The sequence below is a fragment of the Pseudomonas sp. S3_B08 genome, from assembly GCF_054667725.1.
The window spans coordinates 5,119,239-5,349,240 of sequence record NZ_CP162750.1; the positions used below are offsets into that span (position 1 = coordinate 5,119,239).

At 60.7% G+C, this 230,002-nt stretch carries 191 protein-coding genes, 2 tRNA genes and 9 pseudogenes (1 of these 202 running past the window's edge); 98 read left to right on the forward strand and 104 right to left on the reverse strand.

Going from position 1 to position 230,002, the window contains the following annotated elements:
- The 3 genes in view from AB4N73_RS23155 to AB4N73_RS23165 are tightly spaced (each overlapping or abutting the next) and all read left to right on the forward strand, a layout consistent with a single transcriptional unit that may run on beyond the window.
- Positions 1 to 45, forward strand: partial view of a GNAT family N-acetyltransferase gene (locus tag AB4N73_RS23155; RefSeq protein ID WP_008080517.1) — the final stretch only. It extends 333 nt beyond the left edge of the window; the window shows 45 of its 378 coding nt (coding positions 334-378); its start codon lies beyond the left edge, outside the window; its stop codon occupies positions 43 to 45.
- Positions 42 to 758, forward strand: coding sequence for an AzlC family ABC transporter permease (locus tag AB4N73_RS23160; protein ID WP_016772152.1), 717 nt, complete (start codon positions 42 to 44; stop codon positions 756 to 758). The genes AB4N73_RS23155 and AB4N73_RS23160 overlap by 4 nt, the downstream gene beginning before the upstream one ends.
- Entirely contained in the window at positions 737 to 1,054 is a 318-nt protein-coding gene (locus AB4N73_RS23165; RefSeq protein WP_024011198.1) for an AzlD domain-containing protein, read from the forward strand. Before AB4N73_RS23160 ends, AB4N73_RS23165 begins: the two co-directional genes overlap by 22 nt.
- Here the strand turns inward: AB4N73_RS23165 and AB4N73_RS23170 are convergent.
- Complete coding sequence (locus tag AB4N73_RS23170; RefSeq protein WP_122611119.1) at positions 971 to 1,897, reverse strand: LysR family transcriptional regulator; 927 nt, start codon at positions 1,895 to 1,897, stop codon at positions 971 to 973. The two genes, AB4N73_RS23165 and AB4N73_RS23170, sit on opposite strands and share 84 nt — an antisense overlap.
- 340 nt (positions 1,898 to 2,237) lie before the next feature.
- Here AB4N73_RS23170 and AB4N73_RS23175 point away from each other — a divergent pair.
- The 3 genes and pseudogenes from AB4N73_RS23175 (at position 2,238) to AB4N73_RS23185 (ending at position 3,834) form a co-directional block, all read left to right on the forward strand.
- A pseudogene (locus tag AB4N73_RS23175) lies at positions 2,238 to 2,530 on the forward strand (type II toxin-antitoxin system RelB/DinJ family antitoxin).
- Between the two features lie 219 nt (positions 2,531 to 2,749).
- A complete protein-coding gene (locus AB4N73_RS23180) occupies positions 2,750 to 3,157 on the forward strand; it encodes an MbcA/ParS/Xre antitoxin family protein (protein WP_252887134.1) in 408 nt (135 codons plus the stop codon).
- Positions 3,154 to 3,834, forward strand: a complete 681-nt coding sequence (locus AB4N73_RS23185; RefSeq protein WP_460142592.1) for an RES family NAD+ phosphorylase — start codon at positions 3,154 to 3,156, stop codon at positions 3,832 to 3,834. The genes AB4N73_RS23180 and AB4N73_RS23185 overlap by 4 nt, the downstream gene beginning before the upstream one ends.
- Here the strand turns inward: AB4N73_RS23185 and AB4N73_RS23190 are convergent.
- Positions 3,825 to 4,622: a lipopolysaccharide biosynthesis protein gene (locus AB4N73_RS23190; RefSeq protein ID WP_095181080.1), complete on the reverse strand. Its 798-nt coding sequence runs from the start codon at positions 4,620 to 4,622 to the stop codon at positions 3,825 to 3,827. The genes AB4N73_RS23185 and AB4N73_RS23190 overlap by 10 nt on opposite strands.
- A gap of 307 nt (positions 4,623 to 4,929) precedes the next feature.
- Positions 4,930 to 5,052, reverse strand: coding sequence for a DUF3077 domain-containing protein (locus AB4N73_RS23195; protein ID WP_370695126.1), 123 nt, complete (start codon positions 5,050 to 5,052; stop codon positions 4,930 to 4,932).
- Between AB4N73_RS23195 and AB4N73_RS23200 the strand changes: the two are divergent.
- Positions 5,021 to 5,122, forward strand: a pseudogene (locus AB4N73_RS23200) (helix-turn-helix domain-containing protein); the annotation flags it as partial. The gene AB4N73_RS23195 and the pseudogene AB4N73_RS23200 sit on opposite strands and share 32 nt — an antisense overlap.
- 85 nt (positions 5,123 to 5,207) lie before the next feature.
- On the opposite strand, the gene AB4N73_RS23205 reads toward AB4N73_RS23200, so the two are convergent.
- From AB4N73_RS23205 to AB4N73_RS23230, 6 genes are all read right to left on the reverse strand, one after another.
- Positions 5,208 to 5,283 (reverse strand) — tRNA-Thr (locus AB4N73_RS23205).
- Between the two features lie 429 nt (positions 5,284 to 5,712).
- Positions 5,713 to 6,948: a methyltransferase gene (locus tag AB4N73_RS23210; protein ID WP_460059780.1), complete on the reverse strand. Its 1,236-nt coding sequence runs from the start codon at positions 6,946 to 6,948 to the stop codon at positions 5,713 to 5,715.
- On the reverse strand, positions 6,929 to 7,618 hold the full coding sequence (locus AB4N73_RS23215; protein WP_056787188.1) for an ABC transporter permease: 690 nt from the start codon (positions 7,616 to 7,618) through the stop codon (positions 6,929 to 6,931). Before AB4N73_RS23215 ends, AB4N73_RS23210 begins: the two co-directional genes overlap by 20 nt.
- A complete protein-coding gene (locus AB4N73_RS23220) occupies positions 7,615 to 8,310 on the reverse strand; it encodes an ABC transporter permease (RefSeq protein WP_041477511.1) in 696 nt (231 codons plus the stop codon). Before AB4N73_RS23220 ends, AB4N73_RS23215 begins: the two co-directional genes overlap by 4 nt.
- Before the next feature lie 77 nt (positions 8,311 to 8,387).
- Positions 8,388 to 9,140, reverse strand: a complete 753-nt coding sequence (locus tag AB4N73_RS23225) for an ABC transporter substrate-binding protein (RefSeq protein WP_095181077.1) — start codon at positions 9,138 to 9,140, stop codon at positions 8,388 to 8,390.
- A gap of 13 nt (positions 9,141 to 9,153) precedes the next feature.
- Positions 9,154 to 9,927, reverse strand: a complete 774-nt coding sequence (locus AB4N73_RS23230) for an ABC transporter ATP-binding protein (RefSeq protein WP_236168220.1) — start codon at positions 9,925 to 9,927, stop codon at positions 9,154 to 9,156.
- Between the two features lie 543 nt (positions 9,928 to 10,470).
- Between AB4N73_RS23230 and gabP the strand changes: the two genes are divergently transcribed.
- Positions 10,471 to 11,862 carry a GABA permease gene (gabP, locus tag AB4N73_RS23235; RefSeq protein ID WP_016772141.1) on the forward strand — a complete coding sequence of 464 codons (1,392 nt, stop codon included), beginning with the start codon at positions 10,471 to 10,473 and terminating at the stop codon, positions 11,860 to 11,862.
- Positions 11,863 to 11,940: 78 nt separating this feature from the next.
- Here the strand turns inward: gabP and vapC are convergent, their stop codons facing one another.
- The 18 genes and pseudogenes from vapC to AB4N73_RS23325 form a co-directional block, all read right to left on the reverse strand.
- Positions 11,941 to 12,339, reverse strand: coding sequence for a type II toxin-antitoxin system tRNA(fMet)-specific endonuclease VapC (vapC, locus tag AB4N73_RS23240; protein ID WP_016772140.1), 399 nt, complete (start codon positions 12,337 to 12,339; stop codon positions 11,941 to 11,943).
- Complete coding sequence (vapB, locus tag AB4N73_RS23245) at positions 12,339 to 12,569, reverse strand: type II toxin-antitoxin system VapB family antitoxin (RefSeq protein WP_024011210.1); 231 nt, start codon at positions 12,567 to 12,569, stop codon at positions 12,339 to 12,341. Before vapB ends, vapC begins: the two co-directional genes overlap by 1 nt.
- A 165-nt stretch (positions 12,570 to 12,734) precedes the next feature.
- Complete coding sequence (locus tag AB4N73_RS23250) at positions 12,735 to 13,187, reverse strand: hypothetical protein (RefSeq protein ID WP_460142593.1); 453 nt, start codon at positions 13,185 to 13,187, stop codon at positions 12,735 to 12,737.
- A 6-nt stretch (positions 13,188 to 13,193) separates the two neighbouring features.
- On the reverse strand, positions 13,194 to 13,607 hold the full coding sequence (locus AB4N73_RS23255) for a hypothetical protein (RefSeq protein ID WP_016772137.1): 414 nt from the start codon (positions 13,605 to 13,607) through the stop codon (positions 13,194 to 13,196).
- Positions 13,608 to 13,636: 29 nt separating this feature from the next.
- Positions 13,637 to 14,572, reverse strand: coding sequence for an alpha/beta hydrolase family protein (locus tag AB4N73_RS23260; RefSeq protein WP_241664661.1), 936 nt, complete (start codon positions 14,570 to 14,572; stop codon positions 13,637 to 13,639).
- 106 nt (positions 14,573 to 14,678) lie between these two features.
- Positions 14,679 to 15,737: a PDDEXK nuclease domain-containing protein gene (locus AB4N73_RS23265; RefSeq protein WP_122705202.1), complete on the reverse strand. Its 1,059-nt coding sequence runs from the start codon at positions 15,735 to 15,737 to the stop codon at positions 14,679 to 14,681.
- A 280-nt stretch (positions 15,738 to 16,017) separates the two neighbouring features.
- Positions 16,018 to 16,362 (reverse strand): hypothetical protein, encoded by a 345-nt coding sequence (locus tag AB4N73_RS23270; protein ID WP_122705200.1) that lies wholly within the window; start codon positions 16,360 to 16,362, stop codon positions 16,018 to 16,020.
- Positions 16,363 to 16,384: 22 nt separating this feature from the next.
- Positions 16,385 to 17,863: an aminotransferase-like domain-containing protein gene (locus tag AB4N73_RS23275; RefSeq protein WP_460142594.1), complete on the reverse strand. Its 1,479-nt coding sequence runs from the start codon at positions 17,861 to 17,863 to the stop codon at positions 16,385 to 16,387.
- 27 nt (positions 17,864 to 17,890) lie between these two features.
- Entirely contained in the window at positions 17,891 to 19,315 is a 1,425-nt protein-coding gene (locus AB4N73_RS23280) for an L-lactate permease (protein ID WP_150741757.1), read from the reverse strand.
- 15 nt (positions 19,316 to 19,330) lie between these two features.
- Positions 19,331 to 19,945, reverse strand: a complete 615-nt coding sequence (locus tag AB4N73_RS23285; protein ID WP_056787214.1) for a glutathione S-transferase family protein — start codon at positions 19,943 to 19,945, stop codon at positions 19,331 to 19,333.
- Positions 19,942 to 21,723: an FAD/NAD(P)-binding protein gene (locus AB4N73_RS23290; RefSeq protein ID WP_460142595.1), complete on the reverse strand. Its 1,782-nt coding sequence runs from the start codon at positions 21,721 to 21,723 to the stop codon at positions 19,942 to 19,944. The genes AB4N73_RS23285 and AB4N73_RS23290 overlap by 4 nt, the downstream gene beginning before the upstream one ends.
- Positions 21,717 to 22,748: a 2,3-diaminopropionate biosynthesis protein SbnB gene (gene sbnB / locus AB4N73_RS23295; RefSeq protein ID WP_150637960.1), complete on the reverse strand. Its 1,032-nt coding sequence runs from the start codon at positions 22,746 to 22,748 to the stop codon at positions 21,717 to 21,719. The genes AB4N73_RS23290 and sbnB overlap by 7 nt, the downstream gene beginning before the upstream one ends.
- Before the next feature lie 5 nt (positions 22,749 to 22,753).
- Complete coding sequence (gene sbnA, locus AB4N73_RS23300) at positions 22,754 to 23,728, reverse strand: 2,3-diaminopropionate biosynthesis protein SbnA (RefSeq protein WP_315434816.1); 975 nt, start codon at positions 23,726 to 23,728, stop codon at positions 22,754 to 22,756.
- A gap of 402 nt (positions 23,729 to 24,130) precedes the next feature.
- A tRNA-Phe gene (locus AB4N73_RS23305) sits at positions 24,131 to 24,206 on the reverse strand.
- Between the two features lie 91 nt (positions 24,207 to 24,297).
- A complete protein-coding gene (locus AB4N73_RS23310; protein ID WP_041477523.1) occupies positions 24,298 to 24,570 on the reverse strand; it encodes an oxidative damage protection protein in 273 nt (90 codons plus the stop codon).
- A complete protein-coding gene (gene mutY / locus AB4N73_RS23315; RefSeq protein WP_041477524.1) occupies positions 24,567 to 25,634 on the reverse strand; it encodes an A/G-specific adenine glycosylase in 1,068 nt (355 codons plus the stop codon). Before mutY ends, AB4N73_RS23310 begins: the two co-directional genes overlap by 4 nt.
- Positions 25,631 to 27,880, reverse strand: coding sequence for an AsmA family protein (locus AB4N73_RS23320; RefSeq protein ID WP_460142596.1), 2,250 nt, complete (start codon positions 27,878 to 27,880; stop codon positions 25,631 to 25,633). Before AB4N73_RS23320 ends, mutY begins: the two co-directional genes overlap by 4 nt.
- Positions 27,881 to 27,925: 45 nt before the next feature.
- Positions 27,926 to 28,140, reverse strand: a pseudogene (locus tag AB4N73_RS23325) (acetyl-CoA sensor PanZ family protein); the annotation flags it as partial.
- 231 nt (positions 28,141 to 28,371) lie between these two features.
- On the opposite strand from AB4N73_RS23325, the gene AB4N73_RS23330 reads away from it, so the two are divergent.
- The 7 genes from AB4N73_RS23330 to AB4N73_RS23360 all read left to right on the forward strand — a co-directional run bounded on the left by AB4N73_RS23330 (position 28,372) and on the right by AB4N73_RS23360 (position 34,191).
- Positions 28,372 to 30,036, forward strand: a complete 1,665-nt coding sequence (locus AB4N73_RS23330; protein WP_016772126.1) for an OFA family MFS transporter — start codon at positions 28,372 to 28,374, stop codon at positions 30,034 to 30,036.
- A 273-nt stretch (positions 30,037 to 30,309) separates the two neighbouring features.
- Entirely contained in the window at positions 30,310 to 30,903 is a 594-nt protein-coding gene (gene hisB / locus AB4N73_RS23335; protein WP_016772125.1) for an imidazoleglycerol-phosphate dehydratase HisB, read from the forward strand.
- Entirely contained in the window at positions 30,903 to 31,541 is a 639-nt protein-coding gene (gene hisH, locus AB4N73_RS23340; protein WP_056787225.1) for an imidazole glycerol phosphate synthase subunit HisH, read from the forward strand. The genes hisB and hisH overlap by 1 nt, the downstream gene beginning before the upstream one ends.
- Entirely contained in the window at positions 31,542 to 31,802 is a 261-nt protein-coding gene (locus AB4N73_RS23345) for a DUF2164 domain-containing protein (protein ID WP_056787227.1), read from the forward strand.
- A gap of 42 nt (positions 31,803 to 31,844) precedes the next feature.
- The gene (hisA, locus tag AB4N73_RS23350) at positions 31,845 to 32,582 is read left to right on the forward strand and encodes a 1-(5-phosphoribosyl)-5-[(5-phosphoribosylamino)methylideneamino]imidazole-4-carboxamide isomerase (protein ID WP_056787231.1); all 738 of its coding nucleotides are present in this window, start codon (positions 31,845 to 31,847) and stop codon (positions 32,580 to 32,582) included.
- Between the two features lie 9 nt (positions 32,583 to 32,591).
- Entirely contained in the window at positions 32,592 to 33,362 is a 771-nt protein-coding gene (hisF, locus tag AB4N73_RS23355; RefSeq protein ID WP_016772122.1) for an imidazole glycerol phosphate synthase subunit HisF, read from the forward strand.
- 73 nt (positions 33,363 to 33,435) lie between these two features.
- The gene (locus AB4N73_RS23360; RefSeq protein ID WP_252879264.1) at positions 33,436 to 34,191 is read left to right on the forward strand and encodes a substrate-binding periplasmic protein; all 756 of its coding nucleotides are present in this window, start codon (positions 33,436 to 33,438) and stop codon (positions 34,189 to 34,191) included.
- Here AB4N73_RS23360 and AB4N73_RS23365 read toward each other — a convergent pair.
- From AB4N73_RS23365 to gpmI, 5 genes and pseudogenes are all read right to left on the reverse strand, one after another.
- Positions 34,172 to 35,545, reverse strand: a complete 1,374-nt coding sequence (locus AB4N73_RS23365; protein WP_460142597.1) for a Vps62-related protein — start codon at positions 35,543 to 35,545, stop codon at positions 34,172 to 34,174. The two genes, AB4N73_RS23360 and AB4N73_RS23365, sit on opposite strands and share 20 nt — an antisense overlap.
- Before the next feature lie 115 nt (positions 35,546 to 35,660).
- Complete coding sequence (locus tag AB4N73_RS23370; RefSeq protein WP_252877265.1) at positions 35,661 to 36,437, reverse strand: divergent polysaccharide deacetylase family protein; 777 nt, start codon at positions 36,435 to 36,437, stop codon at positions 35,661 to 35,663.
- Positions 36,438 to 36,439: 2 nt separating this feature from the next.
- Complete coding sequence (locus tag AB4N73_RS23375) at positions 36,440 to 37,759, reverse strand: S41 family peptidase (protein ID WP_039756590.1); 1,320 nt, start codon at positions 37,757 to 37,759, stop codon at positions 36,440 to 36,442.
- A 31-nt stretch (positions 37,760 to 37,790) separates the two neighbouring features.
- Positions 37,791 to 39,075, reverse strand: a pseudogene (locus tag AB4N73_RS23380) (murein hydrolase activator EnvC family protein).
- Positions 39,076 to 39,292: 217 nt separating this feature from the next.
- A complete protein-coding gene (gpmI, locus tag AB4N73_RS23385) occupies positions 39,293 to 40,822 on the reverse strand; it encodes a 2,3-bisphosphoglycerate-independent phosphoglycerate mutase (RefSeq protein ID WP_460142598.1) in 1,530 nt (509 codons plus the stop codon).
- A 153-nt stretch (positions 40,823 to 40,975) separates the two neighbouring features.
- On the opposite strand from gpmI, the gene AB4N73_RS23390 reads away from it, so the two are divergent.
- From AB4N73_RS23390 to secB, 3 genes are read left to right on the forward strand one after another with little or no spacing between them, the layout of a single operon-like run.
- Positions 40,976 to 41,389: a rhodanese-like domain-containing protein gene (locus tag AB4N73_RS23390; RefSeq protein WP_016772116.1), complete on the forward strand. Its 414-nt coding sequence runs from the start codon at positions 40,976 to 40,978 to the stop codon at positions 41,387 to 41,389.
- 1 nt (position 41,390) lies between these two features.
- Positions 41,391 to 41,645: a glutaredoxin 3 gene (grxC, locus tag AB4N73_RS23395; protein ID WP_016772115.1), complete on the forward strand. Its 255-nt coding sequence runs from the start codon at positions 41,391 to 41,393 to the stop codon at positions 41,643 to 41,645.
- A 57-nt stretch (positions 41,646 to 41,702) separates the two neighbouring features.
- Entirely contained in the window at positions 41,703 to 42,188 is a 486-nt protein-coding gene (gene secB / locus AB4N73_RS23400) for a protein-export chaperone SecB (protein ID WP_016772114.1), read from the forward strand.
- 121 nt (positions 42,189 to 42,309) lie between these two features.
- Here secB and AB4N73_RS23405 read toward each other — a convergent pair whose 3' ends face one another.
- Positions 42,310 to 42,765: a tRNA (cytidine(34)-2'-O)-methyltransferase gene (locus AB4N73_RS23405; protein ID WP_016772113.1), complete on the reverse strand. Its 456-nt coding sequence runs from the start codon at positions 42,763 to 42,765 to the stop codon at positions 42,310 to 42,312.
- Here AB4N73_RS23405 and AB4N73_RS23410 point away from each other — a divergent pair.
- The 4 genes from AB4N73_RS23410 (at position 42,764) to AB4N73_RS23425 (ending at position 50,686) form a co-directional block, all read left to right on the forward strand.
- Positions 42,764 to 43,204, forward strand: coding sequence for a hypothetical protein (locus AB4N73_RS23410; protein WP_071174114.1), 441 nt, complete (start codon positions 42,764 to 42,766; stop codon positions 43,202 to 43,204). The two genes, AB4N73_RS23405 and AB4N73_RS23410, sit on opposite strands and share 2 nt — an antisense overlap.
- A gap of 186 nt (positions 43,205 to 43,390) precedes the next feature.
- Positions 43,391 to 45,382, forward strand: a complete 1,992-nt coding sequence (locus tag AB4N73_RS23415; protein WP_460142599.1) for a leucine-rich repeat domain-containing protein — start codon at positions 43,391 to 43,393, stop codon at positions 45,380 to 45,382.
- 119 nt (positions 45,383 to 45,501) lie between these two features.
- On the forward strand, positions 45,502 to 47,967 hold the full coding sequence (locus AB4N73_RS23420) for a leucine-rich repeat domain-containing protein (RefSeq protein ID WP_460142600.1): 2,466 nt from the start codon (positions 45,502 to 45,504) through the stop codon (positions 47,965 to 47,967).
- A 247-nt stretch (positions 47,968 to 48,214) separates the two neighbouring features.
- Complete coding sequence (locus AB4N73_RS23425; protein WP_460142601.1) at positions 48,215 to 50,686, forward strand: leucine-rich repeat domain-containing protein; 2,472 nt, start codon at positions 48,215 to 48,217, stop codon at positions 50,684 to 50,686.
- A gap of 610 nt (positions 50,687 to 51,296) precedes the next feature.
- Here AB4N73_RS23425 and ntrC read toward each other — a convergent pair.
- The 5 genes from ntrC to glnA form a co-directional block, all read right to left on the reverse strand.
- Positions 51,297 to 52,733 (reverse strand): nitrogen regulation protein NR(I), encoded by a 1,437-nt coding sequence (gene ntrC / locus AB4N73_RS23430; RefSeq protein WP_016772108.1) that lies wholly within the window; start codon positions 52,731 to 52,733, stop codon positions 51,297 to 51,299.
- Entirely contained in the window at positions 52,730 to 53,815 is a 1,086-nt protein-coding gene (gene glnL / locus AB4N73_RS23435) for a nitrogen regulation protein NR(II) (RefSeq protein ID WP_024011230.1), read from the reverse strand. Before glnL ends, ntrC begins: the two co-directional genes overlap by 4 nt.
- Positions 53,816 to 54,045: 230 nt before the next feature.
- On the reverse strand, positions 54,046 to 54,669 hold the full coding sequence (locus tag AB4N73_RS23440; protein ID WP_252887176.1) for a DUF4124 domain-containing protein: 624 nt from the start codon (positions 54,667 to 54,669) through the stop codon (positions 54,046 to 54,048).
- Positions 54,666 to 55,178, reverse strand: a complete 513-nt coding sequence (locus tag AB4N73_RS23445) for a DUF4124 domain-containing protein (RefSeq protein WP_252879273.1) — start codon at positions 55,176 to 55,178, stop codon at positions 54,666 to 54,668. The genes AB4N73_RS23440 and AB4N73_RS23445 overlap by 4 nt, the downstream gene beginning before the upstream one ends.
- A 329-nt stretch (positions 55,179 to 55,507) precedes the next feature.
- Positions 55,508 to 56,914 (reverse strand): type I glutamate--ammonia ligase, encoded by a 1,407-nt coding sequence (glnA, locus tag AB4N73_RS23450; protein WP_016772104.1) that lies wholly within the window; start codon positions 56,912 to 56,914, stop codon positions 55,508 to 55,510.
- Positions 56,915 to 57,241: 327 nt separating this feature from the next.
- Here glnA and thiI point away from each other — a divergent pair, with 327 nt between their 5' ends.
- Both thiI and typA read left to right on the forward strand, forming a co-directional pair.
- Positions 57,242 to 58,696: a tRNA uracil 4-sulfurtransferase ThiI gene (thiI, locus tag AB4N73_RS23455; protein ID WP_024011233.1), complete on the forward strand. Its 1,455-nt coding sequence runs from the start codon at positions 57,242 to 57,244 to the stop codon at positions 58,694 to 58,696.
- Positions 58,697 to 58,835: 139 nt separating this feature from the next.
- A complete protein-coding gene (gene typA, locus AB4N73_RS23460) occupies positions 58,836 to 60,656 on the forward strand; it encodes a translational GTPase TypA (RefSeq protein WP_016772102.1) in 1,821 nt (606 codons plus the stop codon).
- Positions 60,657 to 60,869: 213 nt separating this feature from the next.
- On the opposite strand, the gene AB4N73_RS23465 is transcribed toward typA, so the two are convergent.
- A complete protein-coding gene (locus AB4N73_RS23465; protein ID WP_016772101.1) occupies positions 60,870 to 61,307 on the reverse strand; it encodes a YkgJ family cysteine cluster protein in 438 nt (145 codons plus the stop codon).
- A 259-nt stretch (positions 61,308 to 61,566) separates the two neighbouring features.
- On the opposite strand from AB4N73_RS23465, the gene AB4N73_RS23470 reads away from it, so the two are divergent.
- From AB4N73_RS23470 to AB4N73_RS23490, 5 genes are all read left to right on the forward strand, one after another.
- Entirely contained in the window at positions 61,567 to 64,017 is a 2,451-nt protein-coding gene (locus tag AB4N73_RS23470) for a glycogen/starch/alpha-glucan phosphorylase (protein ID WP_041477535.1), read from the forward strand.
- A 251-nt stretch (positions 64,018 to 64,268) separates the two neighbouring features.
- Positions 64,269 to 67,850: a DUF2339 domain-containing protein gene (locus AB4N73_RS23475; RefSeq protein WP_460142602.1), complete on the forward strand. Its 3,582-nt coding sequence runs from the start codon at positions 64,269 to 64,271 to the stop codon at positions 67,848 to 67,850.
- Positions 67,847 to 69,208 carry a DUF3999 domain-containing protein gene (locus AB4N73_RS23480; protein WP_460142603.1) on the forward strand — a complete coding sequence of 454 codons (1,362 nt, stop codon included), beginning with the start codon at positions 67,847 to 67,849 and terminating at the stop codon, positions 69,206 to 69,208. Before AB4N73_RS23475 ends, AB4N73_RS23480 begins: the two co-directional genes overlap by 4 nt.
- A 339-nt stretch (positions 69,209 to 69,547) precedes the next feature.
- Complete coding sequence (locus AB4N73_RS23485; protein ID WP_016772098.1) at positions 69,548 to 70,558, forward strand: class 1 fructose-bisphosphatase; 1,011 nt, start codon at positions 69,548 to 69,550, stop codon at positions 70,556 to 70,558.
- Positions 70,559 to 70,561: 3 nt separating this feature from the next.
- Positions 70,562 to 71,164, forward strand: a complete 603-nt coding sequence (locus tag AB4N73_RS23490; protein WP_305382021.1) for a DUF924 family protein — start codon at positions 70,562 to 70,564, stop codon at positions 71,162 to 71,164.
- Between the two features lie 107 nt (positions 71,165 to 71,271).
- Here AB4N73_RS23490 and AB4N73_RS23495 read toward each other — a convergent pair whose 3' ends face one another.
- Complete coding sequence (locus tag AB4N73_RS23495) at positions 71,272 to 73,164, reverse strand: methyl-accepting chemotaxis protein (RefSeq protein ID WP_252883025.1); 1,893 nt, start codon at positions 73,162 to 73,164, stop codon at positions 71,272 to 71,274.
- 281 nt (positions 73,165 to 73,445) lie between these two features.
- Between AB4N73_RS23495 and AB4N73_RS23500 the strand changes: the two genes are divergently transcribed.
- Positions 73,446 to 73,700, forward strand: a complete 255-nt coding sequence (locus AB4N73_RS23500) for a hypothetical protein (protein ID WP_016772095.1) — start codon at positions 73,446 to 73,448, stop codon at positions 73,698 to 73,700.
- A 29-nt stretch (positions 73,701 to 73,729) separates the two neighbouring features.
- Complete coding sequence (locus AB4N73_RS23505) at positions 73,730 to 74,299, forward strand: lipocalin family protein (RefSeq protein ID WP_016772094.1); 570 nt, start codon at positions 73,730 to 73,732, stop codon at positions 74,297 to 74,299.
- A 121-nt stretch (positions 74,300 to 74,420) separates the two neighbouring features.
- Here the strand turns inward: AB4N73_RS23505 and AB4N73_RS23510 are convergent, their stop codons facing one another.
- Entirely contained in the window at positions 74,421 to 75,785 is a 1,365-nt protein-coding gene (locus tag AB4N73_RS23510; RefSeq protein WP_460142604.1) for a formimidoylglutamate deiminase, read from the reverse strand.
- Positions 75,786 to 75,931: 146 nt separating this feature from the next.
- On the opposite strand from AB4N73_RS23510, the gene hutC reads away from it, so the two are divergent.
- The 15 genes and pseudogenes from hutC to mdoH all read left to right on the forward strand — a co-directional run bounded on the left by hutC (position 75,932) and on the right by mdoH (position 95,706).
- Complete coding sequence (hutC, locus tag AB4N73_RS23515; RefSeq protein ID WP_252883865.1) at positions 75,932 to 76,642, forward strand: histidine utilization repressor; 711 nt, start codon at positions 75,932 to 75,934, stop codon at positions 76,640 to 76,642.
- Positions 76,639 to 77,211, forward strand: a complete 573-nt coding sequence (locus AB4N73_RS23520; protein ID WP_460142605.1) for a HutD/Ves family protein — start codon at positions 76,639 to 76,641, stop codon at positions 77,209 to 77,211. Before hutC ends, AB4N73_RS23520 begins: the two co-directional genes overlap by 4 nt.
- A gap of 477 nt (positions 77,212 to 77,688) precedes the next feature.
- Positions 77,689 to 79,378: pseudogene (hutU, locus tag AB4N73_RS23525) on the forward strand (urocanate hydratase).
- 148 nt (positions 79,379 to 79,526) lie between these two features.
- Entirely contained in the window at positions 79,527 to 80,999 is a 1,473-nt protein-coding gene (locus tag AB4N73_RS23530; protein ID WP_353188073.1) for a purine-cytosine permease family protein, read from the forward strand.
- A gap of 71 nt (positions 81,000 to 81,070) precedes the next feature.
- On the forward strand, positions 81,071 to 82,039 hold the full coding sequence (locus AB4N73_RS23535) for an ABC transporter substrate-binding protein (protein ID WP_130887639.1): 969 nt from the start codon (positions 81,071 to 81,073) through the stop codon (positions 82,037 to 82,039).
- A gap of 70 nt (positions 82,040 to 82,109) precedes the next feature.
- Positions 82,110 to 82,961: an ABC transporter permease gene (locus tag AB4N73_RS23540; RefSeq protein ID WP_016772087.1), complete on the forward strand. Its 852-nt coding sequence runs from the start codon at positions 82,110 to 82,112 to the stop codon at positions 82,959 to 82,961.
- Positions 82,958 to 83,788: a quaternary amine ABC transporter ATP-binding protein gene (locus AB4N73_RS23545; RefSeq protein WP_016772086.1), complete on the forward strand. Its 831-nt coding sequence runs from the start codon at positions 82,958 to 82,960 to the stop codon at positions 83,786 to 83,788. Before AB4N73_RS23540 ends, AB4N73_RS23545 begins: the two co-directional genes overlap by 4 nt.
- A 184-nt stretch (positions 83,789 to 83,972) precedes the next feature.
- A complete protein-coding gene (gene hutH, locus AB4N73_RS23550) occupies positions 83,973 to 85,496 on the forward strand; it encodes a histidine ammonia-lyase (protein WP_460142606.1) in 1,524 nt (507 codons plus the stop codon).
- 116 nt (positions 85,497 to 85,612) lie between these two features.
- Complete coding sequence (gene hutH, locus AB4N73_RS23555; RefSeq protein WP_460142607.1) at positions 85,613 to 87,145, forward strand: histidine ammonia-lyase; 1,533 nt, start codon at positions 85,613 to 85,615, stop codon at positions 87,143 to 87,145.
- A 244-nt stretch (positions 87,146 to 87,389) separates the two neighbouring features.
- On the forward strand, positions 87,390 to 88,595 hold the full coding sequence (gene hutI, locus AB4N73_RS23560; protein WP_460142608.1) for an imidazolonepropionase: 1,206 nt from the start codon (positions 87,390 to 87,392) through the stop codon (positions 88,593 to 88,595).
- A gap of 10 nt (positions 88,596 to 88,605) precedes the next feature.
- Positions 88,606 to 89,409 carry an N-formylglutamate deformylase gene (hutG, locus tag AB4N73_RS23565; RefSeq protein ID WP_460142609.1) on the forward strand — a complete coding sequence of 268 codons (804 nt, stop codon included), beginning with the start codon at positions 88,606 to 88,608 and terminating at the stop codon, positions 89,407 to 89,409.
- A 241-nt stretch (positions 89,410 to 89,650) separates the two neighbouring features.
- Positions 89,651 to 90,622, forward strand: a complete 972-nt coding sequence (gene pip / locus AB4N73_RS23570) for a prolyl aminopeptidase (RefSeq protein ID WP_056787286.1) — start codon at positions 89,651 to 89,653, stop codon at positions 90,620 to 90,622.
- A complete protein-coding gene (gene dtd, locus AB4N73_RS23575; protein ID WP_252879282.1) occupies positions 90,619 to 91,056 on the forward strand; it encodes a D-aminoacyl-tRNA deacylase in 438 nt (145 codons plus the stop codon). Before pip ends, dtd begins: the two co-directional genes overlap by 4 nt.
- Before the next feature lie 305 nt (positions 91,057 to 91,361).
- Positions 91,362 to 93,143: a glucan biosynthesis protein G gene (locus AB4N73_RS23580; protein ID WP_252885174.1), complete on the forward strand. Its 1,782-nt coding sequence runs from the start codon at positions 91,362 to 91,364 to the stop codon at positions 93,141 to 93,143.
- Positions 93,136 to 95,706 (forward strand): glucans biosynthesis glucosyltransferase MdoH, encoded by a 2,571-nt coding sequence (mdoH, locus tag AB4N73_RS23585; RefSeq protein WP_056787293.1) that lies wholly within the window; start codon positions 93,136 to 93,138, stop codon positions 95,704 to 95,706. The genes AB4N73_RS23580 and mdoH overlap by 8 nt, the downstream gene beginning before the upstream one ends.
- 253 nt (positions 95,707 to 95,959) lie before the next feature.
- Here mdoH and AB4N73_RS23590 read toward each other — a convergent pair whose 3' ends face one another.
- The 11 genes and pseudogenes from AB4N73_RS23590 to ubiE all read right to left on the reverse strand — a co-directional run bounded on the left by AB4N73_RS23590 (position 95,960) and on the right by ubiE (position 104,165).
- Entirely contained in the window at positions 95,960 to 96,832 is an 873-nt protein-coding gene (locus AB4N73_RS23590; RefSeq protein WP_370695128.1) for a methyl-accepting chemotaxis protein, read from the reverse strand.
- Positions 96,815 to 97,876 (reverse strand): annotated as a pseudogene (locus AB4N73_RS23595) (methyl-accepting chemotaxis protein); the annotation flags it as partial. The gene AB4N73_RS23590 and the pseudogene AB4N73_RS23595, both read right to left, overlap by 18 nt.
- Before the next feature lie 206 nt (positions 97,877 to 98,082).
- Positions 98,083 to 98,790 (reverse strand): 16S rRNA (uracil(1498)-N(3))-methyltransferase, encoded by a 708-nt coding sequence (locus tag AB4N73_RS23600; protein ID WP_041477553.1) that lies wholly within the window; start codon positions 98,788 to 98,790, stop codon positions 98,083 to 98,085.
- On the reverse strand, positions 98,787 to 99,578 hold the full coding sequence (gene tatC, locus AB4N73_RS23605) for a twin-arginine translocase subunit TatC (protein ID WP_016772075.1): 792 nt from the start codon (positions 99,576 to 99,578) through the stop codon (positions 98,787 to 98,789). Before tatC ends, AB4N73_RS23600 begins: the two co-directional genes overlap by 4 nt.
- The gene (gene tatB / locus AB4N73_RS23610; RefSeq protein WP_460142610.1) at positions 99,575 to 100,006 is read right to left on the reverse strand and encodes a Sec-independent protein translocase protein TatB; all 432 of its coding nucleotides are present in this window, start codon (positions 100,004 to 100,006) and stop codon (positions 99,575 to 99,577) included. Before tatB ends, tatC begins: the two co-directional genes overlap by 4 nt.
- 10 nt (positions 100,007 to 100,016) lie before the next feature.
- Positions 100,017 to 100,298 (reverse strand): twin-arginine translocase TatA/TatE family subunit, encoded by a 282-nt coding sequence (locus AB4N73_RS23615; RefSeq protein ID WP_016772073.1) that lies wholly within the window; start codon positions 100,296 to 100,298, stop codon positions 100,017 to 100,019.
- 25 nt (positions 100,299 to 100,323) lie between these two features.
- Positions 100,324 to 100,656 (reverse strand): phosphoribosyl-ATP diphosphatase, encoded by a 333-nt coding sequence (locus AB4N73_RS23620; protein ID WP_003220849.1) that lies wholly within the window; start codon positions 100,654 to 100,656, stop codon positions 100,324 to 100,326.
- Positions 100,649 to 101,050, reverse strand: a complete 402-nt coding sequence (hisI, locus tag AB4N73_RS23625) for a phosphoribosyl-AMP cyclohydrolase (RefSeq protein WP_007899278.1) — start codon at positions 101,048 to 101,050, stop codon at positions 100,649 to 100,651. The genes AB4N73_RS23620 and hisI overlap by 8 nt, the downstream gene beginning before the upstream one ends.
- 120 nt (positions 101,051 to 101,170) lie before the next feature.
- Positions 101,171 to 102,775 (reverse strand): ubiquinone biosynthesis regulatory protein kinase UbiB, encoded by a 1,605-nt coding sequence (ubiB, locus tag AB4N73_RS23630; RefSeq protein ID WP_460142611.1) that lies wholly within the window; start codon positions 102,773 to 102,775, stop codon positions 101,171 to 101,173.
- On the reverse strand, positions 102,772 to 103,395 hold the full coding sequence (locus tag AB4N73_RS23635) for a ubiquinone biosynthesis accessory factor UbiJ (protein WP_151551878.1): 624 nt from the start codon (positions 103,393 to 103,395) through the stop codon (positions 102,772 to 102,774). The genes ubiB and AB4N73_RS23635 overlap by 4 nt, the downstream gene beginning before the upstream one ends.
- Complete coding sequence (ubiE, locus tag AB4N73_RS23640) at positions 103,395 to 104,165, reverse strand: bifunctional demethylmenaquinone methyltransferase/2-methoxy-6-polyprenyl-1,4-benzoquinol methylase UbiE (protein WP_016772069.1); 771 nt, start codon at positions 104,163 to 104,165, stop codon at positions 103,395 to 103,397. Before ubiE ends, AB4N73_RS23635 begins: the two co-directional genes overlap by 1 nt.
- Positions 104,166 to 104,319: 154 nt before the next feature.
- Here ubiE and AB4N73_RS23645 point away from each other — a divergent pair, with 154 nt between their 5' ends.
- From AB4N73_RS23645 to AB4N73_RS23655, 3 genes are all read left to right on the forward strand, one after another.
- Complete coding sequence (locus tag AB4N73_RS23645; RefSeq protein ID WP_056787308.1) at positions 104,320 to 104,595, forward strand: polyhydroxyalkanoic acid system family protein; 276 nt, start codon at positions 104,320 to 104,322, stop codon at positions 104,593 to 104,595.
- 231 nt (positions 104,596 to 104,826) lie between these two features.
- Positions 104,827 to 105,249, forward strand: coding sequence for a phasin family protein (locus AB4N73_RS23650; RefSeq protein WP_076565216.1), 423 nt, complete (start codon positions 104,827 to 104,829; stop codon positions 105,247 to 105,249).
- 10 nt (positions 105,250 to 105,259) lie between these two features.
- Positions 105,260 to 106,165, forward strand: a complete 906-nt coding sequence (locus AB4N73_RS23655) for a phasin family protein (RefSeq protein WP_460142612.1) — start codon at positions 105,260 to 105,262, stop codon at positions 106,163 to 106,165.
- Between the two features lie 255 nt (positions 106,166 to 106,420).
- On the opposite strand, the gene AB4N73_RS23660 is transcribed toward AB4N73_RS23655, so the two are convergent.
- The 9 genes and pseudogenes from AB4N73_RS23660 to argS form a co-directional block, all read right to left on the reverse strand.
- On the reverse strand, positions 106,421 to 107,041 hold the full coding sequence (locus AB4N73_RS23660; RefSeq protein WP_024011259.1) for a TetR/AcrR family transcriptional regulator: 621 nt from the start codon (positions 107,039 to 107,041) through the stop codon (positions 106,421 to 106,423).
- 30 nt (positions 107,042 to 107,071) lie between these two features.
- Positions 107,072 to 108,754: a class II poly(R)-hydroxyalkanoic acid synthase gene (gene phaC, locus AB4N73_RS23665; RefSeq protein WP_460142613.1), complete on the reverse strand. Its 1,683-nt coding sequence runs from the start codon at positions 108,752 to 108,754 to the stop codon at positions 107,072 to 107,074.
- A gap of 140 nt (positions 108,755 to 108,894) precedes the next feature.
- A complete protein-coding gene (gene phaZ, locus AB4N73_RS23670; RefSeq protein WP_016772063.1) occupies positions 108,895 to 109,749 on the reverse strand; it encodes a poly(3-hydroxyalkanoate) depolymerase in 855 nt (284 codons plus the stop codon).
- Between the two features lie 215 nt (positions 109,750 to 109,964).
- Positions 109,965 to 111,644, reverse strand: coding sequence for a class II poly(R)-hydroxyalkanoic acid synthase (phaC, locus tag AB4N73_RS23675; RefSeq protein ID WP_041477559.1), 1,680 nt, complete (start codon positions 111,642 to 111,644; stop codon positions 109,965 to 109,967).
- A gap of 257 nt (positions 111,645 to 111,901) precedes the next feature.
- A complete protein-coding gene (locus AB4N73_RS23680; protein ID WP_217864588.1) occupies positions 111,902 to 112,279 on the reverse strand; it encodes a gamma-butyrobetaine hydroxylase family protein in 378 nt (125 codons plus the stop codon).
- A gap of 153 nt (positions 112,280 to 112,432) precedes the next feature.
- Positions 112,433 to 113,770 carry an ATP-dependent protease ATPase subunit HslU gene (gene hslU / locus AB4N73_RS23685; RefSeq protein ID WP_460142614.1) on the reverse strand — a complete coding sequence of 446 codons (1,338 nt, stop codon included), beginning with the start codon at positions 113,768 to 113,770 and terminating at the stop codon, positions 112,433 to 112,435.
- Between the two features lie 55 nt (positions 113,771 to 113,825).
- Positions 113,826 to 114,356 carry an ATP-dependent protease subunit HslV gene (gene hslV, locus AB4N73_RS23690; RefSeq protein ID WP_007968352.1) on the reverse strand — a complete coding sequence of 177 codons (531 nt, stop codon included), beginning with the start codon at positions 114,354 to 114,356 and terminating at the stop codon, positions 113,826 to 113,828.
- A gap of 290 nt (positions 114,357 to 114,646) precedes the next feature.
- A pseudogene (locus AB4N73_RS23695) lies at positions 114,647 to 115,345 on the reverse strand (SPOR domain-containing protein); the annotation flags it as partial.
- Positions 115,346 to 115,357: 12 nt separating this feature from the next.
- Positions 115,358 to 117,094 (reverse strand): arginine--tRNA ligase, encoded by a 1,737-nt coding sequence (gene argS / locus AB4N73_RS23700; RefSeq protein ID WP_041477563.1) that lies wholly within the window; start codon positions 117,092 to 117,094, stop codon positions 115,358 to 115,360.
- On the opposite strand from argS, the gene AB4N73_RS23705 reads away from it, so the two are divergent.
- Positions 117,093 to 117,215 carry a hypothetical protein gene (locus tag AB4N73_RS23705; protein ID WP_016772057.1) on the forward strand — a complete coding sequence of 41 codons (123 nt, stop codon included), beginning with the start codon at positions 117,093 to 117,095 and terminating at the stop codon, positions 117,213 to 117,215. The two genes, argS and AB4N73_RS23705, sit on opposite strands and share 2 nt — an antisense overlap.
- A gap of 119 nt (positions 117,216 to 117,334) precedes the next feature.
- On the opposite strand, the gene AB4N73_RS23710 is transcribed toward AB4N73_RS23705, so the two are convergent.
- Positions 117,335 to 119,554 (reverse strand): primosomal protein N', encoded by a 2,220-nt coding sequence (locus tag AB4N73_RS23710; protein ID WP_252885177.1) that lies wholly within the window; start codon positions 119,552 to 119,554, stop codon positions 117,335 to 117,337.
- Positions 119,555 to 119,838: 284 nt separating this feature from the next.
- On the opposite strand from AB4N73_RS23710, the gene rpmE reads away from it, so the two are divergent.
- From rpmE to AB4N73_RS23725, 3 genes are all read left to right on the forward strand, one after another.
- Complete coding sequence (gene rpmE, locus AB4N73_RS23715) at positions 119,839 to 120,060, forward strand: 50S ribosomal protein L31 (protein WP_041477565.1); 222 nt, start codon at positions 119,839 to 119,841, stop codon at positions 120,058 to 120,060.
- 41 nt (positions 120,061 to 120,101) lie between these two features.
- On the forward strand, positions 120,102 to 120,884 hold the full coding sequence (locus AB4N73_RS23720; RefSeq protein WP_460143606.1) for a thermonuclease family protein: 783 nt from the start codon (positions 120,102 to 120,104) through the stop codon (positions 120,882 to 120,884).
- A 184-nt stretch (positions 120,885 to 121,068) separates the two neighbouring features.
- Positions 121,069 to 122,337: a malic enzyme-like NAD(P)-binding protein gene (locus tag AB4N73_RS23725; protein ID WP_016772053.1), complete on the forward strand. Its 1,269-nt coding sequence runs from the start codon at positions 121,069 to 121,071 to the stop codon at positions 122,335 to 122,337.
- A 319-nt stretch (positions 122,338 to 122,656) separates the two neighbouring features.
- Here the strand turns inward: AB4N73_RS23725 and AB4N73_RS23730 are convergent, their stop codons facing one another.
- Positions 122,657 to 125,101, reverse strand: coding sequence for a penicillin-binding protein 1A (locus AB4N73_RS23730; RefSeq protein WP_460143607.1), 2,445 nt, complete (start codon positions 125,099 to 125,101; stop codon positions 122,657 to 122,659).
- A 219-nt stretch (positions 125,102 to 125,320) separates the two neighbouring features.
- Between AB4N73_RS23730 and AB4N73_RS23735 the strand changes: the two genes are divergently transcribed.
- From AB4N73_RS23735 to hemE, 11 genes are all read left to right on the forward strand, one after another.
- Positions 125,321 to 126,385: a pilus assembly protein PilM gene (locus AB4N73_RS23735; protein WP_252883035.1), complete on the forward strand. Its 1,065-nt coding sequence runs from the start codon at positions 125,321 to 125,323 to the stop codon at positions 126,383 to 126,385.
- Complete coding sequence (locus tag AB4N73_RS23740; RefSeq protein WP_016772051.1) at positions 126,385 to 126,951, forward strand: PilN domain-containing protein; 567 nt, start codon at positions 126,385 to 126,387, stop codon at positions 126,949 to 126,951. Before AB4N73_RS23735 ends, AB4N73_RS23740 begins: the two co-directional genes overlap by 1 nt.
- Positions 126,948 to 127,571: a type 4a pilus biogenesis protein PilO gene (gene pilO, locus AB4N73_RS23745; protein WP_056787337.1), complete on the forward strand. Its 624-nt coding sequence runs from the start codon at positions 126,948 to 126,950 to the stop codon at positions 127,569 to 127,571. Before AB4N73_RS23740 ends, pilO begins: the two co-directional genes overlap by 4 nt.
- Positions 127,568 to 128,092: a pilus assembly protein PilP gene (locus AB4N73_RS23750; protein ID WP_056787340.1), complete on the forward strand. Its 525-nt coding sequence runs from the start codon at positions 127,568 to 127,570 to the stop codon at positions 128,090 to 128,092. The genes pilO and AB4N73_RS23750 overlap by 4 nt, the downstream gene beginning before the upstream one ends.
- A 13-nt stretch (positions 128,093 to 128,105) precedes the next feature.
- Complete coding sequence (gene pilQ / locus AB4N73_RS23755) at positions 128,106 to 130,184, forward strand: type IV pilus secretin PilQ (protein WP_460142615.1); 2,079 nt, start codon at positions 128,106 to 128,108, stop codon at positions 130,182 to 130,184.
- A 4-nt stretch (positions 130,185 to 130,188) separates the two neighbouring features.
- Positions 130,189 to 130,707: a shikimate kinase AroK gene (gene aroK, locus AB4N73_RS23760; protein ID WP_024011270.1), complete on the forward strand. Its 519-nt coding sequence runs from the start codon at positions 130,189 to 130,191 to the stop codon at positions 130,705 to 130,707.
- Between the two features lie 152 nt (positions 130,708 to 130,859).
- Positions 130,860 to 131,960: a 3-dehydroquinate synthase gene (gene aroB, locus AB4N73_RS23765; protein WP_056787345.1), complete on the forward strand. Its 1,101-nt coding sequence runs from the start codon at positions 130,860 to 130,862 to the stop codon at positions 131,958 to 131,960.
- A gap of 10 nt (positions 131,961 to 131,970) precedes the next feature.
- On the forward strand, positions 131,971 to 133,557 hold the full coding sequence (locus AB4N73_RS23770) for an AAA family ATPase (RefSeq protein ID WP_056787348.1): 1,587 nt from the start codon (positions 131,971 to 131,973) through the stop codon (positions 133,555 to 133,557).
- Between the two features lie 350 nt (positions 133,558 to 133,907).
- A complete protein-coding gene (gene gltB / locus AB4N73_RS23775; protein WP_236168184.1) occupies positions 133,908 to 138,353 on the forward strand; it encodes a glutamate synthase large subunit in 4,446 nt (1,481 codons plus the stop codon).
- Positions 138,354 to 138,386: 33 nt separating this feature from the next.
- On the forward strand, positions 138,387 to 139,805 hold the full coding sequence (locus AB4N73_RS23780) for an FAD-dependent oxidoreductase (RefSeq protein ID WP_007909438.1): 1,419 nt from the start codon (positions 138,387 to 138,389) through the stop codon (positions 139,803 to 139,805).
- A 253-nt stretch (positions 139,806 to 140,058) separates the two neighbouring features.
- Positions 140,059 to 141,126: a uroporphyrinogen decarboxylase gene (gene hemE / locus AB4N73_RS23785; RefSeq protein WP_056787355.1), complete on the forward strand. Its 1,068-nt coding sequence runs from the start codon at positions 140,059 to 140,061 to the stop codon at positions 141,124 to 141,126.
- Between the two features lie 176 nt (positions 141,127 to 141,302).
- Here the strand turns inward: hemE and AB4N73_RS23790 are convergent, their stop codons facing one another.
- Positions 141,303 to 142,544, reverse strand: a complete 1,242-nt coding sequence (locus AB4N73_RS23790) for an MFS transporter (protein WP_460143608.1) — start codon at positions 142,542 to 142,544, stop codon at positions 141,303 to 141,305.
- Positions 142,545 to 142,695: 151 nt separating this feature from the next.
- Between AB4N73_RS23790 and AB4N73_RS23795 the strand changes: the two genes are divergently transcribed.
- Positions 142,696 to 143,598, forward strand: coding sequence for a LysR family transcriptional regulator (locus AB4N73_RS23795; protein ID WP_056787362.1), 903 nt, complete (start codon positions 142,696 to 142,698; stop codon positions 143,596 to 143,598).
- 103 nt (positions 143,599 to 143,701) lie between these two features.
- Here AB4N73_RS23795 and AB4N73_RS23800 read toward each other — a convergent pair whose 3' ends face one another.
- The 22 genes from AB4N73_RS23800 to AB4N73_RS23905 all read right to left on the reverse strand — a co-directional run bounded on the left by AB4N73_RS23800 (position 143,702) and on the right by AB4N73_RS23905 (position 162,849).
- Positions 143,702 to 144,139 (reverse strand): hypothetical protein, encoded by a 438-nt coding sequence (locus AB4N73_RS23800; RefSeq protein WP_041477579.1) that lies wholly within the window; start codon positions 144,137 to 144,139, stop codon positions 143,702 to 143,704.
- A gap of 133 nt (positions 144,140 to 144,272) precedes the next feature.
- Positions 144,273 to 144,716, reverse strand: a complete 444-nt coding sequence (locus AB4N73_RS23805) for a hypothetical protein (protein ID WP_041477580.1) — start codon at positions 144,714 to 144,716, stop codon at positions 144,273 to 144,275.
- A gap of 29 nt (positions 144,717 to 144,745) precedes the next feature.
- Positions 144,746 to 145,972 carry a beta-ketoacyl-ACP synthase gene (locus tag AB4N73_RS23810; RefSeq protein ID WP_041477581.1) on the reverse strand — a complete coding sequence of 409 codons (1,227 nt, stop codon included), beginning with the start codon at positions 145,970 to 145,972 and terminating at the stop codon, positions 144,746 to 144,748.
- Positions 145,972 to 146,700 carry a 3-ketoacyl-ACP reductase FabG2 gene (locus AB4N73_RS23815; protein WP_460142616.1) on the reverse strand — a complete coding sequence of 243 codons (729 nt, stop codon included), beginning with the start codon at positions 146,698 to 146,700 and terminating at the stop codon, positions 145,972 to 145,974. Before AB4N73_RS23815 ends, AB4N73_RS23810 begins: the two co-directional genes overlap by 1 nt.
- Positions 146,693 to 147,157 (reverse strand): hotdog family protein, encoded by a 465-nt coding sequence (locus AB4N73_RS23820; protein ID WP_056787367.1) that lies wholly within the window; start codon positions 147,155 to 147,157, stop codon positions 146,693 to 146,695. Before AB4N73_RS23820 ends, AB4N73_RS23815 begins: the two co-directional genes overlap by 8 nt.
- Entirely contained in the window at positions 147,154 to 148,350 is a 1,197-nt protein-coding gene (locus AB4N73_RS23825; protein ID WP_236168179.1) for a beta-ketoacyl-[acyl-carrier-protein] synthase family protein, read from the reverse strand. Before AB4N73_RS23825 ends, AB4N73_RS23820 begins: the two co-directional genes overlap by 4 nt.
- Positions 148,347 to 148,958, reverse strand: a complete 612-nt coding sequence (locus AB4N73_RS23830; protein WP_460142617.1) for a hypothetical protein — start codon at positions 148,956 to 148,958, stop codon at positions 148,347 to 148,349. The genes AB4N73_RS23825 and AB4N73_RS23830 overlap by 4 nt, the downstream gene beginning before the upstream one ends.
- Entirely contained in the window at positions 148,958 to 149,683 is a 726-nt protein-coding gene (locus tag AB4N73_RS23835) for a class I SAM-dependent methyltransferase (protein ID WP_236168177.1), read from the reverse strand. The genes AB4N73_RS23830 and AB4N73_RS23835 overlap by 1 nt, the downstream gene beginning before the upstream one ends.
- Positions 149,680 to 150,927, reverse strand: coding sequence for an NAD(P)/FAD-dependent oxidoreductase (locus tag AB4N73_RS23840; RefSeq protein WP_460142618.1), 1,248 nt, complete (start codon positions 150,925 to 150,927; stop codon positions 149,680 to 149,682). The genes AB4N73_RS23835 and AB4N73_RS23840 overlap by 4 nt, the downstream gene beginning before the upstream one ends.
- On the reverse strand, positions 150,914 to 152,077 hold the full coding sequence (locus tag AB4N73_RS23845) for a cation:proton antiporter (protein ID WP_460142619.1): 1,164 nt from the start codon (positions 152,075 to 152,077) through the stop codon (positions 150,914 to 150,916). The genes AB4N73_RS23840 and AB4N73_RS23845 overlap by 14 nt, the downstream gene beginning before the upstream one ends.
- Entirely contained in the window at positions 152,074 to 154,404 is a 2,331-nt protein-coding gene (locus tag AB4N73_RS23850; RefSeq protein WP_460142620.1) for an MMPL family transporter, read from the reverse strand. Before AB4N73_RS23850 ends, AB4N73_RS23845 begins: the two co-directional genes overlap by 4 nt.
- Entirely contained in the window at positions 154,388 to 154,990 is a 603-nt protein-coding gene (locus AB4N73_RS23855; protein WP_150741710.1) for an outer membrane lipoprotein carrier protein LolA, read from the reverse strand. Before AB4N73_RS23855 ends, AB4N73_RS23850 begins: the two co-directional genes overlap by 17 nt.
- The gene (locus AB4N73_RS23860) at positions 154,987 to 155,412 is read right to left on the reverse strand and encodes an acyl-CoA thioesterase (RefSeq protein WP_056787385.1); all 426 of its coding nucleotides are present in this window, start codon (positions 155,410 to 155,412) and stop codon (positions 154,987 to 154,989) included. Before AB4N73_RS23860 ends, AB4N73_RS23855 begins: the two co-directional genes overlap by 4 nt.
- Positions 155,405 to 156,949, reverse strand: coding sequence for an HAL/PAL/TAL family ammonia-lyase (locus AB4N73_RS23865; RefSeq protein ID WP_460142621.1), 1,545 nt, complete (start codon positions 156,947 to 156,949; stop codon positions 155,405 to 155,407). The genes AB4N73_RS23860 and AB4N73_RS23865 overlap by 8 nt, the downstream gene beginning before the upstream one ends.
- Entirely contained in the window at positions 156,930 to 157,877 is a 948-nt protein-coding gene (locus tag AB4N73_RS23870; RefSeq protein ID WP_041477592.1) for an LpxL/LpxP family acyltransferase, read from the reverse strand. Before AB4N73_RS23870 ends, AB4N73_RS23865 begins: the two co-directional genes overlap by 20 nt.
- Positions 157,874 to 158,608 (reverse strand): glycosyltransferase family 2 protein, encoded by a 735-nt coding sequence (locus AB4N73_RS23875; RefSeq protein ID WP_056787395.1) that lies wholly within the window; start codon positions 158,606 to 158,608, stop codon positions 157,874 to 157,876. Before AB4N73_RS23875 ends, AB4N73_RS23870 begins: the two co-directional genes overlap by 4 nt.
- Entirely contained in the window at positions 158,601 to 160,280 is a 1,680-nt protein-coding gene (locus tag AB4N73_RS23880; protein ID WP_460142622.1) for an AMP-binding protein, read from the reverse strand. The genes AB4N73_RS23875 and AB4N73_RS23880 overlap by 8 nt, the downstream gene beginning before the upstream one ends.
- The gene (locus AB4N73_RS23885; RefSeq protein ID WP_095181012.1) at positions 160,277 to 160,822 is read right to left on the reverse strand and encodes a COG4648 family protein; all 546 of its coding nucleotides are present in this window, start codon (positions 160,820 to 160,822) and stop codon (positions 160,277 to 160,279) included. The genes AB4N73_RS23880 and AB4N73_RS23885 overlap by 4 nt, the downstream gene beginning before the upstream one ends.
- Positions 160,819 to 161,073 carry an acyl carrier protein gene (locus AB4N73_RS23890; RefSeq protein WP_056787400.1) on the reverse strand — a complete coding sequence of 85 codons (255 nt, stop codon included), beginning with the start codon at positions 161,071 to 161,073 and terminating at the stop codon, positions 160,819 to 160,821. Before AB4N73_RS23890 ends, AB4N73_RS23885 begins: the two co-directional genes overlap by 4 nt.
- Positions 161,074 to 161,082: 9 nt before the next feature.
- Positions 161,083 to 161,358, reverse strand: a complete 276-nt coding sequence (locus AB4N73_RS23895) for a phosphopantetheine-binding protein (RefSeq protein WP_095181011.1) — start codon at positions 161,356 to 161,358, stop codon at positions 161,083 to 161,085.
- Positions 161,336 to 162,148 carry a lysophospholipid acyltransferase family protein gene (locus AB4N73_RS23900; protein ID WP_041477597.1) on the reverse strand — a complete coding sequence of 271 codons (813 nt, stop codon included), beginning with the start codon at positions 162,146 to 162,148 and terminating at the stop codon, positions 161,336 to 161,338. The genes AB4N73_RS23895 and AB4N73_RS23900 overlap by 23 nt, the downstream gene beginning before the upstream one ends.
- Positions 162,124 to 162,849, reverse strand: coding sequence for a beta-ketoacyl synthase chain length factor (locus AB4N73_RS23905; RefSeq protein WP_041477598.1), 726 nt, complete (start codon positions 162,847 to 162,849; stop codon positions 162,124 to 162,126). Before AB4N73_RS23905 ends, AB4N73_RS23900 begins: the two co-directional genes overlap by 25 nt.
- 356 nt (positions 162,850 to 163,205) lie before the next feature.
- Between AB4N73_RS23905 and AB4N73_RS23910 the strand changes: the two genes are divergently transcribed.
- A complete protein-coding gene (locus AB4N73_RS23910) occupies positions 163,206 to 163,976 on the forward strand; it encodes a ParA family protein (RefSeq protein ID WP_056787407.1) in 771 nt (256 codons plus the stop codon).
- A gap of 132 nt (positions 163,977 to 164,108) precedes the next feature.
- Here AB4N73_RS23910 and trxC read toward each other — a convergent pair whose 3' ends face one another.
- Positions 164,109 to 164,543, reverse strand: coding sequence for a thioredoxin TrxC (gene trxC, locus AB4N73_RS23915; protein WP_375123019.1), 435 nt, complete (start codon positions 164,541 to 164,543; stop codon positions 164,109 to 164,111).
- 236 nt (positions 164,544 to 164,779) lie between these two features.
- On the opposite strand from trxC, the gene mazE reads away from it, so the two are divergent.
- Both mazE and mazF read left to right on the forward strand, forming a co-directional pair.
- Positions 164,780 to 165,049 carry a type II toxin-antitoxin system antitoxin MazE gene (gene mazE / locus AB4N73_RS23920; protein WP_008077592.1) on the forward strand — a complete coding sequence of 90 codons (270 nt, stop codon included), beginning with the start codon at positions 164,780 to 164,782 and terminating at the stop codon, positions 165,047 to 165,049.
- Positions 165,049 to 165,411: a type II toxin-antitoxin system toxin MazF gene (mazF, locus tag AB4N73_RS23925; protein ID WP_460142623.1), complete on the forward strand. Its 363-nt coding sequence runs from the start codon at positions 165,049 to 165,051 to the stop codon at positions 165,409 to 165,411. The genes mazE and mazF overlap by 1 nt, the downstream gene beginning before the upstream one ends.
- A gap of 5 nt (positions 165,412 to 165,416) precedes the next feature.
- Here the strand turns inward: mazF and selO are convergent, their stop codons facing one another.
- From selO to AB4N73_RS23950, 5 genes and pseudogenes are all read right to left on the reverse strand, one after another.
- On the reverse strand, positions 165,417 to 166,880 hold the full coding sequence (selO, locus tag AB4N73_RS23930; protein WP_460142624.1) for a protein adenylyltransferase SelO: 1,464 nt from the start codon (positions 166,878 to 166,880) through the stop codon (positions 165,417 to 165,419).
- 48 nt (positions 166,881 to 166,928) lie between these two features.
- Positions 166,929 to 170,282, reverse strand: a complete 3,354-nt coding sequence (gene mscK / locus AB4N73_RS23935; protein ID WP_095181005.1) for a mechanosensitive channel MscK — start codon at positions 170,280 to 170,282, stop codon at positions 166,929 to 166,931.
- A gap of 34 nt (positions 170,283 to 170,316) precedes the next feature.
- Positions 170,317 to 172,059, reverse strand: a complete 1,743-nt coding sequence (locus AB4N73_RS23940) for a potassium/proton antiporter (RefSeq protein ID WP_041477603.1) — start codon at positions 172,057 to 172,059, stop codon at positions 170,317 to 170,319.
- A 314-nt stretch (positions 172,060 to 172,373) separates the two neighbouring features.
- Positions 172,374 to 173,246, reverse strand: coding sequence for a methyl-accepting chemotaxis protein (locus tag AB4N73_RS23945; protein ID WP_460143609.1), 873 nt, complete (start codon positions 173,244 to 173,246; stop codon positions 172,374 to 172,376).
- Positions 173,247 to 173,276: 30 nt separating this feature from the next.
- A pseudogene (locus AB4N73_RS23950) lies at positions 173,277 to 173,999 on the reverse strand (MCP four helix bundle domain-containing protein); the annotation flags it as partial.
- 277 nt (positions 174,000 to 174,276) lie between these two features.
- On the opposite strand from AB4N73_RS23950, the gene AB4N73_RS23955 reads away from it, so the two are divergent.
- The 4 genes and pseudogenes from AB4N73_RS23955 (at position 174,277) to AB4N73_RS23970 (ending at position 176,843) form a co-directional block, all read left to right on the forward strand.
- Positions 174,277 to 174,507 carry a hypothetical protein gene (locus AB4N73_RS23955; RefSeq protein ID WP_016772015.1) on the forward strand — a complete coding sequence of 77 codons (231 nt, stop codon included), beginning with the start codon at positions 174,277 to 174,279 and terminating at the stop codon, positions 174,505 to 174,507.
- Positions 174,504 to 174,806, forward strand: coding sequence for a cell division protein ZapA (locus tag AB4N73_RS23960; protein WP_460142625.1), 303 nt, complete (start codon positions 174,504 to 174,506; stop codon positions 174,804 to 174,806). The genes AB4N73_RS23955 and AB4N73_RS23960 overlap by 4 nt, the downstream gene beginning before the upstream one ends.
- A 144-nt stretch (positions 174,807 to 174,950) precedes the next feature.
- Positions 174,951 to 175,976 (forward strand): annotated as a pseudogene (locus AB4N73_RS23965) (cache domain-containing protein); the annotation flags it as partial.
- 135 nt (positions 175,977 to 176,111) lie between these two features.
- A complete protein-coding gene (locus AB4N73_RS23970) occupies positions 176,112 to 176,843 on the forward strand; it encodes a methyl-accepting chemotaxis protein (protein ID WP_371924027.1) in 732 nt (243 codons plus the stop codon).
- 201 nt (positions 176,844 to 177,044) lie between these two features.
- Here AB4N73_RS23970 and AB4N73_RS23975 read toward each other — a convergent pair whose 3' ends face one another.
- The 3 genes from AB4N73_RS23975 to putA form a co-directional block, all read right to left on the reverse strand.
- On the reverse strand, positions 177,045 to 178,847 hold the full coding sequence (locus AB4N73_RS23975) for an acyl-CoA dehydrogenase (RefSeq protein ID WP_460142626.1): 1,803 nt from the start codon (positions 178,845 to 178,847) through the stop codon (positions 177,045 to 177,047).
- Between the two features lie 156 nt (positions 178,848 to 179,003).
- Positions 179,004 to 179,975, reverse strand: a complete 972-nt coding sequence (locus AB4N73_RS23980) for an IS110 family RNA-guided transposase (protein WP_056786210.1) — start codon at positions 179,973 to 179,975, stop codon at positions 179,004 to 179,006.
- A gap of 412 nt (positions 179,976 to 180,387) precedes the next feature.
- Positions 180,388 to 184,341 (reverse strand): trifunctional transcriptional regulator/proline dehydrogenase/L-glutamate gamma-semialdehyde dehydrogenase, encoded by a 3,954-nt coding sequence (putA, locus tag AB4N73_RS23985; RefSeq protein WP_056787440.1) that lies wholly within the window; start codon positions 184,339 to 184,341, stop codon positions 180,388 to 180,390.
- A gap of 458 nt (positions 184,342 to 184,799) precedes the next feature.
- Between putA and putP the strand changes: the two genes are divergently transcribed.
- The 5 genes from putP (at position 184,800) to AB4N73_RS24010 (ending at position 191,009) form a co-directional block, all read left to right on the forward strand.
- On the forward strand, positions 184,800 to 186,284 hold the full coding sequence (gene putP, locus AB4N73_RS23990; protein WP_252868675.1) for a sodium/proline symporter PutP: 1,485 nt from the start codon (positions 184,800 to 184,802) through the stop codon (positions 186,282 to 186,284).
- Between the two features lie 350 nt (positions 186,285 to 186,634).
- A complete protein-coding gene (locus AB4N73_RS23995) occupies positions 186,635 to 188,650 on the forward strand; it encodes a type VI secretion system Vgr family protein (protein ID WP_150638078.1) in 2,016 nt (671 codons plus the stop codon).
- On the forward strand, positions 188,631 to 189,353 hold the full coding sequence (locus AB4N73_RS24000; protein ID WP_460142627.1) for a DUF4123 domain-containing protein: 723 nt from the start codon (positions 188,631 to 188,633) through the stop codon (positions 189,351 to 189,353). Before AB4N73_RS23995 ends, AB4N73_RS24000 begins: the two co-directional genes overlap by 20 nt.
- Before the next feature lie 331 nt (positions 189,354 to 189,684).
- Complete coding sequence (locus AB4N73_RS24005) at positions 189,685 to 190,005, forward strand: hypothetical protein (RefSeq protein ID WP_056787448.1); 321 nt, start codon at positions 189,685 to 189,687, stop codon at positions 190,003 to 190,005.
- 164 nt (positions 190,006 to 190,169) lie between these two features.
- Positions 190,170 to 191,009 (forward strand): 23S rRNA (adenine(2030)-N(6))-methyltransferase RlmJ, encoded by an 840-nt coding sequence (locus tag AB4N73_RS24010; RefSeq protein WP_016772007.1) that lies wholly within the window; start codon positions 190,170 to 190,172, stop codon positions 191,007 to 191,009.
- 124 nt (positions 191,010 to 191,133) lie between these two features.
- Here AB4N73_RS24010 and msrA read toward each other — a convergent pair whose 3' ends face one another.
- The 5 genes from msrA to aceE form a co-directional block, all read right to left on the reverse strand.
- Positions 191,134 to 191,799, reverse strand: a complete 666-nt coding sequence (gene msrA / locus AB4N73_RS24015) for a peptide-methionine (S)-S-oxide reductase MsrA (RefSeq protein ID WP_460094329.1) — start codon at positions 191,797 to 191,799, stop codon at positions 191,134 to 191,136.
- A 195-nt stretch (positions 191,800 to 191,994) separates the two neighbouring features.
- Positions 191,995 to 194,691: a putative bifunctional diguanylate cyclase/phosphodiesterase gene (locus AB4N73_RS24020; protein ID WP_460142628.1), complete on the reverse strand. Its 2,697-nt coding sequence runs from the start codon at positions 194,689 to 194,691 to the stop codon at positions 191,995 to 191,997.
- A gap of 254 nt (positions 194,692 to 194,945) precedes the next feature.
- The gene (locus AB4N73_RS24025; RefSeq protein WP_460142629.1) at positions 194,946 to 196,343 is read right to left on the reverse strand and encodes an alkaline phosphatase D family protein; all 1,398 of its coding nucleotides are present in this window, start codon (positions 196,341 to 196,343) and stop codon (positions 194,946 to 194,948) included.
- Between the two features lie 277 nt (positions 196,344 to 196,620).
- Positions 196,621 to 198,579: a dihydrolipoyllysine-residue acetyltransferase gene (gene aceF, locus AB4N73_RS24030; protein WP_460142630.1), complete on the reverse strand. Its 1,959-nt coding sequence runs from the start codon at positions 198,577 to 198,579 to the stop codon at positions 196,621 to 196,623.
- 11 nt (positions 198,580 to 198,590) lie between these two features.
- A complete protein-coding gene (gene aceE, locus AB4N73_RS24035) occupies positions 198,591 to 201,236 on the reverse strand; it encodes a pyruvate dehydrogenase (acetyl-transferring), homodimeric type (protein WP_024011316.1) in 2,646 nt (881 codons plus the stop codon).
- A gap of 262 nt (positions 201,237 to 201,498) precedes the next feature.
- Here aceE and AB4N73_RS24040 point away from each other — a divergent pair, with 262 nt between their 5' ends.
- The 18 genes from AB4N73_RS24040 (at position 201,499) to AB4N73_RS24125 (ending at position 221,603) form a co-directional block, all read left to right on the forward strand.
- Positions 201,499 to 201,624: a hypothetical protein gene (locus AB4N73_RS24040; protein ID WP_256584330.1), complete on the forward strand. Its 126-nt coding sequence runs from the start codon at positions 201,499 to 201,501 to the stop codon at positions 201,622 to 201,624.
- Complete coding sequence (glnE, locus tag AB4N73_RS24045; RefSeq protein ID WP_095180994.1) at positions 201,621 to 204,560, forward strand: bifunctional [glutamate--ammonia ligase]-adenylyl-L-tyrosine phosphorylase/[glutamate--ammonia-ligase] adenylyltransferase; 2,940 nt, start codon at positions 201,621 to 201,623, stop codon at positions 204,558 to 204,560. Before AB4N73_RS24040 ends, glnE begins: the two co-directional genes overlap by 4 nt.
- A gap of 310 nt (positions 204,561 to 204,870) precedes the next feature.
- The gene (gene waaF / locus AB4N73_RS24050) at positions 204,871 to 205,905 is read left to right on the forward strand and encodes a lipopolysaccharide heptosyltransferase II (RefSeq protein ID WP_095180992.1); all 1,035 of its coding nucleotides are present in this window, start codon (positions 204,871 to 204,873) and stop codon (positions 205,903 to 205,905) included.
- A gap of 1 nt (position 205,906) precedes the next feature.
- Positions 205,907 to 206,968, forward strand: coding sequence for a lipopolysaccharide heptosyltransferase RfaC (gene rfaC / locus AB4N73_RS24055; protein WP_095180991.1), 1,062 nt, complete (start codon positions 205,907 to 205,909; stop codon positions 206,966 to 206,968).
- Positions 206,968 to 208,089, forward strand: a complete 1,122-nt coding sequence (locus AB4N73_RS24060) for a glycosyltransferase family 4 protein (RefSeq protein WP_310219249.1) — start codon at positions 206,968 to 206,970, stop codon at positions 208,087 to 208,089. Before rfaC ends, AB4N73_RS24060 begins: the two co-directional genes overlap by 1 nt.
- A complete protein-coding gene (gene rfaP, locus AB4N73_RS24065; protein WP_056787471.1) occupies positions 208,089 to 208,895 on the forward strand; it encodes a lipopolysaccharide core heptose(I) kinase RfaP in 807 nt (268 codons plus the stop codon). Before AB4N73_RS24060 ends, rfaP begins: the two co-directional genes overlap by 1 nt.
- A complete protein-coding gene (locus AB4N73_RS24070; protein ID WP_041477623.1) occupies positions 208,895 to 209,629 on the forward strand; it encodes a lipopolysaccharide kinase InaA family protein in 735 nt (244 codons plus the stop codon). The genes rfaP and AB4N73_RS24070 overlap by 1 nt, the downstream gene beginning before the upstream one ends.
- On the forward strand, positions 209,626 to 210,378 hold the full coding sequence (locus tag AB4N73_RS24075; protein ID WP_460142631.1) for a lipopolysaccharide kinase InaA family protein: 753 nt from the start codon (positions 209,626 to 209,628) through the stop codon (positions 210,376 to 210,378). The genes AB4N73_RS24070 and AB4N73_RS24075 overlap by 4 nt, the downstream gene beginning before the upstream one ends.
- A complete protein-coding gene (locus AB4N73_RS24080) occupies positions 210,378 to 211,829 on the forward strand; it encodes a lipopolysaccharide kinase InaA family protein (RefSeq protein WP_252868684.1) in 1,452 nt (483 codons plus the stop codon). The genes AB4N73_RS24075 and AB4N73_RS24080 overlap by 1 nt, the downstream gene beginning before the upstream one ends.
- A gap of 180 nt (positions 211,830 to 212,009) precedes the next feature.
- Positions 212,010 to 212,339 carry a YceK/YidQ family lipoprotein gene (locus tag AB4N73_RS24085; protein WP_370593503.1) on the forward strand — a complete coding sequence of 110 codons (330 nt, stop codon included), beginning with the start codon at positions 212,010 to 212,012 and terminating at the stop codon, positions 212,337 to 212,339.
- Entirely contained in the window at positions 212,299 to 213,198 is a 900-nt protein-coding gene (locus AB4N73_RS24090) for a DUF3800 domain-containing protein (protein WP_460142632.1), read from the forward strand. The genes AB4N73_RS24085 and AB4N73_RS24090 overlap by 41 nt, the downstream gene beginning before the upstream one ends.
- 225 nt (positions 213,199 to 213,423) lie before the next feature.
- A complete protein-coding gene (locus AB4N73_RS24095; protein WP_024011327.1) occupies positions 213,424 to 215,181 on the forward strand; it encodes a carbamoyltransferase family protein in 1,758 nt (585 codons plus the stop codon).
- The gene (locus AB4N73_RS24100) at positions 215,165 to 216,295 is read left to right on the forward strand and encodes a glycosyltransferase (protein ID WP_460142633.1); all 1,131 of its coding nucleotides are present in this window, start codon (positions 215,165 to 215,167) and stop codon (positions 216,293 to 216,295) included. Before AB4N73_RS24095 ends, AB4N73_RS24100 begins: the two co-directional genes overlap by 17 nt.
- On the forward strand, positions 216,295 to 217,191 hold the full coding sequence (locus AB4N73_RS24105; protein WP_460142634.1) for an antimicrobial resistance protein Mig-14: 897 nt from the start codon (positions 216,295 to 216,297) through the stop codon (positions 217,189 to 217,191). Before AB4N73_RS24100 ends, AB4N73_RS24105 begins: the two co-directional genes overlap by 1 nt.
- 8 nt (positions 217,192 to 217,199) lie before the next feature.
- Entirely contained in the window at positions 217,200 to 218,600 is a 1,401-nt protein-coding gene (locus tag AB4N73_RS24110; RefSeq protein ID WP_460142635.1) for a PIG-L deacetylase family protein, read from the forward strand.
- An 81-nt stretch (positions 218,601 to 218,681) separates the two neighbouring features.
- Positions 218,682 to 219,638, forward strand: coding sequence for a glycosyltransferase (locus tag AB4N73_RS24115; RefSeq protein WP_460142636.1), 957 nt, complete (start codon positions 218,682 to 218,684; stop codon positions 219,636 to 219,638).
- A 54-nt stretch (positions 219,639 to 219,692) separates the two neighbouring features.
- Positions 219,693 to 220,454: a hypothetical protein gene (locus AB4N73_RS24120; protein WP_056787489.1), complete on the forward strand. Its 762-nt coding sequence runs from the start codon at positions 219,693 to 219,695 to the stop codon at positions 220,452 to 220,454.
- Between the two features lie 54 nt (positions 220,455 to 220,508).
- The gene (locus AB4N73_RS24125) at positions 220,509 to 221,603 is read left to right on the forward strand and encodes a glycosyltransferase family 4 protein (protein ID WP_375123031.1); all 1,095 of its coding nucleotides are present in this window, start codon (positions 220,509 to 220,511) and stop codon (positions 221,601 to 221,603) included.
- Here the strand turns inward: AB4N73_RS24125 and AB4N73_RS24130 are convergent.
- On the reverse strand, positions 221,598 to 222,164 hold the full coding sequence (locus tag AB4N73_RS24130; protein WP_224787295.1) for a lipopolysaccharide kinase InaA family protein: 567 nt from the start codon (positions 222,162 to 222,164) through the stop codon (positions 221,598 to 221,600). The genes AB4N73_RS24125 and AB4N73_RS24130 overlap by 6 nt on opposite strands.
- Before the next feature lie 150 nt (positions 222,165 to 222,314).
- On the opposite strand from AB4N73_RS24130, the gene AB4N73_RS24135 reads away from it, so the two are divergent.
- The 3 genes from AB4N73_RS24135 to hldE all read left to right on the forward strand — a co-directional run bounded on the left by AB4N73_RS24135 (position 222,315) and on the right by hldE (position 226,829).
- Entirely contained in the window at positions 222,315 to 223,487 is a 1,173-nt protein-coding gene (locus AB4N73_RS24135) for an O-antigen ligase family protein (protein WP_095180985.1), read from the forward strand.
- 15 nt (positions 223,488 to 223,502) lie between these two features.
- The gene (gene msbA, locus AB4N73_RS24140; RefSeq protein ID WP_016771984.1) at positions 223,503 to 225,308 is read left to right on the forward strand and encodes a lipid A export permease/ATP-binding protein MsbA; all 1,806 of its coding nucleotides are present in this window, start codon (positions 223,503 to 223,505) and stop codon (positions 225,306 to 225,308) included.
- 99 nt (positions 225,309 to 225,407) lie between these two features.
- On the forward strand, positions 225,408 to 226,829 hold the full coding sequence (gene hldE, locus AB4N73_RS24145; protein WP_041477636.1) for a bifunctional D-glycero-beta-D-manno-heptose-7-phosphate kinase/D-glycero-beta-D-manno-heptose 1-phosphate adenylyltransferase HldE: 1,422 nt from the start codon (positions 225,408 to 225,410) through the stop codon (positions 226,827 to 226,829).
- Between the two features lie 84 nt (positions 226,830 to 226,913).
- On the opposite strand, the gene AB4N73_RS24150 is transcribed toward hldE, so the two are convergent.
- From AB4N73_RS24150 to AB4N73_RS24160, 3 genes are read right to left on the reverse strand one after another with little or no spacing between them, the layout of a single operon-like run.
- Entirely contained in the window at positions 226,914 to 227,882 is a 969-nt protein-coding gene (locus AB4N73_RS24150; RefSeq protein WP_024011335.1) for a hypothetical protein, read from the reverse strand.
- 32 nt (positions 227,883 to 227,914) lie between these two features.
- The gene (locus AB4N73_RS24155; protein ID WP_095180984.1) at positions 227,915 to 228,727 is read right to left on the reverse strand and encodes an aldo/keto reductase; all 813 of its coding nucleotides are present in this window, start codon (positions 228,725 to 228,727) and stop codon (positions 227,915 to 227,917) included.
- Positions 228,724 to 229,899, reverse strand: a complete 1,176-nt coding sequence (locus tag AB4N73_RS24160) for an NAD(P)/FAD-dependent oxidoreductase (RefSeq protein ID WP_252877319.1) — start codon at positions 229,897 to 229,899, stop codon at positions 228,724 to 228,726. Before AB4N73_RS24160 ends, AB4N73_RS24155 begins: the two co-directional genes overlap by 4 nt.
- Between the last annotated feature and the right edge of the window lie 103 nt (positions 229,900 to 230,002).

Sequence of the window (230,002 nt, forward strand, 5' to 3'; positions counted from 1 at the left end):
TTTTGCGAGCCTCACGGCGAACGAACATTTGAGAGGGATCTATGAATGAAAGGTCCGGCAGCGCGCCGCTGATGGCGACTCATCAGCCGTCGCGCACGTTTGCCGAAGCCAGCCCGGTGGTCGCCGGGTATTTCACCGTGTCGTTTGTCTTCGGGCTGATGGCGGTAAACGCCGGTCTGCCGATGTGGCTGCCAGTAGCGATGTGCTTGTTTGTCTATGCCGGCGCCTCGCAGTTCGCCGCGCTGGCGCTGATCTCCAGCGGCGCATCGCTGACCACCATTGTGCTGACCACTTTCCTGATCAATGCGCGGCACATGCTGATGTCGGTGTACATGGCCAAGGCCCTGCGCGCGCTGGGTTTGAGTCGCATGGAGCGTTGGGCTTACGCCGGTGGCCTGACGGATGAATCCTTCGCCTTTCACAGCGTCAAGCTCGGCACGGGCGCACCGGTCAATGTGCGTTACCTGATCGGATTCAACCTGTTCTGTCACACCTCGTGGGTGCTCGGCGGTTTGCTCGGTGCGGTCTGCGCGCAGTACGCGGCGCACTTGATCAAGTATCAGCTCGACTACGCGCTGACGGCGATGATGCTCTACGTGCTGGTCTCGCTGTGCAACACGCGCAACAAACTGATCGCCGCCGCTGCCGCCGTGGTCTGTATGGGTGCGCTGAGCCTGATCGGCAGTTCGCCCTTCAACGTATTTATCGCCACGTTTGTGGGCTGCGGAGTGGGTGTATGCCTGACCAAACGTTCCTGATTCTGGTGGTGGTGCTGATGATGGCGGTGACATTCCTGCCGCGCGCCTTGCCACTGCAGATCAACACCGAACACTGGCCGCCCTTCGTGGCGCGGGCGCTGGAATATCTGCCGGTGGCGATCGTCGCTGCTATCAGCCTCACACCCCTGTTGATCAAGGATCGGCAGATCCAGCTCGATCGCCCGGAATTCTATGCTGCGATTCCGACGTTGCTATGTGCGTATTTCAGCAAAAACCTCTTTCTCAGTGTGGCGGTGGGGACGGCTGCGTACATTGCGCTCGGCTCGTTCATGTAGCGGCAGATCAACGACGTCGTTCAGCGCCTGGTGCGACAGCTCCGGATTGTTTACCGCCAGGCGCACTTCGAGGAAATCCTCGAAACCGGGAAAAATCGTCAGACCGTTCTTCTGCGCCGCTTCACGCGAGACCATGCCGACCGCATCCATCTGCGTGATCAACGACAGCGTCAGGGTTTCGCTGCAGGAATAGACCATGCGCTGGCCGTTCTCGTGATTGCCCAGCCCGGCGTCGAGAAACCGCAAGAAGCTGTGGGAATACGGACAATCTTCCGCAGGACGCACCTGAAACTTGTTGCCCAGCAAGGTCAGCGGATCGTTCTCCTGACCGCAATGCGCACCGACCACCTGCACCTGCACCTCCGGCAGCACGATACTCGGCAGCCCCGGCCGCTGCGGGCCGATCAGCACGGCGAGGTCGAAATCTTCGTTCTTCAGCTTGCTGAGATTTTCCATCGACTCGGCGTAGCTGAATTCCATCTGGTAATCAGGAAACACCTCGATCAGGCGTCCGATCATGCGCCGGTTGAAATCAGGCGACAGCGTGTTGTTCAACGCCACCTTCAACGTGCGCTGCCCGGGCACCTTCAGCGCCTCGACCTTTTCTTCCATCTGTCGCGTGGCGATCAACACTTTGTCGATGTAAGGCGTGAGCTCCGTACCTTGCGGCGTCAGCGTCAGGCCCTTGTTGGAGCGGCGAAACAAGCGGAAACCGAACTGCTCTTCGACCTTGTTCAACTGTGCGGCCAACGCCTGCACGGTCAGGCACGAATGCTCGGCTGCGGCCGACAACGAGCCGGTCTGCACGATGCGCATGAGGTTGCGTAAGGTTCTGCTATCCATGGGTAATGCCCTCTGAAGTGGGCTGGGTATTGTTGTTTACGAAACGACCGAAACGGCGCCATATGCCGGCTATATTCCTGCACCTGAGCATAGTTGTCGCGGATTTAGTAGCGAATTGATTTCCCCGCCGATGGCTGGAGGCTGACAGAGGATCGGGGTTTTTGGTGAAGTGGGGGTGATGAAGGTCAAAAAAGTGCGTGGTTTTGGTGCGCGGGGAGATTTTTTTCGAAGAGAAACAGCTTACATCTTCCTAGCTTTTTGCCTGCGTCATACGCAGATAGGTCTCAGGTAAAGTAACGATTCAGCTGATAGCGCCCAACAGTCAAAGGAGTTGAAATGGATGTCTGCTGCACTACTGAAAACTACCGATGTGCGCTGCCGCATTGATGAGGATTTGAAAGCGCGTGCCACTGAAGTCTTGAACGCTTGCGGGCTGAGCATTAGCGACGCCATGCGACTTTTTCTGCGCAGGTTGTTGCTACTCAGGGGCTTCCCTTCGAGGTGCGAGTTCCATCGGAGAAGACGGCCCGCGCAATGATGGAAGCACGAGAAATCCGTCAGCGTTTCGACTCGATAGACGACATGCTAAGGAATGCTGATGGCGAAACAGGAGAAAACGCAAAAACGCGCTGATCGGCCTAAACAGTGTGCACAGACTTCTGAATTCAAGAAGTCTTGGGATCGTTTAGGGAGTCATTCAGAACTGTTTAAATAGCGCAGAAAAACATAAGCCGACTTAACTCCGGCTTCTGTGCGTGTGATTGTTACGATTCGTTCATTTGTGTATCAAAACGCTAAAAAATTACAGTTATGTACTAGTCTTCAGCTAAGACAAAAAATCAGGAGGCGTCTATGCCTACCTCATCCCCAGCTCTCACCCCACGCGAACAACTCGACGCCCCCGAAGCCGGTCGCGTCGCGCTGAAGTTCTTCTTTAACCTCATGGAGCGCTGGGGCTGTAGCGCCGAGCAACAACGCACCCTGCTCGGTGGAGTCGGCAACACCACATTCTATAAATACAAACACCTGCCAAACACACGCTTGCCCCATGACACCCTCGAGCGCATCTCTTATCTGATGGGCATTCACAAGGCGCTGAGCATCATCTTCAGCAATAGCCGCGAGCGCGCCTACAAGTGGGTCAGCAGCCCGAACAACGCGGCACCGTTCAATGGCAAAACCGCGCTGGATTACATGCTGGCGGGCCGGGTGGTCGATATCGCCGATGTACGCCGCTACCTCGACGGAGTGCGCGGTTGAAAGCGCCGGCGCCGGTGGATGTGCCATGGCCGCGGGCGTATCGCATCGTCAACAGCAGCTTCCCGCCGATTGCGCTGTTCGAAGACGTCCTCGACCCCGAGGACCTCGAAGTTGCCTACGCCATCGAAGCGCTGACCAATGATCGCCTGATCGAACAGGCCGGCGTACTCGCTCGCGTACGTCCCGAAGATCGTCTGTCCGGCCCCGGTTCCAGCCCGGTGATGGCCGCGTTCACTCACGTCGGCAAACGCAGCCGTTTCAGTGACGGCACCTTCGGCGTCTATTACGCCGCCAGCAGCCAGGCTGCGGCCATCGCTGAAACCTGTTTTCACCAGGAACGCTTTCTCGCGGCGACCCAGGAAGCCGATCTCGAATTGACCATGCGTACTTACATCAATCAGGTGATCAAGCCGCTGCACGACGTTCGCCATGGCTTTGATCATCTGCATCAGCCTGATCCTGAAGCCTATGGCCCATCACAGCTGTTCGCGCGGCAACTGCGCGACGCCGAGTCGTGGGGCTTGCTCTATAACAGCGTGAGGTTGCCTGGGCATGAATGCGTTGCAGCGTTCCGCCCGCCTGCGGTTTCGATTCCGAAGCAGGGCAAGCATTTGCGCTATGTCTGGAGCGCAAGTGAGGGCAGGATTTCGTTTGTGTTCGAGGTCAGTCAGGTCTGAATTATCGCTTTGACTTCGTCGAGTGTTTTGACCGGAATGACGCCGGAAGGAATTCGCGAAGAGGGCGACAAGTTGTAAACGGCAAACTCTTTGCCGACGACTTTGTCGGACATGAGTTTCAGAGATGGAAGTATTCTGGAATGAAAATGCTGATCCAGACCGCACGGCGAGATAGAGCTTCCATCAGTCTCGTAAAAGCGCCCCGCGGACTGGTTCATATCCGCTCCCACCAAAATCACCTTTGAAAAGCCTGCGTGATAGGCAAGTTGGAGTGCGAGATACAAGACTGTGCGGGCATCAAAAAAACCATGGGCCAGGTTTTTGCTGAACCCGATACTGCGGTTTCGGCTACCCAGAACAGCGCGATTGCGTACGAGATCCTGGTTGTTGCGCAGTAGCCATTCAGTCAGGGTTGGTTTGGGCGCTTTCTTCAGAAGATAGAGATCACCTGTCGGTTCAACGGCCAGTTCCTGGGCCTGGCGAGCCCAGAGAGCTACTCGCTGACTGGTGCGCATCGCATAGGCAAACAAGTCAGGCTGTTGTATCGAAAAACTGGTGTCGGTGCATGCATAGAAGAACGGCTTTATGCCTGTTCCCATGAACATGGATATCGCACCGTTCACCGTGATCATCGGGATGTCGGCAAACTGTTCAATGGGAAAATCTTTCGCGGAGCTGCCCGAAACGATGATGAATGCAGCGCCGTGAGCGATATTTCGGCAGTCAGCAAAGTCCCTGACGTGGAGGGGAAGTGGGGAGGCATTTGGCGTTCTTGATGTCGAGTTCATCGATGGTCTCTAGGTCCATGTCATGCATTCAGTCCGTTGTGCTGACGTGATGAAGCGGGATGACTCTTCCACAGCGCCGCGCTTTGTAAGGGAGTGTTGCGCTCGGCGTTAGTTCCCAATTGGCCGCTGGGCAGCCGATGCGTTGGCCAAGAACGCTCCAGTGGCTGGCGGGTTGTCTGGATAGATGCAGGAGGGAAGTCGGATATGTCCCCGCACCAAGGGACCTTGAGGAAGGCCGGCATGTTTTCGGCAGGCCTGAAATGCAAAAAGCCCTCGCATCAACGAGGGCTTCGAATGGCGGTTTGCATCAATGCCTTTCTGGTGGCGAATCCATTACTTTCACCACATCATCGATCAGTGCCTTGCTTGGCTCGTGCAGATACTGCGAGGCATAAGCGCGGACTTTGCAGGATTGGGAGCAGGGGCGCAGGCAACCGACGGGTGCAGCGCAGACTCTCTTGCGGGTCGCAAGTCAGCATCCTGAGGCGTTGCGGGATTTACATCCTGCCCGATCCCCATTTTGGACGTCTTGGCTGACTCAGAAACAACAAAGCCCCTGCATTTCTGCAGGGGCTTTGTTTTGTATGGTGCCGGCACCAGGAGTCGAACCCGGGACCTACTGATTACAAGTCAGTTGCTCTACCAACTGAGCTATACCGGCGTGTGGGCGACGATTATAGCGATTGGGTAGATCCTGTAAACCCCTGAATTCAGACTATTTTTGCATTCCGGAAAAATCAGGCCCAGCGCAAATTTATGCGCTGCTTTTGTACCTCGCGCGTAGTAAGACATTTATACAGGGCGTACGGGTCAGCTTCGGCTTTCATGACCCCACAATTATTCACTCGGCTAGCCCAATATTCGTCGGTTATGTCGTTTTGATTGGCAGCTTATGCACAACTGAGGGGCGCGGATACTGGCTTATGCGAGGTGTTGTGAACCCATTCTCATCTTGTTCGCAAATCCCTGTTTTACAGGTTTTTTATTCATGTGAACAAAAAATGACCAGTGTTGTTAAAGCGACGAAACAGGCGCAGATATTGGATCCACAACAAATCCATCAACAGAGTTATCCACAGGTCGTAACGTTTTAGGCGCGCTCGGCGAGCAGCAGTAAGTTACGCGGTGTGAGTGAGGCGTCGCAAAAGGTGCCGAGGCGTACGACGTATCCCTGTTCTGCGAGGAAAAGCGCCCGATCCAGATTCAGCCAGAGCTCAAGCGGTCGGCGGAACAAACCGCAAAGCAATTCGAGATTGCGAACTTCGGCCAACCGCTGCCAACCGGTTGCTTCGAGTGCGGGCCAATCTGCCTCACCGATTGTGGATAACTCTTTGAGCACAGCCAGATCGCGACAGTAATCGGCGAACGGTTTGTCCAGCCAGGCGCTGGGCAGGGAGGGCGTTGGCAGGTATTCATCGACGCCGCGCACTTGCCGTTGCAGCAGGTCAAAAGCCAGGCGACGAGCCATCGATGTGTCACGCTGGCGCCGGACGCGCGCACCGGCGGTGACGGTTTCGTTCATCGGCAGCGCCAGATCTTCCAGCGAGAGCTGTAGAAGCGATGCCGATCCTGCGCAGGACAAGGCCTGGTATTCGTTACGACTGATGCGGTTGTAACAGCACGGTGCGATCGCCATTTGCTGGCAGCCGGCAGCACTGGCCAAATGCATCAAGCGCACGTGCAGATCACCGCATGCGTGGAGGGCGACGGGGGTGTGGGCGGCGTTCAATACGGCCGGGGCGTCTGCCGCGAGTACATCCTGTTCGACATGCAGGGCGTGCAAGTGGTGACGCTGACTCAGTGCCTGACCACTGGCGACCAAGAAAGGATCGTATTCAACGCAAGTCAGTTGCTGCCCCGACCCCAGTAAGCGCCGCCCCAAGTGTCCCTTGCCCGAGCACCAGTCCAGCCAATGCGTCGGCTGCGAGGCAAAAGACAAACGAGTGGCAAATGCTTCAATCTGCTGCCACTTGCGCCCGGGCACATCGACATTCAAGCGATGCCCGGCAGCCTCAAGCGCATGCCCCGAAAACTCACCGACCGCACTCAACTCTGCCGACAACTTCGCCAATGAAGCGAACGGCTCTGGCGCATCGACAAGATCAGCAGGATGGTTATGCGCGCGTTCTGCATCTTCCAGCGACCGCCCGCGTAGCCACGCAGACAACTCCGGGTAGGACGCTTCCCATGGAAGTTGTAGGTGAGTGAACGGTCGAGGTTTCCACAGCGCCTGATGCTCAATCAGAAAAGCATCCAGCGCCGTGAAACGGGCGAGTAGGGCCTCGCCCGTCAGCACGTGGGAAGTATCAGCGGCCTTGGCAGGCATCGACGCGCAGCCAGCGCTCCAGCAGCTTGAAGCCGCGTACCAGCACGTAAGCCATGACCAGATAGAACACACCGGCGGCGAAGAAGATCTCCACCGGCAGATAAGTGCGGGCAATGATCGTGCGGGCCATGCCGGTGAGTTCCAGCAGGGTCACGGTGCTGGCCAGGGCGCTGGCCTTGAGCATCAGGATCACTTCGTTGCTGTAGGCCGGCAGGCCGATGCGCGCGGCACGGGGCAGGATGATGTAGAACATCGCTTTCGGTCTGGACATGCCCAAGGCTCGCGCGGCTTCAATTTCACCGGGTGGAATCGCCTGAATGGCACCGCGCAGAATCTCGGCGATGTACGCCGCTGTGTGCAAGGTCATGGTCACGGTCGCGCACCAGAACGGATCGCGCAGGTAGGGCCACAACGCGCTTTCACGTACGGCGTCGAACTGCGCCAGGCCGTAATAGACCAGGAACAGCTGCACCAGCAACGGCGTGCCCCGGAAAAAGAAGATGTAGGCGTAAGGCAGCGAGCGCACGTACCACAGCTTCGAAGATCGGGCGATGCCCAGCGGAATCGCGAGCAGCAGGCCGGCGATGACCGCGATGGCGACCAGTTCCAGCGTCAGGGTCGCGCCCTGTGCCAGTTTTGGCAGCCACTTGATGATGACTTCCCAGTTCATTGCGCGCTCCTCGCAAAGCCGCGGGCGGCGCGTTTTTCCAGGAAGTGCATGCCGGTCATCGCCAGCACTGTCAGGCCGAGGTACATGATCGCCGCGACCATATAGAAGGTGAACGGTTGTTTTGACACGGTCACACCGATCTGCGCGTGACGCATGATTTCTTCCAGACCGATGACCGATACCAGCGCGGTGTCTTTCATCAGGATCATGAACAGGTTGCCCAGGCCCGGCAGGGCGATGCGCCACATCTGCGGCATGATCAGCCGGGTGAAAATCCGCCATTTCGACAGGCCCAGGGCCTGGCCGGCTTCACGGTGGCCCTTGGGAATGGCCAGCAGGGCGCCGCGAAACACTTCCGTGGCGTAGGCGCCGAAGCACAGGCCCAGTGCGATGACACCGGCGGCAAAGGCGTTGAGTTGCAGGTCGGGGTTGCCGAAGTACTCACCGAGGGCGCGCATCAGGTTGACCGTACCGAAGTAGATCAACAGCACCCAGAGCAATTCCGGGACGCCGCGCACCAGCGTCGAATAGGTACCGCCAAGCCATTGCAGCGGCTTGTACGGGGAAGTCTTGGCCAAGGCGCCGAGCAGGCCGAGCACCAGGCCCAGGCACAGGGCGGTGAGGGCCAGTTGGACGGTCATCAGCGCACCAGCGGCGAGCGCCGGGCCGAATCCGTAGAGGTCGATAATCATGGGTTTCTGTTCAAATTGCGGCAGGCAAAGTCGGGAGCCGGCGCCGCTTCATCGCGGCGCCGGTCCCACAGGTCAGATCAATAGATGCTGAACGGGAAGTACTTGTCGTTGATTTTCTTGTAGGTACCGTCAGCGACGATTTCCTTCAGCGCGGCGTTCAGCTTGTTGCGCAGTTCGTTGTCACCCTTGCGCACGGCGATACCGATCTTGTCGCTTTCCACTACCGGGTCGCCCTTGAACTCGTAGTTCTTGCCAGCGTCGGTTTTCAGCCAGTCATAGTTGGCGTACTTGTCGGCGAGGATCGCGTCGACACGACCGGAGGTCAGGTCGAGGTAGGCGTTTTCCTGGGTGTCGTAGAGGCTGACCTTGATATCGTCACCGTAGGTGTCTTCCAGCCAGGTGCCGGCCAGCGTTGCGCGCTGGGTGCCGATGGTCTTGCCCTTGAGCGAGTCCTTGTCGGTTTTGAAGTCGACGTTCTTCGGCGCGATGAACTGCAATTTGTTCGAGTAGTACGGGTCGGTAAAGTCCACTGCGGCTTTGCGATCTTCGGTGATCGACAGCGAGGAAATCAGGAAATCGAACTTCTTCGCGTTCAGCGCCGGAATGATGCCGTCCCAGTCGGAAGTGACGACGGAACATTCGGCTTTCATCTTCGCGCACAGGGCGTCGCCGATTTCCTTGTCGAAGCCGACCACTTGGCCGCTGGCGTCTTTATTGTTGAACGGCGGGTAGGCCGCTTCGATGCCCATCTTCAGGGTTTCAGCCATGGCACCGGCGCTGAACGCGAGGGTGACGGCGGCGGCCAGGAAGACCTTTTTGAAATTCTGCATGCATGTTGCTCCGTTAGCGGTTGCTGGACATGAATTGTTTGCAGCGCGCCGAAAGCGGGTTGTCGAACACCTGCTGTGGCGATCCTTGCTCTTCTATAAGGCCCTGATGAAGGAACACCACTTCGCTGGAAACCTGGCGGGCGAAGCCCATTTCGTGGGTCACGAGCAGCATGGTGCGGCCTTCTTCGGCCAATGCGCGGATGACACTAAGTACTTCCTGAACCATTTCCGGGTCAAGCGCGGAGGTCGGTTCGTCGAACAGGATCACCTTCGGCTGCATCGCCAGCGTGCGGGCGATCGCTGCGCGTTGTTGCTGACCACCGGACAATTGCGCCGGGTAGGCGTGGCGCTTGTCGGCGATGCCGACCTTGGCGAGCAACGCTTCGGCGGCTTCGATGGCTTCGGCCTTGCTCTGGCCGAGCACGCGGCGCGGGGCCTCGATGACGTTGTCGAGCACGCTCATGTGCGGCCACAGATTAAAGTTTTGAAATACAAAACCAATCTCCGAGCGCAGACGATTGATCTGTTTGCCGTCGGCGGCGACCAGTTCGCCGTTCTTCGCGGCTTTAAGCTTGAGTTCTTCACCGGCCACCAGGATCTGGCCCTGGTGCGGGTTTTCCAACAGGTTGATGCAGCGCAGGAACGTGGACTTGCCGGAACCGGAAGAGCCGAGGATCGAGATCACGTCGCCGTCGCGGGCGGTCAGCGAGATGCCTTTGAGCACCTCCAGCTGTCCGTAGCGTTTGTGCAAGTTGCGGATTTCAAGCGCGGGCGTGGCCTCAGCCATGTGCGTTCCTCATATATGTTGCGCTCCTGCTGTTGGCGGGCCTTCCTGGCGAGGCGGCCAAGCTAGCATAGCGTTTCAATGGCAGCCAACAGCGCTACGAGCGGTAAACGGGTGGCATGTGGCGGGTTGTCGCATCGGCGCAGCAGACTGTCGCCCCATCAACAACCGAACGGGTGTTTGATCGTGCAAACCCGTGGGTGCCGCGTAAAAAAAGGCGCGATGTTGCCAGCTTTGGCGGGGTGTTGGAAGCGCTATCCGGCCGAACGTTCCTTATTCGCCCTTTTTCTGTGCGCCGCACACTTTTTCTGTGTGTTTCTGGTGCGCGGATTCGTCTCGAAAGTGAGTCGCCGGGTAACGTTCTGGCGAATAGCCATTAAACTCAAGGACTTGCACCGGATGCCGGAGCCCCCGGTCCTCAAGGACTTGAAACATTTTGGCGCAAATATTGCGTGCAGAATAAGGAACAGGCCGTTGGATTCTTTTTACGAGAAAGAATTTACAGACGCGCCGGACGCACTCGCTTTCCTTGCAAAGGTAGTCTCTATGAGCAGTACCCCAAGCTCCACTGGCCTCGAACAGGGGCTCAAACCGCGTCATGTGACCATGTTGTCGATCGCCGGTGTGATCGGCGCCGGTCTGTTCGTCGGCTCCGGCCACGCCATCGCTGCCGCCGGCCCGGCCGTGCTGCTGGCCTACGCCGCTGCCGGTACTCTGGTGGTGCTGGTGATGCGCATGCTCGGCGAGATGGCCGTGGCTTCGCCGGACACCGGTTCGTTCTCGACTTACGCTGATCGCGCGATCGGTCACTGGGCCGGATTCACCATCGGCTGGCTGTACTGGTGGTTCTGGGTGTTGGTGATTCCGCTGGAAGCCAACGCCGCCGCGACCATCCTGCATGCGTGGTTCCCAGGTGTCGACATTTGGGCTTTCGCTCTGGTGATCACCATGCTGCTGACCGTGACCAACCTGTTCAGCGTGAAGAATTACGGTGAGTTCGAGTTCTGGTTCGCCCTGATCAAGGTGCTTGCGATCATCGGCTTCATCGGCCTCGGCCTTGCAGCGATTTTCGGCTTCCTGCCGACCAGCCAGGTCAGTGGCGTTTCGCACCTGTTCGACAGCGGCGGCTTTCTGCCCAATGGCATGGGTGCTGTGCTGGGCGCGATCCTGACCACCATGTTCTCGTTCATGGGTACCGAAATCGTCACCATCGCGGCGGCGGAATCGAAGGACCCTGGCAAGCAGATTTCCAAAGCGACCAATTCGGTGATCTGGCGGATCGGCCTGTTCTATCTGGTGTCGATTTTCATCGTGGTTGCGCTGGTGCCGTGGAACGATCCTACCCTGGCCAACCTCGGTTCCTACCAGACCGTACTTGAGCGCATGGGCATTCCCAACGCCAAGATGATCGTCGACATCGTCGTACTGGTCGCGGTGACCAGTTGCCTGAACTCGGCGCTGTACACCTCGTCGCGCATGCTGTTCTCCCTCGGCAAGCGCGGCGATGCCCCGGCCATGTCGACCCGCACCAATAAAAGCGGTACGCCTTACTGGGCGGTGATGTTGTCGACCGGCGCAGCGTTCCTCTGCACCTTCGCCAACTATGTGGCTCCGGCCGCGGTGTTTGAATTCCTCCTCGCCAGCTCCGGCGCCATCGCGCTGCTGGTGTATCTGGTGATCGCCTTCTCGCAACTGCGCATGCGCAAGCAGCGCATGGCGCGCGGCGAGAAAATCGTCTTCAGCATGTGGCTGTTCCCCGGGCTGACCTGGGCGGTGATCATCTTCATCGTCGCCGCGCTGACCATCATGCTGTTCCAGGAAGCCCACCGCGTGGAGATCCTTGCCACGGGCCTGCTGAGCCTGATGGTGGTAGCCGCTGGTCTGCTGGTGTCGCGCCGTCGCAAGCTGGAGAAGCGTGGTGCGGTGGTGTTGAACTGAGTCGTAACGCGTGATGTAAAAACGGCCGCTGTCAGGGATGACTAGCGGCCGTTTTTGTTTCTGAGCTTTCCAGTCAGGTTAAACCCAGTCCTCGATTCGCAAACCGGAAACGCGTTGAAACTCCCGTACGTTGTTCGTCACTACAATGAGTCCAAGTGAGCGTGCGTGGCCAGCGATCATTTGGTCGTATGGCCCGATCGGCGTTCCAGCCTTCGCGAGTTCAGATCGAACCATCCCGGCCTGTGCGGCTGCGTCGTTATCGAAAGGCAAGACATCCAGTCGCGCGACAAATCCTTCAACAATTGCCAGATTTTTCTCCGGGGCCGCCGACTTTTCAGCACCGTAAATAAGCTCCATAAGCGTGATAGCGCTGATGCACAACTGCCCGGAATGTCGATTGAAGGCTTCCCGGACAATTTGTGGTTTGTTCTTGATGGTGAAGATGCAGATATTTGTATCCAGCATGTACTTGATCATCAGAACGACTCGCGCTCCTGTTCAGTGGGTTGCTCACGGTTAGCCATGAAATCAGGGCTGACGCTGTCGCCATCAAACCAGCTATCCCAGCTTTCTCCAGCAGGCGTAATGACGCGTGTTCTGCCAATCGCGATGACTTCCACTCGTTTAACGTCGCCGGGCATCGCAACTGCCTTTGGCAGTCGGACTGCCTGACTTCTGTTGCTCATGAAAATTGTGGTCTGCTCCATATTCGAGCTCCCGGGTCTGTTCCTGTGATTAGCTCAGGATAGATCGTGCTGGGGATATGTCAATGGGATATACATCGTCACCGGACAAAGAGTAGCTAGGCCATCCAAACAAAAACGGCCGCTGTCAGGGATGACTAGCGGCCGTTTTTTGTTTCTGAGAAGGGCTTATTCGCTCTTGTCTTCCTGGGCCTCTACCGACTTCCCATAAGCATCCAGCGCCACCCCGAAATCCGTAATGATCTGCGGCTCGCTAAGCCAGGCCTGGGCCTGTTCGATGGTCATGCCGTCGGCCCACATGCGGTAGTCGATGAGCATGTCGGCGGCCAGGTGGGTGGCGGCCATGCCTTCGTTGTCGGCGTTTTCCATGTCGAGCAGTTCAGGATGGTCGACGATGATGAAGGCCAGTTCGCGCAGCAGGGTCAGCAGCATTTCGTTGCGGCTGACGGCTTCGGCGTCGCGCATTTTGCTGAACATCGCCAGGGTGTATTCCGGGATCGGCTCGGCGAGGTGGCCGAGGTCTTCGTCCTGATCCAGCGGTTTGCGCCCGACCATGCGGATCTGCTTGGCTTTGGCCTTGGCGCGTTTGGCGCGTTTCTGTTGCTTGTTCAGGGATGCCATGGGAGCTCAGTTCTTCTGTTGGGTTTGTGCAGCGATCGCGTCGGATGCCGCTACATAGTCAGCCTGGAAGGCCGGGGATTCGATCCACGCCAATGCGCCAGCCTCGTCGGTTTCCTGCGACCACTGGCGATACTCGATCAGCGCGGCGAGGATGAAATCCATCGCGCCTTCCTCACCTTCCTGCTCATAGACCAGTTCCAGCAGCGGATCTTCAAGGAACGCGGTGCACATGGCCTGTTGGCTGATCTTCTCGGCGTCGATCATTTTCTTGAACAGCTCGGTCAGGTCCACCGATTCGAAATCGATGCGGTCGTCGTTCGGGTCGAGCTCGACCGGCGCTTCGGCGCGCTTGGTGCGGTTCTGCTTGGCCTTGGCTTTGGCCCGGGTGGCGCGTTTTTGCTGCTTGTTGGCGGAGGCCATGATGTGTTCCGTCGTGCGTTGAGAGGGGCTCAGCTGCGTGGCACTTGTCGGCCGGGTGTATCGGCGGCCAGTGCGCCGGTCTGCAGCCAGGTCAGAGCAATGGGCCATAGTGTGGCTTGGTATGCGCTGCGAAAAAAGCCGAAATGTCCGACTTGTCGTTCGCCGATGTCCTGCGGCGCAATGCGCAGATGGGTTTTTGCCGCGTTGCTGAAGTAGCCGAGCAGGCGTTCGATCGCCGGGATCGTGCCGTAAGGATCATCGCTGAGGCTGATGGCCAGAGTCTGCGCGCGGACCTTGGCGAACGGCGGGGCGCCCGCCTTTTTCATCAGTGCGCGACCGCTTGGGCGTTGCTCGTAACGCGCGGTGGGTGTGCTCCAGTCGCAAACTACGCCGGTTGGCGTGTCCTCCAGCCAACCCAGCCGTTTGCCGGGGAAATAGCCGCAGAGCAGCGTCATCAAAGGCATGACCACATGCCACTTGCCGAACATCCGCCAGCGATGTTGAGGCGCGTAATCGCGCCAGTAAGCGAACTGCGCACCGACACTTACCAATCGTCGGATCACGTTGCCCGACTCGGCCAGGCCCGCCGCGCATCCGCCGAAACTATGGGCGACCACATCGATTGGCTGACCGGGAAACTCCCGCTGCGCCCGTTTGAGCATCGCTTCGAAATCCAGCGCGCCCCAGTCAGTCCACGAAGCACGCAGCCCTTTGATCGATTCGCTGCGTGATTCGCCAATGCCCCGGTAGTCGTAGGTCATCACGTCGAAGCCGTGACTGAACAGATAGGCTGCGAACCTTGAGTAATGGCGACAGCGCACCGAGGTGGCGGCGTTGATGATGACCACCGGGCGCTGTGGATCGGGCGAACTGTGGCGCCAGGTGAAGCCGCCGAGTGCGTAGCCGTCGTCGGCAGTTTCCTTGAAGGACGTGCCTTCAGCTGCAGTCAAAACTGGTTGGCTCAACTCTGCGTCTTCCAACTCGAATGGGGGCTTGCTGCCTATGGCGCTTGACCTCGGCGGTTAGGTGCCAACCATAGTCGCCGCGCTGATCAAGAACAATCCGGCCGGTTCATTCACTGGATTGAATGAGCATGCGTTCTTCGATCAACGCCTGTTCGCGGTTGAGTTCAGCACGTAACTCTTCTTCGCTCGGCAGTATCGTCTTGTAGCTGCTGGCGAACAGTTGCTCATTGCCTTTGAGCATGGAATAGCGCGCCACCGAGTCATTGCTTTCCGCGCTCAGAATGATACCGACGGTTGGCTTGTCACCTTCGCTGCGCTTGAGCTCGTCGTACATGCGCACATACATGTCCATCTGCCCGACATCGCGGGCGCTGAGCTTGCCGCGTTTCAGGTCGATGATCACGAAGCACTTGAGCAGGTAGTTGTAGAACACCAGATCGATATAGAGGTCGACGCCGTCAGTGCTGATGCGTTGTTGGCGGGCGACAAAGGAAAAGCCTTTGCCAAGTTCAAGCAGAAAGCTTTGCAAGTGGTCGATGAGTGCTTGTTCGAGTCCGCTTTCCCTGACTTTGCCTGCCGAGGGCAGGCCGAGGAATTCGAGCATGACCGGATCGCGAATGAATTCCCGCGGATTGCATTTCATCGCGTCGATGTTGGTCGTGGCTTCCTCGACCACCTCGGCTTTGTCCTGACTCATCAGCAGGCGCTCGTAGTAGAGCGTCAGGATCTGACGATCAAGGGCGCGGCTTGACCAGTTGAGGTCGGCGCATTCGTTCATGTACCACAGGCGCGCTTTCTCGCTTTCGACCCGCAGTAGCCGGCGGTAGTGGGTCCAGCTCAATTCGGGACGCAGTGCGTCTCGAATTGGAAATTTTTGATAAAACAGCCGCATCTTCCACAAATTGGTTTCATCAAACCCTTTCCCGAATTGCCCGGTCAGATCCTTAGCCAGTAGGCCAATCAATTTTTTCCCATATCCCGCACGTTGGGCTCCCTGTTGTTCAAACTCGACGATATGCCGGCCGATTTGCCAACAGGTCTGCACCTGGATCGTATCGACCGCGCGCAGCACTTTTTGCCGCGCCTGGCGAATCAGCTCGCCCAGTTCGCCCAGCAGTGAATCGATTTTATGGTCTTGCGTATCAGCAGGTTTGAGCTGGCTCATCGGTTCTTCCGCATTCTGGAAACAGAGACGCAAGCATGCCGGGGAAGGCGGCGCAGGTATGTCGGGCGAACCTGCGAGTTCGGAAGGAAGGGCGGGACAGGCGTTGCAGGACTTTGCCACCGGAAGGCGCGGAACAGGGTAAATGTCCGTAGTCCATTTCGTACTTTTGCCCAGTCAATCGCCGCAGAGTTGGCGGCGCTGCAGTGAGCGATCTGGTGTTGCGCTGGAAGGAGAGGAACCTGCAGGTAAGAGGCTGCTTCAAAAAAGCACCTCAGTTGCATCATCGCGAGCGCTTGCCCTTCGGCCTCTGCTCACGCATCCGTCCTTTGCGATAAATCCACAGCCCGAACACACCGATGGCCAACATGAACGCGGTCCAGAAGCTCTGCCAAACGAACTCGAACCAGTATCGCCGAGGTTGCAGTGCCAAGGTGTAGGTGCTGCGCGGTCCACGATTGTTGGTGGTGATGGAACCGCTGATCCAGCTTTCGATAAGCATGTAGATCGAAAGACACACGGCTAAGGCAATCAGCACGCCAGCGAGCACGGTAAGCCAAAATGTCCAGCGGCTCGGGCGATACGGCGGGGGATGCGGCAAGCGAATACGGGTTCTTTTCTGATTCATAAGCAGGGCTCGCGCAAGCCGGTCAGGAAACTGCCAGCTCTTGCAGCTGTTCAGTCGGCATCTGCCGCGGGCTCGTCGGGCGTGCGGCAAGGTGGGCGCATTCGGCGATCACCTTGAGAATGCCGATCACCGCCGGCGTCAGCGCAGTGCCAAGGCAGATGCGCACGCCTGTGGAAGCCTGGCCGTCGGCGAAAAAGATGCCGCTGCCAGCCACGTGGCAACCGCGCTCCGTGGCCAGTTGCTGCAGCGCCGGCATGTCGGCGTTTGCAGGCATTTCGATCCAGTGGATGAAGCCGCCGCGCGGGGGCACATAGACGGTCCCGAGCGGGAAATCCGTGCGCACCATCGTTTCGACAAAACTCGCCAGCGAAGAGAGTTGCGACCTCAATCTGGCGCAGTGCTCGTCCATGTAGCCACGGCCGATGAATTCATTGAGAACATTTTGCGCCAGGCTGGAAACGGCCAGGTTGCGCGAAAACATCTGCGCGAGGATGGCATTGCGGTATTTGCCGGCCAGACACCAGCCGACGCGATAACCCGGCGCGATGGTTTTCGAAAAGGACGAGCAATAGATCGTCTGGCCGCTGCTGTCGTAGCTCTTGAGGGCGCGCGGTCGATCAGCTTCGGGCACCAGGTCGAAGAAGATGTCGTCTTCGATGATCGGCACATCCGCTTCCCGGGCGATCCTTGAAAGTCGCGCGCGCGCTTCGTCGGGCATGATGAAGCCACGCGGATTCTGCAGCGTCGGGTTGAGAAAAATCACCGCGACCTTTTTTTGCTTCAGGGCTTCTTCCAGATGATCGACATCCAGGCCCGTGCGGCCGTCGGTGCGGATCGGCAGGGCGCGCATGCCCAGGCGTTCGATGGTCTGCAGGATGCCGTAATAGGTCGGGGTTTCGATGGCGACTGTAGCGCCTTTCGACGCGACGGCTTCCAGGGCCAGTTCGAGAGCGATGGTGTCGCCCGATGTCACCAGAATATCGTCCGGCCCGCAGACTACACCGCGGGTCAGCATCAGCCCGGCGATGCGCCGTCGCAGCGCTGGCAGTCCGGGTGGCGCGACCAGACCGCTCAGCGCGTTGTCAGTCCTGGCGCCCAGCACCGAGAGGCATTTGTTGAGCAACACGTTGGGCGTGAGATCGCTGTGCAGAACCGCCGAATTCAGCGATGCAGTGGTGCGCGACGCTGCTTCGGAGAGCATCACGACCACCGCATGATTGACGTTGACGGTGACACTGGAGAAATCGAAAGCGCCGGATGGTTTTGCCCGCCCTGACGCCGAGACGAAGTAGCCGACGCGCGGCACCGTCGTGACGTAGGCGTCGGCCTCGAGGTCGGCCAGCGCCCGCTGCACCGTGGTGATGCTGGTCTCGAAGATCCGCGCCAGAACGCGGATTGACGGCAGTTTCGCTTCGGCCGCCAGGTCACCGCTGTCGATCTGGCGAATAATCCAGTCCTTGACTATCCGCCAGCGCTTGTCCGGCAAATCAAACCTGTCCATAAGTTCTCTGTGATGATTCGAAACAATTCACAGAAAGTAGAGCAAAACGATCCCCGTTGCAGCAACTATGACGATGTTCAGCGCCACCAGACCGAAGGCGAAGCGGATCAGGCTGTTTTCTTCCTGGCGGTTGGCCCCGGCAAGTCCGGTGATCAATGACAGGATCGACAGCGAGCCAAGTGCGCCATGGCCGGCGGCGCTGTTGACCATTGCCGCCAGCCACGCCCCGTGTTCGCTGCTCAGCGCGGCAATGGACGGCATCACCAGCGTGTTGCCGCCGACGTTGGAGCCGGTGACATAACCGGCAATCCCCGCCAGCAGAGCGATCGTCGGCGCCAGCGAAATACCCGACATGGATTGCAATGCGCTTTGCGCCTCGACGAGGAATCCAGCGTTGACCATCACCTGGGACAGCAGCAGGAACAGGAAGATTGTCGTGACCGGAAACTTCGCCCGGTTGAACAGCGCTGGCCACGGGAAACCCGCGCTCGCGGTTTGCCTGAACGCCATCAGCACGGTCACGATCAGCAGCGCCAGCCCTGGAGACGCCAGCGGCTTCCATGAAACGTGTTCGCCCCTGACAACCCACAGGCCATCCCAGCCCGACAGCACGAACAGTCCGCGCGACGCCACAATCACTCCCAGCAAGGCCAGATAAGGCCATGCCGCGCTCGGCCAGCGCACCAGTTTTTTCCGTTGCGCCCAGGAGATGCCCAGGCCGACGCAAGCCACGGCCAGCCCGGCCAGCACACCGGAGACTTCCGGGCCGACCCACAGGTTGATGGAAAACAGCACGGCAACGAACAGGGCGGTCACGACAAGCAGCCCCAGCCACGCTGTGATCCTGCGGATGCCGGCCTGCCACAAGGCCAGCGACGCCAGGCAGAGGAACACCGGCGCGCTGATCAGCGCTGAATGGCTACCGAGGGTTTGCGCCGGCAAATGTGCCAGCAGGGCGCCGATCACCGTTGCCAGACCCAGCGTGCCCCACGGCATGATCACCATGCCGGCGAGGGCGATTTTCATCCCCGACTGGCGAGTGAAAAGCCCCATCAGCAGCGGCACCGTGGCGATCAGCGAAACGCCGAAGCCGGTCATCGCTTCCAGCAGCGGCGCCAGGCCCAGCACGATGAAAATCACCTGCGCCGGGGGTGTCCAGCCGAGTTCCTTGACCCACGCGCCGATGGCCTGTGGCGCGCCGCCGCGCTCGACCAGAATGACGAAGGCCAGCCCCGGGACGATTACGCACGCGGTGCTGAGAAACAGGATCGTGGTGTCCTGAAAAATCGCCGAGGAGATGGCCGCCGACACCGGCCCGGCAGCGCCCAGTGCCCACAGCACCAGCACCAGCACCACACCGGCCAGCGCGGCCTGTACCGGCGGACGCCGGAGGATCAGGATCAGCGCGATCACCAGCGCGATGGGTGACATTTGCAGCAAGAGAGAGCTCATAGCGGTTTCCTTGGCTTAATCGTGCGTCTGTCCGCTGTACTCGGTCGCCCGCATGGACGCGCGCTGGCAGAACGTCTGATACCACTCGCTCAGGCGTGCTTGCGCCGAGAAGTCCGAGAGTTGACGGAAAGCGATCCAGTCCAGCGCGGTCGCCAAGGCGATGTGGCCAACGGTGATCGGGCCATTGAGGTCGACGTGCTCTTCGATGAAGCGATACGCCTCCTTGAGTTTGTAGGCCTGGCCGTCCGCGTACGCCGGATAGCGCAAAGCCTCGGGGCGCCGCTCGACTTCCCAGCGCAGCTTGATGCCGACGTCGCACATGCCCTGCGCCAATGCCTGCAGGCGCAGCGCCTTGTAGCGCTCGGGGCCGCTGGCCGGGATAAATTTACGGCCATTGCTCAGGTCATCGAGGTATTCGCAAATCACGATGGAATCGAACAGTGCGCTGTCGTCGGGCAGCATCAGCACCGGCACTTTACCCAAGGGGTTGGCCTGGTAAATGGTCGCGTTCGGTGAAGTCGGGCTGGTCTCGTGATGTATCACCTCAAGGCTCGATGCGATGCCAAGTTCGTGAGCCAGCACCAACACCTTGCGGGCGTACGGCGAATGCGTCTGATAGTAGAGTTTCATGCGCGAGTTCCTGTCTCAAGGATGGCGGTGGCGACTCGATGGGCGTCCATGAACAGCCGCGAAGGTGCGCCCGCCGAGGTGACGTAGTGGTTGTAATAGCAAGAGCCTTCGGCGAGCGGTCCGAGCACCCAGATGTCACGCACCGCTTCGCCGCTGTTCGACTTGGGGTTGGACGCCGCGTCGACATCGATGCCGTCGATGCCCGGCACATCGGTGCGCGGACGCACAAGGCCCAGGCGCGCGAGGTCGCGCACAGGTGCGCAGTCGCTGTGGGTGACGCCGCTGCTCTGGACGTAACCGGCGACTCGCTTGAAGTGATCGATCGCGGGGCGTGAGCCGGGCTTGAGGAAGGTCAGCAGGCCGGCATCACACAGCGCGAGCAGATCGGCGTGGCGCTCCTTCTGCGGGCCGGCGACCAGACGGTTGATCGCCTTGTGCCAGCGGCCATAGAACTGCCGATGCGAATCTTCGGTGAGCCCGTCGAAATCGACCGCCTCACGCAGCCGGTCGCGCAAGTCGCGCCAGACTTCGATGGCGGCTTTGATCGGCGACGCGCCGCGTCCCAGACGTGCTTCATGCAAGTCGGCTTCGAGGGTGTCGTAAATCCATGCGTGATAGTTGTAAGGCGTCACGCTGTCGGGCAGTGCGTGGCAGATCAGCTCCAGCGGACTGATTGCGCCGGCAATCGCTTCGAACTCGCGCAGCAAGGCTTCACAAGCGGCCACACCGGCAGGGCCGACAACGCTGACGGTTCTGAGCTGCTCAAGCAGCTGTTGCGGCGCTGAGGGTTTATGCAGGACGGCGACCGCAGCGGCACGCATCTCCAGCAGCATCAGCGGCAGAATGTCCCGTTCGAAATCCAGTCGGCGGTTGTGCGCGTTGACCCGCAACGATTCGATACGCTCGCTCGTGAGCAGCACGGCGCTATGGCGGGGGAAGCCGATCAAGCCATTGGGACGCGTGCGAAACGGCAGCCCGTCCCGCGACTGAATGAAGATCACCGGCTCCTGACCCGAAGGCTGGTAAGTGTGACTGCCATCAGCCATGGGTTTGTAGATCCCGCCTCTGCCAGCCGTCAGCGCCGCCAGGGTGTCCATGGCGCCCAGGCCCAACCCTTCGATCAACACCGTTTCGCCGGGCTCGACGGTGGTGAGGCTGCCCGGCAGCGGGTAAACGTTGTCGACCCGGTTCTGCCCCGCCAGGCGCAGGCGTCCGGTGTGGCCAACGGTCAGCACCAGACGATCCACCGCCACCGCAGCGCCTTCTGCGGTTAGCAGAAGGTATTGCTGATTCTCGTTGCGCTCGACCGCCGTGACCTGATGCCGATGCAGATTGACCGTGACCCAGGCGGGTGCGGTCGCGAGGATCCGCGTGAAGGCGTCGGCCAGATAAGCGCCGAGCAGGTGCCGTGGCAGAAAATCCTCCGGCTCGACGTCGCGACCGTCGGCGGCGAGCAGGCCGCTGTCGGGGTCAACCTTGACGCGCTGTGTTCGGCACCACACGAGAAAGTCCGGCCCTGGCCGTTCCCGGGCGTCGGTCAGATCACCGAACGCTGCTGCGTCGGGAAATACCCCGAGCTGACCGGCGACGGTGTTGAGCAGCAGGTAGTCCGGTTGATCGGGCCAGTGCGCGCCGCTGCCGAGCACGTTGGGCTCGAAGATGTCGATGAACACCGGTTGTTGCGGGCGTTCCTCGGCGCGGCTCAACAGGCGCTCGAATATCGACAATCCGCGCGAACCGCAGCCGACCAGGCCGATGTGCACAGGCGCCTTCACCATCTGCGCTCCTCGCCAAAAAATGAGGGGATGGCAATTGCCGTACCGGCCGCCACCGCAATGTCGTGGATCATCCGGCCAATCGCGAGATCGAGAATGCCCATGCCGAATGGCGAATAGATCAGCGGTTTGTCTTGGGCGACATGCAGGTCACCGCGAATCAGCTGCGCCACTGTGCCGGTGACAAAGTCGCGATGGCCGTATTGCTGCTCGGCCAGATGCGGTGAGGTATTGGCCTTCAGGCAATGGGTGATGTCGTCGAAGTAGTTGTAACTTTCCTCGATGATTTCGGCGCCGATATCCCGCAGCGAGATGTTCAGAACAATCTGCCCCGGGCGGAACGTGCCCCGGCCTTTTACGTAGGGCTCGCCCGCGCTGGTGGCGAACACCACGATGTCGGCTGTCAGTGCGTCTTCGAGCGACAGCAGACGCACATCCGGCAGGCCCAGTTGTTCGCCAAATTCCGCGAGGGCTTGCGCCGATTCGGCGTTGAGATCGTGAATGCCCACGCTGTCGAAGGACCAGTCGTCCGCGACGAAAGTCTCGAGGATATTTCTTGAGATTACCCCGCCACCAATGATCGAAAGTGTCGCCGCGTGGCGGTTCTGGCCATTCAGCCACCAGGCACCCAATACCGCCGACGCCGCCGTGCGCACGGCACTGATCAGCGCACCTTCGAGCAGGGCGTAGGGATAACCGGTCTGCGGGTCGTTGAGAATCAGCACGGCAGATGCGCGCGGAATGCCTGACTTGATGTTGTCGGGATAACTGGCAATCCACTTGATCCCGGAGACGGATTGATCGCCCTTGCTGTCGACGATGGCCGCCGGCAGCGCAATGATCCGGTTCGCCGGTTGCGCAGGGAAACGCAGAAAATAACTGTCGGGGTTAACGGTTTCGCCACGCTCGTGGGTCAGGTAGGTCTGCGCCACCATGTCGATGGTTGCATGCCGCAGCCCGTTGAGGATGTCTTTGACGACAGCGCCGGGGATGACGTGGAACGGCTGGATCGGATTCTGTGTGGTCATGAGGATTACGCCGAGAGTGCCAGAGCGATTTCAGGGAAAAGGGGCTGCAGTGCGGTTGCGCCGATCCGCTGGGTGACCCAGTCGTCGGAGTAGATGGTTTCGAGATAGCGCTCACCCATGTCGGGGGAGATCGCCACCACGACATCGTCGGGCCGGATATGCGGCGCCCACTGGCGGATGCCGGCGAGCACAGTGCCGGTGGAGCCGCCGAAGAGCAGGCCGTAGCGTTGCGCCAGCCAACGGCAGACCTTGATCGTCTGTTCCTCGGGAATCGACAGGAAGTCGTGAATGCCCGACGACTCGAATATCTCCGGCAGGCGGCTGGTGCCGAGCCCCGGAATATGGCGCGTGCCGCCCGGCAGGCCGAACGTCACCGAGCCGACGGTATCGACGGCAATGACTTTGGTCTGCGGATGATGTTCGGCGAAGTAGTTCTTGCAGCCCATCAGCGTGCCAGTGGTTCCCGCGCCGACGAACAGGTAATCCACGTGCGCAAATTTGCGCGCGATGGACCTGGCAGTCGCTTGATAGTGGGCGAGGGGGTTGGTCGGATTCTTGTACTGGTTGAGCCAGATGTAGTCGGCGTTGTCAGCGACCAGTTGTTCGATCAGGCGAATCCGCGAATTCAGGTAACCGCCGTTCTCGTCACGCTGATCGACCATGAGCATTTGCGCGCCAAGGGCGTGAATCAGCTTGCGGTTCGGCGCGGAAATATTCGGGTCGATTACGCAAACGAACTTGTAGCCCTTGGCGGCGCAGACCATGGCCAGCGCAACGCCCAGATTCCCCGATGAGGATTCGATGAGGCGCGTCTTGTGGTTGATCAGTCCTCGGACTTCAAGATCAGTGATCAGCGCGTGCGCGGTCTTCAGCTTGATGGAGCCGGCGGGATTCAGTCCTTCGATTTTCAGCTGGATCGTTGCGCTGCAAAGATCGCCGATCTGCACATAACTGTCTTCATTGATGAGTTGCTTGATCATACGTCGTCCGTTTCGCTCTTTTGCCGGGCGCACGGGGGCGTCAGCATTCATCCTGGAATGTTTGAAAAGCAGTAACTGCAGTTCGCCTGTGGGTTGGGTTCAGATTTTTTTGCTGGACAGGAAGTGACCTTGCGGACGACGCCGATCGATTCAAAAAATCAGGGTTTGCGCTCTGAGGGCTACAGGAGTCCAGAGTGTTGCGGGGCGCAAAGTAGAGCCAGTCATTGGCTCGCCAAGGCTTGCTTGAAGTATTGGCGAAACGCCATCTACACGGAGAGATACAGATTTCGGGTTTTTTCCAGTACAGCTGGAATCCGGGTGTATCGAAGGGGACGAGGGGAGGGGAATCAAATCGCAGGCATAAAAAAACCCTGAATCTTGCGATTCAGGGTTTTCGGTATTTGGTGCCCAGAGACGGAATCGAACCGCCGACACGGGGATTTTCAATCCCCTGCTCTACCGACTGAGCTATCTGGGCAACGGGGCGCATTAAAAGGGTTTTTCGGATTTACGTCAACGACTTTTTGAAAATTTCTTAAATTAATTCCGTCGCTTACGAAATATACCGGTTATTCGGCTGGCGGCACGTAGCCTTCGGCCTTGGCGTATTCCTCGCCGGAGAAGTACTTGTCCATTTCGCCCTGCAGGTATTTGCGATCGTCGGCGTTCATCATGTTCAGGCGCTTTTCGTTGATCAGCAGGGTCTGGTGTTTCTGCCAGTCGGCCCAGGCCTTGGCCGAGACGTGGTCAAAAATATCCTGGCCCTTGGCGCCCGGGAAAGGGGCGCGCTCCAGCGCGGGCAGTTCTTCTTTGTACTTGCGGCACATTACGGTGCGGGTCATGGCGACTCTCCTGCATTCAATACGGCGGCCGCGCGTTCGAGCAAGGTCTTGACCGGGGCAGCAAGGCCCAGGCGCGGCGGGGTGGCGAGGTTATACCAGAGCCAGTCGGCCTCGGCCACGTGATGGCTGGCTTCCTGCACCTGAACCAGCCACGGTTCGATGGACAGCTGGAAGTGGCTGAAGGTGTGAATCAGGCTCGGCAGCGCCTGCTGCTGACCCATGGTCAGCGAGTGCTGATCGGCCAGATGTTGCAGATCTTCCAGATCATCCAGCTCCGGCAGGCTCCACAAACCGCCCCACAGTCCCGTCGACGGGCGGCGGTAAAGCAGAATCGCGCCTTCGCCGTTGGCGAGCATCGGCATCAGCGTGCGTTTCTGCGGGATGGCCTTGCGTGGCTTGGGAATCGGATAACGTGTTTCCAGACCAAGCATGTGCGCTTCACAGCCACGCTTGAGCGGGCACAGCAGACAGCTCGGCTTGCTGCGCGTGCAGAGTGTGGCGCCAAGATCCATCATCGCCTGGGTGTAAGCGTTGACCCGATCGTGCGGGGTGAAGCGCTCGGCGTTGGCCCACAGCTGTTTGGCGACTTTCGGTTCGCCGGGGTAGCCCTCTTGCGCCGTGAAGCGCGCCAGCACGCGTTTGACGTTGCCGTCGAGGATCGGCGCGCGCAGGCCCATGCTGATGCTGGCGATCGCCCCCGCGGTGGACAGGCCGATGCCCGGCAGCTCGGTGAGTTTTTCCACGTCGCGCGGGAATTCGCCAGCGTACTGGCTGACGACGATCTTCGCGGTCTTCTGCAGATTGCGTGCGCGAGTGTAGTAACCCAGCCCGGTCCACAGGTGCAGCACCTCGTCTTCCGGCGCTTCGGCCAGCGCTTCGACTGTTGGCAGCGCCGCCATGAAACGCTCGAAATAGTTGAGCACGGTGCTGACCTGAGTCTGCTGCAACATGATCTCGGACACCCAGACCCGGTACGGATTGATGTCCTGCTGCCACGGCAAATCGTGGCGGCCATGGCGGTCGAACCATTCCAGCACCGCCGTGGAAAACTGCTCCGCTGTCATCGCTTGAACAGCCCCTTCAATGCGTTTTTCAGTTCCGGACTGACTTTGTCGCCCAGTTTCTCGTCGATCTTTTCGCTGAGTTTGTTGCCGGCCATTTTGCTGGCGACCTGACCAAGACGGTCATTGTCGACACGGCAGGCCTTGGCGCCCAGTTCCAGCGGGCCACGGCAACGCAGTGGCCACTCGATGCCGACGAACTTCTCGCCGACCTGACAGGCCGGGTCGGGCATGGCGCTGGTATCGCCCTCGACGATGATGCCGACGCGGTAATCCATGCCGAGCACGCGCAGATCGATGTCGCCGTCACCGTTGACGGTCATGCCGGGGATGCGCACTTTCAGGTCGGGGTTGCTGGCGACGCCGTTGCGCACGGTCAGGTTGCCCTTGAGCTCCTCGAACGGCGTGTCCTTGCCTCGTGGCTCGCCGCTCAGGGTCTTGCGGTTGAGGGTGGCGATGCCTTTGCACAATTGCTGTTCAAGGTTGGCGTTGAGCAGCACGCCGTTGTTGATGACGAAACTGGCGTTGCCGTTCAGCGTATCGATCAGCGCCTGCTGGCTGTTGCCGCTGCCGGTGAGGCTGCTGGTCAGCGTTACCAGACCTTTGACCGGCGGAGTCTTGCCCTGGCTTTCGATGATTTTTTCAGCCGGCACACGGTTGAGCCGGGTCTGCAGGTTGAGCACCGGCGCGCTTGGGCGTACGTCGAGTGTGCCGTTGGCGACGAAGCCGCCGTTGTACAGATCACCGCTCAGGTTAGTCAGCGTCAGCAAGCCGCCCTGGCCGGTGGCTTTGAGCGCGGCGTTCTGGATCGGCAGCTTGTCGAGGGTCAGTTGGCCGAAGGTCAGGTCGGCATCGACGTCGAGTTTGGCCAGGCGTTCGACCGGCAGCAGACGCTCGGTGCTCCAGGCGGTTTTGCTCGGTTTGTCCGGCAGCGGCGTGGTACCCGCGACGGCGCCGGCCTCGGTGCTGGCGACTTCGGCCTGACGGGTTTGCGTGGCGCTGTTGGCCTGAGCCGATTTCGGTGGCAGGTAGCGGTCGACGTTGAACGTGTCGGCCTTGAGAATCGCGCGCAGCGACTGTTTGGCGAAGTCCTCGACGGCGATGCGGCCACTGAAGCTGCTGTCATCGAGTTTCAGGTTGATGTTGTCGAACGACAGGCTGGTCGGGGTGGCCGCAACGCGGCTGACCAGTTCGACCTTGCTCAGGCTGCCTTCGCCCATCGCCGGCAGTGTCTGGCCGATACTGTCGACGAATTTCGCCAGATCGAACTGGGCGATGGAAATGCCGCCGCTGATCTGTGGCGTCTTGTCGAGGTCGTTGGCTTTCAGCTCGCCCAAGGCGCGCAACTGGTTGGCGGAAATCTTGATGCCGGTCCATTCGGCGACGTTCGCTGCCTTGTCCAGCAATAACTGGCCCTGAGCAGAGAAGGTCATGGTTTTGCCTTGCAGCGGATCGCCAGCGAGCTCGCCAGTGAGTTTCAGGTCTTCAAACTTGTAGCGTTGCAGGGCGCGCTCGAAGCGCAGCTCGCCGTTGAGCTCGGTGCGCACGCGCAGCACCGGTTGATTGGTGCCGAGGAACGCGGTGGCTTTCACCGGGATATTGGTCGAATCGTGTACCGGGCCGGTGCTCAACTGAATGCTTTCGGCACTGAACTGCTTGCCGGTCAGCTCATCGGTGTATTCAACGCGGGCGTTGTTGACGGTCAGGCTGTCGATGTCGAGGCGGATCGGTTGCGCCGGTTTTTCCACGGCGACGGTCGGCTCGCTGGCGGTCGTGCCCGTTGTGGCGGGTGGCGTCGAGCCGGGTGCCACTGGCACCTTGCCGATGTCTTCCCAGTTGCCGTGGCCGTTCTTGTCGCGGTTCAGGCGCAGGTTGAGGCCTTCGACGCGCACGTCGCTCATCTGCACTTCGCGGCGCAACAACGGCAGCACGCGCACGGACAGGCCGAGCATCTGCAAGTCGGCAAACGGTTCGGCAGGCTTGGCCAGGGTGGCGACGCTGGCTTCGTGCAGTTCCAGACCAAGCCACGGGAACAGGCTCCAGCCGATATCGCCATTGAGCGTCAGCTCGATGTGGGCCTTGTCGCGGGCAATCTGGCGGATCTCGTCTTTATAGTCGTTGGGATCGAAGAGGTGGGTCAGGGCAAAGCCTGCCGCCACAATGATCAGCAACAGCCCGAGAAGTACCAGACCCAGGATTTTGCCGAACGCTTTCATGGGCGAGTCCTTGTAGTTAGTCGAATTGGTCATATGGCCGGGGAGTATAGCGCTGCCGGCGCCCGGTTCGGTGTGGCGTCATCTGCCGAGGGTCGGCGGCGGCACCTGCAACTTCGCCACAGGGCCTGCGCTTGAGGATGCCCGGCGGGCGCCAGAGGGCGCAATCCGGCCCCCGCTTGCGACGCCATTTTTTGCGCTTGGTTCACCCGTCGTTCAGTCACGCCCAGACGACGGGTAACTTTTCGCACGCATAAATGGGACAAGTAGCAAGCGGCGTGGTGCCTTTGCAGACGCGGGGTTGGCGGCTTCCCGAGTCGTACGAGAACAGATGACTTGCAAAAAGGTGATATCAGTTTGGTTTTTCTGTCACCTGAGAATGGTAACCTTCGCCAGTTCGTCCGCCCGTCTGCGACTTAACGTCGCGCCTTCAAGGAGCTTCACCTAAAAAAACGGTCATGCCTGCGTGCATAAGGCCGAGGGTGAGCAGTGGCTGGCGAACCATACTAACAATTGGGGGATACACAATGAGCACGAGCATCACGGCGGACGGCCTCAAAGCCGACCAGCCTGCGTTCCTGTCCAAGGAACGCATCATCGCCAAGCCCGGTTTCAACCGTTGGCTGGTTCCACCGGCCGCTTTGGCCATTCACCTGTGCATCGGCATGGCCTACGGCTTCTCGGTGTTCTGGTTGCCGCTGTCCAAGGCGCTGGGCGTTACCGCGCCGGTGGCTTGCGCGCCGGACATGAGCTTCATCGCACAGGTATTTTCGTCGAACTGCGACTGGCCGATCTCCATGCTCGGCTGGATCTACACGCTGTTCTTCATCTTCCTCGGCTGCTCGGCAGCGATCTGGGGTGGCTGGCTGGAACACGCCGGGCCTCGTAAAGCGGGCGTGGTCTCGGCCTTGTGCTGGTGCGGCGGTCTGCTGATTTCCGCGCTGGGTATCTATACCCACCAGATCTGGCTGATGTGGATCGGCTCCGGCGTGATCGGCGGTATCGGTCTGGGCCTGGGCTATATCTCGCCGGTGTCGACCCTGATCAAGTGGTTCCCGGACAAGCGCGGCATGGCAACCGGCATGGCGATCATGGGCTTCGGTGGCGGCGCGATGGTCGGTGCACCGTTGGCGACTGCACTGATGAGCCACTTCGCTTCGCCAGAAGGCGTGGGCGTATGGCAGAGCTTCGTAGCCATGGCGGCCATTTACTTCGTGTTCATGATCGGTGGCGCATTGTCCTACCGCGTGCCGCCAACCGGCTGGAAGCCTGAAGGCTGGACCGCTCCGGCGAAGAAAGCTTCCAACGCGATGATCACCAACCGTCACGTTCACGTGAACGTAGCGTGGAAAACTCCGCAATTCCGTCTGGTCTGGCTGGTGCTGTGCCTGAACGTGTCGGCGGGTATCGGTATCCTCGGCATGGCTTCGCCACTGTTGCAGGAAGTGTTCGGCGGCAAACTGCTGGGCGTCGATGTGCCGTTCGGCCAACTCGACGCGGGCCAACTGGCCTCGATCGCAGCGATCGCGGCGGGCTTCACCGGTCTGCTGAGCCTGTTCAACATCGGTGGCCGCTTCTTCTGGGCTTCGTTCTCGGACTACCTGGGGCGCAAGAACACTTACTTCGTGTTCTTCGCGCTGGGTTTTGCCCTGTACGCGCTGATTCCGAACATGGGCCATCTGGGCAACGTTGCGCTGTTCGTGGCGGCGTTCTGCATCATCCTGTCGATGTATGGCGGTGGTTTTGCCACGGTCCCGGCGTATCTGGCCGACCTGTTCGGTACGCAGATGGTCGGTGCGATCCACGGTCGTCTGCTGACTGCCTGGGCCGCTGCCGGCGTGCTCGGTCCGGTGCTGGTGAACTACCTGCGTGAGTATCAGTTGAGCATCGGCGTGGAACGCGCTGCCGCTTACGACATCACCCTGTACATCCTCGCCGGCCTGCTGGTTCTGGGCTTTCTGTGCAATCTGATGGTGCGCCCGGTGGCCGACAAGTACTTCATGACCGACGCTGAACTGGCCGCCGAACAGGCGCTGGGCCACGACAAAGGTGCTGACGCCAGCACCGTTCTGGAGTGGAAAGCGGCGCCGGGCACCAAGCCTCTGGCGATCGCGGCATGGCTGGTGGTGGGTATTCCGTTGGCGTGGGGTGTGTGGGTGACCCTGCAGAAGACGGCGGTACTGTTTCACTAAGGTGTTAGCTGAATAAACGCCGAACCTGTGGGAGCGAGCCTGCTCGCGAAGACGGAGCACCGGTCGACATCAATGTTGGCTGGCCTGCCGCATTCGCGAGCAGGCTCGCTCCCACATTTGTTTCTGGCATGCCTGTAATGGCTTGTATGGACATGTCTACCCGCGACAGCCGGGCGTTCTATCCGTCAGGCATCTCTCCTCTCGTGTTTCTGTTTGCGCCTCGCGTGCCTATAATGGCTGCCTTTTTCGCCCAATGATTTTGCGGAGCTGGTGATGGCCGAACGTAAGGCGTCTGTCGAGCGCGACACTCTGGAAACCCAGATCAAAGCCTCGATCAACCTTGATGGCACCGGAAAGGCCCGATTCGATATCGGTGTACCTTTTCTTGAGCACATGCTGGATCAGATTGCCCGTCACGGGTTGATCGACCTGGATATCGAATGCAAGGGCGATCTGCATATCGACGACCACCATACGGTGGAAGACGTCGGTATCACCCTCGGCCAGGCGTTCGCCAAAGCCATCGGCGACAAGAAAGGCATCCGTCGCTACGGCCATGCCTACGTGCCGCTCGATGAAGCGCTGTCGCGCGTGGTGATCGATTTCTCCGGTCGCCCGGGCCTGCAGATGCACGTGCCGTACACCCGCGCCACCGTCGGCGGTTTCGACGTTGACCTGTTCCAGGAGTTTTTCCAGGGCTTCGTCAACCACGCGCTGGTCAGCGTGCACATCGATAACCTGCGCGGCACCAACACTCACCACCAGATCGAAACCGTGTTCAAGGCTTTCGGCCGCGCGCTGCGCATGGCCGTCGAGCTGGACGAGCGCATGGCCGGGCAAATGCCGTCGACCAAAGGCGTTCTGTAATGCAGACGGTTGCAGTTATCGACTACGGCATGGGCAATCTGCACTCGGTGGCCAAAGCGCTCGAGCACGTAGGCGCCGGCAAGGTGCTGATTACCAGCGACGCGAACGTGATTCGAGAAGCCGACCGTGTGGTATTCCCGGGCGTTGGCGCGATTCGCGATTGCATGGCGGAGATCCGTCGCCTCGGCTTCGACTCGCTGGTCCGTGAGGTCAGCCAGGATCGGCCGTTCCTCGGCATCTGCGTCGGCATGCAAGCCTTGCTCGATACCAGCGAAGAGAACGCCGGCGTCGACTGCATCGGCCTGTTTCCGGGCGCGGTGAAATTCTTCGGCAAGGATCTGCACGAAGACGGCGAGCACCTCAAAGTCCCGCACATGGGCTGGAACGAGGTAAAGCAGAAGATCAGTCACCCGCTGTGGCACGACATCCCCGACCTGGCGCGTTTCTATTTCGTGCACAGCTACTACATCGCCGCCGCCAATGCGCGTCAGGTTGTAGGCAGCGGCCATTACGGTGTCGATTTCGCCGCAGCGCTGGCCGACGGTTCGCGTTTCGCCGTGCAGTTCCACCCGGAGAAAAGCCATACCCACGGCTTGCAACTGCTGCAGAACTTCGCTGCGTGGGACGGTCGCTGGTAAATGGCTGTCAAGAAATCCAGACCGCCGATCCTGACCCTCACTCCCGAGCAGGAGAGCGAGGCCAATCGCAAGATCCAGCGGTTCATGGAAGACCGTTTCGAACTGGACCTGGGTTCGTTCGAAGCGGCGGAAATTCTTGAGCTGTTTACCCGCGAGATTGCTCCGCACTATTACAACAGGGCGATTTTCGATGTGCAGACCCACCTCAAGGAACGGTTTGAAAGCATCGAAAGCGACCTGTGGGCGCTCGAGAAAAACTGATTCCCGAGCCAAGCTGAACATTCCAATTTTAAGGTTTGCCAGATGCTGATTATTCCCGCTATCGATCTCAAAGACGGTGCCTGCGTACGTCTGCGCCAGGGCCGCATGGAAGATTCCACGGTGTTCTCCGATGACCCGGTGAGCATGGCTGCCAAGTGGGTGGAGGGCGGTTGCCGCCGTCTGCATCTGGTCGACCTGAACGGCGCGTTCGAAGGCCAGCCGGTCAACGGCGAAGTGGTTACCGCAATCGCCAAGCGTTACCCGACCCTGCCGATCCAGATCGGTGGCGGCATTCGTTCGCTGGAAACCATCGAGCATTACGTCAAGGCAGGCGTGAGCTACGTGATCATCGGCACCAAAGCCGTTAAGGATCCCGCGTTCGTCGCTGAAGCCTGCCGTGCCTTCCCAGGCAAGATCATCGTGGGTCTGGATGCCAAAGACGGTTTCGTTGCCACCGACGGTTGGGCGGAAATCAGCACCGTACAGGTCATCGACCTGGCCAAGCAGTTCGAAGCCGACGGCGTATCCTCGATCGTTTATACCGACATCGCCAAAGACGGCATGATGCAGGGCTGCAACGTACCGTTCACCGCTGCGCTGGCCGCTGCCACCAGGATTCCGGTGATCGCTTCCGGCGGCATCCATAACCTGGGTGACATCAAGTCGCTGCTCGACGCCAAGGCACCGGGCATCATCGGCGCGATTACCGGCCGGGCGATCTATGAGGGCACTCTCGATGTCGCCGAAGCGCAAGCTTTCTGCGATTCGTACCAAGGCTGAGGACTGACCATGGCGTTAGCCAAACGCATCATCCCTTGCCTGGACGTGGACAACGGCCGGGTCGTCAAAGGCGTGAAGTTCGAGAACATCCGCGACGCCGGTGACCCGGTGGAAATTGCCCGTCGCTACGACGAGCAGGGCGCCGACGAGATTACCTTTCTCGACATCACCGCCAGCGTCGATGGCCGTGACACCACGCTGCATACCGTCGAGCGCATGGCCAGCCAGGTATTCATCCCGCTGACCGTCGGCGGTGGTGTGCGTACCGTGCAGGACATCCGCAATCTGCTCAATGCCGGCGCGGACAAGGTGTCGATCAACACCGCCGCCGTGTTCAACCCCGAGTTCGTCGGCGAGGCCGCGCAGCATTTCGGCTCGCAGTGCATCGTCGTTGCCATCGACGCCAAGAAAGTTTCCGGTCCCGGCGAAACCCCGCGCTGGGAAATCTTCACCCACGGCGGGCGCAAGCCGACCGGTCTCGACGCAGTCGAGTGGGCGAAGAAAATGGAAGGCCTCGGTGCCGGCGAGATCCTCCTGACCAGTATGGATCAGGACGGCATGAAAAACGGTTTCGACCTCGGCGTGACCCGCGCCATCAGCGACGCGCTGGGCATTCCGGTGATCGCTTCCGGTGGTGTCGGCAATCTGCAGCATCTGGCCGACGGCATTCTCGAAGGTCATGCCAGTGCGGTGCTGGCGGCGAGTATTTTCCACTTCGGCGAATACACCGTGCAGGAAGCCAAGGCCTACATGTCGCATCGCGGCATCGTCATGCGCTAAAGCGTACAGGCCAGTGGACAGCATGGCGCGCCCAAGGCACTCTTGGGCACGCCATGGATTCCGGTAGCCCGACATGATCAAACGCCTGCTTGTTGTTCTCGCCAGCGCCTCGTTGTTGCTCATCAGCAATGCCCGGGCCGAAACCAGTCCCGACACCGATCTGGTACTGCTCACCGAGAACTTCCCGCCGTACAACATGGCGAAGAACGGCAAGAATTTCGCCCAGGGCGACAACATCAACGGCATTGCCACGGACATCGTTCGCGAGATGTTCCAGCGCGCCGGCCTCACTTACAGCCTGACCCTGCGTTTCCCCTGGGAGCGTGTCTACAAACTCGCCCTGGAGAATCCCGGCTACGGGGCCTTCGTCATGGCGCGCCTGCCCGATCGCGAAAGACTGTTCAAATGGGTCGGCCCAATCGGCCCGGACGACTGGATCCTGCTGGCCAAGGCTGACAGCAAGATCACCCTCGAAACCCTCAATGATGCGCGCAAATACAAGATCGGCGCCTACAAGGGCGATGCGATTGCCGAGACGCTCACCAAGCAAGGCCTCAAACCGGTGGTGGTGCTGCGCGATCAGGACAACGCAAAAAAACTGCTCAATGGCCAGATCGATCTGTGGGCCACGGGTGATCCTGCCGGCCGTTATCTGGCGCGGCAGGATGGCGTGACCGGCCTGAAGACCGTGCTGCGCTTCAACAGCGCCGAGTTGTACCTGGCGCTGAACAAGGACGTCTCCGATGAAGTGGTCAACAGGCTACAGACCGCGCTGGATCAGTTGCGCAAGGAAGGCGTGGTCGATGAAATCATGGCGCGCTATCTGTAATGGCTGACTCGTCGGGCTCTGGCTGGGAGGCGCTGATTTCGCCCTCGGTCGCAGACGCAAGCACAGTCTGATCTTCGACCGCCTCCGCCTCAGTTGCGACGATGATTTCAGGCTCGGTTGGTGCGTACTGGCTGATGTGCAGGCTATTGCCATCGGTATAGCTGAAACCCTCCGTCACTGCCGTGCCGTCCGCGCGCACCAGTCTGTATTCGCTCTGGGCCAGGTAGGCGGCCACTGAGCGGTTTTTGTCCACCACCGCAACCACTTCGATGGTCGCTGTATTGAGCCATTCATTCGAATGCAGTTCGCATTGGGTGAAATCGTGGCCCAGCCGTGCGGAAAACATCAACGCGCCGTGCTGACGGGTTTGCCATTGCGCGCCGAATTCGATGCAAGTGGTTTGAGTGAAAGTACGCAAGCCGCCAGTACGCTGGGCGCGCTGCGCATTCCACCTGAATATCTGGCTGTCGTTGCCACTGTTGCGTGCGTGACCGACGAGGATGTAGCGATCCTTGCGTTCAAGCAGATAGAAGGGCGAGTGACGCCATTGCTCAGCGGCGGTGTAACGCGGATCGTTGACCGTGAACCAGGGGAGGCTGGCGGTGTAAGTCGCATCGTCCGTTGGCTCTACAGGTGTTGGCGTCTCGCCGCAGAGCACCGGTGGCGATGGGCGTGTAGACATCTGCAGGTCGATCTGCAAGCGCAAGCAGTAGACCGGGAAACTGGCCGGTCGGGTGTAGTCACTCAAGCTGAAAAAACTGCCCGATGCCAAGTAGACTTCGCCCGGCAAAGCGGCTGGAGGAACGGCGCTCCAGGTGCTGACGCGCTGTCGGGCCTTGCTGCCCTTGTCGTCCCAGATCAGATCGGTGGTATTCGACGCGATCACCAGGTCTTCGCGAACGCAGCGCACCGCGTTGAGCGAAGGTTTTTCATGATCGTTCGAGCACACCGACCCCAGCGCTACGTAGCCTGCGGGAGCTAGCGGTCGCCAGATCGACAGATCTCTTTTCGAGCCTGATCCGGAGTCCTTCCAGACCAGCTCGTAATCATCGGGACGTCGCAGTGCCCTGCCTTTGGTGGGGTCAGTGCTGGCAATGTCTGCCTCACAAACAACCGCGACCACGCGTTCGCCGTTGATGTTGCCAACGCCTCTGGTGACGAAGTCGCCCAAGGGGAAATAACCGGGTAGCGCGTCGGGAGCCGGGGTCGGGCGCCAGAACGACGCGGGTCTGGCCGACAAACCGTTGGTATCCCAGATGCGCAGAAATTCTGTTGTGAAGTTGATCAGCAGGTTATCGATGCGGATCGGTTCAGTCCGCCCAACGGGCGGGATAATCGGGGCGTTGTTTGTCATGGGCACTCCTGATAGTTGCAAGCGACTCAAAGGAGTCGCGACCTGTTGCAGGTCTCACTATCCGGAAGGGGGAGGGGCGTTCGGTGGTAACTATGTATTGCAACGTGACCGGGTGTTACCGGTAAACGCCATCCTTGCCATGCCCGGCCATGGCGCGGTTGCTGCGCACGCTGATCATCTGCCGGATATCAATCCAGTCGATGCCCTGCGCTTTGAGCTTGGGTAATTCGCGCTCGAGCACCGCCAGGGTCTGCGGATACGGATGGCCGATCATCACCGCTGAACCCTGTTTGTGCGCCAGGGCGATCGCGGTCTGCAACTGAATGGCAATGGCCGCTTCGGTGCGCTCATCATCGAGAAACACGTCTCTGGAAACGCTGGCCAGGTCGATTTTCTGCGCCTGCTGCGCAGCGACCGTTTGAGCGCTGGTGCGGCTGTCGACGAAGAACTTGTGCCGACGCTGCAATTCGCCCATCAACCACGCCATCGCCACAGGCTGCGCGGTCATGCGGCTGCCCATGTGATTGTTGATGCCGGCGGTGAACGGGACTTTTTCGAACGCAGCATTCAGGCGTTTCTGCAGTTCTTCGAGGGGCAGTTCCGGGTGCCAGGCGTAAGGCCCGGTGGCCGGGTCCATGGGCATGTGCAGGATGACGATCTTGCCGGCGCGATGGGCTTCGCGGGCAAATTCGGTGGCGTGGGGGGTATCGGGCATGATCGCCGCCGTGACCGGGCCGGGCAGGGCGAGCACGCGACGATCCCGGGGCAGGTTCTGCCCCAGGTCGTCGATGATCAGCGTCAGGTAGGCTTTGTGCGGCGAGGAGCTGGCGGGCTCTGCTTGGGCAAGACCCGCCAGACAGCACAACAGAACGCAGAGGGAACGCAACAACATCCTCAGCGGCCGGACGTGATGCTCAGGCCTTTGAGCAGGCTCAGGGCCTGGGCCAACTGGTAATCGTCATCCTGCGGCATCGCTTTGGCCTTGCCGCCGGAGCCGCTCGGTTTGTCGGCGCCGCCGTTGCCGTTGCCCAAGTGACCTTGCAGATCGGCTTCCTTGAAGTATTCGCTGTCGGCTTCGTTGGTGATCTTCGCGCGGCGCACTTCGATGTCCGGCACGATGCCCTGAGCCTGGATCGAGCGGCCGTTCGGCGTGAAATACAGCGCGGTGGTGATCTTCAGCGCGCGGTCGTTGTTCAGCGGCAGCACGGTCTGCACCGAGCCCTTGCCGAAACTGGTGGTGCCCATGACCACGGCACGTTTCTGGTCCTGCAGGGCGCCGGCGACGATCTCCGAAGCCGAGGCACTGCCACCGTTGATCAGCACGACCATCGGTACCGCTTCGCTTTCATCCTTGCCGGTGGCGGAGAAGCGCAGCTCGGAATTGGCGATGCGGCCCTTGGTGTAGACGATCAGGCCCTTGGTGATGAAATGGTCGACCACTTCAACCGCCGATTGCAGCACGCCGCCCGGGTTGTTGCGCAGGTCGAGGATGATGCCGTTGAGCTTCTTGCCGTTGTCCTTGCGCAGTTTGGCCAGAGCCTTGGAGACTTCTTCGCCGGTCTTGACCTGGAACTGGGTGATGCGGATATAGCCGTAGCCCGATTCCAGCAGCTGCGCCTTGACGCTCTTGACCTGAATCACTGCACGGGCCAGGGTCACGTCGAACGGCGTGCCGCCATCGCGAACCAGGGTCAGGGTGATTTTCTGGCCGATCTTGCCGCGCATCTTGTCGACGGCTTCGGTCATGGTCTGGCCACGGGTTGGCTGGCCGTTGATCTTGACGATGAAGTCGCCAGCCTGGATGCCCGCCTTCGACGCTGGCGTGTCATCAATCGGCGAGACGACCTTGATGAAGCCGTCTTCGGCGCCGACTTCGATGCCCAGACCGCCGAATTCACCGCTGGTGCTTTCCTGCAGCTCGGTGAAATCTTCCGGGCCAAGGTAGGCCGAATGCGGATCGAGGTTGCTGAGCATGCCCTTGATCGCGTTTTCCAGCAGGGTCTTGTCGTCCACAGGCTCGACGTACGCGGCTTTGATCCGGTCCATGACCTCGGCGAAGGTGCGCAGCTCTTCCAGTGGCAACGGCGCCTTGGCGGTCGCGGCAGTGCCTGCCGGAGCGACGGTCGGGGCCGGTTGCGCGGCGAACGCCAGAGGCGCGCCGATCACCAGGGCGATCGTCAGGGCCAGCGAGGTAAGGCGGGACAAATGCAGCATGTCGAACGAACTCCTGAATTAGGTGGTGCGCTTATCCTTGCGCACGGCACCATTGCGCCGGATCACTCGGGTGACCCTGCTGACGAATTGCGAAATACAGCGCTGGCGTGTCCTGACCGCCACTGTTACCGACAGTGGAAATCGACTCGCCCGCCTTGACCACATCACCCGCCGACTTGAGCAGCGTCTGGTTGTGGCCGTAAAGACTCAGAAAACCGTTGCCGTGATCAAGAATCACCAGCAAACCGGCACCGCGCAGCCAATCGGCGAACACCACGCGCCCGCCGTGTACGGCGTGCACCTGGCTGCCGGCGGAGGCGCTGATCATCACGCCATCCCACTTGGTGCGGGCGTCGTCGCCACGGCTTTCACCGAAGCGTGCGAGTAATCGACCATCAACCGGCCACGGAAGTTTTCCCCGGGTTGCAGCAAATGGCCCGCCAAACGTTTCGCCGCTGCTCGATACCAGCGCGCCGGGGCTTGATCTGGCGGGTTTTCGTGGGGCGTCGCTGTTTTCAGCCTGCGCCTCACGCAAACGCTTTTTTTCCGCTTCCTGCTGGGCGATCAGCGCTTTCTGCCGCGCCTCTTCTGCCTCACGAGCCTGTCGGGCCAGGGTTTCTTCAATGGTTTTAAGGACTTTAGACAGGTCTGCCTGATCCTGCTCGCGGGCGGCGAGTTTCTGATCGCGGGCCTTGACGTCGTCATTGAGTCTGGCGAGAACCTGCTGGCGCTCCTTGCGGACTTTCTCGAGTGCTTCGCGCTGCGTGTCGAGGTCGCTTTTCTGCACCAGCAACTGCGCTTGCTGCAGACCGATGTCTTTTTCGACATTGGCCAGTTGGCGCAGGGTTTCGTTGAAGTTCTTCAACTGCTCCAGGCGTGCCTGGCTCAGGTAGTCGTAATAGGTGAGGGTGCGGGCGAATTTCTCGGGATTCTGCTGGTTGAGCAGCAGCTTGAGGTATTCCTGGCGGCCGTTCTGGTACGCCGCTCGGGCCTGAATGGCGATCAGTCGCTGCTGTTCAGTGCGCGCGCTCTGGAGTTTTTTTCTCTGCATCGAGTCGCTGCAGCTCGGATTCGCCTTTCTGCAGTTCTTTCTGCAGCGTGTCGACCTGCTTTTGCAGCTTGCCCATCTCGGTTTCAGTGCCCTTGAGCTCTTTCTGCACGCCGGACTTTTCTTCCTGCAGCTTGCCCAAGAGTTTTTTCAGCTCGGCGATATCCTGACGCGTGGCGTCCAACTGCTGTTGGGTTTGCGCGCGCTCGTCGGCGAAGGCCGGCTGGAGCAGACAGGTCAGAGCAAGGGCGATCAGGACGCGAAGCATAGGGGCGGGCGGCACCAGGGTAAGGGACGGCCTAGTATGCCCGCCCGAGGCTGCAAAAAAAACGCCCAATTGGGGCTGTGTGATAACTGGCCTGAAAAACACCCCAAAACCAATGTGGGAGCGAGCCTGCTCGCGAAAGCAGTGTGTCAGGCGACATCGCTGTCGACTGATCCACCGTATTCGCGAGCAGGCTCGCTCCCACAAGGTTAGGTGTGGTTTACACCAGGATCGAGTTACCGGTCATCTCCGCCGGTTTTTCCAGACCCAACAGCATCAGCATGGTCGGTGCCACGTCCGCCAGCACGCCGCCTTCGCGCACTTTCAGGTCGCGTTTGCCGACGTAGATGAACGGCACCGGCTCGGTGGTGTGTGCGGTGTGCGCCTGGTGGGTTTCTTCATCGGCCATTTTTTCGACGTTGCCGTGGTCGGCAGTGATCAAAGCTTCGCCGCCGACCTTTTCCAGCGCATCGACGATGCGACCGACGCAGGTGTCGAGGCACTCGACCGCTTTGACCGCTGCATCGAACACACCGCTGTGGCCGACCATGTCGCCGTTGGCGTAGTTGACCACGATCACGTCGTAGCGCTGGTTTTCGATGGCGTCGACGATACGGTCGGTGACTTCCGGCGCGCTCATTTCCGGCTGCAAGTCATAAGTAGCGACTTTCGGCGACGGGATCAGGATGCGCTCTTCGCCCGGGAACGGTTCTTCACGACCGCCGGAGAAGAAGAAGGTCACGTGAGCGTACTTCTCGGTTTCAGCGATGCGCAGCTGGGTCTTGCCGTTTTTTGCCAGGTAATCACCAAGAACGTTTTCCAGGCTGCCGGCGGCGAAGGCCGACGGTGCCGGAATACTTGCGGCGTACTGGGTAAGCATGACGAAACCGGCCAGTTTCGGCTGACGGGCGCGCGCGAATTCCTTGAAATCGTCTTCGACGAACACCCGGGTCAGCTCGCGGGCGCGGTCGGCACGGAAGTTCATGAACACCACGGCATCGCCGTCTTCGACTTTGACCGGCTCACCGATGGAAGTGGCTTTGACGAATTCGTCGCTTTCGCCACGGGCGTAGGCGGCTTCGAGACCTTCCTGAGCGGTGGCGGCGTTGAATTCGCCGTTGCCGTCGACGATCAGGTTGTAGGCCTGGGCGACGCGATCCCAACGGTTGTCACGGTCCATGGCGAAATAGCGGCCGATGATGCTGGCGATCCGGCCTTTGCCCAATGCCTGGAACGTCGCGTCGAGCAGTTCGATCGACGAGGCAGCGCTTTTCGGCGGCGTGTCGCGGCCATCGAGGAAGGCGTGCAGATAGATTTTTTCGGCGCCGCGCTTGAAGGCCAGCTCGGCCATGGCGATCAGGTGATCCTGATGGCTGTGCACGCCGCCATCGGACAGCAGGCCCATGAAGTGCACGGCTTTGCCGGCGGCCACGGCTTTATCCACAGCGGCGCAGATGGTCGGATTGTCGAAGAATTCGCCGTCGCGGATCGCTTTGGTCACACGGGTGAAGTCCTGATACACCACGCGCCCTGCGCCGAGGTTCATGTGGCCGACTTCGGAGTTGCCCATCTGGCCGTCCGGCAGACCGACGTCCATGCCGCTGCCCGAGATCAAGCCGTTCGGCACGGTGGCCCACAGACGATCCAGCACGGGTTTCTTTGCCGCGAACACAGCATTGGATTCGGGGCTGTCGCTGTGACCGAAGCCGTCGAGAATCATCAGGACCAAAGGTTTGGGCGTAGTCGTCATGGAATCCACTCGTGGCTGATAAAGAAGAGGGCGATGGAAAACGGAGTTGGAGTTTAAAGCGAAGTTCCGACCGCGTCACCGCCGGACGGGGTTTGGCCGACCATAGTGGCTGTGTATACTGGCCGACATTTTAACGCCCTGGAACCTCCTTCGATGGTTGCTCACCTGATTGAATTTGCCACTAACCACTACATTCTTGTCGGTATCTTCGTCGTACTTCTGGCTCTGTTGCTGGCGCACACGATGCAGGGCGGCGGCAAGAGCCTGAGCACCGGCGAGCTGACCGCACTGGTCAATAAAGACGCAGGCGTGGTGGTGGACATCCGTCCGGCCAAGGATTATGCCGCTGGCCACATCGTCGGCGCGGTGAACATCCCGCAAGACAAACTGGCCGCCCGCGTCGGGGAGCTGGAAAAACACAAGGCCAAGACCATCATTCTGGTCGATGCCCTCGGCCAGACCGCCGGCACCCACGCCCGCGAACTGATGAAGTCCGGCTTCACCGCCGCCAAGCTGTCCGGCGGGATTTCCAGCTGGAAAGGCGACAACCTGCCGCTGGTGAAATGACATGAGCGAAGTCATCGTCTATTCCAGCGATTACTGCCCTTACTGCTCGCGCGCCAAGCATCTGCTCGCCAGCAAAGGCGTGGCCTTCGAAGAGATCAAGGTCGATGGCAAGCCGCAGCTGCGTGCCGAAATGACCAAAAAGGCCGGGCGCACGTCCGTGCCGCAAATCTGGATCGGCGCAAAGCACATCGGCGGTTGCGATGATTTATACGCCCTGGAGCGCGCCGGCAAACTCGACGCGCTGCTCAAGGGCTGAACGGCTGCACCCACGTACAGCACTCCCTAAAAGACCCAAGATCGATAAGGATCTGAGATGACTGACCAACAGAACACTGCAGCCAGCGAAGAAGAAACCGCACCGCAATTCTCCTTGCAGCGCATCTACGTACGCGACCTGTCCTTCGAAGCCCCGAAAAGCCCGGCGATCTTCCGCCAGCAGTGGGATCCGGCGGTCGGTCTGGATCTGAACACCCGCCAGAAAGCGCTGGAAGGCGATTTCTACGAAGTGGTGCTGACCCTTTCCGTTACCGTGAAAAACGGCGAAGAAGTGGCCTTCATCGCTGAAGTGCAACAGGCCGGTATCTTCCTGATCAAGAATCTGGACGCGGCTTCGATGAGCCACACCCTCGGTGCGTTCTGCCCGAACATCCTGTTCCCGTACGCCCGCGAAACCCTGGACAGCCTTGTCACCCGCGGTTCGTTCCCGGCGCTGATGCTGGCCCCCGTGAACTTCGACGCCCTGTACGCGCAAGAGCTGCAGCGCATGCAGGAAAGCGGCGAGACCCCGACCGTTCAGTAAGACGGTTCAGTAATACCCATGTGGGAGCGAGCCTGCTCGCGAAAGCGGTCTGTCAGACACATCAATGTTGACTGACACTCCGTAATCGCGAGCAGGCTCGCTCCCACATTTGCTTGCGGCGTTACTTGAAGTCGTTCTGCCGCCACGCTTCGTACACGGCGACCGCCACGGTGTTGGACAGGTTCAGGCTGCGGCAGCCTTCGCGCATCGGCAGGCGCAGGCGCTGTTCGGCGGGCAGGGCGTCGAGCACGTCCGCTGGCAGGCCACGGCTTTCCGGACCGAACAGAAACGCGTCGCCGGGCACGAACGCGGCATCATGGAACGGCCGCGAACCCTTGGTGGTGAAGGCGAACACGCGCGGGTTGCCCAGACTTTCCAGACAACTGGCCAGATCAGCGTGACGCTGTAACGTGGCATATTCGTGGTAGTCGAGACCGGCACGGCGCAGGCGCTTGTCGTCCATCTCGAAACCCAGTGGTTCGATCAAATGCAGGTGGCAGCCGCTGTTGGCGCACAGCCTGATAACGTTGCCGGTGTTCGGCGGAATTTCTGGTTGAAAAAGGATGACGTGAAACATGCACGGCTCCGAAGGTAAAGATGAGCGGCATTCTACGCCGCCTGTGGACAACCGTTCGAAACTATTCCCGCGAGTCATCGGCTCGCTGGCGATTGTCGGCTTGATGATCGGCTTGATGATTGGCCGTCTGACCACGCCGGATCCGAGCGTGCTGGAGCAGGTCGAGGTTACCGATGGCGGCCTGGTGGTGTGGTTCAACAATGAGCCTAAGCTGCACGGCGAGATCATCGACGGCACCGTCGCGCTGCTGTTTCAGGCCGAAGGTCGACCGCAGAAAGGCCAGCTCAGGCTCAACGGCAAGGACGTCAACTGGCGCACGCGCAAGAGTGATGGCGGATTGTTGCTGACGGTGCTGGCGGCGCGCCCGTTGCAGGGCGACTGGGTTGGCAGCGAGGTCGATGATCGTTGGCGGCTGGAGATCCGCTTGAGCGAGCCCTAGGGGCAAGTCCTCATCACTGGGCGCGCTCCGACACTGTTTGAGGTCGTTTCCCACTGCGGCCGTCTCCCTTTCCCATCTCCGTTCGATGCTCGTCCACGCTATCGTTTGCCCCTTCAAACGGCAGGATGCCGAAACCCGTTGTCCCCTTGCTCGACAGCATGGGGCGTCTTTTTCAAGGATGAAAACATGCCAGTAAAACCCCCTCGCGGTGGCGGTACCCACGTGGACGTTCCGGGCAGCCTGCATCGGGCTGCGGACGCCGACATTTCGCTCCACGGCCACCCGGGTCGCACAGGCGTCGATGTGAATTTTGCTCAGCACCATTTGCTGCCGCGCGTCGAATCATCCAGTGATGCGACCCTGGGTGCCATACCCCCTGCCGCGGCCGTTGTGGTGCGCGCACTCGCAGAAGGTATTCGCCCTCCCGCCACCCAGCCTTCGCTGGACAATTACGTCACCAACGCCCGAGCGATACTTCCACAGGTCAACAGTGAGGGTTTGCGGGTGATCAGTCGGCGAACCTACGCAGACCTGGTCAACGGCGACCTGGTGCCTGTCGCAGTGGATCCTGCGACGGGTCTGTATCGAGCCCGGCGGCCAAGCGAGTTGCTCCCATCCGGCCCGGTGATGCTGCGCGATGTGGACAGCGGACTTTGGTATGCGCGTGAAGTCGCGGAGCCCACCACCCGGGAGCAGATCCGCAAGTACCTGCCCGACACGACCGACGAGGACGCGGACGCCTTCATCGCCCGGTTCGATGACAAGGACGGGGCAGAGCTTGAGCTCAAGCATATCCAGCTTGGGCTGGCGCAATTGGACTCAACGCGTTTTGACCTGCCGATCAGTCGAGGTCGCATTTCATCGGACAAGGAGTTACATGAGGCGCGGAATATATGGGCGACGTTTCGCCAGTTGTACCGATGGCAAGGTCAGCCCGAACAGCGCGTCTACCGTGACGGGCGGCATGTGGGCTTCAAGCTGGAAATCGATCTGACGATATGGCCAGTTCAAAAACCGCTTTCCTTGAAATTCAGCTCAGTGATTTCTCTGACTTTAAGAGGCCGTGGCCGGCTGGACCCGGACGTGTTTTGCGCACAGTTTCCCAATCTTGAAAGTCTGACCATTACCAGTCAGGCAATCGAAGTGGAAGGGCGGTTTCAAGGCTGGAACGTGATCGAACGGGCTTATTCGAAATTCAGGCTGGATTCGCGATTTGCCGAGCAATTGAAAAGATTCCCGCGTTTGCAAAGGCTGCACCTGCAGGACTGTGAACTAACGTCTGACTTTTCCGTACGAGGCCTTGCCAGGCTAAACGAGCTATGGCTTTGCAACACATTCGAGGCCCCGGTGAACAGCCTGGACATGCAGATGCGGCGTCAGGAGCAAGTCACCTTTTTGCAAGTGGCAGCTGATATCAGAGGGATGACTGAACTGCGGGTGCTGGATCTGAGCCGCACCGGAATACACCTGCTGCCTTCCGGACTTGAGGCCATCGACGTGGCGTCGAAGCTGGAAGTGTTGAGACTGGGGGGCAATCCGCTTTCGATCAGCCCCTCACTCGAACACATGACCGCACTGCAGGAGCTGGATCTTTCCAATACACGATTGCAAAGATTTCCCGAGGGCATTACCGACAGGATTCCCGCAAGAGAACTGAATCTTGCGGACAATCACATCAGGTCGATCCCCGAATCCGTGGAGCTCAGAGCGGGCTTCAATCTCATCGGCAATCCGATAATGGACCCGGCCTCTTTACGGCGGTTGATACGAGCACGTGTAGAGACAGGCACCGATATCTGGCTTGGGCAGGAAAGCAGCGATGTAACTGCCGATCTCTGGCTACGCAATGTGCCACAGGAACAGATAGCGGAAAAACAAGCGCTGTGGGACAGGCATAACGCCGCAATGCCACTGGCAGTGACCGGCATTCTTCGTCGACTGAGTCGAACGCCCGAGTTTCACGTGGAGCGCCCGCTTCTGCAGCGGCGCGTGTGGTGGTTTCTGGAAATGTATGACAGCGCCGAAGTTAACGAGCGGGCCAGGCTCGACGTCATTCTTTATACGGAAACGAGTCCCGGGAGAATGCTGGACGGGCTGGAGAATGAAATCCGCAGCTATGACGGAGGACGACAGAGTCAGCCGCTGCACCCTTTGCCCAAGCGTCCCAGGTTCGAGTAACTCGCAGGAGTACGCAGTGCCGATGCAAAAGCGGCAAACCTCGACCCGTCTGTAACAGCAATGCCACCCCCCCATCGTCTCTGGGATAAATGCCAGGGACGACTTTCAAGGATGAAAACATGCCAGTAAAACCACCCCGCAGTGGCAGCACCCGCGTGGACACGGATGTTCACCCGGCCATGACCCGACGTCTGGACAAGGATTTCGCACTGGTGCGCACTCCCGATCTCAATGGCACCGCCCCCTGGGTTCGTGGCGATGATCCGAAGCTGCGGGGCAGCTTGCCGGGCGATGTTGTCGGCGCGGACAGGACCTTGCCGACGCCGATGGTCGAGGTTCGCCCTGCGCCCCACACCAATCCAAGTCCTCCCGTCATCGCCAGGTCGCTGGACAGTTATGCAATGCGATCACCGGCCGGACTGCCGGCAGCTGACGGTGACGGCTTCAGGCTGTACAAAAAACGTCAGTATGTGGATGTGTCTGGCGGCGGCATCGTTCTGGTAGGGGTGGATCCGGACAGCGGATTTTATCGCGCTCGACTCCCCAGCGAGTTGCTGCCCACCGGTCCATGGATGTTGCGGGATAGCCGCAGCGGCCTCTGGCATCCGCACAACGACTTCAACGCACGCACCGATCCTCTGACCGCTGCGGGTTTGCAGGGATTTCGCAGCGGGCTGGATCTCAGCGGCGTCGCCCCCGGCAGCGACGGCGTGGTACGTCACGCTGGCAAGCTCTACGTGGTCATTGATCAACAGGCGTATCAGGTTTTGCAGGATCTTGCTGCGTCTCGCCCGGAATACAAGGTCTGGCGTCTGGTTGATCCCAGTCATCCCGGCGCCACCGACAGCGCAAACATTTATCGCGCCAGCCTCGGCGGTGAGACGCTGGCCATTACCCGGAACGAGCGCAATACCTGGGTTTCCATCCTTCCTGGTTTACGCGGGGGCATGCAGCGCAATGAGGCTGCAGGTGCCAATCCGTTCAACTTTCATCGCCCCTGGCTCACTGACTCCGGCCCTTCACGGGGGCAAGCTGCGGTCGCAGACGCGACCACGCGGGCGCAGGTAAAACGCTATTTCGCCGACTCCACCGATCAGCATGCCGATGATTTCATTGCCCGATTTGCTGAGGCAGGTGCGGCTGAGGTGGAGCTCAAACGGCTACAGCTTGAGTTTCCTCAACTCAACCGTGAGGTCACTGCGTGGGAGACTGCCTACAGGGGTGACAGCAGTGCCGAGCGCATTCGGCGACTGGCAATAGGTGCCAGCGTGCGTCGATTGTTCAAGTGGCAGGGCGACAGTTCGGAAAAAGTCTACCGGGATGGCCGGCTGATCGGCTTCAGGTTGAAACTGGATTTGGGCGCGCGGGGGAATTTCGCCCTTCCGGTTTTTTCGACTCGACTCGGATCTGTTGTGTCTCTTGGCCTGGAGGGACGCACCTCTAGGAATCTGGGAGATCTGTTGTCGATGTTCCCGCGCATGGACACCTTGCAAACACGCAGAATCGACGGCCAGAACTTGCTTGCCCAACTCGACAAGCTCCCACAGTTGAGAGTCCTGGAAATTCGTGAAAGCAGTCTGTTGCTGTCGTCGACAGGCCTCGACCACTTCGCCACATTGACCGGGCTGGAAGAGTTGAGCCTGATCAACTGTGGTATCTGGCCCGATCTTTCAGTGCGAGGGATGACCGGGTTACGGGTATTGCGCGCACGTTCCTGTGGCTTGCTCCGTCTGCCTTTCGGATTGGATGAGGTGGCCGTGGCGTCACGGTTGCAGGTGCTTGATCTGTACCACAATCCCGAACTGCGACATCCGCCTGATGTGACCCAGATGTCCGAATTGCGAGTATTGGATCTGTCCCATACCCGCATATCCGCGCCGCCACCCGGGCTTGGCATGCAGAGCGGTCCTTCGCGACTCCAGGTCTTGAATTTATCCAGCACCCCACTCGCTGTGGCGCCGTCGCTCAGCGCAATGTCGGCATTGCTGGAGGTTGACCTGAGCCATACCGCGATAAAAACTTTCCCGGACGGCGTGAACTCCGAGGTTCCCCGAGCACGTCTGGATCTGAGTTATACCCGGATCGAATCAATCCCCGAAGCTGTTGAACTCAGGGAAGGTTTCAACCTTACCGGCACGTTGATTTCCGATCCTGTCTACTTTCGGCGGTTGATTGCTGCACGTCGGCAAACAGGTACGGACATCTGGTTGGGACGAGCTTCGAGCCATCTGGTCATGGACCACTGGATGCACAATGTTCCACAGGCGCAACGCGCCGCCCGGATTTCCCTCTGGGACTCGTTAATCGATCAGACGAATGTTGCCATGATGGGCAAAATCAGAGAGCTGGTCCGCACGCCTGAGTTTCAGGTTGAGCGGCCGCTTCTGCAGCGTCGGGTCTGGGCGTTTCTGGAACATTTCCAAAAGGCGAGTCTTGGTGAGCAAGACGCTTTGCGGGACATCGCGATAACGGAGTCCAGTCCCGGAAAAATGCTGGAAAGGCTCGAAGAGGAAATGACGAAGTTCGACTCAACCTGGCAGCACCAGCCCCCGCATCATTTGCCCAAGCGGCCGCGGCTTGCATAGGGGGGTGCAAACCGCAGGCGGCACGATGCCGGCATCATCACCCCTGCACAAAAGCGCAGGCTGATGACGTTCGGCCTGCCCTGCCATTCCCACATTTGCTAGCGTCATTTCCCACCGGAGCCGTCTGTTTTTCCGCTGCGCGTCAACGTTAACGCAGGCTATCGTTGGTCTTCCCAGCTAACCGGCAGGATGCCGACCCCCCCCCCTGAGCATGAATGGCGGGGCGACTTTTCAAGGATGAAAAAACATGTCAGTAAAACCACCTCGCGGGGGCAGCACCCACGTTGATACGGATGTCCACACGTTCCCGAAGCGAAGCTCGGACAAGGATTTCACAGCGGCGGATATGCCCGTCCGCGATGGCACGGTCCCCTGGGCTGGTCTCGATGATCTGAAGTCGCTTAGCACCAAACCTGGCGACGACGCAGGCCCGAATACGATCCTGCCGGCGCCGGTGGTCGAGGTTCGCCCGGCACCGGAGGTTGCTGCCATTTCTCCTGTGATACACCGGTCGCTGGAGACTTACCGGATAACATCAACCACCGAATTGCCTGACGCTGATGGCGAAGGCTTCAGGCTGTACAAAAATCGCCGTTATGTTGACGTCCCTGGCAGTGGCCTCGTTCTCGTCGCAGCTGATCCGGATACGGGATGGTATCGCGCTCGACATCCCGGCGAGTTGTACCCTTCCGGCCCATGGATGTTGCGCGATAGCGAAAGCGGCATCTGGCATCCGCACAGCGACTTCAGCACCCGCACCAACCCCCTGACCGCCCAAAGCCTGGATGGCTTTCATGCCGGGCTGGATGTCAGTAGCGCACAATCGGGCAGCGATGGCGTGATACGTCACGATGGCAAACTCTATGTGGTCATCCATGAGCAGGCGTATCAGGTGATGCAGGATCTGGATGCCTCCCGCCCGGAATACAGGGTTTGGCGCCTGGTCAAACCCAATGATCCCGTCGCTGCCGACAGCGCGAACATTTACCGCGCCAGCCTGGGCGGTGAAACCCTGGCGATCACCCGCAGCGAGCAGAACACCTGGGTTTGCATCCTCACAGGTTTGCGCGGTGGGATGGATGGCGCTGCTCAAGCACCTGCCAACCCGTTCAACTTTCACCGCCCCTGGCTCACCGGCGCAGGCCCCTCCGGGGGGCAGCCGCCGGTTCTGGTTGCGACCACACGGACACTGGTCAGACGCTATTTTGCTGATGCGACGGATCAACATGCCGATGATTTCATTGCGCGTTATGGGGAAGCGGGTGTCGCAGAAGTCGAACTCAAGCGGCTTGAGCTGGAGTTTCCTCGATTGAACCGTGAGATCACTGCCTGGGAGACGGGTTACAAAGGCCAGGACATTGCCGAACGCAGGCGCCGGCTGGCAATAGGGGCCAACGTGCGTCGGTTGTTCAAATGGCAGGGAGAGCATTCGGAAAAAGTCTACCGCGACGGGCGGCTGGTCGGTTTCAAGCTGGAGCTCGACCTGGGAAGTCGGCGCAATCTGGCGCTACCGGGTTGTTCCGTTCCGCTCAGATCCGTCGTATCTCTAGGCCTGGAAGGAAGTCCTTCGAAAAGTCTGGGAAAATTGTTCTCGATGCTTTCCCACATTGAAACCCTCGAAATCCGCAGATTCAATGGCAAGTGTCATGAACTGTTGGCCGAAATCGATAAACTCCCGACGTTGAAAGTCCTGACGATGCAGGAAGCCAGACTATGGCTCCCGTCGGACGGCCTTGAGCATTTCACGCGATTGACCCGTTTGCGGGAGTTGAGCCTGACGCACTGCAGTATCTGGCCGCTTTTTTCAGTGCGTGGCATGAGCGAGTTGCGGGTCTTGCGCGCACGTTCCTGTGGTTTGAGTCGTCCCCCTGTCGGGCTGGATCAATGGCCCGTGGCGTCACGGTTGGAGGTGCTTGACCTGTACCATAATCCCGATTTGACAGAAGCACCTGATGTGACTCGCATGTCCGGATTGCGAGAGTTGAATCTGGCCAATACGTTCATAACCTCGCCGCCGCCCGGGCTTGGTTTGCAGAACGGTCCGTCGCGGCTGGAGATATTGAATTTGTCGGAAAGTCGGCTGGCTGTGGCGCCCTCACTGCGGGGAATGACGGCGTTGCGGGAAGTCGATCTCCACCGAACTCGTATAAGAGAATTCCCGGATGGCGTGACATCCGATATTCCCAGGACACGTTTGAATCTGGCCTATACCGCGATCAGAGCCATTCCCGAAACCATTGAGCTGAGAAAAGGGTTTGACCTGACTGGCAGTCCGATTGCCGACCCCGCTTCTCTTCGACGATTGATAGCTGCACGTCGGCAGACGGGTCCCGATCTGTGGCTTGGGAGAATCGAGGCTGATTTGGCGGACAGTCCATGGCTGCACCATGTCCCCCAAACGCAACGCGCTGAAAAGTCTGCCCTGTGGGATTCATTTGTCCTTCAAGCGAACCCCGCAATGATCAAACAACTCAGAAATCTGGTGCGTACGCCGGAATTTCAGGTTGAGCGTCTGCTTTTGCAGCGCCGGTTCTGGTCGTTTATTGAAAGCTTCCAAAAGGCCAGCGTAGGTGAGCAAGAAAGTTTGCTGAACATTGCGTCTACTGAACCCAGCCCGGGGAAAATGCTGGACAGGCTGGAGGAGGAAGTAAGGAGGTTTGACCCGACATGGCAAAACCAGCCCCCACATCATGTGCCCGAGCGCCCCAGGTTCGAATAGGGGCGGGACGCATTGCGGTGTAAAAGCGGGAATCCCTGACCTGCCTGTATCAGGGTTCCCAAAAGCATGGGCTTCGCTTGCAGCGTCAGCCCGGTGTAAAGAGGGAACCCCCGGCCTGCCTGTACCAAGGATCCCAAAAGGGTAGGCTCGCCGCTTTGCGCTGCGAGCCCGGTGTAAAGAGGGGAATCCCCGGCCTGCCTGTACCAAGGTCCCCGAAACGGGTGGTGAATCGAATCACCTGAGATAGATATTGCAGGCGGCGTGCCAGGTTTTGATTTGCTGTAACAAAAAATGCTTCGAAAACGCGAAAGCCCCGGAATACGGGGCTTTCGCTTATTTCAAGTCTGGGTTTTTCGGCACTTCGGAACTGGGCGATGAGAATCGGGCTCTGCGCGATCACGGGTCATCGTGCATTGATGCGGTGCACGGTGGCCCTCACCCTGACCCTCTCCCAAGGGAGAGGGGACTGACCGAGTTGCCCGGTCAAGTTACGCCGACCTGAGATACCGAGCCGAACCCGGGCCTCGAAACCACCCGAGATTGCTCCCTTCCCCCGGGAGAGGGCTGGGGTGAGGGGGATCGATCCTGAGTACACGGCAACCCTTAAGCGTTAACCCTCTTCCCCCTCATCATCATCCCCACCATCAACCTTCATCCCCAGTTCCTTGATCTTGCGCGTCAGGGTGTTCCGCCCCCAACCCAACAGCACCGCCGCATCACGCCGACGTCCTGCGGTGTGCTTCAGTGCCGTCTCGATCATGATCCGCTCGAACGCCGGCACTGCGCTGTCGAGCAGGCTCGACTGGCCACGGGCCAAGGCCTGATCTGCCCATTGGCGCAGGGCCTGTTCCCAGTTGGTCACTGGCGCCGAATCCTGCGGCAGGTTGAGCAGTTCCGGCGGCAAATCGCTGATGTGCACTTCACGGCCGGAGGCCATGACGGTGATCCAGCGACAGGTGTTCTCCAGCTGGCGCACGTTACCTGGCCACGGCAGGTTTTTCAGGTATTCCTCGGTCTCGCTTTTCAGCAGCTTCGGCTCGACCGCCAGTTCCTGCGCGGCGCGGCTGAGGAAGTGCCGGGCCAGGGTTGGAATGTCTTCACGACGATCCGACAGGCGCGGGATGTGGATGCGGATCACGTTCAGGCGGTGGAACAAGTCCTCACGGAATTTGCCGGCGTGGACAAGTGTTTCGAGATTCTGGTGGGTCGCGGCGATGATGCGTACATCCACCTTGACCGGTACATGGCCGCCGACGCGGTAGAACTCGCCATCGGCCAGCACGCGCAACAGACGCGTCTGGGTGTCCGCCGGCATGTCGCCGATTTCATCGAGAAACAGCGTGCCGCCGTCCGCCTGTTCAAAACGACCGCGACGCAAATTCGCCGCGCCGGTGAACGCGCCTTTCTCGTGGCCGAACAGCTCGGATTCCATCAGATCCTTGGGGATCGCCGCCATGTTCAGCGCAATGAACGGCGAGGCCGCGCGTGGGCTGTGGCGGTGCAGGGCGTGGGCCACCAGTTCTTTACCGGTACCGGATTCGCCGTTGATCAGCACGGTGATGTTGGAGTGGCTCAGGCGCCCGATGGCGCGAAACACTTCCTGCATCGCCGGCGCTTCGCCGATGATTTCCGGGGTGCGGGTCAGCGCCGGCACAACCTCCAGGCCTTGCTGTTCCTGCGCATGCTGGTTGGCGCGTTTGACCAGCGATACCGCTTCATCGACGTCGAACGGCTTGGGCAGGTACTCGAAAGCGCCGCCCTGATAGGAGGCGACAGCGCTGTCCAGATCGGAGTGAGCGGTCATGATGATGACCGGCAGCCGTGGGTGCTGTTCGCGAATCCGCGCCAGCAGATCCAGGCCACTGGCGCCCGGCATGCGGATATCGGAAATGATCACGTCCGGCTGCTGCCGGGCCAGACGACTCATCACGCCATCGGCGCTGTCGAAGCTCTGGGTGGTCATGCCTTCCTGCTGCAAGGCTTTTTCCAGGACCCAACGGATAGAACGGTCGTCATCGACGATCCACACGGTTTCACTACGGCTCATGTCGATGTGGCTCCTTGTTCCAGTGGCAGGAAGATCGAGAAGGTGGTGTGGCCTGGATGGCTCTCACACTCGATCAGGCCCTGGTGCTGACTGATGATGTTCTGGGTAATGGCCAGGCCCAGCCCGGTACCATCCGGGCGGCCGCTGACCATGGGAAAGAAAATGGTTTCCTGCAGTTCCGCCGGAATGCCGGGACCGTTGTCGATGATCTCGATCTTGGTCACCAGACGATGGCGGATGTGGCCGATGGTGAACTGGCGCATGGCGCGGGTGCGCAGGCTGATGCGGCCCAGGCGCAGCTCGTTCTGGCTGCTGATGGCCTGCATCGCATTGCGCACGATGTTCAACACCGCCTGAATCATTTGCTCGCGGTCGATCAGAACGTCGGGAATGCTCGGGTCGTAATCACGCACCAGGGTGATGCAGCCCTGGCTTTCGGCTTCGACCAGATGGCAGACGCGTTCGAGCACTTCGTGGACGTTGCACATGGCCAGCGACGGCAGTTTGTTCGAGCCGAGCATGCGATCGACCAGATTGCGCAGGCGGTCGGCCTCTTCGATGATCACATTGGTGTAATCGCGCAGGCTTTCCTCCGGGAGTTCGCGGGCGAGCAATTGCGCTGCGCCACGGATGCCGCCGAGGGGGTTCTTGATCTCGTGGGCTAAACCGCGCACCAGCATCTTGCTGGTTTCCTGCTTGGACAGCTGCGCCTCTTCCTTGGTGATGCGCAACAGGCGATCACGCGGGTGCACTTCAAGCAAAAGCAAAGTCTCGCCGTTGCTGAGGATTGGCGTGACCGCGTAATCCACGGTCAGCGTCTGGCCGGTGAGGGCGGTGAGCATCGCTTCACGCTTGGTGAAAGGGTGCGCCTGCTCCACGGCCTGACGCAGGGAATTGAGCGCCTCGGGGGATTCGGTGAACAGCTCGCTGATGAACTGGCCGTGGCTGCGCTGACCGCTGACGGCCAACAGCATCTCCGCCGCCGGGTTCATGTACTCCAAGCGCAATTCGGCGTCGAGCAGGATGGTCGCCGTGGTCAGGTTGTCGAGCAGCAAACGGTGAATAGCGTCGCTTATGGTCATCTGGACCCCTTTTGGAGCAAGGCGTGCGCGAGAACAAAGCGCTGATGTCGGGAAAATGCAAAAACCAAACCAAGGCTCCGAAAAGAAGCGTTTAACCCCTGAAACAGGCGTTTGACGCGCGTTTGTATGGCACGAAGCCAGCTCAAACGGGAAGTTTCGAACCAAAATGGGTTGAGTTGTGGGCGAGATGCAGTTTAGTGCACCAATAGAGTGCGCGCGGCTGGCGGAGGTTAAAAGAAGCGCAGGAATGGATTTTTCGGCTCTTCAGGTTTGTCCTTGAGCGGACATTCCGGGCGCACGCCATAGTCGTCGGCAACGCAGGGTTTGACCTGGCGTTTCTGCGCCAGGGAAATCCGCAGCATGTGGAACGGCTGATTGGCGGTGCGTTCCACGGTACGCCCGGCGGCGTCGAGGATTTCGATCGAAAGGCTGTGGCTGCCGCGATCGATATTGCTCAGCGCAAATACCGGGCTGACGCCGGGCTCGCCAGTGGCCTTGCCATCCAGCAGCAGGCGATAACGATGGCCGCTTTGCAGGCCGGGCTCGCTGGTGACGCTGACGATCAGCTCGCCGGCGCTGCTGCGCAGAGTGGCATCAGGCTCCGGGATCAGAATGCGCAGCATGTCGTAGTGAAAGGGCGCTGGTTCGGCGGATTTTTTCGCTGTGGTGATCGGTGCTGCGGTGTTGGCAGGGACAGCCATGCGATTGCTCGTCGCGATCGGCACTCGCTTGGCGTTGGCGCGTGGCTGGTCGGTATAGACGCGGTTGCCCTGCGCGTCGACATAGGTAAAGACCTCCGCCAAGGTGTACGTCGACATCAGCGCCAGAATGAGTGCCAGCCCCGCGCGGATCATGGCGTATGCACCCGTTGCACGGTGAAGACGGCTGGCGGGCTCTGCTGAACGACGCTTTGGCCGTCGATCACTTGCACGGCCAGGCGATGCTCGCCGCGATCGATGTTGACCAGTTGCAGAACCGGCACGTTGCTCGGCTGGCCATAGGGCTCGTCGTCCAGCACCAGTCTCAGTTGATGCGGCGATTGCAGGCGCGGTTTGATCAGGACGTTGACCGTGAAGGTGCCGTTGTTGGCGCGCAGCGCCTCGTCAGTGGGCAGACCGGCGAGTTCGAGGATTTCATAGGCGTTGCGCGCTGGTTGCGGTGCTTCGGGGCGGGGTGATTGCGGCGCGCTCGGCGCTTGCGGCTCGACCCGATTGAGTGGTGGCAACTCGACCGGTTGCGCCTGCACGCCGTCCGGCGGCTGATTGCTGTACGCCGTGTTGCCGTTGGCGTCGGTGTACTTGTAGATCTGCGCGGCGGCGGGCAGGGCGATCAGCAGCAGAATGTAGAGAAGCGTGCGACCCATGAAATCGACCGGGGTTGGAAACTGTGGGTAGCAGCATAGGACAGGTGGGGCGGTTGGCCAAAACCGTTAATAACTGGAATTGAAAAGACTGGTAGCCAAAACACGGATCGTTCCCATGCTCTGCGTGGGAATGCCTCCTGGGACGCTCCGCGTCCAGTGACGCAGAGCGTCACGGGCTGCACTCCCACGCGGAGCGTGGGAACGATCAATGACCCACCGCCTTCGCGAGCAGGCTCGCTCCCACATGGAAAATGCGTTGCGCCGGGCAATAAAAAAGGCCTCCCGAAGGAGGCCTCTTGTGTCACGCCGCTTTACGCAGCGCTACCGGATCAGCAGCTGTAGTACAGCTCATATTCCAGTGGGTGCACGAAGGTGCGAACCTTGATTTCTTCTTCCGATTTCAGCGCGATGTAAGCGTCGATGAAGTCGTCGGAGAACACGCCGCCCTTGGTCAGGAACGCGCGGCCCTTGTCCAGCTCTTCCAGGGCTTCTTTGAGGCTGCCGCAAACCTGTGGAATCTCTTTCGCCTCTTCAGGCGGCAGGTCGTACAGGTTCTTGTCGGCGGCATCGCCTGGGTGGATCTTGTTCTGGATACCGTCCAGACCGGCCATCAGCAGAGCTGCGAAAGCCAGGTACGGGTTGGCAGCCGGATCCGGGAAGCGTGCTTCGATACGGCGGGCTTTCGGGCTCGACACGTAAGGAATACGGATCGAAGCGGAACGGTTGCGAGCCGAGTAGGCCAGCATTACCGGAGCTTCGAAGCCTGGCACCAGACGCTTGTAGGAGTTGGTCGCCGGGTTGGTGAAGCCGTTCAGGGCCTTACCGTGCTTGATGATGCCGCCGATGAAGTACAGAGCGGTATCGGACAGGCCGGCATAGCCTTCACCTGCGAAGGTGTTCTTGCCGTCTTTCCAGATCGACATGTGTACGTGCATGCCCGAACCGTTGTCGCCGTACAGTGGCTTCGGCATGAAGGTCGCGGTGCGGCCGTAAGCGTCGGCAACGTTGTGCACAACGTATTTCAGGGTCTGAACTTCGTCGGCCTTCTTCACCAGGGTGTTGAACTTGACGCCGATTTCGTTCTGGCCGGCAGTCGCCACTTCGTGGTGGTGAACTTCAACCGACTGACCCATTTCTTCCAGTGCGTTGCACATGGCGGTACGGATTTCGTGGTCGTGGTCGAACGGTGGAACCGGGAAGTAGCCGCCTTTCACGCCTGGACGGTGACCCTTGTTGCCGCCTTCGATGTCCTGGTCGGACATCCACGAACCTTGCTCGGAGTAGATCTTGAACATCGAGCCGGAGATGTCCGACTTGAATTTCACCGAGTCAAAGATGAAGAACTCAGGCTCCGGACCGGCGAATACGGTGTCACCGATACCGGTGGCTTTCAGGTGCTCTTCGGCGCGCTTGGCGATCGCACGTGGGTCGCGATCGTAGCCTTGCATGCTCGAAGGCTCGATGATGTCGCACACCAGAATCAGGGTTGGGTCTTCGGTGAACGGATCGAGCACGGCCGTTTCGTCGACCGGCATCAGGATCATGTCGGAGGCTTCGATGCCTTTCCAGCCGGAGATGGAGGAACCGTCGAACATCTTGCCGACTTCGAAGAAGTCGTCATCCAGCGCATCGCGAGCCGGCATGGTCACGTGGTGCTGAGTGCCTTTGGTGTCCGTGAAGCGCAGATCAATCCACTTGACGTCATGATCTTTGATGAGTTGAACCGACTTCGACATAGTGTCCTCCGGGTGAATTAGGGCGGGTAGTGGATGCCCTTAATAATGGTGATGCCGGCGCGAATACTCTGCCAAGGCAACCTGCCTCACAAGGGAGCAAATTGCATGCCAGTGCCCCAGCATGGGTTTTTTGCCCCAAATTCACGCTTATTAAGGCGTGCGAGGTTCTGAATCGACAAATCCCGCCCCTTAATGTTGCGTTTAAATTCAGAAATGACCTGTTTTGGTGCAAGCAAAACCTTCTGCACATTAACTGGTTAAACCTTGAGCAATTTCCGCTATAATCCGCGCCCCCCTTTTTCGGCTGGCCGTTCGCGCGCTGTTTTCATGAAACTTATCGTAAAAGTCTTCCCCGAGATCACCATCAAAAGCCGACCTGTCCGGACGAAATTCATCCGCCAGTTGGCCAAGAACATCCGCACCGTGCTCCGTGACCTGGACCCGGCCGTGGTGGTGAACGGCGTGTGGGACAATCTCGAGCTGGAAACCCGCGTTACCGACCCCAAAGCCTTGAAAGAGATGGGCGAACGCCTGACCTGCATGCCGGGTATCGCGCATTTTCTGCAGATCGACGAGTACCCGCTGGGCGACTTCGACGACATCACCGAAAAGTGCAAACAGCACTACGGCGATGCACTGGCCGGGAAGATTTTCTCGGTGCGCTGCAAGCGCGCAGGCAAGCATGCCTTCAGCTCGATGGACGTGGAAAAATACGTCGGCAGCAAGCTGCGTCGCGAGTGCGGTGCGGCCGGAATCGACCTTAAAGCACCGCAAATCGAAGTCCGTATCGAAGTTCGCGACAAACGGTTGTTCGTGATTCACAGCCAGCACAACGGCATCGGCGGCTACCCGCTCGGCGCGTTGGAGCAGACGCTGGTATTGATGTCCGGCGGCTTCGATTCGACCGTGGCGGCTTACCAGATCATGCGTCGCGGCCTGATGGCGCACTTCTGCTTCTTCAATCTTGGCGGGCGTGCCCACGAATTGGGCGTGATGGAAGTCGCGCACTTCATCTGGAAGAAGTACGGCAGCTCGCAACGCGTGCTATTTGTCAGTGTGCCGTTCGAGGAAGTGCTGGGCGAAATTCTCGGCAAAGTCGATAACAGTCATATGGGCGTGGTTTTGAAGCGTATGATGTTGCGCGCCTCGTCCGAGATCGCCGAACGCCTGCACATCGATGCACTGGTGACCGGTGAAGCGATCTCCCAGGTGTCGAGCCAGACGCTGCCGAACCTGTCGGTGATCGACTGCGTGACCGACAAGCTGGTGCTGCGGCCGCTGATCGTCGCGCACAAGCAGGACATCATCGACACCGCCAACGAGATCGGCACCGCCGATTTCGCCCGGCACATGCCGGAATACTGCGGCGTGATTTCGGTCAACCCCAAGACCGCCGCCAAGCGTGGCCGGGTTGAGCACGAAGAGAAAGAATTCGACATGGCGGTACTCGAGCGTGCGCTCGCCAACGCCAAACTGGTGCCGATCGATCGGGTAATCGACGAGTTGGGCCAGGATTTGCAAATTGAAGAAGTCAGCGAAGCGCTGGCCGGTCAGATCGTCATCGACATCCGCCACCCGGATGCCGCCGAGGATGACCCGCTGGAGCTCGCCGGCATAGAGGTACAGACGATGCCGTTCTATGCAGTGAACGCACGTTTCAAGGAACTGGACCCTACTCGCCAGTACCTGCTGTATTGCGACAAAGGCGTGATGAGTCGCCTGCATGCCCACCATTTGCTCAGTGAGGGGCATGCCAATGTGCGCGTTTATCGACCGAGCTAAGTGCCCGGGGCTGTTTGCCTGTGGCCTGCGTCACCGGCCCCCCGACACCGCCGTCAAGCTGTAACGGCCATGCCGGACACTACTGCTAATCGCTGCCATGACTTGTCAGCAAACCGAATCCTCTGATCGAGATACACAAGTGATCGAAAATCTACGCAACATCGCCATCATTGCCCACGTTGACCACGGTAAAACCACCCTGGTAGACAAACTCCTGCGTCAATCCGGCACCCTGGAGCGCAACGAGCTCAACGACGAGCGCGTGATGGACTCCAACGACCAGGAAAAAGAGCGCGGTATTACCATTCTGGCGAAGAACACCGCCATCAACTGGAACGGCTACCACATCAACATCGTGGACACCCCGGGCCACGCCGACTTCGGCGGCGAAGTTGAACGCGTAATGTCGATGGTCGACTCCGTTCTGCTGCTGGTTGACGCTCAAGACGGCCCTATGCCGCAAACCCGTTTCGTGACCAAGAAGGCTTTCGAAGCCGGCCTGCGTCCAATCGTGGTCATCAACAAGGTTGACCGTCCAGGCGCGCGTCCGGACTGGGTTCTGGACCAGATCTTCGACCTGTTCGACAACCTCGGTGCTACCGAAGAACAACTGGACTTCCAGGTTGTTTACGCTTCGGCCCTGAACGGTATTGCCGGTCTGGACCACACCGCCATGGCGGAAGACATGACTCCGCTGTACCAGGCAGTAGTCGACCACGTTCCGCCTCCGGCCGTTGACCGTGACGGTCCGTTCCAGATGCAGATCTCCGCTCTGGACTACAACAGCTTCCTGGGTGTTATCGGTGTTGGCCGTATCGCTCGTGGTCGCGTCAAGCCGAACACCCCGGTTGTCGCTATCAGCGCCGACGGCAAGCGTCGCAACGGTCGTATCCTGAAGCTGATGGGTCACCACGGTCTGCACCGCATTGACGTTGACGAAGCAGCAGCCGGCGACATCGTCTGCATCAGCGGCTTCGACGAGCTGTTCATCTCCGACACTCTGTGCGATATCAACACCGTCGAGGCGATGAAGCCGCTGACCGTTGACGAGCCAACCGTGTCCATGACCTTCCAGGTAAACGACTCGCCATTCTGCGGTAAAGAAGGCAAGTTCGTGACCTCCCGTAACATCAAGGATCGTCTGGACAAAGAGCTGCTGTACAACGTTGCACTGCGCGTTGAAGAAGGCGACTCGGCTGACAAGTTCAAGGTTTCCGGCCGTGGTGAGCTGCACCTCTCGGTACTGATCGAAACTATGCGTCGCGAAGGCTTCGAGCTGGCCCTGGGCCGCCCTGAAGTGATCATCCGTGAAGTCGACGGCGTGAAGCAGGAACCGTTCGAAAACGTCACCATCGACATCCCTGAAGAATCCCAGGGCAAGGTCATGGAAGAGATGGGTCTGCGTAAGGGCGACCTGAGCAACATGGTGCCGGATGGCAAGGGCCGTGTTCGTCTGGAATACAACATCCCTGCTCGCGGTCTGATCGGTTTCCGTAACCAGTTCCTGACCCTGACCAACGGTGCTGGCATCCTGACCTCGATCTTCGACCGTTACGCTCCAGTGAAGTCGGGCCACATGTCCGGCCGTCAGAACGGCGTTCTGGTTTCGGTTGAAACCGGCAAGGCTCTGACCTACTCGCTGGAAACCCTGCAGGCTCGTGGCAAGCTGTTCGTAGAACACGGCCAGGAGATCTACAACGGTCAGATCGTTGGTCAGAACAGCCGCGACAACGACCTGGGTGTCAACCCAACCAAAGGCAAGAAGCTCGACAACATGCGTGCTTCGGGTAAAGACGAAACCATCGCTCTGGTTCCACCTGTTCGCTTCACCCTGGAACAGGCTCTGGAATACATCCAGGAAGACGAGCTCTGCGAAGTCACGCCTAAGTCGATCCGTCTTCGCAAGAAGATCCTCGACGAAAGCGAGCGTACCCGCGCTGCCAAGAAAGCCAAGGCGTAATCCAGCCCTGGAATAGAAAACGCCCCCGGTCGCGAGACCGGGGGCGTTTTTGTTTGTCTGGCGTTTAGCGATATTTGTGCTGGCCCCATCGCTGGCAAGCCAGCTCCCACAGGGTTTTGGGTCGTATATAAAATATGTGTTCGACCACAATCATTGTGGGAGCTGGCTTGCCAGCGATGGCGGCCGGTCAGCCGCTGAAAATCTCAAGGCCGATCAAAATTTGTCGATGGCCCGGAAATTCTGCACCCGCTCGACTTCTTTCGGCTTATAAGCGCAATACCCCGGCCGCGGCCCGATCTTCGGGTGGTTGCGGCAGGTGTCCGGGCGCTTGTCATAAATGGTGCACAGGCGGGTTTTACGATCCAGGTAATAGCAGTCGTTGTTGCTCATGCGCTGCAGGGTGAAGATCCCCGACTTCTGATTGAAGCGCTCGACCAGACCTTCCTTTTGCAGACGCTTGGCGATGTTCTTTGGCGGATCGCCCAGTTCGAACTCGTCGACCACACCGATGCGCACCAGATCCTTGATCTTCACTTCGACCGGCAGCGTGCAGCAGCTGGACATGCACGAGCCGCACATCGGCGCCGAGTATTTGGCCCACGTATCGAGACGATCAATCTCGGCGGCGGCGATCAGGTTGGGCTTCATCATCGGGAGTTACCAGGCGTGTATGCATCAGGGCGCGCGATCATACCGGGAGCGGTGGAATTTTGAACAACCTTTCGCCGGATATTTTCGCAACGACTGCAATTTGCCCGACAGGACGGCACGGCCCCTGCATTCATTGGTTCATCCGCCAAGGTTATGTCGGACTGCTGCACAGTCCGCGCAAATACTGCCGAACCAGAGCCGTTACCGCCGGTCAGACCGTCTAGGCTCAGAAAATTCCCGCTCGCTCGAGGTCCTGTTGATGACTCAAGAACCACTAGTTCGCGAAGCAGAGGTGGCCGCGTTCCGCGACGCCGTCCTGACCAAACTCACCTACGCCGTGGGCAAAGACCCCGATCATGCCTTCGACCATGACTGGTTCGAAGCCATTGCCCTGGCCGCGCGTGATCACATGGTCGAACACTGGATGGATCACACCCGGCAGATCTACCGCAAAGGCCAGAAGCGGGTTTATTACCTCTCGCTGGAATTTCTCATCGGCCGCCTTCTCTACGACAGCCTGAGCAACCTTGGGCTGCTCGACGTCGCCCGTGAAGCGTTGACCGAACTGGGCGTCGATCTGGAACGCATTCGTCTGCTGGAGCCCGATGCAGCGCTGGGCAATGGCGGCCTCGGTCGGCTCGCGGCGTGCTTCATGGAAAGCATGTCGACCCTCGGCATCGCCGGCCATGGCTATGGCATTCGTTATGAGCATGGCTTGTTCCGTCAGGCGATTGTCGATGGCTGGCAACAGGAGCAGACCGAACACTGGCTGGATTTCGGCAACCCTTGGGAATTCGAACGGCCGGAAGTGGCGTACCCGATCGGCTTCGGCGGCAGCGTCGAAACCGTCACCGATGCCTCCGGCAAGACTCGTCAGGTCTGGTCGCCGGCGGAAACCGTGCGCGCAATTGCTTATGACACGCCGGTGGTCGGCTGGCGCGGGGCGAGCGTCAACACCCTGCGTCTGTGGCGTGCCCGCGCCATGGAAGATCTGCACCTTGAGCGCTTCAACGCCGGTGACCACCTGGGCGCCGTGGCGGAAGTGGCCCGCGCCGAGAGTATCTCCCGCGTCCTTTATCCGGCCGACAGCACCGAAGCCGGGCAAGAGCTGCGCCTGCGTCAGGAATACTTCTTCGTCGCCGCTTCGTTGCAGGATCTGCTGCGCCGTCACCGCAACATGCACACCTCGGTGCTGACCCTCGGTGATCACGCGGCGATCCAGCTCAACGACACTCACCCGTCAATCGCCGTGGCAGAACTGATGCGCCAACTGGTCGACGTCTACGACGTCGCGTGGGACGCAGCATGGCAAGTCACCGTCGACACGCTGTCGTACACCAACCACACGCTGCTGCCGGAAGCGCTGGAAACCTGGCCGGTCGGGCTGATGGAACGCATGCTGCCACGGCACATGCAGATCATTTATCTGATCAACGCGCAGCACATCGACTCGCTGCGGGCCAAAGGCATTCACGACTTCGACGTGTTGCGTGCGGTGTCGCTGATCGAAGAAGACAACGGCCGCCGGGTGCGCATGGGCAACCTCGCGTTCCTCGGTTCCCACAGCGTCAACGGCGTGTCCGGTCTGCATACGCAGTTGATGCGCAAAACCGTATTCGCCGAACTGCACAAGCTCTACCCGGAGCGGATCAACAACAAAACCAACGGCATCACCTTCCGCCGCTGGCTGTATCAGGCCAACCCGGAACTGACCTCGATGCTGATCGACGCTCTCGGCCCGGATGTGCTCGACCATCCCGAAGAGCGCCTGCTCGAACTTGAACCGTTCGCCGAGAAAACCGCGTTCCGCAAAGCCTTCGCCGAGCAGCGTTTGCACAGCAAGAAGGCGCTGGCCTATCTGATTCACGAGCGCCTCGGGATCGCGGTCAACCCGGCAGCGATGTTCGACGTGCAGGTCAAACGTATTCACGAATACAAGCGTCAGTTGCTCAACCTGATGCACACCGTGGCGTTGTACCAGGCGATTCGTGCCGAGCCGGAAGTCGACTGGGTGCCACGCGTGAAAATCTTCGCCGGTAAAGCGGCGGCGAGTTACCACCAGGCCAAGCTGATCATCAAACTGACCAACGACATCGCTCGGGTGGTGAACAACGACCCGACCGTGCGCGGCTTGCTGAAAGTGGTGTTCCTGCCCAACTACAACGTCAGCCTGGCCGAAAGCATCATCCCGGCGGCGGACTTGTCCGAGCAGATTTCCACCGCCGGTTTCGAGGCGTCGGGCACCAGTAACATGAAGTTCGGCCTCAACGGCGCGCTGACCATCGGCACCCTCGACGGTGCCAACGTGGAAATGTGCGAGCGCATCGGTGCCGAGCACATGTTCATCTTCGGTCTCAGCGCGCAACAGGTTGAAGCGCGCAAGCAGAACCACGAGTTCAGCGCCGTACCCGACATCGCCGCCTCCCATCGTTTGAACGATGTGCTGCAAGCGATTCGCAGCGGTGTGTTCTCGCCGGACGATACCTCGCGTTATACCGGCCTGATCGACTCGTTGATCGACTATGACCGCTTTCTGGTCTGCGCCGATTTCGACTCCTACTGGGAAGCGCAGAAGCGTGTCGATGCGCACTGGCACGACTCGCAGAACTGGTGGCGTTCGGCGGTGCTCAACACCTCGCGGATGGGCTGGTTCTCTTCCGACCGGACGATTCGCGAGTACGCCACGGATATCTGGAAAGCGCTGGAGTAACTTTCCCCGACAAATCTGCGCAAGGCCCAACGTTTGTTGGGCCGGATCGATATACTGAGCGCCGGTTAAAAGGCATCAATCACCGCCGTACCCTGTGGGAGCGAGCCTGCTCGCGAAGCGATCGTCGACTTAAACAGAAATGTTGGCTGACAATCCGCCTTCGCGAGCAGGCTCGCTCCCACACGGTTTGTGCCTAGACTGAAGCCATCGCCGGACTCGCCCCGCCCCGGGGCTGCTTAGGGATATCGACCATGCAATGGATGTTCATGTTGATCGGGCTGGTGCTCGGTGGACTGCTCGGCGAGTCATTCAGCGGCGCGCTGTTGGGTGCGCTGCTGGGGCTGGTCATCGGCCAGGCGCTACGCATTGCGCGCCTCGGCTCGCAGGCGGCGGAGCAACAGCGTCAACTCGAGCAGGTGCGCGAAGCCTTGCAAGGCGTGGCCCAGCGGCTGTTTGTGCTGGAAGGTTCGCCCTCGCATGCGCCCGCGCCGCCACCTGAAGCCGAGCCAGTCGCCGCACCCGTCGACGTGGCTGAGCAGGCTGCCCCGACCCCTGAGCTGATCTGGGAACTGCCCCCCGAACTCGAACCGGTCTCCGCCGTCGCCCGCGAAACCACCCAGCCGCTGCCGGCCGATGCCTGGCGCGCCGAACCGGCTCCCGTTGCACCACCGCAAAAACCCGCCGAACCCCGTGGCCCGAACCTGATCGAACGCGGCATCAGCGCTGCGCGCAATTGGCTGTTCGGCGGCAACACGGTGCTGCGCGTCGGTGTGGTGCTGCTGTTTTTCGGTCTGGCGTTTTTACTGCGTTACGCCACCGAAGGCATGGTGGTGCCGATCGAGTTGCGTTACGCCGGTGTTGCGGCAGCGGCGTTCGCCTTGCTTGCGCTGGGCTGGTGGCTGCGCCGACGCAATAGCAACTATGCGTTGATGCTGCAAGGCACCGGGATCGCGGTGTTGTACCTGACGGTGTTTGCGGCGATGCGTCTGCATCCGTTGCTTGATCCGTCCGCTGCACTCGGTTTGCTGGTCGCGGTGACGGTGTTCTCGGCCATTCTGGCGATCACTCAGGATGCACTGGGGTTGGCCGCAGCGGCAGCGTTGGGCGGTTTCGCCGCGCCGATTCTGACTTCTACCGGCGAAGGCAATCACGTCGCACTTTTCAGTTATTTCGCCTTGCTCAACGCCGGCATTCTCTCCATCGCCTGGTTCAAGGCTTGGCGCCTGCTCAACCTGATCGGTTTTGTCGGGACCTTCGGTATCGGTTTCGCCTGGGGCCTGCGTTCCTACACGGCGGAACTGCTGTGGAGCACCGAGCCGTTCCTGATTGTGTTTTTCCTTATGTACCTCGCCATCGGCCTGCTGTTCGCCCGGCGCAAATTGCGCGAGATGGCGGATGCCCCGGCGGACGCTGACCGCGAGGCGTTGCTGCAATGGTCGGCCCGCAAGGGTGATTATGTCGACGGCACCATGCTGTTCGGCCCGCCGATCATTGGCTTCGGTTTGCAGTTTGCGTTGGTCCAGCACCTGGAATTTGCGGCGGCGTTCAGTGCGTTAGCGCTGGGCATGATCTATATGACGCTGGCCAAAGTTTTGATGGGCGGGCGGGCGATGCTGCTGGGCGAAACCTGCCTGGCGCTGGGAGTGATTTTTGCCAGTCTCGCGATTCCGCTGGGGCTCGATGCGCGCTGGACTTCTGCGGCGTGGGCCGTGGAAGGCGCAGGGATTTTCTGGCTTGGTTTACGTCAGCATCGACCGTTTGCCCGGGCCTTTGCCTTACTGCTGCAACTGGGTTCGGCACTGGCGTTTCTCAGCCAGCTGCAACTCGGCGAGAGCAGCCTGCTCGACGGCGCACCGCTGGGCGCGCTGATGCTTGGCGCCGCGCTGCTGTTCAGTTTCTTCCAACTGCGCAAGGCTACGCCCGAGCAGACATTGCCGAGGGAAAGGCAAGGCCTGCCGCTACTGGCGTGTCTGGGCCTGACGTTCCTTTATCTACTGGCACCGTTGTTCCTGTTCATCCAGGGCACGGCAATCAGTTGGGCCTTGGCCGGGTTGGCGACTTTGTTCGTGGGGCTGCGGATTCAATCACGCACATTCCTGTTTACCGCGTTTGCCGTGCAGTTGCTGGGCGGCGCGTTGTTCCTGCTGCGCCTGCAAACTGCCGGTGAAGATTCGGCGGCGGTGTTCAGCGCTGGCTGGAGCGGCTTGCTCAGTGCGTCCTTGATCGGACTGGCCTTGATTGGCGGCATGCTGCTCGCGGCTCGCGATGAGATGGTGCGCGGCGATGTGCGTTTGCTGCGCGGCTTGTCGGTGGTGTTGCTGGCGGGGTTGGTGCTGAGCAATCTGGCGGTGCTGTTCGTGCTGCCGTGGCAAACCGCGAGCGCGGTGTGGGCGGCCAGCGGTTTGCTGATCATCTGGCTGAGCCTGTACCTGCAACAGCGTCTGAGTTTCGTTTTCGGGCTGCTGTTGCAGGTGATCGGCGGCGCAGCGTTTCTGCTCGCCGGCCCCGAATGGCTCGGGCCGTTGTCTAGCGAAGGATTGAGCCCTTTGGCCCATGGCGGCTTCTGGACACCTCTGGTGCTGGGGCTGGCCGCGCTGATCGGCGCGTGGCGCTTGCAATTGGGCAACCATGCCACGGCTTTTGATGCCTTGAGTTTGCAGCGCTTGTCGCAAGTGCTGCTGGTCTGGGGCGCCGGTTGGTGGACGCTGGCGTGGGTCAGCGAAATCCTGCGTTTCGCTTCGCCGAACCTCCAAGGCACATTGTTGCTGCTGGTCGCTGCGATCAGTGTGGCGCTGTGGACGATTTTGTCACTGCGCTTGAAATGGCCGGCGCTGGGGTTGCTCTGCACCTTACTGATTCCGGCGACGGCGCTGATTTTGCTCGGCGCTTGGCATTCGCGCTACCACCCGGCTGCCGACTTCGGCTGGCTGGCGTGGCCGGCGCTGTTCGCGGTGCATTTCTTCAGCCTGCGCCGCTTGGCGTCGATGTTGCCGGCGCGCGCATTGAGCGCGGCCCATGTGTTCGGTTGCTGGCTGTTGATTGGCGTGCTGGCGCTGGAGTTGCGTTACGGCCTGCTGTTGTTGTCCGAGCAGTACAACGCGTGGCGGTGGCTGGGCTGGGCGATTCTGCCGAGCCTCTATCTGTTGCTGATGGCTGCTCCCCGTTCGTGGCCGTGGCCGGTGGCCGCATTTGCCCGCGAGTACCGCTTGTACGCAGCGGCACCGCTGGCGGTGCTGATGCTGGCGTGGTTCTGGCTGGCCAATGGCGTCAGCGATGGCAATGCCGAACCATTGCCTTACGTGCCGCTGCTCAACCCATTGGAGCTGGGTCTGCTGTTTGCGCTGTTCGGCGTTTATGCCTGGTCGCGCAGCGCCGTCGCGCAGCTGTCGATCCGTCAGGATCATGCCGACAAGGCTACGCAACTGATCGCCGGGGTTTCGCTGTTCGCCTTCTGCACCGCGCTGGTCACCCGCGCGGCGCATCACTGGGCCGGCATCCCGTTCGAGCTTGATCAGTTGCTCGCGTCGATGCTGGTGCAGGCCGGCCTGTCGATCGTCTGGACGTTGATGGCGCTGGGGCTGATGATCGGCGGCCATCTGCGCCATCGCCGCGAAGTGTGGCTGATCGGCGCGGCGCTGATTGCGCTGGTGGTGGCCAAGCTGATTTTTGTCGAACTGAGCAACCGTGGCGGCCTCGCCCGGATCGTCTCGTTTATCGGCGTTGGCGTATTGCTGCTGGTGGTCGGCTACTTTGCGCCGCTGCCACCCAAACGCGTCGAGGCTGAACCGGCGGCGGACAAACCTGCGCCGGAAACCGAAGGAGTTGCATCTTGAGTCGCATGCTGAATCTGGGTTGGTTGGCGCTGGGCGTGGTGATGGTCGCTGGCGCTCAGGAAAAACCGGCGGACTTCGCCACGCAGTTGCCGTTGACGGTGAGCGGCAATGGCCCGTGGTATCGCCTCGACCTGCCGCTGAGCGCGCAATTGCAGGCGCGCCAGACCGATCTCAGCGATTTGCGTGTGTTCAACGCCGCCGGCGAAGCGCAGGCCTACGCCTTGGCGCGCGAGTCGGCGCAGACCCGCGACGACGGCAAGCTGCACGAGGTCAAGTGGTTCCCGCTGTACAACGCTGCCGACGCCAGCGAGCGTGCGCCGAATGTGCGCGTGCAGTCGACCACCAACGGCACCCTGGTCGAAGTGCAACCGTCCTCGCAACTGGAGGCGGGCGAAGAAGTGCTGCGCGGCTGGCTGCTCGATGCCAGTGCGATCAAGGCACCGTTGCAGCAGTTGATCCTCGACTGGACCAGCGAGCGCGACGGTTTCCAGCGTTTCAGCATCGAGGCCAGCGACGATCTGCAGCACTGGCAGTCATGGGGCGAGGGCCAGGTGGCGCGGCTGACCTTTTCCGATGAGCGCATCGAACAGCACGAAGTGACCCTGCCGGGGCAGACCGCGCGCTATGTTCGTCTGCTGTGGGAGTCGCCGGGTTCGGCGCCCGTCCTGACGTCGGCGCAATTGAAAAGCAGCGACCCGCGCAACCTGCCGCTGCCTTTGGTCTGGTCGCCCAGCGTGGCCGGCAGCAGCACCAAGTCCGGGGAATACATCTGGCAGTTGCCGATGGGGCTGAATGTCGAGCGGGTGCAGATCGAGCTGAAACAGCCGAACAGTCTGGCGCCGGTCACGTTGGCCGGCCGGCGCGAGAGCAACTTGCCGTGGCAGCCACTGAGCAGCGGTTTGCTGTATCGCCTGAGCCAGAACAATCAGGACGTGGTCCAGAACGAAATCCCGCTGTCCGGGCAGACCGTGCAGCAACTCAAGCTGACCGTGGATGAGCGCGGCGGCGGGTTGGGTGAGCAGGCGCCGGACCTGAAATACGCGGTGCGCGCCACGCAGGTGATCTTCCTCGCCCGGGGCGAAGGGCCGTACAGCCTGGCCTTGGGCAATGCCACGGTGAAAACGGCGAACCTGCCGCTGGCAACGTTGATTCCGGATTTCAAGCCAGAAAAGCTGGCGAGCCTGGGCAAGGCGACGGTGCAGGACGAAGCGAAGGCCACGCAAACTTCGGCGACGACGGCTGCGGTGGCCGGGACCAACTGGAAGAAGTTCGGCTTGTGGGCGGTGTTGCTGCTCAGTGTGGTGTTTCTCGGGGCGATGGCGTTCAGCCTGTTGCGCAAACCGCCAGCCAATACCTGAGCATGGCGGCGCTTTGCGCCATTCGCGAGCAGGCTCGCTCCCACAGTGATCTCGGTCGTTCACATATTTTGTGTACACCACACATCCTGTGGGAGCTGGCTCGCCAGCGATGGCGGCCGGTCAAACAACAAAAATTCATCAGACTGCCGCTATCGCTCAACCACCACCCGCCCCATTTCCAACTACGCTAAACCCGACACCTGAACTCTCCACCAACAATCACGTCTCATACAGGCAAATACACCCAGGCGCAGGTTAGCCGGCGTCTTCGCTCGCTAGGTTTTCAGACTCCCTGTAAACTGCGCGGGTTTTCCGCCCCCCATTCCACCGGAGCCGTCCATGTCCCGCGTTACCTTGAGTCGCTATTTGATTGAGCAGACCCGCAGCAACAACACTCCTGCCGATCTGCGCTTTTTGATCGAAGTGGTGGCGCGTGCCTGCAAGGAGATCAGCCACGCCGTGTCCAAAGGCGCCCTGGGTGGTGTTCTGGGCAGCATGGGCACCGAGAACGTGCAAGGCGAAGTGCAGAAGAAGCTCGACGTGATCTCTAACGAGATCCTGCTCGAAGCCAACGAATGGGGCGGTCACCTGGCCGGCATGGCGTCCGAAGAAATGGACAACGCCTACCAGATCCCGGGCAAATACCCGAAAGGCGCGTACCTGCTGGTGTTCGACCCACTGGACGGCTCGTCGAACATCGACATCAACGCCCCGGTCGGCACGATCTTCTCGGTATTGCGTTGCCCGAACGAATACCTGAGCCAGAACGAGCCGCTGAACGAAAAAGCCTTCCTGCAGCCAGGCACCCAGCAAGTGGCCGCCGGCTACGCCATCTACGGCCCGCAGACCATGCTGGTGCTGACCCTGGGCGACGGCGTCAAAGGCTTCACCCTGGACCGCGAAATGGGCAGCTTCGTACTGACTCATGAAGACATCACCATCCCGGAAACCACCCAGGAATTCGCCATCAACATGTCCAACCAGCGCCACTGGGAAGCCCCGGTACAGCGCTATGTCGGCGAGCTGCTGGCCGGTGAAGAAGGTCCGTTGAAGAAGAATTACAACATGCGCTGGGTCGCGGCGATGGTTGCTGACGTCCACCGCATCCTGACCCGTGGTGGTCTGTTCATGTACCCGCGCGACAGCCGCGAGCCGTCGAAACCGGGCAAGCTGCGCCTGATGTATGAAGCCAACCCGATGTCGTTCCTTGTCGAACAAGCCGGCGGCGCGTCCACCGACGGTCACCAGCGCATTCTCGACATCCAGCCGGAAGGCCTGCACCAGCGCGTTGCAGTGTTCCTCGGTTCGAAAGAAGAAGTCGCCCGCGCCACGGCCTACCACAAGGAATAAACCATGCACGCGCCCTGGCAGCCGTTGCTCGACTGGTGGTTCGGGCACGCCGAATCAGCCAGCGAAGTAGCGGCCGAAAAGGGCAAGTTGTGGTTCGGCAAGCGAAACAGCCAGGACCTCGAAGCGCAGACGCGTTTCGGGGTCTTTGTCGATCAGGCCCTGGCCGGCGAATTGACTGAGTGGACGCAATGTCCCGAAGGCTGGCTGGCGGTGGTGCTGTTGCTCGATCAGCTGCCGCGCATGATCTATCGCGACACTCCCAAAGCCTTTTTCGGTGATCTGCTTGCACAGAAACTTGTCGCGCAAGGCATTGCGGCAGATTTTGATCGGCAGTTGAAGCCGATTCAGCGTGTGTTCATTTATCTGGTGTTCGAACACTGCGAAAACCTCGCGGTGCAGAACGAAGCCGTTTCCAGATTTATTGAATTGGTGGCTGAGCAGCCAGAGTCGGAGCGGGCGGTGTTTGCCGATAACCTGGACTACGCCGAGCGGCATCAGAAGGTGATTGCCCGGTTTGGAAGGTTTCCGCATCGCAATGCGGTGTTGGGGCGGGAGTCTACGTCTGAGGAATTGGAGTTCCTGTCCAGGCCCGGCTCAAGATTCTGAATCTTCAGTGCGGCTTATGCCGCTTTCGCGAGCAGGCTCGCTCCCACAATTGAAATGCATTCCACTGTGGGAGCGAGCCTGCTCGCGAAGAGGCCTGAGGCTGCAGCTTAGATCCTGAAGCTGCCGACCAGATGCTTCAACCGCGCCGCCTGCTGTTCAAGATCCGAACACGCACGCAACGTCGCCTGCAAGTTCTCCACGCCTTCCTGATTCAGCGTGTTGATCTCGTTGATATCGACATTGATCGACTCGACCACAGCAGTCTGCTCTTCAGTCGCGGTGGCCACCGACTGGTTCATGCCGTCGATTTCGCCGATGCGCTGGGTCACGCTGCCCAGACGCTCGCCGGCCTGGTTGGCGATGCCGACGCTGCTTTCGCTCTCGCGCTGGCTCTCGGTCATGATGGTTACCGCCTGGCGTGCGCCGACCTGCAGCTCTTCGATCATCTTCTGCACTTGCTGCGCCGAATCCTGGGTGCGGTGCGCGAGGTTGCGCACCTCGTCGGCGACCACGGCGAAGCCGCGTCCGGCCTCACCGGCACGCGCGGCTTCAATGGCGGCGTTGAGTGCGAGCAGGTTGGTCTGCTGGGAAATGCTGGTGATCACTTCGAGAATCTGGCCGATGTTCACCGTGTTGCTGTTCAGCGTTTCGATGTTGCCGCAGGAGTCGCTGATCTTCGCCGACAGTTGTTGCATGGCGTAAATGGTTTTATCCACCACCTGCTGGCCGTCGACCGCGAGGCTGCGCGCATCGCTGGAGTGCTGCGAGGCGAGGGCGGCGTTCTGGGCGATTTCCTGAGCGGCGGCGCCGAGCTGATTGATCGCGGCGGCGACGCTGTTGGTGCGGCTGGCCTGCTGGTCGGAGTTGTACATCGACGAGTTCGAGGCAGCGACCACACGCAGGGCGACTTCGTTGACCTGGCCGGTGGCCGAGGACACTTCGCGGATCGACGTATGAATGCGTTCGACGAAGCGGTTGAACGACGTACCCAATGCGCCGAATTCATCGTTGCCGTGAATCACCAGACGTTTGGTCAGATCGCCTTCGCCTTCAGCGATGTCATGCATCGCACGGCCCATGGTCAGCAGCGGTTGCATCAGCACGCGAATCAGCATGCCGAGCAGGCCGATGATGATCAACACGGCGATGACCATGGCGATCAGTGCCGAGGTGCGGAATTCGCTGAGCATCGAGAACGCGGTGTCTTTGTCGAGCACCAGCGCCACGTACCAGTCAGCCGACGGCACGCCGTTGACGTGGGTGAAGGAAATCAACTGGGTCTTGCCGTCGAACTCGACTTCTTTCAGGCCCGGGCTGACTTTGGGCGCACCGTTCGGATAAGCCTCGGCCAGTGTTTTGAGCACCAGCTTGCTGTCCGGATGAATCAGGATTTTCCCTTCGGCGCTGACAATGAATGCATGACCGTGGCCGCCGAAGTTCAGCGAGTTGATGATCGCGCTGACGCTGGTCAGATCGATGTCGGCACCGGCGACGCCGAGCATTTGGCCCTGACGCTGCACCGGGGTGGCGACGGTGATGACCAGTTTGCCCGACGAAGCGGCTATGTACGGTTCGGTGACGATGGTCTGTTGTGCGCTGTTGGCCGCTTTGTACCAGCCGCGCGCGCGTGGATCGTAGTCCGGCGCACGGTTGCCGGCCGGCACCGAGAACATCACGCCGTCAGCGCCACCGAAATAGCTGAGCTGGAAATTGCCGGTGTAGGCGGGCAGGTCGATGATGCGCTTGAGGCTGGCGGGCGCGTTGCCGTCGACGGCGACTTGCTGCGACAGCGATTGCAGCAGTTGAATGCGACTTTCCAGCCAGGTCTGGATGTTGCTGGTGGTCAGGCTGCCCAGTTCCTGCATGGTCGCTTCGGTGCTGCTGCTCAATGCCTGACGCTGGCGATAGTCGTTGAAGAGGATGAAACAGGCGAACGCAACGGCCACCACAAGGGCAGCAGCCAGCAAAATCTTGTGGCTGAATTTCATGTTTCTGGTCATCGAATGAACTACCGCGAAGGGGCTGGTCAGGAAAGGGCGGCAATTTGCCATATTCGGCAGCGTTGCGCTGCTCTTATTTCGACCGCGCCGCGCCAAAGATTAGGCGCTTGTGGGGAAAGTCGACGAAATGCTCGACGGCTTCACAAAGTTTTTGATTTACCGACAAAAGCCGGACGGGCGGGCTGATAAATAGGCGTTCGGTCACGGAACCAGATGACACTTTTCTCTTCTAAGCTTCTGGTTGGCACCATGCCATCCCCCCTCGTTCCAGGAGTTTCACCATGTCGCTGCGATCTATCGCCCTGCTGTCGTTTTGCGTGCTGTTGGCCGCATGCAGCAAGGTCAATCAGGAAAACTACTCCAAGCTCTCGGCCGGCATGGCCAAGTCCGAAGTGGAAACCCTTCTCGGCAAGCCCACCGATTGCTCGGGCGCGCTCGGTATGTCCAGCTGCACCTGGGGCGACAAGAACAGCTTTATCAGCGTGCAATACGCCGGTGACAAAGTGCTGATGTTTTCCGGCCAAGGCCTGAAGTAAACCGGGGCTTCGCGCCCACGGAGAAAAAAATGAAGCGGTTATTGCTGATCCTTTTTGCTGGCCTGGTACTGGCTGGCTGCGCCACTTCCGGCGTCGACCCGTTGGCGCCCAAGACCGTCAACAGCGTCAATCTCAAGCGTTATCAGGGCACCTGGTATGAACTGGCACGCTTGCCGATGTACTTCCAGCGCCACTGCGCGCAATCCGAAGCCCATTACACCCTCAAGCCTGACGGTAATGTCGGCGTGCTCAACCGTTGCCTGACTCCGGAGTGGCAGTGGGAAGAAGCCAAGGGCACGGCTTATCCACAAGTGCCGGGCAAGACCGACAAGCTCTGGGTCGAATTCGATAACTGGTTCTCGCGCCTGGTGCCGGGTGTGGCGAAGGGCGAGTACTGGGTGTTGTATGTCAGCGACGATTACAAGACCGCCATCGTCGGCGATCCGAGTCGCAAGTACTTGTGGCTGCTGTCACGCACACCGACCGTCAACGGTGTAGTGCGTGAAGAATTGCTGAGCAAGGCGCGTCAGCAGGGTTACGACACCACGCGCCTGATCTGGCGGGCGTCGGATCGGCAGATGGCCAAGACATCCAATTAAGCCGCTATACAAATCAAATGTGGGGGCGAGCCTGCTCGCGAAGAGGGTGTATCAGTCGATATGAATGTTGACTGATACAGCGCTTTCGCGAGCAGGCTCGCTCCCACAGTTTGGTTTTGGGTCAGCCCAAGAGATCACGCAGGACCTGGGTGAAAGCTCGGGCGCTTTGCTCTTCGCCGGCATGCCGTCCATCGCGCACCACCCACTGACCATTGACCAGCACATCGCGCACTTGGCGATCGCCGCCGGCGAACAACCAGCGATTGAGAATCCCGTCTCCCGCAGCCGTCGCCAGATACGGATCGCTGCCATCCAGGACAATCCAGTCCGCGCGCTTGCCCACTTCCAGCGCGCCGATCGGCTGCCCCAGTGCCTGTGCACCGCCGTCCAGCGCCGCGTCATACAGGGTGCGACCGACCATCGGCTGCTGCGCGCCATACAAGCGATTGCGCCGCTGGTCACGCAGACGCTGGCCATATTCCAGCCAGCGCAATTCTTCCACCACGCTCAGCGACACATGGCTGTCGGAGCCAATGCCCATGCGCCCGCCCTGGGCAAGAAAATCCACCGCCGGGAAAATTCCGTCACCCAGATTCGCTTCAGTGGTCAGGCACAGCCCGGCGATCGCGCGACTGTTGGCCATCAGCGTGACTTCTTGCGGATTGGCGTGGGTTGCGTGGACCAGACACCAGCGCTGATCGACTTCAGTGTTCTCGTACAGCCATTGCAGCGGACGACGACCGCTCCAGCTCAGGCAATCGTCGACTTCCTTTTGCTGTTCGGCGATGTGTATGTGCACCGGGCATTGTTTGTCACTGACCGCCAACACTTCGCTGATTTGTTGTGGCGTCACCGCCCGCAGCGAGTGGAAACACAGGCCCAGCGATTGCGCCTTTTGCTGCGCCAGTAATGGCTGCAACCGCGCTTGCAGATTCAGATAGTTTTCAGTGCTGTTGATAAAGCGACGCTGGCCATCGTTTGGCGTCTGCCCGCCGAATCCGGAATGACTGTAGAGCACTGGCAGCAGGGTCAGACCGATGCCGCTTTCGCTGGCGGCCTGGCTGATACGCAAAGCCAGTTCGGCAGGATCGGCATACGGCTGGCCGTTGCTGTCGTGGTGCACGTAGTGAAATTCGGCGACCGAGGTGTAACCGGCCTTGAGCATTTCGATGTACAGCTGACGGGCGATGATGCCGAGCTGATCCGGGTTGATTTTTCCGACGAGGCGATACATCAGATCGCGCCAGGTCCAGAAACTGTCGTTGGGGTTGCCGGCCACTTCGGCCAGTCCAGCCATGGCACGCTGGAAGGCGTGGGAGTGCAGATTGGGCATCCCCGGCAGCAACGGCCCGCGCAGCCGCTCGGCTTCGTCTGCGCTGGAATCGGCCTGGATTCGGGTCAGCAGGCCATCGGCGCTGACCTCGAGACGTACATTGTTGGCCCATCCGTTAGGCAGCAGTGCGCGTTCGGCAAAGAAGGCGGACATCGTTCGGCACCCCATCGTGTGTTATTTGTATATACATATACAGACGTTTGCCTGCCCGGTAAACTCCGGCAAGCTAGTCACTTTCATCCAATGAACAGGGATCAACCGTGCCGACTCCGCCTCCAGTTTCTCCGTTGGCCGCGAACATGGGCGACAGTCCGGCGCCTTTGTACGCCCGCGTCAAACAGATGATCACCCAGCAGATCGACAGCGGTAACTGGCCGCCGCACTACCGCGTGCCGTCCGAAAGCGAGCTGGTCAGCCAGCTCGGCTTCAGCCGCATGACCATCAACCGCGCCCTGCGCGAGATGACCGCCGACGGCCTGCTGGTGCGCATGCAAGGCGTGGGCACGTTTGTCGCCGAACCGAAGAGCCAGTCCGCGCTGTTCGAAGTGCACAACATTGCCGACGAAATCGCCTCGCGCGGGCATCGCCACACCTGTCAGGTCATCACCCTCGAAGAAGAGGCCGCCGGTTCCGAGCGCGCGCTGGCGCTGGACATGCGCGAAGGCCAGAAAGTCTTCCACTCACTGATCGTGCATTACGAAAATGACGTCCCGGTGCAAATCGAAGACCGTTTCGTCAACGCCCTGGTCGCGCCGGAATACCTCAAGCAGGACTTCACCCTGCAAACGCCCTATGCCTATCTCAATCAGGTCGCGCCGCTGACCGAGGGCGAGCACGTGGTCGAAGCCATCCTTGCCGAGCCGTCGGAGTGCAAGTTGCTGCAGATCGAAAAGGGTGAACCGTGCCTGCTGATTCGTCGGCGTACGTGGTCGGGGCGTCAACCGGTGACGGCGGCACGTTTGATCCACCCCGGTTCCCGCCATCGTCTGGAAGGGCGCTTTCATAAATGAATTATCAAGTGAAGGTTCTACGCGCCGAAGGCTACCCGCGCATGCCGTGGAAAAACGGCGGCGGCAGCACCGAGGAAATCACCCGTGATGCCGGCGCTGGCCTGGACGGTTTCGGCTGGCGCCTGTCAATTGCCGACATCACCGAATCGGGCGGTTTCTCGACATTCGCCGGTTACCAGCGAGTGATCACCGTGTTGCAGGGCGACGGCATGACCCTGTGCGTCGACGGTGATGCTACCCGCCCACTGTTACCGCTGGACCCGTTTGCTTTCAGCGGCGAAAGTCAGGTGTCCTGCACCTTGCTCGGCGGTGCGATTCGCGACTTCAATCTGATCTACGCGCCGCAACGTTACAGCGCGCGATTGCAGTGGCTGGACGGTGAGCAGCGGTTTTTCAGCTCGGCATCGACGCTGCTGGTGTTCAGTGTCAGTGAGCGGATGGACGTGAGTGTTGGCGACGGCGTTTCGCAGCTCGGTCGGCATGATTGCCTGCAGCTGGACGGCAACAGTGGGCTGGTCGAAGTCTCTACCAACGCCGCATGCTGCGTGATCGAACTCCTCCACAACTGAACACACCCCTGTGGCGAGGGGATTTATCCCCGCTGGGTCGCGAAGCGGCCCCATTCCTGATTTAAAAAAGCGGTCTGCTGCGCAGCCCAGCGGGGATAAATCTCCTCGCCACAAAAGCCATCCCCACTCTTGTTTCCCTTCCGCGCACCAACTTGTTACCGAACGCCCCAGCGTGGCGCAAAACCACGCTGTCGTAGCCAATCCCAACCTCCCCAAAATAACTGCGAAGAAAATTTCATTCACGCCAGAACCCTCGATTCAGGCGCTCTCCAGCCCTACCCCTGATTTTTCCTGAACACTCCTCCAGCAAGTTGGCCGCTTGATTGCATATGCTTGTATGTACAAGTAAAGACGTATGCGTATGAGTCGTCCGAGACTCTCCGCAGCGTCCACTGATTCGCTTGTCGCGCAGCACAGCGCGCAGGCTGCTGCCCACTGCCAGGGTTGGTTTGAATTGATCGCTGAGGAGTCTTTTTCGTGACTGACAATACCCAGAACAGCAACAAGTTTCGTGACGTGCAGATTCGCGCCGCACGCGGTAACACGCTGACCGCCAAGAGCTGGCTGACCGAAGCGCCGCTGCGCATGTTGATGAACAATCTCGACCCGGAAGTCGCCGAGAACCCGAAAGAGCTGGTGGTCTATGGTGGCATCGGCCGCGCTGCGCGGAACTGGGAGTGCTACGACAAGATCGTTGAAAGCCTGACTAATCTGAACGACGACGAAACCCTGCTGGTGCAATCGGGCAAGCCGGTCGGCGTATTCAAGACTCATAGCAACGCGCCGCGCGTGCTGATCGCCAACTCCAACCTGGTGCCGCACTGGGCGAGCTGGGAACACTTCAACGAACTCGACGCCAAAGGCCTGGCCATGTACGGCCAGATGACCGCCGGCAGCTGGATCTACATCGGCAGCCAGGGCATCGTTCAGGGCACCTATGAAACCTTCGTCGAAGCCGGGCGCCAGCATTACAACGCTGACCTCAAGGGCCGCTGGGTGCTCACCGCCGGCCTCGGTGGCATGGGCGGCGCGCAACCGCTGGCCGCCACCCTGGCCGGCGCCTGCTCGCTGAACATCGAATGCCAGCAGGTCAGCATCGATTTCCGCCTGAAGAGCCGTTACGTCGATGAGCAAGCCAAAGACCTCGACGACGCTTTAGCGCGTATCGACAAATACACCAAAGAAGGCAAAGCGATTTCCATCGCTCTGCTCGGCAACGCGGCGGAAATCCTGCCGGAACTGGTCAAGCGTGGCGTGCGCCCGGACATGGTCACCGACCAGACCAGCGCCCACGATCCGCTCAACGGTTACCTGCCGGCCGGCTGGAGCTGGGACGAATACCGCGCCCGCGCCAAGACCGAACCGGCCGCTGTGATCAAAGCCGCCAAGCAGTCGATGGCGGTGCACGTCAAAGCCATGCTGGAGTTCCAGAAGCAAGGCATTCCGACCTTCGACTACGGCAACAACATCCGTCAGATGGCTCAGGAAGAAGGCGTCGAAAACGCTTTCGATTTCCCGGGCTTCGTGCCGGCCTACATCCGTCCGCTGTTCTGCCGTGGCATCGGCCCGTTCCGTTGGGCGGCGCTGTCGGGTGATCCACAGGACATCTACAAAACCGACGCCAAGGTCAAAGAGCTGATCCCCGACGACGCGCATTTGCACAACTGGCTGGACATGGCCCGCGAGCGCATCAGCTTCCGAGGGTCTGCCGGCACGTATCTGCTGGGTCGGTCTGGGCCAGCGCGCCAAGCTCGGTCTGGCCTTCAACGAAATGGTCCGTAGCGGTGAGCTGTCGGCCCCGGTGGTGATCGGTCGCGACCACCTCGACTCCGGCTCGGTGGCCAGCCCCAACCGCGAAACCGAATCGATGCAGGACGGCTCCGACGCCGTCTCCGATTGGCCGTTGCTCAACGCGCTGCTGAACACCGCCAGCGGCGCGACCTGGGTGTCTTTGCACCACGGCGGCGGTGTCGGCATGGGCTTCTCGCAACATTCGGGGATGGTGATCGTCTGCGACGGTACCGATGAAGCCGCCGAGCGCATCGCTCGCGTGCTGCACAACGACCCGGCTACCGGCGTCATGCGTCATGCGGATGCCGGTTACCAGATCGCCATCGACTGCGCGAAAGAGCAGGGGCTGAATCTGCCGATGATCACTGGCGGGTAACACGCTCTGGTTTTATGTGGGAGCGAGCCTGCTCGCGAAGGCGTCGTGTCAGTCGCTACTGCTGTGCCTGATACACCGATTCGCGAGCAGGCTCGCTCCCACAGAGGAATTTCAGTGAACCCGAATAGCAATCCACAGAGGTTGAATCATGGCGGTTAACAACGAACGTGCAGGCAGTACTCCGTTGATCGAAAGGCGTTCGATCGACTACATCCCGGAAGCGGAAAGACACGGTCGTCTGTTCAGTCAGTTCACCCTGTGGATGGGCGCCAACCTGCAGATCACTGCGATCGTCACCGGGGCCTTGGCCGTGGTGCTTGGCGGTGATGTTTTCTGGTCGTTGATCGGTCTGCTGATCGGCCAATTGCTCGGCGGTGGTGTGATGGCGCTGCATGCCGCGCAAGGGCCGAAACTGGGCTTGCCGCAGATGATCTCCAGTCGTGTGCAATTCGGCGTTTATGGCGCGGCGATTCCGATCGTGCTGGTGTGCCTGATGTACCTCGGCTTCACCGCCACCGGAACGGTGCTGTCCGGGCAGGCGCTGGGCCAGTTGTTCGGTGTCAGCGACAGTGTAGGCATCCTGATTTTCGCCAGCGTCATCGTGCTGGTCACGGTGCTTGGCTACCGGGTAATCCACTGGATCGGCCGCGTCGCCAGCTTGATTGGCGTGATCGCTTTCGTGTTCCTGTTCTGGCGGCTGATGAGCCAGACCGACGTCGGTGCGCTCCTGCAGATTCGTCATTTCAGCTGGAGCAGTTTCCTCTTGGCGGTGTCGCTGGCGGCGTCCTGGCAGATCGCTTTCGGCCCGTATGTAGCTGACTACTCGCGTTACCTGCCGAGCGCCACTTCATCGGTGAAAACCTTTTTCGCCGCTGGCGCAGGTTCGGTGATCGGCGCGCAGGTGGCGATGATCCTCGGCGTGTTTGCCGCCGCGTCGGCCAACGGTCAATTCGCTGGCCATGAAGTCGCCTACATCGTCGGCCTCGGCGGTACCGGCGCCACTGCCGCGCTGCTGTATTTCAGTATCGCGTTCGGCAAGGTGACCATCTCGACGCTGAACTCCTACGGCAGCTTCATGTGCATCGCGACCATCATCAGTGGTTTCAAAGGCCATCTGACGGTGACCCGGATGCAGCGGCTGGTGTTTGTGCTGGTGATCGTCGGCGCCGCTACTCTGATCGCGCTGCTCGGTCAGCACTCGTTCCTCGGTGCGTTCAAGTCTTTCATCCTGTTCCTGCTCGCCTTCTTCACCCCGTGGAGCGCGATCAACCTGGTCGACTACTACTGCATCACCCGCGAGCGCTACGACGTGCCGGCGCTGGCCGACCCGAATGGGCGCTACGGTCGCTGGAACCTGCTCGGCATCAGCGTCTATGTGTTCGGTGTGCTGGTGCAGTTGCCGTTCATCTCCACCAAGTTCTATACCGGGCCGCTGGTGGCCGCCCTCGGTGATGTGGACATTTCCTGGATCATCGGCCTGGTTCTCCCGGCTGCCGTCTATTACTTCTGCGCAAAGAAATGGCACAGCACCGTGCCCGATCGCCTGATTCTGCCGGTCGAGCAGAACAGCACCCAACAAGCAAAAACGAGCGGGGCCGGTCGCGCTGCGGCGCAGGCCTGATCTGGACGTGGACCAGGCTGGATGCCTCTTGAACTGCCGTAAGCCCATTCATGATTAGGAGCGTCACGACAATGAAATCGAACAAGACCCTGCTGACCACATTGCTGTCCATGGGCCTGTTGGCCAGTGCCGGTGCGACGCAAGCCGCCGGCTGGTGCGAATCGGGCAAACCGGTGAAATTCGCCGGGCTGAACTGGGAGAGCGGCATGCTCCTGACCGACGTGCTGCAAGTGGTGCTGGAGAAAGGTTACGGCTGCAAGACCGACAGCCTGCCGGGCAATTCCATCACCATGGAAAACGCCCTGAGCAGCAACGACATTCAAGTGTTCGCCGAAGAGTGGGTCGGCCGTAGCGAGGTCTGGAACAAGGCCGAGAAGGCCGGCAAGGTCATCGGTGTCGGCGCGCCAGTGGTGGGTGCTGTCGAAGGCTGGTACGTGCCGCGTTACGTGATCGAAGGCGACGCCAAGCGCAAGCTCGAGGCGAAGGCCCCGGACCTGAAAAACATCGCTGATCTGGGCAAGTATTCCGCCGTGTTCAAGGATGCCGAAGAGCCGTCCAAGGGCCGCTTCTATAACTGCCCGGCCGGTTGGACCTGCGAGCTCGACAACAGCGAAATGCTCAAGAGTTATGGCCTGGAAAACAGTTACACCAACTTCCGCCCAGGCACAGGACCTGCGCTGGATGCGGCGGTGCTGTCGAGCTACAAGCGTGGCGAGCCGATCCTCTTCTACTACTGGTCGCCAACGCCGCTGATGGGCCAGATCGATGCAGTCAAACTGGAAGAGAAACCCGGCGTCGACAAGACCGTGAGCATCAAGGTCGGCCTGTCGAAAACCTTCCACGACGAAGCCCCGGAACTGGTCGCCGTGCTGGAAAAGGTCAACCTGCCGATCGACCTGCTCAATCAGAACCTCGGCCGCATGGCCAAGGAACGCATCGAGTCGGCAAAACTGGCGAAAATCTTCCTCAAGGAACATCCTGAAGTCTGGCACGCATGGGTGAGCGACGACGCAGCCAAGAAAATCGACGCGGCCTTGTAGGTCAGGTTTCCCCGGCTGCCAGCCACGGCAGCCGGACGCTTGATCGCAACCCCTTGATTGAGAGTCCCTTATGTTTCCCGAAAGCTTTACCTTTTCCATCGCCGACTGGGTCAACGGTTGGGTCGATTCGCTGGTGACCAACTACGGCGACGTGTTCCGGCATATCTCCGACACGCTGTTGTGGGCCATCGTCAGTCTCGAAGGTTTGCTGCGTGCGGCGCCGTGGTGGTTGATGCTGGCAATCGTCGGTGTCATCGCCTGGCACGCCACGCGCAAAGTCGTGACCACCGCCGTGATTGTCGGTCTGTTGTTTCTGGTGGGCGCGGTCGGCCTCTGGGACAAACTCATGCAGACCCTGGCGCTGATGATGGTCGCGACGATCATTTCGGTGCTGATCGGCATCCCGCTGGGGATTCTCTCGGCACGCAGCAATCGTCTGCGTTCGGTGCTGATGCCGCTGCTCGACATCATGCAGACCATGCCGAGTTTCGTTTACCTGATTCCGGTGCTGATGCTGTTCGGCCTGGGCAAGGTGCCGGCGATTTTCGCCACGGTGATCTACGCCGCGCCCCCGCTGATTCGCCTGACCGACCTTGGTATTCGCCAGGTCGACGGCGAAGTCATGGAAGCGATCAATGCCTTCGGCGCCAACCGCTGGCAGCAACTGTTCGGCGTGCAACTGCCGCTGGCCCTGCCGAGCATCATGGCCGGGATCAACCAGACCACGATGATGGCCCTGTCGATGGTGGTGATCGCCTCAATGATCGGCGCCCGCGGCCTCGGTGAAGACGTGCTGGTGGGGATTCAGACCCTTAACGTCGGCCGAGGTCTCGAAGCCGGGCTGGCGATCGTGATTCTCGCGGTGGTCATCGACCGCATTACTCAAGCGTACGGTCGGCCACGCCACGAGGTGAGCAAATGAGCAACGCAAGCGTGAGCAAGATCGAAGTGCGCAACGTCTTCAAGATTTTCGGCAACCGCGCCAAGGATGCGCTGGCCATGGTCGGCCAGGGCAAGAGCAAGGACCAGGTGCTCAACGAAACCGGTTGCGTGGTCGGCGTTAATGACTTGTCGCTAAGTATCGGCACTGGCGAAATCTTCGTGATCATGGGCCTGTCCGGCTCGGGCAAATCCACCCTGGTGCGCCACTTCAATCGCCTGATCGATCCTACCAGCGGGGCGATTCTGGTCGATGGCGAGGACATCCTGCAGTACGACATGGACGCCCTGCGCGAATTTCGCCGACACAAGATCAGCATGGTGTTCCAGAGCTTCGGCCTGCTGCCGCACAAAACCGTGCTCGATAACGTCGCCTACGGCCTGAAAGTGCGCGGCGAGAGCAAGCAGGTCTGCGCCGAACGCGCGCTGCACTGGATCAACACCGTCGGTCTAAAAGGCTACGAAAACAAATACCCGCACCAGCTCTCCGGCGGCATGCGTCAGCGCGTCGGCCTCGCCCGTGCATTGGCGGCGGACACCGACATCATCCTCATGGATGAAGCATTCAGTGCGCTGGATCCGTTGATCCGCGCCGAGATGCAGGACCAGTTGCTGGAACTGCAAAAGACCCTGCACAAAACCATCGTCTTCATCACCCACGACCTCGACGAAGCCGTGCGCATCGGCAATCGCATCGCGATTCTCAAGGATGGCCGGTTGATCCAGGTGGGCACGCCAAGAGAGATCCTGCACTCGCCGGCGGATGAGTATGTCGACCGGTTCGTACAGCGGCGCGCGGCGGTGGTCTGAGACTGAGTGGCCGTTGTGGCGAGGGGATTTATCCCCGTTGGGTGGCGAAGCCGCCCCAAACCATGCCACCAAATCTGTCAGGCAGACCGCTGTGACAGGTTTTGCGACTGCTTCGCAGCCGAACGGGGATAAATCCCCTCGCCACAGGGTTACTTGCATCAACAGAATTGGTATGAGGTTTTAGATGTCCCGGGCTGAAAAAATCGTTATCACAGGCAGCCCTCTGCGTTGGCAGGACGTGGTCGCCGTTGCCCGGCACGGTGCGCCACTGGAACTGTCCAGCGAAACCTGGGCGCGCCTCGATAACGCTCAGGCCATCGTCCAGCGCATCGTCGCCAGCGGCGAGCGCGCCTATGGCGTCAACACCGGTCTGGGCGGTCTGTCCAACGTCTCGCTGCAGGACGAACAGCTCAGCCAACTCTCGCGCAACACCTTGCTCAGCCATGCCTGCGGTGTCGGCCCGGTGCTCAGCGACGAGCAGACCCGCGCAATCATCTGCGCTGCGATCCACAACTACAGCCACGGCAAGTCAGGCCTGCATCGGCGTGTGGTCGAAGGGCTGCTGGCGCTGCTCAATCGCGGCATCACCCCGCAGGTGCCGTCGCAGGGTTCGGTGGGTTACCTGACGCACATGGCGCACATCGGCATCGCGCTGCTCGGCGTTGGCAATGTCAGTTATCGCGGGCAGATCATTTCGGCGCAACAGGCGCTGGCCGAAGAGGGCCTGCAACCTGTGCAGCTCGGCGCGAAGGATGGCTTGTGTCTGGTCAACGGCACGCCCTGCATGACCGGCCTCAGTTGCCTGGCGATTGCCGATGCTACGCGGCTGTTGCAATGGGCCGATGTCATTGGTGCGATGAGTTTCGAAGCCCAGCGCGGCCAGATCGATGCCTTCGATGCCGAGATCATTGCGCTCAAGCCGCATCCAGGCATGCAGCAGGTCGGCGAAAATCTGCGCGCATTACTCGATGGCAGCGAAGTGATCGCCGCAAGCAAAGGCGTTCGCACTCAGGACGCGCTGAGCATCCGCTCGATCCCGCAGGTGCATGGCGCCGCGCGTGATCAATTGGAGCACGCAATCAAACAGGTGGAAGCCGAACTCAACGGCTGCACCGACAACCCGTTACTGCTCGGCACACCGGACAATTTCCGGGTGATGTCGCAGGCCAACCCGCACGGTCAATCCGTGGCGATGGCGGCGGATCTGCTGGCGATTGCCATGGCCGAAATCGGCTCGATTGCCGAGCGCCGTCTGGACCGTTTGGTCAATCCGCACGTCAGCGGTCTGCCGGCGTTTCTGGTGGCCAATCCCGGGGTCAACTCGGGGATGATGATCGTGCAATACGTCGCCGCCTCGCTGTGTGCGGAAAACCGTCAATTGGCGCAACCGGCGGTACTCGACAACTACATCACCTCGGGCCTGCAGGAAGATCACCTGAGCATGGGCACCAACGCCGCGCTGAAGCTGCATCGCGCGCTGGAAAACTGCACGCAGATCCTCGCGATTGAATACCTGCTGGCGGCGCAGGCGTTTGAATTCCTCAAGGAACAGCGCTTTGGCGTGGGCACTGACCGCGCGTGGAAACTGCTGCGCGAAACGGTCCCCGCCTACGATCAGGATCGCTGGCTGGCGCCGGATATCGCTGCCGCTGCGACCGTGCTGAAAGACCCGAATCTGCCGCACAACGTTCTACCGAATTTGCACTGACAACTACCCATACCAGCGTGCCAAGGCGTGGATCGTTCACAAGACGAGAAACGACGGATAACGGAATGCTCCGGAGCGACTGGTAGTTAATAACAATGCCTGACAGGAGCATTTTAATGACTGCGCTGAATCTGATCCCCGGCCAACTGAGCCTGGCCCAACTGCGTGACGTCTATCAGAACCCGGTCACACTGACCCTCGACAACAGCGCCAGCGCGCAGATCGAGGCCAGCGTCGCCTGCGTCGAACAGATCCTCGCCGAGAACCGCACCGCCTACGGCATCAACACCGGTTTCGGCCTGCTGGCCTCGACGCGCATCGCCAGCGAAGACCTGGAGAACCTGCAGCGTTCGCTGGTGCTCTCGCACGCTGCCGGCGTCGGCCAGCCGATCAGCGATGACCTTGTGCGACTGATCATGGTGCTCAAGGTCAACAGTCTCAGCCGTGGTTTTTCCGGCATCCGTCGGCAGGTGATCGATGCGCTGATCGCGCTGATCAATGCCGAGGTCTATCCGCACATTCCGCTGAAAGGTTCGGTCGGTGCGTCGGGGGATCTGGCGCCGTTGGCGCACATGTCGCTGGTGCTGCTGGGCGAGGGCAAGGCGCGCTACAAGGGCGAATGGCTTGAAGCCACCGAAGCACTGAAAGTCGCAGGCCTGGCGCCGCTGACTTTAGCGGCTAAAGAAGGTCTGGCGCTGCTCAACGGTACTCAGGTTTCCACGGCGTTTGCCCTGCGCGGTTTGTTCGAAGGCGAAGATCTGTTTGCCGGTGCAGTGGCGCTGGGCAGTCTCACCGTAGAAGCCGTGCTTGGTTCGCGCTCGCCGTTCGACGCGCGCATTCATGCCGCACGTGGGCAGAGAGGGCAGATCGATGCCGCTGCGGCCTACCGCGATCTGCTCGGTGAGCGCAGCGAAGTCTCCGCCTCGCATCAGAACTGCGACAAGGTCCAGGACCCGTACTCGCTGCGCTGCCAGCCGCAAGTCATGGGTGCCTGCCTGACCCAGTTCCGCCAGGCCGCTGAAGTGCTGGCGGTCGAAGCCAACGCGGTTTCCGACAACCCCTTGGTATTCGCCGCTGAAGGCGACGTGATTTCCGGCGGCAACTTCCACGCCGAACCGGTGGCCATGGCCGCTGACAACATGGCCCTGGCCATCGCTGAAATCGGCTCGCTGAGCGAACGCCGCATCTCGCTGATGATGGACAAGCACATGTCGCAACTGCCGCCGTTCCTCGTCGCTAACGGTGGTGTGAACTCCGGCTTCATGATCGCGCAAGTAACTGCGGCAGCACTGGCCAGCGAAAACAAGGCATTGTCCCATCCGCATTCGGTGGACAGCCTGCCGACCTCGGCCAACCAGGAAGACCACGTGTCGATGGCCCCGGCCGCCGGCAAGCGCCTGTGGGAAATGGCTGAGAACACTCGCGGCATTCTCGCCGTGGAATGGCTGGCGGCGGCGCAGGGGCTGGATCTGCGTAACGGCCTGAAGACTTCGCCGAAGCTGGAACAGGCGCGGGCGATCTTGCGCAAGGAAGTGCCGTTCTATGAGAAGGACCGCTTCTTTGCGCCGGACATCAATGCGGCGACTGAATTGCTGGCGTCGCGGTGCTTGACCCAGCTTGTCGCTGGGCAGTTGTTGCCTAGTTTGTAAGCGCTTTACGGGGAGATTTGTATTGTTAGTGAAATCGCTCCCCCTCACCCCAGCCCTCTCCCCCAAGGGGGAGAGGGGGAAGGGAGCCGATCTTCATTGTTTTCGCAACGTGAGTTCGGCTGAGAAATTTCAGGTCGGCATATCTCGACGGAACAACACGGTCAGTCCCCTCTCCCTCTGGGAGAGGGCTAGGGTGAGGGGCTTTTGAGGCTGCTCACCATACAAACCCAAACGGAGGCCAACAGTGAAAACCCTCTGGCAACACTGCTACGTCGCAACCATGGCCAACGGCGCCTATTCGATCATCGAGGATGCCGCGATCGTGACGTCCGGCACGCTGATCGAGTGGATCGGCCCGCGCACTCAATTGCCGTCCGGCGAATACCCGGCGGTCAATGATTTGCAGGGTGCGTGGGTCACCCCCGGTCTGATCGACTGCCACACCCACACCGTGTTCGGCGGCAACCGCAGCGGCGAATTCGAGCAGCGTCTGCAAGGCGTCAGCTATGCCGAGATCGCCGCGCAGGGCGGGGGCATCGCCAGCACGGTGCGCGCCACCCGTGAAGCGAGCGAAGACGAGTTGTTCGCCAGCGCCGCCAAACGCCTGAAAAGCTTGATGCGCGACGGCGTGACCACGGTGGAAATGAAATCCGGCTACGGTCTCGATCTGGCCAATGAGCGCAAGCTGCTGCGGGTCATCCGGCGCCTGGCCGAAGAGCTGCCGATCAGCGTCCGCAGCACTTGCCTGGCGGCGCACGCGTTGCCGCCGGAGTACAAGGATCGCGCCGACGAATACATCGATCTGGTGTGCGAGCAGATGCTCCCGGCCCTTGCCGCCGAAGGTCTGGTCGACGCCGTGGATGCGTTCTGCGAATACCTGGCATTCTCGCCGGAGCAGGTCGAGCGGGTCTTCGTCGCCGCGCAACAACTCGGACTGCCGGTGAAGCTGCACGCCGAGCAATTGTCCTCGCTGCACGGCTCCAGCCTCGCCGCACGCTACAAAGCCTTGTCCGCCGATCACCTGGAGTTCATGGACGAGGACGACGCGATCGCCATGGCCGCTGCCGACACCGTCGCCGTGCTGCTACCCGGCGCGTTCTATTTCCTGCGCGAAACCCAGTTGCCGCCGATGGAAGCGCTGCGCAAGCACAAGGTGAAGATCGCCATCGCCAGCGACCTCAACCCCGGCACCTCGCCGGCGCTGTCGTTGCGTCTGATGCTGAACATGGCCTGCACCTGTTTCCGCATGACCCCGGAAGAAGCTCTGGCCGGGGCGACCATCCATGCCGCGCAGGCGATGGGCATGGCGCAGACCCATGGCTCGCTGGAGGTCGGCAAGGTCGCTGATTTCGTGGCGTGGGACATCGAGCGTCCAGCGGATCTGGCCTATTGGCTCGGTGGCGATCTGGACAAGCGCGTCGTGCGTCACGGCGTCGAATCGAATTTCTAGGAGGGCGGTTGTGGACAAGGTTCTGAGTTTCAAACAAGGCCGCGTGCCGCTGCTGATCAGCATGCCCCATGCGGGTGTGCGTCTGACCCCAACGGTCGAGGCCGGGCTGATCCCCGCTGCGAGAAGCCTGCCGGACACCGACTGGCATATTCCGCTGCTCTACGATTTTGCCGAGGAACTGGGCGCCAGCACCCTGGCTGCCGAGTATTCGCGTTTCGTCATCGACCTCAACCGGCCGTCCGACGACAAGCCGTTGTATGCCGGGGCGACCACCGGGTTGTATCCGGCGACGTTGTTCGACGGCATTCCGTTGTTTCAGGAAGGTCTGGAACCGTCGAAAGAGGAACGCGCAACATACCTGGAGCAGATCTGGACGCCGTATCACCGCACCTTGCAGGAGGAACTGGCGCGACTGAAAGCCGAATTCGGCTACGCGCTGTTGTTCGATGCGCACTCGATCCGCTCGATCATCCCGCACCTGTTCGAGGGCAAACTGCCGGACTTCAACCTTGGCACGTTCAATGGCGCCAGTTGTGATCCGCAATTGGCCAGTCAGCTGGAAACGATTTGCGCGGGGCACGAACAGTTCACCCATGTGCTCAATGGCCGCTTCAAGGGCGGACACATCACCCGCCAGTACGGCGCCCCGGCGCAGGACATCCACGCCGTGCAGCTGGAACTGTGCCAGTCCACCTACATGGAAGAGTTCGAACCGTTCCGCTACCGCGCCGACCTGGCCGAGCCGACGCGGGTGGTGCTCAGGGAATTGCTGCAGGGCTATCTGGCCTGGGCAAAATCTCACTACAGCGCCTAACCCCTGTGGGAGCGAGCCTGCTCGCGAAGGCATCCGTTCAGCCGACAACCAGGCTGAATGACACACCGCGTTCGCGAGCAGGCTCGCTCCCACAGGATCGCGTTCAGCCCGTGAGGGTGATGGCTGACAAACGGTGACAGCGCACAGGCATGCTCATTGACGCAAATCGGGTTTATGATGCCCAACGGCAGAATAATACGAGTCCCCCCAGGGATGACCTCGACCCCTTACGGAGCGCGCAATGCAGACTTTGTTTCCGCAGATCAAACCCCACGCCCGGCACGATCTGGCTGTCGATGACACCCATACACTGTACGTCGATGAAAGCGGCTCGCCGGAAGGATTGCCGGTCGTATTCATCCACGGTGGCCCCGGCGCCGGCTGCGACGCCCAGAGCCGACGCTATTTCGATCCGAATCTGTATCGCATCGTCACCTTCGACCAGCGCGGCTGCGGTCGCTCCACCCCGCACGCCAGCCTGGAAAACAACACCACCTGGGATCTGGTGGAAGACCTTGAGCGCATCCGCAAACACCTGGGCATTGAAAAATGGGTGCTGTTCGGCGGCTCGTGGGGTTCGACCCTGGCGCTGGCCTACGCGCAAACCCACCCGGAGCGGGTCCATGGTCTGATTCTGCGCGGGATTTTCCTCTGCCGTCCGCAGGAAATCGAATGGTTCTATCAGGCCGGCGCCAGCCGTCTATTCCCGGATTACTGGCAGGACTACATCGCGCCGATCCCGCTGGACGAGCGCGACGACCTGCTCAGTGCTTTCCACAAACGCCTGACCGGCAACGACCAGATCGCCCAGATGCATGCAGCGAAGGCGTGGTCGACCTGGGAAGGGCGTACCGCGACCCTGCGGCCGAACCCGCTGGTGGTCGATCGTTTCTCCGAGCCGCAGCGCGCGCTGTCGATCGCGCGGATCGAATGCCACTACTTCACCAACAACGCCTTCCTTGAGCCGAACCAGCTGATCCGCGACATGGGCAAGATCGCTCATCTGCCCGGCGTGATCATTCACGGTCGCTACGACGTGATCTGCCCGCTCGACAACGCCTGGGAATTGCACCAGGCCTGGCCGAACAGCGAATTGCAGGTGATCCGCGACGCCGGCCACGCTGCGTCCGAGCCGGGCATCACCGATGCGCTGGTGCGCGCGGCGAGCAAAATGGCCCAGCGCCTGCTCGACTTGCCACTCGAAGAAGCATGAAGGCGCTGTTACAACGCGTAAGCGGCGCGCGGGTAGAGGTCGCCGGCGAGATAGTCGGCGCAATCGATCAGGGTTTGCTCGTGCTGGTCGCGGTAGAACCCGACGATACGCGTACCAGCGCCGACAAACTTCTGCATAAGCTGCTTAACTATCGAGTATTCAGTGACGCCCAGGGCAAGATGAATCTGTCCCTGGCGGATGTGGGTGGCGGGTTGCTGCTGGTCTCTCAGTTCACCCTCGCCGCCGATACCAAAAGCGGCCTGCGCCCGAGCTTTTCCACGGCCGCACCGCCGGCACTGGGTGAGGAATTGTTCGACTATTTATTGAGCCAGGCGAAACAGGTGCATGGCACTGTGGCATCAGGTAGATTCGGCGCCGATATGCAGGTGCACCTGGTCAACGATGGCCCGGTTACCTTTTTGTTACAGACCTGACAGTGCCTGAAACACCTTTTTCGGAAATTTCGACTGTTTTTAGGCTGTTTTCGCGATAAATACTTTGTTACCCCTGATGCGTTGTCATCCGGGCTACTAGATAATCGCGCGCTGCGGGGATCGACATTCGTTGATCCGTTTTGACTTAGGTAGAGACTTGTCTGGATCCGATTGGGGAATCATTTTGCCCCGGCGGAGTCGGAACAATGCTCGCCAACCTGGCATAAAGATAGCTGGCCGTTGGTTTATTGATCTGTTTTCGGCGAGGGTTGCTCGTGATTGTTAGTCCCTGTAATGCAGCAAAAATGTCTGCCAAACGCATGCGAAGTGCTCTGGTAGCGGGTTCGGCGCTCCTGTGCCTGCTCAGCGCCGGTCAGCTTTGGGCGTTCAATCTTGACGACGTATCGGCCAAGGCCAAAGAGCTGGCCGGGCAGAAGTTCGAAGCCCCGCGCAGCAACCTGCCGAACGAATTCCGCGAAATGAAGTTCGCGGACTACCAGAAGATCCGCTTCCTCACCGAAAAGGCTGAGTGGGCCGATCAGAAGACGCCGTTCAAGCTCTCCTTCTATCACCAGGGTATGCACTTCGATACACCGGTGAAAATCAACGAAATCACCACCAATACCGTCTCGGAGATCAAATACGATCCGAGCCGCTTCGATTTCGGCGATCTGAAATTCGATCCGAAAGCCACCGAGCAACTGGGTTACGCCGGTTTCCGTGTGCTGTACCCGATCAACAAGGCCGACAAGCAAGACGAGATCATGACCATGCTCGGCGCGAGCTACTTCCGCGTCGTCGGCAAGGGCCACACCTATGGTCTGTCGGCCCGTGGTCTGGCGATCGATACCGCGCTGCCGTCGGGTGAAGAGTTCCCGCGTTTCCGCGAGTTCTGGATTCAGCAGCCCAAGCCGGGCGACAAGCACCTGGTGATCTTTGCTCTGCTCGACTCGCCGCGTGCCACTGGTGCCTACCGTTTGATCCTGCGTCCGGGCAGCGACACCATCGTCGACGTCAAGGCGCAGATGTTCCTGCGTGACAAGGTCGGCAAACTGGGCATCGCGCCGCTGACCAGCATGTTCCTGTTCGGCGCCAACCAGCCGTCGAAAGTCCTCAACTACCGTCGTGAACTGCACGACTCCAGCGGTCTGTCGATCCATGCCGGCAACGGCGAGTGGATCTGGCGCCCACTGAACAACCCGAAACATCTGGCTGTGAGCAACTTCAGCGTCGAGAACCCGCGTGGTTTCGGTCTGCTGCAGCGTGGCCGTGATTTCAGCCACTACGAAGACCTCGACGACCGCTACGACAAGCGCCCAAGTGCCTGGATCGAGCCGAAGGGCGAGTGGGGCAAGGGCACTGTCGATCTGGTAGAGATTCCGACCGCAGACGAAACCAACGACAACATCGTTGCGTTCTGGAGCCCGGAAAAAATGCCGGAGCCAGGCCAGCCGCTGGACTTCGCCTACCGCATGCACTGGACCATGGACGAAGCAGCACTCCATGCGCCGGACAGCGCCTGGGTGGCGCAGACCCTGCGTTCGACCGGTGACGTCAAGCAATCGAACCTGATCCGTCAGCCCGACGGCAGCGTTGCCTATCTGGTCGACTTCGAAGGCCCGTCGCTGGCGGCCCTGACGCCGGATGCCGACGTGCGCAGTCAGGTCAGCGTCGGCGACAATGCCGAACTGGTCGAGAACAGCGTGCGCTACAACCCGGAAACCAAGGGCTGGCGCCTGACCCTGCGGATGAAGATCAAGGATCCGAGCAAAGCGACCGAGATGCGCGCCGCCCTGGTTCAGCCAGTGGTCACCGCGGATCTGGGCAAATCGGTGCCGGCGTCCAACTCGTCGGTCGCCAAGGCTGACAAGGTTGCTGCCAAACAACAGGAAAAACTCGACAAGGAAGCCAAGGCCGCCGAAGCCAAACAGGCTGAAGCCAAGCCTGCAACCGACGCCAAGGACAAGGCCAACAAAGACGCCAAGCAGCCAGTCGCTGCCGACGCGGCCCCTGCCACACCGGAATCGGCGCCGACTGAAGAAGTCCTGACCGAGACCTGGAGCTATCAGTTGCCTGCCGATGAGTAATTCACCAGTACAGCCAGAGACTCTGTCCGAGTATCTGGCGCATCTGCCGATGACCGACGAGCAACGCGCGGAACTCGCGGGTTGCCAGTCGTTCAGCGAGCTGCATGAACGCCTGTCGTCCTCGACCTTCGACGCCCCTGCCGAAGCCGCCCAGGCTTCGGTGGGCAAGCGTCTGACCCTGAGCACTGCCGAAGAACTGGCTGAAGCGGAGATGCTGGTGCTCGATGCCAGCGGTCGGGTCAGCCTCAAGGCGACCCCGCCGATCCGCCGCACCAAGGTCGTGCCGGAGCCATGGCGCACCAATATCCTGGTGCGTGGCTGGCGCCGTCTGACCGGTCGCACCAACCCGCCGCAGCCGCCGAAGGACGCCAATGTCCTGCCGGCCGCGCGCTGGCGCACCGTCGGTTCGATCCGCCGCTACATCCTGTTGCTGCTGATGCTCGGCCAGACCATCGTTGCCGGCTGGTACATGAAAGGCATCATGCCGTACCAAGGCTGGTCGTTCGTCGATCTGGAAGAAGTCCTGCATCAGCCGCTGCTGCAAACTGCCACGCAAGTGCTGCCGTATGCGCTGCAAACCAGCATCCTGATTCTGTTCGGGATTCTGTTCTGCTGGGTCTCGGCCGGTTTCTGGACCGCGCTGATGGGCTTCCTCGAGCTGCTTACTGGCCACGATAAATACCGTATCTCCGGGAAAAGCGCCGGTAATGAGCCGATTCCGAAAGATGCGCGTACTGCGCTGGTGATGCCGATCTGCAACGAAGACGTGCCGCGTGTATTCGCCGGTCTGCGTGCGACGTTCGAATCGGTCGCCGCCACCGGTGATCTGGATCGCTTCGACTTCTTCGTCCTCAGCGACAGTAACGACACCGATATCTGCGTCGCCGAGCAACAGGCCTGGCTGGATGTCTGCCGCGAAGCCAAGGGCTTCGGCAAGATCTTCTATCGCCGTCGTCGCCGTCGTGTGAAGCGCAAGAGCGGCAACCTCGACGACTTCTGCCGTCGTTGGGGCGGTGACTACAAGTACATGGTCGTGCTCGACGCCGACTCGGTGATGAGCGGTGAGTGCCTGACCAGTCTGGTGCGCTTGATGGAAGCCACGCCGGACGCCGGGATCATCCAGACCGCGCCGCGTGCGTCGGGCATGGACACCCTGTATGCGCGCATGCAGCAGTTCGCCACCCGTGTGTACGGCCCGCTGTTTACCGCCGGTCTGCACTTCTGGCAGTTGGGTGAATCCCACTACTGGGGTCACAACGCGATCATCCGCATGAAGCCGTTCATCGACCACTGCGCTCTGGCGCCGTTGCCGGGCAAAGGCGCGTTCTCCGGTGCAATCCTTTCCCACGACTTCGTCGAAGCTGCGCTGATGCGCCGTGCCGGTTGGGGCGTGTGGATTGCCTACGACCTGCCGGGCAGTTACGAAGAGCTGCCGCCGAACCTGCTCGACGAGCTCAAGCGTGACCGTCGCTGGTGCCACGGCAACCTGATGAACTTCCGCCTGTTCCTGGTCAAGGGCATGCACCCGGTGCACCGCGCGGTGTTCCTGACCGGCGTGATGTCCTACCTGTCGGCGCCGTTGTGGTTCTTCTTCCTGGTGTTGTCGACCGCGCTGCTGGCGGTGAACACGCTGATGGAGCCGCAGTACTTCCTCGAACCGCGCCAGCTCTATCCGCTGTGGCCACAATGGCACCCGGACAAGGCCATCGCGCTGTTCTCGACGACCATCGTGCTGCTGTTCCTGCCGAAGCTGTTGAGCATCATCCTGATCTGGGCCAAGGGCGCGAAAGAGTTCGGCGGCAAGTTCAAGGTGACTCTGTCGATGCTCCTGGAGATGCTGTTCTCCATGCTGCTGGCGCCGGTGCGGATGATTTTCCACACCCGCTTCGTCCTCGCCGCGTTCCTCGGTTGGGCCGCGACCTGGAACTCGCCGCAGCGTGACGACGACTCGACGCCATGGAGCGAAGCGGTCAAGCGCCACGGTCCGCAGACGTTGCTGGGCTTCTTGTGGGCGCTGCTGGTGATCTGGTTGAACCCGAGCTTCCTCTGGTGGCTGGTGCCGATCGTCGGTTCGCTGATGCTGTCGATCCCGGTCTCGGTGATCTCCAGCCGTGTCGGCCTTGGTCTGAAGACCCGTGACGAGAGCCTGTTCCTCATCCCTGAGGAATACAATCCGCCACAGGCCTTGCTGGCAACCGATCAGTACACCCACGAAAACCGCTATCACGCCCTCAACGACGGCTTCGTCCGCGCCGTGGTCGATCCACAGCAGAACGCCCTGGCGTGCTCGCTGGCGACCTCGCGTCACGGCCAGGCCGAGCCGATCGAGTGGCTGCGTCAGGAACGTGTGCGACACGCGATCAAGGTCGGCCCGGCCGGGCTGAACAACCATGATCGTCTGCAACTGCTCAGCGACCCTGTCGCACTGGCACGCCTGCACGAGCAGGTCTGGGCCGAAGGGCTTGCCGAGTGGCTCGATGCTTGGCGCGCTTCGGTGAAAGCCGATCCGCATGCGCCGTTGCTGCCGCTGCGACCGGTGAGCCTGCAGGCTCAGCCGGCCTGATAAAAGAACCCCGCTGATTCAGCGGGGTTTTTTTATGTCCGCTGTTGAGCTGCGAACAAACACCGATCAAACCTAAAACCAGTGCAAAGCATCCGTCGCCGAATTGGCGCGCCCGTTAACTACGACGCGCAAACCGCGCCGCTGCCTTCGCGAGCAGGCTCGCTCCCACCTTGGAATGCGTTTCCCTGTGGGAGCGAGCCTGCTCGCGAATGGCATCACCTCGGTTTCAGGCAAACCGGGGTTGTGCATCAACTCAGACTTTGAAACGGCCTACCAGCATCTGCAGATGCGTGCCCAGTCGCGCCAATTCAACGCTGGATGCGGCAGTCTCCTCGCTCGCCGCCGAGGTCTGATCGGACACATCGCGCACGTTCAGCACGCTGCGGTTGATCTCTTCGGCCACGGCGCTCTGCTGCTCGGCAGCGGCGGCGATCTGCTGGTTCATCGCCTGGATCGCCGAGACGGTGCGGGTGATGCTCTCCAGTGAGCCACCGGCACGCCGGGTCAGTTCGACGCTGCTGTCGGTGAGGCTGCGGCTGTTGTCCATGATCGTCGCCACTTGCTGGGTACCGTTTTGCAGGCCGACGATCAGCTCTTCGATCTCTTCGGTGGACTTCTGCGTGCGCTGGGCAAGGCTGCGCACTTCATCGGCAACCACGGCGAAACCACGCCCGGCTTCCCCGGCACGGGCCGCTTCGATGGCAGCGTTGAGGGCCAACAGGTTGGTTTGTTGGGCAACAGACTTGATCACGTCGAGGACGCTGCCGATCTTGTCGCTTTCACGCTTGAGCTCGCCCATGGCTTCAGTGGAGTGACCCACCTCGATTGCCAGACGCTCGATCTGGGCGATGGCTTCGCCGACGACCTTGTCGCCTTCACGGGCCTGTTGGTCAGCGGCGACAGCGGCCTCTGAGGCTTCTTCAGCGTTGCGTGCGACTTCCTGCACGGTGGCGGCCATTTCGTTCATGGCGGTGGCGACCTGATCGGTCTCCACCTTCTGATTGTTGACCCCGGCGCTGGTCTGCTCGGTCACCGCCGAAAGTTCTTCAGCGGCGCTGGCGATCTGCGTGACGCCGTCGCTGATGCCACCGATCAACTCGCGCAGGCCCTGGGTCATGCTTTGCATCGAGCGCTGTAACTGGCCGAGTTCGTCGCGACGCAGGGAAACCAGGTTGTGGGTCAGGTCACCGGCGGCCACGCGCTCGGCCACTTTCAGAGTCTGGGTCAGCGGAATGATGATTTGTCGGGTGATCGCCCAAGCGGCAATCAGACCGAAGGCCAGCGCCAGCGCAGTAGCGATAAGCAGCATGTTCTTGGCGTGGGCGGCATCGGTGTCGCGCACCACGGTTTGCGATTCGGTGAGCTTTTTGCTCGCCGCGATCAGGATGTCGCCCTGAGCCGACATGTTGGCCAGTGCGGCGGCGTTCTTGACCTGTGAATCACGGAACTGAGCGACAGCGGCGCGGTAAGCCTTGAGCGAGTCGGTGGCCTGCTGCAGGTTGGCGATGTGCTGCTCTGGCACGCGGGTCGGCAGGCTTTCGAGGTTTTTCAGGGCGTTGTCGATGGCGGTCAGCGCCGGTTGCTCGGCATCGGCCTTGCCGCTGTAGGTGTAGCCGCGCACCTGATAGCGCGCCTGCTGCAACAGTTTGCTCAGCTCGATGACAGCGTTGTACTGCGCAACGCTGTCGCCTTGCAGCAGCGCACTTTCGACTTCGCCGACCTTGGCCACAGCATTGTCAGCGTTGGCGCCAAGCTTGCTGCGCGCATCTTCACGGTGCACGGTGGCCTGGGTCATTTCGCCGAAAGCGCGTTTGTATTCGGCAACCGCAGCCAGTTGCTGGTCGACCATCGCCACATCGGACGGCTGCTCGATCATGCCGCGTGCCGACTGCAAACCGCTTTCGAGTTTGCTGAGCAATTCATTGACCGCGCCCGGACCCTGTTCACCACGACGCATGTCGTAGTCCATGCGCGCCAGGCGCAGGTCTTTGGTCAGCTCATTGAGGCTGGAAATGAAGCCGAGCTTGTCGCCACGGCTGATGATGCCGCTCATGCCGGTCCAGCCGGTGAACGTGATCAACAGCGTCAGCAACAGCACCAGGCCGAAACCGATGCCCAGCTTGCGTTTGACGCTGACGTTTCCAAGACTCTCGGCTAACCAACGGTACATGCGACCACTCCCTTCGGACCACTTAATTGGACTTATAGGGGTTGTATCGGCTGGGTGGTGGCAATCTGTAACGCCACTTGTCTGCGACTGTAGGGGCTTGTAGGAGCTGACGAGTGCAACGAGGCTGCGATCCTTTGATCTTGCTTTTAAAAACAAGATCAAAAGATCGCAGCCTTCGGCAGCTCCTACACAGGATCGGGGTCGCGTCAGAACAGGCGTGCGAGCAGGGCGGTGACGGCGGTTTCGACGCGCAGGATGCGCTCGCCCAATTGCACCGGTTGCAGGCCGGATTTTGCCAGCAGGTCGATTTCGTAGGGAATCCAGCCACCCTCGGGGCCAATGGCCAGGGTCACCGGTTCGTTCAGGGCGCGCGGGCAGGGCGGGAAGTGGCCGGGGTGGCCGACCAGGCCGAGGGTGCCCGCGCTGATCGCCGGCAGCCGATCCTCAACGAAAGGCTTGAAGCGCTTTTCGATGACGATCTCCGGCAATACCGTATCGCGAGCCTGTTCGAGCCCGAGGATCAACTGCTCACGAATCGCTTCCGGCTCCAGAAACGGAGTCTGCCAGAAGCTTTTTTCGACGCGATAGCTGTTGACCAGAATCACCTTGGCCACACCCATGGTCGCGACGGTCTGGAACACGCGGCGCAGCATTTTCGGCCGGGGCAGGGCCAGCACCAGGGTCAGCGGCAGCTTGGCCGGCGGTGGCTGATCAAGGCTGACACGCAACTCTGCTTCGCCCGCTTCCAGACGCAGCAGCTCAGCCGAACCCATCAGTCCGTTGATGCGCCCGACGCGCAGGCTGTCACCGACTTCGGAGCGATGCACTTCCTGCATGTGGGTCAGGCGCCGGTCGCGCAGGATCACGCGGTCGGCCGCAATGAAGTCGGCCTCTTCGAGCAGCAGCAGGTTCATGCCTGAGTCGCTGGCGGCTGGTCGTTGTGGTCGTCGGCCGGGGTTTCGTCCGGGCGTTCGCGCTTGCTGACCAGCGCGCCGAAGAGGATGCCGATCTCGAACAGCATCCACATCGGCACGGCCAGCAGGGTCTGCGAGAAGATGTCCGGTGGGGTGAGGATCATGCCGACCACGAAGCAGCCGATGATCACGTACGGGCGGATCTTCTTCAGGTATTTGACGTCGACCACGCCGATCCACACCAGCAGGACCACGGCCACCGGAATCTCGAATGCCACGCCGAAAGCGAAGAACAGCGTCATGACGAAATCGAGGTAACTGGCGATGTCGGTCATCATTTCCACGCCGGCCGGGGTGGCGGCGGCGAAGAACTTGAAGATCAACGGAAAGACGAAGTAATAGGCGAACGCCATGCCGATGTAGAACAGCAGGATGCTGGAGATCAGCAGCGGTACCGCGACGCGTTTTTCATGCTTGTACAGGCCCGGCGCGATAAAGCCCCAGATCTGATGCAGGATCACCGGAATCGCGAGGAATAGCGAAACCATCATCGTCAGTTTCAGCGGCGTCAGGAACGGCGATGACACGTCGGTGGCGATCATCGTCGCGCCGACCGGCAGGTACTGGCGCAACGGCGTCGAGACGAAGGTGTAGATCTGCTGGGTGAACGCGAACAGCCCGGCAAAGATAATGAAGATCGCCGCCACGCAACGCAGCAGGCGGGTGCGCAACTCGGTGAGGTGCGATACCAGCGGCATGTGCTGGTCGTTTTCCGGAAGATCGCTCATGGGGCTCGCGGCGGCAAAGTGGTGTCGTGAGGCGCAGGTGTGATCGGCGCGGTATTCGAGGCTACGTGTTCAACCGACGTTTCTGCGGGAGCGGATTGTGTCGGCGCGACAACAGGCGCAGGCGCTGTCGGCGCATCAATCGTCGGCTCAGCGGGCGGCTGCGCCGGCGTCGGCTCCTGTTGGCTCGGATTGAAAATCTTCCGCGCCTCTTGCTCCAGCGACAGAATATGTTCGTTGTGCAGTTGCCGACGGATCTCGTCGGCACCGATTTCACGTTCAACTTCCTGTTTGATCGCGTTGAAGCTGCGCTTCAGGCGGCCGACCCACAGACCGGCGGTGCGCGCCGCGCCCGGCAGACGCTCGGGGCCGAGCACCAGCAGGGCGACGAGGCCGACGAGCAGCAGTTCAGAGAAGCTGATACCAAACATTAGTCAGTGCTCACACGTCTTTGCGGATCGGCTCTTCGACTTTCTGCGCCTGCACGTCGATGGTGTGCGGCGGGTTGGCCTGAGCGGTGGTTTGCGGCTGCACCGGTGGCACTGGCTGGGCTGGCGGGGTCACGCTCGGTTCGGCCGGTTTTTCGTCGTCGTTCATGGCTTTGCGAAAGCCCTTGATCGATTCGCCAACGTCGGTGCCGAGGTTTTTCAGTTTTTTGGTACCGAACACCAGCACCACGACAATCAGAATGACGACCCAGTGTTTCCAGTCAAAAATGCCCATGTGGCGATTCCTCTCTAAAAGTTATTCAGGCGGACGGACGCGAGGCTTTCTCGACGTGTCCGGACAAGCCGAAGCGACGGTCCAGTTCATCCAGCACGGCCTGCGGATGCTGCCCCAGTTGGGCGAGCATGACCATGCTGTGGAACCACAGGTCGGCGGTCTCGTAGATCACATCACTGCAATCGCCGCTGATCGCGGCATCCTTGGCGGCAATAATGGTTTCGACCGACTCTTCGCCGACTTTCTCCAGAATCTTGTTCAGCCCCTTGTGATACAGGCTGGCGACATACGAACTGTCGGCGGCTGCGCCTTTGCGCTCTTCAAGTACCTGAGCGAGGCGGGTCAGGGTGTCACTCATGTGTGTGTCCTGCGGAATAGATAGCGTGCGGGTCTTTCAGTACCGGATCGACCGTTTTCCAGTCGCCGTTTTCGAAGACCCGGTAAAAGCAGCTTTGACGGCCGGTGTGGCAGGCGATGTCGCCGATCTGTTCAACCATCAGGATGATCACGTCGGCGTCACAGTCCAGACGCATTTCATGCAGGGTCTGCACATGGCCGGACTCTTCGCCCTTGCGCCACAGCTTGCCACGGGAACGTGACCAGTAGATTGCACGATTCTCCGCAGCGGTCAGTTCGAGCGCTTCGCGGTTCATCCAGGCCATCATCAATACGCGCCCGGTCTTGTGATCCTGGGCAATCGCCGGCACCAGGCCGTCAGCATCCCACTTGATCTCGTCCAGCCAGTTTTTCATCGTCAAATCTCGAAAAGCAGCAGCAAGCCAGGAGCTTCGAGCTGCAAGTAAACGCACGTTGCGGCGTGCCTGTAGCGTCAAGCTTGAAGCTGGCAGCTTATAACTTGCAGCTCAATCGTGCTATCGGCGAACGACCAGATACAAACCGACCGCCACCATGATTCCGGCGGGCCAGTGCGCCCACTCGGTCAACGGACCACCCGCTGCGAGGATCGCGCCGCCGGCCAGATGCGCGCAGCCGAGCAGGCGCAGGAACCAGTCGTCCTTGCGTTTGTGCCACGGCGGCGGAGGATCTTTGGCGTGGGGTTGCGACATGCGTTCGAGCAGATCGCGGGCCATGTTCGACAGGTGCGGAATCTGCTCCAGCTGGCTCTGCACGTTGCCCAGCAGGGCTTTCGGGCTGACGCGTTCGCGCATCCAGCGCTCGAGAAACGGCTGCGCGGTGTTCCACAGATCCAGATCCGGATACAACTGACGGCCGAGGCCTTCGATATTCAGCAGAGTCTTTTGCAGCAGAACAAGCTGCGGCTGCACTTCCATGTTGAAACGGCGAGCGGTCTGGAACAGGCGCATCAGCACCTGGCCAAATGAAATATCTTTTAACGGTTTTTCGAAGATCGGTTCGCACACCGTACGGATCGCCGCTTCGAATTCGTTGAGTTTGGTTTCCGCCGGCACCCAGCCCGAATCGATGTGCAACTGCGCGACACGGCGGTAGTCACGCTTGAAGAAGGCGAACAGGTTGCGCGCCAGATAGTCCTGGTCTTCCGGGGTCAGGCTGCCGACGATGCCGCAGTCGATTGCAATGTACTGCGGGCTCCACGGATTGACGGTGCTGACAAAGATGTTGCCCGGGTGCATGTCGGCGTGGAAGAAACTGTCGCGGAACACCTGAGTGAAGAAGATCTCCACGCCACGCTCGGCGAGCATTTTCATGTCGGTGCGCTGGTCAGCGAGGGTCGCCAGATCGGTGACCTGGATGCCGTAGATGCGCTCCATCACCAGCACTTTCGGCCGGCACCAGTCCCAATAGACTTGCGGTACATAAAGCAGCTGCGAGCCTTCGAAGTTGCGGCGCAACTGGCTGGCGTTGGCCGCCTCGCGCAACAGATCGAGTTCGTCGTAAATGGTCTTTTCGTAATCCTGCACCACATCGACCGGGTGCAGCAGGCGTGCGTCAGCGGAGAACTTCTCGGCGGCGCGGGCCAGGATGAACAGCCACGCCAGATCCTGCGCGATGATCGGCTTCAGGCCCGGGCGAATGACCTTGACCACGACTTCTTCGCCGCTTTTGAGCTGCGCCGCATGCACCTGCGCTACCGAGGCCGAGGCCAGCGGGGCGACGTCGAAACGGCTGAACACTTCGCTGATTTTCTTGCCCAGCTGTTCTTCGATCAGCTTGATCGACAGCTGCGAGTCGAACGGCGGCACGCGGTCCTGCAGCAGCATCAGCTCATCGGCGATGTCTTCCGGCAGCAAGTCGCGGCGGGTCGAAAGAATCTGCCCGAACTTGATGAAGATCGGCCCCAGATCCTGCAACGCCAGACGCAAGCGCGCACCACGATTGAGCTCCAGCGGCTTGCGCGGCAGCCAGCGCCACGGCAGCAAAAAGCGCACGGCCAGAAGGAACCAGGGCAGTGGCAGATCGAACAGCAGGTCATCGAGGCGGTAGCGGATCACGACGCGCTGGATGCGCAACAGACGGCGGACGGCAAGCAGCTTCATGCGTTATCGCTTGGGTCGAGGGATCGGGAAAGGCGCTCGAAACGCGCCTCGAGTCGTTCCAGATCAAGTTTGATCCGGTCCAGTTCGCTGAATCGCGCTTCGGCTTCACGCTGCCCGACAAGGGTGCGCGATTCTTCGGCGAGGTATTCGGCAAGATTCTGGTTGAGGCTGGCAAATCCTTGTTGATACCAGCGTGCGCGGCTGCGCAGATGGCCACCGAGCAATTGCGTGGCGACCGGACCGAGCCAGCGCGAGAGTTCGTACTCCCAGTCCAGCTCAAGATCCTGCAGTACGCCGGCCAGCTCCAGCAGCACGCCGCTGTCGCCATCGAGCTCGACTTCCGGCGCGTGCAGCACGGCGGTCTTGTCCTTGCTCAGGGCCAGTTTCAGCAGGCTCGAGGCCGGTGCGCGCAACGTGCAATCGACATCTGCTGCCCACTGCGAGGCGAGCATCAAGCCTTCGTCGCTGGGCAGGATGAACAGTTGCAGCGCCGGGCTGCGGCAGTCGACGGCAATCACCTTGCCGGTCAGATGCGCCAGGCGCGGCAGGGCCGTGCTGTCGAGACGCAGCACCCGGTTGAGGCCGAGTTCGACGCTGGCGAGCAGCCCGGTAAGCAACATCAGGGCTTGATGCCGCGGTGCAGGGCGACGATGCCTGCGGTCATGTTGTGATAGGTCACGCGGTCGAAACCGGCCTCGACCATCATCGACTTCAGGGTTTCCTGATTCGGGTGCATGCGGATCGATTCGGCCAGGTAGCGATAGCTTTCCGAGTCATTGGTGATCAGCTTGCCCATCAGCGGCATGAAGGCGAACGAGTAGGCGTCGTAGGCTTTGGACATCAGCGCGTTGGTCGGCTTGGAGAATTCCAGCACCAGCAGGCGGCCGCCGGGCTTGAGCACGCGCAGCATCGAACGCAACGCGTCCTCTTTGTGCGTGACGTTGCGCAGGCCGAAGGCGATGGTCACGCAGTCGAAATGGTTGTCCGGGAACGGCAGTTTTTCCGCGTCGGCCTGGACGAATTCGACGTTGCCGGCAACGCCCAGATCGAGCAGACGATCACGGCCGACCTTGAGCATCGACTCGTTGATGTCGGCCAGCACGACCTGGCCGGTCGGGCCGACGAGGTTCGAGAACTTGCGGGTCAGGTCGCCGGTGCCACCAGCGATGTCGAGTACGCGGTTGCCGCTGCGCACGCCGGAAAGCTCGATCGCGAAACGCTTCCACAGACGGTGCATGCCGCCCGACAGAAGGTCGTTCATGAGGTCGTATTTAGCGGCTACGGAATGGAAAACCTCAGCGACTTTTTCCGCTTTCTGGCTTTCCGGAACGTTTTTGAAGCCGAAGTGAGTGGTGGGTTCGGCATCGCTGCCTTTGCGCTGATCAGTCATATCGCTGTCACCAAAAGAGAATGCGCGACATTCTAATCCCCAAGCCATGCTTTGTCTTGGAATGGCTAAAGGTAAGATGGGCAACCTTCGGGACGATTTGCCGCAGATGCGGTCAAGATTCAACGTCAGCCATTCAATCATCAGGAGTCATTCCATGGCCAAAATCAGTGTTGAGCGCGCCCACACCCTGGGTAAGGAAGCCGCCCGCGAAAAGGCCGACAAACTGGCCAAAAAGCTCAACGAACAATACGGCCTGGAGCCGCAGTGGTCGGGCGACACCCTGAACCTCAAGCGCTCCGGCGTGAAAGGCGAAGTGCATGTGGCGGACGATTCGATCAGGGTCGACGTCGAACTGGGCCTGATGATGTCGGCCATGAGCGGCATGATCAAAGCCGAGATCGAGAAAGCCCTCGACAAAGCCCTGGCCTGATTTCCAGATTGAAATCCAGTCCCCTGTGGGAGCGAGCCTGCTCGCGAAAGCGGTGTATCAGTTGACTGAAATGTTGGCTGATATGACGCATTCGCGAGCAGGCTCGCTCCCACATTTGTTTTGTGATGCTCCCGCTGGTTAGGGTGCCCTTTCTAATTTTTCTCCCTACTTTGTGCCTGAGCCCGACACTCGTCCGGCAGTTCCTCAAACCTTCTGCGCGTGAGGTGCACCATGGCCAAAGTCATTTTGAAGAAAAAAATCGACGCTCCGACTTCCACTCTGAGCGACGTCAAATCCTATGCCCGCAAGATCTGGCTGGCAGGCCTGGGCGCCTACACCAAGGTCGGCCAAGAGGGCAGCGAGTACTTTCAAGAACTCGTAGCCGCCGGTCAAACTGTTGAAAAGAAAGGCAAAAAAGCCGTCAGCGAAAAACTCCATGCGGCCAACGCCGAGATCGATGACGCGGCCACTCAGGTCAGCTCGTTCAAGGGTCGCGTTGAAGTTCAGCTCGACAAGGTCGAGAAGGCCTTCGACAACCGTGTGGCCAGCGCCTTGAATCGGATCGGCATTCCGTCTAAACATGACGTTGAGGCACTCTCTGCTAAGCTCGATGAGCTGACGGCATTGCTCGAACGCGTCGCGCGAAAATCTTAAGGAGAACGGGATGGCTGGCAAAAAGAACACCGATAAAGAAAGCAGCTCGTGGGTCGGGAAGGTCGAGTCCTACTCCCGCAAAATCTGGCTGGCTGGTTTAGGCGTGTACTCGAAGATCGACACTGACGGCAGCAAACTCTTCGATGCATTGGTCAAAGACGGCGAGAAAGCCGAGAAGCTCACCAAGACTGCGGTCGGCAAGAAAGTCGAGGACTCGACCTCCTCGGCCAAGTCGCGTATCAGCGGCGTGAAAGATCGCGCACTGGGCAAGTGGGACGAGCTGGAAGGGGCTTTCGACAAGCGCCTGAACAGCGCGATTTCGCGCCTGGGTGTGCCGAGCCGCAATGAGGTCAAGGCGCTCAACGCCAAGGTCGATACGCTGACAAAGCAGATCGAAAAACTCACCGGTCTGAAAGCTCAGCCCGTAGCGGCGAAAACCGCTGCGGCGAAACCTGCCAGTAAAACTGCAGCGGCCAAACCTGCGGCGAAAACCGCAGCCAAGCCACTGGCCAAAGCGGCGGCAAAACCGGCTGCGAAAGCTGCGACCAAAACTGCGGCCGCCAAGCCCGCGGCCAAAGCGGCAGCCAAACCGGTTGCCGCCAAGGCCGCTGCCAAACCGGCAACCAAAGCGGCAGCAAAACCTGCGGCTAAAGCTGCAGCGAAACCAGCGGCCAAGCCAGCAGCGAAAACTGCTGCCGCCAAACCCGCTGCGAAGCCTGCGGCCAAGCCGGCTGCGGCGAAAAAGCCAGCAGTGAAAAAACCGGCCGCGCCGAAAGCCGCTGCGCCGAAACCGGCTGAGGCGCCATCGACTGCGCCAACAGCTCTGGCCAACGCGGCAAACTCCGCTGCGGCACCCACGGCAGCAGCTACTCCGACTGCGGCATCGACACCGTCGACGCCATCCAGTCAGTCCTGATTTCAGGGCAAATCAAAAACGCCCGGCCTGTGAAGGTCGGGCGTTTTTGTTTGTGCATTCCAAGCGGCCCCTCACCCCAGCCCTCTCCCCAAGGAGAGGGAGCCGACCGAGGTGTCCTGCGTCATACGTCGACCTCAACAAATCGAGTCGATTATCGATTCAAAGAAGCTCGCTCAGGTCGGCGTAGCTCGCGAACATCCCCCAATCAGTCCCCTCTCCCCTCCGGGAGAGGGTTAGGGTGAGGGGCTTTTCGGGTCAGTCGTGATCCTCAAGGTATTGCAAGGCCATCCGCTCTGTCGCCACCTTCACTGGCGGCAGCAAATGCGGCGCCACCAGCATCATGATCTGATAAACCACCAACCGAACCTCTCCCTCACGATCAAGAATCCGCTGGTAATCCAGCGAGAACAGCAACGTCATGGTCACCTGCTCCACCAGTTGCCCCAATGCCTGGGTATCGCTGACCAGTTGCCCCGAAGCCTTCAATCGCGCCAGCAACGACGCCAGCGTGCGCTTCAGCGCATTGAGCAGATTGCGAATCCCCTTGGCCAGTTTCGGCAAGCGCCCGGCGAGGTTCGACAGGTCCTGGAACAGGAACCGATACTGCGCCAGGCGCTCGACGATCAAATGCAGAAACAGCCAGTAATCCTCCGGTGCAAGCTCCACGTCCGGCGGCGGGTCGAGCAGGGGCGCGAGCTCGTGCTGGAAGCGTTCGAACAGGCCGAGAATCAGCGGTTCCTTACCGTGGAAGTGGTAGTAGAGATTGCCCGGGCTGATCCCCATTTCGTTGGCCACCTCCATGGTGGAAACGTTCGGTTCACCCTTTTCGTTGAACAGTTGCAGCGCACATTCGAGGATCCGGTCGCGGGTTTTCATCCAGTCTTCTTAGAAAATTTCGGTTGAGCGTCAGCGCACATGCACATAGGTGCCAGGTGCTGCTTCCATCGGTGGATAGTTCGGATTGCCGAGGGGGGTGCGAGTCTCATTCAGGGCGCCGGAGCGCTGGGCGACCCATTCCAGCCACTGCGGCCACCAGCTGCCGTCGACGTGTTTGGCATCGTAGTACCAGGCACGCGGGTCGCTGCTCAGTTTGGCGTTCTCGACGTAGGCAGCTTTCGGGTTGCTCGGCGGGTTGAGGATGCTCTGCACGTGGCCGCTGTTGGACAGCACGAAACGTCGTTCGCCACCGAGCAGCAGGGTCGAGCGATACACCGCGTCCCACGGCGTGATGTGGTCGTTCATGCCGGCGACGCTGAAGCTGTCGACATTGACCTTCTGCAGATCGATCGGCGTACCGCACACCTCGAGACCGCCAGCGTGGATCAGCGGGTTGTGCTTGAAGAAGTCCAGCAGATCGCCGTGCAGCGCCGCCGGCAGGCGCGTGTTGTCGTTGTTCCAGTAGAGGATGTCGAAGGCTGGCGGCTCCTTGCCCAGCAGGTAGTTGTTGACGAAATAGCTCCAGATCAAATCGTTGGGGCGCATCCAGGCGAAGACCTTGGCCATGTCGCGACCGTCGAGCACGCCTCGCTGGTACGAGCGACGTTTGGCCGCTTCCAGTGTTTGCTCGTCGGCGAACAGCGTCGCCGGGGTTTCGATCTGGCTGTCGAGCAGACTGACCAGGTAAGTCGCGCTGGCGACCCGGCGCAGTTGCCGTTTGGCCTGCAAATGCCCTTGCAGGGCGGCAATGGTCAGGCCGCCGGCGCAGGCGCCCATCAGGTTCACTTCACGCGCGCCGGTAATCGCCCGGCAGATGTTCATCGCTTCTTCGACCGCTTCGACGTAACTCGACAGGCCCCACTCGCGATGGCGCACATCAGGGTTGCGCCAGCTGATCATGAAGGTCTGCAGGCTGTTTTTCAGGGCGTACTGGACGAAGCTGTTCTGCGGGCTCAGATCGAAGATGTAGTACTTGTTGATTTGCGGCGGCACCACCAGCAAGGGCTTGGCGTACTGCTTTTCGCTCATCGATTTGTACTGGATCAACTCGAACATTTCATTGCGAAACACCACAGCCCCAGTGGTGGTCGCTACGGTTTTGCCGACCTCGAACGCCTGCTTGGTCACTTGCCGTGGCAGGCCGTCGTTGTGCAACAGATCATCGAACAGATGGCTCAGGCCACGCACCAGACTCTGCCCGCCGGAATTGAACAGCTCCTTGACCGCCAGCGGATTGAGCAGGGTGTTGGAGGGCGCTACGGCGTCATTGAGCAGAGTGAAAGCGAAGTGCGCACGGGCACGATCTTCAGGGCTCATGTCGCCTTCATCGATCCAGCTCTTGACCTGTTTCTGCCAGGCCAGATAAGCCTGCAGGCTGCGTCGGTAGAACGGGTTGAGGCTCCACGCCGGATCGGCGAAGCGGCTGTCTTGCGGATTGGTCGGGTGCAGGGTTTCGCCGAGCAGTACGCGGCCCAGCTGTCCGCCAAGCTTCAGCGCATGCTTTGCGCTGTGCAACGGATTGCGAAAGCCGTGGGCGGCGACGCTGCGCAGTGTCGACAGCAGATCCCTGCCACGCAGACCGGCGATCGCACTTTGGGCGTTGATAAACACGGCGGGGCTGGGCACCACGCCCGTCGCTGGTTTTTCGCGCATGACTCAACACTCCTTCGTCTTCAGGGCAAAAACACACTCACCGAACCAGAACACCATAGACGCTGTTACCGGTTGCTGCCTGCGCGGCGTCCTGCCGCGCGCTTGATTTGAAAAGTGCTGCATAAAGCAGGCCGCCGCGATCAGCCGCCGAGCGGGGTCGGATGCGGGTGCATGACTGCGCGCAGACGCTCCTCTTCGAGAAACTTCATGATGATCGGCGCCACCGCTTCGGCGCGGGTAATCAGGAACAGATGGCCGTCATCGATGATGTGCAACTGGGCGTTGGGAATGCGCCAGGCGAGCATGCGCATGTTGATCAGCGGAATCAGCGGATCGTCATCGCCGGCCAGCACCAGCGTCGGCTGATGGATCTTGTGCAGCCAGTGGATGCTGGTCCAGCCGAGGCCGGCGAACAGTTGCCAGTAGTAACCGAGCTTGCCCGCCGAGCGCACTTTCGCCGCATGGCTGGCAGCCAGCGTCGGGTCGCGACGGAACGAGCCGCCGTAGATCATCGGCGCGATGCGGATCACATGGGATGGCTGAATGTAGCGGCGCGGGCTGGCCATCATCCATAGCACTTTCGGTTTGCCCGGCACCATCACCGCACCGGCCGCAGTGGCCGCCAGTACCAGTTTCTTGCAGCGCTCGGGATAGTCGTAGGCAAACTGCTGCGCCAGAGCTCCGCCCCACGACACGCCGATCACATTGACCTGACCGTAGTCGAGATAGTCGAGCATCCGCGCCGTCAGTTTGGCCAGGCCGGGAAAGCGATACGGCCGGTTGGGCGTCGAGGAGCCGCCGACCCCGGGCACGTCGAAGGCGATCACTTCCAGATCCGGGTCGAGCGCCGCGACAAACGGGAACACCAGCTCCAGGTTGGCGCCGATGCCGTTGAAAATCAGCAGAGGCGTCAAATGAGGCTTGCCGGGACGCACCGCCGTGCGGAGGGTCTGTCCATCCAGATCGACGGTGCGGAATATGAACGGTTGCGGCATGCTTCAGGCCCTGTAGATTTCAAGTCCACCCTTATTCCTGTAGGAGCGGACCTTGTGGTGAGGGGATTTATCCCCGTTCGGCTGCGAAGCAGTCGTGAATCGAGTAGCCGCGGTGCGTCTGACAAATCACGGTTTCAGGATTCGGGGTCGCTTCGCAACCCAACGGGGATAAATCCCCTCGCCACAAGGCCCTCTCCCACAATGGGTGGTGTCAGTTACCGTTCGTGAACATAAGTGCCCGGCGAAGCCTCGCCTGCCGGGTACGCTTTGTTGCCCAGTTTCGTCGGGGCCTTTTTCAGGTTGCCCGAGCGCTCGGCCAGCCATGCCTGCCAGTACAGCCACCAGGAATCGGTGTGCTTGGTCGAGTTTTCCTGCCAGTCATCGGCAGTCGCCGCCATCTCTTCGCTGGTCATGTAACGCGATTTCGGATTGCCCGGCGGGTTGAGGATGCTCTGGATATGGCCGCTGCTCGACAGCACGAATTCAACTTTACCGCCGAACAGTTGCGCCGACTTGTAGCAGGACTTCCACGGCGTGATGTGATCGTTGGTGCCGGCCAGCGAGAAGATGTCGGCGGTGACCTGCTTGAGGTCGATCGGCGTGCCGCACACTTCCAGTGCATTGGGGCGGATCAGTGGATTGTTTTTGAACATCTCGATCAGGTCGCCGTGGAACGCAGCGGGCAGGCGGGTGGTGTCGTTGTTCCAGAACAGAATGTCGAACACTGGCGGCTCATTGCCGAGCAGGTAGTTGTTGACCCAATAGTTCCAGATCAGATCGTTGGGGCGCATCCAGGCGAAGACCTTGGCCATGTCTTTGCCTTCCAGCACGCCGGCCTGGTATGAGTGGCGCTTGGCGGTCTCCAGGGTCTGCTCATCGACGAACAGGGCGACGTCGCTGTCCAGGGTGGTGTCGAGCACGCTGACCAGCAAGGTGAGGGCGTTGACCTTGTTCTCGCCGAGCGCGGCGTAGTGGCCGAGCAGGGCGGTGCAGGTGATGCCGCCGGAGCAGGCGCCGAGCATGTTCACATCTTTGCTGCCGGTGATCGCGGTGACTACGTCGACCGCTTCTTTCAGCGCTTCGATATACGTCGACAGACCCCACTCGCGCTGGGCCTTGGTCGGGTTGCGCCAGCTGATGATGAAGGTCGGCACATTGTTGCGCAGGCAGAAGCGCGCCAGACTCTTGTCCGGGCTCAAGTCGAAGACGTAGAACTTGTTGATCTGCGGCGGCACTACCAGCAGTGGGCGTTCGTGGACCTGCTCGGTGATCGGCCGGTACTGGATCAGCTCCAGCACATCATTGCGGAACACCACCGCGCCTTCGGTGACGCCGAGGCTCTTGCCGACTTCGAACGCGCCCATGTTGACCTGGCTCGGCATGCCGCCGTTGTGCACCAGATCCTTGGCCAGATGCGAGAGGCCATCGAGCAGGCTTTTGCCGCCGGTTTCGAAGAAGCGTTTGACCGCCGCCGGGTTGGCCGCCGTGTTGGTCGGCGCCATGGCTTCGGTCATCAGGTTGATGACGAAATGCCCGCGAGCGATGTCCTTGGGGGACAGGCTGCTGTCATCGATCCAGGCATGCAGTTCCTTGCGCCAGGCCAGGTAGGTTTGCAGATAACGTTTGTACAGCGGGTTCTGGCTCCACGCCGGGTCGGCGAAACGGCGGTCGTCACCGGCCGGTTGCAGCGCGGATTTGCCCAGCAGCACGTTTTTCAGCTCGAGGCCGAAATGGGTCACGTGCCTGACGCTGTGAATCGGTTGTCTGATGGCCTGTTTCAGCACCATCCGAGCAGAGGCCAGCAGATCCTTTCCGCGCAGCCCGACGACGGGGTTAAGCCCCAGAGTGTTTTCCGAGGCTTGGTACTTCAGGTCATCGTTATTCTTGTCACTCATCTACGACGCTCCATTGTCCTGAGACGAGTACCCGGTTTCACGCTGTCGCTTCCACAGCCAATGCCGGGTACTACTGCTCGGGTGACCGTTGATTCTGCATAGCTGCTTTACAGTCGTAGAGCACTGCAGGGAACTTGCCAGCTCCATTGGTTACCCGAGTTTAATTTTTTTCGCAAGCGGCCGATCCGGGGCCATATGCGCGGAGCATTCAAACAGATGAAGTTAGAAAATGCCCTCTAAAGAGCAAGAGCCACGGCCTAGAGCATCAGCTTGACGAACGACTCGTTCGGATCGCGGGATTTTCCGGCAGCGCGCAGCTCGGCAAGATAATCGTCCCAGAGTTCGTTCTGGCGCTTGCCGAGTTCGTAGAGGTATTCCCAAGTGAACAGGCCGCTGTCGTGACCGTCGTCGAAGGTAAGTTTCAGTGCATAGTTGCCAGCCGGTTCCAGCTTGCTCAGACCCACGTTGAGCTTGCCGAATTGCAGGATCGGTTTGCCGTGGCCCTGGACCTCGGCGGAGGGAGAGTGCACGCGCAGAAACTCGGCGGGCAGAGTGTATTCCTCGCCGGACGCGTAAGTGAGCGTCAGGGTTTTCGAGGCTTTGTGCAGTTTGATGTCGGTGGGGATTCGATTCATGGGCTGGCGTCCGATGTGTGGGCGACCCTGATTCAAATGTGGGAGCGAGCCTGCTCGCGAAAGCGGCGGGTCAGACGGCATTGATACCGCCTGACACGACCTCTTCGCGAGCAGGCTCGCTCCCACAGGGTCCGCTACCGCTGTAAGTATGGCTTACAGGATATAACGGGACAGATCTTCGTTCTGCGCCAATTCGCCGAGGTGGCTGTTGACGTAGTCGGCGTCGATCAGAATCGCCTTGTCATCGTGGGCGCTGGCCAGGTCGCCGGCGCTGAACGACACCTCTTCGAGCAGACGCTCAAGCAGGGTGTGCAGGCGACGGGCACCGATGTTCTCGGTTTTCTCGTTGACCTGCCAGGCGATCTCCGCCAGACGCTTGATGCCCTCGGGCTGGAACTGGATGTTCAGGCCTTCGGTCTTCAGCAGCGCGCAGTATTGCTCGGTGAGCGAGGCGTGCGGTTCGCTGAGGATGCGTTCGAAGTCTTCCGGGCTCAGTGCCTTGAGCTCGACGCGGATCGGCAGACGACCTTGCAGCTCCGGTACCAGATCGCTCGGCTTGCTCAGGTGGAACGCACCGGAGGCGATGAACAGGATGTGGTCGGTCTTGACCATGCCCAGCTTGGTGTTGACGGTGCAGCCTTCGATCAGCGGCAGCAGGTCGCGCTGTACGCCTTCACGGGAGACATCGGCGCCGCCGACATTGCCGCGCTTGGCGACCTTGTCGATCTCGTCGATGAAGACGATACCGTGCTGCTCGACCGCTTCCAGCGCCTTGGCCTTCAGTTCTTCTTCGTTGACCAGACGCCCGGCTTCTTCATCGCGCACCAGTTTCAGCGCTTCCTTGACCTTGAGCTTGCGCGACTTCTTCTTGCCCTTGCCCATGGTGGCAAACAGCGATTGCAGCTGGTTGGTCATCTCTTCCATGCCTGGCGGCGTGGCGATTTCGATGCCGGAGACTTCGGCGACTTCGATTTCGATTTCCTTGTCGTCCAGCTGGCCTTCGCGCAGGCGCTTGCGGAACAGCTGACGGGTGTTGGAATCGGAGCTCGGCGCTTCTTCGTTGCTGAAGCCCATGCGTGCTGGCGGCAGCAACGCGTCGAGGATGCGATCCTCGGCGGCGTCTTCGGCCCGGTGACGTACGCGGGTCATTTCCTGTTCGCGGAGCATTTTGATCGCGGCATCGGCCAGATCACGGATGATCGACTCGACGTCACGGCCGACATAACCAACTTCGGTGAATTTGGTCGCTTCGACCTTGATGAACGGCGCATTGGCCAGTTTCGCCAGGCGACGGGCGATCTCGGTTTTACCGACACCGGTCGGGCCGATCATCAGGATGTTCTTCGGGGTCACCTCAACGCGCAGCTCTTCAGGCAGCTGCATGCGGCGCCAGCGGTTGCGCAGGGCAATCGCGACGGCGCGCTTGGCATCGTCCTGGCCGATGATATGGCGGTTGAGTTCGTGGACGATTTCGCGGGGAGTCATGGACATAATAATTGACGGTCCTCAAGCAGAAACAAGCCGTGGCACACGGGCCGCAACAGGCTTACTCAGCGAGATCCTGCTCCTCAATGGTCTGGGTGTGGTTGGTGAATACACAGATGTCGCCGGCGATGCCGAGAGCGGTTTCGACGATCTCGCGCGCCGACAGGTCGGTCTTTTTCAGCAGGGCGCTGGCGGCGGCTTGCGCGTAGGCGCCGCCGGAACCCATGGCGATCAGGCCATCTTCGGGTTCGACCACGTCACCGTTGCCGGTGATGATCAGCGAAGCATCCTTGTTGGCGACCGCGAGCATCGCTTCGAGGCGGCTCAGGGAGCGGTCGGTGCGCCATTCTTTGGCGAGTTCGACGGCGGCGCGGATCAGGTGACCCTGATGTTTTTCGAGCTGGCCTTCGAAACGTTCGAACAGGGTGAAGGCGTCGGCGGTGGCACCGGCGAAACCGGCGATGACCTGGCCGTGGTACAGGCGACGGACCTTTTTGGCGTTGCCTTTCATCACGGTGTTGCCGAGAGAAACCTGGCCGTCGCCGCCCATGACGACTTTGCCGTGGCGGCGGACTGAAACGATGGTGGTCAAGGGAAGAGTCTCCACGCAGCGGGGCGAAAATGCCTTATGCCCATTCATATGGGGGTGCTGGAGGGGATTTCAACCGGTTGGGGCGATGGGAGACGAATGGTGTGTGTGATGACTGTGGCGAGGGGATTTATCCCCGTTCGGCTGCGGAGCAGTCGCGAAACCATCATTTGCGGTATGCCTGCTGCACCGCAATGGCTGGTTTCAGGGCTGCTCCGCAGCCAAACGGGGATAAATCCCCTCACCACAAAGTTTGAAGGTCACCTGCAAGTTGCAGCTGACCTCTGAGAACCTTAGCGGCTCTGGCGTTGTTGTAACAACAGGTTGCTGAAGCCGGCGCCAGCCAGTTGTTTCTGCGCCGTGGTCAGTTGTTCACGGTTGCTGAACGGGCCGACCAGCACGCGATACCAGGTTTCATCCTTGACCGTGCCGGACTCCACCGACACGGCCTGGCCGAGCAGAATGATCTGCGCGCGAACCTTGTCGGCATCGGTTTCCTTGCGGAACGAACCGGCCTGGAGGAAAAACTTGGTCACTGGCGCGGCCTTGCTCACCGGTGGCGCTGGCGGCGGCGTGATCCCCGCCAGAGCTGCCTGTGCCCGTGCGGTGTCGATCTTCGCCGCTTCGGCCGGGGTTACCGGCGTGGTCGGGACGGCCGGCACTTGCGGCGTCGGCAGGGTCTTTTCCGGCACCGCGTCCGGCGGCACGATCACTTCCGATTCCGGCAGCAGGGTGTAGAAGTCGTACTTCGGTTTCACCGGTTGCGTCGGGCTCGGCGGGGTCTTGTTGGCCTCGGCGATCTTCGACGCTTTCTGCTGCTGTTCGACCTTCTCGCGCTTGACCGTGTCGCTGCCCTTGCCCGGTTCCAGTTTCATCAGAAACACGATGAACGCGCCGACGGTCAGGCCGATGGCCATCCACAGCCAGCCCGGAATCGGTTGTTTCGCCGGGGCCTGATAGCGGCTGGCGCCGCGTTTGGGTGCAGGTTTTTCTTGGCAGCCAACTTACATACGCTCCAGAGTTTCCAGACCCAACAGCTCCAGGCCTTGCTTGAGGGTGCGACCGGTCAGTGCGGCCAGACGCAGACGGCTCTGCATCTGTGCCGGGGTGTCGGCGGCGAGGATCGGGCAGTTCTCGTAAAAGCTGGAGAACAGGCCGGCGACGTCGTACAGGTAAGTGCAGAGAATGTGCGGCGTGCCTTTTTCAGCCACGTTGTTCAGCACTTCGCCGAACTGCGCCAGCTTCGCCGCCAGCTCCTGCTCGTGCGCCGCTTCGAGGACGATCTGGCCGTCGACTTCGCTGAAGTCCTTGCCCAGTTTGCGGAACACACCGGCCACACGGGTGTAGGCGTACAGCAGATACGGCGCGGTGTTGCCTTCGAAATTGAGCATCAGGTCGAAGTTGAAGCTGTAGTCGCTGGTGCGATGCTTGGACAGGTCGGCGTATTTCACCGCGCCGATACCGACGACCTTGGCGATGTTGCGCAACTCGTCTTCGGCCAGGGTCGGGTTCTTCTCTTTCACCAGGTTGTAGGCACGTTCCTGGGCTTCGGTGAGCAGGTCGATCAGCTTCACGGTGCCGCCATCACGGGTCTTGAACGGACGGCCATCGGCGCCGTTCATGGTACCGAAACCCATGTGTTCCATTTCCATGGGATGGGTGACGAAACCGGCCTTGCGCGCCACCGCGAAGACCTGCTGAAAGTGCAGGGCCTGACGCTGGTCGACGAAATACAGCGCGCGATCAGCCTTGAGCTTGCCGCTGCGGTAGCGCACGGCCGCCAGGTCAGTGGTGGCGTACAGGTAACCGCCATCGGCCTTGACGATGATCACCGGCAGCGGGTCGCCATCGGCGTTCTTGAACTCGTCGAGGAACACGCACTGGGCGCCGTTGCTCTCGACCAGCATGCCCGCTGCTTTCAGGTCGTTGACCACGTTGATCAGGTCGTCGTTGTAGGCGCTTTCGCCCATCACGTCGGCCATGGTCAGTTTGACGTTGAGCAGTTCGTAGATCTTCTGGCAGTGCGACAGCGAGATGTCCTTGAACTTGGTCCACAGTGCCAGGCATTCGGCATCGCCAGCCTGCAACTTGACCACCAGGCCACGGGCGCGGTCGGCGAATTCTTCGGACTCGTCGAAACGCTGCTTGGCCGCACGGTAGAAGTTTTCCAGATCGGACAATTCGTCGCTGGTGATCGGGTTTTCCTGCAGGTACGCCATCAACATGCCGAACTGGGTGCCCCAGTCGCCGACGTGGTTCTGGCGGATCACTTCGTCGCCGAGGAACTCAAGCACGCGGGCCACGCCGTCGCCGATGATGGTCGAGCGCAAGTGGCCGACGTGCATCTCTTTGGCCAGGTTCGGCGCCGACAGGTCGACCACGGTGCGTTGCGCCGGGCCGGCCTTGCGCACGCCGACATGGGCGTCGGCCAGTGCGGCGTCGAGGCGCGAGGCCAGTGCCTGGGTGTTCTGGAAGAAATTGATGAAGCCCGGGCCGGCGATTTCGGCCTTGGTGACGTTCTCGTCAGCGGGCAGTGCGGCGATGATTTTCTCCGCCAGATCCCGTGGCTTCATGCCGGCCGGCTTGGCCAGCATCATGGCGATGTTGCTGGCGAAGTCGCCGTGGGTCTTGTCGCGGGCGTTCTCCACCTGGATCGCCGGCGTCAGGCCTTCAGGCAACACACCTTCGTTGACGAGTTGGGTGAGGGCTTGCTGGATCAGCTGGCGAATGGTGTCTTTCATGGTCTTCTCTTTCGACCGCAAGCGCGGCGGGCGCATCGATGCGCGGGTGGAAAAACTGGGCATTATCCGTTGCGAAGACGGGCTTGCCAACCTTAGCAGGCAGGATGTGGATATGTGGTGACAAAAAGTCCGCTTTCGCGAGCAGGCTCGCTCCCACAAGGTTTTTGCGCAGGACACACAAGGTATGTACGGCGCTGATCCACTGTGGGAGCGAGCCTGCTCGCGAAAGCGATCTTCAGCTCAATACAGATCCACCGGATCAACATCCAGCGACCAGCGCACCGCCCGCCCGCTCGGCATCTGCTCCAGCACCAGCATCCAGCTCGCCAGCAAGCGGTGCAGCGGTGCCCGCGCGGTCGCCTGTAACAACAGTTGGGCGCGATAACGCCCGGCACGGCGCTCCATCGGTGCCGGCACCGGCCCGAGCAATTCGATGCCGCTCAGATTCAACTCGGCCAGCAGGCGTTCGGCTTCGCTGCACGCTTCATCGAGAAAACCTTCCGCCTGCCCCGGCTTGTGCGCTTCGGCACGCAACAGTGCCAGATGGGCGAACGGCGGCAATCCGGCGGCGCGGCGTTCGCTCAGGGCTTGTTCGGCGAAGGCGAAATAACCCTGCTCGGTCAGTTGCACCAATAAAGGATGGTCGGCCAAATGCGTCTGGATGATCACCTTGCCCGGCTCTTCAGCCCGTCCGGCACGCCCGGCGACCTGGACGATCAACTGCGCCATGCGCTCGCTGGCGCGGAAGTCGCCGGAAAATAGGCCACCGTCGGCATCCAGAATCGACACCAGCGTCACCCGGGGGAAATGGTGCCCTTTGGCCAACATCTGCGTGCCCACCAGAATGCACGGCTGACCCTTTTGAATCGTTGCAAACAGCTGATTCATCGCGTCCTTGCGCGATGTACTGTCGCGATCGACGCGCAGTACCGGGTAATCCGGGAACAGAATCGCCAAGCGTTCTTCGGCGCGTTCGGTACCGGCGCCGACGGGGCGCAGATCGACCTTGCTGCACTTCGGGCACTGGCGCGGCGTGCGCTCGACGTTGCCGCAGTGGTGGCAGCGCAACTCGCCGTAACGTTGATGCACGGTCATGCGCGCATCGCAGCGCGAGCACTCGGACATCCAGCCGCAATCGTGGCAGAGCAGGGTCGGGGCAAAGCCGCGACGGTTGAGGAACACCAGCACCTGCTGGCCGTTGGCGAGGGTCTGGCCGATGGCTTGCTGCATCGGTCCGGAAATACCGCTGTCGAGCGGACGGCTTTTCACGTCCAGCCGCAGGAAGCGCGGTTGCTTGGCGCCGCCGGCGCGTTCGTTCAGGCGCAACAGGCCATAGCGGCCGGTGTAAGCGTTGTGCAGACTTTCCAGCGACGGCGTGGCGGAGCCGAGCACGATCGGGATGTTTTCCTGCCGCGCGCGTACCAGTGCCAGATCGCGAGCGTGGTAGCGCAGACCTTCCTGCTGTTTATAGGAGCCGTCGTGCTCTTCATCGATGATGATCAGCCCGGGATTTTTCATCGGCGTGAACAGCGCCGAACGGGTGCCGATAATAATGTCGGCCTCGCCATCGCGGGCGGCGAGCCACGCGTCGAGGCGTTCGCGATCATTCACTGCCGAATGCAGCAGGGCTATACGCGCATTGAAGCGCTGTTCGAAACGCGCCAGGGTTTGCGGGCCGAGGTTGATCTCCGGAATCAGCACCAAGGCTTGCTTGCCGGCTTCGAGGGTTTCGCGGATCAGTTGCAGATAGACTTCGGTCTTGCCGCTGCCGGTGACGCCGGCCAGGAGAAACGCGTGATAACTGTCGAAACCGGCGCGAATCGCTTCATACGCCGCGCGTTGTTCGCTGTTGAGCGGCAGCTCCGGTTGTGCCAGCCAGTGTTCATGGCGGACGCCGGGGGCGTGGCGGCGGATTTCGACTTGCACCAGTCCCTTGGCCAGCAGCAGATCGAGGCTGTCCTTGCTCAGCATCAGTTTGCTCAGCAACTGATGGGCGACGCCGTGGGGGTGCTGGGCCAGCGTGGTCAGCGCCTCGCGCTGGCGTGGCGCACGGGCCACTCGCGGGTCATCGACGCTGGCGCCGGGGGCCACCGACCAGAAGCGTTCCTGGCGGGCTTCGGCCAGCTCGCCCTGACGCAGCAGCACTGGCAAGGCCCAGTTCAAGGTGTCGCCGAGGCTGTGCTGATAATACTGCGCCGTCCACAGGCACAGCTTGAACAGCGCCGGCGGCAGCGGTGAAGTCGAGTCGAGGAGGGCCAGTGCCGGTTTGAGTTTTTCTGCCGGCACCTCGCTGGTGTCGGTGACCTCGACCAGAATCCCGATCATCTCGCGCCGACCGAACGGCACCCGCAAGCGCATGCCCGGCTGCAATTGCTCACGCCGCACCCCGGCCGGCGCCCGGTAATCGAACAGGCGGCGCAAAGGCGAAGGCAGGGCAAGGCGCAAAATGGCGTCGGGCACGCGGGGGGATCTCGATACGCAAAATGATCGGATATGCATGACCTGTGGGAGCGAGCCTGCTCGCGAAGGCGGTGGGTCAGGCAACACATGTGTCGACTGCCATGGCGCCTTCGCGAGCAGGCTCGCTCCCACAGGGAAGTGCGTTCAAGGCCGGGAGCCTAGCAGACGGTCGGTCTCGGTGACAGCTTGCGCGATTGAAAAGGTCTGGTAGAATCCGCGGCCTAATTACGTGCGGTATTCAACAATAGTGTTGGGTGGCGGCACGCTAGCCTGAGGAAGACACCATGAAAGCCGATATCCATCCGAACTACCCGGAAATTGCTGTTACCTGCAGCTGCGGTAACAAGTTCGAAACTCGTTCGACCTACGGCAAAGCCCTGGCGATCGACGTTTGCAACGAATGCCACCCGTTCTACACCGGTAAGCAGAAGACTCTGGACACCGGCGGCCGTGTGCAGAAGTTCGCAGACCGTTTCGCTACTTTCGGCGTCGGCAAAAAAGCCTGAGGCTGATCATTTTGGATGGTCGTTTCGACTTCTCCAGACTGATGAAAAAGGCGTCCCTTGCGGGCGCCTTTTTTGTGTCTGCGATTTGGCTGTCCGCCGCCCAGGCGTTCTGCCCGACACCCGCAGGGCTGACCAGCGTCTCCGTGCAGCGGGTGGTCGATGGCGACACCCTGCGCCTGAGCGACGGGCGCAATGTGCGCATGATCGGCCTCAATACGCCGGAGCTGGGCAAGCAGGGCCGCAGCGACGAACCGTTCGCCGTGGCGGCGCGTAAACGCCTGCAAGCGCTGGTCGATGACAGCGGCGGCCGGGTCGGCTTGCGGCCCGGCAGGCAGGCGAAAGACCATTACGGCCGTACGCTCGCGCATGTTTACAGCGCCAGCGGAGTGAATCTCGAAGCGCAAATGCTTGCCGATGGCCTGGGTTTTCACGTTGCGGTCGCGCCGAATGTCGACCTGGTCGCCTGCCAGCAGGCCGCCGAACGCAGCGCTCGACAGGCCGGGGTTGGTCTCTGGCGGCAATCGCCGGTGCGGAAAGCGCAGGAGATCCAGCGTTCAGGCTTTGCCGTAGTCAGCGGTCGGGTGAGCAAGGTGCAGCGCAATCGCGGCGGAATCTGGATCGAGTTGCAGGACAGGGTTGTATTGCGGGTTGCACCCAATCTGCTCGGACGATTTGACAGTGCTGATCTGGAAGCGCTGAAAAGCAGGCAGATCGAGGCGCGTGGCTGGGTGGTTGACCGATCCCGGCGCGGTGGATTGCAAAAAGGTCAGGCGCGCTGGTTGTTGCCGTTGACCGATCCTTCGATGCTGCACGTACCGCGCTGAAGAAAAATTGTAGACATTTTTACAGCTGATTGTGAACAGTCCAGCCCTTGTGCGCCGTGGCTCTTGGCCCAAAGTCGTAGGGCAGGGCGCTTGACAGCGGTGACTGCCCAGTCTTGTGGGGACTTTGCGAGGCGCGTATCCTCGCTGACCAGTCTGTCCAACAGTAAAAAAGCGGAATGCCAAAATGTCTGATCTGAAAACTGCCGCTCTCGAATACCACGCCAATCCTCGTCCGGGGAAGCTGAGTGTCGAGCTCACCAAGGCCACTGCTACCGCCCGCGACCTGTCGCTGGCCTACAGCCCCGGCGTAGCTGAACCAGTACGCGAGATCGCTCGCGATCCTGAACTGGCCTACAAATACACCGGCAAGGGCAACCTGGTGGCAGTCATTTCCGATGGCACCGCGATTCTGGGCCTGGGCAACCTCGGCCCATTGGCTTCCAAGCCTGTGATGGAAGGCAAGGGCGTGCTGTTCAAGCGCTTCGCCGGCATCGACGTATTCGACATCGAAGTCGACTCGGAAAGCCCGCAAGCCTTCATCGACACCGTCAAGCGCATCTCCATCACCTTCGGTGGCATCAACCTGGAAGACATCAAGGCGCCAGAGTGCTTTGAGATCGAACGCGCTCTGATCGAGCAGTGCGACATTCCGGTGTTCCACGATGACCAGCACGGCACCGCGATCGTGACCGCTGCCGGCATGATCAACGCCCTGGAAATCGCTGGCAAAACCCTGCCGGAAGCAAAAATCGTCTGCCTCGGCGCCGGCGCTGCCGCCATCTCCTGCATGAAACTGCTGGTGAGCATGGGCGCTCGCATCGAAAACATCTTCATGGTTGACCGTACCGGCGTGATCCACTCCGGCCGTGACGACCTGAACCAGTACAAAGCCGTGTTCGCCCACGCTACCGAGAAGCGCACCCTGGCAGACGCACTGGCAGGCGCTGACGTATTCGTCGGTCTGTCCGGTCCGAACCTGCTGAGCGCCGAAGGCCTGCTGTCGATGGCGGCCAACCCGATCGTGTTCGCCTGCTCCAACCCGGATCCGGAAATCTCCCCGGAACTGGCGCACGCCACCCGTAGCGATGTGATCATGGCAACCGGCCGTTCGGACTACCCGAATCAGGTCAACAACGTACTGGGCTTCCCGTTCATCTTCCGTGGTGCCCTGGACGTTCGCGCCAAGCGCATCAACGAAGAAATGAAAGTCGCCGCCGCCAACGCCCTGCGCGAACTGGCCAAACTGCCTGTTCCACAGGACGTGTGCGATGCCTACGGCGGTGCTCCGCTGGAGTTCGGCCGTGAGTACATCATTCCGAAGCCAATGGACAAGCGCCTGATCACCCTGATCTCCGACGCCGTGGCCAAGGCCGCGATCGAGACCGGCGTTGCTACTCTGCCGTATCCGAAGAACTACCCGCTGAAAAGCGTGGATGACGTGTTCAACGGCTAAGTCGTTGTAGCGTTTCAAACAAAAGCCCCGGCTCGTGAGAGTCGGGGTTTTTTTTGCCTGAAGATCAAGAGCCCCTCACCCTAACCCTCTCCCAGAGGGAGAGGGGACTGATTGGGGGACGCTTGGGAGCTACGCCGACCTGAATGTATGGTTTTGAATCCATAATCGACACCACACTTTCAGGTCGGTGTTTGACCCCAGACAACTCGGTAAGTCCCCTCTCCCTCTGGGAGAGGGTTAGGGTGAGGGGCTTTTGATCTTCGGGTAATAAAAAGCCCCGCACTTCTCACGAAGACGGGGCCTTTTTGCGGCATCAGGATCAGAACAAATCGATCGGCGCCTGCTCATCCGCCGGCAGCGGGCTGCCCGGTACGGCGCCGTTGCCCAGCTCGTTCACCGATGGCGGCGTGTCTTCGGCCTTGAACAGTTCGAAGTATGCCCCCGGTGTGCTCGGTGTTGCTGCACGGCCGCTGACCGGGTCTACCCGCAGGCTGAGCAAGCCTTCTGGCTCAGGCTGCACATGCGGCGGCTTGTCTTTCAGCGCGGCCGACATGTAATTCATCCATATTGGCAGCGCCACAGTACCGCCGAACTCACGGCGTCCGAGGCTTTCCGGTTGGTCGAAACCAGTCCACACCGTGGTTACGTAATCAGCGTTGTAGCCAGAGAACCAGGCATCTTTCGATTCGTTGGTGGTACCGGTCTTGCCCGCGATGTCACTGCGGCCCATGGCCAGTGCGCGCCGGCCGGTGCCGAGTTTGATTACGTCCTGCAGCATGCTGTTGAGGATGTAGGTGGTACGTCCATCGACAATCCGTTCGGCCACGGCCGGCGCTTGCGGCACTGCCGGATTGGCCGACGCTTCACCGGCAACCGGAGCGGCATTGACCGTGAACGACTCGGTAGCCGGCACAGCGATACCGTCGGTCGCCGCACCACCCTGTGGCACGGTCGGCGGGTTGGCGACGAACAAAGTGTCACCGTTACGGCTTTCGATCTTGTCGATGATATACGGAGTGATCTTGTAGCCACCGTTGGCAAAGGTGCTCCAGCCAGTGGCGATTTCCATCGGCGTCAGCGTTGCGGTGCCGAGTGCCAGCGACAGGTTCGGCGGCAGGTCCTGCTTGTTAAAGCCGAAGCGAGTGATGTAGTCGATGGTCTTGCCCACGCCCATGGCCTGCAGCAGGCGGATCGACACCAGGTTGCGCGACTTGTACAGCGCTTCACGCAGGCGGATCGGGCCGAGGAAGGTGTTGGTGTCGTTCTTCGGTCGCCAGACCTTGTCCAGGTACTCGTCGACGAACACGATCGGCGCATCGTTGACCAGGCTGGCAGCGGTGTAGCCGTTATCCAGCGCGGCGCTGTAAACGAATGGCTTGAAGCTCGAACCCGGCTGACGCTTGGCCTGCATGGCACGGTTGTAGTTGCTCTGCTCGAAGGCGAAGCCACCCACCAGCGAACGGATCGCACCGTTCTGCGGATCCAGCGACACCAGTGCGCCCTGAGCCTGGGGAATCTGGCTGAATTTCAGCGAATTGTCCGTCTGGCGCTGCACGCGGATCAGATCACCGACCTGCGCCACATCCGACGGCTGGCGCGGGTTGGCGCCCATGCTGTTGGTGTTGAGGAACGGTCGCGCCCATTTCATCGTGTCCCAGGCTACGTGCTCTTCTCCGGTGCGGGTCAACACTTGCAGGCCGGTTTTATCGACTTGGGTAACGATCGCAGGTTCGAGGCTGCTGATGGTGCGCTGCTTGGTCAGCTCGCTGGCCCAGGCTTCGCGGGTCTTGCCCGGCAGGCGCGACTCGGGGCCACGGTAGCCGTGGCGCTGGTCGTAGGTCATCAAGCCTTCGTGCAGCGCGGTGTTGGCCATTTCCTGCAGATTGCTCGGCACTGTGGTGGTGACGCGGAAACCTTCGGTGTAGGCGTCGCTGCCATAACGGCCGACCATTTCGGCACGGGCCATTTCGGCGATGTACGGTGCGTTCACTTCCGGGGTCGGTACGTGATAGCTGGCGTTCAGTGGCTCGTTGATCGCGGCGGTGTAGTCGGCTTCGCTGATCTTGCCCAGCTTGTACATGCGCCCGAGGATCCAGTCGCGGCGTTCTTTACTGCGCGCCGGGTTGGCCAGCGGATTGAAACGCGACGGTGCTTTTGGCAGACCGGCGATCATCGCCATCTGCGCCAGGCTGATGTCACGGATCGATTTGCCGTAATACACCTGCGCCGCCGCCTCGATGCCGTAGGCGCGGTTGCCCAGGTAGATCTTGTTGACGTACAGCTCAAGAATCTCGTCCTTGGTCAGCTGTCGCTCGATCTGCAAGGCGAGGAGAATTTCTGTGGTTTTACGCGAGAAGCTGCGCTCGCTGGTGAGGAAGAAGTTCTTCGCCACCTGCATGGTGATGGTGCTGCCGCCGGACTGAATATGTCCGCTCTTGACCAGTTGCGTCGCCGCGCGCATCAGGCTGCTCGGGTCGACGCCATAGTGGTTGGCAAAATTGTCGTCTTCAGCACTTAGTAACGCATTGATGAAGTTGGGCGGAATGTCGGCGAAACGAATCGGTGTACGGCGCATTTCGCCAAATTCTGCGATCAACTTGTTGTCGCTGCTGTAGACGCGCAGAGGAATCTGCAACTGAATGCTTCTCAGCGCCTCCACAGACGGCAAACCCGGACTAAGGTAAAGAAAGGCGCCGCTGAGACCTAAGAGCAGTCCGCAGAAAACGGCGACGATGGACCAACCGAAAAATTTCAGCAGACGAATCAAGGCTTTTGGACATCCAGGGCAAAGAATGAATTTGGCACGGGGCTGCGGTTACACACAGAGCCATCCGCGCTGGCAGTAAAAAGCGGAAAAAATCGCTGGGCATTATAAGCACTTTTCCGTCGGGGGCGTCATTGGCGCTTCTGTCAAGACGGGGGTGAAGGAACGCAATGCGTATTACAGAGTCCGTAACTCACGGAAAGTCATAGGGAATTGGTAGTGCTGGGACTCTTCAATAAAAAGACCAATGCGTTACTGGGGATCGACATCAGCTCCACGTCGGTGAAGCTGCTGGAACTGAGCCGTCAGGGCGAGCGCTACCGGGTCGAGGCCTATGCGGTGGAGCCGTTGCCGGCGAACGCCGTGGTCGAAAAGAACATCGCCGACCTCGAAGGCGTCGGCCAGGCGCTGAGCCGGTTGCTGGTGAAAGCGCGAACCGGGGTCAAGAGCGTGGCGGTGGCAGTGGCCGGTTCTGCGGTGATCACCAAGGTCATCGAGATGGACGCCGGGCTGTCCGACGACGAACTGGAAAACCAGCTCAAGATCGAGGCCGACCAATACATTCCCTATCCGCTGGACGAAGTCGCCATCGATTTTGAAGTCCAGGGCGTCTCGCCGCGCAACCCGGAACGGGTCAACGTGCTGCTTGCCGCCTGTCGCAAGGAAAACGTCGAGGTGCGTGAAGCGGCGCTGGCGCTCGCCGGCCTGACCGCGCGGGTGGTGGACGTCGAGGCCTACGCCCTCGAGCGCTCGTTCGGTCTGCTGGCGACGCATCTGGCGGCCTCCCAGGAGCGCCTGACCGTGGCGGTGGTCGACATCGGCGCCACCATGACCACTCTCAGCGTCCTGCACAACGGCAAGATCATCTACACCCGTGAGCAATTATTCGGCGGACGCCAGCTTACCGAGGAGATCCAGCGCCGCTACGGCCTCACGGTCGAACAGGCGGGCCTGGCGAAAAAACAGGGCGGGCTGCCTGACGATTACGTCAGCGAGGTCTTGCAGCCATTTCGCGAGGCGCTGGTGCAGCAAGTCTCGCGTTCGCTGCAGTTCTTCTTCGCCTCCGGGCAGTACAACGCGGTCGACCATATCCTGTTGGCCGGCGGCACCGCCTCGGTGCCCGGGCTGGACCGTCTGATCGAACAGCGTCTGGACACGCCGACGCAGGTCGCCAACCCATTCGCCGACATGGCCTTGGGCAGCAAGGTCAACGCAGGAGCGCTGGCCAGCGACGCGCCAGCCTTGATGATTGCCTGCGGGCTCGCGCTCAGGAGTTTCGACTGATGGCGCGGATCAACCTTCTCCCCTGGCGCGAGGAACGCCGCGAAGAACGGCGCAAACGCTTTCTGCTGGTACTTATCGGCGTGCTGGCCGGCTCGATCGGCGCGGTGCTGATTGCCGACCAGATCATCACCGCAGCCATCGAGCGGCAAATGGCGCGCAACGATTACATCGGCAAACAGATTGCCGTGGTCGACGAGCGCATCAAGCAGATCAGTGAACTCAAGGCGCGCCGCCAGCAACTGGTCGAGCGCATGCGCATCATCCAGGACCTGCAGGGCAACCGGCAGATCAGCGGGCGAATCTTCGATCAGTTGGCGCGTACGTTGCCGGACGGCGTGTATTTCACCGATGTGAAAATGGCCGGCAAGACCCTGTCCATCAGTGGCGCGGCGGAGTCGAACAACCGGGTCTCCGAGCTGATGCGCAATCTCGACGCGTCCGACTGGTTCGACGCGCCAAGCCTGAATGAGGTCAAGGCCACCAGCGCTGATCAGGTCGAACAAGCCAACGTCTTCCAGCTGACCGTTCGTCAGACGCAGCCCAAGGTTGTGGAGGACGAGCAATGAACGCCTCCGGATGGCTGCAAAGCCTGCGCAGTATCGATTTCAACGACCTCGACACCAGCAACATCGGCTCTTGGCCCCCGGTGGTAAAAACCCTGTGCGGTGCGCTGGTGATGGTGTTGATCCTCGCGCTTGGCTATTACTTCTTCATCAGCGACATGGAAAATCAGCTCGACCTCAAGCGCGAAGAGGAAACCACCCTCAAGGAACAATTCGCCAGCAAGGCGCGGCTGTCGGCGAACCTTGAGCTCTATACCCAGCAAATGAAGGAAATGGAAAACACCTTCGGCGTATTGCTGCGGCAATTGCCCAGCGACACTGAAGTGCCGGGCCTGCTCGAAGACATCACCCGCACTGGTCTGGGCAGCGGCCTGGAATTCGAGGAAATCAAGCTGCTGCCGGAAGTGACCCAGCCGTTCTACATCGAGCTGCCGATCCAGATCACCGTGACAGGCGCCTATCACGACCTCGCGACCTTCGTCAGCGGCGTCGCCGGGCTGCCACGAATTGTCACTCTGCACGATTTCGAACTGGCGCCAGCCAATCCCGAGGGCGGGACGAAGCTGCGCATGAGCATTCTTGCCAAGACGTACCGCTATAACGACAAGGGGCTGGAGAAATGACCCCGATTCGTTATCTCGTCCTGCCCATGATGCTGGCGCTGAGCGGCTGCGGTGGCGGTGATGACTTCAGCGACCTCGACGCGTACCTCAACGAAGTGCGTCTGCGTCCGGCGGGCAGGATTGAACCAACGCCGACATTCCGGTCTTACCCCACATTCACTTACAGCGCCGCCAACCTGCGCAGCCCGTTTTCGCGGCAGGCGAGAGTCGATCTGGCCGGGCAGAAACACGGTTCGCGCAACGTCAAACCCGACCCCAGCCGGGTCAAGCAATACCTTGAAGGGTTCAACATCGAGCAGTTCGAAATGGTCGGCACGATTGCCAATGCCTCGGGCTCGTTTGCGCTGTTGCGCGGCGCAGGCGGGGTGCATCGCCTGAAGGTCGGCGACTACCTGGGCCGCAACGACGGCCGCATTGTCGCCATTAGCCCTACCCAGGTCGATGTCGTGGAGATCGTGCCCGACGGCGCCGGCGCCTGGCTGGAGCGGCCGCGCACCATTCCTTTGAAAGAGCACTCATAGTGGAAGTCGAACAATGAACAGGATTTTCTCCACCCTCGGTTTTTCGCTATGGATAGCGCTGGTGTCACCGATGGTAATGGCGGCCAGTCTGAAAGCGCTGGATGTTGCCGCGCTGCCGGGTGACCGCGTCGAACTGAAGCTGTCATTCGACGGCCCGCCACCACAGCCCAAGGGCTACACAACCGAGTCACCGGCACGCATTGCACTGGATCTGCCGGGCGTGACCAGCCAGTTGTCCAACAAGAATCTTGATCTGGGCAGCGGCAACGCGCGCACGGCCACGGTGGCCGAAGCCAAGGATCGCACGCGGCTGATTGTCAGCCTGACGCAGTTGGCGCCTTACAGCACGCGGGTCGAGGGCAATAATCTGTTTGTGGTGGTCGGTCAGGGCGCTTCCGCGACTGCGCCGCGCCCGGCTGCCGTTGCACCGCGTGCCGCCACGGCCGCTGCGGCACCTGCCAGACCAGCCGCGCAACGCAGCAGGGCGATTCGCGGTGTCGATTTCCAGCGCGGCACCGAGGGCGAGGGCAACGTAGTCATCGACCTCTCTGATCCGACCATCGCTCCAGATATTCAGGAGCACGATGGCAAGATCATCCTCAGCTTCGCCCGCACGCAATTGCCGGAAAAGCTGCGCGTGCGCCTCGACGTCAAGGATTTCGCCACGCCGGTGCAGTTCGTCAATGCCGCGGTAACCGGTGATCGCGCAGTGATCAGCGTCGAGCCCAGCGGCACCTTCGACTATTCCACATTCCAGACCGACAACAAGCTCACCGTGAGCGTTCGGCCGATGAGCATCGACGACCTGCAAAAGCGCAACGCCGACCGTCAGGCCTATGTCGGCGACAAGCTCTCGCTGAATTTTCAGGACATCGACGTGCGTTCGGTACTGCAACTGATCGCGGACTTCACCAATCTCAATCTGGTGGCGAGCGATACGGTGCAGGGCGGTATCACTTTGCGCCTGCAGAACGTGCCGTGGGATCAGGCACTGGATCTGGTGCTGAAAACCAAGGGGCTGGACAAGCGCAAGATCGGCAACGTGCTGCTGGTCGCGCCGGCCGATGAAATTGCCGCTCGCGAGCGTCAGGAACTGGAATCGCAGAAGCAGATCGCCGAGTTGGCGCCCCTGCGTCGTGAGCTGCTGCAAGTCAATTACGCCAAGGCAGCGGACATCGCCAAGCTGTTCCAGTCGGTGACCAGCGCCGAGGCCAAGGTCGACGAGCGCGGTTCGATTACCGTCGATGAGCGAACCAACAACATCATTGCCTACCAGACCCAGGATCGCCTCGACGAACTCCGGCGGATCGTCGCCCAGCTGGATATTCCGGTGCGCCAGGTGATGATCGAGGCGCGCATCGTTGAGGCCAACGTCGATTACGACAAGAGCCTGGGCGTGCGCTGGGGCGGTTCGGTGCAGAACAAGGGCAACTGGAACGCCTCCGGGGTCAACGGTTCGTCGAGCACTATCGGTACGCCGGGCAGCACCGGCACCAACTCGCCGTTCGTCGACATGGGCACGGTCAATAACACTTCGGGGATCGGCATTGCTTTCATCACCGACAACGTACTGCTGGATCTCGAACTGACGGCGATGGAAAAAACCGGCAATGGCGAAATCGTCTCGCAGCCGAAGGTGGTCACCTCGGACAAGGAAACCGCGAAGATCCTCAAAGGCACCGAGATTCCCTATCAGGAGGCCAGCTCCAGCGGCGCTACCTCGGTGTCGTTCAAGGAGGCTTCGCTGTCACTGGAAGTCACCCCGCAGATCACCCCGGACAACCGCATCATCATGGAGGTCAAGGTCACCAAGGATGAGCCCGATTACCTGAACAAAGTGCAGGATGTGCCGCCGATCAAGAAAAACGAGGTCAACGCCAAAGTGCTGGTAAATGACGGCGAGACCATCGTAATCGGCGGTGTTTTTTCAAATACTCAGAGCAAGGTCGTAGATAAGGTGCCATTTCTTGGCGATGTGCCGTATCTTGGCCGCCTTTTCCGGCGTGATGTGGTTTCGGAGAAAAAATCCGAGCTGCTGGTATTTCTCACTCCGCGTATCATGAATAACCAGGCGATTGCTGTGAGTCGTTGATTCTGTGCGAAATTTGATACTTGTAGGACCGATGGGTGCTGGCAAAAGCACCATCGGCCGATTGCTGGCCAAAGAGCTGCGCCTGCCGTTCAAGGATTCCGACAAGGAAATTGAGCTGCGCACGGGTGCCAATATCCCATGGATCTTCGACAAGGAAGGCGAGCCCGGCTTTCGTGACCGTGAGCAGGCGATGATCGCCGAGCTGTGCGCGTTCGATGGTGTGGTGCTGGCGACCGGCGGCGGCGCGGTGATGCGTGATGCCAATCGCAAGGCCCTGCATGAAGGCGGGCGCGTGGTGTATCTGCACGCCTCCGTCGAGCAGCAGGTCGGCCGCACCTCCCGCGACCGCAATCGGCCGCTGCTGCGTACCGCCGATCCGGCGAAAACCCTGCGCGACCTGCTCGAGATCCGGGATCCGCTTTATCGGGAAATTGCCGATCTGGTGGTGGAAACCGACGAGCGGCCGCCACGCATGGTGGTGCTCGACATTCTCGACCGTCTCGCGCAGTTGCCACCCCGTTAAAGCATCGCCCGAAATGCGCTATCCTCGGCGTCCTGTCAGCGCCCGCCGAGGGTGTGGCGGATGCCGGGCGAGCGGCGTCATACCGCTACAGGCCGCAGAACACCAATAATTTCAGGGCAGGATGCCTGCTTCCATCTTCACTGTGGGGACACATGCAGACACTCAAGGTCGATCTAGGCGAGCGCAGCTACCCGATTCATATTGGCGAAGGTCTGTTGGATCAGCCCCAACTCCTGTCGCCGCATATCCACGGGCGGCAGGTGGCAATCATCTCCAACGAAACCGTCGCGCCGCTCTATCTCGAACGTCTGACCCGCAGCCTTGCGCAGTTTTCGGTTATCTCGGTGGTGTTGCCTGACGGCGAAGCCTTCAAGAACTGGGAAACCCTGCAACTGATTTTCGACGGTCTGCTGACCGCCCGTCATGACCGCCGCACCACCGTGATCGCCCTGGGCGGCGGGGTGATCGGCGACATGGCCGGTTTCGCTGCCGCTTGCTATCAGCGCGGTGTCGATTTCATCCAGATTCCTACCACGCTGCTGTCGCAGGTCGATTCGTCGGTCGGCGGCAAGACCGGCATCAACCATCCGCTGGGCAAGAACATGGTCGGCGCGTTCTATCAGCCGAACGTGGTGCTGATCGATACCGCATCGCTGAAAACCCTGCCGCAGCGCGAGCTGTCGGCGGGCCTGGCGGAAGTCATCAAGTACGGCCTGATCTGCGACGAACCATTCCTGACCTGGCTCGAAGAAAACGTCGACGCCCTGCGCGCGCTGGATCAAACCGCGCTGACCTATGCGATCGAGCGTTCCTGCGCGGCCAAGGCTGCGGTGGTCGGCGCCGATGAAAAGGAGACCGGCGTCCGCGCTACGCTCAACCTCGGCCACACCTTCGGCCACGCCATCGAAACCCACATGGGCTATGGTGTCTGGCTGCATGGCGAGGCGGTGGCGGCGGGCACGGTGATGGCGCTGGAAATGTCCGCGCGCCTGGGCTGGATCAGCGAGCAGGAGCGTGACCGCGGCATTCGTCTGTTCCAGCGGGCCGGTCTGCCGGTCATTCCGCCTGAAGAGATGAGCGAAGCCGATTTTCTCCAACACATGGCAATTGATAAAAAAGTGATCGACGGTCGTCTGCGCCTGGTGCTGCTGCGCCGGATGGGCGAAGCGGTAGTGACCGACGATTATCCGAAAGAGGTTCTACAGGCCACGCTGGGAGCGGATTACCGCGCCCTGGCTCAGCTTAAAGGTTAAAACGATTCCGATGACTAGTTTGCATGCCGACGAGGCGTTTCTCGGCCATTTCCAGTTAAGTCACGACCCGTTCGCGCCACGGGTGCCGGGCTTCAAATTCTTCCCGGCCCAGCGCAAACCGGTGCTGGGTCAACTGCATCATCTGGCGCGTTACAGCCAGTTGCTGCTGGTGGTCACCGGCCCGCAGGGCAGCGGCAAGACCCTGCTGCGGCAAGCGCTCGTTGCCAGTACCAACAAGCAATCGGTGCAGAGCGTGGTGGTTTCCGCCCGTGGCGCCGGTGATGCGGCCGGCGTGCTGCGCCAGGTGGCGCAGGCGCTGGATGTCGCTCAGGCCGAAGTCGGCGCGATTCTCGAGCAGGTGGTGCAACTGGGTCTGACCGGGCAGGAAGTCTATCTGCTCGTGGACGATGCCGAGCAGCTCGACGAGTCCGCGCTGGAAGCATTGATGGCGCTCGGCGCCGGCACGCCGGAAGGTCGTCCGCATGTGTTCCTGTTCGGCGAGTCGTCGCTGATCGCTCAGCTCGAGGCGTTGCAGCTCGAAGAAGAGCGTTTCCACGTCATCGAATTGCAGCCGTACACCGAAGAAGAGACCCGCGAATATCTCGACCAGCGGCTGGAAGGCGCGGGCCGGGGTGTCGAACTTTTCACCGCAGATCAGATCTCTGATATTCACGAAAGCTCCGAGGGCTGGCCGGGCAACATCAACCAGGTCGCTCGCGATGCACTGATCGAAGTCATGATTGCCAGCCGCTCTGCGGTCAAGCGTCCAAGTATGGGGTTCAACATGCCGAAGAAACACGTATTGGCGATTTCCGCCGTCGTTGTGGTCGCGGTTGCCGCCGCCTGGCTGATGCCGGGTCGCAGCAAGGCACCGACCACCGGTGCTCCGGCCAATGAACAGGCGCAACTGCCATTGGGTCAGGGTGCAGCGAACGGCGCCAACCCGTCCGTCGAATTCGCCGGCAACACCCAGCCGATGCCGCTGCCATTGGTCGGCAACTCGCAGCCGGTCATGCGTGGCCCGCTGGCAGAAGCCGCCGGTGGCATCACCGAAGGCGACGACGGCGTGCCCCTGGAAGGCTCCAGCGATACGCCGCCGACCGTAACCACCTCCGCACCGCCTGCGGGCGTTCCGGCCGGTCCCGCGCCGACACCGGCTCCGACTCCTGCCGCCAAACCGGCGCCAACCCCGGCACCGACGCAGATCGCCACAGCCAAGCCTGCTCCGGCCACCCCGGCGCCAGCTGCGAAACCGGCTCCTGCTCCGGCCAAGCCTGCCGACAAGCCCGTTACCGTGGCCAAGGCTGCCGGTGGCAGCTGGTACGCCGGTCAGCCGACCAGCAACTATGTCGTGCAGATCCTCGGCACCAGCTCGGAGACCGCCGCGCAGAACTTCGTCAAGGAGCAGGGCGGCGAGTACCGTTATTTCAAGAAAGTCCTCAACGGCAAGCCGCTTTACGTGATCACCTACGGCAACTTTGCCAATCGTGATGCGGCCGTTTCTGCCATCAAGGCCTTGCCAGCGAAGGTTCAGGCTGGTAAACCTTGGCCTCGCACTGTCGCCAGCGTCCAACAGGAACTGGCAACAACTCGCTGAAGATTCGGCGGCCTTACCCAGGCCGCCTCTCCCGGCACCTCAAAATCTCCACGAGTGCGCGCCGCCTGAAAGGGCCGCGTGCCTTGTGGTGTCTGCGTCACAGTAGTCTTTGAGTCGTTGCGGTCAAAATTAAAAAAGTTTTGACTAGCACAGCAGATCGCTTTAAACCTTTCACAAATGCGACATGAATTTGCGACAGTTCGTCGTCAAATTTGTGAGCCTCTGTGTCGCTGTGTACAATGACCACCCTTTTGCCCCCGCTAAGCCGGCGTACGTTCGGCGCGGAACGCAAGTGGTTGAATTGAAAAGAAATTTGCCTCGAATAGAGGCAGCCTGGTGAGAAAGTGTCTATGAAAGCAGGTCTGTACCAACCAGATGAATTCAAGGATAACTGCGGTTTCGGCCTGATAGCTCATATGCAGGGCGAGCCCAGTCATACCCTTTTGCAAACGGCCATCGAGGCCCTGACCTGCATGACCCACCGCGGTGGGATTAATGCCGACGGCAAGACCGGTGACGGTTGCGGTCTGCTGATTCAAAAACCCGACGCCTTCCTGCGAGCCATTGCCCAGGAGAGCTTCGGTGTCGAAATGCCCAAGCAATATGCAGTGGGCATGGTGTTCTTCAATCAGAATCCGGCCAAGGCCGAAGCCGCTCGCGAGAACATGAACCGCGAGATCCTCGCCGAAGGCCTGCAACTGATCGGCTGGCGCAAAGTGCCGATCGACACCAGCGTCCTCGGCCGCCTGGCCCTTGAGCGCCTGCCGCAGATCGAGCAGGTCTACATCGGCGGCGAAGGCCTGAGCGATCAGGACATGGCGGTGAAGCTGTTCAGCGCCCGTCGCCGTTCGTCGGTGGCCAACGCCGCTGACACCGACCACTACATCTGCAGCTTTTCGCACAAGACCATCATCTATAAAGGCCTGATGATGCCGGCCGACCTGGCCGCGTTCTATCCGGACCTGAGTGACGAGCGCCTGCAAACCGCGATCTGCGTGTTCCACCAGCGCTTCTCCACCAACACCCTGCCGAAATGGCCGCTGGCGCAGCCGTTCCGCTTCCTCGCCCACAACGGCGAAATCAACACCATCACCGGTAACCGCAACTGGGCGCAGGCCCGTCGGACCAAGTTCACCAATGATCTGATGGATCTGGAAGAGCTCGGCCCGCTGGTCAACCGTGTCGGTTCCGACTCCTCGAGCATGGACAACATGCTCGAACTGATGGTCACCGGTGGCATCGACCTGTTCCGTGGCGTGCGGATGATCATTCCGCCTGCGTGGCAGAACGTCGAAACCATGGACCCGGATCTGCGTGCGTTCTACGAGTACAACTCGATGCACATGGAACCGTGGGACGGCCCGGCCGGCGTGGTGATGACCGATGGTCGCTACGCGGTGTGCCTGCTCGACCGTAACGGTCTGCGTCCGGCGCGCTGGGTCACCACCAAGAATGGTTTCATCACTCTCGCCTCGGAAATCGGCGTGTGGAACTACCAGCCTGAAGACGTGCTCGCCAAGGGTCGCGTCGGCCCGGGCCAGATCTTCGCCGTGGATACCGAAACCGGGCAGATCCTCGACACCGATGCGATCGACAACCGTCTGAAATCCCGTCATCCGTACAAGCAATGGCTGCGCAAGAATGCCCTGCGCATTCAGGCGACCATGGAAGACAACGACCACGGTTCGGCTTTCTACGACGTCGATCAGCTCAAGCAATACATGAAGATGTATCAGGTCACGTTCGAAGAGCGTGATCAGGTGCTGCGCCCGCTTGGTGAGCAAGGTTACGAAGCCGTGGGCTCGATGGGCGACGACACGCCGATGGCCGTGCTGTCCCAGCGTGTGCGCACGCCGTACGACTATTTCCGCCAGCAGTTCGCGCAGGTCACCAACCCGCCGATCGACCCGCTGCGTGAAGCGATCGTGATGTCGCTGGAAATCTGCCTCGGTGCCGAGCGCAACATTTTCCAGGAGTCGCCGGAACACGCCTCGCGCGTGATCCTCAGCTCGCCAGTGATCTCTCCGGCCAAGTGGCGCTCGCTGATGAACCTCGACCGTCCGGGTTTCGAACGGGCGATCATCGACCTCAACTACGACGAAAGCCTCGGCCTCGAAGCGGCGATCCGCAACGTTGCCGATCAGGCTGAAGAAGCCGTGCGCGCCGGGCGTACTCAGATCGTCCTGAGCGACCGCCATATCGCCCCGGGCAAGCTGCCGATCCACGCTTCGCTGGCGACCGGTGCGGTGCACCACCGTCTGACCGAGAAGGGCCTGCGTTGCGATTCCAACATCCTCGTTGAAACCGCGACCGCCCGTGACCCGCATCACTTCGCCGTGCTGATCGGTTTCGGTGCCTCGGCGGTTTATCCGTTCCTGGCCTACGAAGTGCTGGGCGACCTGATCCGTACCGGTGAAGTCCTGGGCGACCTCTACGAGGTGTTCAAGAACTACCGCAAAGGCATCACCAAAGGTCTGCTGAAGATCCTGTCGAAGATGGGTATCTCGACCATCGCTTCGTATCGCGGTGCGCAGCTGTTCGAGGCCATTGGCCTGTCCGAAGAAGTCTGCGAGCTGAGCTTCCGTGGCGTGCCAAGCCGGATCAAGGGTGCGCGTTTCGTCGACATCGAAGCCGAGCAGAAAGCCCTCGCCGTCGAAGCCTGGAGCCCGCGCAAGCCGATCCAGCAGGGCGGTCTGCTGAAGTTCGTCCACGGTGGCGAATATCACGCCTACAACCCGGACGTGGTCAACACCCTGCAAGCCGCCGTGCAGCAGGGCGACTACGCCAAGTTCAAGGAATACACCTCACTGGTGGACAACCGTCCGGTGTCGATGATTCGCGACCTGTTCAAGGTCAAGACCCTCGACACGCCGCTGGATATCAGTGAAGTCGAGCCGCTGGAGTCGGTGCTCAAGCGTTTCGATTCCGCCGGTATCTCGCTGGGGGCACTGTCGCCGGAAGCTCACGAAGCCCTGGCCGAAGCCATGAACCGCCTCGGCGCGCGTTCCAACTCCGGCGAAGGTGGTGAAGATCCGGCGCGTTACGGCACCATCAAGAGTTCGAAAATCAAGCAGGTCGCGACTGGCCGTTTCGGTGTAACCCCGGAATACCTGGTCAATGCCGAAGTGCTGCAGATCAAGGTCGCTCAAGGCGCCAAGCCGGGCGAGGGCGGGCAACTGCCGGGCGGCAAGGTCAACGGGCTGATCGCCAAACTGCGTTACGCAGTGCCGGGCGTGACCCTGATTTCCCCACCGCCGCACCACGATATCTACTCGATCGAAGACTTGTCGCAACTGATCTTTGACCTCAAGCAGGTCAACCCGCAGGCGCTGGTTTCGGTGAAGCTGGTAGCAGAAGCGGGCGTCGGCACCATCGCCGCCGGTGTGGCCAAGGCCTATGCCGACCTGATCACCATTTCCGGTTACGACGGCGGTACCGGTGCTTCGCCGCTGACTTCGATCAAATACGCGGGCGCACCTTGGGAACTCGGCCTCGCTGAAACCCACCAGACCCTGCGCGGCAACGACCTGCGCGGCAAAGTCCGGGTGCAGACCGACGGCGGCCTGAAAACCGGCCTCGACGTGATCAAAGCGGCAATCCTCGGCGCCGAGAGCTTCGGCTTCGGTACCGCGCCGATGATCGCACTGGGCTGCAAATACCTGCGCATCTGCCACCTGAACAACTGCGCCACTGGCGTCGCGACGCAGAACGAAAAGCTGCGCAAGGATCACTACATCGGCACCGTCGACATGGTGGTGAATTTCTTCACCTACGTCGCCGAAGAAACCCGTGAGTGGCTGGCCAAGCTTGGTGTGCGCTCCCTCGAAGAGCTGATCGGTCGCACTGATCTGCTGGAAATCCTCGAAGGCCAGACCGCCAAGCAACATCACCTGGACCTGACCCCGCTGTTGGGCAGCGATCACATCCCGGCGGACAAACCGCAGTTCTGCGGCGTCGAGCGCAACCCGCCGTTCGATAAAGGTCTGCTGGCGGAGAAGATGGTCGAGCTGGCCGCGTCGGCGATCAACGACCTCAGCGGTGCTGAGTTTGAGCTGGATATCTGCAACTGCGACCGTTCGATCGGCGCCCGGATCTCCGGCGAAATCGCGCGCAAGCACGGCAACCAGGGCATGGCCAAGGCGCCGATCACCTTCCGTTTCAAAGGCACGGCCGGGCAGAGCTTCGGTGTGTGGAACGCCGGCGGTCTGAACATGTACCTGGAAGGCGACGCCAACGACTACGTCGGCAAAGGCATGACCGGCGGCAAGCTGGTCATCGTGCCGCCGAAGGGCAGCGTCTATAAAACTCAGGAAAGCGCCATCATCGGCAACACCTGCCTGTACGGCGCCACTGGCGGCAAGTTGTTCGCCGCCGGCACCGCAGGCGAGCGTTTCGCCGTGCGTAACTCCGGTGCCCACACCGTCGTGGAAGGCACTGGCGATCACTGCTGCGAGTACATGACCGGTGGTTTCGTCTGCGTGCTGGGGAAGACCGGTTACAACTTCGGTTCTGGCATGACCGGTGGTTTCGCCTACGTGCTCGATCAGGACAACACCTTCGTTGACCGGGTCAATCACGAACTGGTGGAAATCCAGCGGATCAGCGGCGAGGCGATGGAAGCCTATCGCAGCCACCTGCAGAACGTGCTGAACGAGTACGTCGCCGAAACCGACAGCGAGTGGGGTCGTGAACTCGCCGAGAACCTCGACGATTACTTGCGGCGTTTCTGGTTGGTCAAGCCCAAGGCTGCCAGCTTGAAAACCCTGCTTTCCAGCACTCGTGCCAACCCGCAGTGATATGCGCCTGAAGAGTTTGATGAGGTTTTAACAATGGCTGAACGTCTGAATAACGACTTCCAGTTCATCGATGTCGGGCGCAAGGATCCGAAGAAGAAACTGTTGCGTCAACGCAAGAAAGAGTTCGTCGAAATCTACGAACCGTTCAAACCCCAGCAGTCGGCCGATCAGGCCCACCGCTGCCTGGGTTGCGGCAACCCGTATTGCGAATGGAAGTGCCCGGTGCACAACTTCATTCCCAACTGGCTCAAGTTGGTGGCTGAGGGCAACATCCTCCAGGCCGCCGAGTTGTCGCACCAGACCAACACCCTGCCGGAAGTCTGCGGCCGGGTGTGCCCGCAGGATCGTCTGTGCGAGGGTGCCTGCACCCTCAACGACGGCTTCGGTGCGGTGACCATCGGTTCGGTCGAGAAGTACATCACCGACACCGCGTTCGCCATGGGCTGGCGCCCGGACATGTCCAAGGTCAAGCCGACCGGCAAACGTGTCGCGATCATCGGCGCAGGCCCGGCGGGTCTGGGTTGTGCCGACGTGCTGGTGCGTGGCGGCGTAACTCCGGTGGTGTTCGACAAGAACCCGGAAATCGGTGGCCTGCTGACTTTCGGCATCCCCGAGTTCAAGCTGGAAAAGACCGTGCTGAGCAATCGTCGCGAAGTCTTCACCGGCATGGGCATCGAGTTCCGTCTCAACACCGAAGTCGGCAAAGACGTGACCATGGAACAACTGCTCGCCGAATACGACGCGGTGTTCATGGGCATGGGCACCTACACCTACATGAAGGGCGGCTTTGCCGGTGAGGACCTGCCGGGCGTTTATGACGCGCTGGATTTCCTGATCGCCAACGTCAATCGCAACCTGGGCTTTGAAAAGTCGCCGGAAGATTTCGTCGACATGAAAGGCAAGAAGGTCGTGGTACTCGGCGGCGGCGACACGGCGATGGACTGCAACCGCACCTCGATCCGTCAGGGCGCCAAGTCGGTGACCTGCGCTTATCGTCGTGACGAAGCGAACATGCCCGGCTCGCGCAAAGAGGTGAAGAACGCCAAGGAAGAAGGCGTGAAATTCCTCTACAACCGCCAGCCGATCGCCATCGTCGGTGAAGACAAGGTCGAAGGCGTGAAGGTGGTCGAGACCCGTCTCGGCGAACCGGATGCCCGTGGCCGTCGCAGCCCCGAGCCGATCCCGGGGTCCGAAGAGATCATCCCGGCCGATGCCGTGGTCATCGCCTTCGGCTTCCGCCCGAGCCCGGCGCCGTGGTTCGAACAGTTCGAGATCCAGACCGACAGCCAGGGCCGCGTTGTTGCGCCTGAGCAAGGTCAGTACAAGCACCAGACCAGCAACCCGAAAATCTTCGCCGGTGGCGACATGGTGCGCGGTTCCGACCTGGTGGTGACGGCGATCTTTGAAGGGCGCAATGCGGCTGAAGGGATCCTCGATTACCTGGGTGTCTAACCCCGGCGCCTGAGCCAAACGCAATACTCCTGTGGGAGCGAGCCTGCTCGCGAAAGCGGTCTGTCAGCCAACTTCAATGTTGGGTGTGCCGGCCTCTTCGCGAGCGGGCTCGCTCCCACAGTTGTTTTAGGGTGTTGCGGAAAATCGTGTTCCACCGCGACAAATTGACCCGATAGACAAAAGGCTGACCCACATCCGTGCCTTTTGCCTCGCGCTCTGAGAAAATGCCCGCACTTTTTTTCCGGATGCCGACATGACTGCCCTGAAGAACGACCGTTTCCTCCGCGCCCTGCTCAAGCAACCCGTTGACGTCACCCCTGTGTGGATGATGCGCCAGGCCGGTCGCTACCTGCCGGAGTACCGCGCCAGCCGCGCGCATGCCGGCGACTTCATGAGCCTGTGCATGAATCCGCAATTCGCCTGCGAAGTCACCCTGCAACCGCTCGACCGCTACCCGCAACTGGACGCGGCGATCCTGTTTTCCGACATCCTCACCATTCCCGATGCCATGGGCCAGGGCCTGTACTTCGAGACCGGTGAAGGTCCGCGCTTCAAAAAAGTCGTCAGCACGATGGCCGACATCGAAGCGTTGCCGATCCCGGATCCGCACAAAGACCTCGGCTACGTGATGGATGCGGTCAGCACCATCCGTCGCGAACTCAACGGTCGCGTGCCGTTGATCGGTTTCTCCGGCAGTCCGTGGACCCTCGCGACTTACATGGTTGAAGGCGGCTCCTCGAAAGACTTCCGCAAGACCAAGGCGATGCTCTACGACAACCCGCAAGCCATGCACCTGCTGCTCGACAAACTGGCGCAGTCGGTGACGTCGTACCTCAACGGCCAGATCATGGCCGGTGCACAAGCGGTGCAGATCTTCGATACCTGGGGCGGCAACCTGTCGGCGGCGGCGTATCAGGAATTCTCCCTGGCTTACATGAAGAAAATCGTCAGCGGCCTGATCCGCGAGAACGACGGACGCAAAGTGCCGGTGATTCTGTTCACCAAAAACGGCGGCCTGTGGCTGGAAAGCATCGCCGAAGCCGGCGCCGACGCCCTCGGCCTGGACTGGACCTGCGACATCGGCAACGCCCGTGCCCGTGTCGGCGACAAGGTCGCATTGCAAGGCAACATGGACCCGACCGTTCTCTACGCCAAACCCGAAGCGATCCGCACTGAAGTCGGGCGCATTCTGGCCAGTTATGGCAAGGGCAGCGGCCACGTGTTCAACCTTGGTCATGGCATCACCCCGGAAGTTGATCCGGAACATGCCGGCGCGTTCCTGCGTGCGGTGCATGAGCTGTCGGCGCAGTATCACGAGTGATCAGCGCCCAATAAAAAACGCCCGGCCAATGCCGGGCGTTTTCTTTTGCACGATCTAATGTCGTACCCAAATCAACTATGGGAGCGAGCCTGCTCGCGAAAGGGGTGTGTCATTCAACACTGATGTTGCCTGACACAGTGCGTTCGCGAGCAGGCTCGCTCCCACAGGGTTTTATGTCAGGCTTTGACACCCTGCAACGGCGGCAACTTCGCCAGCTTCAACGCCACCAGAAGGGCAATCAGCAACAACGCACCAATAAACAGGCCGATGCCGTTCCACCCGCCCAGATGCCAGAACACCCCGCCCGCCGTCCCGGCAATGCTCGACCCGGCGTAATAACTGAACAGATACAGCGACGACGCCTGACCCTTGGCGGTCAATGCGCGCCGGCCGATCCAACTGCTTGCTACCGAGTGCGCGGCGAAGAAGCCGAAGGTGAACACCAGCATGCCGACGATCACCAGCAACAACGAGGTGAACATGGTCAGTGCCAGTCCGGCGAACATCAGCGCAATCGTCGCCCAGAGCACTTTGCGCCGCCCCAGTTTGTCCGCCAGCGAACCGATCTTCGCCGAGCTGTAGATCCCCGACAGGTAGACCACCGAGAGCAATCCGACAAATACCTGATCGAGGTTGTACGGCGCAGCCAGCAAGCGGTAGCCGATGTAGTTGAACAGCGTGACAAACGCGCCCATCAGCACAAACGCTTCAAGAAACAGCAGCGGCAGACCGGCGTCGCGAAAGTGCATGGTGAAGCCGTCGAGCAGGCTGCGCGGGTGCAGCGAGCGGGCGCGGAAGTTGCGCGACTCCGGGAGGATCTTCCAGAACACCGCCGCCGCGACCAGCGCCAGACCGCCAATCACCAGCATCGCCGTGTGCCAGCTGACGAAGTCGATCAGCACGCCAGTTATCAAGCGTCCGCTCATTCCGCCGATCGCGTTGCCGCCGATGTACAAACCCATCGCCAGGCCGATGTGCTGTGGATGGATTTCTTCGCTCAGATAGGTCATCGCCACCGCTGCCAGACCGCTCAATGACAGGCCGATCAATGCGCGCATGATCAGCACGCCGTGCCAGCTCGGCATCATCGAACTGGCGATGGTGCACAACGCGGCAGCGAACAGCGCCGCGACCATCACTGGTTTACGGCCGATGCGGTCGGAGATCGGCCCGGTGATCAGCAGACCGAAGGCCAACATGCCGGTTGCCACCGAGAGGATCAGACTGCTCTGCGCCGCGTTGATCCCGTATTCGTGGGACAGCAGCGGCATCATCGGTTGTACGCAGTAGAGCAGGGCAAACGTCGCAAAGCCGCCACAGAACAGCGCCAGCACCGTGCGCATGAACGCCGGCGTGCCTTTTTCGATGTAGATCTCTTGCAGCTCGGCGAGGGTATCGTCGCCGGCAGCGGGCGGGATTTCGTGGGCAAGGGGCGCGACAGCAGTTTTCACTTCAGACCTCGGAAAGCACAGCCGGGCAGGCAATGAAAAAATCATATAGCTGGCTAATGTTTCTATCCAATATATTGTTCGACCTGTTTGATAGCTTTTGCGACCTAATGGAAATCCTATGGAATTGCGTCATCTGCGTTACTTCATCGCCGTCGCCGAAGAACTGCATTTTGGCCGCGCCGCACAGGTGCTGGGCATCTCCCAGCCACCGCTGAGCCAGCAAATTCAGGCGCTGGAGCAACAGCTCGGCGCGCGCTTGTTCGAGCGCACCAATCGTCGGGTCGAATTGAGCGAGGCGGGCAGGCTGTTTCTGCAGGAGGCGCGGCTGGTGCTGGCGCAGGTCGACAAGGCCGCGGATGTCGCCCGGCGTGCGCAACTTGGTGAGCTGGGTGAGTTGAAGATTGGTTTCACCTCGTCGGCGCCGTTCAACTCGACCATTCCGCAGGCGATTTTTTCCTTTCGTCAGCGCTTTCCGGCGGTGCATCTGAATTTGCGCGAAATGAGCAGCACCATGGTCGCCGATGCTCTGGTGGACGAGTCGATCGAAGTCGGCATCATGCGCCCGCTCGGATTGCCAGATTCACTGAGTGTTGTGGAGTTGATGCGCGAGCCATTGGTGGCGGTGCTCAGTTCCAAGCATCCACTGGCCCAAAGTAGCGATGAAGGTCTGTTTCTATCGGCGCTGGCGCTGGAGCCATTCGTGTTTTTCCCGCGCAGCTATGGCAGCGGGCTCTATGCGCAACTGCTAAACCTGGCCCGTGACGCCGGCTTCAGCCCGCACTTCGCTCAAGAGGCTGGTGAGGCGATGACCATTATTGGTCTGGTGGCGGCGGGCTTGGGTGTATCGGTGCTGCCAGCGTCCTACCAACGCATGCGCATCGACGGCGTGGTTTACCGTCCGCTGCTCGATCCCGAAGCGATCTCAGCGGTGTGGCTGGTGCAGCGCAAAGACCAGAAATCGCCGATGGCCAAGGCGTTTGTCGAACTGCTTACGCGCAAGGTTGAACCGCTGACGGTGTGAAGGCGGCTGGCGCTTTCGCGAGCAGGCTCGCTCCCACAGGGAAACGCATTCCAAGGTGGGAGCGAGCCTGCTCGCGAAGGCGTCGGCCCAAACATCACAGATTTCAGGGCAACCGCACCAAATCCCCCTTCAAAGCCACCCGGGTAACAAAAACTCCCGCCCGGCACTCGTAGGTATTCAAATCCTTGCGTACACGCTGGTCGTAGTAACTGACGATATTGACCACCGCATTCGCCCCGACCCGCTTGGCATCAGCCTGCAATTTGATCAGATTCGACTGCAACACCCATTCACACGAAGCCTGATCGCTCTTGTTGAAGCCGTTGGTTTTCAAATCACTGACCACCCCTTGGCGCAGCAACTGCTGAGTGCCCTGCGGCCCGTTGCCGATCAGGTAGAACTTCACACTGCCGTCCAGTCGCCCGGCGCGAATCGCGTCCGACAGCACGGTTTCGAAAGGCATGTACATGAGGTTGGTGGCATGGCTGGCACTTGGCAGCAGGGCGATAAGCGCAGCGGCCATCAGGGCTTTCACTTGCATGGTCATCTCCTTTGACGGTGAAAGAGACTGCGAGGGCAGGTTACGGTGCTGCGACCTGCATCAGCGAGTGTAGATGCTGTTCAATCAGCGCAAAAAAAGGGCGCCAAACGGCGCCCTTTGTCATTTCTGGCGCTTACTGAACCTTCGCCAGATCACCCTTCAACGCAACGCCCGCCATGATCGCGCCGGCGTGGCATTCGTAGGTTTGCGCGTCCTTGCGCTCGTTGCGCTTGTAGAAGCTGACGATGTTGGTCACGGCGTTGGCGCCGGCGTTTTTCGCGGCCTGGTGCAGGCTGATGATTGCCGATTGGGCGACCCACTCGCAGGCGACTTCATCGGATTTGTTGAAGGCGTTGGTTTTCTTGTTGGTCACGGCGTCGGGGCTGACGACGGTGACTTTGCCGGCCGGGGTGTTGCCGGCCAGATAGAATTTCACGCTGCCATCGATCTTGCCGGAGCGGGTGGCTTCGGCGACGGCTTTGTCGAATGGCAGGTAGACCGCCGTGTCGCGGGCCTGGCTGACCGCTGGCAGGGCGCAGAGCAGCAGGGTAACGGCGGCGAATTTCTTGAAGTGCATGTAGGTCTCCTTGACCTGGATTGATTCGGTTATGCCCAGCGGCGGAAGATCAACGAAGTGTTGACGCCACCGAAAGCGAAGTTGTTGTTCATCACGTAATCGTGGTGCATCTGACGAAACTCGCCGCGCAGGTAATCGAGCTTGCCGCAGTGCGGGTCGACCTCGTCGAGGTTGAAGGTGTGCACATAGCGGTCGCTGTTGAGCATCTCGATGCTGAACCATGACTCCAGCGCACCGCAGGCACCGAGGGTGTGGCCGAGAAAACTCTTCTGCGAGCTGATCGGCATGTGTTCGCCGAACAGGCTGCTGGTGGCCAGGGTTTCGGCGATGTCGCCCTGCTCGGTCGCGGTGCCGTGGCCGTTCACATAGCCAATGGCGTCCGGACTGAGGCCGGCATCTTCCAAGGCCAGCTCCATGGCGCGGCGCATGGTGACCTGTTCCGGGCGGGTGGTGTGCTGGCCGTCGGCGTTGCTGCCGAAACCGACGATTTCCGCGTGAATGTGCGCGCCACGGGCGAGGGCGTGTTCCAGCTCTTCAAGCACCAGCATGCCGCCGCCTTCGCCGATCACCAGACCGTCGCGGCCCTTGTCGTACGGGCGTGGGCTGGTCTGTGGTGCATCATTTTTCAGGCTGGTGGCGTAGAGCGCGTCAAACACCATGGCTTCAGTCGGGCACAGTTCTTCGGCACCGCCGGCGAGCATCAACGGCAAGCGGCCGAACTTGATTGCCTCGTAGGCGTAGCCGATGCCCTGGCTGCCGCTGGTGCAGGCGCTGGAGGTCGGGATCAGGCGCCCGGTGAGGCCGAAGAAAATGCTGATATTGGCGGCGGTGGTGTGCGGCATCATCCGCACATAGGAGTTGGCGTTGAGCCCCTCGGCCACCGAGTTGAGCAGCATGTTGCCGAAGGCTTTGATCTCGTCAGTGCTACCGGTAGATGAACCACAAGCGACGCCCATGCGCCCGTCCTTGATCGATTCGTCACCGAGCAGGCCAGCATCGGCCAGAGCCTTTTCTGCTGCGCCGACCGCCAGTCGCGAAACCCGGCCCATGCTGCGCAACTGCTTGCGGGTCCAGTGCGACGGTACGAGAAAATCATCGATAGGCCCGGCCAGACGCGTGTTCAGCTCAGTGAAGCGATCCCACTCGTCCATCCGGCGAATGCCGCTGCGATTGGCCGCGAAATTGCCGGCAATGGTCGGCCAGTCGCTGCCCAGAGAGGTGATGCCGGCCATGCCGGTGACGACGACGCGCTTCATCAGCACAGGCCTCCGTTGACCGCCAGGACCTGACGGGTGATGTACGAGGCTTCCGCCGACATCAGGAAATTCACCGCAGAGGCCACTTCTTCAGGGGCGCCCATGCGTTGCGCGGGGATCATTTTCATCAGTTCCTCCACCGGCACGTTTTCGTCGAGCATGGCCGTGTCGATCAGGCCGGGGGCGACGCAGTTAACGGTGATTTTGCGCTTGCCCAGCTCGATCGCCAACGCCTTTGCCGCACCGATCACGCCGGCCTTCGAGGCGCTGTAATTGACTTGGCCACGGTTGCCGATCAGGCCCGATACCGAAGTGATGCAGACGATGCGCCCGGCGGCGCGACGACGGATCATCGGCATCATCACCGGGTGCAGGACGTTGTAGAAACCGTCGAGGTTGGTGCGCAGGACCACGTCCCAATCGTCATCGCTCAGCGCCGGAAACGCGCCGTCGCGGGTCAGCCCGGCGTTGAGCACCACGCCGTAATAGGCGCCATGGTTTTCAACGTCGGCTTCGAGAATGCTTCTGCAGGATTCGCGGTCGGCGACGTCGAATTGCAGAATGCGTGCGCGGCGACCCAATGCTTCGATTTCGGCCTGCACCGCTTGGGCTTCGGTCATGCCGCTGCGGCAATGCAGGACGATGTCGTGCCCGGCTTGCGCCAGACGCAAGGCAATGGCGCGGCCGATGCCACGGCTGGAGCCGGTGACCAGTACGGATTCAGTCATCGTGCGACTCCTTTGTCTGTTGCAGATATTGGTTGGCATGCGGCGGACGGAACACGTTCAGCCGGGCGCTGGCATGAATGCCGTCACCGTGGATGTGACATTCGAATACGCCCATGCCGTTGTCGTCTTCCAGTGAGCGCAGGCCGTGGATGGTCAGCACGCTGCCAGGCGCAAAGGCTTCGACGTTGCACTCGAATTTGCGCGTGCCGAGGAGAAAGCCCAGCTCCGGCGGATTGCCTTTTTGCCGGGCGTGGCAACCGGCGAAAGCGGCGACGCTCTGCGCCATCAGTTCAACGCCGACCCACGCCGGCAGGCTGCCGTCGGGCAGGTTGAACAGGCCGTCGGGCTTGACCGTGAGGCGAGTGAAAATCTGCTCGTCATCGAAGCGCTCGATGGCGTCGATCAGAATCATGTCGCCGGCATGCGGCAGCAGTTCGGCGAGCGGCCAGTGGCTCATGGGGCGTCTCCGATAATCAGGCTGACGTTGTTGCCGCCGAAGGCAAACGAGTTGCTCATCAGGAAGCGCGGTGCAATGGACGTCAGGGGTTCGCTCGCGGTCACCCACTTGAGCGGCGGCAGCGCGGGATCGGCCTGGCCGTCCCAGATATGCGGCGGTAACGCCTGCTCAGGGTTGTCGGCACTCAGGCTCAGCCAGCAGAACGCCGCTTCCAGCGCGCCAGCCGCGCCGAGGGTGTGGCCGGTCAGCGGCTTGGTTGACGAGCAGGCGACGCCTTGGGGAAACAGCGCCGCGACCGCCAGACTTTCCATCGCGTCGTTGTGCTGGGTGGCGGTGCCGTGCAGGTTCAGGTAGTTGATTTGCCCGGCTTGCAGATGCGCGCGACCAAGGGCTTTTTGCATGGCTTGCAGGGCGCCGCGACCGCTCGGCTCCGGCGCGGAGATATGGTGCGCATCCGAGCTGGCGCCCGCACCCAGCAGGGCGATGCCCGGGCCTTCGTCGCGCTGTTTGCTCATCACGAACAGCACCGCTGCTTCGCCGATATTGATGCCGTTGCGGTTGGCGGAGAACGGATTGCAGCGCTCATCTGAAACGGCTTCCAGCGAAGAGAAACCGTTCAGCGTGAGCTTGCACAGACTGTCGACGCCGCCGCACAGTACCGCGTCGCACAAGCCCAGATCGAGCAGGCGCTGAGCGCTCATCAGCGCGCGGGCGCTGGAGGTACAGGCGGTGGAAATCACGTAGGCCGGGCCGCTCAGTTGCAGCCATTCGGCGAGAAAATTCGCCGGGGCGCCGAGTTCCTGTTGGCGATAGTCGTACTCGCGGGGAAATTGCTGTTCGCGGATGTAATGCGCCAGACCCCGGCTGGCCTCGTCGATGCCCGAGGTGCTGGTGCCTAGCACCACGCCTATGCGCTCGCGGCCGAAGGTCTGGATCGCACGATCGATGTCGTCTCGAATCTGCAGCGCGGCTTCCAGCAGCAGCTGATTGTTGCGACTGCTGTGCTCGACCAGGTCCGTAGGGATCGCCGCCAATTCACCGTGTACGCCAGCCACAGGCAGTTCACGTTCGGCGACCCAGCCGGACTCGCGGCGCATCCCCGAACAGTCGCCGGCGAACAGATTGCGCGCGACTTCAGACTTGTCGCGGCCCAGGGCGCAGATCACGCCGAGGGCATTCAGGTAAGCGGTCATGGCGTCGATTCACCTAACTGGGAAACGCGATAGTGCGGGCCTTGGGGCAGATTCAATTGGAAGCTCAACGGTTGTGAATAGCGGATGTTCCAGCGCGCCGGCAGTGAACGCTGATCGGCCTGTTGTCGGGCGTCGGGATAATTGCGCAGCAGCTCGGCAGGAGGCGTCAAGGCGAACAGCAGTGCGGCGAACAACTCCCGCGCCTCGGGATTGGGCGGCAGCAGACCGTCGGCCTGCCAATGCCCATCGATCAGTTGCTGACGGGCTTGGGGAATACCCAGCGGATCCATCATCGACCAACGCGTGCCGGCGCCTTCGCGTTGGATCACCAGCAGCCAGTCCTGACGCTGCCCGGCTTGCTCGCGCTCAATGTGCAGTTGCAGCGGCAGAGGCAGCGTCGGGTTGGCCGCTGGTAGCGGTGGCTGGCTGGCGCAGGCACTGAGCAGCAGGGCTGACAAAACGATCACCAGCCATGCAGCAAACCCTGTGGGAGCGAGCCTGCTCGCGAATGCAATCTGACATTCGCCACTTTGGCTGACTGATACACCGCTTTCGCGAGCAGGCTCGCTCCCACAGGGTTTCAGGTGTTCAGATCGATAGCCGTACATCAGACAGATTCCTGCAATGGCTTGCGCGCGACGACATTCACCAGCGTCTCTTCACGCTCACCGAATGGCTTGGGTTTGCTCAACCCCAGCCGCTCCAGCAAACCAAAATCCTTCGACCGGCTCCACCACAGATACGGGTAGGAAACATTGCGCTCGGCAAACTCGAAACCCTGCTCGCGGATCATCTGCAGATAGCCGGCGGCGCTCTTCTGTACGTGCATCGGATGGCGGAACAGCCAGCGAATCACCCAGGTATCAATGTAAGCCTCGGTGGACTCGGCGAACAGCAGATAGCCGCCCGGCTTGAGCACGCGATAGAACTCGGCCAAGGCCTTTTCCTGCTCGACCAAGTGGTGGAAGGTCTGGTGACAGAACAGCAGGTCGACGCTGGCGTCCGCGACGTTCAGCGTGGCGCAATCGCTGCCGATCAACTCGACTGGCATGCCCAGGCGCGTGGCCTCTTCGGCGCTGAGTTGCAGGCTGTGCGGGTCGGCGTCGACGCCGATCAGTCGCTGCGGGGCGAAGGTCTGACGCAGGTGGCCGAAGGACTTGCCCTGACCGCAACCGGCGTCGAGCAGCACCGGGCGTTCCGGCAGCGGCTCACTGAATAATCCACGCAGATCATTGATCGCCACGCGCAGCACATGGTGCTGCCAGGTGTGGCTGCGCAAGAACCAAAGACCGAAGCGGGTTTCCTCTACGTAACTGTCGCTCAAGTAATTCATGAGGCGTCCTGCGCGCAGAGTTGGGAAATCATCTTCAGCCGGCGCCGCGCTTCGCTGACAAACGGGTTGCGCTCGTCCCAGGCATAACCGGCGAGGATCGAGCAGATCATCCGGCGAATCTCCGCCTGGCTGTCCTCATAGAAAATCACGTCCTGGAAGGTGCCGGCGTACCAGCCTTCGACGTAGCAACGGAAGGTATCGACGCCGCGTTTCAACGGTTCGGCAAATTCGCTTTGCCAGTCCACCGTTTCACCCTGCAACTGGCGGTGCAGCACGCCAGCGGCCATGCTCGCCGAACGCATGGCGATGGTCACGCCGGAGGAGAACACCGGGTCGAGGAATTCTGCGGCGTTGCCCAGCAGCGCGAAGCCCGGGCCGTGCAGGGTTTTCACGTTGGCCGCATAGCCGCCGAGGGTGCGCGCCGGGGTGTCCCAGACCGCGTTGTTCAGAACCCCGGCGAGGCTCGGCGTCTCGGCGATGAAGCTGCGCAGGCAGGCATCGAGATCGCTGTCGCGGCCCCGGAAATGTTCTTCAGCCGCGACCATGCCTATCGAGCAGCGGCCATTGCTGAACGGGATGGTCCAGAACCACACATCGCGATGCTCGGGATGGGTGGTGACGAGGATCTTTTCACGGTCGAACGCCGGGTTGTCGATGTGATCTTCGACATGGGTGAACACGGCCTGACGCACCGGGAAATTCGAAGGTGCTTCGAGGTCGAGCAAGCGCGACAGCACGCGGCCGTAGCCGCTGGCGTCGAGGACGAAATCGGCTTCGACGCGATACTCGCTGCCATCTTCGCGGCGCACATCGAGTTGTGGTTTCGCCTGATCGAAATCGACGCTGACAATCGCATCGCCATAACGGATTTCCGCACCTTGCAATGCTGCTTGATCGGCCAGCAACTTGTCGAAGTCGGCGCGCTGCACCTGGAACGTGGTCGGCTTGCCGGCGGTGAAAGTGTCGCCAAAATCGAAAGCGCTATAGCGCTCGCCCCAGGCAAACGCCGCGCCGGTCTTGCGCTGGAACCCGGCGGCGTTGACGGCGTCGAGCATGCCGGCTTCTTCGACGAAATCCAGGCAATGGCTGAGCAGGCTTTCGCCGATAGAGAAGCGTGGGAAGTGCTGGCGCTCGAGCACCAGCACATCGTGGCCCTTGCGCTTGAGCAGGGCGGCGGCGATAGCACCGGACGGGCCGGCACCGATGATCACGACCTGACGGGATTCCATTTCAACGATTGGCACGTGAGCTCCGGGGCAAGGGACTGTTCAGATTCAGGGGCGCGCGATGCAGGCCGATCAGGGCCGGCAGCAGCGTCGCGATCAGGCCCATCAGCATCAGCGCGAAATACAGCGCCGGAGTGATGAGCTGTTGTTGCAACAGCAGATTGAGAAAGACGATTTCGCTCAGGCCGCGAATGTTCAGCAGTACGCTTTCGCGCCAGCGGCTGGCACCCGCGAACGAGGCTCCAGCCCAACCGAGGCCGAGCCAGTTGCCCAGCAGTTTACTGGCAATCGGCAACAGCAGCAGCGCCGCCCATTGCCCGGCGTCGAGGCTGGCGAGGGCGCTGTGGACGTCGATCTGGACGATGCCGAACGTGAGGATCAGCGGGATCGCGATCCACGTCTGCAAACGGCTCATCCAGCGTGTCGGCAACGGCAGCACCAACGGCACTTTCAGCAGCGCCATGCACAGCAGATAGCCGATGCCGAAAATCAGCGCGTTGAGTTTGTAATGCTCGGCCATGACCAGCAACGCGAAGAAGCCGAGGCTGTAAGTCAGCGGGCGACGCACGCGCAGCAGGTGCAAAAGCAGCGGCACGCCGGCCATGGCCACGGGCAGCAACAGGCTGCTCAGGTACAGGCTGCCCTGGGCGAGGCCGAACAGCGTCCAGCAGGTCAGATCGATAAGGATCGCTGTTTGCACCAGACGCCGCGTGGCAGCGGGCGGGTAATCGATGTGACGCAGATACAGGTACAACACCGGGATCGCGGTAATGGCGAAGACCAGTCCGATGGCCAATGCGTTGAGCCACGGCTGCGACGGCAGCAACCAGTACGCAACCGCCAGCCCGCAAGCGAACGGCACAGCGAAACTCGGTATAGCGATTTTCACGCTCTGGCGATCCAGACGCAGATCGATGACATCGCTGAGGATATGCCCGAGCAGCAAGGCGAAGCTCAGGCTGTAGAGGTTTTTCAGCCAGTCCGGGGCGATCAGTTGTGCGCCGCTGAGCTGCCAGCCCGGCTCGATCCAGAAATACATCAGCAACGGCAAACCGAAGCTCGCCAGCAGCAACTGACTGACGATCGGAATCAGGCCGAAGTGACGGCCGACACGAGTCGCCAGCGCAAACAGCGCCAAGGCCAGCAACCAGAAGCCGAAGACCATCATGCCGCTGGCTCCGCAACCGGTTCATGGCGCCCGGCCCACGGCGCGAGCATGAAGCTGAACGCCAGGCCGAGGCTCACCGACAGGCCGAAATTACTCACCGCCGGGGTGCTGGACACCGCTAGCAGGCCGAACGACAGCCACGTCGTCACTGCTGCAAGCAAGGTGCCGAGCAGGCTCACCGCCGCGCCGCCCACCTGTTCGCGCATGAGGATTGCATAGTCGACACTGATCGCCGTCACCAACAGCAGGCCGAACAGGCTGAACAGGGTCAGCGGCTGACCGAGCCAGCCAAGGCTGGCCAGACTGCACAGCGCCGCCAGCAGCGGCAGGGCGACGATACGCAGGGCGCCGGTCAGGCCGAACGGCAGGATCAGCACCAGCACGATCAACACGCAGGAGGCCAGTTTCAGTTCGGCGGCGCTGATCTGCGTGGCGGCGAACACCTTGTTCAGATCACCGAGGCGATCGACCAGCACCACCCCCGGCAGATCGAGCGCCTGCACGCGCAACAACGACGGATTGTTCAAGCCCTGCAAACTGGTCATCGCTGCGACGCCGTCTTCAGTCGGTCCAAGCCACAGTGTCCGATACGGCTCGCCGAGCGGGCCAGCCAGCGCGGCGTCGATGTCTTCGGCGGGCAGGGTCTGCAACTGCTGCAATTCATTTTGCAACGCAGCCACCGGCACGCCGAGATCGAGCAGCGGTTGCCAGAACGACGGCAGCTTGTTCAGTGATTCGCGCACTTGCTGTTGCTGGCTCGGCGCGCTGACCAGTTGATCGAGGGCCAGATAGCCTTGCAGCTTGTCGAGGTTGACCAGTTGCTGCAGGCGCTCGCTCAGCGCTGCCTGGCGCTCGAGCAATTGCTCCTGATTGGCCGCGCGGACGAGGAAGAACTGGCTGGTCGGTTGAAAACCGGTGATGCGTGCGATGGTCTGCGCTTCGTCGGTCAGATGCTGCGGCGCGCCAACCCATTGGCGAATGTCGTTTTTGCTCTGCAACTGCATCAAGCCGCCGATGCAGAAGGCAATCAGCAGGGCCAGCAGCGCGGGCGTGCGCATGCAACCGAGCAACGCCTCACGCAGATGAATCAGGCGCTCGGCCAGGCGCAGCGGCCATTGCGCCGGGCGCAGTTGGACATTTTTCAGCAGCGCCGGCAGCAGGCAGACCGCCGACAGATAGGCGCCAAGCAAACCGGCGGCGGAGAACACCGCGATCTGCGTCAGCGCCGGGAACGGTGTCCAGGCCAGCGCCAGGTAGCCGATAACGCTGGTGATCAGGCTCAGGGTCAGCCCCGGCAAGGTCAGGCGCAGGGCCGGCCAGCTGCGCCACGGCTTGAGGCTCCAGCTCTTGGACAGATAGTGCAGCGGGTAATCGACGGCGACGCCGATCAGACTCGAACCGAGCACCAGCGTCATCACATGCATGTGGCCGAACAGCGCCACGCAGGCCACCGCGCCGAACAGCATGCCGACCAGCACCGGAACAAATGCCAGCAGCACGCCCCAGCGGCGAAACGCCAACATCAGCAACAGCAGAATGCCAACCGTCGCACCACCGCCGACCCAGGTCATTTCGCGGGTGGCTTGTTGCTGGCCGTTGGCGGCGTAGAGCAGGCCACTGGCGGCGAGCAACTGCACGTCGCCTTTCGCCGCCTGTTCGCGGCTGTGCTGGAGCAGCTCTGCCACTTGCAGCGGCAGGTTCATGTCGAAGGCATTGCCGGTGGTGCGCGCACGCAGCATCACCCAGCTCTTGCCGTCGGCATCGGCGACCAGTGCGCCGCTGCCAATGTCCAGTTGCACTGCGCCATGTTTCGGCTGGCTGTTCTGGATGCGCCCGGTCAGGCCCAGCCAGTCGTCCTGGCTTGGCACCAGGGTGAAGCCGTTGAACGGATCGAACAGCGCCTGTACTCGCTGCTGGATGAACGCGTCGGGGTGCTTGCTGAGTAGCTGCCGATCATCCGCCGAGAGCATCGCAAGGCGTCCTTGCAGCAATTGCTTGCGCAGCGCCGGCAAGTCGGCTTGCAGGTTCCATTGCACGGTTTCGAACAGACCGCTGGCCTGCCATTGTTCGCCCAGTTGTTGGGCCATGGTCAGCGCTTGCTGACGATCGGCGTGGCCGACCAGCACCAGCATTTCGCGGTTGAGCGGCTCCTGCATGCGCTGTTCGGCGCGCAATTCCAGCGCGTCGGGATCGGTCCCGGGCACCAGCTCCATGAGATTGGCCGACAGCGGCGCACCGTCGCGCCACTGCCAGGCAGCCAGCGCGACGACGGCCAGCAGCAGGCTCAGAAACAGCCAGGGCAGCTTGCGTTCACTCGGCAAAGTCATGTTGCTCCGCTTCGCTCAAGGGTTGCTCGGCCGTGCTGTCCTGCATGCGCAGCAGGGTGCTGTCGCCCTGGGTTTCCAGCAGCTCGATGGTTTGCACAAGGGCGCCGCCATCGATATTGATCTGCTGGAACACTTGCTTGAGCAGCATCGAACGCGGCGTCAGGGTCAGTTGCCACTGCTGCGCCGTGCCGCTCAGGGCCAGTTCGAAATCGCGCTGCAAACCGCTGCTGTCACCTTGCAGCACGGCGAGAAACAAACGGTTCTGCTCGGCACCGGCGCTCTTGTTCGGCAGCAGTTGCCAGCCATTGGTGTCACGGCGGGCGATGCCATTGGCGGTGATGCGGTAATCCTGTTGCAGCGGGGTTTTCAACAGCCACAGCAGGCCATGATTTTTCGCGAGGACGAAGCTGCCCTTGCTGATCAGCGGCTGCGGCAGGGCGCGCAGGTGTTTTTCCTGGATGAACTGGCCGTGGATAACATCCGGTTTCGCCAGTTGTTCACTGAGTTGTTGCAGGTCGAAGGCATTGGCCCATGACGACACGGCCAGCAGCGTCAACGCGCCGAGGCTTCTGAAAAACACATTCATCGCAGCATCCTTTCCACGGCATCGGTGAAGACTTTGGGTGAGGCCAGTTGCATCTCGCGGCTGCTGACTTCGACGGCGACCTGCACGGAGCTTGCGCGGGTCAGGCGTTCGCCGGTCTGCAGGTCGCTGATCAGATAATTGATCTTCAGACGGTTTTCCCACTCGATCAGGCTGGCGCGCACGTTCAGCCGCTGGCCGAACACCGCGCTGCGCACGTAGCGCAGTTGCAGGTCGATGATCGGCCAGGCGTAACCCGACTCGACCATGTGCGTGTAGTTGTGGCCGATCTTGTCCAGCAACGCGCAGCGCGCGACTTCGAGGTATTTGACGTAATGGCCGTGCCAGACCACGTGCATGGTGTCGACGTCGAAAAACGGCACCAGAATCTCGGTATCGGCGTGAAGCACTCCGGCACTACGCATGCAGCCTCCAGTGTTGCGCGGCGATGCGTTGCAGGCACAGGCGCAGTTCGCCTTCCAGGGCGCGGTCTTCGATGACCGGCGGGAAGTCCTTGCCCAGCTCTTCGTGCATCGCTGCCAGTGCCGGCGGCAGCGGGCGCGCATCGGCGGCTTGAGCGCGCAGCCACACGCCCTGATTGGCGGCGAGCAGCGTGGCGGCGGCGACCTGTTCGGTCAGCTCCAGCACGCGAATCGCATCACGGGCGGCGATGGTGCCCATGCTCACCTTGTCCTGGTTGTGGCACTCGGTGGAGCGCGAGAACACGCTGGCCGGCATGGTGTTTTTCAGCGCTTCGGCGGTCCAGGCGCTGGTGCCGATCTGCACGGCTTTGAAGCCATGGTTGATCATGGCCCGATCGGCGGGTGCGCCGGAGAGGTTGCTCGGCAAGCCGTGGTTGTAGCGCTCGTCGACCAGCAACGCCAATTGCCGATCGAGCAGATCGGCGACGTTGGCCACGAGGTTTTTCAGGCTGTCCATAGCGAACGCAATGTGCCCGCCGTAGAAGTGCCCGCCATGCAGAACGCGCTCGGCTTCGGCATCGATGATCGGGTTGTCGTTGGCGCTGTTCAGCTCGGTTTCGATGAAGCCGCGCAGCCAGTTCAGGCTGTCGGCCAGCACGCCGAGCACATGCGGCGCGCAACGCAGCGAATAACGATCCTGCAGACGATGCAGTGGCGCGGTCGGCGCCTCGATCGCCAGATCCTTGCGCAGCCACGCGGCGACCTGCATCTGCCCCGGGTGCGGCTTGGCGGCGAACAGGCGTTCGTCGAAGTGCTCCGGATTGCCTTGCAGCGCGACGACGTTGAGCGCAGTGATGCGCGTGGCCAGTTGCAGCAGGTAATCGGCGCGGGCGAAGGCGAGGCAGGCGAGGCCGGTCATCACGGCGGTGCCGTTCATCAGTGCCAACGCTTCTTTGGGGCGCAACACCAACGGCGTCCAGCCGAGTTCGCGATGGACGTCGGCAGCCTGACGACGTTCGCCACGGAACAGCACTTCGCGCTCGCCGGACAGGGTTGCGGCGACATAGGACAGCGGCGTCAGATCGCCGCTGGCACCCACCGAACCCTCTTCGGGAATCAGCGGCAGGATGTCGTATTCGAGAAACGCGTGCAGACGCTCGAGCAGTTCGACGCGCACCCCGGAAACGCCGTGACACAACGACTGCAAGCGCGCCGCCAGCACCGCGCGGGTCGCCTGCGCGTCGAGCAGTTTGCCCAGGCCGCAACCATGAAAGGTGTAGAGATGACGCGGCAGCGCCTCGACGTGATGCAGCGGCACCGCGACCACGCAGGAATCGCCGTAACCGGTGGTGACGCCGTAGATCACACCTTCCTTGTCCAGCAGCGAATCGAGAAACCGCGCGCCCTTGGCGATGCGCTCGCGATAGTCGGCGTCAGCCTGCAACTGCACGGGCGCCTGACGGTTGGCCAGGGCCAGCACGTCTTCGATGCGCAAAGGGCGTTCGCCGAAGGTTACCGGCTCATGGGTTGGCGTCGTCATCGGTCTTCCAGAAAGGGTAAAAGTTGAACCATTGCTGCGGGGCTTCGAGGCAATAGTGACTCAGGCGCTGCGCGTAGCGGGTGGCCCACTGATGAATGACCTGCTCGCGTTCGCGGCGTGTCCACACCACCGCGTCGGCGAACGGTTCGAGAGTCAGGCGATAGTGGCCGTCGGGTTGCTTGAGGCACATCAGCAGATTGACCGGGCACTTGAGCAGGCCGGCCAGTAACCACGGGCCTTGCGGAAATGGCGCCGGGTGGCCGAGAAAATCCACCGTCACGCTGCGCCCGCCGTGCAGTGGCACGCGGTCACCGGCAATCGCCAGCCACTCGCCGCGTTCCAGCCGTTCATGCAGTTGCAGCATGATCACCGGGTCGAGTTCGCTGACCTGAATCAGGCGCAGATTGGTCGCCCCGGCCTCGCCAAGCAAGCGGTTGAATTGCTCGGCGTGCTTGGTGTGCACCAGCACGTTCATGGTGACCTTTTCGCCGATCTCCGCCAGCGCCCGGCACACTTCGAGATTGCCCAGATGCGCGCCGACCAGCAGTTGTCCGCGACTACCGCGCAACTGCTTGCGCAGCAGCGCCGGGTCGATGATTTCGATCTGCTCGATGCTCAACTTGCCGTTCCACACATCGAGCTTGTCGAGCAGCGAATCGGCAAATGTCATGAATTGGCCAAACACCCGCCAATGGCTCGGGCGCAGGTCGTCGCGCCGGCTCCACGCGGCCAGCCGCTGCTGGTACTGCCAGGCACTGCGCCGGGCGACCCGGCCGAAGAGGAAAAAATACAGGACGATGCCGTACAGCAACGGGCTGAGCAGGCGCCGTCCGAGGACTCTGGCGGCGAACGCGGTGAATTTCATCAGCAGGAAACTGCCGCGCTCTTCGCGGTCGGCCCAGTGCTTCTTGTCGACTTCTTCGCTCATGGTTTCCACCGCCGCCAGAGGATCACCGGCCAACGCAGCAACATGCCGAAGAACAGCCGCGTGTGCATGCTGGAAATCAGCGCGTTGTCGTGGAACAGGCGAAAGTGCGACACGCCGTCCAGCGGGTAATGCACGCTTGTCTGCAGCCAGCGCATCGGCTGATTGCGCCAGGCCAGCCGCACAAGAATGTCCGAGTCGAAATCCATGCGCTTGCCGACCTTCGCCGAGTCGATCACGGCCAGAGTTGGCGCCAGCGGGTAGACGCGGAAGCCGCACATCGAATCGCGAATCTGCAACGACAGGGTGTTGATCCAGACCATCACGTGCGTCAGGTAGCGCGCGTACAAACGCCCTTTCGGCACGCTCTCGTCGAACAGCGGATAGCCGCAGATCATCGCCTCGGGATGGCCGCGGGATTCGCCGACGAAGCGCGCGACGTCGTGCAAATCGTGCTGGCCGTCGGCATCGACCTGCAAGGCATGGCTGTAACCCAGACGCGAGGCTTCACGCAGACCGGTCATCACCGCGCCGCCCTTGCCCTGATTGGCCGTCAGGCGCACCAGAAAAACCCTGTCGCGCTCGGCCAGGGTGTCGAGCACCCGCGCGCAGGATGGCTCGCTGGCATCGTCCACCAGAATGCACGGCAGACCTTGTGCGAGCAGGGCATCGACCACGGTGGTGATCGCGGTTTCGTGGTTGTATACCGGGATTACGGCGCAGGGGTTATGCATGGGCAGGCCCCAGGAGAATGCGTCCGCTGGAACAGGTCGCCGTGTCGTTGCGATAAGCGAAATACAACTTGCCGCGCTCGGCATCGAAACGCAGATGCAGCTGGATTTCATCACCCGGGCGCACCAGTTGCTGAAACTTCAGCACCTCCATTCCCGCGAACCCGCCATTCAGCTTCAGCAACTGCCGACCCAGATTCAGCGCCCATTCCACCTGCACCACACCGGGCAACACCGGTGCCTTGGGAAAATGCCCGCTGAAGTAGGCCAGATCCGGCGGCACGCTGAGTTGCAGGCTCCACTCGCCGTCGCTTTCGCTTTGCTCCAGCACTTCGGGGGCTTTGGGTCGCGCGGCCAGCAGCAATGCTTCGACGTCGGCTTGCGCCAGTTTGCCCTGGCTGTTCAATGGCATCTGCCGCAGCAGGCGCCAGCGTCGGGGCAGGGCGAGGGCTTCGCAATGTTGGCTCAGATGTTTGCGCAGGGTTTCGGTCAGGTCGCGGCGACCGTGCTCGCGCAGGGCGAACAGGCCCGATTCGCTGAGCACCAGCAGCGCACCGAGCGAGGCGCGGTTTTCCTGGACCACACCGAGGCGCGCTTCGACGACCCAGTCATGGGCTGCCAAGGCCTGCTCGAGCATCGGCAGCGAGATGCGTTTTTCTTCCAGTTTGACGATGCGGTCCAGTCGCCCCAGCAGTTCGAAGCGACCATCGGCGGCAATGCGCGCGGCATCGGCGCTGTGTTCGACATGGCCGGCAGGCAGGTAAGGCGAGGCGATCAGCAGGGCGCCGTCGCTGTCCTGGCTCAGTTCGACGCCAGCAAACGGCCGCCACAACGAATCGCCCTGACGCCAGGCGATGCCGCCAGTTTCCGAGCTGCCGAGGATTTCCGTCGGCCATTGCTGCAAGCGCTGTTGCAGACTTTGCGCCGCTTCCGACGGCAACGCGCCCCCGGAGGAAAACACCCGGCGCACCGCGCTCAGGGCCGGCCAGTCGAGGTTGTCGCCCATGCGCTTGAGCAGCGCCGGGCTGGCGACCCAGGCGAAGGCCGGGTATTCGCGGCTGGCGCGCTGCAAGTCTTCGGAGAACGCCAGTTGCCGGCGCACGAACGGGCGCCCGGCGCACAATGGCCACAACACGCGAAACAGCAGGCCATAGATGTGTTGCGTGGCGACACTGCCGATGATGCAGGCTTCACCGAGGTCTGCGCCCCACAACTGTTCCAGCGCTTCGACCTCGTTGGCCAATTGGCGCAGGGTCTTGTCGATGCGCTTGGGCTCGCCGCTGGAGCCGGAAGTGCACAGGCTCAGGCGGCATTGATCGAGATCCAGTTGTGCTCCGGGCAGGCCGGGCTGAGTGAAGTCGTCCAGCTGTGCATCGCCTGATTGATCGGTCAGCCATAGATCGACTTCCTGCGACCAGCGCTGACGCGTCTGCGCTTGCAGATCCGCCGGCAGCAACACGCTGACGCCGGCACGCCACGCGCCGAGCAGGGCGATGGCGAGGTCGGCGGCATCTTCCAGATGCACGGCCAGCCTTTTCACGCCTTGGCTTTGCAGACCCGCGGCGACGCTCAGGGCCTGCGCTCGCAGTTGCGCGTGATCGAGCGCCGGCGCCTGGCAGATCGCCCGTGCCGGCAGTGCCTTGAGCAACAGCTGCTCAAGTTTTATCCAATTCATGTACGGCCTCTTACCCGTTGTCGTATCAGCCATTCAATGGCAAACATCAGGCCGATCAATCCATAGGAGATCAGGCCGGTGTACAACATCCACCAATCCAGCGGCGCCCACAGGGTGAGGAGGGCGGCGCACAAACCGTTGCAGAAGAAAAACACGCTCCAGGCCAGCGTCACCTTGCGTGTGTAGCGAACGGCAACCTCCGGCAGCTCCGGCTCACGCAAGCGCGCCAGACGCTCGACCATCGGCGGGCCGAATTTCAGGCTTGCGCCGAACAGCACCAGCATGAATGCGCTGATCAGCACCGGGTACCAGCGCAGCAGCTGCGGGCTGTCGAACACCGCCAGCAGCAGGCAGAACACCATCGCCACGCACGCCATCCACAGGCTGCCCGGCTTGCGTTCGCCGGTCAGGGCTCGCGCCAGCCACAGGCTGCCCAACAGCAGCGCAAATTGCCACGGGGCGAAATGCTCCATGCCGAAATACACCGCAAAGGGGTACAGCAGACCGGCCAGCAGCAGGCCCAGGCCGATCAGTCGGCTCATGCGGCCGGTTGAACCAGACGGAACACCGCCTCGACCACGTCACCGACGGTGCGCACCGATTTGAACTCTTCGGCGGCGATTTTCTTGCCGGTCTGGCGTTTGATGTGATCGATCAGGTCGACCGCATCGATGCTGTCGATTTCCAGATCCTGATACAGATTGGACTCCAGGTTCACACGGGCCGGATCCAGCTCGAACAGCTCGACCAGGGCATCGCGCAGGGTGTTGAAAATATCGTCACGAGTTTGCATGGTCCGGTCTCAAGCTGCCTTTTTTGCCGTGACGAACGCCGCAAGGCTGGCCACGTTGGTGAAATGGTTGCGGGTGTCCTTGGCATCGGCGTCGATCTTGATGCCGTATTTTTTCTGGATCGCCAGGCCCAGTTCCAGCGCGTCCACGGAGTCCAGGCCGAGGCCTTCGCCGAACAATGTCTGCTCGTCGCCGATGTCCTCGGGGCTGATGTCTTCCAGGCCCAAGGCATCGATGATCAGCAGTTTGATGTCACGCACCAGGCTAGCGGTGTTCAGTTCGCTCATCTGCGGCGAGCTCCTTAATGAAATAGTCATGCAAATAATCGTTGAGCTTGCGCGAGGCCTGCGGTGCGGGGCCTTGCGCGGCGAAGGTCTGTGGGTCTATATCGGCCCCCACGCGAAAACTGAAGTGCACGCGGCGATGGGGGATGCGATACCACGGCTCGGCTTTGGTCAGGGTGGTCGGGCTGACCTTGATGATCACCGGGGTAACGATTTTCGCACCGCGCAGGGCAATTGCCGCCGCCCCCCGATGAAAGGCCGGCGCCTGCCCCGGCTGGGTGCGGGTGCCTTCGGGGAAAATGATCAGGGTCTGGCCGTCCTGCAATGACTGCGCGGCGGCGTCGAGCATGTCCATGCTGCCGTCGTTGCTGATGTACTCGGTGCGGCGCAGCGGGCCACGGGTGAACGGGTTTTCCCAGAGGGTTTTTTTCACCACGCAATTGGCGTGGCGCACCAGACCGATGAGAAACACCACATCGATCAGCGACGGGTGGTTGGCAATGATCATCTGCCCCGGTCGGCCAAGGCGCTCGGCACCCTCGATGTCGTAGGTGAGCACGCCGGTGCGGGCCATGAAACGCACGAAAAACCAGAACAAGCGACTGACCGTACGCCGCGCGCGCAGGCGATGGACCAGCGCGTCACCGGGCAGGCAGCCGAGCAGCGGAAATACCAGCAGGCGCAGACACAGCCCGCCGAGCCCGAACAAGGCGAAGCTCGCAGCAGTGGCCAGCAGGCGCCAGTAGTAGGCGTCGCGGTGTTTGGCGGTCACGGGTTGCGATGCCAGGTCCATACACGATTTTTCCACGCATGTTGGCAGTCAGGTTGCTGGCCGAGCAGGGTTCGCAGCAGGTTGAGCGCGTGCGGCCAGTGCGCCTTTGACCGGGTTTCGGTGCTGCTGTTCAGGGTCAGCCGCCAGTCGGTACCGGGCGTGAGCAACAAGCCCAGCGCATAAGGGAACGGCACATCATCGACCCACTGCGAATACGCCTCGGGCGGCTGCTCTTCGGTGATCACCAGCAGCACCGCCGGGGCGCCTTCATCAAGCAGTGCCGCTGCTTCGAGCATGCCGTGTTCGAGGCCGTCGCCAGCAGCGGCGAGGGCGGTCATTTCGCTGGTTTCACCGCGCATGATCGACCACAAACCGATGATCGCGTTATGCACCGACAGGCTGAATTGGGTCGGCGACAAGGGCTGCTCGGTGGCCAGATCGCGGAGGATTTCAAACGTGCGGGGGGTTTCGCCGTGCCGCGAGACGAACACCAGCGGCAGATTGTCCCGCCCGTCGGCCAGCGGCCAGCCAACGCTGAAGGCCATCCGCGCCAGGCGGCTGAGGCGGCGGCGCTGCATGGCCGGCAGAAACGACACATCGGGCGCGGCATCACTGCTCTGCAGCACGACCGGTTGTCGGCTCCAGGCCTGCCAGGCGTCCACGCTGTCGAGCCCCGGGGCCCACGCGCGCCATTGGGCGATGTTGAAGTTGATCACGGACATTCATCCCGCCCCTGCGGGCTTTCGTTGACGCGTTGAGTCGCCAGCGCCGCAGCAGGCTTGGCTTGGCGCAGGGCGCCGGGTGGCGCGCATTATCCCGGTGCGACGGGTGTGTAGCAAATGTTGGTTACATTTTGCCCAACAAAATGTACCGAGCGGTTCGCTGTATGGCTATCACTTGGCCATTATCCAGATTTGACGCGGCGTGTCTGTCAGGTGTCTCCGTAATGGCTGGCGGTTTTTTCCATGCCTGGGCGTCGATTTTTACACCTGACGACGTAGTCCATGTCGGTGAAGGTAGCGAAGCGCGGTCACCGCCAACTACACTCGGTCATTCTTTGATACACGGAGGTTTGGTCATGCGGCGCGTGGTGTTCAATCAGAAAGGTGGCGTGGGCAAATCCAGCATCGCCTGCAATCTGGCGGCGGTCAGCGCCAGCGAGGGTTATCGCACGTTGTTGGTCGACCTCGATGCCCAGGCCAATTCCACTCAGTATCTGACCGGGCTCACCGGTGATGACATTCCGATGGGCATCGCCGATTTCTTCAAACAGACCCTGTCGTCCGGGCCGTTCTCGAAAAAGAATCAGGCGGACATCTATGAAACGCCGTTCGACAACCTGCACATCATTACTGCCACCGCCGAGCTGGCTGACCTGCAGCCCAAGCTCGAGGCGAAACACAAGATCAACAAGCTGCGCAAGTTGCTCGACGAATTGTCCGAGGATTACGACCGGATTTATCTGGATACCCCGCCGGCACTGAATTTCTACGCGGTATCGGCGCTGATTGCCGCGGATCGAGTGTTGATCCCCTTTGACTGCGACAGCTTTTCACGTCAGGCCCTGTATGGACTGATCGCCGAGATCGAAGAGTTGAAGGATGACCACAACGAAGGATTGGAAGTCGAAGGCATCGTGGTCAATCAGTTTCAGGCGCGGGCCAGCCTGCCACAGCAGATGCTCGATGAGTTGATCGCCGAAGGCTTGCCGGTACTGCCGGTGTACCTGAGCAGTTCGGTGCGCATGCGCGAGTCGCACCAGGCCAGCATGCCGCTGATCCACCTCGACCCACGGCACAAGCTCACGCAGCAGTTCGTTGAATTGCACAATTTGCTGGAAGGCCACTGATTTTCCGACTCACACGCAAATCTCCTGTGGGAGCGAGCCTGCTCGCGAAGAGGCCGGCACATTCAACATCAGCGTTGAATGATCGGCCGCCTTCGCGAGCAGGCTCGCTCCCACAGGGGGATCTGTGGTGGGTCAGATGCCTTGGCTACGCAGCCACGCCATCAACTGCGGCAATGGCAACGCACCGCTCTGCCGCGCCACTTCCCTGCCGTTTTTAAACATAATCAGACTCGGAATTGAGCGAATCCCCAACTGCGCCGACAACTGCTGATTCGCTTCGCTGTCGAGCTTGGCCAGCCGACACTTGCCCGCCAACTGCGCCGCAGCCTGTTCGAACACCGGCGCAAACGATTTGCACGGCCCGCACCAGTCCGCCCAGACATCCACCAGTAACGGCAGATCGCCCTTGATCTGACTGGCGTAATCGCCTTGCTTGAGTTCGAAAGGCTTGCTCAGCAGTACCGCAGATTTGCAGCGTCCGCACTTGGGTTGATCGGCGAGACGCTCGGCTGGAATGCGGTTGACGCCATTGCAGGAGGGGCAGGGGATAAGGAGTGGGGTGGTCATGATTGGTTCTCTGATAGGCAGTCTATAGAACTGATTTGGAGTCGATCTGCCAACTTATCAATGTCGCAACTGCTCACATTTTTCTCAAAACAGTTCCGGGATCGATGGCTAGTCTGAAGACCAATTCGGCGTTTTACGCTTGTCGTGAGGAGATCGCTTTGTCTTTATCCGCGTGCTACTTTTGTTGCACTAATCCAGGAATCGATGATTCCTATGCATCAAATCGGAGCGACATAATGTCCGTAACTTCCAAGATACGCCGCCAAGGTGGCGCTGCCGTCATTACGATTCCGCCCACGCTTTTAAAGTTGTTGCATCTGGAGGTTGGCGCACAGCTAGAGCTGAATGTGGTCGATGGCGAACTGATTGCTCGTCCAGCCGTAGCCGCTACGCGTAAGCGTTATAGTTTGTCAGAGCTACTCGAAGGCGCAGAAGAATTGCAGAAACTTAACGCCCAGACTAGCGAGACCCTTGAAGGTGATTCTGTCGGCCGGGAGCTGGGTTGATGGTGCGCCGACAGCCCCCTCAGCGGGGTGACGTTTACTGGATTGATCCAAACCCAGTGGCGGGGCGGGAGATGATGAACAGACATCGCTTTGTGGTGATCACGCCCAGAGAGATCAACGCATTGGGCGTGAGCATGACGGTGCCTGTTACTAGCGGTGGGAATTTCAGCCGGTATATGGGTTTGGCGGTCGCCATTACTGGCCACGAAACCAATGGTGTAGCGTTGTGTAATCAGGTTCGCAGTTTTGACATAGAACAACGGGTACGAGACGGCACGGCCAAATTCATCGAGCGACTGGATGACGTGACAATGTCTGACATCGTCGACCGTGTAATCAGTGCAATCGACCCGCTAAGCTGAAGCGCCTACGAAGAACAACTGATCTCCAAATGCTTTCCCCACTCCGGTGGCCGCTCGGCGTAACCCTCCATCCCCGGCTGCTCCTCAAACGGTTTGCTCAGCACCGCATGCAATCGGCGCACCTCGGAATAGTCGCCTTGCTCGGCCGCATCGATGGCTTTTTGCGCAAGGTAATTGCGCAAGATGTACAGCGGATTGACTGCATGCATCCGTGCGCGGCGTTGTGCCTGATCGGCATTGCCGTCGCGGCCGACGCGGGCGACGTAGCGTTCGCCCCAGGCATCGAAACCTTTGATATCGACAAAATCGTCGCGCAGGCGGGCGATGGCCTGTTCGGCTGACTCTTCACCGAGGCGGCGGAAAAACAGCGTGTAGTCGACGCCGCTGTTCTGCATCAGTTGCAGCAGGTTTTCCAGCAGTTGCTGGTCCTCCTCCTCGGCGGTGGTGAAGCCGAAGCGACGGCGCATCAGGTCGAGGTAGTGCGCCTGGAACAGCGGCAGGTACAAGCCGAGGGTTTCACGCAGGGCCTCGACGCTGATGAACGGCGTCAGTGCCTGGGCGAGGGCGCTGAGGTTCCACTGCCCCACCGGCACCTGATTGCTGAACGAGTAGCGGCCCTGATCGTCGGAGTGGTTGCAGATGAAATGCGCGTCGAAGTCATCGAGGAAGGCGAACGGGCCGAAGTCGAAGGTGATGCCGAGGATCGACATGTTGTCGGTGTTCATCACGCCGTGGCAGAAGCCATAAGCCTGCCACTTGGCGATCAGCTCGGCGTTGCGCTCAACGATTTCGCGAAACATCGCCAGATACGGTTCCGGTTGTTCGAGGCATTCGGGGAAGTGCATCGCCAGCACATGCTCGCCGAGCTGTTTCTGCTGCTCGGGGCGCTTGGTGTAGTAGAAATATTCGAAGTGGCCGAAGCGGATATGGCTCGGCGCCAGACGCAGCACCATCGCCGCGCGTTCCTGCTTTTCCCGCCAGACCGGCGTGTCGGAGCCAATCACGCAGGCGGCCCGCGAAGATGGAATGTTCAGCGCAAACAGCGCCTCGGAGGCGAGAAACTCGCGAATCGATGAGCGCAGCACCGCGCGACCATCGCCCATGCGTGAAAACGGCGTCTGCCCGGCGCCTTTGAGGTGCAAGTCCCAATGCTCGCCAGCGTTGTTGTACACCTCACCCAGCAGCAGACCGCGCCCGTCACCCAGTTGCGGGGTATAACCGCCGAACTGATGCCCGGAATACACCATCGCCCGCGGCTCGGCATCGGCCCACAGCTTGTGGCCGCCAAACAGTTGCGCGAATTCTTCGGTGTCGGCGCTGGCCGCATCGAGATCAAGCAAGGCCAGAGCGGCCGGGCTGGCGACCACCAGACGCGGATTGTCGATCGGTTCGGGCAGCACGTGCGCGGAGAACGCGTCGCCCAGCCGGGCAAAGCGGTTATCGAAAGTCAGTTCGTCGAGGGCTTTCACGGGCCGGCTCCAGCAGAATGTCCGAGCATTCTGCTGGGACCACGTCGGTTAGTCGAGTTTGCTCGGTGGCGGTTCCGGCAACGGTTTCTGCCCGTCGACGATCGGCACGATGGTTTTGTTCTCGGGTTCCACAGGCACCATCTTGTATTCCTGACCGTGGAGGTTCTTCAGATAAACCTCCATCTGCCGGAACGAAATGTTGATGTGCTGCTTCTTGAACTCGCGATTGATGAAGCGGTTGACCTCATCCAGCACCGGGTTGCGGTCACCGAGATCGCGTACATGCATGCGCAGTTCGTGGTCGAGCGTGCTTTCGCCGAAGTTGAGGAAGTACACGTGTGGCTCAGGTTCTTTGAGCACGCGCGGGTTCTCCCGGGCCGCTTTGAGCAGCAGTTCCTTGACCAGGTCCAGATCCGAACCGTAATCGACGCCGAGTTTCAGCGTGACGCGGGTGATGGTGTCGGTCAGCGACCAGTTGATCAATTGCCCGGTGATGAACGTTTTGTTCGGGACAATGATGTCCTTGCGGTCGAAGTCGGTGATGGTCGTGGCGCGGATGCGGATCTTGCTCACCGTGCCCGAGAGGTTGCCGATGGTGATGGTGTCACCGATCCGCACCGGGCGTTCGAAGAGGATCATGATGCCGGAGATGAAGTTGGCGAAGATCTCCTGCATACCGAAACCGAGGCCCACCGACAGCGCTGCCACCAGCCATTGCAACTTGTCCCAACTGACGCCGAGGGTCGACAGGGTGGTGACAAAACCAACGCCGGCAATCACGTAGGACAGCAGCGTGGTTGTCGCATAAGCGCTACCCTGGGCCAGATTGAGTTTGGACAGCACGAACACTTCGAGCAGGCCGGGCAAGTTGCGCGCCAGAGCGAAGGTGATGCCGATGATGATCAGCGCGCCGAGCATGTCGCCGATGCTGATCGGCACCATGCTCATGTTGGCGCCGGTACCGCTGGTGTATTCGTAAAGGGTGATGTTGTCCAGATACGAGAACACCGAAATCAGGTCCGACCAGACCCAGTACAGCGCCGCAATGAAGCCGCCGAGCAGGGCCAGGCGGATCAGACGCAGGGACTGTTCGTTGACCTTTTCGATGTCCAGGGTCGGCTCTTCGATCACCGCTTCGCCGTCGCCAGCTTCTTTTGCCGCCTGCCGTTTGGCCAGCGCGCGCTGGTAAGCCAGACGCCGCGCGGCAACGCTCAGGCCCCGTACGAAAGTGGCCTCGATCACTAGCCAGAACATCAGCAGGTACAGGGTGTTGATCAAACGGTCGCTGAGTTTCAGCGCGGTGTAGTAGTAGCCGAAACACACCGCAACAAACAGGGCGATCGGCAGCAGGGTGAACATCACCCCGACGGCTTTGCGGAACAGCGAGGCATTCTGGTGCGTCGGGCTGCTGATCAGCAGGCGACTGAGCAGCCATGCCATCAACGCATAGCAAGTCAGCACCACCGGCATGCCGAGCACGTCATCGGCCAGCGCCGCCGGTTGCAACTCGGCGACGGCCACCACGGCGACCAGCGCCATTACTACCAGGCCGAGTCGACGCACCCAGCCCTGAAGGAACTCGACCTGCGGTTTTTCCCAGCGGAAGTGCAATTCCGCCACGCCACCCGGCGCAAGAATCCGGTACGCGGTGTAGAACACCAGCCAGGCCTGGCCCATCTGCAACAGCGCCGCGCCCATGTTGGCGTTCTGCCCGCGCGCGTCGATCTGCAGGGCCAGACCGCACAGCGCCAGCCCCAGCGCCACCGGCATCGCCAACAGGATGTTGATCAGAATCGCCTGCGGCGTGTGCCACTGGCTGTCGCGCTTGAAGTGGCCGATGTCCTGGTGAACCTTGTTGAGTCGTCCGTACAGCGCTTTGCGTCGCCACAACAGGGCGCCGATCAGCAGCGCCAATGGCAGGAACAGCAAGGGACGCTGGGTCAGGCCGTCAGTCAGTTCGCTCAGACTCGACGCCCAGGGCAGGGTGTTGACCTGTCGCTCGAGACGCTCGGGCACGCCGCGCATCCATTCCACGTCCAGCGGCTTGTTGCTGGGGATCCAGAACATCTGTTCGTCGAGGGTCGCGCGCAGGCTTTGCGCGGTGCTCAGCAATTGTTTCTGGTTGAGCTGCAGGGTGATCGATTCATTGAGCATCGCGCTCAACTCGCGGTTCAGCCGCTCGAGCAGATCAGCACGGGTGTTGGCCAGATCGAGCAGGCTTTTGCGCAGTTGCGGGGTGACCTGCTCTGGCGGCTGCGTGGCCAGCAGATTGTCGACATAGGTCGCCGGATTGCTCAACAGCTCCCGCTGCTGGCTGACATCGAACTGATACAGGCGAATATCGGCAATCTGGTCGGCGAGGTCGCGGTCGACCTTCAAGTGCGGCAGCGCCTGCTTCTGTTTGTAGAGAATTTTCGACAGCAGCAGGCTGCCCTTGAGCACGCTGATCTGTTCGTCCAGTGCCGAATCGCTCTGGGTCAGGGTGTCGAGTTGCTGTTTGGTCTGCAGGTTCTGCTGCGTGACTTCGTTGAGACGGTCGGTGCTCTTGAGCAAATAGTCGGAAAGCTTGAGATTGGTCGCGCTCTCGCTCGCCAGCAGGCTGCTGCCGCCGGCCTTCTGCGCTTCGATCGATTGCTGGGTAACGGTTTCCTGCGACTGCGCCAGACGCTTCTGGTTGATCAGGGTTTGCAGTTCCTGGATCTCGCGGTCGAGGCGATCGGATTTCTCCGAGAGCAAGTCATGCTGAGCGTTGCCCAGATCCTGCAACTGGGTGTTGCCTGCCAGTTCCTGGCGGCGCAATGGAATCAGTGCATTGAGTGCGGCCAGTTCGGCGTTCAACTGGTCGCGCTGTTCGGCGGTGACCGTTTTGCCCGTGTCCTTGCCGGATTTGAGGATGGTGTTGATCTGCTGGATGCGCGTCTGGCTGGCGGAAATCTCCGCCTGCGCACGCTCGGGGCGAGTCTGCGCGGTGATGATCAGACTGTTGGCTTCGGCCAGGGCTTTTTGCAGATCGCTTTGCTGGGTCGAGCGATCGGTGAGGATCTGCTCCAGTTGCTGGATCGACTCTTTCGGAAAACGCTGCGCTACCGGCACCGGTGCAGTGGCCTTGAGGCGGCTCAGTTCGCGGGTGTTTTCAATCGTCTGCTTCGGCGCGTTGGCCAGCTGACGCTTGAGATCGATCAGCTTCTGCTCGTAATCACGCTGGTTGTTCAGTTGATTGAGGGTGTTCTGCAGGACGGTCTGCAGGGTCTTCTTGTCGGCGTCCGGCAGTTTGCTGTCAGCCAGCTTGTCGAGGCTGGCCTGCACGGCATCGCTGGACGGTGGTTCGGCAGCATGCAGCGGGCCGACGACAAGACTGAGGCCCAGCAGGGCCGCGGCGAAAAAGGAGCGCAGGGTAGGCATAGAGACCGGTCAAGCAAGTGAGAGTGGAAGCAGTTTAGAGGAAGAGTCCGGGGCCCGGGCGACTTCCTTCGGGGAATCTGACGCCCACTTTGCCGATCTTGTTCCCGTCCATGACCGCAACCGTCCAGTGGGTATTGTTCCACTCCACCTGGTCGCCGACGATGGGGGCGCCCCCGACTTTCTGGGCGATGAACGCGCCCAGGGTCATGTCCGGATCGATGCCTTCGGCCGGCAAGCCATACAGCGCTGCAACCGCTTTAAGCTGGGCGTCTCCTTCGAGTACGAAGTCGCCGAAGAAGCGCAAATCGAGGCCACGTTGCGGCGCCTGGCTGAACAGTTTGCCGAGGGCCGACAAGTTGTGTTCATGACCAATAACACACAGCAAATCATCGACTTCCAGCACCGTACTACCCGACGGATGGAGCAGTTGCTGGCCACGAAACAGCGCCGCGATGCGTGTGCCCTCGGGCATTTTCAGCTCACGCAGGGGCGAACCGATGCACCATTTCTCCGCGCCGAGCTTGTAAACGAACAGTTCCCACTCGCTGGTGACGTGCACTTCCAGTGCCGCCCGGGATATCGGCGCGGGTTCTGGCGGAACGGTCACCTTGAGCAATTTGGCCACCCACGGCAGGCTCGTGCCTTGCACTAGCAGCGACACCAGTACGATGAAGAAGGCCAGGTTGAAATACAGCTGCGCTTGCGGCAGCCCCGCCATCAGCGGGAACACCGCGAGAATGATCGGCACCGCGCCGCGCAGGCCGACCCAGGAAATAAAGGCTTTTTCACGACCATGGAAAGCCTTGAACGGCAGCAGGCCGACCATCACCGACAGCGGCCGCGCGAACAGGATCATCCACAGCGCCAGACCGAGGGCGGGCAGGGCGATCGGCAGCAGATCGTGGGGCGTGACCAGCAGGCCCAGCACGAGGAACATGCCGATCTGCGCCAGCCAGGCCATGCCGTCGAGCATGTGCAGAATGCCGTGGCGGCTACGCACCGGGCGGTTGCCGATCACCAGACCGCACAGGTACACGGCGAGAAAACCACTGCCGTGCAAGGCGTTGGTCAGCGCGAACACCACCAGACCGCCAGCGATGATCAGAATCGGATAGAGCCCGGCCGCGAGATTGATGCGGTTGACCAGTTGCAGCATCACCCAGCCGCCGCCCAGACCGATCACACCACCGATGCCGAACTCGCGGATCAGGTGGGTCAGCAGGCTCCAGTGCAGGCCGGTTTCGCCGCTGGCGAGCATGTCGATCAGGGTGACGGTGAGAAACACCGCCATCGGGTCGTTGCTGCCGGATTCGATTTCCAGACTGGCGCTGACCCGTTCGTTGAGGCCTTTACCGCCGAGCAGCGAGAACACCGCAGCGGCGTCGGTCGAACCGACGATGGCGCCGATCAGCAGGCCCTGAATCAGATTGAGGTCGAACAGCCACGCAGCGGCCATGCCGGTCAGCCCGGTGGTGATCAACACCCCGACCGTGGCCAGCGACAGCGCCGGCCATAACGCCACGCGGAAACTCGACACCCGCGTACGCAAGCCGCCGTCGAGCAGGATCACTGCCAGGGCGAGGTTGCCGACCAGATAGGCCGTCGGGTAGTTATCGAAAATGATCCCGCCACCATCGACCCCGGCCGCCATGCCGACCGCGAGAATGATGACCAGAATCGGAATGCCGAGACGTGAAGAAAGAGAACTGACAAGAATGCTTGCGCCTACCAGCAACGCGCCGATCAAGAACAGGCTGTTGATGGTCGTCGCATTCAAAGGCAGTACTCCAGAAGCGTAAAGACGGGGGCACAAACTGACCATGCAGTCTGCGTGCCAGCGATTCTAACCTGTTGAAATGTGATGCTGTCAAAAAGGTTTTCAGGGTGCATCAGGTTTTGCGGCAGGCGGAGGATTGCGGCCCTCACCCTAGCCCTCTCCCGGAGGGAGAGGGGACTGACCGAGGTGTTTGTGCAGGTTACACCGACTTGCAATATCGAGCCGAACTCAAAATCTGAAAGGCCCTCAATCTGCTCCCTTTCCCCCTCGCCCCCTTGGGGGAGAGGGCTGGGGTGAGGGGGTAGCCTTTGATCTTAGAGGCTGAACCGCCCAACCATGTTGTTCAGATCCAGCGCCAGGCGCGACAGCTCATTGCTCGCCGCGCTGGTCTGATTGGCGCCGGTCGCCGACTGCACCGACAGATCGCGGATGTTGACCAGATTGCGATCGACTTCCCGCGCTACCTGCGCCTGCTCTTCGGCAGCGCTGGCGATGACCAGGTTGCGCTCGTTGATTTCGACGATGGCGCTGTTGATCGTGTCCAGCGACATCCCGGCGCCACGGGCGATGTTGAGCGTCGACTCGGCGCGCTCGGTGCTGTTGCGCATCGAATCCACGGCGTGTTCGGTGCCGCTCTGGATGCTGCCGATCATCCGTTCGATTTCGCTGGTCGACTGCTGGGTGCGATGGGCCAGGGCGCGCACTTCGTCGGCCACTACGGCGAAACCACGACCGGCCTCACCGGCACGGGCCGCTTCGATCGCTGCGTTCAATGCCAGCAGGTTGGTCTGGTCGGCGAGGCCACGGATCACGTCGAGCACCTTGCCGATGTCGCGGGATTCATTGGCCAGGTTGCCGATCAGCGACGCGGTGCTCTGCACATCGGCGCTCATGCGTTCGATGGCGCTGACGGTTTCCTGCACCAGATCACGACCGTCGCCCGCCGAAGTGGTGGCGTTTTTCGAGGCTTCCGAAGTGCTGACCGCGTTGCGCGCGACTTCTTCGACAGCGCTGGTCATCTCATTCACGGCAGTGGCCGCCTGCTCGATTTCGTTGTTCTGCTGGGTCAGGCCGCGAGCACTTTCATCGGTGACGCTGTTCAGCTCTTCCGCAGCAGACGCAAGCTGTGTGGCCGAACCGGAGATGCGCTGCAGGGTATCGCGCAGCTTCGATTGCATCTTCGCCATGGCCGCCAGCAAGCGCCCGGCTTCATCTTCGCCATCGACATGGATCGGCTGGGTCAGGTTGCCTTCGGCGATGGTTTCCGCCGCCTCCAGTGCCTTGGAAATCGGCTTGGTAATGCTCACGGTCAGCAACCAGGCGAACAGCAGGGTCAGGCCGCTGGCGATCACCAGCAAGGTCACCACCAGATTGAACGACATCGAATACTGATCCTTCGCGCCCTGGTCGGTTTCGGCGATCTGCTGGGTGTTGATCTCCAGCAAGCGCGCCAGCGCGGTATTCACCGCTTCCGAATTGCTCAGCAAATCGCTGTTGAGCATCTGCCGCAACTCGTCGATCTGATTGTTGCGCGACAGGGTTTTCATCCGCTCTTCGAGCTGACGGTACTGCGCCAGCAATTGCACGTACTGATCGTACGCCGCACGTTCCTGCGGGCCTTCGATCAGTGGCTCGTATGCGCGTTGCGCATCGGCGATCTGGCGATTGCGCAGATCGAACAGTTCGATGGTTTTCTGCTGCACGTCGGGTTCGCGATTGATCAGCAAACGGTAGGACAGCACGCGCAGGCGCAGTGTCAGCTGGGTGAATTCGTCGAGGGCCTTGATCGATGGCACGCTGGCGGTGGCGATGTCTTCGCCGGCCGCGCGGATCTTGCTCATCTGGTTCAGCGCAAACACGCCGAGGATCAACATCAGGCCGCCGATCAGGGCGAAGCCGGTGAACGCCCGTGGGGCGATGTTCATATTGCGAAGGGACATGGGCGGATACCGAAAAGGGCCGCATCCATGCGGGCTGAGACTGCTGTATGGGTGACTTATCGGTCATACGACTAAAGTCTTGAGGTGGTGTGCGTATTTGTCGCAGACAGGCTTGAGCGACGAAGTGCAGGAACCAGATCGACCAATCACAGTCTTTTAAACTCGCGAGAAGCTTCGCCACCCAGGAAAATCAAGGCCTTGCGCCGGTTTAACCCTGGCATCCGTGGTGACTTTTCTTTATCGTACGCGCCCTTTGAAAAACGCTTGGAAGATCAAAATGTTGGAAGCATCCCTCAGCCAATTGGAACAGCTCGTCAGCGACCTGGTGCAACAGAACCAGACCCTGCTGCAGACCAACCAGACCCTGTCCACGGAACTGGCCCAGGCCAAGGATGAAAACGAAAACCTGCAACTGAACCTGATGGAGCAGGAAGAAAAACACGGCGCCACCGCCGCGCGCATCCAGGCGCTGGTTGATCGCGTCAATGCCGGTCCTGTCAGCGCATGAACCACGGCACAGCAGGGGTAAAAGTCATCTCCATTCTCGGCGAGGACTATTCGATCAAGGCACCGGCCGGGGAAGAACAGACCCTGCTGGACGCGGCGATGATGCTCAAGGCAGCGCTGGAAGACACCAAGCGCAAATACCCGACGCTGATCGGCGACCGTTTGCTGGTGCTGGCGGCGATGAATCTGTGCTCGCAGCAGATCGAAATGAAGAAACAGCACCAGGAAGAACTCGACCGTTATCAAGAGCAAGTCAGCGCCACGGTCGAGACGATTGCCAAGACCATCAGTCAGGGCTGATGGGGTTGCGCACAACCAGGGAATAGATTGTCGGTTGGTTTGTATACAATCGGCACGGCCGTTGCAGTGTTTCGGCCACTTATTCCTTGGGGGTGCTCCATGCAGTGGTGGCGACGCAGTATTCAGTGGCAGTTGATTCTCGGCATGGGCGCGGCCCTGCTGATCAGCATCGTGATTGTGGTTGGCATTTATACCCTGGTGGTCAACCGCCTCGCCCAGAGCTATCTGGTCGAACAAGCGCTGCCGTCGAGCATTGAAGCGACGCGCAACGATATCGAACGCATCCTCGTACAACCGCTCACCGCCGCCAAGGACATCGCCAGCAACAGCATGGTGCGTGACTGGCTGGCGACAGGCGAGGACAGCAGCAAAACTGCTCTCTTCGCGCAGTATCTGGAAGGCATCCGCGCTGAACACAAAGCTTTCACCGCGCTGATCATCGGCACCGAATCCAACCACTACATCACCGAAAAAGGCCTCGATCGCACCCTCAGTCGCGCGAAACCGGCCGACGCCTGGTTCTATTCCTTTCTCGACAGCAATCAGCCGCGCACCCTCAATATCGACAACGACGGCGCCACTGGCGAGCTGGCCCTGTTCATCGATCTGAAGGTCAAGCAGGCCGGCAAAGTTGTCGGTGTCGCCGGGCTCGGGCTGAGCATGAAAGAGCTGTCGGAGCTGATTCACAACTTCAGTTTCGGCGAGCGCGGCAAGGTCTATCTCGTGCGTTCCGACGGTCTGATTCAGGTCCATCCTGAGGCGCAGTTCAGCGGCAAACGCACCTTGACCGAGCAGATCGGTGCCAACGCGGCGCAAGCGCTGATGGGGCACAAGGACGCGGTCAACAGCAGCTTCCAGCGCGACGGTGAAGACTTCCTCGCCTTCAGCCTGCCGCTGCGCGATCTCGGCTGGACCCTGGTGGCCGAAGTGCCGCAGTCGCAGATCTACGCCGAAGCACGGAAAGCGATGTGGATGAGCGGCGGCATCGGTCTGGTGGTGGCGCTGGTCTGCCTGGCGTTGGTGGTGTGGCTGGCGCAGGGGCTGGTGCGACCGATTCGACAAGTAACACGGGCGCTGGTGGCCATCGGTAGCGGTGGTGGAGATTTGACCCACCGGTTAGATTCCAGCCGTGCCGATGAGCTGGGTGACCTCGCGCGCGGCTTCAACCGTTTTCTCGACAGCCAGCGCGCGATGATCGGCGAGGTGCTGACCACCAGCGAACGCCTGCGCACGGCCGTGGGGCAAGTGGCGAAGGTGGTGGACAACACCGCCGAGCGTTCGGGCCGGCAGCAGGAAATGACCGACATGGTTGCCACCGCCGTCCACGAAATGGGCCTGACCGTGCAGGAAATCGCGCAGAACGCTGGCAACGCCGCGCTTGCCTCGCAAACCGCGCGCGATGAGGCGTTGCAGGCACGGGAAGTGGTTGGTGGCTCGATCCGTCATATCGAGAGCATGTCCGATGAGATCGGCGTGGCGGCAGGGGCGGTGGGTGAGCTGGCGCAGCAAGTGGCGTCGATTGATTCGGTGCTGGCGGTGATTCGTGGCGTTTCCGAACAGACCAATCTGCTGGCACTCAACGCCGCCATCGAAGCTGCCCGCGCCGGCGATATGGGCCGTGGCTTCGCGGTGGTCGCCGATGAAGTGCGCACCCTCGCGCGCAGGACCCAGGCCTCGACCGACGAAATTCAATTGATGATCGGCAGCCTCAAGCAAGGCGCGGAAAACGCCGTGTCATCGATGCGCACCGGTCAGGCTGCAACCGGGACCGGGGTTGAATCGAGCCAGCGTACCGGCGCGTCACTGACGGCGATCACCGGTCAGGTCGAGCGCATCAGCGATATGAACCATCAGGTAGCGACGGCAACCGAAGAGCAGTCCGCGGTGACTGAAGAGATCAACCGCAACGTGCAGGGGATTTCCGATCTGGCACGGGCGACGGCGGGGGAGGTTCGTGCGTGTCGTGAGGATTGTCAGATGTTGCAGCGGCTGGCGGATGATCTGGCGCGGCAGATGGGTGGGTTCAAACTGAGTTGAGTATCAGACCTGAAAAGCCCCTCACCCTAGCCCTCTCCCGGAGGGAGAGGGGACTGACCGAGGCGTCTATCGCTATACGTCGACCTGAAAACACCAGTCGATTATGGATCCGGCAAGGCCCTTTCAGGTCGGCGTACTTCTTGAATATTCCCCATTCGGCCCCCTCTCCCTCCGGGAGAGGGCTGGGGTGAGGGTAGCGTTTCAGAACCACGCATCCCGCATCCCCAGACACGTATCATCCCGCGCCTCCAGCAAGTCCAGCTCATGCTGGCAACCCGGCACTTCCCATGTCAGGAAATACCGCGCCGCCTGCAACTTGCCCTTATAGAAGTCGACATCCGCCGCATTTCCTTTGGCCAGGCCTTCCTCGGCGCGAATCGCCTGCTCCAGCCAGCGCCAGCCGATCACTGCGTGGCCGAACACTTTCAGGTACAGCGCCGAGTTCGCCAGGCTGCTGTTGACCTTTCCTTGGGCCAAATCGGTGAGCAGGCCGATGGTCACGGTTTGCAGGCGGGCAACGAGTTTTTCCAGCGGTTCGCGCAGGGTGGTCAACGAATCGTATGCAGTGGCACGTTCGGCCGTGTTGGCGATCAATCGAATCAGCTGCTTGAGACCGGCGCCACCGTTCTGCGCCAGTTTGCGCCCGAGCAAATCCAGAGACTGGATGCCGTGGGTGCCTTCGTGGATCGGGTTCAAGCGGTTGTCGCGGTAGTACTGCTCCACCGGGTACTCACGGGTGTAGCCGTGGCCGCCAAGAATCTGGATCGCCAGTTCGTTGGCTTTGAGGCAGAACTCCGAAGGCCAGGATTTGACGATGGGCGTCAGCAGGTCCAGCAGCTCATGAGCCTGTTTGCGTTCGGCTTCGGTTTCCAGCGTGGTGGTGTCATCGAACAACCGCGCGGCGTACAGGCCGAGGTCAAACGCACCTTCGACGTAGGATTTCTGCGTCAGCAGCATGCGTCTGACGTCCGCGTGCTGAATGATCGCCACCGGCGCAGTGGTCGGATCCTTGCTGTCCGGCACCCGGCCCTGCGGCCGCTCACGCGCATATTCCAGTGAATACAGGTAACCGGCATAGCCGAGCATCACCGCGCCCATGCCGACGCCGATTCGCGCTTCGTTCATCATCTGGAACATGTAGCTCAAACCATGGTGCGGTTTGCCCACCAGATAGCCGACGCACTCACCGTTATCGCCGAAGTTCAGCGCCGTCGATGTGGTGCCGCGCCAGCCCATCTTGTGGAACAAACCGGCGAGCAGCACGTCGTTGCGCTGGCCGAGGCTGCCGTCGTCGTTGACCAGAAACTTCGGCACGATAAACAGCGAAATACCTTTCACCCCCGGCGGGGCGTCCGGCAGCTTGGCCAGGACCATGTGCACGATGTTTTCCGACAGCGGGTGATCGCCGCCGGAAATGAAGATCTTGTTGCCCTTCAGGCGATAGGTGCCGTCGGACGCAGGCTCGGCGCGGGTACGAATGTCCGACAGCGATGAACCGGCATGGGGCTCGGTCAGGGCCATGGTGCCGAAGAAACGTCCGTCGATCATCGGTTGCAGGAAGCGCTGTTTCTGCTCTTCGCTGCCAAAGCTCTCGATCAGATTGGCCGCGCCCATGGTCAGGAACGGGTAGGACGTCGAAGCTGCATTGGCGGACTGGAAATGCGCGAAGCAGGCTTGCGACAGCAGGGTCGGCAATTGCATACCGCCGGCCTCGAAACTGCGCGCTGCGTTAAGGAATCCGGCCTCAAGGAAGGCATCCACCGCCGGTTTGACTTCAGGAATCAGGATCGCCTTACCATCCACGTAGCGCGGCTCGTTCTCGTCGCCCTTGCGGTTGTGCGGCGCAAAGTACTTCTCGGCGATGTTGCGCGCGGTGCCGATGGCGGCGTCGAAGGTTTCGCGGTTGTGCTCGGCGAAGCGCTCACGCCGGGTCAGGCCCTCGGCATCAAGGACTTCATACAGCTCGAAAGCCAGATTGCGGGAACTGAGCAGCGTCTCGGACATGGCGGCCTACCTGAAAATTGGGGTTGGACCGAGTCTAAGGCGGTGGAATAGAGGCTGGATAGGATGATTGATGAGAGTGATGCAGAAGCAAAAGATCGCAGCCTTCGGCAGCTCCTACATTTGGAATGCGTTTCCCTGTAGATACCGTCTTGAGCCTCACCGGGCAAGCGCAAGTTTCGGGTCATATGGCAGTCCTGACTTGAGCACTCCGTAAACGAAGTGCAGCAGCTTGCGCATTGCTGCGCAGATGATCTGCTTGGGGGCCTTGCCATTGGCTTCCAGGCGTTCTTTCATCGCCTTGATCGCCTTATTGTGTTTCAGCGCCACCATGCCAGGCATGTAAAGGCCTGCACGCAGCCGTGCTGACCCTACTCTTGAGATCAGGGTGTGACCTTTGAGCTTTCCTGATTCCTGCAGCTTTGGATTGAGCCCTGCAGCAGCGACCAGTTGGCGAGGATCACTGTATTTGCGCAAGTCACCCAGTTCGGCGAGCAATCGTTCAAGCGTTTTTTGTCCGATGCCGTCGATGGTTACGATGAGATCCCGCATCTGACGCATATCCGGGTCGTCATCGATGTGTTTTTTGATCGCCTTATGCGTTTCTACGATCTCTTTTTCGATATGGCGCAGAACGGAGTTGATCGAGTCTTTGACCTTTTCGTCGGAAACGTCCAGACGATTGAGCTCCATTTGTTCCATTTCCTGAAGGTCATCCAGGCGGCGCACCATTGCTTTTAACTGGCGGTATTTCAGCGGCTCAGGCGCCCATGGGTGAAGTTTTTGATCCTTTTCCCGGGCAAAGTCGGCGATCAGTTTGGCATCGCTTTTATCAGTCTTGATGCGGCGCAGTTCGCTGTCAGCGTACGCTTTGGTCGTAGCCGGGTTCACGACGCAGACCCGGAAGCCTTTGTTGTAAACGAATTCCGCGAGCTCCAAATGGTAGACGCTGGTGGCTTCCATCACGATCAGGGCCGAACGCTCGGCATTTTTTTCTAGCCACGCCTCAAACTCTTTAAAGCCCTTTGGATCGTTGGCCAGCTTGGCCTTGGTTTTGTGCTTGCCGTTGGGCTGGTGTGTAGCGATATCAAAGGTGTTCTTTGCGATGTCGACGCCAACGAAACCGGACATGATTGATTCTCCACTTGTTCCCTGTTGCAATCATCACGTCACTCTGTCCAACCTTGCGAATGCGGGCTCTCGCCGCAGGCGGGCCCAAGATACCGTGCGAACTGTACGAGTGAGTGTGGAGGGCTGGAGCACGATCTACGTCACAGGCAAAAAGCCTAAGGAGCTGCGCGGCTTCCAAGTCCCTCCCTCGATGATCAGTCGAGAACTATCGCTCCTGACGGAGCGTTAGTCGAGATACAAGGAGCTGCCGAAGGCTGCGATCTTTTGATCTTCTGTGGAAGCGAGCCTGCTCGCGAAAGCGGTGGTTCAGGCAACATTGATGTCGACTGAAACGCCGTCTTCGCGAGCAGGCTCGCTGCCGGAGGGTATTGCTTACCAGGCAACCATTGCAGTCGCCTGGACTTACAGCGGTTTAACCGATCGTCATCAGACTGGCATTGCCTCCAGCAGCAGCCGTGTTAACGCTCAATGCCCGCTCGATCACCAGGCGCTCCAGGGCAATGTTGGTCTCGCCCTGGGACAGTCCCTGAACGCCAACGATCGCGCCGCCACGCTGGGCGATCTGCTGGCAGACGCCGCGCAACTGGTCGGAGTGGCCGTGATGCAGCACTGCATCGAAGACCACTTCGTCCTTGTTCCAGTCGGCAACGCGTTTGATCCGCGCCTGGACTTCCTTCGGCAGACGGGCGAGCAACGCCTTGGTCAGCTCGGTTTCCGGCCACACCGCCGAACCGCCCACTGCCAGCACCGCCGCCAGTTGCGTCAGCAGATCACCTTCAACTTCCGCCAGGCACAGCACGTGCTCGCGCGGCAGGATGGCGTAGCTGTTTTTCTCGCCGGTCGGGCCAGCCAGCACGCGGGTGATGCCGCTCTGCGATTGTGCTGCGTATTGCACGCACAGGGTGCTCAGATCGGCGAACTTGTTGTTGTCGGCCCAGGCTTTCAGAGCGTTCAACGATTGGCTCATGGCATCGCGCAAGCGCACGTCCGGGGCGACGATGGCGTCACCGCGAGCGAAGGATTGCTCGATGGCGTCGCTAGGACGCGTCGACAGCAAACGGTACAGATACAGCGGGCCGCCGGCTTTCGGGCCAGTACCCGACAGGCCTTCGCCGCCGAATGGCTGCACGCCGACCACGGCACCGACGATGTTGCGGTTGACGTAGACGTTACCGGCGTTGACGTTGTCGATCACCTTGGCGATGGTCTCGTCGATGCGCGTGTGCACGCCCAGCGTCAGGCCGTAACCGGAGGCGTTGATCTGGCCGATCAGTTGATCCAGCTCTTTGCGCTTGTAGCGCACCACGTGCAGTACCGGGCCGAAGATCTCGCGTTGCAGTTCGTCGAAGCTTTCCAGCTCGATCAGGGTCGGCATGACGAAGGTGCCGCGCTTGATCTCTTCGCTGTCGGCAATCGCAACCTGGTAAACATTGCGACCTTTGTCGCGCATGCCCTGGATGTGCTTGTCGATGCCGGCCTTGGCTTCGGCGTCGATCACCGGGCCGATGTCCACGGACAGACGCTCGGGGTTGCCGAGACGGCTTTCGGCCATGGCACCCTTGAGCATTTCGATGACGCGATCGGCGGAATCTTCCTGCAGGCACAGCACGCGCAGTGCCGAGCAACGCTGGCCGGCGCTGTCGAAGGCCGACGACACCACGTCGATCACCACTTGTTCAGTCAGTGCCGAGGAATCGACGATCATCGCGTTCTGGCCACCGGTTTCGGCGATCAGCGGAATCGGACGGCCCTGGCTGTCGAGACGGCCAGCGATGTTGCGTTGCAGCAAGCGCGCGACTTCGGTGGAACCGGTGAACATCACGCCTTTGACGCGTTCGTCACCGACCAGACCGGCGCCGACGGTTTCACCGCGCCCCGGCAGCAGTTGCAGCACGCCTTCCGGGATGCCGGCTTCGAGCATCAGGCGCACAGCCTGAGCCGCTACCAGCGGAGTCTGCTCGGCCGGTTTGGCCAGTACCGGATTACCGGCAGCCAATGCCGCAGCGACCTGGCCGCTGAAGATTGCCAGCGGGAAGTTCCACGGGCTGATGCACACCACCGGGCCCAGTGGGCGGTGGGCGTCGTTGCTGAAATCGTTGCGCGCCTGCACCGCGTAATAACGCAGGAAGTCGACGGCTTCGCGGACTTCGGCGATGGCGTTGGCGTAGGTCTTGCCGGCTTCGCGAGCCAGCAGGCCCATCAGCGGCTGGATCTCGCCTTCCATCAGGTCAGCGGCACGTTCCAGGATCGCCGCACGTTCGGCCGGCGGGGTGGCCTGCCAGATCGGCGCGGCGTTCAGCGCGCATTGAATGGCGCTGTCGACATCTTCAACGGTAGCTTCTTGAACATGACCGACCACATCGCGGTGATCGGACGGGTTCAGCACGGCGACCGGCGTTTCGTTGCTGGACGCGCAACCGAGCATCGGCGCGGCTTTCCAGTCGTTGTGCGCGGTGGCGAGCAGGGCGCAGGACAGCGAGGCCAGACGATGTTCGTTGGCCATGTCGATGCCGCTCGAGTTGGCGCGCTCGGCACCGTACAGGTCACGCGGCAGCGGAATGCGCGGGTGCGGCAGGCCGAAACCACCTTCCACGGTGGCCATCTGCTCGATCTGCGCCACCGGATCGGCCACCAGTTCCTGAATCGAAATCGACTGGTCGGCGATACGGTTGACGAACGAAGTGTTGGCACCGTTTTCCAGCAGACGACGCACCAGGTACGCCAGCAGGGTTTCGTGGGTGCCGACCGGTGCGTACACACGGCACGGACGGTTCAGCTTGCCTTCGGCAACCTTGCCGACAACCTGCTCGTAGAGCGGTTCGCCCATGCCGTGCAGGCACTGGAACTCGTACTGGCCCGGGTAATAGTTCTGACCGGCGATGTGGTAGATCGCCGACAGGGTGTGGGCGTTGTGCGTAGCGAATTGCGGGTAGATGACTTCCGGTACCGACAGCAGTTTGCGTGCGCACGCAATGTAGGAAACGTCGGTGTAAACCTTGCGGGTGTAGACCGGATAGCCTTCCAGACCTTCGACCTGGGCGCGCTTGATTTCGCTGTCCCAGTACGCGCCTTTTACCAGACGGATCATCAGGCGATGACGGCTGCGGCGGGCCAGATCGATCACGTAGTCGATCACGTACGGGCAACGCTTCTGGTAAGCCTGGATGACGAAACCGATGCCGTTCCAGCCAGTCAGCTGCGGCTCGAAGCACAGGCGCTCAAGCAGATCCAACGACAGCTCGAGGCGGTCGGCTTCTTCGGCGTCGATGTTCAGGCCGATGTCGTATTGCTTGGCCAGCAGGGTCAGCGACAGCAGGCGCGGATACAGCTCGTCCATCACGCGCTCGTACTGCGCACGGCTGTAGCGCGGGTGCAGCGCCGAGAGCTTGATGGAGATGCCCGGGCCTTCATAAATCCCACGGCCGTGGGACGCTTTGCCGATCGAGTGGATCGCCTGTTCGTACGAGGCCAGGTATTTCTGTGCGTCGACTTCGGTGAGTGCCGCTTCACCGAGCATGTCGTAGGAATAACGGAAGCCCTTGGCTTCGAACTTGCTCGCATTGGCCAGTGCTTCGGCGATGGTTTCGCCGGTAACGAACTGCTCGCCCATCAGGCGCATGGCCATGTCGACGCCCTTGCGGATCATCGGCTCGCCGCTCTTGCCGATGATGCGGCTCAGCGACGAGGTCAGGCCGGCTTCGTTGTGAGTGGAAACCAGTTTGCCAGTCAGCAGCAGACCCCAGGTCGCAGCGTTGACGAACAGCGAAGGGCTGTTGCCCAGGTGCGGATGCCAGTTGCCGGTGCTGATCTTGTCGCGGATCAGCGCATCGCGGGTGCCTTTGTCCGGGATGCGCAGCAGCGCTTCGGCCAGGCACATCAGCGCCACGCCTTCCTGGGACGACAGGGAAAATTCCTGCAGCAGGCCCTGAACAATACCGGCACGACCGCCGGCACTTTTCTGGTTACGCAGTTTTTCGGCGATGGTCGCCGCGAGCTTGTTGGTGGCTTCGGCCATCGGGGCCGGCAGTCGTGCCTGCTCGATCAGCATTGGCACCACTTCCGGCTCAGGGCGGCGGTAAGCAGCGGTGATTGAAGCACGCAGCACCGATTGCGGCAGAATGCTTTCAGCGAACTCGAGGAAGCATTGGTGAGCGTGATCGGTCTGCACTTCGCCTGCGTCATCGGCGTCTTTGGCGGTCAAACCGTTCAACTCGGTCAGGGTTGCACCACCCTCGAGTTTTTCCAGGTAATTGAAAATTGCCTGCTTGATCAGCCAGTGCGGCGTGCGATCAATCGAGGTTGCGGCAGCCTTCAGGCGCTCGCGGGTCGGGTCATCGAGTTTGACCCCAAGGGTGGTGGTAGCCATATTTTTATCCTCATGGTTGCCACAGTTGCGTGGCATCAGCTGGCCGCAAGATTAGCCGTGCGCTGAATGAGGTGCAACCGGGTGCAACCCTTTTTTTGCCGGAATAATACGCAGCTCGTCAGGAAATAATTTCTGGTACGAAAGTGCTGCTCCTGCTTGGTGCTTTTACTTCTAGCAAAGAGGCGTGACTGCCACAAAAGGGAGCAAAAACGGGGTGATCGTCGATTAATCCGCCTGGGTGCAACTAATTCTCGCGAAACTGGTTGCACCTTATTTGCTTTGTTGCATAGCATTCGCCGCCAAGGTGCAACCGGGAATAACCCGGTGTACCGGCTGATGGCTTTCCTGGGGAAACATCAGTCTTAAATGCGCGGGATCCCGGATCGTCTGCCAAACGTCGTCGTTTGCGAGCGGTTCACTACCGCCGCTACATAAAAACAAAGCCAGGGCGTAACTCAATGAGCGTAAGCAATCCAACCCTGATCACATTCGTGATCTACATCGCAGCAATGGTGCTGATCGGCTTGATGGCCTATCGCTCCACCAACAACCTTTCTGACTATATTCTCGGTGGTCGCAGCCTCGGCAGCGTCGTCACCGCGCTGTCTGCCGGTGCCTCCGACATGAGCGGCTGGTTGCTGATGGGCCTGCCGGGCGCCATCTACATGTCCGGTCTGTCTGAAAGCTGGATCGCCATCGGCCTGATCGTCGGTGCCTACCTGAACTGGCTGTTCGTCGCCGGCCGTCTGCGTGTGCAGACCGAGCACAACGGCGATGCCCTGACTCTGCCGGATTACTTTTCCAGCCGTTTCGAAGATAAAAGCGGCTTGCTGCGGATTATCTCGGCGATCGTGATTCTGGTGTTCTTTACCATCTACTGCGCTTCCGGCATCGTCGCTGGTGCGCGTCTGTTCGAAAGCACGTTCGGCATGACCTACGAAACGGCGCTGTGGGCCGGTGCTGCGGCGACGATTGCCTACACCTTCATCGGCGGTTTCCTCGCGGTGAGCTGGACCGACACCGTCCAAGCCACGCTGATGATCTTCGCGCTGATCCTTACGCCTATCATCGTCCTGCTGGCCACTGGCGGCGTCGATACCACGTTCCTGGCCATCGAAGCGCAGGATCCGAGCAACTTCGACATGCTCAAAGGCACCACCTTCATCGGCATCATCTCGCTGATGGGTTGGGGTCTGGGCTACTTCGGCCAGCCACACATCCTCGCGCGTTTCATGGCGGCGGATTCGGTGAAGTCGATCGCCAAGGCGCGTCGCATTTCCATGGCCTGGATGATCCTCTGCCTGGGCGGCACCGTGGCGGTGGGCTTCTTCGGTATCGCTTACTTCTCGGCGCACCCGGAAGTGGCCGGTCCGGTCACCGAGAACCCGGAGCGCGTGTTCATCGAACTGGCGAAAATCCTCTTCAACCCATGGGTTGCCGGTGTGCTGCTGTCGGCCATTCTGGCTGCGGTAATGAGCACCCTGAGCTGCCAGTTGCTGGTGTGCTCGAGCGCCCTGACCGAAGACTTCTACAAGACCTTCCTGCGCAAGTCCGCCTCCCAGCTTGAGCTGGTCTGGGTCGGTCGTGCCATGGTGCTGCTGGTAGCCTTGATTGCTATCGCGATGGCTGCCAACCCGGAAAACCGCGTACTGGGTCTGGTGTCCTACGCCTGGGCCGGTTTCGGTGCTGCGTTCGGTCCGGTGGTGCTGATCTCGGTCGTCTGGAAAGACATGACCCGCAACGGCGCACTGGCCGGTATTCTGGTCGGCGCGATCACCGTGGTGGTCTGGAAGCATTTCGAACTGCTGGGTCTGTACGAAATCATTCCGGGCTTCATCTTCGCCAGCCTGGCCATCTACTTTGTCAGCAAGGCGGGTGAACCGACTCGCGGCATGGTTGAGCGTTTCGAGGCAGCGGAAAAAGACTTCCATCTGAACAAGTGATGGACTGAGCTTCGGCTCACATGAAAACGGCCCGCTTCCTACCGGAGGCGGGCCGTTTTTTATGGCCTGTGATTTCTCGAATCCTGTGGAAATCCATTGTGGGAGCGAGCCTGCTCGCGAATGCGATTGATCATTCAATGAATGTATCGACTGACATGCCGCTTTCGCGAGCAGGCTCGCTCCCACAGGGTGGGTGGCAGGTTTGATTGAATTGTCTGTAGTCGAACGGCCGAATTAACAAGGTCCTTTCAGCAAACCACGTAGGGCAAATCTGAATTTCCCGTCACCTGCTCATCACCCCTTGCCCCTCATGCAGAATCGCCCGCCCTCACACTGCAGAGAGACATCGGATGTTCGCGCCTGCCAATCAACCGCGTTTCACGTTGACCCTCGAAGGCGCCCAGCATGACCTCAAGGTCCTTGAGTTCACGGGCAGGGAAGCCATCAGCCAACCCTTTCGCTTCGAGCTGGAACTGGTCAGCGAGCGGCCGGACCTGGATCTGGAAAGCCTGCTGCATGGTCAGGCGTTTCTGAGTTTCGATGCTCAGGGTTGCGGTATTCATGGTCAGATTTATCAGGTCGGGCAGGGCGATTCCGGGAAACGTCTGACACGCTATCACCTCAGCCTTGTCCCGCGTCTGACGTATCTGGGGCATCGCATCAACCAGCGGATTTTTCAGCATCAGAACGTGCCGCAAATTGTCACGCAGATCCTCAAGGACCATTCGATCCTGCGCGATGCCTTTGAATTTCGCCTGGGCAGCGAATACCCGGAGCGCGAATACTGCGTGCAATACGCCGAAAGCGATCTGGCCTTCATCCAGCGTCTGTGTGCCGAAGTCGGCATTCATTACCACTTTCAACACAGCCCCGAAGGCCATTTGCTGGTATTCGGCGACGACCAGACCGTGTTCCCCAAGCTGCCCGAGCCGACGCTGTATCTGCCGGGCAGCGGCATGTCGGCGGGCGCGCCGGCGATTCAGCGTTTCAATGTGCGCGTGGAAACCCGCACCAGCGTCGTCACCCGGCGCGACTACAACTTCGAAAAACCACGCCTGTCGCTGGAAAGTCGCAGTGACGGCGAGCAGCGTCCAGTGCTGGAGGACTATCACTTTCCCGGTCAATTCAATGATCGCGAAACCGGCAAAGGCCTGACGCGCCGCGCGCTTGAACGTCATGTCGCCGATTACCGTCAAGCCGAAGGCACCAGCGACGAATCCTCGCTGGTCTGTGGGCATTTCCTGCAACTCACCGAGCATCCGCGCAGCGACTGGAATGATCTGTGGTTACTCACCTGTATCGAGCATCGCGGCCGCCAGCCGCAGGTACTGGAGGAGTCGGTGACCAGCGATGGCGAATCCTTTCAGGGTTATCGCAATACTTTCGTTGCCACGCCGTGGGACGTGGTCTTTCGTCCGGCACTGTGCCTGGAAAAACCGCGCATGTCGGGCTACCAACCTGCCGTGGTCACCGGCCCGAAAGATCTGGAAATCCATTGCGATGAATACGGCCGGGTCAAGGTGCAACTGGCCTGGGACCGCGATGGCGAACTCAACGAGCACTCCAGTTGCTGGCTGCGCGTTGCGACCGGTTGGGCTCACGATCACTACGGCAGCGTGTTGATTCCGCGCGTCGGCATGGAAGTTTTGGTCGGCTTCATTGATGGCGATGCCGACAAGCCGCTGGTCATGGGTTGCCTGCCGAATGCGGCGACCCCGGTGCCGCTGGATCTGCCGGCAGACAAGACCCGCAGTATCTTCCGCAGCCAGAGCAGTCCCGGCGGTGGCGGTTATAACGAACTGCGCATCGAGGACAAAAAGGGCGCCGAGGAAATCTACCTGCGTGCCCAGCGCAACTGGACCCAGCATGTGCTCAACGACCAGCAGTTGCAGGTCGACAACCAGCGCAGTGTGGTGGTCACCGGCACCGCCCGACATGAACTCAAGGCCGACGAGCAACGCATCACCCACGGCCAGCGCCAGACCGAAGTCAGGCAGGATGATCATTTGTCCGTGCTCGGCGACCGGCAGGTGCGGGTGAACAGCCAGGCCACCAGCGCCTCGGCGCAGATCCATATCAGCGCAGGCCAGCAAGTGGTCATTGATGGCGGCGCGAGCGCGACGATTCAGGCCGGCGGACAGTGGATCAACATCGGCCCCGGCGGAATTTTCAGCAGCGTGCCGATTGTTGTGGGTGGCGCGCCGATGGCGGCGACCAGCGCTGCGCCGGTGGTGCCGGGATTGCCGGAGAAACTGGCCGCTGCGCCGGCGGCGATTCTCACCGCCGCACAGATCATGAGTCTCAAAGGTGATGCGCCATTCTGCGAGGAGTGTGAGCGTTGTAAGGATGGTGTTTGTGCCGCGTGAGGAATTGACGCCTGAACAATGGCTGGCGCGGCAGCCGCTGCATGCGTCGGAAAAATTGTTCGCCATTTTCAGCCGCGCCAGCGACGCCGATGCCTTCAAAGCCTGGCAGGGCACGGCGAATCCGGTCTGGGCCGAGACAATTTATGCCGAGTGGGACGCGGTGATGCCCTACGTGGGAATTGTCGCTGCAGACAGTGAGTTTTTACGTTGGGTGGCGGAAACAGAATCCCGGGATTGGGGATGGTTGGCGGTGTCTTCGGCGGATCTTGACGTGCTGGTCGAACATTTCCGCAGCCTCACTCAAGTGCTGATGCCGGACGGTAAAACCGTGTTTTTCCGCTTTTGGGATGGTCGGTTTCTGCTGCCTCTTTTGCACTCTGAGGAGGTCAATTCCGCGCAATTGCTGCCAGTCGTTTCACGAGCCTTGATCAATGGCCAAGCCATCGAAATCGCGGGCCGTGCGCTGGTTTCGGGGCGGGTCTTTCCGTGGTGGAGCGTGCCGCAATCGCTCTTGGCGCAGACAGATGCAAGCGTACGCATCGCCAATGCTTTGCAATGGCTGAGCGAGGAGCAACCGGCCGTGTTCGAGGCGTTTCCCGAGGCTGTTTTGCGCTGCAAGGTCGGGCAGTTTTTCAAATTATCGATGTCGGAAGATTCGTCACGATCGTCCCTTCTGGAGTTTTTGCTGGCAGAGGCAGAGTGAAATTTCGGGGCAAACGCTTCGGACGTTTCCTTCGAATCGCGGCGGCTTTCATGAACTGGTGCGCGGTGGGTTGCAGGGATAGTCTTTTCGTTGTCGCCGCGAGAGCGTTGGCAGGATGAAGGATTCCCGCATTCATGACGTTACAGTTCGTTGGCTTTTTGCGGCACTTGGTTCAAGTCCGTAAGATCGTTCGCGGCGGCTGTGCGTGGGGCACGCTTCGGCGTGGCCGAGGTCCATGATTGCTCGGTTCCTACTCCCGCGCACAGCTGCCACCCTAACCCGTAGGAAGGTGTGATGGCGGCTCACGTTTATCAATCATGGGACCCGGAAAATGACCAATATGCATACTGATTCACCCTACGAAAAAATCACTCCTCACCCCGACAACCGCTTCATGGCCCTCACCGGCAATTGCAGCGACATGCCCAGCCTGTTCGTCGACACCCACGTGCCCCTCGACATCCTCATGGACGCCGCCAACCATCGCATCCGCGCCGTGGTCCAGGTCCTGGAAAACATGTGCATGCGCGGCTCGATCGAATGCGACTCCGTGATCCTCAGCGACTTCGCCCTGCTGTGCGCCATCCCATTGCGCGATGGCTGTGATGTGCTCGATGTCATCGGCAGACGCTTGCGCAGCATGCCCGCCTGAAGATCAGAAGATCGCAGCCTTCGGCAGCTCGAACAGAGTGAACGCGTATCCCGTGTAGGAGCTGCCGAAGGCTGCGATCTTTTGATGTTGAGGCCCGCTCGGCTGCGAACCCCTGACTTGCCGACCGGTAAAAGGTAAACTTTGCGGCCCTCGCAGGAGCAGCCATGAATTATCGTCACGCCTTCCATGCCGGCAATCACGCCGATGTGTTCAAACACCTGACCTTGACCCGCCTCATCGCTCTGATGTCGCGCAAGGAGCAGCCGTTTGCCTATCTCGACACGCACGCCGGCATCGGTCTGTATGACTTGCAGGGCGATCAGGCCAATCGCACCGGCGAGTACCTGGAAGGCATTGCGCGGTTGTGGGATCAGCCGGACCTGCCGGCGCTGACCGCCGATTACATGAAGGTGCTGCACGAGATGAACCCGGATGGCCAGTTGCGCTATTACCCGGGTTCGCCGGAGCTGGCACGACGTCTGACGCGGCCGCAGGATCGGGTGATGCTCAACGAGAAGCATCCCGAAGATGGCGTGTTGCTCAAGGACAACATGGCCGGCGATCGTCGGGTAAAAGTGCATCTGGGCGAGGGCTGGCACGTGGCGCGGGCGATGTTGCCGGTGCAGGAGAAGCGCGCGGTGATGCTGATCGATCCGCCGTTCGAGCAACTGGACGAGATGCAGCGCTGCGCGGCGTCGATGAAAGAAGCCATCGGCCGCATGCGCCAGACCGTGGCAGCGATCTGGTATCCGGTGAAGGATCAGCGTGCATTGCGGCGTTTCTATCAAGACCTGGCGGGCACGGGTGCGCCGAAGTTGCTGCGTGTGGAGCTGCTGGTGCATCCACTGGACACGCCGAACAGCCTGAACGGTTCCGGGCTGGCGATCGCCAATCCGCCGTGGGGGCTGGAGGAAGAACTGCGTGAGCTGCTGCCGTGGTTGTCGAAGAAGCTGGGGCAGACTCAGGGTGGCTGGCAGATGGATTGGTTGATTGCCGAGAGCTGATCACTGACTTATCGTTCCCACGCTCCGCGTGGGGATGCAGCCCGGGACGCTCCGCGTCCCAACAGCGGACGCAGAGCGTCCATTGAGGCATTCCCACGCAGAGCGTGGGAACGATCAGGCGGGGTTAGTCGCCCGCCAGGCTCGCAGGCATGCAAACGCCGGTGCCGCCAATCCCGCAATAACCCTCAGGGTTCTTCGCCAGATACTGCTGGTGATACGCCTCGGCAAAGTACACGGTCGGGGCCTGGTCGATCTCGGTGCTGATTTCACCCAGACCGGCCTTGGCCAGTTCCGCCTGATACACGTCTTTGCTCTTCAGCGCCGCGTCCAGATGCTCAGGCGAGGTCGCGTAGATCACCGAGCGGTACTGGGTGCCGATGTCGTTGCCCTGACGCATGCCCTGAGTCGGGTTGTGCAGTTCCCAGAACATCGCCAGCAGTTCTTCGTAACTGACTCGGGCCTTGTCATACACCACCAAGACCACTTCGGCGTGGCCGGTCAGGCCCGAGCAGACTTCTTCGTACGTCGGGTTCGGCGTGAAGCCGCCGGCGTAACCGACCACGGTGCTGACCACACCTTCGCGCTGCCAGAAACGTCGTTCCGCGCCCCAGAAGCAACCCAGACCGAAAATCGCAAAGTCGACGTCCTGAAAGAATGGACCGAGCAGCGGGGTGTCTTCGAAGACGAAGTGTTTTTCCGGCAGGGTCATCGCGGTTTCGCGGCCGGGCAGGGCTTGTTCTTTGGTTGGAAGCACGTTTTTGTTCACCAGAATTTCCGAGCGCAGAACCATGAGCGTTCCTCTCAGTCAGGTTGGAGGTAAAAAGTCAGACCGCCAGTGTGCCGAATGATGCCGGAATTCGCACTATCAAAACTGTGGGAGCGAGCCTGCTCGCGAAAGCGGGGTGTCAGGCGACGAAGATGTCGACGGTTTTATCGCCTTCGCGAGCAGGCTCGCTCCCACAAGGGATCTTCATAGAGGCAGGCTTTAGAGGCACAGCGGCCCACGCGGGTAGCGCTTGAGGGCTTTGATCAACTCGTCACCGGGAATCGGTCGGTCGAACAGATAACCCTGACCGACGTCGCAACGATGCCGGCGCAGGAACGCCAGTTGCTCGGCGGTTTCGATGCCTTCGGCGACCACCTTGAGTTTCAGGTTATGGGCCATGGCAATCACCGCGGAGGTGATTTCCATGTCGTCCTGATTGTCGGGGATTTCGTGGATGAAGCTGCGATCGATCTTGATGATGTCGATCGGGAATTTCTTCAGATAGCTCAGCGACGAGTACCCGGTGCCGAAGTCATCCATGGCCGGGGTCAGGCCCAGGCGCTTGAGCTGGTCGAGTTGCAAATGCGTGTCTTCGGTGGCTTCCAGCAGCAGGCCTTCGGTCAGCTCGAGTTCGAGCAGATTGGCCGGCAGCGCTTCTTCCCTGAGGATGTTGGCGATCGAGGCGACCAGATCCGGATCAGAGAACTGTTTCGGTGACAGATTGATTGCCACTTGCAGGTTGCCCAAGCCGGCAGCGGTCAAGGATTTGCTCATGCGGCACGCCTGACGCGCGATCCATTTGCCGATCGGAATGATCAGGCCGGTTTCCTCGGCGACGCTGATGAACTGATCCGGGCGGATCATGCCGCGCTCCGGGTGGTTCCAGCGCAACAGCGCTTCCATGCCCAGCAGGCGACCGCTGCGCAGGCACAGCTTGGGCTGGTAGAACACGTCCAGCTCGTTCTGCGTGAGGGCGCGGCGCAGGTTGTTCTCGACGAACAGTTTGTAACTGGCTTCAGCGTTCAGCGCTTCAGTGAACACCTGCAACTGGTGTTTGCCGTTGGCCTTGGCCTTGTGCAGCGCCAGGCCGGCGTTGCGCATCAGGGTCTGCGGGTCGCGGCCGTGCAGCGGCGCGCAGGCCAGGCCGACGGAGCCGGTGACGCTGATCAACTGATTGTCGACGAACATCGGCTTGTCGAGGGTCATCAGCAACTGACTGGCGATCTGCTGCCCGGCGTCAAGGTCGGTGTCGTCGAGCAACACGGCGAATTCGTTACTGGCAAAACGCGCCAGGCTGCCACTCGGGCTGAGGCTGTTGCGCAGGCGCCGGGCGAGGCTGATCAACAGTTTGTCGCCGGTCTGGTGACCGAGGCTGTCGTTGATCCGCTTGAAGTTGTCGATGTCCACCAGCAACAGGCTGATCGGCGTATCGCTGTCGCGGGCGAAACGCTCATCGAGATTGCGGATGAAGGCCGGACGGTTGCCGAGGTTGGTCAGGTTGTCGGTATAGGCCAGGCGCTCGATACGTTGCTGTGCGAGTTTAGTCTGGGTGATGTCTTCGTAGATGCCGATGTAATGCGTGAGTTCACGGTTATCGCCGTAGACCTTGGAGATCGACAGCTGGCCCCAGTACGGTTCGAGGTTCTTGCGTCGGCTCTTGAATTCGCCCTGCCAGCTGTTGCTCTGGGCCAGCGCCGAGGGCGCGTCGAACAGCAGTTCGCTTAGGTTTTCCAGCGCCGGCAATTCCGACAGGCGCTGGCCGTGGACTTCCTCGGTGGTGTACTGGGTGATCGCGGTGAAGCTCGGGTTGACGTACTCGACCACGCCGTCGCAGTTGACCAGCAAGAAGGCGTTGGCGCTTTGCTCGACCGCGCGTTGAAACAGGTGCAGGGCGCTGGTGGCAGTGCGTCGGTTGTGGTTGTTGATCACCTGCGCGAACTGGTCGGCCAGTTCGCCGGCAAAGGCGATTTCGTCGGACTGCCAGGCGCGGGTGACGCCGGTCTGTTCCAGGCACAACACGCCGACAACCTGGCCGTCGACGCGAATGCTGGCATCGAGCATGGCGTTGACGTCACGCGGACGCATCGCCTCGGCCATCTCGCGGGTACGCGGGTCGTGCATGGCGTTGTGGGCATCGATGGCGCGGCTGCTGTGCAGGGCTTCCATGTAGTCGGGGAAGCCGCTGATATCGATCGGCTCCGGCAGGATGTATTCCTGGGTCGCGCGATGGTAAGCGGAGATCGGCAGCAAGCGCTGGCCTTCGAGGTTCCACAGGCTGGCGCAGTCGATCTCGTAAATATCGCAGGCGCAGCGGGTGATCAGTTCGGCGGCTTCCTGCAGCGAGTTGTGCGTGCTGTAGCGCTGGCGTGCGAGCAGCAGAATCAGATCCTGCTGGGCACGCACGCGCTCCAGATGCTGCAGTTGTTCCTGCTGGGCACGCTGGTTCAGCTCAAGGGCGATTTGCAGGCGCGAGTTCTGGGTTTCCAGATCCACCGAAGGCAGCGACTGGGTTTCGTCGAACACCTCGTCGACCGCCAGCAGGTAGCCGCGCAGCAAGTGCCGGTTGTGCTGTTTGTAGGCTTCGCCCAGCTCGAGGATGTTCAACGCGCCGGCGGCGGTGTGCAGGGTGTAGCGCACCACGTAATGTGCGCTTTTGCTCAGTTGCTGCTGGATCGCATCGTGCAGTTGATAGCGCGCCTCGGGCTCCATCAGGCTGGCGTAAGGCGAGCCGACCAGTGCGCAGAGCTCGACGGCCGGCTGGCCAAACTGGCGTTCGCAGTTGGGATCGAGGAACAGCATTGCCCAACTCGCTTCATTCAAGCGCTCGAAACGCAGCATGCCGAGCCGCGAGGGCACAGGCAACTGCGTCACTACCTCGGCCGCCATACGGCTGGCGGCATCGGGCTGGCTCTTCATGAAGGAAACTCGCTTGGAAATATGCTGAATGCGCCGGGCTCTCGCCCTCTTGTCTGTTGGCTGCGGCAAGGTTGCATCATTGCGGCACCGACTGACAAGAGAGATGAAGGCCAAGTGCTATAAGAATATGTCGGCTGCAGTGAACATTTCTCCAGTGCACAACTGAAATGAGCACAAGATCGCAGCTTCACGCAGCCCCAACAGGGTAATGCGCCTTGTGTCGAAGCTGCCGAAGGCTGCGATCTTTGGGTGTTTCAACGCAATTTCATACTGATCGACTGCAAGTTCTTGCCATCGCGGTCATGGTAATTGACCAATATCTGATCAGCCTCGACGACCACATGCGCAAAATTGTCCTGACTCACCACTGCACTGGTCAGCTCGTGCCGATAATCCCCTGCCGCCGTGCGCACCAGCGGTTGATCGAGGATAAACGTTGAAGCCTTGGCATACGGCAGCAATTTGCTGTTGTGCAACGGCGAGGACACGATGGTGTGCACTTCTAAATCGGCGTCCTCGCTGTGAGACAGGCGACTTGTCAGAGAGCCATGAACGTCGCCGGAAACGAACACCACGTTCTTGATCCGATGAGTGCGGATGGTTTCCAGCAGGCGCAGACGCTGTTCGGGAAATGCTTTCCAGGCATCGTCCCCGTTGAACTTGCGATCGGGATAGAACATCACGCTGGTCACCACGAACTTCACTCGTGCCGGGCTATGGATCAGCCATTGCAGCAGGGCCTGTTCCTGCTCGATGTCGAGAATGCGCCGGTCTTCTTTCGAGAGGTTGCGTCGGGTGCGGCTGTCGGTGACGAACCAGGCGATATCGCTGTCGCCAAACTGATACCAGTAATGCTTCAACGTATCCCGGTCTATCTGACCCTTCTCATTACATGCATAAACCGGGCTGTGGCTGGCTTGATAAAGTTCATAAGCGGCCATGGCGTTGCGATATAAGTCCTCGTCCGCTGCGGTGGCATTGGCAGGCCAGTTATCTTCTATTTCGTGATCGTCGAGCATCATGTAAGTCGATGTATTGGACATCAGTCGCTGAATATTCGGTTGCGAAAATGCCGTTCGATATTTCTTCAGGATGTCTTTGGCTTCGCGATCCGGAGCAATGACATTCAAATCATCTACATACACTTGATCTCCGGTCATGATCACCGCGCTGACGGGTAGATGACTGTTCTCGACCAGTCGATTGATCGAGCCAAAGATGCGGTCGCCCAGTTGCGGCAAGGAAGCGACGCCAGCGGTAATCCGCAGATAACGGCACGAACCGACGACAAACCCCCGAGGCTGGCTGGCTTTCGCGGTGCGGGTGCGAAAGCGGTAGAGCTGTCGCGGCCATTGCAATGGAAACTCAATGACCGTGTCGATGGTATGGACCGGATTCATCGGACTTAACCAGCCGGCTTGATATTCGTATTCACAATCAGCTTCGAGATCCTGCAATACCAGTACACCCGACATGTCATTGGCCGGGTTCAAAAGTGCAAATACGCTGTTCGACCATTTTTCCGTGCCGGCCTTGCGAGCGCGAACTCCGGCAAATACACGTTTTTTGTCCTGTTGTTCGCCGCGCATGAAAATGCGCACTTGGTTAGTTGTGGTGTGGCCCACGATGGGGCCGATAGTCGGTTTGAACATGATCGATTCCGTTCGAGATTTTAATAAACAAGAATTAAATAAGCGGAGCGCGTTGAAGCAACTTTCCTGAGCAGAGGTTAGTTGGCCAGCGGCGGAAAATATTGGCGTTAAGTGGACCAGACCTGTGGCCGATGTCAGCGCAGGTTGTAGGAAAGAGGCGCGATCCGGTTTATTTCAGGCAAAAAAAAGCCCCGTCAATTGACGGGGTTGAGGTACGAGCGTGTGGCGCTCGAAAGGGTGCAGCAAGCGGCCCTCCGTCGCCGGAGGGCCGTTTGAGTTACAGCAGGATGGTGCGGATGTCGCCCAACAGACTGCCTAGACGCTGAGTGAAGCGTGCCGCTGCAGCGCCGTTGATCACGCGGTGATCGTAGGACAGCGACAGTGGCAGCATCAGCTTCGGCTGGAAGGCTTTGCCGTCCCAGACGGGCTGGATGGTTGCCTTGGACACACCGAGGATCGCCACTTCCGGCGCGTTGACGATCGGCGTGAAGCCGGTGCCGCCAATATGACCGAGGCTGGAAATGGTGAAGCAGGCGCCTTGCATCTCGTCCGAGGACAGCTTCTTGGTGCGGGCTTTCTCAGCCAGCGAAGCCGCTTCGGCTGCCAATTGCAGCAGGCTCTTTTGGTCGACGTTCTTGATGACCGGCACCAACAGGCCATCCGGAGTGTCGACGGCGAAGCCGATGTTGACGTATTTCTTGCGGATGATCGCCTTGCCGCTTGGCGCCAGCGAACTGTTGAAGTCCGGCAGCTCCTTGAGCAAGTGCGCGCAGGTCTTGAGCAGCAGCGGCAGGATGGTCAGCTTGACGCCAGCCTTCTCGGCCACGGCTTTCTGCGCAACACGGAAAGCTTCCAGCTCGGTGATGTCCGCCGAGTCGAATTGCGTCACGTGTGGCACGTTCAGCCAGCTGCGGTGCAGGTTGGCGGCGCCGACCTGCATCAGGCGGGTCATCGGCACTTCTTCGATTTCGCCGAAACGGCTGAAATCGACCACCGGGATCGGCGGAATGCCCGCACCACCGGTAGCGCCGCCGGCAGCGGCCGGGGCTTCCTTGGCCTTCTGCATCATCGCCTTGACGTAAACCTGCACGTCTTCCTTGAGGATGCGACCGTGCGGACCGCTGGCGCCAACGGCGCTCAGCTCGACGCCGAACTCACGGGCCAGTTGACGCACGGCAGGGCCGGCGTGAACTTTCGCGCCCGGCTTGGCCGGTGCGGCGGCTGGAGCGGCGGCAGCAGGTGCAGCGGCAGCCGGAGCAGCAGCGGCAGGTGCCGGAGCGCTCGGAGCTGCGGCAGCTGGAGCCGGGGCAGCAGCAGGTGCCGCGCCTTTGATTTTCAGCTTGAGGATCAGGTCGCCGGTACCGACTTCGTCATCCAGCTTGATGGAAACGCTTTCCACCACGCCAGCGGCAGGCGATGGGATTTCCATGCTTGCCTTGTCGGATTCCAGGGTGATCAGCGACTGGTCGGCTTCAACGGTATCGCCCGCCTTGACCAACACTTCGATGATCTTGGCTTTGCCAGCCGAGCCGATGTCCGGAACGTGGATGTCCTGAACGCTGTCGGCAACCGGTGCTGCTGGCGCGGCTGCCGGAGCAGGCGCAGCGGCAGCGGCCGGTGCAGCAGCCTGGGCCGGAGCGGCAGCCGCAGGGGCCGCAGCACCCGCCACTTCCAGATCCAGAATCAGGTCGCCAGTGCCGACTTCGTCGTTGAGCTTGACGCTGATGGCCTTGACCACGCCAGCGGCAGGCGACGGGATTTCCATGCTGGCCTTGTCGGATTCCAAGGTGATCAACGACTGATCAGCTTCGACGCTGTCGCCGACCTTGACCTGGATCTCGATGATCTGTGCCTTGCCCGACGAACCGATGTCCGGCACGTGCACTTGCTGTACCGAAGCGGCAGCAGGAGCAGCGGCAGGCGCGGCAGCAGCAGGTGTCGCAGCCGGTTTCTCTTCGGCTTTGGCAGGAGCAGCGGCAGGCGCAGGTGCCGCTTCAGCGGCGCCCTCGACTTCCAGCTCAAGCAGTTCGTCGCCTTCTTTCAGACGGTCGCCCAGCTTCACTTTCAGGCTCTTGATGACGCCGGCTTTCGGGGCCGGCACTTCCATGCTGGCCTTGTCCGATTCCAGGGTCAGGATGCTCTGGTCGGCTTCGATGCGGTCGCCGACCTTCACAAACAGTTCAATTACTTCACCTTCACCGCTGCCGATGTCAGGTACGCGAATGAGTTCGCTCACAAAATGTCTCCTCAGCAGTCCAGTGGGTTGCGTTTTTCCGGGTCGATGCCGAACTTGGCGATGGCTTCGGCCACAACCTTAGGTTCGATATCACCACGGTCAGCCAGTGCTTCCAGGGCTGCCAACACCACGAAATGACGGTCGACTTCGAAGAAATGACGCAGTTTCTTGCGGCTGTCGCTGCGGCCGAAACCGTCGGTGCCCAGGACTTTGAATTCCTTGGACGGTACCCACTGACGGATCTGCTCGGCGAACAGCTTCATGTAGTCGGTAGAAGCAATGACCGGACCTTTACGGCCGTTCAGGCACTCTTCGACGTAGCTCAGCTTAGGCTTCTGGCCAGGCTTGAGACGGTTGCTGCGCTCTACGGCGAGGCCGTCGCGACGCAGTTCGTTGAAGCTGGTAACGCTCCAGACGTCAGCGCCGATGTTGAACTCTTCACGCAAGATCTTCGCCGCTTCACGCACTTCACGCAGGATGGTGCCGGAGCCCATCAGCTGAACGTGGTGCGCCGCATCGCGAGTGTCTTCCTCGAGCAGGTACATGCCTTTCTTGATGCCTTCTTCGGCACCGGCCGGCATGGCTGGCTGCTGGTACGACTCGTTCATCACGGTGATGTAGTAGAAGATGTCCTGTTGCTCTTCGGTCATCTTCTTCATGCCGTCCTGAATGATCACCGCCAGCTCGTAGCCGTAGGTCGGATCGTAGGTGCGGCAGTTCGGGATGGTCGCGGCCAGCAGGTGGCTGTGACCGTCTTCGTGCTGCAGACCTTCACCGTTCAGGGTGGTACGCCCGGCGGTGCCGCCGATCAGGAAACCACGGGTACGGCTGTCGCCAGCGGCCCAGGCCAGGTCGCCGATACGCTGGAAGCCGAACATCGAGTAGAAGATGTAGAACGGCAGCATTGGCTGGTTGTGGCTGGAGTACGAAGTACCGGCAGCGATGAACGAGCTCATGGCGCCTGCTTCGTTGATGCCTTCTTCAAGGATCTGACCTTTCTGGTCTTCCTTGTAGAACATCACCTGGTCTTTATCGACTGGCTCGTAGAGCTGGCCGACGGAGGAGTAGATACCCAGCTGACGGAACATGCCTTCCATACCGAAGGTACGGGCTTCGTCCGGGATGATCGGGACGATGCGCGGGCCGATTTCCTTGTCCTTGACCAGTTGCGCGAGGATCCGCACGAAAGCCATGGTGGTGGAAATTTCACGGTCGCCCGAGCCATCGAGGATGGCTTTCAGAGTGTCCAGATCCGGAGTCGGTACGCTGAAGCTCTGCGCGCGGCGCTGTGGCACGAAACCGCCCAGTGCGGCACGGCGCTCGGCGAGGTAGCGGGCTTCGGCGCTGTTTGGCTCTGGTTTGAAGAACGGCAGGTTCTCCAGCTCCTCGTCCTTGACCGGGATGTCGAAGCGGTCGCGGAACAGCTTCAGGCTGTCGACGTCGACTTTCTTGGTGTTGTGCGCAGTGTTTTTCGCTTCGCCGGCACCGGTGCCATAACCCTTGATGGTCTTGGCGAGGATGACGGTCGGTTGTTCCTTGTGGTTGACCGCTTCGTGGTACGCCGCGTAGACCTTGTACGGGTCGTGGCCGCCACGGTTGAGTTTCCAGATCTCGTCGTCGGACAGATCGGCAACCATCGCCTTGAGTTCAGGCGTGTTGAAGAAATGCTCGCGAACGAACGCGCCGTCTTTGGCTTTGTAGTTCTGGTACTCGCCGTCGATGACTTCGTCCATGCGACGTTGCAGGATACCGTCGACGTCTTTGGCCAGCAGCGGGTCCCAGAAACGGCCCCAGATGACTTTGGTCACGTTCCACTGCGCACCACGGAACACGCCTTCGAGTTCCTGGATGATCTTGCCGTTGCCGCGAACCGGGCCGTCGAGGCGCTGCAGGTTGCAGTTGATGACGAAGATCAGGTTGTCCAGCTTCTCGCGGCCGGCCAGGGAGATCGCGCCCAGGGATTCCGGCTCGTCGCACTCGCCGTCGCCCAGGAAGCACCAGACTTTCTGTTTGCCCGGCTGGATGAAACCGCGGTGCTCCAGGTACTTCATGAAGCGCGCCTGGTAGATCGCCTGGATCGGACCCAGACCCATCGATACGGTCGGGAACTGCCAGAAGTCAGGCATCAGCCAAGGGTGCGGATAGGACGACAGGCCTTGACCATCGACTTCCTGACGGAAGTTGTTCATCTGGTCTTCGGTGATGCGGCCTTCCATGAATGCGCGGGCGTAAACGCCTGGCGAGGTGTGGCCCTGGAAGTAGATCAGGTCGCCGCCATGTTCGTCGGTCGGGGCCTGGAAGAAATAGTTGAAGCCGATGTCATACAGGGTCGCACTGGAAGCGAAGCTGGAGATGTGACCACCCAGGTCCGAATCTCGCAGGTTCGTGCGCATTACCATGGCCATCGCGTTCCAGCGTACCAGCGAGCGAATGCGGCGTTCCATGAACAGGTCGCCAGGCATGCGTGCTTCGTGGGTAACGGGGATCGTGTTGCGGTAAGGCGTGGTGATCGCGTAAGGGAGCTGCGAGCCGCTGCGGGTCGCGAGTTCGCCCATACGGGTCATCAGATAGTGAGCACGGTCTTCGCCTTCTTTGTCGAGAACCGATTCCAGGGCGTCCAGCCATTCCTGGGTTTCGACGGGATCGAGGTCTTGCATGGCTTGCTCCAGGGCGGAAAGGCTTCCAGAATCGGTTGCCTGAGTTTGCGACTGGCCTTGTGGGCAGACGATTTAAAATTCTTGGATTGCCGACAGGTTGTTCCGGCGGCGTGTAGTTTTACTACAAATCTTCCGGCATTTCAGCCTTTCGAATGTATAGACGAGTAGTAAAACTACAGATGAAAGGCTTGTGGCCTCCGACTGCGTTGTGAGAATAATCGTTAAGGCGGGTCGATTTCCATCCGAATAAGGTGAAAGTTTGATGCTGGATGCCAAAGAAGAAGAAATTTCAGCTATTTCTAACTTTTGTTCGACAGTCCTTCACGTAGCGGGTTTTCATCATTCACTACAAGCGGCCCTTATTACGCCGATCAAGGATAGACCATGACCCTGCCCGTGCTTGCCGAACTGCCCGCCATTCTCCTGCCGTTGGTCAGCCGATCCGAGCAGTCGTTCCGTACGTCCGTCGCCGCCCTTGAAGACGATCACGGCCTGTCGAACTGGACGTCGGAGCGCTGGGCGCAATTCGCCCGCGTCAGCGCCGCCAGCGAATTTGTCATTGAACAGAGCATTCGTGACCCTTTGATGTTGCTGTCGCTGGTGGCGTCCGGCGAACTTGATCGGGCGTTCGCGCCCGGCGAACTGTGCGCACAGATCGCCGCCGCCGTGAACTGCGCGCAGAGCGAAGACGAAGTCGGCCGCGCCTTGCGCCGTCAGCGTGCACGGCATCAGGTGCGGATCATCTGGCGCGACCTGACCCGTCAGGCCGATCTGGTGCAGACCTGCCGTGACCTCTCGGACATGGCCGACGCCACCATCGATCAGGCTTATCAATGGCTGTACAGCCGCCATTGCGAGCAATTCGGCACACCCACCGGCCGGCGCAGCGGTGAGCCGCAGCAGATGGTCATCCTCGGCATGGGCAAACTCGGCGCGGTCGAGCTGAATCTGTCTTCCGATATCGACCTGATCTTCGCCTACCCCGAAGGCGGCGAAACCGTCGGCGTGAAACGCTCGCTGGATAATCAGGAATTCTTCATCCGCCTCGGCCAGCGTCTGATCAAGGCCCTCGATCCGATGACCGTCGACGGCTTCGTGTTTCGCGTCGACATGCGCCTGCGCCCCTACGGATCGTCCGGCGCGCTGGTGCTCAGCTTCAATGCGCTGGAGCAGTATTACCAGGATCAGGGCCGCGACTGGGAACGCTACGCGATGATCAAGGCGCGGGTGGTGGCTGGCGATCAGGTTGCCGGCGCGCAGTTGCTCGACATGCTGCGGCCGTTCGTCTACCGCCGTTACCTGGATTTTTCGGCGATCGAAGCGCTGCGCACCATGAAGCAGCTGATCCAGCAGGAAGTGCGGCGCAAAGGCATGGCCGACAACATCAAGCTCGGCTCCGGCGGCATTCGTGAAGTCGAGTTCATCGCTCAGGCCTTTCAGTTGATCCACGGGGGCCGCGATCTGAGCCTGCAACAGCGTCCTCTATTAAAGGTGTTGAGCACGCTGGAAGGGCAGGGCTATCTGCCGCCGGCGGTGGTCAGTGAACTGCGCGAGGGTTACGAGTTTCTGCGTTACACCGAACATGCCATTCAAGCGATTGCCGACCGTCAGACGCAGATGCTGCCGGACAGCGCGCAGGATCAGGCGCGGATCGCCTTCATGCTGGGTTTCGCCGATTGGCCGGCGTTCCACCAACAGCTGATGTACTGGCGCGGGCGCGTAGCCTGGCATTTCGCCCAGGTGATCGCCGATCCCGACGAAGAAGAGGGCGGCGAAAGCGAAGTGGTGGTCGGTGGCGAATGGCTGCCGCTGTGGGAGGAAGAACAGGACGAAGAGGCCGCGTGCCGACAGTTGCAGGAGGGAGGTTTCGTCGATGCCGGCAAAGCCCTGAAAGCGCTGGCCGGTTTGCGTGGCAGTCCGCAATTGCGCGCGATGCAGCGGCTGGGGCGCGAGCGTCTCGATGCTTTTATTCCGCGACTGCTCGCGCAAGCGGTGGAGCATGAAAATCCCGATCTGGTACTCGAGCGCGTGCTGCCGCTGGTGGAGGCGGTGGCGCGGCGTTCGGCGTATCTGGTTTTGCTCACGGAAAACCCCGGCGCGCTGCGCCGCCTGCTGACTTTGTGTGCGGCGAGCCCGTGGATTGCCGAGCAGATCACGCGCTTCCCGCTGCTGCTCGACGAATTGCTTAACGAGGGCCGGCTGTTCAAGCCGCCGCTGGCGCCGGAACTGGCGGCCGAGTTGCGCGAACGCCTGACGCGAATTCCCGAAGACGACCTCGAGCAGCAAATGGAAGCCCTGCGCCATTTCAAACTGGCGCACCGCTTGCGCGTCGCCGCCTCGGAAATCGCCGGCAGTCTGCCGTTGATGAAAGTCAGCGATTACCTGACCTGGCTGGCCGAGGCGATTCTCGAACAAGTGCTGGCCCTGGCTTGGCGGCAGACCGTGGCCAAGTACGGCACGCCGCTGCGCACCGACGGCACGCTGTGCGATCCCGGCTTCATCATTGTCGGTTATGGCAAAGTCGGCGGTATCGAATTGGGGCATGGTTCCGATCTGGATCTGGTGTTCATCCATGACGGCGATCCGCAGGCGGAAACCGACGGGCCGAAATCCATCGACGGCGCGCAGTTCTTCACGCGCCTGGGGCAGCGGATCATTCATCTGCTCACAGCGCAGACCAATTCCGGCCAGCTGTATGAAGTGGATATGCGCCTGCGGCCGTCCGGCGCTTCCGGGCTGTTGGTGAGCTCCCTCGGCGCATTCGCGCGCTATCAGGAAAACGAAGCCTGGACGTGGGAGCATCAGGCCTTGGTGCGCGCGCGCGTGCTGGTGGGCAGTCAGGATGTTGGCCAGGCTTTTGAAAAAGTCCGCGCGCAGGTGTTGGGCAAACCACGGGATCTGGCCAAACTGCAACAGGAAGTCAGCGAGATGCGCGCCAAGATGCGCGATAACCTCGGCACCCGCAGCACCGCAGCCGGCACGGCGGCGAATGCGTTCGACGCGGGCGTGCCGTTCGACCTCAAGCAGGACGCCGGAGGTATCGTCGATATTGAATTTATGGTGCAATACGCGGCCCTGGCGTGGTCGCACAGCCATCCGCCGCTGCTGCGCTGGACCGATAACATCCGCATTCTGGAAGAGCTGGAACACGAAGGGCTGATGCCCGCAGAAGATGCCAGTCTGTTGCGCGAGGCCTACAAAGCCTATCGCTCCGCCGCCCACCGGCAGGCCTTGCAGAAGGACGCCGGGGTAATACCGGGCGACCAGTTTGCCGACGAACGCCGGCAGGTTTTGCGGATATGGAAAGAGATGGGGCTAAGCTGAAAAAGCGCCAATGAAGACAATGAGATTCAAAAGGTGGGAGCGAGCCTGCTCGCGAACGCGGAGTGTCAGTCAACAGCAATGTTGAACGTGCCGGCCCCTTCGCGAGCAGGCTCGCTCCCACAGTGATCTGCGCTGAGCGCAGTAATGTGAACAGATGCAAAACAATGTAGGAGTGAGCCTGCTCGCGATAGTGGAGTGACAGTCGACAGTCATGTTGAAGGAAATGACCCATCGCCAGCAGCGCCGCTTCCACAATGATTATCGAGGCGGGGAGGCGTAAATGCCTCCCCGGTTCGTTTTTGGAAACCACATGAATATTCTGATCGTTGGGCCCAGTTGGGTCGGTGACATGGTGATGGCGCAGACACTGTTTCAGTGTCTCAAGCAGCGCCACCCGCAATGCGCAATCGACGTGCTGGCGCCCGAATGGAGCCGGCCGATCCTTGAGCGCATGCCCGAAGTGCGCAAGGCCTTGAGCTTCCCGCTCGGCCACGGCGCGCTGGAACTGGCGACACGCCGACGCATCGGCAAGTCCCTGCGCGGTCAGTACGATCAGGCGATCCTGCTGCCCAACTCGCTGAAGTCGGCGCTGGTGCCGTTTTTCGCCGGCATCCCGAAACGCACTGGCTGGCGCGGCGAATTCCGCTATGGCCTGCTCAACGACGTGCGCACTCTCGACAAAGAACGCTACCCGCTGATGATCGAGCGCTTCATGGCCTTGGCCTATGAAGCCAACGCCGAGCTGCCGAAGCCCTACCCGCGCCCGAGTCTGCAAATCGACCCGGTGACCCGCGAGGCGGCACTGGTCAAGTTCGGCCTGAGCCTTGATCGCCCGGTCCTGGCCCTGTGCCCCGGCGCCGAGTTTGGCGAATCCAAGCGCTGGCCGTCCGAGCATTACGCCAAGGTCGCCGAAGCGCGCATCCGCGAAGGCTGGCAGGTGTGGCTGTTCGGCTCGAAAAACGATCACGCGGTCGGTGAAGATATCCGCGCACGTTTGATCCCGGGCCTGCGCGAAGAATCGGTCAACCTCAGCGGCGGCACCTCGCTGGCCGAGGCCATTGACCTGCTGTCCTGCGCCGATTCCGTTGTGTCCAATGACTCCGGCCTGATGCACGTCGCTGCGGCATTGAATCGTCCGCTGGTCGCGGTATACGGCTCGACCTCGCCGGGCTTCACCCCGCCGCTGGCTGAGCAGGTCGAGATCGTGCGCCTGGGCATCGAATGCAGCCCGTGCTTTGATCGCACTTGCCGGTTCGGCCATTACAACTGCCTGCGTCAGTTGATGCCGGAAGCGGTCAACGATGCCTTGCAGAAGTTGCAGGGCTCCGTGGTCGAGGTTCATTAACTTGCGGGTATTGTTGATCAAGACCTCATCGCTGGGCGACGTGATTCACGCGTTGCCGGCGCTGACCGATGCTGCACGCGCGATCCCGGGGATCAAGTTCGACTGGGTGGTGGAAGAGGGCTTCGCCGAGATTCCGAGCTGGCACCCGGCGGTCGATAAAGTGATTCCGGTGGCGATCCGCCGCTGGCGCAAGAATCTTTGGAAAACCATCACCAGCGGCGAGTGGAAACGCTTCAAGCAAAGCGTGCGCGCCAATAAATACGATCTGGTGATCGATGCCCAAGGCCTGCTGAAAAGTGCCTGGCTGACCCGCTACGTCAAAGCCCCGGTGGCCGGCCTCGATAAAACCTCGGCCCGCGAGCCGATGGCTGCGCGCTTCTACGATCGCAAGCTCGCCGTCGCCCGTGGTCAGCACGCCGTCGAACGCGTGCGCCAGTTGTTCGCCATTGCCTTGGGTTACGACCTGCCCAAAGGCCTCGGCGATTACGGCCTCAACGTTGAACGACTGGTCGAGTTGCCGCGCAAGAACGCCTACGTGGTGTTCCTCCACGGCACCACTTGGGACACCAAGCACTGGCCGGAAATCTACTGGCGCGAGCTGACCGAGCGGGTCGGCTACCTCGGCGTTGGCGTGAAGCTGCCGTGGGGCAACCCGCAGGAAAAGGCCCGCGCCGAACGCATCGCTGCCGGCTTCAAACACGCCGAAGTGCTGCCGAAACTCAATCTGGCCGGCGTCGGCAAAGTCCTCGCCGGCGCGCAAGCCTGCGTGGCGGTGGACACCGGGCTCGGCCATCTGGCCGCTGCGCTGGATGTACCGACGATTTCGTTGTTCGGCCCGACCAACCCGGGCCTCACCGGCGCCTACGGCAAGCTGCAGATTCATCTGGCCAGCGACTTCCCGTGCGCGCCCTGCATGCAGAAAAAATGTACCTATCAACCGACCGCGCAGGATGCCCGTCAGTTTGACCTGAAACGCGAGCAGCCTTTGTGCTTCACGCGTGTGAACCCCGAGCGTGTCGCCAGCCGACTGAGCACGTTGTTAATGGCTGAGGAGCTGCGCTGATGCAATTGGCATTTGTCCTGTACAAATATTTCCCGTTCGGTGGCTTGCAGCGCGACTTCATGCGCATCGCTCTCGAATGCCAGAAGCGCGGCCATCAGATTCGCGTCTACACGCTGATCTGGGAAGGCGACGTGCCGCCGGGTTTCGAAGTGCTGGTGGCGCCGGTCAAAGCGTTCTTCAACCACCGTCGCAACGAAAAGCTCAGCGCGTGGATGGCAGCGGATCTGGCCAAGCGTCCGGTCGATCGCTTGATCGGCTTCAACAAGATGCCGGGCCTGGACGTCTACTACGCCGCCGACGGCTGCTTCGAAGACAAGGCGCAGAACCTGCGCAACTCGCTGTACCGCCGTTGGGGCCGCTATCGCCACTTCGCCGAGTATGAGCGCGCGGTGTTCGCCAAGGACGCGAAGACCGAAGTGCTGATGATTTCCGAAGTGCAGCAGCCGCTGTTCATCAAGTATTACGACACGCCGCTCGAGCGCTTCCACCTGCTGCCGCCGGGCATTGCCCAGGACCGTCGGCGGCCGGCGGATGCCGATGAAATCCGCGCCGGGTTCCGCGCGGAATTCAATCTCAAGGACGACGACCTGCTGCTGGTGCAGATCGGCTCCGGCTTCAAGACCAAGGGTGTCGATCGCAGCCTCAAGGCGCTGGCCGCGCTGCCGGCCGAGTTGAGAAAACGCACCCGGCTGTTTGTAATCGGCCAGGATGACCCCAAATTGTTCCAGATGCAGAGTGCGACGCTGGGCATGGGCGACAATGTGACCTTCCTCAAAGGCCGCAGCGATATCCCGCGTTTCCTGCTCGGTGCCGACCTGTTGATTCACCCGGCCTACAACGAAAACACTGGCACCGTGCTGCTTGAAGCACTGGTGGCCGGTTTGCCGGTGCTGGTCAGTGCGGTCTGCGGTTACGCCCATTACATCGCCGAGGCTGATGCCGGGCGAGTGCTGGACGAGCCGTTCGAGCAGGCGCAGCTGACCCGATACCTGACCGAGATGTTGAGCGACGACGCTGCACGGGCGGCCTGGAGCCGCAACGGTCTGGCCTTCGCCGAGACGGCCGACCTCTACAGCATGCCGCAGCACGCGGCGGATGTGATTCTGGCGGAGCACGCTTAATGAAGTTGATGCTGGCTGAACCGTTCAAAAGCCTTTGGGCCGGACGCGACCCGTTCGCCGAAGTCGAAGGCTTGCAGGGCGAGGTGTACCGCGAGCTGGAAGCGCGCCGGACATTGCGCACGGAAGTCGACGGCAACGGGTTTTTTGTGAAAATCCACCGTGGCATCGGCTGGGGCGAGATCTTCAAGAACCTGCTGACCGCCAAGCTGCCGGTGCTCGGCGCGGGTCAGGAGTGGAAAGCCATTCAGCGTCTGCAGGAAGCCGGCGTGCCGACCATGACTGCCGTCGCCTACGGCGAGAAAGGCAGCAACCCGGCGGATCAGCATTCGTTCATCGTCACCGAAGAACTCGCGCCGACCATCAGCCTCGAAGACTTCAGCATTGACTGGGTCAAGCAGCCGCCGGAGCCAACACTCAAGCGCGCGCTGATTGCTGAAGTCGCGCGGATGACCGGGATGATGCACCGCGCCGGGGTCAATCACCGCGACTGCTACATCTGCCATTTTCTGCTGCACACCGACAAACCGGTCACACCGCAGGATTTCAAACTCTCGGTGATTGACCTGCATCGAGCCCAGACCCGCGCAAAGATCACTCAGCGCTGGCGCAACAAGGATCTGGCGGCGCTGTACTTCTCCGCGCTGGACATCGGCCTGACCCGCCGCGACAAACTGCGTTTCCTCAAAGGCTATTTCCAGCAACCGCTGCGGCAGATTCTGGCGGAAGAAGCGCCATTGCTGAGCTGGCTGCAAGGCAAGGCCGACAAGCTCTACGAGCGTAAACAGCGTTATGGGGATGCGCTCTGATGGCGGGTTGGACACTTGAGCCGCAGTACGGCGAACTCGCCGAAGATTTCGGCAGCCTCGAAGCCGTATTTGCCTTGCAGGGCGAACGCCTGACCCGCGATCCGCTGTCGGAGGTGGTTCGGGTGCAGCGCGACGGCGTCAATTATTACGTCAAACGCTACGTCGGCGCCGGTAAGGGCCTGCGCCGTTACCTCGGCAAGCCGCGCGTAAAAATGGAATGGCAGAACCTCAAGCGCTTCGCCAAGTGGGGCATCCCCACTGCCGAGGTGGTGGCCTGGGGGCTGGAGCGGCGGGGCGCGGCCTATGATCGGGGTGCGATGATCACCCGTGAGCTGCCCAATACCGAAGACCTTTCGGCACTGGCCGAGCGCAAGGATCCCAGGCTCAAGGATCGCGCCTGGGTCGACGGTGTCAGCCAGCAATTGGCCGGTTACACCCGGACCATGCACGACCATCGGTTTACGCATAACGATTTGAAATGGCGCAATCTGCTGATCGACGATCAGGCGCGCATCTTCCTCATCGACTGCCCCAACGGCGAATTCTGGCGCGGCTTCTGGCTCAAGTACCGGATCACCAAGGACCTCGCCTGTCTCGACAAACTGGCCAAATATCACCTGTCCAACACCCAGCGTCTGCGCTTCTACAAGCAGTATCGCCAGTGTGATCGGCTCGATGTCGCCGACAAGAAGCGGATTCGCCACGTGGTGAGATTTTTTGAGGGGCGCGAATGACTGATTTTCTTGCCGAACAGGACCGCGCACTGCTGGAGCGCCACGGTCTCGGCAATTTCGATGCACTGTGGGCCAAACAGCTTGAAGCTGTGGATGAGCCCAACACTGCCGGTGGCGGCTGGAGCAGCGTGTTCCGTCTCGATCTTGAGGGCCAGGGCTATTACCTCAAGCGCCAGAGCAATTATCTGACCCGAACTTTGCAGGCGCCGTTTGGCGAGCCAAGCTTTGCCCGCGAATTTCGCAACATCAGCCGTTATCGCAAGCTGGGCATACCGGCGTTGCAGGCGGCGTTTTTCGGTGAGCGCAAGGTCGCTGGGGAAGTACGCGCCATTCTGCTTACGCGCGCCCTGGATGGCTGGAGCGACCTGGATTCGTTGCTGACGTGCTGGGCGCAGCTCAGTGCCGCTCAGCATTCGGCGATTCTCAAGGCTTGCGGGCTGCTGGCGCGGCGGCTGCACGGCGCGCGTCAGGTGCATGGCTGTTTCTATCCCAAACATATTTTCCTGCGCGCCACCGGCGACGGCTATGAGGCGCAGCTGATCGATCTGGAGAAAACCCGGCCGTTGCTGTTCGGCATGCGTGATCGGGTCAAGGATCTGGAACCGTTGCAACGGCGAGCGCCGCAATGCAGCGAGGCAGACTTGCGCCAGTTGCTCGCGGCTTATCTCGATCAGCCGACTGACAGCTCGCTGCTCGACAGCTGGCTGAGCCGACTGACAGCGCGGCGCAGCCACAAGGAGACCCGCTGATGCAATTGTCCGAGCTGGCCCGGGCCGGGCGTACCCCCTCACTGCCGCTGACCGTGACCCTGGCGGACGCCGCCGGTGTTGCGGATTTGCAGTTGCTGAGCCTGCTGCGGGTGTTGCCCGGGCAGCGCTATGTTGGCGCCGGCGTCTGGCGCGGTCGGCCGGTATTGGCCAAGTTGCTGGTCGGCAGCAAGGCCGCCCGGCATTTTCAGCGGGAGCTGGACGGTGTGCGCCTGCTCGCTGCGCAAGGTCTGACCACGCCGCTGCTGTTGGCCGATGGACTGAAAGACGGTGAGGGTGGCTGGCTGCTGTTCGAATTCCTCGAGGGCGCCGAGAGCCTCGGTGATGCCTGGGCCGAGGTCGAGTCTCTGCCGGCACTGGCCGATGAGCAGACCGCCGTTCTGGCCGAAGCGCTTGACGCTATCGGTCGGATGCATGGCAAAGGACTCTGGCAGGAGGATCTGCACCTGGACAATCTGCTGCGTCACGGCGGTCAGTTGTACCTGATCGATGGCGCCGGAGTTCGTGCGGAAGCTGCGGGCCAGCCACTGTCCCGACAAAAAGTGCTGGAAAATCTCGGGGTGTTTTTCGCTCAGCTTCCGAAGTCACTCGAGCCGTTCACCGAAGAGTTGCTGGTCTATTACCTGTTGAGCAACAGCGAACATGCTTTGCCGCTGGAGGCGTTGCAGAAACAGATCGACAAGGTGCGCAGTTGGCGGCTCAGGGATTATCTGAACAAGGTCGGCCGTGAATGCACGCTGTTCGCCGTGCAGCGCGGTGCATTTGTCCTGCGCGCCGTTCGCCGTGAAGAAGCAGCGGCCATGCTGCCGGTGCTTGATCAGGCCGACGCCTTGCTTGATCGGGGGCATCTGTACAAGACCGGCGGCGCGGCCAGCGTCGGCAGAGTCGAGGTGGCCGGGCGAGCTCTGGTTATCAAACGCTACAACATCAAGAATTTCGCCCATTGGCTCAAGCGCTTCTGGCGCCCGAGCCGGGCCTGGCATTCGTGGCGTGAAGGCAATCGCCTGGCGTTCCTGGGCATCGCCACGCCGAAACCGCTGGCGGTACTGGAAAAGCGTTTTTTGTGGCTGCGCCGCAGTGCCTATCTGGTCACCGAGTTCCTGCCCGGGCCGGACATCATCGAGCGCTTTGCGCCGTACGTGGAAAATGGCCAGGCACCGGAAGCCGAGTTGCTGGCGCTTGATCAATTGTTTGCCCGATTGATCGCCGAGCGCATCAGTCATGGCGACTTCAAAGGCCACAACCTATTCTGGCAGGCGGATCGCTGGGCGCTGATCGACCTCGACTCCATGTGTCAGCACTCATCGGTCGGCAGTTTTGCCCCAGCTTACGCCCGCGATCGCGCGCGGTTCATGCGCAACTGGCCTGAAAGCAGCGCGTTGTACCAGGTCATTGATCAGCGGTTGCCGAAAGAAGTCTCCAGCGCAGGGTGATTCCTTCTCACGAGCAGACTCGTTCTTGCAAAGGACCTGGTCCACTGCGAAACGGAGTCTGTGGGCAGTAGCGGACAAAATACAGCGATCTGTCCTACAACTTCTCCAGAAGCCATGAACTGTGCCCTGCTCGGGCTCGATGCTAATTTGCCTGACGATCTCGGAGGGCGAATCTTGAGCATGAAAAAAATTCTGACGCTGGGCGTAATGTCTGCAGTTCTCTCAGGCTGTGGCAGTGTCTCGACCGTTTTGCAGGGCGACGCCGATGCTGCCCGTGACCTGCGCAAAAAGAAGACCTACTGCCAATCGATTCCGCGCATCTACAGTGGCCTGGCCTTCGATTTTTGCACGCTGAATGCGCCGCCTGATCCTACGGGCATGCTGGCGCCCTTTGTGTTGCTTGATCTTCCTCTGTCCGCCGTGTTCGATACCGTTTCCTTGCCCTATACGATTTACCGGCAAATCGAGGATGGCAATCTCAGTATCTATTGGCGTCCCAATCGCGGGTGACGTTGTGCAGTTTTCTCGTTTTGAAAATCGGGGCGAGGTGCGCGAGGTTCTTGAAGGCGTAGAGCCTCAGCACGCCGACGCGAGATACAGTGACTTCGTCATTTATGTTGATGAAAGCGGTGATCACGGAATGCAGCGGTTGGACCCTTACTATCCGATTTTCGTACTCGCCTTTTGTGTGTTTCATAAGCGCCACTATTGCGAAAAGGTCATCCCAGCGGTTCAGAAGTTCAAGTTCAATCACATGGGACATGATCTGATCGGGCTGCATGAGCTTGAGATTAGAAAAGAAAAAGGCGCTTTCTCTAGTTTGTTTACCTCAAAGGCGCACAAGCATGCGTTTCTTGCCGAATTGACCGGCATCATTGAGGCCAGCAATTTCGTTTTGATCAGCTGTGTCATCGATAAGGCTCCACTCTGCGAGAAGCAGGGTTCTCTAGAGAATCCGTATCATCTGGCGCTCGGCTTCTGTCTTGAAACTTTGTACGATTTTTTATCTGAGAAGGGTCAGCACCGCGCATCAACACATGTGATTTTTGAACGCCGAGGAAAGCGGGAAGATAACGAGTTGGAGCTAGAGTTTCGCAGAATGTGCGGTGGTGCCAATCGAATGGGCGTGCAACTGCCGTTCGAAATAGTCTTCGCCACAAAGCAGGTCAATTCCACCGGCTTACAGCTGGCTGATCTTGTTGCGAGACCCATTGGTATGAGTGTTTTGAGAGCGGGTCAGGAAAATCGCGCTTTCGAGGTGCTCAAACGCAAGTTTTATTGCAGCGGTGGGCGCATAAACGCTGGAGAAGGTTTCGAAAATTGGGGCTTGAAGATTTTCCCGCCTCCAAAAAGCGAAAAGCCCCGGTGATCTCACCGAGGCATTAGCGCCGACCGGGATCCCCCAGTCCATTTGAGTTGGAGTCTATTGCGACGTCCAAAGCCTGTCAACGTGGCGACTGCCTGTTCCTGCTAGAGGCTTGCGGGCGCTTTTACGCTATAATCCCGCCCTTTAGCTGCCACTCGCCCTGTGCGAGGGCACATCAATTTTCAAGGCGCATCGCGCCTGCATGCAGACTAAAGAGGCTAGACCCCTGTGGCATTGACGATTCTTGGCCTGTCCGGCGCCCTTAGCCATGATCCTTCCGCAGCCTTGTACATCGACGGCAAGCTGGTCGCGGCGGCTGAGGAAGAGCGCTTCGTACGCGATAAACATGCAAAGAACCGCATGCCCTACGAATCGGCGAAATTCTGCCTCGAGCAAGCCGGCATCAAACCGTCCGACGTTGACGTGGTGGCGATTCCTTTCGCCCCGATCAGCCTGTTCGGCAAGGCCCGCTGGCACTACGCCAAGCGCTACTGGTACGCCCCGGATCGTGCTCTCGATGCGATCCTGATGGGCAACCGTCGCTACAAGCGCTATCGCAACAAGATCGTCTGGTGCCTCGAGCAACTGGGCTTCGATCCGAAGAAAATCAAGATCGAGCCGGTCGAGCATCACCTGGCTCACGCCTCCAGTGCTTATCACTGCTCCGGTTTCAAGGAAAAAACCGCAATCCTCGGCATCGACGGTAAAGGCGAATACGCCACGACCTTCTTCGGTTACGGCGAAAACGGCAAGATCCACAAGATCAAGGAATTCTTCGACCCGGATTCCCTCGGTGGTCTGTACGGTGCGATCACCGAATTCCTCGGTTTCGAGATGCTCGACGGCGAGTTCAAGGTCATGGGCATGGCGCCATATGGCGATGCCAGCAAGTACGATTTCTCGCGTCTGGCCTCGTTCGAAAATGGCGAGCTGGTGATCAACACCGACTACGCCAACGTGATCGGCCTGCGTCGCTATAAAGAGAAGGGCAAGGGTTTCTACTTCTCGCCGAAGCTGATCGAGTGGCTGGGTCCGAAGCGCGAAGGCGACATCGCCGACGAGCCGTACATCCACTACGCCGCGAGCATGCAAGCGCTGTTCGAGAAGCTCGCGCTGCAGATGATCGACCACTATCTGGGCGACGTGCTCAAGGAAACCGGCAAACTGGCTTTCGCTGGTGGCTGTGCGTTGAACGTCAAGCTGAACCAGAAAATCATCGCTCGCGACGACATCAAAGAGCTGTTCGTACAGCCTGCGTCCGGCGATGCCGGCACCGCAGTCGGCGCTGCCGCTTACGTGTCGCACGCCCGTGGCGTACCGGTCGAGAAGATGGAACACGTCTACCTCGGCCCGTCGTACAGCAACGAGGACGTGATTGCCGCGTGTGCCCGGCACGAGAACAAGCCGACCTGGCGCAAGCTCGACAACATGCCGGAGCAGATCGCCCAGATCATGGTCGATGGCAACCCGGTCGCCTGGTTCCAGGGCCGTATGGAATTCGGTCCGCGCGCGTTGGGTGGTCGTTCGATCATCGGTTGCCCGAGCGTGGCCGGTGTCGCCGACCGCATCAACCATCAGATCAAGTTCCGCGAGCGCTGGAGGCCTTTCTGCCCGTCGATGCTCGACACCGTCGCTCCACAGATGATCAAGATCGATCACCCGGCGCCGTTCATGACCTTCACCTTCGAAGTCGCCGAAGAATGGAAAACCCGCGTGCCGGAAGTCGTTCATGAGGACGGTACTTCCCGTGCCCAGGTGCTCAAGCGCGAATACAACCCGCGCTACTACGACATGATGAAGGCGCTGGAAAACCTCACCGGTAACGGCGTGTCGCTGAACACTTCGCTCAACCGTCGTGGCGAACCGATGATCTGCTCGCCGACCGACGCGCTGAACATGTTTTTCGGCTCGGATCTGCAGTACCTGATCATGGAAGATATTCTGGTGGTCAAAGAGGGCGCCAACGCTTATGACTCGCTCGGCTGAACGCCATGTGCTGCAGTTCTGTCACGGCTATGACGGGCCGTTCCTGGACTGCGCGCGGCAGTACGCCAGCCTGTTTGCCGGCACCGGCTATCGGGTGACCACGGTGTTTCTGACCGGGGCCGCCGATAGCGAGGTGGCCGCAGCGTGTGCTTCCGATGAAGTGTTGTTCATGGAGTACAGCTCCAAGGCCATTCGTGGCCTGAAACTGGGGGCTATCGGCGATCTGCGCAAGATCGTCGCCTCACGCAATTTCAGTCTTTGCATCGCCCATCGCTTCAAGCCGATCTATATCGCCTTGCTCGGCACATCGCTGCCGGTCATTGGTGTGCACCACGCGTTCGGCGATTACCAGCGAGGGACGCGCAAGTTGTTCGCGCATATTTTTCGCCAGCGCCTGAGCCTTCTCGGCGTGTCGGATGCAGTGCGTGACGACATGCGACGCTGCCTGCCGAAATGGCCGGCAAGCCGAATCCAGACGTTGTACAACCGCATCGATGTGCCTGCACTGCAAGCCCGTCAGGTACCTTCCGAAGAAGCGCGGCAGATCCTCGGGCTGTCGCCGGATGCCTGGATTGTCGGTAACGTCGGCCGCCTGCACCCGGACAAGGATCAGGCCACGTTGCTGCACGGGTTTGCCCAAGCGCTGCCAGGCCTGCCGGCCAACAGTCAGCTGGTCATTCTCGGCAGTGGTCGCCTGGAGCAGGATCTGAAGGGGCTGGCCCGTGAGCTGGGCATTGCCGACCGAGTGCTGTTTCTCGGTCAGGTGCCCGATGCGCGCAATTATTTCCGCGCCTTCGATGTGTTCGCCTTGAGCTCCGATCATGAACCGTTCGGCATGGTCTTGCTGGAGGCCATGGCCGCCGGCTTACCGTTGCTGGCCACCGCGTGCGGCGGGGCGCAGGAAGTGGTGGAGGGTGTGGGCATTCTGTTTCCATTGGGCGATGCCGAGCATCTGGCTCAGGGGCTGCAACATCTGGCCGCGATGGATGCGCAGCAGCGTCGTCAATGTGCGCAGATGATGCTCGAGCGACTGCATGAGCGTTTCTCCGACCGTGCGGTGCGCGAGACCTTCTGGCGCCTGCCGCCAGTTACCGATCTGGCAACGAGGGGCTGATGCTCAACCGATTTCAAGGCTGGCGCGAACGTGGCTGGTCGCCCGTTGACGCCTCGACCTACGCCACTGCCTGGCAACGTTATGGCGGCAGTGTCGCTACACATCCGATGGTATGCGAGCGCCTGGCGGACCTGGCCGGGATCCCGGTGCGTTATCTGGCCTGGCAGCAGCAGGGCGAGGTTAAAGCCGCCATCGCTACCTGGGGACGCGACCTGGCGTTGTCCAAGGACGTGCTCAAACGCAACGGCAAGAAAGGCCTGTTCGACCTCGGCAATGCCGAGCTGATCCTGCCAGCCGCCGTCGATGCCCAGGCACCGCTGCGGCATCGGGCGCGCTATCTGTCGGCACTCAACGAAGGCCGTTTCAGTGGTCTGAAGTTGCAGGCTGAACAACTGGCCATGGCCCGCACGCCGGAAGAATTGTCGAAAAAGTTCCGCTACAACCAGCGTCGAGAGCTGCGTCTGCTGGAAGAAGCGGGCGGTGTGGTGCGAGCGGTCAGCGAGTTTTCCAGCGTTGAGCTGGCCGCGATGTACTGCGATCTGTTTCAGCGCCGTTGGGGCTTTCCGGCGACCGGCGCGGCGCGCATGGCCGAGGTCATCGAGTTGCTGCGCGAGTTGCTGATCGGCTCGGTCATTTTCCTCAACGATGCGCCGATTGCGATTCAATTGGTCTACCGCGTTGAGGCGGCAGAATGGATCAGTGTCGAATACGTGAATGGCGGTGTGGATCCCGAAACCCGCGAGTTCAGCCCCGGCAGCGTGCTGAGTTTTCTCAATACGCAAAGCGCCTGGGAACACGCACGGGCACTCGGCAAGCCGCTGCGTTTTTCATTCGGTCGCGCTGACCGTGAATACAAGGACCGCTGGTGCAACCCTGTGCCAGTGTTCACCGTATGAGTCAGACCATGAGCCGCAAACAGCAATTGCTCAAGCGCCATCGACGCAACAAGCGCGTGGCTGTGTTGGTCGCGCTGGCCGCCATCATCGCGCTGAGCGTGCTGGTCGCCTGGTGGCTGGCGCCGGTGTTGCTGGTTGGCGGCTGGATCGCCCATGAGGCGTGGTTTGCCGATCATCTGTTCTACGCGCCCGGTGACGATTACCAATACACCTTCCCGCCCTATACGCCGCAGCCGAAGACTCATCTGCACGGCGAGCAACTGCGTCTGGATGAAGGGGTGATGCTGGCTGACGAAGCCGTTCTGATTCTGGCTGTACAGGTCAAAAGCACTTGGCTGGGACGTTTTCTTGATCCTTTCATCGAATTGTCGGGTGGCGCCAATCCTGACGTACAGACTTTTGAACGCGGTGTCGGCGGCCTGCGCTATCTGAACCTGAGCTGTCAGGCGCAAGCGTTGTCCGAAGGAGTATTGCGTCTGCGCGGCCGTTTCTGTCGAGTGTCGGGCGAGCCGGTACTGTGGGCGCTGGAACACGCTGATTATCGTCGCCAGCGGGTCATGGTCATTGCCCCTCACGCCGACGATGCGGAGCTGGCGGCGTTCGGGTTGTACAGTCAGGCCGATGAAGCCTGGATCGTCACCCTGACCGCTGGCGAAATCGAGGCCGAACATTATCAGCAGATGGGCATGAGCAAGGTCGACGCCGCGCGGCTGAAGGGACGCTTGCGCGCCTGGGACAGCCTCACCGTACCGCAATGGGCCGGTGTCCCCCAGGAACGCTGCGTGCAGTTGGGCTATTTCTGCCTGCAACTGGCCGCGATGCGGGACAAGCCGGAGCAACCGGTGGGTTCGCGCGAAGCGGATTTGAGCGATACCCGTCTGTTCCGTCAATTCAATCGGTTTGTTCTGCCAAGTGACGCCGATGGCGCGCCGACCTGGAACAATCTGCTGGCCGATCTGCGCGAAACAATGCTGCGCGCGCGTCCGGACGTTATCGTGCTGCCGCATCCGACGCTGGACCCGCACCCCGACCACATCTGTGCGCAGCAGGCTGTGCTTGAAGTGTTGGGGGGGCTGGACTGGCAGCCGACGCTGCTCGGTTATGCCAACCATCTGCACGATAACGACCGGTGGCCGATGGGCAATAGTGGCGATGGCGTGGCGCTGCCGCCAGCCTTTGATGCTGGCGTGCCGGTGCAGCCTGTATGCCTGACGTTGTCCGTGGATCAGCAGCGTGACAAGGCAATGGCTCTGGGCATGATGCATGACCTGCAGCCGCCCGCGCCGTTCAAGCGTCGCTTGCGTCGAAGCTTGCAGCGATTGCTGGCTGGGCGCGCGGGTTCGCCTTATGGCGAAAACGAATTTTTCCGCAAGGCGGTTCGGCGACATGAACTGTTCTGGCGTTTGTAGCGACACAGGCGCCCGCGCAAGACTTTCTTGCGGGCGGGCATGTTCAGGTTTGCTCGGGTTGCTGTTGCGGCAAGGAAGACAATGAAAGTTCTATTTCTGGTGCAGAAAGATCAACGGGCCATTCTCGATCGTTTGTATGAGGGTGTCGCCGCCCATTGTGAGTGCGATCTGCGCTGGTTGAGCGGTGACGAGCAGCGCAATCTGCGGCGATATTTCCGCCGCGAAGTCGATGTTACCCGCTATGACCGCATCGTGTTTTTCCTGCGCTTCAAGCAGGAGATCCGGCAGGTCGGGTTTATCCGCACTATCCCCAATCTGGTGATTCTGGAGCACGATGCCTATCAGAATTACATCCCCTGCAAGTACACCGGCAAGTTCAGTGCGCATTATCGGCGTTTGCCGTGGGCACGGGTGATCAGTTCCGGTTTCGTGGTGGCCGAGCGCCTGCGCTCGGAGGGCTTCGACGCCGTGTTCGTGCCCAAGGGCTACGATCAGACGCAATTGCAGGACCTGGGGCGCGAGCGGGATATCGAACTTGCCTTCGTCGGCAGTACCAACAGTGTGGCCTACAGCGGTCGCAAGGCACTGCTGGATGAACTGGGCCAGGTCGAGCCGCTGCTGGTGACGCGGACCAAGTCCGGGGCTGAATACCTGGAAACGCTCAACCGTATCCGCTTTTTTGTCAGCGCGGACGTGGGCATGGGCGAGTTCATGATCAAGAACTTCGAAGCCATGGCTTGCGGCTGCGTCCTGCTGGCCTATGATCAAGGCGCCGCCGAAGCTGCGGCGCTGGGTTTGCAGGACATGCACAACGTGGTGTTCTATCAGACGATCGCGCAGTTGCAGGAAAAGCTGGCCACGCTGCGCGAGGATCCGCAACTGGCGCAACGCATCGCTGACAACGGTCGCGAACTGGCGGTGGAGCAGTTCAGCTTCGCGCGGATCGGTCAGCGCATCGTTGAAGAACTTGAGCCGCCGTTGCGTGATCGGGCGCCGCTGAGTCTGCTGGAAAAAATCCGCCTGAAAGTGGGCATTTGACAAGTGTCATATAGCCAGTGATATTGCTGGCGACTTCTGATTAACGAGATATCGGTGCAATTTTCCAAAGAAAGCCAGATTACATTGGTGGTTACCAGCTGCGGTCGACTCGATCTGCTCAAGGCCACTCTCGATAGCTTCGACCGGTACAACACGGCACCCATTCGTGAAGTGTTCATCACCGAAGATGCCGGCGACGAAGGCGTTGCCGGGATTCTGCCTGCCCACTGGAAAGAACATTGCACGGTCTTCGTCAATCGTCCGAAGCTGGGCCAGTTGGCATCGATCGACCTGGCCTACGGACACGTCAGCACCCCCTACATTTTTCATTGCGAAGATGATTGGGAGTTCTATCGTCCGGGGTTCGTCGAAGACTCGATGACCATTCTGCAAGCGCGGCCGGAAATTCTGCAGATCTGGTTGCGCAGCTATAATCACGATCTGCGTGTTCACAGCCCATACATCCATTTGGGCGCGCGCGAGATTGTCGATGGCGTCGCGTGTTATCCGCTGATTTCCGACAAGCCGGAGTGGCAGGGGTTCTCGCTGAACCCGGGGTTGCGCCGACTCGAGGATTATCGGTTGTGTGCGCCTTTCGCCGGACACGGTGGCGAGAAGGCCTTGTCACAGCGCTACTCGCAACTGAACAGGGAGGCCTTGATACTCGAGGCAGACGCGGTCATGCACACCGGTTTTGGTCTGCATGTGCAAACGGATGTCGAGCGTGAACGCAAAGCGCGCCGCAATCGCCGCGAGCAGATTAAATTTGCCTTGTTTCTGTTGCTGGGAGTCTGCATTGGCTGGTTCATCAACTGAGTTCGAGTACGCCGCAGCTTGTCCCCGCAAATCCGTGCAACGGCTTTCTGCCCGATGAATATTCTCAATATCATGTGGGCCGGTGGCGCTCCGTTCGCATCAATCCATAAAGTGCATCAGCAAATACTCTCTCAGGCGGCACCGTCGGCGGTGGTCAAAACCTGGCTCCTCCAGGGGCAGGGAGCCGAGTGCGGCGTGGATGTCGGTGAGGTCCGGGAGTGGCAGTTATCGTCAGCGCGCCTGAAGGGCCGGCATTTCTGGCGTTTTGCCAAACCCGTGATGCGGGCGAGGTTTCGCCAGGCGCTCGTGGACAGTGACGCTCGATTGCTGCTGCTGGACGGCATGGGCGTTGCCCGCACGTTATTGCCGGTCCTCAAGAAGCTGCCGTATATCCGCGCGGTAGTGATTTTCCACGGTTCGGCGCGATTGAATGCCGGCGACCAGGCTCTATTCCAGGCAATCCCTGCGTCCCAGCTGAAACTGGTTGCCGTTTCCAGCACTCTCGCCGATTCACTGGCCCGCGATCTGCAGATGCCTGTCACCCCGTTGCGAAGTGCGTTCGATCCGGAAGCGTTTCGTGCTGACCTGTTCACCCGCGAGCAAGCCCGGACACGGTTGGGGTTGCCGCAAGGCGATACGCCGGTATTGGGCGCGGTAGGGCGGCTGGTCTCCGAGAAGGGGTTCGGTTATTTGCTGGATGCCTTTGCCGCAGCACTCGACAGCCGCCCGGACTTGCGCCTGGTCATTATCGGCGAAGGCTCCAAACGCGCGGCGCTGGAGCAGCGCATCGACGCGCTTGGCTTGCACGACAAGGTCTTGCTGACCGGGCATCTGAACGAAGCAGCGCAGCTTTATCGTGCGTTCGACTGGGTTGCGATCCCTTCGCTGGAAGAGGGCCTCGGTCTGGTCATGCAGGAAGCGGTGATGGCCGGCGTACCGGTGTTGTGCAGCGATCTGGAGGTGTTCAGCGAACAACTGGGCAGCGCTGGCTGGTATGCCCCGGTCAATGACACAAAGGCCTGGTCCGAGACCATCGACCGCGCCTTCGGTGCCTCATCTCAAGCGATCAATGCCGAGCAGTACCGGATGCTTTCACCGGACGAGGCCTGGGCGAACTTCAGCCAGGCTGCCCGCGCATTGTTTTCATGACGACAAGACCGCGCGCTCAAGTGCCTGCATCGGAAAGCTGTCGTTCAGCTTTTCGCGCGCAATATAGCGTGCGAAGTGTTGCAGGTTGCGTTTGATCAAGCGCTTTGGCAACGGTCCGCGGGTGAAGCGCATGTCGGCGACATCGATCAGGCCCATGCGGTTGTCTGGTGTGACGACGATGTTGCCAAGATGCAGGGAGCGGAAATAGATGCCCGAGCGGTGCAGGCTGCGTATCAGCTCGGCCAGATCCGGCAATGCCTGAGTCCAGTTGAAACCTTGTTTTGCGGCGATCTGGCGCAGCGTTTGCCCGGGCAGAGGCTCATACAGCACGGCGGTCATGCCTGGTTTCTCAAGGCGAAAGAACTGGAGGATCTGCAGCGTCGGTACGCCGAGTTTGTGCAGCTCGACGGCGTTGTCGATGAATCGCTTCGAGTAGGGGCGAAACAAGGCGGATGAAAAAAACCTTTTGCGACGAAACAGTTTGAGAATTTTCCCATCCTGCAGCAGGTAGACTTTCGGCCCATAGCTGTCCGCTTCCAGAACTTTGGCGGCGTCGATCATTTGGTCTAGAGCGGCTTGTGAGAGCCGGGAGCATCGCATCGTAGGAAGCCTTGTCGAAAGTGCGGGGTGTAGTAGCGGGCAATGATGCCGAAAAGTTTCGATTTTAACCATGCCGCGTCGCATGGGCGAACCCTTGTCAGGAGCAGATTGATGCAGGAAACACGCTGGGCGCAACTATGGATGGCGATGGGGCTCTTGTGGTTTTTACTGGCTATTGCCGTAGCGCCCACCAACAAGGTCTACCAGCAGGGGCTGGTGGCTCTCGTCTGGTTGCCGGCGCTAGTGCTGGGCTGGGCTGCGCGGCACCGCGTCAGAGAAGTGCTCCATGAACAACGCTGGATCTACCTGCCATTGCTCGGATTGCTGGTCTGGTCGCTGATCAGTCTGGCATGGACAAACGCACCGGAAACGGGCCGCGAGGCCAAGCGTCTGTTGTATATCGTGGTGTTCCTGCTGTTTTTTCCGGTGTTCGCCAGCGGACGCCCCGAGCGATTGATTCGCCTGATGCAGTGGGGCGGGCTGGGATTGGCAGTAACTGCGCTGGTGGCCATCGTCAGGTTTTACGTCATCGAAGGTAACGCCTGGTCTGCCCGGGTGGAAGGGCTGGGTGAGCTGGCGCATCCGATCCTCGGCGGCTATGTCATCGGCCTGGCGGCGGTGTGGCTGGCCCTGTGGGCGCCGCGTGGCGTGATGTGGCAAGGGGTCTGGACACTGGCGTTGGCGGTGCTGGGTATCTTTGTACTGATGAGTCAGAGTCGAGGCGCGGCGCTGGCGTTGTTTCTGACCATCCTGGCCATGCCGATCTGGTGCCGTGACCGCCACAGCCGAATCGTCGCAGCCGTGGCCCTGGTGGTGGCGATTGTGGCGCTGTGGCTGTTCGAACCGTTGGTGCTGGCGCGCGGAGTTTCCTTTCGTCCGCAGATTCTGATGGCCTCTCTGGATATGATTGCCCAACATCCCTGGGGTGGGTTGGGCCTGGGTGGGGACTACCGGGTTTTCTGGTCGGGCATGACTTTCGATCACGCCCACAATCTGTTCACCCATGTTGCGATCGTACTGGGTCTGCCGGGACTGCTGTTGTGGTCTGCCGTCTGGTTCGCCGTTATTTTCCAAGCGTGGAAAGTTCGAGAAACGCTGTATGCCCGGGGGATCATCGGTATCTGGCTGTTCTCGACACTGGCGATGCAATTCGACGCTGCCAGCCTCACCGGCACCCCGCGCGCCGAGTGGTTCATCAGCTGGCTGCCGTTGGGGCTTGCCAGCGTTTTGGTATGGGCGCGGGCCAATGGCAGCGCTTGTGATAAAATTTCGCGTTCTTCTTAACCAGTGAGCTCTACGATGACTGACGCACCGCCCAAAGCGGAACAGGAATCCAGCCTGAAAATCTACTTTCGGCTGTTGGGGTACGTAAAACCCTATATCGGTCTTTTCCTGCTGAGTATCGTGGGCTTCGTGATCTTTGCTTCCACGCAACCAATGCTGGCCGGGATTCTCAAGTATTTTGTCGATGGCCTGAGCAACCCGGAAGCGGTGCTCTTCCCCAACGTTCCCTATCTGCGAGACGTGCAATTGCTGATGGCTGTGCCGTTGCTGATCATCCTGATCGCAGCGTGGCAAGGCCTCGGCTCGTTTCTCGGCAACTATTACCTGGCGAGGGTTTCGTTGGGGCTGGTGCATGACCTGCGTATCGAACTGTTCAACAAGCTGTTGGTACTGCCCAATCGCTATTTCGATACCCATAACTCGGGTCATCTGATCTCGCGCATCACTTTCAACGTGACCATGGTCACCGGCGCCGCCACGGATGCCATCAAAGTGGTGATCCGCGAAGGCCTGACCGTGGTTTTCCTGTTCGCCTATCTGCTGTGGATGAACTGGAAACTGACTCTGGTGATGCTGGCCATTCTGCCGGTGATCGCGTTCATGGTCGGCAACACCAGCAAGAAATTCCGCAAGCAGAGCAAGAAGATCCAAGTGGCCATGGGCGACGTCACCCATGTGGCTTCCGAAACCATTCAAGGCTATCGCGTCGTGCGCAGTTTTGGTGGCGAAGCTTATGAGCAGCAGCGTTTTGCGGCGGCCAGCCAGAGCAACACCGACAAACAGTTGCGCATGACCAAGACCGGCGCGGTGTATACGCCGATGCTGCAGCTGGTGATCTACACCGCCATGGCGGTGTTGATGTTCCTGGTGTTGTTCCTGCGCGGTGATGCAACGGCCGGTGATCTGGTCGCCTACATCACGGCTGCCGGTTTGCTGCCCAAACCGATCCGGCAATTGTCTGAAGTCAGCTCGACCATTCAGAAAGGTGTGGCCGGCGCCGAAAGCATTTTCGAGCAGCTTGATGTCGAGCCGGAAATCGACACCGGTACGATCGAGCGTGATCGGGTCAGTGGCCATCTGGCGGTGAACAACCTCAGCTTCACTTACCCGGGCACTGAACGGGAAGTGCTGAAAAACATCAGCTTCACCGCGTCGCCAGGTCAGATGATCGCCCTGGTCGGGCGTTCCGGCAGCGGCAAATCGACGCTGGCCAGTCTCATTCCGCGCTTCTATCACCACGAGACCGGCGAAATCCTGCTCGATGATGTCGAAATCGAGGACTATCGTCTGCGCAATCTGCGTCGCCATGTAGCGCAAGTGACCCAGCACGTGACGCTGTTCAACGACACCATCGCCAACAACATCGCTTACGGCGATCTGGCAGGCGCGCCTCGCGAAGATATCGAGAAAGCCGCCAGGGATGCATTTGCCATGGACTTCATCGCGCAGATGCCTCAAGGCCTGGATACCCAGGTGGGCGAGAACGGTGTGCTGTTGTCTGGCGGACAGCGTCAGCGCCTGGCGATTGCCCGGGCCTTGCTGAAAAACGCCCCGCTGCTGATCCTCGACGAAGCGACTTCGGCCCTTGATACCGAGTCCGAGCGGCACATTCAGGCGGCACTCGACCATGTCATGAAAGGCCGCACCACGCTGGTGATTGCCCACCGTTTGTCGACCATCGAGAAGGCCGATCTGATCCTTGTCATGGATCAGGGCGAGATCGTCGAACGCGGCACTCATGCCCAACTGCTTGCTCATAATGGCTACTACGCGCGTCTGCATGCGATGGGGCTGGATGCTCCGGCTGAAGACATTGCCTGATCTGCAGATGAGGGTGGGCCAGCCTCACCCTCGTGTATTCCCGGCGCGCGCGATCCTGTTAATATCGCGCCCCTGTTCATTTTGTATGTGGGTTGCTCCATGAAATTGTCGATGCCGCGATTCGATCAAGCCCCTGTCTTGGTGGTCGGCGATGTCATGCTCGACCGTTACTGGCATGGCGGAACCTCACGGATTTCTCCTGAAGCGCCGGTGCCGGTGGTCAAGGTCGAGCAGATCGAGGATCGCCCGGGCGGTGCCGCCAACGTGGCGCTGAACATTGCCGCGCTGGGTGCACCGGCATCGCTGGTGGGCGTGACCGGCGATGACGAAGCCGCCGACAGCCTGAGCAACAGTCTCAAGGGCGCGGGCGTGCGCGCCTTGTTTCAGCGCATCGCGCACCAGCCGACCATCGTCAAGCTGCGGGTCATGAGCCGGCACCAGCAGTTGCTGCGTATCGATTTCGAAGAAGTGTTCGCCACCGATGCTCTGGCACTGGCCGCGCAGGTTGACGGGTTGCTTGAAGGCATCAAGGTGCTGGTGTTGTCGGATTACGGTAAAGGCGCACTGAAAAATCACCAGGCCCTGATCCAGGCCGCCCGTGCCAAAGGTATACCGGTATTGGCTGATCCGAAGGGCAAGGACTTTTCGATCTACCGCGGTGCCAGCCTGATCACACCGAATCTCAGCGAGTTCGAAACCATCGTCGGTGGTTGCGCCGATGAGCACGAACTGGTGAGCAAGGGCGCCGTCCTGATGCAGGAGCTCGACCTCGGCGCGCTGCTGGTGACCCGTGGTGAACACGGCATGACCTTGCTGCGTCCGGATCATCCGGCGTTGCATCTGCCGGCCCGCGCCCGCGAAGTGTTCGACGTGACCGGTGCCGGCGATACGGTGATTTCGACCCTGGCCGCGGCCATTGCCGCAGGCGAAGAACTGCCGCACGCCGTGGCGCTGGCCAATCTGGCAGCAGGCATCGTCGTCGGCAAGTTGGGTACCGCAGCGATCAGCGCCCCGGAACTGCGCCGCGCCATTCAGCGCGAAGAAGGTTCGGAGCGAGGCGTGCTGGGACTTGAGCAGCTGCTGCTGGCGGTTGACGATGCCCGTGCGCACAACGAGCGGATTGTTTTCACCAATGGCTGCTTCGATATCCTGCATGCCGGCCATGTCACCTATCTGGAACAGGCCCGTGCTCAGGGCGACCGCCTGATCGTGGCAGTCAACGATGACGCCTCGGTCAGCCGCCTGAAAGGCCCGGGCCGGCCGATCAACAGCGTGGATCGCCGCATGGCGGTACTCGCCGGTCTCGGCGCGGTGGACTGGGTGATCAGTTTCTCTGAAGGCACACCGGAAAACCTGCTGCGCGAGGTCAAGCCGGACGTGCTGGTCAAGGGCGGCGATTACGGAATCGATCAGGTGGTCGGCGCGGATATCGTCACCGCCTACGGCGGCACCGTGAAAGTCCTGGGGCTGGTGGAAAACAGCTCGACGACAGCGATCGTGGAAAAGATCCGCGGCCAATAAGATCAAAAGATCGCAGCCTGCGGCAGCTCCTACAGGGGAATACATTCCAATGCAGGAGTCGTCGAAGGCTGCGATTTTTTGCTTTCAGGAATTCACTTTCTTGCGCGGTACGATTTTCTTCAGCAGCTGCCTGGCCTTGCCGCGCAGGCGTGCCAGTCCAGTGGCTTTCTCCGCTGGCGTCAGGCCCTGTTGGCGCAACCAGTCTTTCCAGCGAATCCGCTCATCACGCACCAGCCAGCCATCCTGTCGCGCGAAGCTTTCGGCCAGATACAGACCGCGGGTACTCGCCGGATACAGTTGATCCTTTTTCAGGGTGTACAACTCAGGCAGCGGCTGGCCGTCGTGCAATGGCATCAAGTACAGGTCTGGCCGTTTGCGATCGAGCCGCGCCACCAGTTGATCGCCTTCCAGACGCTCGTCGACATGAAACAGGCTCAAGGACTTCGCCTCCTTGGGCACGTCCAGGCGCAAGTCATAGATCAATTGCAGAGACGCCGTCGGCAGATGCACGTACGCCCTTGGTCGCTCCAGCAATTGCAGGTTGGCGCAGCGCACCGGACGCGCCGAACCGGACAACGGCGTCAGGCGAAACGGCAGCGCCTCGCGATAATGCAGTGCAGCGGAATAGGGTGCTGGTAGCCAGGTGTCGTTGAAACGCCCGCCGAGCCAGCCTTCCGGGGTTTCCAGCAGGCACTCTTCGGCAATCTCCTGAATCGCCGTGTGCAGCGGAATGTTCAGCTCATGAGCAGGCACATAGCCGGAAATCAGTTTCAGCACCACGTCGCCGCGATCCTGCCGACGCTGGCGCACCAGCACCCAGTAATCGCGATTCTGCCAGTGCAGGGTCAGGCGCACGGACACGCCGAGGTTGGCCAGTTCCAGCGCGAAGCGCTCGCTGTCGGCGACGCTGACCGGTTTGCGCCGTTGCAGGGTCTGGGCGAAGTTCAGCGGCATGCCGACGCTCTGATAGCTCAGGCCTTCGGGCGTGGCTTCGACGAACAGCGGCAGTGTTTTGAAGTTGCTCGGGTTCTTGCGGATGAGCGTGCGCGGCATATCGGCTCCTGGCTTAAGGCCGCGGGGCGGCGTCAGTGACTACGCAGGACCTGGGCAACGGTCGCTACGTTATGGGCGAGGTGCAGCGGATTGATCGTGCCGACAATAGCACTGGCAACGCCGGGATGAGTGAACAGCAACTCGAAGCTGGCGCGCACCGGATCGACTCCCGGACTCAGACAGACATGACCGCTGGCCAGGGCTTTTTTCACCAGAATGGCTTTGCCGTGGGCAGCAGCATAGTCAATGACCGCCTTTTCGTTTTGTTCGTTCAGATTGTAGGTGACCATCGCGCAGTCGCCTTGCTCCAGCGCTTTCAAGCCGCCTTCGACGGTTTTGCCGGAAAACCCGAAGCCGCGAATCTTGCCCTCGGCCTTCAGCGCCGCGAGGGTGGCGTAGACCTCTTCGTGCTCAAGGATGGCCATGTCGTTGCCGTCCGAGTGCACGAGGACCAGATCGATAAAATCCGTTTCCAGACGTTGCAGGCTGCGCTCGACCGACATTCGCGTGTGCGCGGCGCTGAAATCGTGACGCGACAGGCCATCGGCAAACTCTTCACCGACCTTGCTGACGATCACCCAGTCCTGACGCTGACCGCGCAGCAGCGGGCCGAGGCGTTCTTCGCTGCGCCCATAGGCCGGTGCGGTGTCGATCAGGTTGATGCCCAGATCGCGCGCCTGGCGCAGCAGCATGCGCGCTTCGTCATCGCCGGGAATCTGAAAGCCGTTGGGGTATTTCACCCCTTGATCGCGGCCGAGTTTGACCGTGCCCAGGCCCAGCGGCGAAACCGTCAGGCCGGTGCTGCCCAGTGGGCGATGCAGTTCGTGCAGAGTGGCAATGCTCATGGCAGCAGTTGCTCCCATGCGGGGACGCCGAGCGGCGGTTTCGGCAGCGGCGGCAGCGGCTCGGTCGCCTGCGGCTGGATGCCGTCGCGTTGCAGCGAGCCGATAACGCGGTCGGCGAAGTCCGGCGCCAGTGCCAGTTTGGTCGGCCAGCCGACGAGCAAGCGACCTTCCTCGGCGAGGAATGCGTTGTCCGGACGGGTCAGGCCGGTTTGCAGCGGCTCCGCGCGGTCGACGCGCAGGGTGGCCCATTGCGTGGTGCTGAGGTCGATCCACGGCAGCAATTGGGCGATTTCCTTTTGCGCAGTGGCGATCTGTTCGGCTGGCTCGCGGGCCACGCCTTCGCTTTCGGCGATGTCGCCGCCCATGTACCAGACCCACTGGCCATCAGCCGCCGGATGCGTGGTCACGGTAATGCGCGGCTTGGTCCCGCCGCCCAGGCAGTGCGCGTACAGCGGTTTCAAACCGGGGCCTTTGGCGAGGATCATGTGCAGGGGGCGGCGCTGCATGGCCGGACGGCTCAGGCCCAGGGCTTCAAGCAGTTCGGCCGTGCCGGCGCCGGCGCTGAGGACGATGCGCTGAGCGCGGATCTCACGGCCATCGACTTTCAGGCCGACCAGCACGCCGGCTTCCAGCAACGGTTCGATGACCTGCCCGGCGAGCAGACCGTCGCCGGCCAGCTCGGCGAGACGCTGGATCAGGCTCGGGACATCCACTACCAATTCGGCGAGGCGATAGACCTTGCCCTTGAAACGCTTGTCTTGCAGGGCTGGCGGCAGTTCATCGCCCTTGACCTGATCGACCCGGCCACGCACGGCTTTGCTGGCGAAGAAACTGGTCAGGTTGCCGGCCAAAGTGCCTGGCGACCACAGGTAATGGGCTTCGGACAGCAGACGCACGCCGGACAGATCCAGCTCACCATTGCCGGCCAGCGCCTCGCGCCAGCGGCGCGGCATATCGGCGATGGCTTCCGAGGCCCCGGTCAGCGCGCCGTGCAGCGCGTACTTGGCACCGCCGTGGATGATGCCCTGGGACTTCACGCTCTGCCCGCCACCGAGGCTGGCGCTTTCCACCAGCACGGTCGAGAAACCCTGACCGCGCAGGCGCGCATTCAGCCAGAGGCCGGCGACACCAGCGCCGACAATCAGAACGTCGGTGGAAATAACGGATGGCATGCAACGACCTCAGTGCTCAAGACGAGGGCGCAGTATACAGACTCGGGAAAGGGGCGGATTTGTCGATGATCAACATGCCGAACATATGGGCCAATGTGGGAGC

What these genes read in the sequence shown, in the direction of transcription:
- AB4N73_RS23210 (WP_460059780.1), bottom strand. Translation starts at nt 6,948, where the DNA reads ATGCCTGCCAAGGCCGCTGATACTTCCCACGTGCTGACGGGCGAGGCC.
- AB4N73_RS24025 (WP_460142629.1), bottom strand. Translation starts at nt 196,343, where the DNA reads ATGTTCAAACCGACTATCGGCCCCATCGTGGGCCACACCACAACTAAC.
- aroB (WP_056787345.1), top strand. Translation starts at nt 130,860, where the DNA reads ATGCAGACACTCAAGGTCGATCTAGGCGAGCGCAGCTACCCGATTCAT.
- mutY (WP_041477524.1), bottom strand. Translation starts at nt 25,634, where the DNA reads ATGACAGCGGAGCAGTTTTCCACGGCGGTGCTGGAATGGTTCGACCGC.
- gabP (WP_016772141.1), top strand. Translation starts at nt 10,471, where the DNA reads ATGAGCAGTACCCCAAGCTCCACTGGCCTCGAACAGGGGCTCAAACCG.
- AB4N73_RS24150 (WP_024011335.1), bottom strand. Translation starts at nt 227,882, where the DNA reads ATGCCGCGCACGCTCATCCGCAAGAACCCGAGCAACTTCAAAACACTG.
- AB4N73_RS24010 (WP_016772007.1), top strand. Translation starts at nt 190,170, where the DNA reads ATGAATTATCGTCACGCCTTCCATGCCGGCAATCACGCCGATGTGTTC.
- AB4N73_RS23970 (WP_371924027.1), top strand. Translation starts at nt 176,112, where the DNA reads ATGGTTGCCACCGCCGTCCACGAAATGGGCCTGACCGTGCAGGAAATC.
- rpmE (WP_041477565.1), top strand. Translation starts at nt 119,839, where the DNA reads ATGAAAGCCGATATCCATCCGAACTACCCGGAAATTGCTGTTACCTGC.
- hutH (WP_460142606.1), top strand. Translation starts at nt 83,973, where the DNA reads ATGTCCCGGGCTGAAAAAATCGTTATCACAGGCAGCCCTCTGCGTTGG.
- AB4N73_RS23465 (WP_016772101.1), bottom strand. Translation starts at nt 61,307, where the DNA reads ATGATGAAGCCCAACCTGATCGCCGCCGCCGAGATTGATCGTCTCGAT.
- trxC (WP_375123019.1), bottom strand. Translation starts at nt 164,543, where the DNA reads ATGACCACCCCACTCCTTATCCCCTGCCCCTCCTGCAATGGCGTCAAC.
- AB4N73_RS23220 (WP_041477511.1), bottom strand. Translation starts at nt 8,310, where the DNA reads ATGATTATCGACCTCTACGGATTCGGCCCGGCGCTCGCCGCTGGTGCG.
- AB4N73_RS24125 (WP_375123031.1), top strand. Translation starts at nt 220,509, where the DNA reads ATGAATATTCTCAATATCATGTGGGCCGGTGGCGCTCCGTTCGCATCA.
- AB4N73_RS23650 (WP_076565216.1), top strand. Translation starts at nt 104,827, where the DNA reads ATGGCCAAAGTCATTTTGAAGAAAAAAATCGACGCTCCGACTTCCACT.
- AB4N73_RS23800 (WP_041477579.1), bottom strand. Translation starts at nt 144,139, where the DNA reads ATGCAAGTGAAAGCCCTGATGGCCGCTGCGCTTATCGCCCTGCTGCCA.
- AB4N73_RS23390 (WP_016772116.1), top strand. Translation starts at nt 40,976, where the DNA reads ATGGTTGCTCACCTGATTGAATTTGCCACTAACCACTACATTCTTGTC.
- AB4N73_RS24075 (WP_460142631.1), top strand. Translation starts at nt 209,626, where the DNA reads ATGACTGATTTTCTTGCCGAACAGGACCGCGCACTGCTGGAGCGCCAC.
- AB4N73_RS23615 (WP_016772073.1), bottom strand. Translation starts at nt 100,298, where the DNA reads ATGGGCATTTTTGACTGGAAACACTGGGTCGTCATTCTGATTGTCGTG.
- dtd (WP_252879282.1), top strand. Translation starts at nt 90,619, where the DNA reads ATGAAGGCGCTGTTACAACGCGTAAGCGGCGCGCGGGTAGAGGTCGCC.
- AB4N73_RS23875 (WP_056787395.1), bottom strand. Translation starts at nt 158,608, where the DNA reads ATGCATAACCCCTGCGCCGTAATCCCGGTATACAACCACGAAACCGCG.
- AB4N73_RS23865 (WP_460142621.1), bottom strand. Translation starts at nt 156,949, where the DNA reads ATGACGACGCCAACCCATGAGCCGGTAACCTTCGGCGAACGCCCTTTG.
- AB4N73_RS23420 (WP_460142600.1), top strand. Translation starts at nt 45,502, where the DNA reads ATGCCAGTAAAACCACCCCGCAGTGGCAGCACCCGCGTGGACACGGAT.
- AB4N73_RS23490 (WP_305382021.1), top strand. Translation starts at nt 70,562, where the DNA reads ATGCACGCGCCCTGGCAGCCGTTGCTCGACTGGTGGTTCGGGCACGCC.
- AB4N73_RS23170 (WP_122611119.1), bottom strand. Translation starts at nt 1,897, where the DNA reads ATGGATAGCAGAACCTTACGCAACCTCATGCGCATCGTGCAGACCGGC.
- hisB (WP_016772125.1), top strand. Translation starts at nt 30,310, where the DNA reads ATGGCCGAACGTAAGGCGTCTGTCGAGCGCGACACTCTGGAAACCCAG.
- AB4N73_RS23890 (WP_056787400.1), bottom strand. Translation starts at nt 161,073, where the DNA reads ATGCAAACTCGTGACGATATTTTCAACACCCTGCGCGATGCCCTGGTC.
- gpmI (WP_460142598.1), bottom strand. Translation starts at nt 40,822, where the DNA reads ATGACGACTACGCCCAAACCTTTGGTCCTGATGATTCTCGACGGCTTC.
- AB4N73_RS23530 (WP_353188073.1), top strand. Translation starts at nt 79,527, where the DNA reads ATGGCGGTTAACAACGAACGTGCAGGCAGTACTCCGTTGATCGAAAGG.
- AB4N73_RS23475 (WP_460142602.1), top strand. Translation starts at nt 64,269, where the DNA reads ATGCAATGGATGTTCATGTTGATCGGGCTGGTGCTCGGTGGACTGCTC.
- hisH (WP_056787225.1), top strand. Translation starts at nt 30,903, where the DNA reads ATGCAGACGGTTGCAGTTATCGACTACGGCATGGGCAATCTGCACTCG.
- glnA (WP_016772104.1), bottom strand. Translation starts at nt 56,914, where the DNA reads ATGTCGAAGTCGGTTCAACTCATCAAAGATCATGACGTCAAGTGGATT.
- AB4N73_RS23510 (WP_460142604.1), bottom strand. Translation starts at nt 75,785, where the DNA reads ATGTCCGCCTTCTTTGCCGAACGCGCACTGCTGCCTAACGGATGGGCC.
- AB4N73_RS23815 (WP_460142616.1), bottom strand. Translation starts at nt 146,700, where the DNA reads ATGACTGAATCCGTACTGGTCACCGGCTCCAGCCGTGGCATCGGCCGC.
- phaC (WP_460142613.1), bottom strand. Translation starts at nt 108,754, where the DNA reads ATGCGCGAAAAACCAGCGACGGGCGTGGTGCCCAGCCCCGCCGTGTTT.
- AB4N73_RS24100 (WP_460142633.1), top strand. Translation starts at nt 215,165, where the DNA reads ATGACTCGCTCGGCTGAACGCCATGTGCTGCAGTTCTGTCACGGCTAT.
- AB4N73_RS23365 (WP_460142597.1), bottom strand. Translation starts at nt 35,545, where the DNA reads ATGACAAACAACGCCCCGATTATCCCGCCCGTTGGGCGGACTGAACCG.
- mscK (WP_095181005.1), bottom strand. Translation starts at nt 170,282, where the DNA reads ATGCCTACCCTGCGCTCCTTTTTCGCCGCGGCCCTGCTGGGCCTCAGT.
- AB4N73_RS23820 (WP_056787367.1), bottom strand. Translation starts at nt 147,157, where the DNA reads ATGAGCCACTGGCCGCTCGCCGAACTGCTGCCGCATGCCGGCGACATG.
- secB (WP_016772114.1), top strand. Translation starts at nt 41,703, where the DNA reads ATGACTGACCAACAGAACACTGCAGCCAGCGAAGAAGAAACCGCACCG.
- AB4N73_RS23345 (WP_056787227.1), top strand. Translation starts at nt 31,542, where the DNA reads ATGGCTGTCAAGAAATCCAGACCGCCGATCCTGACCCTCACTCCCGAG.
- AB4N73_RS23725 (WP_016772053.1), top strand. Translation starts at nt 121,069, where the DNA reads ATGTCTGATCTGAAAACTGCCGCTCTCGAATACCACGCCAATCCTCGT.
- AB4N73_RS23540 (WP_016772087.1), top strand. Translation starts at nt 82,110, where the DNA reads ATGTTTCCCGAAAGCTTTACCTTTTCCATCGCCGACTGGGTCAACGGT.
- grxC (WP_016772115.1), top strand. Translation starts at nt 41,391, where the DNA reads ATGAGCGAAGTCATCGTCTATTCCAGCGATTACTGCCCTTACTGCTCG.
- AB4N73_RS23405 (WP_016772113.1), bottom strand. Translation starts at nt 42,765, where the DNA reads ATGTTTCACGTCATCCTTTTTCAACCAGAAATTCCGCCGAACACCGGC.
- AB4N73_RS23180 (WP_252887134.1), top strand. Translation starts at nt 2,750, where the DNA reads ATGCCTACCTCATCCCCAGCTCTCACCCCACGCGAACAACTCGACGCC.
- mazE (WP_008077592.1), top strand. Translation starts at nt 164,780, where the DNA reads ATGTCCGTAACTTCCAAGATACGCCGCCAAGGTGGCGCTGCCGTCATT.
- AB4N73_RS23660 (WP_024011259.1), bottom strand. Translation starts at nt 107,041, where the DNA reads ATGAAAACCCGCGACCGGATCCTCGAATGTGCGCTGCAACTGTTCAAC.
- AB4N73_RS23505 (WP_016772094.1), top strand. Translation starts at nt 73,730, where the DNA reads ATGAAGCGGTTATTGCTGATCCTTTTTGCTGGCCTGGTACTGGCTGGC.
- AB4N73_RS23370 (WP_252877265.1), bottom strand. Translation starts at nt 36,437, where the DNA reads ATGTTGTTGCGTTCCCTCTGCGTTCTGTTGTGCTGTCTGGCGGGTCTT.
- AB4N73_RS24060 (WP_310219249.1), top strand. Translation starts at nt 206,968, where the DNA reads ATGCAATTGGCATTTGTCCTGTACAAATATTTCCCGTTCGGTGGCTTG.
- AB4N73_RS23995 (WP_150638078.1), top strand. Translation starts at nt 186,635, where the DNA reads ATGTTCGCGCCTGCCAATCAACCGCGTTTCACGTTGACCCTCGAAGGC.
- AB4N73_RS23360 (WP_252879264.1), top strand. Translation starts at nt 33,436, where the DNA reads ATGATCAAACGCCTGCTTGTTGTTCTCGCCAGCGCCTCGTTGTTGCTC.
- AB4N73_RS23270 (WP_122705200.1), bottom strand. Translation starts at nt 16,362, where the DNA reads ATGAATCAGAAAAGAACCCGTATTCGCTTGCCGCATCCCCCGCCGTAT.
- AB4N73_RS23885 (WP_095181012.1), bottom strand. Translation starts at nt 160,822, where the DNA reads ATGAGCCGACTGATCGGCCTGGGCCTGCTGCTGGCCGGTCTGCTGTAC.
- AB4N73_RS24080 (WP_252868684.1), top strand. Translation starts at nt 210,378, where the DNA reads ATGCAATTGTCCGAGCTGGCCCGGGCCGGGCGTACCCCCTCACTGCCG.
- hutC (WP_252883865.1), top strand. Translation starts at nt 75,932, where the DNA reads ATGGGCGACAGTCCGGCGCCTTTGTACGCCCGCGTCAAACAGATGATC.
- AB4N73_RS23165 (WP_024011198.1), top strand. Translation starts at nt 737, where the DNA reads ATGCCTGACCAAACGTTCCTGATTCTGGTGGTGGTGCTGATGATGGCG.
- AB4N73_RS23310 (WP_041477523.1), bottom strand. Translation starts at nt 24,570, where the DNA reads ATGACCCGCACCGTAATGTGCCGCAAGTACAAAGAAGAACTGCCCGCG.
- AB4N73_RS23495 (WP_252883025.1), bottom strand. Translation starts at nt 73,164, where the DNA reads ATGACCAGAAACATGAAATTCAGCCACAAGATTTTGCTGGCTGCTGCC.
- AB4N73_RS23230 (WP_236168220.1), bottom strand. Translation starts at nt 9,927, where the DNA reads ATGGCTGAGGCCACGCCCGCGCTTGAAATCCGCAACTTGCACAAACGC.
- AB4N73_RS23275 (WP_460142594.1), bottom strand. Translation starts at nt 17,863, where the DNA reads ATGGACAGGTTTGATTTGCCGGACAAGCGCTGGCGGATAGTCAAGGAC.
- AB4N73_RS23960 (WP_460142625.1), top strand. Translation starts at nt 174,504, where the DNA reads ATGAACCACGGCACAGCAGGGGTAAAAGTCATCTCCATTCTCGGCGAG.
- phaC (WP_041477559.1), bottom strand. Translation starts at nt 111,644, where the DNA reads ATGAGTGACAAGAATAACGATGACCTGAAGTACCAAGCCTCGGAAAAC.
- AB4N73_RS23320 (WP_460142596.1), bottom strand. Translation starts at nt 27,880, where the DNA reads ATGACCAATTCGACTAACTACAAGGACTCGCCCATGAAAGCGTTCGGC.
- AB4N73_RS23445 (WP_252879273.1), bottom strand. Translation starts at nt 55,178, where the DNA reads ATGGGTCGCACGCTTCTCTACATTCTGCTGCTGATCGCCCTGCCCGCC.
- AB4N73_RS23580 (WP_252885174.1), top strand. Translation starts at nt 91,362, where the DNA reads ATGTCTGCCAAACGCATGCGAAGTGCTCTGGTAGCGGGTTCGGCGCTC.
- AB4N73_RS23190 (WP_095181080.1), bottom strand. Translation starts at nt 4,622, where the DNA reads ATGAACTCGACATCAAGAACGCCAAATGCCTCCCCACTTCCCCTCCAC.
- AB4N73_RS23770 (WP_056787348.1), top strand. Translation starts at nt 131,971, where the DNA reads ATGACTAGTTTGCATGCCGACGAGGCGTTTCTCGGCCATTTCCAGTTA.
- AB4N73_RS24115 (WP_460142636.1), top strand. Translation starts at nt 218,682, where the DNA reads ATGAAAGTTCTATTTCTGGTGCAGAAAGATCAACGGGCCATTCTCGAT.
- tatB (WP_460142610.1), bottom strand. Translation starts at nt 100,006, where the DNA reads ATGTTTGGTATCAGCTTCTCTGAACTGCTGCTCGTCGGCCTCGTCGCC.
- AB4N73_RS23425 (WP_460142601.1), top strand. Translation starts at nt 48,215, where the DNA reads ATGTCAGTAAAACCACCTCGCGGGGGCAGCACCCACGTTGATACGGAT.
- AB4N73_RS23545 (WP_016772086.1), top strand. Translation starts at nt 82,958, where the DNA reads ATGAGCAACGCAAGCGTGAGCAAGATCGAAGTGCGCAACGTCTTCAAG.
- AB4N73_RS23900 (WP_041477597.1), bottom strand. Translation starts at nt 162,148, where the DNA reads ATGGACCTGGCATCGCAACCCGTGACCGCCAAACACCGCGACGCCTAC.
- putA (WP_056787440.1), bottom strand. Translation starts at nt 184,341, where the DNA reads ATGGCTACCACCACCCTTGGGGTCAAACTCGATGACCCGACCCGCGAG.
- AB4N73_RS23740 (WP_016772051.1), top strand. Translation starts at nt 126,385, where the DNA reads ATGGCGCGGATCAACCTTCTCCCCTGGCGCGAGGAACGCCGCGAAGAA.
- hisF (WP_016772122.1), top strand. Translation starts at nt 32,592, where the DNA reads ATGGCGTTAGCCAAACGCATCATCCCTTGCCTGGACGTGGACAACGGC.
- AB4N73_RS23705 (WP_016772057.1), top strand. Translation starts at nt 117,093, where the DNA reads ATGGTCTTCTCTTTCGACCGCAAGCGCGGCGGGCGCATCGATGCGCGG.
- pilO (WP_056787337.1), top strand. Translation starts at nt 126,948, where the DNA reads ATGAACGCCTCCGGATGGCTGCAAAGCCTGCGCAGTATCGATTTCAAC.
- AB4N73_RS24135 (WP_095180985.1), top strand. Translation starts at nt 222,315, where the DNA reads ATGCAGGAAACACGCTGGGCGCAACTATGGATGGCGATGGGGCTCTTG.
- AB4N73_RS23645 (WP_056787308.1), top strand. Translation starts at nt 104,320, where the DNA reads ATGGCCAAAATCAGTGTTGAGCGCGCCCACACCCTGGGTAAGGAAGCC.
- waaF (WP_095180992.1), top strand. Translation starts at nt 204,871, where the DNA reads ATGAATATTCTGATCGTTGGGCCCAGTTGGGTCGGTGACATGGTGATG.
- vapC (WP_016772140.1), bottom strand. Translation starts at nt 12,339, where the DNA reads ATGATCAAGTACATGCTGGATACAAATATCTGCATCTTCACCATCAAG.
- AB4N73_RS23945 (WP_460143609.1), bottom strand. Translation starts at nt 173,246, where the DNA reads ATGGCGAAGATGCAATCGAAGCTGCGCGATACCCTGCAGCGCATCTCC.
- AB4N73_RS23980 (WP_056786210.1), bottom strand. Translation starts at nt 179,975, where the DNA reads ATGTCCGGTTTCGTTGGCGTCGACATCGCAAAGAACACCTTTGATATC.
- AB4N73_RS23215 (WP_056787188.1), bottom strand. Translation starts at nt 7,618, where the DNA reads ATGAACTGGGAAGTCATCATCAAGTGGCTGCCAAAACTGGCACAGGGC.
- hisA (WP_056787231.1), top strand. Translation starts at nt 31,845, where the DNA reads ATGCTGATTATTCCCGCTATCGATCTCAAAGACGGTGCCTGCGTACGT.
- AB4N73_RS23290 (WP_460142595.1), bottom strand. Translation starts at nt 21,723, where the DNA reads ATGGTGAAGGCGCCTGTGCACATCGGCCTGGTCGGCTGCGGTTCGCGC.
- AB4N73_RS23795 (WP_056787362.1), top strand. Translation starts at nt 142,696, where the DNA reads ATGGAATTGCGTCATCTGCGTTACTTCATCGCCGTCGCCGAAGAACTG.
- AB4N73_RS23620 (WP_003220849.1), bottom strand. Translation starts at nt 100,656, where the DNA reads ATGAGTGACACCCTGACCCGCCTCGCTCAGGTACTTGAAGAGCGCAAA.
- AB4N73_RS24130 (WP_224787295.1), bottom strand. Translation starts at nt 222,164, where the DNA reads ATGATCGACGCCGCCAAAGTTCTGGAAGCGGACAGCTATGGGCCGAAA.
- glnE (WP_095180994.1), top strand. Translation starts at nt 201,621, where the DNA reads ATGACCCTGCCCGTGCTTGCCGAACTGCCCGCCATTCTCCTGCCGTTG.
- AB4N73_RS23680 (WP_217864588.1), bottom strand. Translation starts at nt 112,279, where the DNA reads ATGAATCGAATCCCCACCGACATCAAACTGCACAAAGCCTCGAAAACC.
- AB4N73_RS23250 (WP_460142593.1), bottom strand. Translation starts at nt 13,187, where the DNA reads ATGGCATCCCTGAACAAGCAACAGAAACGCGCCAAACGCGCCAAGGCC.
- AB4N73_RS24160 (WP_252877319.1), bottom strand. Translation starts at nt 229,899, where the DNA reads ATGCCATCCGTTATTTCCACCGACGTTCTGATTGTCGGCGCTGGTGTC.
- AB4N73_RS23225 (WP_095181077.1), bottom strand. Translation starts at nt 9,140, where the DNA reads ATGCAGAATTTCAAAAAGGTCTTCCTGGCCGCCGCCGTCACCCTCGCG.
- sbnB (WP_150637960.1), bottom strand. Translation starts at nt 22,748, where the DNA reads ATGACCACACAGAATCCGATCCAGCCGTTCCACGTCATCCCCGGCGCT.
- AB4N73_RS23330 (WP_016772126.1), top strand. Translation starts at nt 28,372, where the DNA reads ATGAGCACGAGCATCACGGCGGACGGCCTCAAAGCCGACCAGCCTGCG.
- AB4N73_RS23860 (WP_056787385.1), bottom strand. Translation starts at nt 155,412, where the DNA reads ATGCGTAGTGCCGGAGTGCTTCACGCCGATACCGAGATTCTGGTGCCG.
- ntrC (WP_016772108.1), bottom strand. Translation starts at nt 52,733, where the DNA reads ATGAGCCGTAGTGAAACCGTGTGGATCGTCGATGACGACCGTTCTATC.
- AB4N73_RS23880 (WP_460142622.1), bottom strand. Translation starts at nt 160,280, where the DNA reads ATGAATTGGATAAAACTTGAGCAGCTGTTGCTCAAGGCACTGCCGGCA.
- AB4N73_RS23845 (WP_460142619.1), bottom strand. Translation starts at nt 152,077, where the DNA reads ATGATGGTCTTCGGCTTCTGGTTGCTGGCCTTGGCGCTGTTTGCGCTG.
- AB4N73_RS24085 (WP_370593503.1), top strand. Translation starts at nt 212,010, where the DNA reads ATGAAAAAAATTCTGACGCTGGGCGTAATGTCTGCAGTTCTCTCAGGC.
- AB4N73_RS23720 (WP_460143606.1), top strand. Translation starts at nt 120,102, where the DNA reads ATGAAAAAGGCGTCCCTTGCGGGCGCCTTTTTTGTGTCTGCGATTTGG.
- AB4N73_RS24090 (WP_460142632.1), top strand. Translation starts at nt 212,299, where the DNA reads ATGGCAATCTCAGTATCTATTGGCGTCCCAATCGCGGGTGACGTTGTG.
- ubiE (WP_016772069.1), bottom strand. Translation starts at nt 104,165, where the DNA reads ATGACTGATCAGCGCAAAGGCAGCGATGCCGAACCCACCACTCACTTC.
- AB4N73_RS24155 (WP_095180984.1), bottom strand. Translation starts at nt 228,727, where the DNA reads ATGAGCATTGCCACTCTGCACGAACTGCATCGCCCACTGGGCAGCACC.
- AB4N73_RS23825 (WP_236168179.1), bottom strand. Translation starts at nt 148,350, where the DNA reads ATGACCGCTTACCTGAATGCCCTCGGCGTGATCTGCGCCCTGGGCCGC.
- AB4N73_RS23590 (WP_370695128.1), bottom strand. Translation starts at nt 96,832, where the DNA reads ATGCAAAGCATGACCCAGGGCCTGCGCGAGTTGATCGGTGGCATCAGC.
- AB4N73_RS23805 (WP_041477580.1), bottom strand. Translation starts at nt 144,716, where the DNA reads ATGCACTTCAAGAAATTCGCCGCCGTTACCCTGCTGCTCTGCGCCCTG.
- AB4N73_RS23535 (WP_130887639.1), top strand. Translation starts at nt 81,071, where the DNA reads ATGAAATCGAACAAGACCCTGCTGACCACATTGCTGTCCATGGGCCTG.
- putP (WP_252868675.1), top strand. Translation starts at nt 184,800, where the DNA reads ATGAGCGTAAGCAATCCAACCCTGATCACATTCGTGATCTACATCGCA.
- rfaP (WP_056787471.1), top strand. Translation starts at nt 208,089, where the DNA reads ATGAAGTTGATGCTGGCTGAACCGTTCAAAAGCCTTTGGGCCGGACGC.
- AB4N73_RS23485 (WP_016772098.1), top strand. Translation starts at nt 69,548, where the DNA reads ATGTCCCGCGTTACCTTGAGTCGCTATTTGATTGAGCAGACCCGCAGC.
- AB4N73_RS23415 (WP_460142599.1), top strand. Translation starts at nt 43,391, where the DNA reads ATGCCAGTAAAACCCCCTCGCGGTGGCGGTACCCACGTGGACGTTCCG.
- AB4N73_RS23910 (WP_056787407.1), top strand. Translation starts at nt 163,206, where the DNA reads ATGCGGCGCGTGGTGTTCAATCAGAAAGGTGGCGTGGGCAAATCCAGC.
- AB4N73_RS23870 (WP_041477592.1), bottom strand. Translation starts at nt 157,877, where the DNA reads ATGAGCGAAGAAGTCGACAAGAAGCACTGGGCCGACCGCGAAGAGCGC.
- AB4N73_RS23280 (WP_150741757.1), bottom strand. Translation starts at nt 19,315, where the DNA reads ATGAGCTCTCTCTTGCTGCAAATGTCACCCATCGCGCTGGTGATCGCG.
- AB4N73_RS23470 (WP_041477535.1), top strand. Translation starts at nt 61,567, where the DNA reads ATGACTCAAGAACCACTAGTTCGCGAAGCAGAGGTGGCCGCGTTCCGC.
- hisI (WP_007899278.1), bottom strand. Translation starts at nt 101,050, where the DNA reads ATGAAAAACTGGCTGGACGAGATCAAGTGGGATGCTGACGGCCTGGTG.
- hslU (WP_460142614.1), bottom strand. Translation starts at nt 113,770, where the DNA reads ATGTCCATGACTCCCCGCGAAATCGTCCACGAACTCAACCGCCATATC.
- tatC (WP_016772075.1), bottom strand. Translation starts at nt 99,578, where the DNA reads ATGAGCGATCTTCCGGAAAACGACCAGCACATGCCGCTGGTATCGCAC.
- hldE (WP_041477636.1), top strand. Translation starts at nt 225,408, where the DNA reads ATGAAATTGTCGATGCCGCGATTCGATCAAGCCCCTGTCTTGGTGGTC.
- AB4N73_RS23410 (WP_071174114.1), top strand. Translation starts at nt 42,764, where the DNA reads ATGCACGGCTCCGAAGGTAAAGATGAGCGGCATTCTACGCCGCCTGTG.
- sbnA (WP_315434816.1), bottom strand. Translation starts at nt 23,728, where the DNA reads ATGATCAAGCAACTCATCAATGAAGACAGTTATGTGCAGATCGGCGAT.
- msrA (WP_460094329.1), bottom strand. Translation starts at nt 191,799, where the DNA reads ATGGTTCTGCGCTCGGAAATTCTGGTGAACAAAAACGTGCTTCCAACC.
- hemE (WP_056787355.1), top strand. Translation starts at nt 140,059, where the DNA reads ATGACTGCCCTGAAGAACGACCGTTTCCTCCGCGCCCTGCTCAAGCAA.
- AB4N73_RS23600 (WP_041477553.1), bottom strand. Translation starts at nt 98,790, where the DNA reads ATGAACCTGCTGCTGCTCGAAGAGGCCGACTTCATTGCGGCCGACCGC.
- argS (WP_041477563.1), bottom strand. Translation starts at nt 117,094, where the DNA reads ATGAAAGACACCATTCGCCAGCTGATCCAGCAAGCCCTCACCCAACTC.
- AB4N73_RS24020 (WP_460142628.1), bottom strand. Translation starts at nt 194,691, where the DNA reads ATGAAGAGCCAGCCCGATGCCGCCAGCCGTATGGCGGCCGAGGTAGTG.
- AB4N73_RS23635 (WP_151551878.1), bottom strand. Translation starts at nt 103,395, where the DNA reads ATGTTGCTTACCGGGCTGCTCGCCAGCGTCGAACTCGGCCTCAACCGG.
- AB4N73_RS24000 (WP_460142627.1), top strand. Translation starts at nt 188,631, where the DNA reads ATGGTGTTTGTGCCGCGTGAGGAATTGACGCCTGAACAATGGCTGGCG.
- AB4N73_RS24070 (WP_041477623.1), top strand. Translation starts at nt 208,895, where the DNA reads ATGGCGGGTTGGACACTTGAGCCGCAGTACGGCGAACTCGCCGAAGAT.
- AB4N73_RS24105 (WP_460142634.1), top strand. Translation starts at nt 216,295, where the DNA reads ATGCTCAACCGATTTCAAGGCTGGCGCGAACGTGGCTGGTCGCCCGTT.
- msbA (WP_016771984.1), top strand. Translation starts at nt 223,503, where the DNA reads ATGACTGACGCACCGCCCAAAGCGGAACAGGAATCCAGCCTGAAAATC.
- AB4N73_RS23440 (WP_252887176.1), bottom strand. Translation starts at nt 54,669, where the DNA reads ATGATCCGCGCGGGGCTGGCACTCATTCTGGCGCTGATGTCGACGTAC.
- aceE (WP_024011316.1), bottom strand. Translation starts at nt 201,236, where the DNA reads ATGCAAGACCTCGATCCCGTCGAAACCCAGGAATGGCTGGACGCCCTG.
- AB4N73_RS23520 (WP_460142605.1), top strand. Translation starts at nt 76,639, where the DNA reads ATGAATTATCAAGTGAAGGTTCTACGCGCCGAAGGCTACCCGCGCATG.
- AB4N73_RS23750 (WP_056787340.1), top strand. Translation starts at nt 127,568, where the DNA reads ATGACCCCGATTCGTTATCTCGTCCTGCCCATGATGCTGGCGCTGAGC.
- AB4N73_RS23855 (WP_150741710.1), bottom strand. Translation starts at nt 154,990, where the DNA reads ATGAATGTGTTTTTCAGAAGCCTCGGCGCGTTGACGCTGCTGGCCGTG.
- AB4N73_RS23895 (WP_095181011.1), bottom strand. Translation starts at nt 161,358, where the DNA reads ATGAGCGAACTGAACACCGCTAGCCTGGTGCGTGACATCAAACTGCTG.
- AB4N73_RS23955 (WP_016772015.1), top strand. Translation starts at nt 174,277, where the DNA reads ATGTTGGAAGCATCCCTCAGCCAATTGGAACAGCTCGTCAGCGACCTG.
- AB4N73_RS23830 (WP_460142617.1), bottom strand. Translation starts at nt 148,958, where the DNA reads ATGTACGGCTATCGATCTGAACACCTGAAACCCTGTGGGAGCGAGCCT.
- AB4N73_RS23850 (WP_460142620.1), bottom strand. Translation starts at nt 154,404, where the DNA reads ATGACTTTGCCGAGTGAACGCAAGCTGCCCTGGCTGTTTCTGAGCCTG.
- gltB (WP_236168184.1), top strand. Translation starts at nt 133,908, where the DNA reads ATGAAAGCAGGTCTGTACCAACCAGATGAATTCAAGGATAACTGCGGT.
- AB4N73_RS23835 (WP_236168177.1), bottom strand. Translation starts at nt 149,683, where the DNA reads ATGAATTACTTGAGCGACAGTTACGTAGAGGAAACCCGCTTCGGTCTT.
- glnL (WP_024011230.1), bottom strand. Translation starts at nt 53,815, where the DNA reads ATGACCATAAGCGACGCTATTCACCGTTTGCTGCTCGACAACCTGACC.
- AB4N73_RS23655 (WP_460142612.1), top strand. Translation starts at nt 105,260, where the DNA reads ATGGCTGGCAAAAAGAACACCGATAAAGAAAGCAGCTCGTGGGTCGGG.
- pilQ (WP_460142615.1), top strand. Translation starts at nt 128,106, where the DNA reads ATGAACAGGATTTTCTCCACCCTCGGTTTTTCGCTATGGATAGCGCTG.
- mdoH (WP_056787293.1), top strand. Translation starts at nt 93,136, where the DNA reads ATGAGTAATTCACCAGTACAGCCAGAGACTCTGTCCGAGTATCTGGCG.
- AB4N73_RS24040 (WP_256584330.1), top strand. Translation starts at nt 201,499, where the DNA reads ATGCTGGATGCCAAAGAAGAAGAAATTTCAGCTATTTCTAACTTTTGT.
- phaZ (WP_016772063.1), bottom strand. Translation starts at nt 109,749, where the DNA reads ATGCCGCAACCGTTCATATTCCGCACCGTCGATCTGGATGGACAGACC.
- AB4N73_RS23975 (WP_460142626.1), bottom strand. Translation starts at nt 178,847, where the DNA reads ATGTCCGAGACGCTGCTCAGTTCCCGCAATCTGGCTTTCGAGCTGTAT.
- AB4N73_RS23255 (WP_016772137.1), bottom strand. Translation starts at nt 13,607, where the DNA reads ATGGCCTCCGCCAACAAGCAGCAAAAACGCGCCACCCGGGCCAAAGCC.
- AB4N73_RS23285 (WP_056787214.1), bottom strand. Translation starts at nt 19,945, where the DNA reads ATGAAACTCTACTATCAGACGCATTCGCCGTACGCCCGCAAGGTGTTG.
- hutH (WP_460142607.1), top strand. Translation starts at nt 85,613, where the DNA reads ATGACTGCGCTGAATCTGATCCCCGGCCAACTGAGCCTGGCCCAACTG.
- pip (WP_056787286.1), top strand. Translation starts at nt 89,651, where the DNA reads ATGCAGACTTTGTTTCCGCAGATCAAACCCCACGCCCGGCACGATCTG.
- AB4N73_RS24110 (WP_460142635.1), top strand. Translation starts at nt 217,200, where the DNA reads ATGAGCCGCAAACAGCAATTGCTCAAGCGCCATCGACGCAACAAGCGC.
- mazF (WP_460142623.1), top strand. Translation starts at nt 165,049, where the DNA reads ATGGTGCGCCGACAGCCCCCTCAGCGGGGTGACGTTTACTGGATTGAT.
- ubiB (WP_460142611.1), bottom strand. Translation starts at nt 102,775, where the DNA reads ATGAAGCTGCTTGCCGTCCGCCGTCTGTTGCGCATCCAGCGCGTCGTG.
- thiI (WP_024011233.1), top strand. Translation starts at nt 57,242, where the DNA reads ATGAAACTTATCGTAAAAGTCTTCCCCGAGATCACCATCAAAAGCCGA.
- AB4N73_RS23160 (WP_016772152.1), top strand. Translation starts at nt 42, where the DNA reads ATGAATGAAAGGTCCGGCAGCGCGCCGCTGATGGCGACTCATCAGCCG.
- AB4N73_RS23265 (WP_122705202.1), bottom strand. Translation starts at nt 15,737, where the DNA reads ATGAGCCAGCTCAAACCTGCTGATACGCAAGACCATAAAATCGATTCA.
- vapB (WP_024011210.1), bottom strand. Translation starts at nt 12,569, where the DNA reads ATGGAGCAGACCACAATTTTCATGAGCAACAGAAGTCAGGCAGTCCGA.
- AB4N73_RS23500 (WP_016772095.1), top strand. Translation starts at nt 73,446, where the DNA reads ATGTCGCTGCGATCTATCGCCCTGCTGTCGTTTTGCGTGCTGTTGGCC.
- AB4N73_RS23810 (WP_041477581.1), bottom strand. Translation starts at nt 145,972, where the DNA reads ATGAAGCGCGTCGTCGTCACCGGCATGGCCGGCATCACCTCTCTGGGC.
- AB4N73_RS23375 (WP_039756590.1), bottom strand. Translation starts at nt 37,759, where the DNA reads ATGCTGCATTTGTCCCGCCTTACCTCGCTGGCCCTGACGATCGCCCTG.
- AB4N73_RS23780 (WP_007909438.1), top strand. Translation starts at nt 138,387, where the DNA reads ATGGCTGAACGTCTGAATAACGACTTCCAGTTCATCGATGTCGGGCGC.
- AB4N73_RS24005 (WP_056787448.1), top strand. Translation starts at nt 189,685, where the DNA reads ATGACCAATATGCATACTGATTCACCCTACGAAAAAATCACTCCTCAC.
- AB4N73_RS23905 (WP_041477598.1), bottom strand. Translation starts at nt 162,849, where the DNA reads ATGTCCGTGATCAACTTCAACATCGCCCAATGGCGCGCGTGGGCCCCG.